At 71.9% G+C, this 224988-nt stretch carries 203 protein-coding genes, 3 tRNA genes and 4 pseudogenes (1 of these 210 cut by a window edge); 103 read left to right on the plus strand and 107 right to left on the minus strand.

What is annotated here, in order from left to right; translation table 11 throughout:
* Positions 1 to 362: 362 nt before the first annotated feature.
* Both ACZ5VC_RS10630 and ACZ5VC_RS10635 read right to left on the minus strand, forming a co-directional pair.
* Positions 363 to 668, minus strand: a complete 306-nt coding sequence (locus tag ACZ5VC_RS10630; protein ID WP_469119697.1) for a hypothetical protein — start codon at positions 666 to 668, stop codon at positions 363 to 365.
* Between the two features lie 7 nt (positions 669 to 675).
* Positions 676 to 1299 (minus strand): ATP-dependent Clp protease proteolytic subunit, encoded by a 624-nt coding sequence (locus tag ACZ5VC_RS10635; RefSeq protein ID WP_469119698.1) that lies wholly within the window; start codon positions 1297 to 1299, stop codon positions 676 to 678.
* Positions 1300 to 1354: 55 nt separating this feature from the next.
* Here ACZ5VC_RS10635 and ACZ5VC_RS10640 point away from each other — a divergent pair, with 55 nt between their 5' ends.
* The 8 genes and pseudogenes from ACZ5VC_RS10640 (at position 1355) to ACZ5VC_RS10675 (ending at position 8167) form a co-directional block, all read left to right on the plus strand.
* Positions 1355 to 1633, plus strand: a complete 279-nt coding sequence (locus ACZ5VC_RS10640) for a type II toxin-antitoxin system Phd/YefM family antitoxin (protein WP_469119699.1) — start codon at positions 1355 to 1357, stop codon at positions 1631 to 1633.
* Positions 1634 to 1815: 182 nt separating this feature from the next.
* A complete protein-coding gene (locus ACZ5VC_RS10645; RefSeq protein ID WP_469119700.1) occupies positions 1816 to 2118 on the plus strand; it encodes an urease subunit gamma in 303 nt (100 codons plus the stop codon).
* Positions 2119 to 2131: 13 nt separating this feature from the next.
* A pseudogene (locus tag ACZ5VC_RS10650) lies at positions 2132 to 2437 on the plus strand (urease subunit beta); the annotation flags it as partial.
* 115 nt (positions 2438 to 2552) lie between these two features.
* A complete protein-coding gene (locus ACZ5VC_RS10655) occupies positions 2553 to 4274 on the plus strand; it encodes an urease subunit alpha (protein WP_469119701.1) in 1722 nt (573 codons plus the stop codon).
* 2 nt (positions 4275 to 4276) lie between these two features.
* A complete protein-coding gene (locus tag ACZ5VC_RS10660; protein ID WP_469119702.1) occupies positions 4277 to 5005 on the plus strand; it encodes an urease accessory protein UreF in 729 nt (242 codons plus the stop codon).
* A gap of 28 nt (positions 5006 to 5033) precedes the next feature.
* The gene (ureG, locus tag ACZ5VC_RS10665) at positions 5034 to 5711 is read left to right on the plus strand and encodes an urease accessory protein UreG (protein WP_469119703.1); all 678 of its coding nucleotides are present in this window, start codon (positions 5034 to 5036) and stop codon (positions 5709 to 5711) included.
* Positions 5708 to 6454, plus strand: a complete 747-nt coding sequence (locus tag ACZ5VC_RS10670; protein ID WP_469119704.1) for an urease accessory protein UreD — start codon at positions 5708 to 5710, stop codon at positions 6452 to 6454. Before ureG ends, ACZ5VC_RS10670 begins: the two co-directional genes overlap by 4 nt.
* 138 nt (positions 6455 to 6592) lie before the next feature.
* Positions 6593 to 8167 carry an alpha/beta hydrolase gene (locus ACZ5VC_RS10675; RefSeq protein WP_469119705.1) on the plus strand — a complete coding sequence of 525 codons (1575 nt, stop codon included), beginning with the start codon at positions 6593 to 6595 and terminating at the stop codon, positions 8165 to 8167.
* Between the two features lie 53 nt (positions 8168 to 8220).
* On the opposite strand, the gene ACZ5VC_RS10680 is transcribed toward ACZ5VC_RS10675, so the two are convergent.
* From ACZ5VC_RS10680 to ACZ5VC_RS10710, 7 genes are all read right to left on the minus strand, one after another.
* Positions 8221 to 8940 (minus strand): lysophospholipid acyltransferase family protein, encoded by a 720-nt coding sequence (locus tag ACZ5VC_RS10680; protein WP_469119706.1) that lies wholly within the window; start codon positions 8938 to 8940, stop codon positions 8221 to 8223.
* 89 nt (positions 8941 to 9029) lie between these two features.
* On the minus strand, positions 9030 to 9956 hold the full coding sequence (bla, locus tag ACZ5VC_RS10685; RefSeq protein ID WP_469119707.1) for a class A beta-lactamase: 927 nt from the start codon (positions 9954 to 9956) through the stop codon (positions 9030 to 9032).
* 83 nt (positions 9957 to 10039) lie between these two features.
* On the minus strand, positions 10040 to 10210 hold the full coding sequence (locus tag ACZ5VC_RS10690; RefSeq protein ID WP_468707572.1) for a hypothetical protein: 171 nt from the start codon (positions 10208 to 10210) through the stop codon (positions 10040 to 10042).
* Between the two features lie 100 nt (positions 10211 to 10310).
* Positions 10311 to 11261, minus strand: coding sequence for a cytochrome c oxidase assembly protein (locus tag ACZ5VC_RS10695; RefSeq protein ID WP_469119708.1), 951 nt, complete (start codon positions 11259 to 11261; stop codon positions 10311 to 10313).
* A gap of 106 nt (positions 11262 to 11367) precedes the next feature.
* Complete coding sequence (locus ACZ5VC_RS10700; protein WP_468707574.1) at positions 11368 to 12393, minus strand: 6-phosphofructokinase; 1026 nt, start codon at positions 12391 to 12393, stop codon at positions 11368 to 11370.
* 156 nt (positions 12394 to 12549) lie between these two features.
* A complete protein-coding gene (locus ACZ5VC_RS10705; protein ID WP_468707575.1) occupies positions 12550 to 13278 on the minus strand; it encodes a type 1 glutamine amidotransferase in 729 nt (242 codons plus the stop codon).
* Between the two features lie 19 nt (positions 13279 to 13297).
* Positions 13298 to 14545, minus strand: coding sequence for a MurT ligase domain-containing protein (locus ACZ5VC_RS10710; RefSeq protein WP_469119709.1), 1248 nt, complete (start codon positions 14543 to 14545; stop codon positions 13298 to 13300).
* A gap of 116 nt (positions 14546 to 14661) precedes the next feature.
* Here ACZ5VC_RS10710 and def point away from each other — a divergent pair, with 116 nt between their 5' ends.
* The gene (gene def, locus ACZ5VC_RS10715; protein ID WP_469119710.1) at positions 14662 to 15213 is read left to right on the plus strand and encodes a peptide deformylase; all 552 of its coding nucleotides are present in this window, start codon (positions 14662 to 14664) and stop codon (positions 15211 to 15213) included.
* A 142-nt stretch (positions 15214 to 15355) separates the two neighbouring features.
* Here the strand turns inward: def and ACZ5VC_RS10720 are convergent, their stop codons facing one another.
* Complete coding sequence (locus tag ACZ5VC_RS10720; protein WP_469119711.1) at positions 15356 to 16000, minus strand: TetR/AcrR family transcriptional regulator; 645 nt, start codon at positions 15998 to 16000, stop codon at positions 15356 to 15358.
* 152 nt (positions 16001 to 16152) lie between these two features.
* Here ACZ5VC_RS10720 and ACZ5VC_RS10725 point away from each other — a divergent pair, with 152 nt between their 5' ends.
* Both ACZ5VC_RS10725 and ACZ5VC_RS10730 read left to right on the plus strand, forming a co-directional pair.
* Entirely contained in the window at positions 16153 to 17382 is a 1230-nt protein-coding gene (locus tag ACZ5VC_RS10725) for an acyl-CoA dehydrogenase family protein (protein ID WP_469119712.1), read from the plus strand.
* Between the two features lie 232 nt (positions 17383 to 17614).
* A complete protein-coding gene (locus ACZ5VC_RS10730; RefSeq protein WP_469119713.1) occupies positions 17615 to 19186 on the plus strand; it encodes a pentapeptide repeat-containing protein in 1572 nt (523 codons plus the stop codon).
* 25 nt (positions 19187 to 19211) lie between these two features.
* On the opposite strand, the gene ACZ5VC_RS10735 is transcribed toward ACZ5VC_RS10730, so the two are convergent.
* From ACZ5VC_RS10735 to ACZ5VC_RS10755, 5 genes are all read right to left on the minus strand, one after another.
* The gene (locus ACZ5VC_RS10735; protein WP_469119714.1) at positions 19212 to 20087 is read right to left on the minus strand and encodes a carbohydrate ABC transporter permease; all 876 of its coding nucleotides are present in this window, start codon (positions 20085 to 20087) and stop codon (positions 19212 to 19214) included.
* Positions 20084 to 21451, minus strand: coding sequence for an ABC transporter permease subunit (locus ACZ5VC_RS10740; protein ID WP_469119715.1), 1368 nt, complete (start codon positions 21449 to 21451; stop codon positions 20084 to 20086). The genes ACZ5VC_RS10735 and ACZ5VC_RS10740 overlap by 4 nt, the downstream gene beginning before the upstream one ends.
* 10 nt (positions 21452 to 21461) lie before the next feature.
* Entirely contained in the window at positions 21462 to 22796 is a 1335-nt protein-coding gene (locus ACZ5VC_RS10745) for an ABC transporter substrate-binding protein (protein ID WP_469119716.1), read from the minus strand.
* Positions 22793 to 24475, minus strand: a complete 1683-nt coding sequence (locus ACZ5VC_RS10750) for a glycoside hydrolase family 13 protein (RefSeq protein ID WP_469119717.1) — start codon at positions 24473 to 24475, stop codon at positions 22793 to 22795. The genes ACZ5VC_RS10745 and ACZ5VC_RS10750 overlap by 4 nt, the downstream gene beginning before the upstream one ends.
* Positions 24476 to 24665: 190 nt before the next feature.
* Positions 24666 to 25937: an ABC transporter substrate-binding protein gene (locus tag ACZ5VC_RS10755; protein WP_469119718.1), complete on the minus strand. Its 1272-nt coding sequence runs from the start codon at positions 25935 to 25937 to the stop codon at positions 24666 to 24668.
* A 123-nt stretch (positions 25938 to 26060) separates the two neighbouring features.
* On the opposite strand from ACZ5VC_RS10755, the gene ACZ5VC_RS10760 reads away from it, so the two are divergent.
* From ACZ5VC_RS10760 to ACZ5VC_RS10770, 3 genes are read left to right on the plus strand one after another with little or no spacing between them, the layout of a single operon-like run.
* Entirely contained in the window at positions 26061 to 26576 is a 516-nt protein-coding gene (locus ACZ5VC_RS10760) for a PadR family transcriptional regulator (protein ID WP_469119719.1), read from the plus strand.
* Positions 26573 to 27328, plus strand: coding sequence for an ABC transporter ATP-binding protein (locus ACZ5VC_RS10765; RefSeq protein ID WP_469119720.1), 756 nt, complete (start codon positions 26573 to 26575; stop codon positions 27326 to 27328). The genes ACZ5VC_RS10760 and ACZ5VC_RS10765 overlap by 4 nt, the downstream gene beginning before the upstream one ends.
* A 2-nt stretch (positions 27329 to 27330) precedes the next feature.
* Positions 27331 to 29619, plus strand: a complete 2289-nt coding sequence (locus ACZ5VC_RS10770; RefSeq protein ID WP_469119721.1) for an ABC transporter permease — start codon at positions 27331 to 27333, stop codon at positions 29617 to 29619.
* Between the two features lie 31 nt (positions 29620 to 29650).
* Here ACZ5VC_RS10770 and ACZ5VC_RS10775 read toward each other — a convergent pair whose 3' ends face one another.
* The 3 genes from ACZ5VC_RS10775 to ACZ5VC_RS10785 all read right to left on the minus strand — a co-directional run bounded on the left by ACZ5VC_RS10775 (position 29651) and on the right by ACZ5VC_RS10785 (position 33690).
* Positions 29651 to 30145 carry a glutathione peroxidase gene (locus tag ACZ5VC_RS10775; protein WP_469119722.1) on the minus strand — a complete coding sequence of 165 codons (495 nt, stop codon included), beginning with the start codon at positions 30143 to 30145 and terminating at the stop codon, positions 29651 to 29653.
* A 98-nt stretch (positions 30146 to 30243) separates the two neighbouring features.
* Positions 30244 to 31116: an acyl-CoA thioesterase gene (locus ACZ5VC_RS10780; RefSeq protein WP_469119723.1), complete on the minus strand. Its 873-nt coding sequence runs from the start codon at positions 31114 to 31116 to the stop codon at positions 30244 to 30246.
* Between the two features lie 15 nt (positions 31117 to 31131).
* Positions 31132 to 33690, minus strand: coding sequence for a DEAD/DEAH box helicase (locus tag ACZ5VC_RS10785; RefSeq protein ID WP_469119724.1), 2559 nt, complete (start codon positions 33688 to 33690; stop codon positions 31132 to 31134).
* An 87-nt stretch (positions 33691 to 33777) separates the two neighbouring features.
* Here ACZ5VC_RS10785 and ACZ5VC_RS10790 point away from each other — a divergent pair, with 87 nt between their 5' ends.
* Entirely contained in the window at positions 33778 to 34569 is a 792-nt protein-coding gene (locus ACZ5VC_RS10790; protein ID WP_469119725.1) for a metal-dependent hydrolase, read from the plus strand.
* A 113-nt stretch (positions 34570 to 34682) separates the two neighbouring features.
* The gene (locus ACZ5VC_RS10795) at positions 34683 to 35852 is read left to right on the plus strand and encodes a hypothetical protein (protein ID WP_469119726.1); all 1170 of its coding nucleotides are present in this window, start codon (positions 34683 to 34685) and stop codon (positions 35850 to 35852) included.
* A gap of 51 nt (positions 35853 to 35903) precedes the next feature.
* Here ACZ5VC_RS10795 and ACZ5VC_RS10800 read toward each other — a convergent pair whose 3' ends face one another.
* Both ACZ5VC_RS10800 and ACZ5VC_RS10805 read right to left on the minus strand, forming a co-directional pair.
* The gene (locus tag ACZ5VC_RS10800) at positions 35904 to 37685 is read right to left on the minus strand and encodes an ABC transporter ATP-binding protein (protein ID WP_469119727.1); all 1782 of its coding nucleotides are present in this window, start codon (positions 37683 to 37685) and stop codon (positions 35904 to 35906) included.
* Positions 37682 to 39538, minus strand: a complete 1857-nt coding sequence (locus ACZ5VC_RS10805) for an ABC transporter transmembrane domain-containing protein (RefSeq protein ID WP_469119728.1) — start codon at positions 39536 to 39538, stop codon at positions 37682 to 37684. Before ACZ5VC_RS10805 ends, ACZ5VC_RS10800 begins: the two co-directional genes overlap by 4 nt.
* Before the next feature lie 191 nt (positions 39539 to 39729).
* Here ACZ5VC_RS10805 and ACZ5VC_RS10810 point away from each other — a divergent pair, with 191 nt between their 5' ends.
* Positions 39730 to 41346 (plus strand): peptide-N4-asparagine amidase, encoded by a 1617-nt coding sequence (locus ACZ5VC_RS10810; RefSeq protein WP_469119729.1) that lies wholly within the window; start codon positions 39730 to 39732, stop codon positions 41344 to 41346.
* A 34-nt stretch (positions 41347 to 41380) separates the two neighbouring features.
* On the opposite strand, the gene ACZ5VC_RS10815 is transcribed toward ACZ5VC_RS10810, so the two are convergent.
* Both ACZ5VC_RS10815 and ACZ5VC_RS10820 read right to left on the minus strand, forming a co-directional pair.
* Positions 41381 to 44305 carry an FAD-binding and (Fe-S)-binding domain-containing protein gene (locus ACZ5VC_RS10815; RefSeq protein ID WP_469119730.1) on the minus strand — a complete coding sequence of 975 codons (2925 nt, stop codon included), beginning with the start codon at positions 44303 to 44305 and terminating at the stop codon, positions 41381 to 41383.
* 77 nt (positions 44306 to 44382) lie between these two features.
* Positions 44383 to 44826 carry a MarR family winged helix-turn-helix transcriptional regulator gene (locus ACZ5VC_RS10820; protein ID WP_469119731.1) on the minus strand — a complete coding sequence of 148 codons (444 nt, stop codon included), beginning with the start codon at positions 44824 to 44826 and terminating at the stop codon, positions 44383 to 44385.
* A 141-nt stretch (positions 44827 to 44967) separates the two neighbouring features.
* Between ACZ5VC_RS10820 and ACZ5VC_RS10825 the strand changes: the two genes are divergently transcribed.
* A complete protein-coding gene (locus ACZ5VC_RS10825; protein ID WP_469119732.1) occupies positions 44968 to 46776 on the plus strand; it encodes an ABC transporter ATP-binding protein in 1809 nt (602 codons plus the stop codon).
* Between the two features lie 54 nt (positions 46777 to 46830).
* Here ACZ5VC_RS10825 and ACZ5VC_RS10830 read toward each other — a convergent pair whose 3' ends face one another.
* Positions 46831 to 47946 carry an NAD(P)-binding domain-containing protein gene (locus ACZ5VC_RS10830; protein WP_469119733.1) on the minus strand — a complete coding sequence of 372 codons (1116 nt, stop codon included), beginning with the start codon at positions 47944 to 47946 and terminating at the stop codon, positions 46831 to 46833.
* A gap of 211 nt (positions 47947 to 48157) precedes the next feature.
* Positions 48158 to 48622, minus strand: a complete 465-nt coding sequence (locus ACZ5VC_RS10835; RefSeq protein ID WP_469119734.1) for a hypothetical protein — start codon at positions 48620 to 48622, stop codon at positions 48158 to 48160.
* 293 nt (positions 48623 to 48915) lie between these two features.
* Between ACZ5VC_RS10835 and ACZ5VC_RS10840 the strand changes: the two genes are divergently transcribed.
* The 9 genes from ACZ5VC_RS10840 (at position 48916) to ACZ5VC_RS10880 (ending at position 57025) form a co-directional block, all read left to right on the plus strand.
* On the plus strand, positions 48916 to 49338 hold the full coding sequence (locus tag ACZ5VC_RS10840) for a secondary thiamine-phosphate synthase enzyme YjbQ (protein WP_469119735.1): 423 nt from the start codon (positions 48916 to 48918) through the stop codon (positions 49336 to 49338).
* Between the two features lie 355 nt (positions 49339 to 49693).
* Complete coding sequence (locus ACZ5VC_RS10845) at positions 49694 to 50269, plus strand: hypothetical protein (RefSeq protein WP_469119736.1); 576 nt, start codon at positions 49694 to 49696, stop codon at positions 50267 to 50269.
* 2 nt (positions 50270 to 50271) lie between these two features.
* Positions 50272 to 51480 (plus strand): MAB_1171c family putative transporter, encoded by a 1209-nt coding sequence (locus tag ACZ5VC_RS10850; protein ID WP_469119737.1) that lies wholly within the window; start codon positions 50272 to 50274, stop codon positions 51478 to 51480.
* Positions 51477 to 52448 (plus strand): DNA-binding protein, encoded by a 972-nt coding sequence (locus tag ACZ5VC_RS10855; RefSeq protein WP_469119738.1) that lies wholly within the window; start codon positions 51477 to 51479, stop codon positions 52446 to 52448. Before ACZ5VC_RS10850 ends, ACZ5VC_RS10855 begins: the two co-directional genes overlap by 4 nt.
* Positions 52449 to 52500: 52 nt before the next feature.
* Complete coding sequence (locus ACZ5VC_RS10860; RefSeq protein WP_469119739.1) at positions 52501 to 52974, plus strand: DUF3574 domain-containing protein; 474 nt, start codon at positions 52501 to 52503, stop codon at positions 52972 to 52974.
* Between the two features lie 364 nt (positions 52975 to 53338).
* Positions 53339 to 53542: a cold-shock protein gene (locus tag ACZ5VC_RS10865; protein WP_370097065.1), complete on the plus strand. Its 204-nt coding sequence runs from the start codon at positions 53339 to 53341 to the stop codon at positions 53540 to 53542.
* 220 nt (positions 53543 to 53762) lie between these two features.
* Positions 53763 to 55244, plus strand: a complete 1482-nt coding sequence (locus tag ACZ5VC_RS10870) for a DEAD/DEAH box helicase (protein WP_469119740.1) — start codon at positions 53763 to 53765, stop codon at positions 55242 to 55244.
* An 83-nt stretch (positions 55245 to 55327) separates the two neighbouring features.
* Positions 55328 to 55603, plus strand: a complete 276-nt coding sequence (locus ACZ5VC_RS10875; protein ID WP_468707606.1) for an SCO5918 family protein — start codon at positions 55328 to 55330, stop codon at positions 55601 to 55603.
* A gap of 150 nt (positions 55604 to 55753) precedes the next feature.
* The gene (locus ACZ5VC_RS10880) at positions 55754 to 57025 is read left to right on the plus strand and encodes an MFS transporter (RefSeq protein WP_469119741.1); all 1272 of its coding nucleotides are present in this window, start codon (positions 55754 to 55756) and stop codon (positions 57023 to 57025) included.
* A gap of 22 nt (positions 57026 to 57047) precedes the next feature.
* Here ACZ5VC_RS10880 and ACZ5VC_RS10885 read toward each other — a convergent pair whose 3' ends face one another.
* The 4 genes from ACZ5VC_RS10885 to ACZ5VC_RS10900 form a co-directional block, all read right to left on the minus strand.
* Complete coding sequence (locus ACZ5VC_RS10885; protein WP_469119742.1) at positions 57048 to 57416, minus strand: cupin domain-containing protein; 369 nt, start codon at positions 57414 to 57416, stop codon at positions 57048 to 57050.
* A 133-nt stretch (positions 57417 to 57549) separates the two neighbouring features.
* Positions 57550 to 58227, minus strand: a complete 678-nt coding sequence (locus ACZ5VC_RS10890; protein ID WP_469119743.1) for an HAD family hydrolase — start codon at positions 58225 to 58227, stop codon at positions 57550 to 57552.
* 27 nt (positions 58228 to 58254) lie between these two features.
* Positions 58255 to 58749: an Lrp/AsnC family transcriptional regulator gene (locus ACZ5VC_RS10895; RefSeq protein ID WP_469119744.1), complete on the minus strand. Its 495-nt coding sequence runs from the start codon at positions 58747 to 58749 to the stop codon at positions 58255 to 58257.
* A 166-nt stretch (positions 58750 to 58915) separates the two neighbouring features.
* The gene (locus ACZ5VC_RS10900) at positions 58916 to 59434 is read right to left on the minus strand and encodes an AMIN-like domain-containing (lipo)protein (RefSeq protein WP_469119745.1); all 519 of its coding nucleotides are present in this window, start codon (positions 59432 to 59434) and stop codon (positions 58916 to 58918) included.
* A 139-nt stretch (positions 59435 to 59573) separates the two neighbouring features.
* Between ACZ5VC_RS10900 and ACZ5VC_RS10905 the strand changes: the two genes are divergently transcribed.
* On the plus strand, positions 59574 to 60209 hold the full coding sequence (locus ACZ5VC_RS10905; protein WP_469119746.1) for a DUF6629 family protein: 636 nt from the start codon (positions 59574 to 59576) through the stop codon (positions 60207 to 60209).
* Between the two features lie 26 nt (positions 60210 to 60235).
* Here ACZ5VC_RS10905 and ACZ5VC_RS10910 read toward each other — a convergent pair whose 3' ends face one another.
* Genes ACZ5VC_RS10910 through ACZ5VC_RS10920 form a run of 3 tightly spaced genes read right to left on the minus strand, consistent with a single transcriptional unit; the run spans position 60236 to position 62734 of the window.
* Entirely contained in the window at positions 60236 to 61075 is an 840-nt protein-coding gene (locus ACZ5VC_RS10910; RefSeq protein ID WP_469119747.1) for an amino acid ABC transporter ATP-binding protein, read from the minus strand.
* A 16-nt stretch (positions 61076 to 61091) separates the two neighbouring features.
* The gene (locus ACZ5VC_RS10915; protein ID WP_469119748.1) at positions 61092 to 61892 is read right to left on the minus strand and encodes an amino acid ABC transporter permease; all 801 of its coding nucleotides are present in this window, start codon (positions 61890 to 61892) and stop codon (positions 61092 to 61094) included.
* Positions 61889 to 62734, minus strand: a complete 846-nt coding sequence (locus ACZ5VC_RS10920) for an ABC transporter substrate-binding protein (protein ID WP_469119749.1) — start codon at positions 62732 to 62734, stop codon at positions 61889 to 61891. Before ACZ5VC_RS10920 ends, ACZ5VC_RS10915 begins: the two co-directional genes overlap by 4 nt.
* Positions 62735 to 62979: 245 nt before the next feature.
* Between ACZ5VC_RS10920 and ACZ5VC_RS10925 the strand changes: the two genes are divergently transcribed.
* Complete coding sequence (locus tag ACZ5VC_RS10925; RefSeq protein WP_469119750.1) at positions 62980 to 63417, plus strand: ester cyclase; 438 nt, start codon at positions 62980 to 62982, stop codon at positions 63415 to 63417.
* 149 nt (positions 63418 to 63566) lie between these two features.
* Here ACZ5VC_RS10925 and ACZ5VC_RS10930 read toward each other — a convergent pair whose 3' ends face one another.
* Positions 63567 to 64100: a GNAT family N-acetyltransferase gene (locus tag ACZ5VC_RS10930; RefSeq protein WP_469119751.1), complete on the minus strand. Its 534-nt coding sequence runs from the start codon at positions 64098 to 64100 to the stop codon at positions 63567 to 63569.
* Between the two features lie 283 nt (positions 64101 to 64383).
* Here ACZ5VC_RS10930 and ACZ5VC_RS10935 point away from each other — a divergent pair, with 283 nt between their 5' ends.
* Both ACZ5VC_RS10935 and ACZ5VC_RS10940 read left to right on the plus strand, forming a co-directional pair.
* Complete coding sequence (locus ACZ5VC_RS10935; protein ID WP_469119752.1) at positions 64384 to 65895, plus strand: FUSC family protein; 1512 nt, start codon at positions 64384 to 64386, stop codon at positions 65893 to 65895.
* A 121-nt stretch (positions 65896 to 66016) separates the two neighbouring features.
* Positions 66017 to 67219: a lactonase family protein gene (locus ACZ5VC_RS10940; RefSeq protein WP_469119753.1), complete on the plus strand. Its 1203-nt coding sequence runs from the start codon at positions 66017 to 66019 to the stop codon at positions 67217 to 67219.
* A 333-nt stretch (positions 67220 to 67552) separates the two neighbouring features.
* On the opposite strand, the gene ACZ5VC_RS10945 is transcribed toward ACZ5VC_RS10940, so the two are convergent.
* The 5 genes from ACZ5VC_RS10945 to ACZ5VC_RS10965 form a co-directional block, all read right to left on the minus strand.
* Entirely contained in the window at positions 67553 to 68473 is a 921-nt protein-coding gene (locus ACZ5VC_RS10945; RefSeq protein ID WP_469119754.1) for a sirohydrochlorin chelatase, read from the minus strand.
* 95 nt (positions 68474 to 68568) lie between these two features.
* Positions 68569 to 69609: an N-acetylglucosamine kinase gene (locus ACZ5VC_RS10950; RefSeq protein ID WP_469119755.1), complete on the minus strand. Its 1041-nt coding sequence runs from the start codon at positions 69607 to 69609 to the stop codon at positions 68569 to 68571.
* A gap of 46 nt (positions 69610 to 69655) precedes the next feature.
* Entirely contained in the window at positions 69656 to 70330 is a 675-nt protein-coding gene (locus ACZ5VC_RS10955; RefSeq protein ID WP_468707620.1) for a uracil-DNA glycosylase, read from the minus strand.
* Positions 70331 to 70376: 46 nt separating this feature from the next.
* Positions 70377 to 71462 (minus strand): WD40/YVTN/BNR-like repeat-containing protein, encoded by a 1086-nt coding sequence (locus ACZ5VC_RS10960; protein WP_469119756.1) that lies wholly within the window; start codon positions 71460 to 71462, stop codon positions 70377 to 70379.
* Between the two features lie 145 nt (positions 71463 to 71607).
* Positions 71608 to 72687, minus strand: coding sequence for an NADH:flavin oxidoreductase/NADH oxidase (locus ACZ5VC_RS10965; protein ID WP_469119757.1), 1080 nt, complete (start codon positions 72685 to 72687; stop codon positions 71608 to 71610).
* Between the two features lie 141 nt (positions 72688 to 72828).
* On the opposite strand from ACZ5VC_RS10965, the gene ACZ5VC_RS10970 reads away from it, so the two are divergent.
* A complete protein-coding gene (locus tag ACZ5VC_RS10970) occupies positions 72829 to 73188 on the plus strand; it encodes an ArsR/SmtB family transcription factor (RefSeq protein ID WP_469120203.1) in 360 nt (119 codons plus the stop codon).
* Here ACZ5VC_RS10970 and ACZ5VC_RS10975 read toward each other — a convergent pair.
* Positions 73179 to 74567 (minus strand): FAD-dependent oxidoreductase, encoded by a 1389-nt coding sequence (locus ACZ5VC_RS10975; protein ID WP_469119758.1) that lies wholly within the window; start codon positions 74565 to 74567, stop codon positions 73179 to 73181. The two genes, ACZ5VC_RS10970 and ACZ5VC_RS10975, sit on opposite strands and share 10 nt — an antisense overlap.
* A gap of 110 nt (positions 74568 to 74677) precedes the next feature.
* Positions 74678 to 75337 (minus strand): DUF305 domain-containing protein, encoded by a 660-nt coding sequence (locus ACZ5VC_RS10980; RefSeq protein ID WP_469119759.1) that lies wholly within the window; start codon positions 75335 to 75337, stop codon positions 74678 to 74680.
* Positions 75338 to 75525: 188 nt separating this feature from the next.
* Between ACZ5VC_RS10980 and ACZ5VC_RS10985 the strand changes: the two genes are divergently transcribed.
* Positions 75526 to 77040, plus strand: a complete 1515-nt coding sequence (locus tag ACZ5VC_RS10985) for an LVIVD repeat-containing protein (protein WP_469119760.1) — start codon at positions 75526 to 75528, stop codon at positions 77038 to 77040.
* Here the strand turns inward: ACZ5VC_RS10985 and ACZ5VC_RS10990 are convergent.
* The 4 genes from ACZ5VC_RS10990 to ACZ5VC_RS11005 all read right to left on the minus strand — a co-directional run bounded on the left by ACZ5VC_RS10990 (position 77016) and on the right by ACZ5VC_RS11005 (position 80167).
* Positions 77016 to 77672 carry a TetR/AcrR family transcriptional regulator gene (locus ACZ5VC_RS10990; RefSeq protein WP_469119761.1) on the minus strand — a complete coding sequence of 219 codons (657 nt, stop codon included), beginning with the start codon at positions 77670 to 77672 and terminating at the stop codon, positions 77016 to 77018. The genes ACZ5VC_RS10985 and ACZ5VC_RS10990 overlap by 25 nt on opposite strands.
* Before the next feature lie 165 nt (positions 77673 to 77837).
* Positions 77838 to 78506 carry a phosphatase PAP2 family protein gene (locus ACZ5VC_RS10995; protein ID WP_469119762.1) on the minus strand — a complete coding sequence of 223 codons (669 nt, stop codon included), beginning with the start codon at positions 78504 to 78506 and terminating at the stop codon, positions 77838 to 77840.
* Between the two features lie 33 nt (positions 78507 to 78539).
* Positions 78540 to 79475: a M56 family metallopeptidase gene (locus ACZ5VC_RS11000; RefSeq protein ID WP_469119763.1), complete on the minus strand. Its 936-nt coding sequence runs from the start codon at positions 79473 to 79475 to the stop codon at positions 78540 to 78542.
* A 119-nt stretch (positions 79476 to 79594) separates the two neighbouring features.
* Positions 79595 to 80167, minus strand: coding sequence for a DUF5134 domain-containing protein (locus tag ACZ5VC_RS11005; protein WP_469119764.1), 573 nt, complete (start codon positions 80165 to 80167; stop codon positions 79595 to 79597).
* A 227-nt stretch (positions 80168 to 80394) separates the two neighbouring features.
* On the opposite strand from ACZ5VC_RS11005, the gene ACZ5VC_RS11010 reads away from it, so the two are divergent.
* A complete protein-coding gene (locus tag ACZ5VC_RS11010) occupies positions 80395 to 80946 on the plus strand; it encodes a GNAT family N-acetyltransferase (protein WP_469119765.1) in 552 nt (183 codons plus the stop codon).
* A gap of 27 nt (positions 80947 to 80973) precedes the next feature.
* Here the strand turns inward: ACZ5VC_RS11010 and ACZ5VC_RS11015 are convergent, their stop codons facing one another.
* Both ACZ5VC_RS11015 and ACZ5VC_RS11020 read right to left on the minus strand, forming a co-directional pair.
* Entirely contained in the window at positions 80974 to 81657 is a 684-nt protein-coding gene (locus ACZ5VC_RS11015) for a glycerophosphodiester phosphodiesterase (protein WP_469119766.1), read from the minus strand.
* A 297-nt stretch (positions 81658 to 81954) separates the two neighbouring features.
* A complete protein-coding gene (locus tag ACZ5VC_RS11020) occupies positions 81955 to 82566 on the minus strand; it encodes a PadR family transcriptional regulator (protein ID WP_469119767.1) in 612 nt (203 codons plus the stop codon).
* A gap of 51 nt (positions 82567 to 82617) precedes the next feature.
* On the opposite strand from ACZ5VC_RS11020, the gene ACZ5VC_RS11025 reads away from it, so the two are divergent.
* The 6 genes from ACZ5VC_RS11025 (at position 82618) to ACZ5VC_RS11050 (ending at position 88824) form a co-directional block, all read left to right on the plus strand.
* Complete coding sequence (locus tag ACZ5VC_RS11025; RefSeq protein ID WP_469119768.1) at positions 82618 to 83766, plus strand: LLM class flavin-dependent oxidoreductase; 1149 nt, start codon at positions 82618 to 82620, stop codon at positions 83764 to 83766.
* A 44-nt stretch (positions 83767 to 83810) separates the two neighbouring features.
* Positions 83811 to 84797 (plus strand): alpha/beta hydrolase, encoded by a 987-nt coding sequence (locus ACZ5VC_RS11030; protein ID WP_469120204.1) that lies wholly within the window; start codon positions 83811 to 83813, stop codon positions 84795 to 84797.
* 81 nt (positions 84798 to 84878) lie between these two features.
* Entirely contained in the window at positions 84879 to 86282 is a 1404-nt protein-coding gene (locus ACZ5VC_RS11035) for a DUF6421 family protein (protein WP_469119769.1), read from the plus strand.
* Positions 86283 to 86314: 32 nt separating this feature from the next.
* Positions 86315 to 87073 carry an SDR family NAD(P)-dependent oxidoreductase gene (locus tag ACZ5VC_RS11040; protein WP_469120205.1) on the plus strand — a complete coding sequence of 253 codons (759 nt, stop codon included), beginning with the start codon at positions 86315 to 86317 and terminating at the stop codon, positions 87071 to 87073.
* On the plus strand, positions 87070 to 88140 hold the full coding sequence (locus ACZ5VC_RS11045; RefSeq protein WP_469120206.1) for a threonine aldolase family protein: 1071 nt from the start codon (positions 87070 to 87072) through the stop codon (positions 88138 to 88140). The genes ACZ5VC_RS11040 and ACZ5VC_RS11045 overlap by 4 nt, the downstream gene beginning before the upstream one ends.
* An 84-nt stretch (positions 88141 to 88224) precedes the next feature.
* Positions 88225 to 88824, plus strand: coding sequence for a transglutaminase-like domain-containing protein (locus ACZ5VC_RS11050; protein WP_469119770.1), 600 nt, complete (start codon positions 88225 to 88227; stop codon positions 88822 to 88824).
* Positions 88825 to 88911: 87 nt separating this feature from the next.
* On the opposite strand, the gene ACZ5VC_RS11055 is transcribed toward ACZ5VC_RS11050, so the two are convergent.
* Entirely contained in the window at positions 88912 to 89634 is a 723-nt protein-coding gene (locus ACZ5VC_RS11055; RefSeq protein WP_469119771.1) for a lysophospholipid acyltransferase family protein, read from the minus strand.
* Between the two features lie 320 nt (positions 89635 to 89954).
* Between ACZ5VC_RS11055 and ACZ5VC_RS11060 the strand changes: the two genes are divergently transcribed.
* The 6 genes from ACZ5VC_RS11060 (at position 89955) to ACZ5VC_RS11085 (ending at position 96332) form a co-directional block, all read left to right on the plus strand.
* Complete coding sequence (locus ACZ5VC_RS11060; RefSeq protein ID WP_469119772.1) at positions 89955 to 90314, plus strand: TlpA family protein disulfide reductase; 360 nt, start codon at positions 89955 to 89957, stop codon at positions 90312 to 90314.
* 194 nt (positions 90315 to 90508) lie between these two features.
* The gene (locus ACZ5VC_RS11065) at positions 90509 to 91015 is read left to right on the plus strand and encodes a flavin reductase family protein (protein ID WP_469119773.1); all 507 of its coding nucleotides are present in this window, start codon (positions 90509 to 90511) and stop codon (positions 91013 to 91015) included.
* Positions 91016 to 91205: 190 nt separating this feature from the next.
* Complete coding sequence (locus tag ACZ5VC_RS11070; protein ID WP_468707640.1) at positions 91206 to 91991, plus strand: electron transfer flavoprotein subunit beta/FixA family protein; 786 nt, start codon at positions 91206 to 91208, stop codon at positions 91989 to 91991.
* A 55-nt stretch (positions 91992 to 92046) separates the two neighbouring features.
* A complete protein-coding gene (locus ACZ5VC_RS11075) occupies positions 92047 to 93009 on the plus strand; it encodes an electron transfer flavoprotein subunit alpha/FixB family protein (protein WP_468707641.1) in 963 nt (320 codons plus the stop codon).
* A gap of 153 nt (positions 93010 to 93162) precedes the next feature.
* Positions 93163 to 94452 (plus strand): DUF6986 family protein, encoded by a 1290-nt coding sequence (locus ACZ5VC_RS11080; RefSeq protein WP_469119774.1) that lies wholly within the window; start codon positions 93163 to 93165, stop codon positions 94450 to 94452.
* Between the two features lie 83 nt (positions 94453 to 94535).
* Positions 94536 to 96332 carry a protein kinase domain-containing protein gene (locus ACZ5VC_RS11085; protein WP_469119775.1) on the plus strand — a complete coding sequence of 599 codons (1797 nt, stop codon included), beginning with the start codon at positions 94536 to 94538 and terminating at the stop codon, positions 96330 to 96332.
* A 321-nt stretch (positions 96333 to 96653) separates the two neighbouring features.
* Here the strand turns inward: ACZ5VC_RS11085 and ACZ5VC_RS11090 are convergent, their stop codons facing one another.
* Positions 96654 to 97682 carry a LacI family DNA-binding transcriptional regulator gene (locus tag ACZ5VC_RS11090; protein WP_469119776.1) on the minus strand — a complete coding sequence of 343 codons (1029 nt, stop codon included), beginning with the start codon at positions 97680 to 97682 and terminating at the stop codon, positions 96654 to 96656.
* A gap of 216 nt (positions 97683 to 97898) precedes the next feature.
* Between ACZ5VC_RS11090 and ACZ5VC_RS11095 the strand changes: the two genes are divergently transcribed.
* Positions 97899 to 98858, plus strand: coding sequence for an ROK family protein (locus ACZ5VC_RS11095; protein ID WP_469119777.1), 960 nt, complete (start codon positions 97899 to 97901; stop codon positions 98856 to 98858).
* A gap of 53 nt (positions 98859 to 98911) precedes the next feature.
* Here the strand turns inward: ACZ5VC_RS11095 and ACZ5VC_RS11100 are convergent, their stop codons facing one another.
* Positions 98912 to 99085, minus strand: a complete 174-nt coding sequence (locus ACZ5VC_RS11100; RefSeq protein ID WP_469119778.1) for a hypothetical protein — start codon at positions 99083 to 99085, stop codon at positions 98912 to 98914.
* A 231-nt stretch (positions 99086 to 99316) separates the two neighbouring features.
* Here ACZ5VC_RS11100 and ACZ5VC_RS11105 point away from each other — a divergent pair, with 231 nt between their 5' ends.
* Positions 99317 to 100348 (plus strand): NUDIX domain-containing protein, encoded by a 1032-nt coding sequence (locus tag ACZ5VC_RS11105; protein WP_469119779.1) that lies wholly within the window; start codon positions 99317 to 99319, stop codon positions 100346 to 100348.
* 151 nt (positions 100349 to 100499) lie between these two features.
* On the opposite strand, the gene ACZ5VC_RS11110 is transcribed toward ACZ5VC_RS11105, so the two are convergent.
* Complete coding sequence (locus ACZ5VC_RS11110; RefSeq protein ID WP_469119780.1) at positions 100500 to 101225, minus strand: MBL fold metallo-hydrolase; 726 nt, start codon at positions 101223 to 101225, stop codon at positions 100500 to 100502.
* Between the two features lie 68 nt (positions 101226 to 101293).
* Positions 101294 to 102658 (minus strand): M20/M25/M40 family metallo-hydrolase, encoded by a 1365-nt coding sequence (locus ACZ5VC_RS11115; RefSeq protein ID WP_469119781.1) that lies wholly within the window; start codon positions 102656 to 102658, stop codon positions 101294 to 101296.
* A gap of 148 nt (positions 102659 to 102806) precedes the next feature.
* On the opposite strand from ACZ5VC_RS11115, the gene ACZ5VC_RS11120 reads away from it, so the two are divergent.
* On the plus strand, positions 102807 to 104192 hold the full coding sequence (locus ACZ5VC_RS11120; RefSeq protein WP_469120207.1) for a geranylgeranyl reductase family protein: 1386 nt from the start codon (positions 102807 to 102809) through the stop codon (positions 104190 to 104192).
* Between the two features lie 119 nt (positions 104193 to 104311).
* Here ACZ5VC_RS11120 and ACZ5VC_RS11125 read toward each other — a convergent pair whose 3' ends face one another.
* Positions 104312 to 104767, minus strand: a complete 456-nt coding sequence (locus tag ACZ5VC_RS11125) for a nitroreductase family deazaflavin-dependent oxidoreductase (RefSeq protein WP_469119782.1) — start codon at positions 104765 to 104767, stop codon at positions 104312 to 104314.
* A 134-nt stretch (positions 104768 to 104901) separates the two neighbouring features.
* Here ACZ5VC_RS11125 and ACZ5VC_RS11130 point away from each other — a divergent pair, with 134 nt between their 5' ends.
* The 3 genes from ACZ5VC_RS11130 to ACZ5VC_RS11140 all read left to right on the plus strand — a co-directional run bounded on the left by ACZ5VC_RS11130 (position 104902) and on the right by ACZ5VC_RS11140 (position 107819).
* Positions 104902 to 105624, plus strand: a complete 723-nt coding sequence (locus tag ACZ5VC_RS11130) for a TetR/AcrR family transcriptional regulator (RefSeq protein WP_469119783.1) — start codon at positions 104902 to 104904, stop codon at positions 105622 to 105624.
* 180 nt (positions 105625 to 105804) lie between these two features.
* Entirely contained in the window at positions 105805 to 107157 is a 1353-nt protein-coding gene (locus tag ACZ5VC_RS11135; RefSeq protein WP_469119784.1) for a sensor histidine kinase, read from the plus strand.
* A complete protein-coding gene (locus ACZ5VC_RS11140) occupies positions 107154 to 107819 on the plus strand; it encodes a response regulator (protein ID WP_469119785.1) in 666 nt (221 codons plus the stop codon). Before ACZ5VC_RS11135 ends, ACZ5VC_RS11140 begins: the two co-directional genes overlap by 4 nt.
* Here the strand turns inward: ACZ5VC_RS11140 and ACZ5VC_RS11145 are convergent.
* From ACZ5VC_RS11145 to ACZ5VC_RS11155, 3 genes are all read right to left on the minus strand, one after another.
* Entirely contained in the window at positions 107780 to 108064 is a 285-nt protein-coding gene (locus ACZ5VC_RS11145) for a DUF6332 family protein (RefSeq protein WP_469119786.1), read from the minus strand. The genes ACZ5VC_RS11140 and ACZ5VC_RS11145 overlap by 40 nt on opposite strands.
* A 214-nt stretch (positions 108065 to 108278) precedes the next feature.
* On the minus strand, positions 108279 to 109022 hold the full coding sequence (locus ACZ5VC_RS11150; RefSeq protein ID WP_469119787.1) for a maleylpyruvate isomerase family mycothiol-dependent enzyme: 744 nt from the start codon (positions 109020 to 109022) through the stop codon (positions 108279 to 108281).
* 271 nt (positions 109023 to 109293) lie between these two features.
* The gene (locus ACZ5VC_RS11155; RefSeq protein WP_469119788.1) at positions 109294 to 110535 is read right to left on the minus strand and encodes an MFS transporter; all 1242 of its coding nucleotides are present in this window, start codon (positions 110533 to 110535) and stop codon (positions 109294 to 109296) included.
* A gap of 211 nt (positions 110536 to 110746) precedes the next feature.
* Here ACZ5VC_RS11155 and ACZ5VC_RS11160 point away from each other — a divergent pair, with 211 nt between their 5' ends.
* The gene (locus ACZ5VC_RS11160) at positions 110747 to 111973 is read left to right on the plus strand and encodes an ROK family protein (RefSeq protein ID WP_469119789.1); all 1227 of its coding nucleotides are present in this window, start codon (positions 110747 to 110749) and stop codon (positions 111971 to 111973) included.
* A 192-nt stretch (positions 111974 to 112165) separates the two neighbouring features.
* Positions 112166 to 112930, plus strand: a complete 765-nt coding sequence (locus tag ACZ5VC_RS11165; RefSeq protein WP_469119790.1) for an SAM-dependent methyltransferase — start codon at positions 112166 to 112168, stop codon at positions 112928 to 112930.
* 116 nt (positions 112931 to 113046) lie between these two features.
* On the opposite strand, the pseudogene ACZ5VC_RS11170 reads toward ACZ5VC_RS11165, so the two are convergent.
* The 4 genes and pseudogenes from ACZ5VC_RS11170 to ACZ5VC_RS11185 all read right to left on the minus strand — a co-directional run.
* A pseudogene (locus ACZ5VC_RS11170) lies at positions 113047 to 113285 on the minus strand (phosphotriesterase family protein); the annotation flags it as partial.
* The gene (locus ACZ5VC_RS11175; protein ID WP_469119791.1) at positions 113282 to 113911 is read right to left on the minus strand and encodes a DUF4865 family protein; all 630 of its coding nucleotides are present in this window, start codon (positions 113909 to 113911) and stop codon (positions 113282 to 113284) included. The pseudogene ACZ5VC_RS11170 and the gene ACZ5VC_RS11175, both read right to left, overlap by 4 nt.
* A 12-nt stretch (positions 113912 to 113923) precedes the next feature.
* Complete coding sequence (locus ACZ5VC_RS11180) at positions 113924 to 114199, minus strand: cupin domain-containing protein (protein ID WP_469119792.1); 276 nt, start codon at positions 114197 to 114199, stop codon at positions 113924 to 113926.
* Between the two features lie 17 nt (positions 114200 to 114216).
* Positions 114217 to 114777 carry a TetR/AcrR family transcriptional regulator gene (locus ACZ5VC_RS11185; protein ID WP_469119793.1) on the minus strand — a complete coding sequence of 187 codons (561 nt, stop codon included), beginning with the start codon at positions 114775 to 114777 and terminating at the stop codon, positions 114217 to 114219.
* Between the two features lie 211 nt (positions 114778 to 114988).
* Here ACZ5VC_RS11185 and ACZ5VC_RS11190 point away from each other — a divergent pair, with 211 nt between their 5' ends.
* Complete coding sequence (locus tag ACZ5VC_RS11190) at positions 114989 to 115267, plus strand: SHOCT domain-containing protein (RefSeq protein ID WP_469119794.1); 279 nt, start codon at positions 114989 to 114991, stop codon at positions 115265 to 115267.
* A 112-nt stretch (positions 115268 to 115379) separates the two neighbouring features.
* On the opposite strand, the gene ACZ5VC_RS11195 is transcribed toward ACZ5VC_RS11190, so the two are convergent.
* Both ACZ5VC_RS11195 and ACZ5VC_RS11200 read right to left on the minus strand, forming a co-directional pair.
* Positions 115380 to 115949: an ATP-binding protein gene (locus tag ACZ5VC_RS11195; protein ID WP_469119795.1), complete on the minus strand. Its 570-nt coding sequence runs from the start codon at positions 115947 to 115949 to the stop codon at positions 115380 to 115382.
* 220 nt (positions 115950 to 116169) lie between these two features.
* Entirely contained in the window at positions 116170 to 116505 is a 336-nt protein-coding gene (locus ACZ5VC_RS11200; protein ID WP_469119796.1) for a hypothetical protein, read from the minus strand.
* Between the two features lie 218 nt (positions 116506 to 116723).
* Between ACZ5VC_RS11200 and cds1 the strand changes: the two genes are divergently transcribed.
* On the plus strand, positions 116724 to 117866 hold the full coding sequence (gene cds1 / locus ACZ5VC_RS11205) for an L-cysteine desulfhydrase Cds1 (protein ID WP_469119797.1): 1143 nt from the start codon (positions 116724 to 116726) through the stop codon (positions 117864 to 117866).
* A 23-nt stretch (positions 117867 to 117889) separates the two neighbouring features.
* On the opposite strand, the gene ACZ5VC_RS11210 is transcribed toward cds1, so the two are convergent.
* The 3 genes from ACZ5VC_RS11210 to ACZ5VC_RS11220 form a co-directional block, all read right to left on the minus strand.
* Positions 117890 to 118390, minus strand: a complete 501-nt coding sequence (locus tag ACZ5VC_RS11210; protein ID WP_469119798.1) for an SRPBCC family protein — start codon at positions 118388 to 118390, stop codon at positions 117890 to 117892.
* 57 nt (positions 118391 to 118447) lie between these two features.
* Entirely contained in the window at positions 118448 to 118900 is a 453-nt protein-coding gene (locus ACZ5VC_RS11215) for an SRPBCC family protein (RefSeq protein WP_469119799.1), read from the minus strand.
* 129 nt (positions 118901 to 119029) lie between these two features.
* Entirely contained in the window at positions 119030 to 119860 is an 831-nt protein-coding gene (locus ACZ5VC_RS11220) for a DeoR/GlpR family DNA-binding transcription regulator (RefSeq protein ID WP_469119800.1), read from the minus strand.
* Between the two features lie 138 nt (positions 119861 to 119998).
* Here ACZ5VC_RS11220 and ACZ5VC_RS11225 point away from each other — a divergent pair, with 138 nt between their 5' ends.
* Entirely contained in the window at positions 119999 to 122416 is a 2418-nt protein-coding gene (locus ACZ5VC_RS11225) for an alpha/beta hydrolase family protein (protein WP_469119801.1), read from the plus strand.
* On the opposite strand, the gene ACZ5VC_RS11230 is transcribed toward ACZ5VC_RS11225, so the two are convergent.
* The 4 genes from ACZ5VC_RS11230 to ACZ5VC_RS11245 all read right to left on the minus strand — a co-directional run bounded on the left by ACZ5VC_RS11230 (position 122386) and on the right by ACZ5VC_RS11245 (position 126937).
* On the minus strand, positions 122386 to 124791 hold the full coding sequence (locus tag ACZ5VC_RS11230; RefSeq protein ID WP_469119802.1) for a right-handed parallel beta-helix repeat-containing protein: 2406 nt from the start codon (positions 124789 to 124791) through the stop codon (positions 122386 to 122388). The genes ACZ5VC_RS11225 and ACZ5VC_RS11230 overlap by 31 nt on opposite strands.
* A gap of 88 nt (positions 124792 to 124879) precedes the next feature.
* Positions 124880 to 125488, minus strand: a complete 609-nt coding sequence (locus tag ACZ5VC_RS11235; RefSeq protein ID WP_469119803.1) for an Rv1733c family protein — start codon at positions 125486 to 125488, stop codon at positions 124880 to 124882.
* Between the two features lie 122 nt (positions 125489 to 125610).
* On the minus strand, positions 125611 to 126435 hold the full coding sequence (locus tag ACZ5VC_RS11240) for an MOSC domain-containing protein (RefSeq protein ID WP_469119804.1): 825 nt from the start codon (positions 126433 to 126435) through the stop codon (positions 125611 to 125613).
* Positions 126436 to 126472: 37 nt separating this feature from the next.
* Positions 126473 to 126937: a DUF6643 family protein gene (locus ACZ5VC_RS11245; protein ID WP_469119805.1), complete on the minus strand. Its 465-nt coding sequence runs from the start codon at positions 126935 to 126937 to the stop codon at positions 126473 to 126475.
* 237 nt (positions 126938 to 127174) lie between these two features.
* On the opposite strand from ACZ5VC_RS11245, the gene ACZ5VC_RS11250 reads away from it, so the two are divergent.
* Positions 127175 to 128464, plus strand: a complete 1290-nt coding sequence (locus ACZ5VC_RS11250; protein ID WP_469119806.1) for a TerD family protein — start codon at positions 127175 to 127177, stop codon at positions 128462 to 128464.
* A gap of 53 nt (positions 128465 to 128517) precedes the next feature.
* Here ACZ5VC_RS11250 and ACZ5VC_RS11255 read toward each other — a convergent pair whose 3' ends face one another.
* Positions 128518 to 129693, minus strand: coding sequence for a glycosyltransferase (locus ACZ5VC_RS11255; protein WP_469119807.1), 1176 nt, complete (start codon positions 129691 to 129693; stop codon positions 128518 to 128520).
* Positions 129694 to 129751: 58 nt separating this feature from the next.
* Here ACZ5VC_RS11255 and ACZ5VC_RS11260 point away from each other — a divergent pair, with 58 nt between their 5' ends.
* Together ACZ5VC_RS11260 and ACZ5VC_RS11265 are read left to right on the plus strand one after the other, a co-directional pair.
* Entirely contained in the window at positions 129752 to 130537 is a 786-nt protein-coding gene (locus ACZ5VC_RS11260) for a glutamate racemase (RefSeq protein ID WP_469119808.1), read from the plus strand.
* A 45-nt stretch (positions 130538 to 130582) separates the two neighbouring features.
* Positions 130583 to 131146, plus strand: coding sequence for a hypothetical protein (locus tag ACZ5VC_RS11265; protein WP_469119809.1), 564 nt, complete (start codon positions 130583 to 130585; stop codon positions 131144 to 131146).
* A 22-nt stretch (positions 131147 to 131168) separates the two neighbouring features.
* Here the strand turns inward: ACZ5VC_RS11265 and ACZ5VC_RS11270 are convergent, their stop codons facing one another.
* Positions 131169 to 132329, minus strand: a complete 1161-nt coding sequence (locus ACZ5VC_RS11270; protein ID WP_469119810.1) for an O-antigen ligase family protein — start codon at positions 132327 to 132329, stop codon at positions 131169 to 131171.
* A 214-nt stretch (positions 132330 to 132543) separates the two neighbouring features.
* Here ACZ5VC_RS11270 and lnt point away from each other — a divergent pair, with 214 nt between their 5' ends.
* From lnt to ACZ5VC_RS11290, 4 genes are all read left to right on the plus strand, one after another.
* Positions 132544 to 134154 carry an apolipoprotein N-acyltransferase gene (lnt, locus tag ACZ5VC_RS11275; RefSeq protein WP_469119811.1) on the plus strand — a complete coding sequence of 537 codons (1611 nt, stop codon included), beginning with the start codon at positions 132544 to 132546 and terminating at the stop codon, positions 134152 to 134154.
* Positions 134155 to 134231: 77 nt separating this feature from the next.
* On the plus strand, positions 134232 to 134714 hold the full coding sequence (locus ACZ5VC_RS11280; protein ID WP_469119812.1) for an NUDIX hydrolase: 483 nt from the start codon (positions 134232 to 134234) through the stop codon (positions 134712 to 134714).
* A gap of 55 nt (positions 134715 to 134769) precedes the next feature.
* Entirely contained in the window at positions 134770 to 135579 is an 810-nt protein-coding gene (locus tag ACZ5VC_RS11285) for a 3-hydroxybutyrate dehydrogenase (RefSeq protein ID WP_469119813.1), read from the plus strand.
* A gap of 61 nt (positions 135580 to 135640) precedes the next feature.
* Entirely contained in the window at positions 135641 to 137533 is a 1893-nt protein-coding gene (locus ACZ5VC_RS11290) for a helix-turn-helix domain-containing protein (protein ID WP_469119814.1), read from the plus strand.
* A gap of 56 nt (positions 137534 to 137589) precedes the next feature.
* Here the strand turns inward: ACZ5VC_RS11290 and ACZ5VC_RS11295 are convergent, their stop codons facing one another.
* Positions 137590 to 138978: an MFS transporter gene (locus ACZ5VC_RS11295; protein ID WP_469119815.1), complete on the minus strand. Its 1389-nt coding sequence runs from the start codon at positions 138976 to 138978 to the stop codon at positions 137590 to 137592.
* A 154-nt stretch (positions 138979 to 139132) separates the two neighbouring features.
* A complete protein-coding gene (locus tag ACZ5VC_RS11300; protein WP_469119816.1) occupies positions 139133 to 140362 on the minus strand; it encodes a PucR family transcriptional regulator in 1230 nt (409 codons plus the stop codon).
* A 166-nt stretch (positions 140363 to 140528) separates the two neighbouring features.
* On the opposite strand from ACZ5VC_RS11300, the gene ACZ5VC_RS11305 reads away from it, so the two are divergent.
* Complete coding sequence (locus ACZ5VC_RS11305) at positions 140529 to 142064, plus strand: hypothetical protein (RefSeq protein ID WP_469119817.1); 1536 nt, start codon at positions 140529 to 140531, stop codon at positions 142062 to 142064.
* Between the two features lie 127 nt (positions 142065 to 142191).
* Here the strand turns inward: ACZ5VC_RS11305 and ACZ5VC_RS11310 are convergent.
* From ACZ5VC_RS11310 to ACZ5VC_RS11320, 3 genes and pseudogenes are all read right to left on the minus strand, one after another.
* Positions 142192 to 142353 (minus strand): annotated as a pseudogene (locus ACZ5VC_RS11310) (GTP cyclohydrolase I); the annotation flags it as partial.
* 194 nt (positions 142354 to 142547) lie between these two features.
* A complete protein-coding gene (locus ACZ5VC_RS11315) occupies positions 142548 to 147668 on the minus strand; it encodes a tetratricopeptide repeat protein (RefSeq protein ID WP_469119818.1) in 5121 nt (1706 codons plus the stop codon).
* Positions 147665 to 148171 carry a hypothetical protein gene (locus ACZ5VC_RS11320; RefSeq protein WP_469119819.1) on the minus strand — a complete coding sequence of 169 codons (507 nt, stop codon included), beginning with the start codon at positions 148169 to 148171 and terminating at the stop codon, positions 147665 to 147667. Before ACZ5VC_RS11320 ends, ACZ5VC_RS11315 begins: the two co-directional genes overlap by 4 nt.
* 270 nt (positions 148172 to 148441) lie before the next feature.
* Here ACZ5VC_RS11320 and ACZ5VC_RS11325 point away from each other — a divergent pair, with 270 nt between their 5' ends.
* Positions 148442 to 149854 (plus strand): amidase, encoded by a 1413-nt coding sequence (locus ACZ5VC_RS11325; protein WP_469119820.1) that lies wholly within the window; start codon positions 148442 to 148444, stop codon positions 149852 to 149854.
* Between the two features lie 169 nt (positions 149855 to 150023).
* On the opposite strand, the gene ACZ5VC_RS11330 is transcribed toward ACZ5VC_RS11325, so the two are convergent.
* The 3 genes from ACZ5VC_RS11330 to ACZ5VC_RS11340 form a co-directional block, all read right to left on the minus strand.
* On the minus strand, positions 150024 to 150509 hold the full coding sequence (locus ACZ5VC_RS11330) for a VOC family protein (protein ID WP_469119821.1): 486 nt from the start codon (positions 150507 to 150509) through the stop codon (positions 150024 to 150026).
* Positions 150510 to 150764: 255 nt separating this feature from the next.
* A complete protein-coding gene (locus tag ACZ5VC_RS11335) occupies positions 150765 to 152327 on the minus strand; it encodes a DUF4139 domain-containing protein (protein ID WP_469119822.1) in 1563 nt (520 codons plus the stop codon).
* Between the two features lie 6 nt (positions 152328 to 152333).
* Entirely contained in the window at positions 152334 to 154436 is a 2103-nt protein-coding gene (locus ACZ5VC_RS11340; protein ID WP_469119823.1) for a DUF4139 domain-containing protein, read from the minus strand.
* 103 nt (positions 154437 to 154539) lie between these two features.
* Between ACZ5VC_RS11340 and ACZ5VC_RS11345 the strand changes: the two genes are divergently transcribed.
* The gene (locus ACZ5VC_RS11345; protein WP_469119824.1) at positions 154540 to 154893 is read left to right on the plus strand and encodes an MmcQ/YjbR family DNA-binding protein; all 354 of its coding nucleotides are present in this window, start codon (positions 154540 to 154542) and stop codon (positions 154891 to 154893) included.
* A gap of 31 nt (positions 154894 to 154924) precedes the next feature.
* On the opposite strand, the gene ACZ5VC_RS11350 is transcribed toward ACZ5VC_RS11345, so the two are convergent.
* The 3 genes from ACZ5VC_RS11350 to ACZ5VC_RS11360 form a co-directional block, all read right to left on the minus strand.
* Entirely contained in the window at positions 154925 to 157165 is a 2241-nt protein-coding gene (locus ACZ5VC_RS11350; RefSeq protein WP_469119825.1) for an ATP-binding SpoIIE family protein phosphatase, read from the minus strand.
* A 507-nt stretch (positions 157166 to 157672) separates the two neighbouring features.
* On the minus strand, positions 157673 to 158308 hold the full coding sequence (locus tag ACZ5VC_RS11355) for a TetR/AcrR family transcriptional regulator (RefSeq protein ID WP_469119826.1): 636 nt from the start codon (positions 158306 to 158308) through the stop codon (positions 157673 to 157675).
* Positions 158309 to 158363: 55 nt separating this feature from the next.
* Positions 158364 to 158531: a hypothetical protein gene (locus tag ACZ5VC_RS11360; RefSeq protein WP_469119827.1), complete on the minus strand. Its 168-nt coding sequence runs from the start codon at positions 158529 to 158531 to the stop codon at positions 158364 to 158366.
* On the opposite strand from ACZ5VC_RS11360, the pseudogene ACZ5VC_RS11365 reads away from it, so the two are divergent.
* Positions 158528 to 159587 (plus strand): annotated as a pseudogene (locus ACZ5VC_RS11365) (FAD-dependent monooxygenase); the annotation flags it as partial. The gene ACZ5VC_RS11360 and the pseudogene ACZ5VC_RS11365 overlap by 4 nt on opposite strands.
* Positions 159588 to 159792: 205 nt before the next feature.
* On the opposite strand, the gene ACZ5VC_RS11370 reads toward ACZ5VC_RS11365, so the two are convergent.
* From ACZ5VC_RS11370 to ACZ5VC_RS11390, 5 genes are all read right to left on the minus strand, one after another.
* Positions 159793 to 161847, minus strand: a complete 2055-nt coding sequence (locus tag ACZ5VC_RS11370) for a caspase, EACC1-associated type (RefSeq protein WP_469119828.1) — start codon at positions 161845 to 161847, stop codon at positions 159793 to 159795.
* Between the two features lie 11 nt (positions 161848 to 161858).
* On the minus strand, positions 161859 to 162203 hold the full coding sequence (locus ACZ5VC_RS11375; RefSeq protein ID WP_469119829.1) for an effector-associated constant component EACC1: 345 nt from the start codon (positions 162201 to 162203) through the stop codon (positions 161859 to 161861).
* Between the two features lie 279 nt (positions 162204 to 162482).
* A complete protein-coding gene (locus ACZ5VC_RS11380; RefSeq protein WP_469119830.1) occupies positions 162483 to 162998 on the minus strand; it encodes a DUF6114 domain-containing protein in 516 nt (171 codons plus the stop codon).
* Positions 162999 to 163000: 2 nt separating this feature from the next.
* Positions 163001 to 163672 (minus strand): DUF6230 family protein, encoded by a 672-nt coding sequence (locus ACZ5VC_RS11385; RefSeq protein ID WP_469119831.1) that lies wholly within the window; start codon positions 163670 to 163672, stop codon positions 163001 to 163003.
* A gap of 199 nt (positions 163673 to 163871) precedes the next feature.
* On the minus strand, positions 163872 to 164546 hold the full coding sequence (locus tag ACZ5VC_RS11390; protein WP_469119832.1) for a TetR/AcrR family transcriptional regulator: 675 nt from the start codon (positions 164544 to 164546) through the stop codon (positions 163872 to 163874).
* A 372-nt stretch (positions 164547 to 164918) separates the two neighbouring features.
* On the opposite strand from ACZ5VC_RS11390, the gene ACZ5VC_RS11395 reads away from it, so the two are divergent.
* From ACZ5VC_RS11395 to ACZ5VC_RS11405, 3 genes are all read left to right on the plus strand, one after another.
* Positions 164919 to 165572, plus strand: a complete 654-nt coding sequence (locus ACZ5VC_RS11395; RefSeq protein WP_469119833.1) for a Tat pathway signal sequence domain protein — start codon at positions 164919 to 164921, stop codon at positions 165570 to 165572.
* Positions 165573 to 165850: 278 nt separating this feature from the next.
* On the plus strand, positions 165851 to 167110 hold the full coding sequence (locus ACZ5VC_RS11400) for a serine hydrolase domain-containing protein (RefSeq protein ID WP_469119834.1): 1260 nt from the start codon (positions 165851 to 165853) through the stop codon (positions 167108 to 167110).
* 119 nt (positions 167111 to 167229) lie between these two features.
* Positions 167230 to 168102: a DUF72 domain-containing protein gene (locus ACZ5VC_RS11405; RefSeq protein ID WP_469120208.1), complete on the plus strand. Its 873-nt coding sequence runs from the start codon at positions 167230 to 167232 to the stop codon at positions 168100 to 168102.
* Between the two features lie 78 nt (positions 168103 to 168180).
* Here ACZ5VC_RS11405 and ACZ5VC_RS11410 read toward each other — a convergent pair whose 3' ends face one another.
* Entirely contained in the window at positions 168181 to 169134 is a 954-nt protein-coding gene (locus ACZ5VC_RS11410; protein WP_469119835.1) for a LysR family transcriptional regulator, read from the minus strand.
* Positions 169135 to 169278: 144 nt separating this feature from the next.
* On the opposite strand from ACZ5VC_RS11410, the gene ACZ5VC_RS11415 reads away from it, so the two are divergent.
* The gene (locus ACZ5VC_RS11415; RefSeq protein WP_469119836.1) at positions 169279 to 170427 is read left to right on the plus strand and encodes a M6 family metalloprotease domain-containing protein; all 1149 of its coding nucleotides are present in this window, start codon (positions 169279 to 169281) and stop codon (positions 170425 to 170427) included.
* Between the two features lie 56 nt (positions 170428 to 170483).
* Here ACZ5VC_RS11415 and ACZ5VC_RS11420 read toward each other — a convergent pair whose 3' ends face one another.
* The 5 genes from ACZ5VC_RS11420 to ACZ5VC_RS11440 are packed head-to-tail and all read right to left on the minus strand — an operon-like array spanning position 170484 to position 176128.
* Complete coding sequence (locus ACZ5VC_RS11420) at positions 170484 to 171461, minus strand: ABC transporter ATP-binding protein (protein WP_469119837.1); 978 nt, start codon at positions 171459 to 171461, stop codon at positions 170484 to 170486.
* Positions 171458 to 172462: an ABC transporter ATP-binding protein gene (locus tag ACZ5VC_RS11425; protein WP_469119838.1), complete on the minus strand. Its 1005-nt coding sequence runs from the start codon at positions 172460 to 172462 to the stop codon at positions 171458 to 171460. The genes ACZ5VC_RS11420 and ACZ5VC_RS11425 overlap by 4 nt, the downstream gene beginning before the upstream one ends.
* Positions 172462 to 173448 (minus strand): ABC transporter permease, encoded by a 987-nt coding sequence (locus ACZ5VC_RS11430; protein WP_469119839.1) that lies wholly within the window; start codon positions 173446 to 173448, stop codon positions 172462 to 172464. Before ACZ5VC_RS11430 ends, ACZ5VC_RS11425 begins: the two co-directional genes overlap by 1 nt.
* Positions 173445 to 174368: an ABC transporter permease gene (locus tag ACZ5VC_RS11435; RefSeq protein ID WP_469119840.1), complete on the minus strand. Its 924-nt coding sequence runs from the start codon at positions 174366 to 174368 to the stop codon at positions 173445 to 173447. Before ACZ5VC_RS11435 ends, ACZ5VC_RS11430 begins: the two co-directional genes overlap by 4 nt.
* Before the next feature lie 14 nt (positions 174369 to 174382).
* Positions 174383 to 176128, minus strand: coding sequence for an ABC transporter substrate-binding protein (locus ACZ5VC_RS11440; protein ID WP_469119841.1), 1746 nt, complete (start codon positions 176126 to 176128; stop codon positions 174383 to 174385).
* A 269-nt stretch (positions 176129 to 176397) separates the two neighbouring features.
* Here ACZ5VC_RS11440 and ACZ5VC_RS11445 point away from each other — a divergent pair, with 269 nt between their 5' ends.
* The 4 genes from ACZ5VC_RS11445 (at position 176398) to ACZ5VC_RS11460 (ending at position 181187) form a co-directional block, all read left to right on the plus strand.
* Entirely contained in the window at positions 176398 to 177306 is a 909-nt protein-coding gene (locus tag ACZ5VC_RS11445) for a dihydrodipicolinate synthase family protein (protein ID WP_469119842.1), read from the plus strand.
* 262 nt (positions 177307 to 177568) lie between these two features.
* Positions 177569 to 178951 (plus strand): aldehyde dehydrogenase family protein, encoded by a 1383-nt coding sequence (locus ACZ5VC_RS11450; RefSeq protein ID WP_469119843.1) that lies wholly within the window; start codon positions 177569 to 177571, stop codon positions 178949 to 178951.
* A gap of 47 nt (positions 178952 to 178998) precedes the next feature.
* Positions 178999 to 179709: a GntR family transcriptional regulator gene (locus tag ACZ5VC_RS11455; protein ID WP_469120209.1), complete on the plus strand. Its 711-nt coding sequence runs from the start codon at positions 178999 to 179001 to the stop codon at positions 179707 to 179709.
* A gap of 212 nt (positions 179710 to 179921) precedes the next feature.
* On the plus strand, positions 179922 to 181187 hold the full coding sequence (locus tag ACZ5VC_RS11460) for an alpha/beta fold hydrolase (RefSeq protein ID WP_469119844.1): 1266 nt from the start codon (positions 179922 to 179924) through the stop codon (positions 181185 to 181187).
* 134 nt (positions 181188 to 181321) lie between these two features.
* On the opposite strand, the gene ACZ5VC_RS11465 is transcribed toward ACZ5VC_RS11460, so the two are convergent.
* The gene (locus tag ACZ5VC_RS11465; RefSeq protein ID WP_469119845.1) at positions 181322 to 182587 is read right to left on the minus strand and encodes a serine hydrolase domain-containing protein; all 1266 of its coding nucleotides are present in this window, start codon (positions 182585 to 182587) and stop codon (positions 181322 to 181324) included.
* A 252-nt stretch (positions 182588 to 182839) separates the two neighbouring features.
* Here ACZ5VC_RS11465 and ACZ5VC_RS11470 point away from each other — a divergent pair, with 252 nt between their 5' ends.
* On the plus strand, positions 182840 to 183778 hold the full coding sequence (locus ACZ5VC_RS11470) for an FAD-dependent monooxygenase (RefSeq protein WP_469119846.1): 939 nt from the start codon (positions 182840 to 182842) through the stop codon (positions 183776 to 183778).
* 63 nt (positions 183779 to 183841) lie between these two features.
* Here ACZ5VC_RS11470 and ACZ5VC_RS11475 read toward each other — a convergent pair whose 3' ends face one another.
* On the minus strand, positions 183842 to 184729 hold the full coding sequence (locus tag ACZ5VC_RS11475) for a S1 family peptidase (RefSeq protein ID WP_469119847.1): 888 nt from the start codon (positions 184727 to 184729) through the stop codon (positions 183842 to 183844).
* Between the two features lie 318 nt (positions 184730 to 185047).
* On the opposite strand from ACZ5VC_RS11475, the gene ACZ5VC_RS11480 reads away from it, so the two are divergent.
* The 4 genes from ACZ5VC_RS11480 to ACZ5VC_RS11495 all read left to right on the plus strand — a co-directional run bounded on the left by ACZ5VC_RS11480 (position 185048) and on the right by ACZ5VC_RS11495 (position 187955).
* Complete coding sequence (locus ACZ5VC_RS11480) at positions 185048 to 185413, plus strand: hypothetical protein (protein ID WP_469119848.1); 366 nt, start codon at positions 185048 to 185050, stop codon at positions 185411 to 185413.
* 105 nt (positions 185414 to 185518) lie between these two features.
* Positions 185519 to 185845, plus strand: a complete 327-nt coding sequence (locus ACZ5VC_RS11485) for a hypothetical protein (RefSeq protein WP_469119849.1) — start codon at positions 185519 to 185521, stop codon at positions 185843 to 185845.
* A gap of 268 nt (positions 185846 to 186113) precedes the next feature.
* On the plus strand, positions 186114 to 186317 hold the full coding sequence (locus tag ACZ5VC_RS11490) for a cold-shock protein (protein ID WP_053661143.1): 204 nt from the start codon (positions 186114 to 186116) through the stop codon (positions 186315 to 186317).
* Positions 186318 to 186464: 147 nt separating this feature from the next.
* Positions 186465 to 187955: a DEAD/DEAH box helicase gene (locus ACZ5VC_RS11495; RefSeq protein WP_469119850.1), complete on the plus strand. Its 1491-nt coding sequence runs from the start codon at positions 186465 to 186467 to the stop codon at positions 187953 to 187955.
* A gap of 110 nt (positions 187956 to 188065) precedes the next feature.
* On the opposite strand, the gene ACZ5VC_RS11500 is transcribed toward ACZ5VC_RS11495, so the two are convergent.
* On the minus strand, positions 188066 to 188443 hold the full coding sequence (locus tag ACZ5VC_RS11500; protein WP_468707718.1) for a hypothetical protein: 378 nt from the start codon (positions 188441 to 188443) through the stop codon (positions 188066 to 188068).
* Positions 188444 to 188989: 546 nt separating this feature from the next.
* On the opposite strand from ACZ5VC_RS11500, the gene ACZ5VC_RS11505 reads away from it, so the two are divergent.
* From ACZ5VC_RS11505 to ACZ5VC_RS11515, 3 genes are all read left to right on the plus strand, one after another.
* A complete protein-coding gene (locus ACZ5VC_RS11505) occupies positions 188990 to 189337 on the plus strand; it encodes a MerR family transcriptional regulator (RefSeq protein ID WP_469119851.1) in 348 nt (115 codons plus the stop codon).
* Positions 189338 to 189572: 235 nt separating this feature from the next.
* Entirely contained in the window at positions 189573 to 189776 is a 204-nt protein-coding gene (locus ACZ5VC_RS11510; protein WP_468707720.1) for a cold-shock protein, read from the plus strand.
* A 136-nt stretch (positions 189777 to 189912) separates the two neighbouring features.
* Positions 189913 to 190287, plus strand: coding sequence for an STAS domain-containing protein (locus tag ACZ5VC_RS11515; protein ID WP_469119852.1), 375 nt, complete (start codon positions 189913 to 189915; stop codon positions 190285 to 190287).
* Between the two features lie 108 nt (positions 190288 to 190395).
* Here the strand turns inward: ACZ5VC_RS11515 and ACZ5VC_RS11520 are convergent, their stop codons facing one another.
* The 9 genes from ACZ5VC_RS11520 to ACZ5VC_RS11560 form a co-directional block, all read right to left on the minus strand.
* Positions 190396 to 192087 carry a hypothetical protein gene (locus ACZ5VC_RS11520; protein WP_469119853.1) on the minus strand — a complete coding sequence of 564 codons (1692 nt, stop codon included), beginning with the start codon at positions 192085 to 192087 and terminating at the stop codon, positions 190396 to 190398.
* Positions 192088 to 192299: 212 nt separating this feature from the next.
* Positions 192300 to 192668, minus strand: coding sequence for a 4Fe-4S binding protein (locus ACZ5VC_RS11525; RefSeq protein ID WP_469119854.1), 369 nt, complete (start codon positions 192666 to 192668; stop codon positions 192300 to 192302).
* Positions 192665 to 194239 (minus strand): FAD-dependent oxidoreductase, encoded by a 1575-nt coding sequence (locus ACZ5VC_RS11530; protein ID WP_469119855.1) that lies wholly within the window; start codon positions 194237 to 194239, stop codon positions 192665 to 192667. The genes ACZ5VC_RS11525 and ACZ5VC_RS11530 overlap by 4 nt, the downstream gene beginning before the upstream one ends.
* Complete coding sequence (locus ACZ5VC_RS11535) at positions 194236 to 195588, minus strand: LLM class flavin-dependent oxidoreductase (RefSeq protein WP_469119856.1); 1353 nt, start codon at positions 195586 to 195588, stop codon at positions 194236 to 194238. Before ACZ5VC_RS11535 ends, ACZ5VC_RS11530 begins: the two co-directional genes overlap by 4 nt.
* A gap of 60 nt (positions 195589 to 195648) precedes the next feature.
* Positions 195649 to 196686 (minus strand): ABC transporter permease, encoded by a 1038-nt coding sequence (locus ACZ5VC_RS11540; protein WP_469119857.1) that lies wholly within the window; start codon positions 196684 to 196686, stop codon positions 195649 to 195651.
* A complete protein-coding gene (locus ACZ5VC_RS11545; protein WP_469119858.1) occupies positions 196683 to 197519 on the minus strand; it encodes an ABC transporter ATP-binding protein in 837 nt (278 codons plus the stop codon). Before ACZ5VC_RS11545 ends, ACZ5VC_RS11540 begins: the two co-directional genes overlap by 4 nt.
* A gap of 3 nt (positions 197520 to 197522) precedes the next feature.
* Positions 197523 to 198560: an ABC transporter substrate-binding protein gene (locus tag ACZ5VC_RS11550; protein WP_469119859.1), complete on the minus strand. Its 1038-nt coding sequence runs from the start codon at positions 198558 to 198560 to the stop codon at positions 197523 to 197525.
* Positions 198561 to 198654: 94 nt separating this feature from the next.
* The gene (gene ssuE, locus ACZ5VC_RS11555) at positions 198655 to 199209 is read right to left on the minus strand and encodes an NADPH-dependent FMN reductase (RefSeq protein ID WP_469119860.1); all 555 of its coding nucleotides are present in this window, start codon (positions 199207 to 199209) and stop codon (positions 198655 to 198657) included.
* A gap of 102 nt (positions 199210 to 199311) precedes the next feature.
* Entirely contained in the window at positions 199312 to 200313 is a 1002-nt protein-coding gene (locus tag ACZ5VC_RS11560) for a TauD/TfdA dioxygenase family protein (RefSeq protein WP_469119861.1), read from the minus strand.
* A 745-nt stretch (positions 200314 to 201058) separates the two neighbouring features.
* On the opposite strand from ACZ5VC_RS11560, the gene ACZ5VC_RS11565 reads away from it, so the two are divergent.
* Together ACZ5VC_RS11565 and ACZ5VC_RS11570 are read left to right on the plus strand one after the other, a co-directional pair.
* Entirely contained in the window at positions 201059 to 202345 is a 1287-nt protein-coding gene (locus ACZ5VC_RS11565) for a Tm-1-like ATP-binding domain-containing protein (RefSeq protein WP_469119862.1), read from the plus strand.
* 98 nt (positions 202346 to 202443) lie between these two features.
* Complete coding sequence (locus tag ACZ5VC_RS11570) at positions 202444 to 202599, plus strand: hypothetical protein (RefSeq protein ID WP_469119863.1); 156 nt, start codon at positions 202444 to 202446, stop codon at positions 202597 to 202599.
* A 236-nt stretch (positions 202600 to 202835) separates the two neighbouring features.
* On the opposite strand, the gene ACZ5VC_RS11575 is transcribed toward ACZ5VC_RS11570, so the two are convergent.
* The gene (locus ACZ5VC_RS11575; RefSeq protein WP_469119864.1) at positions 202836 to 203321 is read right to left on the minus strand and encodes a GNAT family N-acetyltransferase; all 486 of its coding nucleotides are present in this window, start codon (positions 203319 to 203321) and stop codon (positions 202836 to 202838) included.
* A gap of 37 nt (positions 203322 to 203358) precedes the next feature.
* Positions 203359 to 206052, minus strand: coding sequence for an FAD/NAD(P)-binding protein (locus ACZ5VC_RS11580; protein WP_469119865.1), 2694 nt, complete (start codon positions 206050 to 206052; stop codon positions 203359 to 203361).
* A 198-nt stretch (positions 206053 to 206250) separates the two neighbouring features.
* On the opposite strand from ACZ5VC_RS11580, the gene ACZ5VC_RS11585 reads away from it, so the two are divergent.
* The 16 genes from ACZ5VC_RS11585 (at position 206251) to ACZ5VC_RS11660 (ending at position 222242) form a co-directional block, all read left to right on the plus strand.
* Positions 206251 to 206730: an RrF2 family transcriptional regulator gene (locus tag ACZ5VC_RS11585; RefSeq protein WP_469119866.1), complete on the plus strand. Its 480-nt coding sequence runs from the start codon at positions 206251 to 206253 to the stop codon at positions 206728 to 206730.
* 465 nt (positions 206731 to 207195) lie between these two features.
* Positions 207196 to 207426: a type A2 lantipeptide gene (locus ACZ5VC_RS11590; protein WP_469119867.1), complete on the plus strand. Its 231-nt coding sequence runs from the start codon at positions 207196 to 207198 to the stop codon at positions 207424 to 207426.
* A 188-nt stretch (positions 207427 to 207614) separates the two neighbouring features.
* Positions 207615 to 208421, plus strand: coding sequence for a biotin/lipoyl-containing protein (locus ACZ5VC_RS11595; protein ID WP_469119868.1), 807 nt, complete (start codon positions 207615 to 207617; stop codon positions 208419 to 208421).
* Entirely contained in the window at positions 208418 to 210688 is a 2271-nt protein-coding gene (locus ACZ5VC_RS11600; RefSeq protein ID WP_469119869.1) for an NHLP family bacteriocin export ABC transporter peptidase/permease/ATPase subunit, read from the plus strand. Before ACZ5VC_RS11595 ends, ACZ5VC_RS11600 begins: the two co-directional genes overlap by 4 nt.
* A gap of 1 nt (position 210689) precedes the next feature.
* Positions 210690 to 213611, plus strand: a complete 2922-nt coding sequence (locus ACZ5VC_RS11605) for an NHLP bacteriocin export ABC transporter permease/ATPase subunit (RefSeq protein WP_469119870.1) — start codon at positions 210690 to 210692, stop codon at positions 213609 to 213611.
* A gap of 85 nt (positions 213612 to 213696) precedes the next feature.
* A complete protein-coding gene (locus tag ACZ5VC_RS11610; RefSeq protein ID WP_469119871.1) occupies positions 213697 to 214788 on the plus strand; it encodes a chitinase in 1092 nt (363 codons plus the stop codon).
* A 73-nt stretch (positions 214789 to 214861) separates the two neighbouring features.
* Entirely contained in the window at positions 214862 to 215695 is an 834-nt protein-coding gene (locus ACZ5VC_RS11615) for an SDR family NAD(P)-dependent oxidoreductase (RefSeq protein WP_469119872.1), read from the plus strand.
* Between the two features lie 62 nt (positions 215696 to 215757).
* Positions 215758 to 215830 (plus strand) — tRNA-Ala (locus tag ACZ5VC_RS11620).
* Between the two features lie 14 nt (positions 215831 to 215844).
* Positions 215845 to 215916, plus strand: a tRNA-Glu gene (locus ACZ5VC_RS11625).
* Positions 215917 to 215950: 34 nt separating this feature from the next.
* Positions 215951 to 217309: an SDR family NAD(P)-dependent oxidoreductase gene (locus tag ACZ5VC_RS11630; RefSeq protein ID WP_469120210.1), complete on the plus strand. Its 1359-nt coding sequence runs from the start codon at positions 215951 to 215953 to the stop codon at positions 217307 to 217309.
* A 44-nt stretch (positions 217310 to 217353) separates the two neighbouring features.
* Positions 217354 to 218583: a leucine-rich repeat domain-containing protein gene (locus ACZ5VC_RS11635; RefSeq protein ID WP_469119873.1), complete on the plus strand. Its 1230-nt coding sequence runs from the start codon at positions 217354 to 217356 to the stop codon at positions 218581 to 218583.
* Positions 218584 to 218597: 14 nt separating this feature from the next.
* Positions 218598 to 218673 (plus strand) — tRNA-Trp (locus tag ACZ5VC_RS11640).
* Positions 218674 to 218898: 225 nt separating this feature from the next.
* Positions 218899 to 219648, plus strand: coding sequence for an amino acid ABC transporter ATP-binding protein (locus ACZ5VC_RS11645; protein WP_469120211.1), 750 nt, complete (start codon positions 218899 to 218901; stop codon positions 219646 to 219648).
* Between the two features lie 116 nt (positions 219649 to 219764).
* Positions 219765 to 220598 carry a glutamate ABC transporter substrate-binding protein gene (locus ACZ5VC_RS11650; RefSeq protein ID WP_469119874.1) on the plus strand — a complete coding sequence of 278 codons (834 nt, stop codon included), beginning with the start codon at positions 219765 to 219767 and terminating at the stop codon, positions 220596 to 220598.
* 76 nt (positions 220599 to 220674) lie between these two features.
* Positions 220675 to 221340, plus strand: coding sequence for an amino acid ABC transporter permease (locus ACZ5VC_RS11655; protein ID WP_469119875.1), 666 nt, complete (start codon positions 220675 to 220677; stop codon positions 221338 to 221340).
* On the plus strand, positions 221337 to 222242 hold the full coding sequence (locus ACZ5VC_RS11660) for an amino acid ABC transporter permease (RefSeq protein ID WP_469119876.1): 906 nt from the start codon (positions 221337 to 221339) through the stop codon (positions 222240 to 222242). Before ACZ5VC_RS11655 ends, ACZ5VC_RS11660 begins: the two co-directional genes overlap by 4 nt.
* A gap of 19 nt (positions 222243 to 222261) precedes the next feature.
* Here the strand turns inward: ACZ5VC_RS11660 and ACZ5VC_RS11665 are convergent, their stop codons facing one another.
* Positions 222262 to 223536, minus strand: coding sequence for an acyl-CoA dehydrogenase family protein (locus tag ACZ5VC_RS11665; protein WP_469119877.1), 1275 nt, complete (start codon positions 223534 to 223536; stop codon positions 222262 to 222264).
* 153 nt (positions 223537 to 223689) lie between these two features.
* A complete protein-coding gene (locus ACZ5VC_RS11670; protein ID WP_469119878.1) occupies positions 223690 to 224148 on the minus strand; it encodes an RrF2 family transcriptional regulator in 459 nt (152 codons plus the stop codon).
* Positions 224149 to 224504: 356 nt separating this feature from the next.
* On the opposite strand from ACZ5VC_RS11670, the gene ACZ5VC_RS11675 reads away from it, so the two are divergent.
* Positions 224505 to 224988, plus strand: partial view of a glutathione S-transferase C-terminal domain-containing protein gene (locus ACZ5VC_RS11675; RefSeq protein ID WP_469119879.1) — the 5' portion only. 368 nt of this gene lie beyond the right edge of the window; 484 of the gene's 852 nt are visible here — the first part of the coding sequence; it begins with the start codon at positions 224505 to 224507; the stop codon falls past the right edge of the window.

Genomic DNA, 224988 nt, shown 5'->3' on the forward strand with positions numbered 1-224988 from the left:
GATCCACTCCTGTCGACCAGACATCCGGAGCGGCGGCAGGACTCGGCGTCCGCCCGGACCGCCCCGCCGCGGTGGCGGGGGCTTGTCGTCGTCACGGATCTTGACCCATGGATGTCCGATTTCCGAGTTGAAACGGCGATATGTGAGTCTCGTCACTACTGATCCATTCAGGTGGACGACGTCACTTGCCCGTAACCTCCCGTGGCTTCGATGAGCGTCGTACCAGCGGCGAAGGGACGCCGTTCGGCCAGATGTGTACACGCGGTGCGCAACTCGCCCCCCACGCCGATCGGTCCCTCGGCTACGCCGAACGGACGAGGCATTACGGTCCCGTACGGCCCTCGACATACACACCGGCTCTGTCAACTGGCGGTCGTGCTGGGTACGGTGACCCGCTGCGCGCGACGCTCCCCGTCCAGCACCCGCAGGGCGCGCGCCAGCGTGTCCGCGTGCACCTCTCTCTCGCCGCGCGTGTGCATCACCCCAAGCGCGTCGCGCAGCGCCGTCGCGCGCCCCACCAGCGCCTGAGCCGCCCGCAGCGCGCCGTAGGTGTGCTCGGTGCGGGCCGGATTGATGCGGCCGAGCAGGTCGACCACTTCGAGATAGGTGTCGATGAACTCGCCCTCGGCGCGGGTCAGGGCGGGCAGCGGCGGCAGCTCGGGAACCATCGCGGCCTCACCCGGTCCCGGTGCCGCCGGCCGCCCGGCGGTTCTCGATCACATGGTCCACCAGGCCGTACGCCTTGGCCTGCGCGGCGTCGAACACCGAGACCCGGTCCAGGTCCGCGTCGATCCGCTCGCGGCTCTGCCCCGTGTGGTGCTCGAGCATCCCGGACAGCTGCTCGCGCAGCCGCGCCAACTCCCGCGCCCGGATCTCGAGGTCGCTGGGCTGCCCCCGCAGCGGCTCGTCCATCGCGGGCTGCTGGACGACCACCCGCGCCCCCGGCAGTGCGAGCCGTTTGCCGGGAGTGCCGGCGGCGAGCAGGAGGGCGGCGGTCGAGGCGGCCTGTCCGAGACAGGTCGTCTCCACGTCGCAGGTGATGACCTGCATCGTGTCGTAGATCGCGGTCATGGCGGTGATCGACCCGCCGGGCGAGTTGATGTACAGCGCGATGTCCCGGTCCGGGTCCGCGTACTCCAGGTGCAGGAGCTGCGCGATCACGTCATTGGCCGACGTCTCGTCGATGGGCGTACCGAGAAGGACGATCCGCTCCTGGTGGAGCTTGGAGTACGGGTCCAGCGTGCGGGTTCCCAGGCTCGTGCGTTCAGTGAACTCGGGGAGGACGTGGCGCTGCTCCATGGCACACCTCTCTGTAAAAAATGTACAGGACGTACAGACCGTTAGAATGGGGAGCATGGCCTACGAGATTCCGGTGACGCAAGCCCGCGCTGAGCTCGCCGATCTGATCAACCGCGTCGTATACGGCGGTGAGCGTGTGGTGGTGACCCGGCACGGCAAGCCCCTCGTCGCCCTTGTCTCCGCCGCTGACCTGGAGCGACTCGAAGGGGAGGCGGACCGGTCGCAGGACGACGTCATCAGTGCGGTGTCCACCGTCCGCGACGTGACATCCGCTCCCGGCGAACAGGGACGGTTCGGCATCGCCGCGCGGCACCGGGGCGCCGGACCGGCGTGATCGCGCCGAGTGGCTGATATCCACGGGTTCGTAAAGAGCCAGTTAACGCGCCGGAAAAACTTCCGCCCTAACGTGCAATGTCTGTCCCGCGATGCATCGCTGCAGTTCAACGAAGTGTTGAAGATCGATAGGGTCCGGCTGCGTCCAGGTGAGCGCCTGGGGAACAAGTGTGAGGTGGAAGCGTGCAACTGACCCCGCATGAGCAGGAACGCCTGCTCATCCATGTGGCGGCCGACGTGGCGGAGAAGCGCAGGGCGCGCGGGGTGAAGCTCAATCACCCCGAGGCCGTCGCCCTGATCACCTCGCACGTACTGGAGGGAGCCAGGGACGGTCGTACGGTAACCGAGCTCATGGCGACCGGGCGCAAGGTCCTCACCCGCGAGGAGGTCATGCCGGGAATCCCCGAGATGATTCACGACGTCCAGGTCGAGGCGACCTTCCCCGACGGCACCAAGCTCGTCACCGTCCACGACCCGATCGTCTGACGGGGGAGCGCCGATGATCCCCGGGGAGATCCTTTACGCGGACGGGCCCGTGCCGCTCAACGAAGGCCGCGACGTCACCCGCCTCACCGTCCTCAACGCCGCCGACCGGCCCGTGCAGGTCGGCTCCCATTACCACTTCGCCGAGGCCAACCCCGGCCTCACCTTCGACCGCGCGGCCGCCCACGGCCTGCGGCTGAACATCGCCGCGGGCACCGCCGTGCGCTTCGAGCCGGGCGTCCCCGTCGACATCGAACTCGTACCGATCGCCGGGCTGCGGACAGTGCCGGGTCTGCGCGGAGAGACCGGAGGCCCGCTCGACAGGAGCGGCGGGCGCGAGGCCGCAGGGCCGCAGGCGGCCGGCGACCCGCAGCTGCGCCGAGCGACCGGAGATGGGGGCACCCCCAGGCCGGCCGTGGGGGAGAAGGGGGTCACAGGTGCCTGAGCTGCATCGCGCCGTGTACGCGGACCTCTTCGGTCCCACCACCGGCGACCGGATCCGGCTCGCCGACACCGATCTGCTCGTCGAGATCGAGGAGGACCGCTCCGGCGGCCCCGGCCGCGCCGGTGACGAGGCGGTCTTCGGGGGCGGCAAGGTGATCCGCGAGTCGATGGGGCAGGCGCGGACGACCCGGGCCGAAGGCGCACCCGACACCGTTGTCACCGGCGTCGTGATCATCGATCACTGGGGCATCGTCAAGGCCGACCTCGGCATCCGTGACGGCCGGATCACCGGCATCGGCAAGGCCGGCAACCCGGACACCATGGACGGTGTCCACCCGGACCTGGTCATCGGGCCCGAGACCGAGATCATCGTCGGCAACGGCCGCATCCTCACCGCCGGCGGCATCGACACCCACATCCACTTCATCTCGCCGACCATCATCGACGAGGCGCTCGCCTCCGGGATCACCACCCTCGTCGGCGGCGGCACCGGACCCGCCGAAGGCACCAAGGCCACCACCATCACCCCGGGTTCCTGGCACCTCGCCCGGATGTTCGCGGCGCTGGAGGCTTCCCCCGTCAACATCGGACTGCTCGGCAAGGGCAACACGATGTCCCGCGAGGCGATGTACGCCCAGCTGCGCGGTGGCGCGCTCGGGTTCAAGATCCACGAGGACTGGGGGGCGACCCCGGCCGTCATCGACGCCTGCCTGCGCGTCTGCGACGAGACGGGCGCGCAGCTCGCCATCCACACCGACACACTGAACGAGGCGGGCTTCGTCGGGGACACCCTCGCCGCCATCGCCGGACGCACCATCCACGCGTACCACACCGAGGGCGCCGGCGGCGGGCACGCGCCCGACATCATCACCGTGGTCTCCGAGCCGCATGTGCTGCCGAGCTCCACCAACCCCACCCGCCCGCACACCGTCAACACCATCGAGGAACACCTCGACATGCTGATGGTCTGTCACCACCTCAACCCGTCGGTCCCCGAGGACCTCGCCTTCGCCGAGTCCCGGATCCGGCCGTCCACCATCGCGGCGGAGGACATCCTCCACGACCTCGGCGCCATCTCGATCATCTCCTCGGACTCGCAGGCGATGGGCCGGATCGGCGAGGTCGTCATGCGCACCTGGCAGACCGCGCACGTCATGAAGAAGCGCCGCGGCGCCCTGCCCGGCGACGGCCGCGCGGACAACCACCGGGCCCGTCGCTATGTCGCCAAATACACGATCAACCCGGCGGTGGCGCAGGGCCTGGACCATGAGATCGGCTCGGTCGAGGCCGGAAAGCTCGCGGACCTGGTGCTCTGGGAGCCGGCGTTCTTCGGCGTCAAGCCGCTGCTCGTCCTCAAGGGCGGCCAGATCGCCTACGCGCAGATGGGTGACGCCAACGCGTCCATCCCCACGCCCCAGCCCGTACTGCCCCGGCCGATGTTCGGCGCGCTCGGCAAGGCGCCCGCCGGGAACTCGTTCAACTTCGTCTCCCAGGCGGCGATCGAGGACGACCTTCCCGAACGCCTCGGTCTGGACAAGAAGTTCGTGGCGATCAAGAACACCCGGCGCGTCACCAAGGCCGACATGCGCGAGAACGACGCCCTGCCACGCGTCGAGGTCGAGGCCGACACCTTCACGGTGACCATCGACGGCGAACGGGTCGAGCCGGCCCCCGCCACCGAACTCCCCATGGCCCAGCGGTACTTCCTCTTCTGAACATGACCGCCATCGACACGGACACCTCAGCGCTCACCGCTCCCGCCACCGGCCCGGCCGCCGGCGGGAGCGCCCGGGCCGCCCTGCTCGTCCTCGCCGACGGGCGCTTCCCGGCCGGCGGGCACGCCCACTCCGGCGGCGCCGAAGCCGCCGTCAAGGCCGGCCGGATCAAGGACGCCAAGGACCTTGCGGCGTTCTGCCGGGGGCGGCTGCACACGACCGGGCTCACCTCGGCCGCGCTCGCCGCGGCCGCCGCGCTCGGCCACGACCCGGTGGAACTGGACGCCGTCGCCGACGCCCGCACACCCTCGCCCGCGCTGCGCCAGGTCGCCCGGCGGCTCGGACGGCAGCTGATGCGTGCCGCCCGTGCGACCTGGCCGAGCGCCGAACTCGACGCGGTCGCGGGCCGGTTCCCCCGCGGCACCCACCAGCCGATCGTCCTCGGGCTCGCCGCCCGCGCCGCCTGGCTCGGTCCCGAGGACGCCGCGCACTGCGTCGCGTACGAGACGGTCGGCGGCCCCGCCACCGCCGCCGTCCGGCTGCTCAGCCTCGACCCCTTCGAAGCCACCGCCGTCCTCGCCCGCCTCGCCCCCGACATGGACCGGGTCGCCGAGCAGGCCGCTGCCGCCGCCCGCCGGGGCATCGACCACCTGCAGGCCGCCTCGGCGCCGCTCCTCGACATCACGGCGGAGCAGCACGCGGCCTGGCCGGTCCGCCTCTTCGCCTCCTAGCGACTCGTAGCACCACCAAGGAGCCCCCATGCACCTCGATCACACCCACGACGGCCCGTCCTCCGTCAGCGCCGACGCCACCCGCCCCGACGGCACCCGGCGCGCGCTGCGCATCGGTCTCGGGGGCCCCGTCGGCTCAGGAAAGACCGCGACCGTCGCCGCGCTCTGCCGGACCCTGCGCGACCAGCTCTCCCTCGCCGTCGTCACCAACGACATCTACACCCGCGAGGACGCGGAGTTCCTGCTGCGCAACGCCGTGCTGCCGCCCGAGCGGATCCAGGCCGTCGAGACCGGCGCCTGCCCGCACACCGCCATCCGCGACGACATCTCCGCCAACCTCGAAGCCGTCGAGGACCTCGAGGAGGCGGTCGGCCCGCTCGATCTGATCCTCGTCGAGTCCGGCGGCGACAACCTGACCGCGACCTTCTCCAAGGGCCTCGTCGATGCGCAGATCTTCGTCATCGACGTGGCCGGCGGCGACGACATCCCCCGCAAGGGCGGCCCCGGCGTCACCACCGCCGACCTCCTCGTCATCAACAAGACCGACCTCGCCCCCCACGTGGGCTCCGACCTCGACCGCATGGCCCACGACGCCAAGGAGCAGCGCGGCGACCTGCCCGTCGTCTTCACCTCCCTCACCGGCCCCGACGGCGTCGGCCCCGTCGCCGCCTGGGTCCGCGCCCAGCTCGGCGCCTGGGCCGCATGAGCCTCACGGCCACCGCCAGGATCGCCGCCGCCCGCGACGGATCACTGCCGGTGCTGGAGAGCGACGGGCCGCTCGCCCTGCGCCGCACCCGTCACACCGGGGCGGGCTCCCGCTCACGGGTCACCGTCGTCGGCGCGATGAGCGCCCCCCTCGGCGGCGACCGGCTGACGCTCGAAGCCGAGGTGCGCGACGGCGCGCGCCTCGCCGTCGACTCGGCGGCGGCGACCGTCGCCCTGCCCGGCCGCACCCCCGAAGCCGCGCACTACGACGTCCGGTTGACCGTGGGCGAGGGCGCGGAGTTGCGCTGGCTCCCGGAACAGCTCATCTCCGCGTACGGCTCCGAGCTGAGGATGCGCACCACCGTCGACCTCGCCCCCACCGCCCGGCTGGTGCTGCGCGAGGAGCAGATCCTGGGCCGGTACGGCGAGGAGCCCGGCGCTCTCATCACCCGCCTCACCGTCCGCCGCGGCGGACGCCTCCTGCTCGACCAGGAACTGGCGTACGGACAGCGGGATCCCAACGGTTGGGACGGCGGCGCGGTGCTCGGGGGTCACCGGGCCGTCGGCCAACTCCTCCTGGTCGACCCGGTCTACGAGGACCGTCCGGCCGAGCCGAAGCTGCTCGGCGACACCGCCGTCCTCACCCCGCTCGCCGGTCCGGCCGTCCTGGTGACGGCCGTGGCGCCCGACGCGCGGCTGCTCCGCCGGGAGTTGGACCGAGCCCTGGAGGAGCTCGGCGGCTGAACGCCGGAGGCGTCTCCGCTCAACGGATCGTGCCGACCGGTTATCGGTTCGGTAAAGAAACACCTGCACGCTCTGTTCCCGGGAGCCCCGCAGACGAAAGGATCCCCTCGACTCGACACGACAGCAGGGGGAACCTACGTGAGACGTACAGCAGTGCTCGGCTCGGCCGGAGTTCTGGCCGGTGCCCTCGTGGCCGGCGCGATCGCGGCGCCGGCGGCGGGTGCGGACACCGGGGAACGGAGCTGGTCCGAGGCGCGCGGCGTCCAGGTCGCGGCGGAGCGCGCGGCCAAGAAAGGCATCGACTGGGCGGATTGTCCCGCGGACTGGGGTTTCGCCAAGCCCATTCAGTGCGGCTGGGTGAACGTCCCGCTCGACTACGCGCGGCCGAACGGCAAGCAGGTCAAGATAGCCGTCGACCGGATCGGCAACACCGGTACCCAGGCCGAGCGCCAGGGCGCCCTGATCTACAACCCCGGCGGCCCCGGCGGCTCGGGCATGCGCTTCCCCACCCGGGTCACCAACAAGAGCGCCCTGTGGGTCAACACGGCCAAGGCGTACGACTTCGTGGGCTTCGACCCGCGCGGCGTCGGCCACTCGACCCCCATCTCCTGCGTCGACCCTCAGGAGTTCGTGAAGGCCCCGAAGGCCGACCCGGTCCCCGACAGCGAGGCCGACAAGCTCGCCCAGCGCAAGCTCGCCGCGGAGTACGCGGACGGCTGCGCCGAGCGCAGCGGCTGGATGCTCCCGCACATGACCACGCCGAACACCGCGCGCGACCTGGATGTCATCCGCGCCGCCCTCGGTGAGAGGAAGCTCAACTTCCTGGGCGTCTCCTACGGCACCTACCTCGGCGCGGTCTACGCGACGCTCTTCCCGGGCCATGTGCGCCGGATGATCGTCGACAGCGTGGTCAACCCCTCGCGGGAGAAGATCTGGTACCAGGCCAACCTCGACCAGGACGTGGCCTTCCAGACGCGCTGGAACGACTGGAAGACCTGGGTTGCCCAGAACGACGCGACCTTCCACATCGGGGACACCCCCGAGAAGGTCGAGGAGCAGTGGCTGAAGCTGCGCGCCACCGCCAAGAAGGACCCCATCGGCGGTGTGGTCGGCCCGGCCGAGCTCATCGGCTTCTTCCAGGGCGCGCCGTACTACGACTCCTCCTGGGTGCCCGTCGCCCAGACCTGGAGCAAGTACCTCGCCGGTGACACCCAGGCCCTCGTGGACGCCGCGGGCCCGGACCTGTCCGACACCGCGGGCAACATCCGCGCGGAGAACGGCAACGCCGTCTACACGGCCGTCGAGTGCGCGGACGCCAAGTGGCCGACCAGCTGGAAGAAGTGGGACCGGGACAACACCCGCCTGCACCAGGACCACCCGTTCATGACGTGGGCGAACGCCTGGATGAACCTCCCCTGCGCCACCTGGTCGTCCAAGCAGCACACGCCCATCGAGGTGAAGTCGGGCAAGGGCCTGCCGCCGGTGCTCATCGTGCAGTCCACCCGTGACGCCGCGACCCCGTTCGACGGCGCGGTCGAGCTGCACAAGCGCCTCAAGGGCTCGCGACTCATCGTCGAGAAGGACGCCGGTTCGCACGGTGTGACCAGCCTGGTCAACCCGTGCGTCAACCAGCGTGTGGACGGCTACCTGCTCAGCGGCGCGGTGGACACGGCCGACGTGACCTGCGCACCGCACGCCACTCCCAAGCCGTAGGGCTCGGGGCACAGAGGGAGGGGCGGCCGGCACACCGGCCGCCCCTTCCGCCGTCAGCGCCGCCGCCCAGGGAACTTCCTCGGCTCCTTGCCCTCGCCGGACTCGGCCGCCTTCACCTTCGCCGCGTACTCGTCGACGTACTCCTGCCCGGACAGCGCCAGGATCTCGTACATGATCTCGTCGGTCACCGCGCGGACGACCGCCTTCTCGCCCTCCATCCCCGCGTACCGGGAGAAGTCCAGCGGTTCCCCGAAGCGGATCGTGACCCGCTTGACCTTCGGCAGGACCCGTCCGGGCGGCTGGATCTCGAACGTCCCCACCATCGCGCACGGAACGACCGGCACCCCGGCGGTGAGCGCCATCACCGCGACGCCCACCTTGCCCTTGTAGAGCCGTCCGTCGTGCGAGCGCGTGCCCTCCGGGTAGATGCCGAGGAGTTCCCCCTTGGCCAGCACCCCGAGGCCCTCGCGGATCGCCGCCTGACCGGCCTCCTTGCCGGAGCGGTCCACCGGGATCTGCCCGGCGCTGCGGAAGAAGGCGGCCGTCAGCCGGCCCTTGACGCCGGGGCCGGTGAAGTACTCCTGCTTGGCGAGGAAGGTGATGCGCCGCTTGAGCACCACCGGCATCAGGAAGTGGTCCGAGAAGGACAGATGGTTGCCCGCGACGATCGCCGCGCCTTCCTCGGGGATGTGCTCAAGGCCTTCGATCCTCGGCCGGAACAGCAGCCGCAGCAGGGGACCCAGGATCACGTACTTGAGCAGCTGGTAGAACACGCGCGGTCTCCCTGCACTCGGCCGGATCGGTCAGGCAGCGTACGGGCGGGGGTATCCGCCCGTAACACTCCCTGCACCTGCCTGTTCCCTCAGGAGACCCTGCCCAGCCCTCGCGCGAGCAGCGAAGCGGTCGCGGCGACGGCAGCGTTGTCCGCCTTCGCGTCCGCGGCCCTCCCGTTGGTGAAGATCGCCAGGATCACCGGAGCGCCGCCCGGCGGCCGGGCGACGGCGATGTCGTTGGCCGCGCCGTACGAATCGCTGGTGCCGGTCTTGTCGCCGACCGTCCAGTCCTTCGGCAGACCGGCCCGGATCCGCGCGTCGCCGGTGACGGTGGCCCGCATCCAGGCGTTCAGCCGGTCGCGGTCGGCCGGAACGAGCGCGGTGCCCACCGCGACCTCGCGGAGGTCGCCGCCCGCGGCGGCCGGCGTGGTCGTGTCGCGGGTCTCGCCCGGCTTCCAGATGTTCAGATCCGTCTCCCAGCGGTCGAGCCGGGAGACCGGGTCACCGAGGGAACGGTAGTAGCGGGTCAGCCCCTCAGGGCCGCCCAGCTGCCTCAGCACCAGATTGCCGGCCGTGTTGTCGCTCCGGGTGATGGTCGCGTGGCACAGCTCCGCCGCGGTCATCCCCTCGGCGCCGTGGCCCTGGGTCACGGGAGAGTTGGCCACCTCCTCCCGGGCGCTCCAGTGGAGCGTCCGCTCCAGCAGCCCCGGGTCAAAGACGCGCGCCTTGTGCAGAAGGGCGGCGCACGCCATCGCCTTGAAGGTGGAGAGCGAGGGGAACGACTCGCCGGCCCGGTACGAGACGGTGCGTCCGGTGCCCGTGTCGAGGGCGTACGCGCCGATGCGTACCCGGTGGGTCTCCTCCAGACGCCGTAAGCCCCGCTGCACCGAGGACGCCGGTGAGGCGCTCGGGGGGCGGGACGACGTGGTCGGCGGGGGCGGTGTGCCACAGGCGGTGCCGGTGAGCAGGACCGAGGCCGCCAGTACGGCGGTGAGTAGGCGCTTCTTGATGACCATGGGCTCAGCACAGCACCACCCGAGCGCCCCTGTCCAAGAGCGCGCTCGGAGGGAAGGCGCTGAGACATGGCTGTCGCCGCAGGTCAGAGGCGATGCTCGCTGCTGTTGGTGGCCGCCACGCCGATGGTCAGCAGCGCGAGTACCACCAGGCCGAACCAGAGCCAGCCATTGCTGCCGAGCGCCACCGTGTACGCGGTCGTCATCACCAGGACACCGACGGTGAGCACTCCCATGGTTCTTGTGGAACCGGACATCACTGCCCTCCTCCCGGCCGGGCCGCGGCCGTCGAGGTCATGGTGACCCCTGAGGAGGCCCGGGCGCCACTGCCCGGGCGTATCCACTGTTCAGCGCGGCTCAGCGACCCCGCGTCTGCAGCGAGGCGAGGTAGGCGTTGTACGCCTCCAGCTCCTTGTCGCCGTCCCGGTCCGCCGCCCGGTCGGCGCGCTTGGCGATGCGCTGCTCGGAGCGGTACCACTGGTAGACCAGGGCGACCAGGACCAGGACCGAGGGGATCTCACTGAACGCCCAGGCGATGCCGCCCGCCGCGGTCTGGTCGGAGAGCGCGTCTATGCCGAGCGACGCCGGCGGGTTCTCGTAGGCCTTGATCATCGGCTCGGACGCCATCATCAGCGCGATGCCGAAGAAGGCGTGGAACGGCATCCCGGCGAACAGCTCCAGCATCCGCATCACATAACCGGGGCGGTGCGGCCCCGGGTCCACGCCCATGATCGGCCAGAAGAAGACCAGTCCCACGGCGAGGAAGTGCACCATCATCGTGATGTGACCGATCTTCGACCCCATCAGGTAGTCGAAGAGCGGGGTGAAGTAGAAGCCGTAGAGGCTCGCGATGAACAGCGGGATCGTGAACGCCGGATGCGTGATGACCCGCATGTAGCGGCTGTGCAGCAGCGCCAGCAGCCACTCGCGGGGGCCCTTGCTGCCCCGGGCCGCGACTGGAAGCGCCCGCAGCGCCAGCGTCACCGGCGCGCCGAGGAGCAGAAGGATCGGCGAGAGCATCGAGACGATCATGTGCTGCACCATGTGCACGCTGAACATGACCATGCCGTAGTCGTTCAGCTTGGTGCACATCACCAGCGCGACGCTCAGCACGCCGATCGTGAAGAAGACGATCCTCCCGGCCGGCCACGCGTCGCCGCGCCGGCGCAGCCGGACGACCCCCCACCCGTACAGGGCCAGCCCCGCCAGGCACCCGATGAGGAAGAACGGGTCCGCCGAGAACTCCAGTCCCCGCCCCAGCGTGAACGGCGGCAGATCCATGGTCATGCCGTGCCCGCTGTGATCCATCTGTCTACTCCTGGAGCGTCCCGATTCGCGCTTGTTGTCCGCACCAGACTAGAACCGCCCCCGGCCGCGACTGCGACCGGGGGCGGTTCCTCACGCGCTCAACGGATCAGAGGACGCACTCGGCCTCGGCGTACCGCTCGGCCGGAACGGTCTTCAGCGTCTCCACGGCCTCGGCGAGCGGGACCATCGTGATGTCCGTGCCGCGCAGCGCGGTCATCATGCCGAACTCACCGCGGTGCGCCGCCTCCACCGCGTGCCAGCCGAAGCGGGTCGCGAGGACACGGTCGTACGCGGTGGGCGTCCCGCCGCGCTGGACATGGCCGAGGATGACCGCGCGGGCCTCCTTGCCGAGCCGCTGCTCCAGCTCACCGGCGAGCTGCTGGGCCACGCCCGCGAAGCGCTCGTGGCCGTAGATGTCCTTGACGCCCTCGTCGAAGGGCATCGAGCCCTCGCGCGGCTTGGCGCCCTCCGCGACCACGACGATCGCGAACTTCTTGCCCGCCTCGAACCGCTCGCCGACCCGCGTGGTCAGCTCGTCGATGTCGAAGGGACGCTCGGGTACGACGATGGCGTGCGCGCCGGCGGCCATGCCCGAGTGCAGGGCGATCCAGCCGGTGTGTCGTCCCATGACCTCGACGATCAGCACCCGCTGGTGGGACTCGGCGGTGGTCTTCAGCCGGTCCAGGGCCTCCGTGGCGACACCGACGGCGGTGTCGAAACCGAAGGTGACATCGGTCGAGGCGATGTCGTTGTCGATGGTCTTCGGCACTCCGACGATCGGCAGACCGGCCTCGGAGAGCAGATTGGCGGCCTTGAGGGTGCCCTCGCCGCCGATCGGGATGATCGCGTCGAGCCCCAGCTCCGCGACGTGCCCCTTGGCGCGCTCGACGCCGTCACGCAGATGGGCCGGCTGGACCCGGGAGGAGCCGAGGATCGTGCCGCCGCGGGCGAGGATGCCGCCCACCGCGTCGAGGTCGAGCTTGCGGTAGTCGCATTCCAGGAGGCCCTTCCAGCCGTCGTGGAACCCGATGACCTCGTCTCCGTGGTCGACGACGGCGCGGTGCACGACGGAACGGATGACGGCGTTCAGACCGGGGCAGTCGCCGCCGGAGGTGAGCACACCAATGCGCATAGCCCGAAATACCTTTGCAACGTGGGCCGACTCCCGGACCACGTCGTCCGGTTGGATCCCCGCCACCCTACCGGCGCAGGATGGCGGGGCCGAACCGAATGTCCGACTGCTGGACGACCTTCGTAGGAACGAACAGGACGCCCGGCGTGCGGCGCGTCAGGCGGGCTGCGTCGCGGCCGCGATCCGCTCGCCGCGCAGCGCCTCGTACCACCGGTCGTCGGTCGGCGGCAGCGCGTTCACATCGAGGGCGAGCTTCAGCAGCATGTCCGCGATCTGCGGGTTGCGGGCCATGACCGGGCCGTGCATGTACGTACCGAAGACGGTGTCGTTGTACGCGCCCTCGGTGCCGTCTCCCGTGCCGTTGCCCTTGCCGAACAGGGTCCGGGCGAACGGACGGGCGGTCGGGCCGAGGTGGGTGATGCCCTGGTGGTTCTCGAAACCGGTGAGCTGCGGCAGGCCGAGGCGCGGGTCGATGTCCGCCAGTACGTCGCCGACGCACCGCTCACCCTCACCGCGGGTGGAGACCACATCGATCAGACCGAGGCCGGGCTCGCGCTCGCCGAGGTCGTTGATGAACTCGTGCCCGAGGATCTGGTAGCCGGCGCAGACCGAGAAGATGATCGCGCCGTTCTCCGCCGCGCGGGTCAGGCCGCCGTCGCGGCGCAGCCGCTCGGCCGCCAGCCGCTGCGGCCGGTCCTCGCCGCCGCCGATGAGATAGATGTCACCGGACGTCGGCACCGGCTGGTCGCTGCGGACGTCGACGCGCTGGACGTCCAGGCGGCGCTGCCGGGCCCGGCGCTCGACGACGAGGGCGTTGCCCTGGTCTCCGTACGTGCTGAGCAGGTCGGGGTAGACCCAGACCAGGCGCAGGCTGCTCTCACTCATGCTGCATGTCCTCTTCGGGTCAGTTGCCGACGCGGCGGCGTACGTCCTGGAAGGCGGTGTAGTTGGCGATCAGCTCGATCCGCCCGGGCGGGGCGCTGCGCACCGCCTCGTCGACCGAGTCGACGACCTGGAAGTCCAGGCCCGCGACCTCCAGGCGCACGGCCAGGTCCAGCTTGCGGTCGCCGATCACGAAGATCGGGTGACCGGCCAGCCGGGTGTAGTCGACGTCCCACAGCCAGGAGGTGTCCGTGCCGTCGGCGCCGCGCGCGTTGACCGAGAGGATCACCGGCGTCGGCGGCGGGTCGATCAGCGAGAAGGTCTCGAGCCAGCCCGCCGGGTTCTTCGCGAGCAGGAGACGCAGCTCACGGCCCTGGAACTGCACGACGTCATAACGGCCGGCGACCGCCTGCACCTGGTACATGCGCTCGAGCGCGACCTGCGGCGGTACCCCGAAGACCGCGGCGACCGCGGCCGAGGTGGCGGCGTTGGCCTTGTTGGCGCGGCCGGGCAGCTGGAGCTGGATCGGCCAGGCCGAACCGTGCGGGTCCAGGACGTGGTCGCCGCTCAGCACCCAGCTGGGGGAGGGGCGGCGGAAGCCGCACTCGCCGCAGAACCAGTCGTCGCCCGGGCGCTGCATCACACCGCCGCAGGAGGGGCACGACCAGGCGTCGTCCTTCCACTCCTGGCCGGCGGCCACCCACACGACGTTCGCGGACGAGGAAGCGGCCCAGACGATCAGCGGGTCGTCGGCGTTGGCGATGACCACGGCCTTCGTCCCGGACAGGCCCTCGCGCCACTTCTCGGCGAGCATCCGCGTCTCGGCGGCGCGGTCGAGCTGGTCGCGGGAGAGGTTGAGCAGCGCGATCGCCTTCGGGGTCACGTCGCGCGCGACTCCGGCGAGGTACTTCTCGTCCACCTCGATCACGCCGAACTTGGCGTCCGAGCCGCCGGCGAGCGCCGAAGTGATGCCCGCGGGCATGTTGGCGCCGAGCGCGTTGGACACGACCGGGCCGCTGGCCCGGAGCGCCTCGGCGATCAGCCGGGTGGTGGTGGTCTTGCCGTTGGTCGCCGACACCAGGACGACGTCCAGGTGATTGGCCAGCCGCCCCAGCAGGTCGGGGTCGAGCTTGAGCGCGACCCGGCCGCCGATCACCGATCCGCTGCCGCGTCCCGCGGCGCGCGACACCGCCGCTGCGGCCTTGCCCGCCGTCACGGCCAGCTTGGCGCGCGGCGACAGCGGCCCTGAATTGCCAGGGAGTCCTGCCATCGTCCTCGTTCCTCCTTGCGTCGGTCCGGGCTCAGCCTATCGAGATCCGGCCAGGGGCCCGAACCGCGGCACCACCCGGAAAGCTCCTGGTCACGGCGGAACGTACGCTTGGCGCCATGCGAAACCGCCCGATCCCCGGCAGTTCCGGCGCCGTTCGAGCAATGAGACTGCTCGGTGACCCGGTGCTGCACGCCCCCTGTGAGACCGTCACCGACTTCGGTCCGTCCCTGGCCACGCTCGTCGAGGACATGTTCGCGACGATGTACGCGGCCAACGGAGTGGGCCTCGCGGCCAATCAGGTGGGCGTGGACCGGCGGGTCTTCGTCTACGACTGTCCCGACGACGAGGACGTGCGGCACCTCGGGCACATCGTCAATCCGCGTCTGGTGGAGGCGGACGGAGGGATGTACAGGGGCGCCGAGGGCTGTCTCTCGCTCCCGGGCATCGAGGCGGGGACGCCCCGCTTCGACCGGGCCGTTGTGGAAGGCGTCACATCGGACGGCGCACCGGTCCGGATAGAGGGGACGGGCTTCTTCGCCCGCTGTCTGCAGCACGAGTGCGACCACCTGGAGGGAACCGTCTACACGGACCGCCTCACGGGCTGGCGCCGCTGGAAGGCCCTGCGGGCGGCCCGCAGGGCGCCGTGGGGGCGGCGCGCGGCGGGCTGAAGCGGGGGCGCCGCGTACAGGAGGAAGCGTGGCCGGGGCGTGTCCGTGTACGCGCCCGCGTGCCGGCCGGCGCCCCGGCCCGTACATGAGCTCCCGCGTGCCGGCCGGCGTCGCGTTCCGTGTACGAGCGCCCGCGTGCCGGCTAGAACCCCGGCCCGTCCGCGCGGTCGCCCGCCTCGGCCAGGCGGCCCCAGAGCAGGTCGGCGAGTCCGCGTACCAACTCCCCGCGAGAGCACGGGCGTTCGCCGAGCCACCAGTCGCCCGCCGCGTGCATCATGCCGACGATCCCATGGCCCCAGACCCGGGCCAGCGCCTCGCTGCCGGGCCCGAGGTCGACGCGCTCGGCTATGACCACGCCCAGCTCCTCGCCCATCCGGCGCAGCAGCGGCGCCGAGTGACGGCCGACGTCGAAGCCCTGCTCGGCCTGGTGCGACTCCTCCGCCGGGTGCATCAGGAAGCGGTACACCTGCGGCCGGGCCTCGATCGCCGCGAGATACGTCTCGAGCGTCGCCTCGACGCGCGCACGGCGCTCCGCGGGGGCGTCGAGCGCTGCGCGCAGGGCGGAGAGCAGGGCGTCGGTGTGGCGCTGGGCGAGGGCGCGGTAGAGGCCGCCCTTGTCGCCGAAATGCCGGTAGAGGATCGGCTTGGTGATGCCGGCCTCCGCGGCGATGGCGTTCATGGAGGCCTTGGGGCCGTCGCGGAGCACCACGCGGTCGGCCGCCTCGAGCAGTTCCCGGCGCCGCTCATGGGCCGATTTCTGCTGGTCGGTCCGGTGTGTGGTCTCCATAGCGTGTCTCCCCGCCCGTGCGATTCCGTAAGGCCCGGGCAACGTAACACCCCTCGCCTCACCGGTGCGGAGGGGCGGGCGACGGTTGACAGCGGCTACTTGCCGGTAACAGACTTCCGTTACCGCAAGTAACGCACGTGCTGGAGGGGAATATGGCCGAGTTCACGCTCGATCTCAACGACGACCAGAAGCAGGTCCGTGACTGGCTGCACGGCTTCGCCAAGGACGTCATGCGGCCGGCCGCGTCCGAGTGGGACGAGCGTGAGGAGACCCCCTGGCCGATCATCCAGGAGGCTGCCAAGGTCGGAATCTACTCCCTCGACTTCTACGCCCAGCAGTTCTTCGACCCGACCGGTCTCGGCATACCGATGGCGATGGAGGAGCTCTTCTGGGGAGACGCGGGCATCGGCCTGTCCATTGTCGGTACGGGCCTCGCGGCCGTGGGCGTCCTCGCCAACGGCACCGAGGAACAGATCGGCACCTGGATCCCGCAGATGTACGGGGACGTCGACGACGTCAAGGTGGCCGCCTTCTGCTCCTCCGAGCCGGACGCCGGCTCCGACGTGGCCTCGATGCGCACCCGCGCCGTCTACGACGAGACCAAGGACGAGTGGGTCCTCAACGGCACCAAGACCTGGGCGACCAACGGCGGTATCGCCAATGTCCATGTGGTCGTCGCGATCGTCGACCCGGAGCTCGGCTCCAAGGGCCACGCCTCCTTCATCGTGCCGCCGAACACCCCCGGCCTCTCGCAGGGCCAGAAGTTCAAGAAGCACGGCATCCGCGCCTCGCACACCGCCGAGGTCGTGCTCGAAGACGTCCGCGTTCCCGGCTCCTGCCTGCTCGGCGGCAAGGAGAAGCTCGACGAGCGCCTCGCCAGGGCCCGCGAGAAGGCGAAGAAGGACGGTGGCGAGCGCGTCAAGAACGCCGCCATGGCCACCTTCGAGGCGTCCCGCCCGGCCGTCGGCGCCATGGCGGTGGGCACTGCCCGGGCCGCGTACGAGGTCGCCCTCGACTACGCCAAGACCCGTGTCCAGTTCGGCCGCCCGATCATCGACAACCAGGGCATCGCCTTCCAGCTCGCCGACATGCGCACCCGGATCGACGCGGCCCGACTGCTGGTCTGGCGCGCCTCCTGGATGGCCACCACCGGCAAGCCGTTCACCTCCGCCGAGGGCTCGATGTCCAAGCTGTACGCGAGCGAGGTCGCCAAGTCCGTCACCGCGCAGGCGGTCCAGATCCTGGGCGGCAACGGCTTCACCCGGGAGTACCCGGTGGAGCGGATGCACCGTGACGCCGCGATCTACACCATCTTCGAAGGCACCAGCGAGATCCAGCGTCTGGTGATCGCCCGCACCCTGTCGGGGATGCCGATCCGCTGACCCGGGACCCCGGAGAGAGGGGAACTGCCGGGCGCCGCCCGGGCGTTCACGCGGTGTGCCTCTCACTTCCCCCTCTCCGTCTCCGTCCTCCTCCGCCTCGCCCGTGCCCGACTGGCCGCACTGCGGGCGGCGAAACGAATCCGGCCGTGCCGGGGAGTACTGCCGGGGGCGGAGTGTGGGCGACAGGGAGGCGTGTCTGGAACATCTGGAGCCGCAGGAGCGCCGGCAGTACTTGAGAAGCCTGAGTCCCGGCGACGCCCTCGACCATCGGGGCACCGGTTTCACCGAGCCGCTGCTGGGTGAACTGCTCGACGCCCTCACCGATCCGGCCACCGGCACGCCACTGCTGGGCGGCGCCGGCTTCGCCGGGGCGACGTTCCGCGGCACCGCGCTGTTCGCACGCGCGACCTTCCGCGGCCCCGCCGACTTCCGGGACGCGGTGTTCGCCGGGGAGGCCGACTTCGAGGGAGCGACATTCGAGGCCACCGCCTCGTTCATCTGGGCCTCCTTCCACCGTGCCGCTTCCTTCGCGAGGGTCTCCTTCACCGGGGAGGCTCATTTCGCAGGCGCCGACTTCACCGGACGGGCGGGCTTCCGGGGTGCGGCCTTCACCACGGAGGCCTACTTCTCGCGCGCGTACTTTCACGGTGGCGCCATCTTCGCCGAGGCGGTCTTCACGGCGACCGCGATGCTGGGTCCCCTGGTCTGTGCGGGAGGACTGAGCCTGGTCCAGACGGTGTTCGCCTCCCCGGTGACCGTAGAGGTGGCGGCCGACCGCGTCCTGTGCCGGCGCACCCGATGGGACGCCACCGCGACCCTGCGCGTGCGGCACGCCGTGGTGGACCTCGGGAACGCCGTACTGACGCAGCCGGTCGCGATCATTTCCCCGCCCGGGCCCTTCGGACGGCAGCACCAGCCACTGGACGAGTCCCTCGTAGCCGGCGGTGCGTCGGCGACGGCGACGGCGTCGGCGAAGGTCACCACTCTGCGGGGAGTCGACTGCGCGATGCTCTCCCTCATCGACGTCGACCTGCGCCAGTGCCGCTTCGCCGGCGCCTTCCATCTGGACCAGCTCCGCCTCGAAGGACGCTGGACCTTCTCCACCCCGCCCACCGGCCGGGCCCGGTGGCACGGTGTCCGGTTCCGCTGGACCCAGCGCCAGGTCATCGAGGAGGAGCGGCAGTGGCGGGCGCTGCCCGGCCGCCCCGCCCCGCTGCGCCGGGGCTGGGGGGCGCCGCCGGACAGTCCGCACGACGTGCCCGGCCTCGCCACCCTCACCATCATCTACCGCCAGCTGCGCAAGGCCCGCGAGGACGCCAAGGACGAACCCGGCGCCGCCGACTTCTACTACGGCGAGATGGAGATGCGCCGGCACAGCCACCGCTGGTCCTACATGGAGCGCTGGCTGCTGCAGGCGTACTGGCTGCTCTCCGGCTACGGGCTCCGTGCCTCCCGCGCCCTGGGCTGGCTCGCCGTGGCGATGACGACGACGGTCCTGCTCATGATGGCGTTCGGGCTGCCCGCCGACTCGCCGAAGCAGCGGGCCACCGGCACGGTCCCTGCCACCGGTGGCCCGGTGACCTTCGAGGTCGACAGGGAGGAGCCGAGGAACCCGACCGGAGACAGGTTCACCACGAGGCGCTTCGACAAGGCGCTGAGCGTCACCCTCGACTCGGTGGTCTTCCGCTCCAGCGGCCAGGACCTCACCACGGCCGGCGGCTACATCGAGATGGCCTCCCGCTTCACCGAACCGGTGCTCCTGGGCCTCGCCGTGCTGGCGATCCGCGGCCGCGTCAAGCGGTGACGGAGGAGGCGGGGCCCGAGCCGCACTACTTCACCGAGCCGGCCATCACCCCCTGGACGAAGTGCCGCTGGAAGGCGAAGAAGACCACCACCGGCACGATCAGTGACAGGAACGCGCCGGGCGCCAGTACGTCGATGTTGCTGCCGAACTGCCGTACCTGCGACTGCAGTTCCACGGTCAGCGGCTGCGAGGAGCTGTCGGCGAAGAGCAGCGCCACGAGCATGTCGTTCCAGACCCAGAGGAACTGGAAGATCGCCAGGCTGGCGATGGCCGGACGGCCCACCGGCAGCACGAGCCGGGTGAAGATGCGCCACTCCCCGCCACCGTCCATCCGGGCCGCCTCCAGCATCTCCCGCGGGATGTCGGCGAAGTAGTTGCGCAGCAGGAACACCGCGAACGGCAGACCGTACGCGACATGGAAGAGCACCACACCGGGAATCGTGCCGAACAGCCCCAGCTGGCCGAAGAGCTTCGCGACCGGCAGCAGACCGACCTGCACGGGTACCACCAGCAGAGCCACCACCAGAAGGAAGATCCAGTCGCGGCCGGGGAACTCCAGCCAGGCGAAGGCGTACCCGGCGAGCGCCGCGATCACCACGACGAGCACGGTCGTCGGCACCGAGATCAGCACGGTGTTCCAGAACGCCCGGGTGATGCCCGCGTTGCCGAGCAGCGCCGTGTAGTTGTCGAGCGACAGCTGCCCCGGGTCGGCCAGGGCGGTCCACCAGCCGCTCGCCGCGCTGTCCTGCGCCGAGCGCAGCGAGGACAGCAGCAGACCGGCGACGGGCGTGACCCAGACCAGGCCGACGACCGCCAGGAACGCCTGCACCAGGCCGTTGCCCAGCCAGCGGCGCAGGGCGCCGCCCGGCGTCCTGGTGGCAAGGGGAGTGGTGGTGGTCATGACTGACTCCTGCGGAAGCGGCGGACGTTGAAGACCATGGCCGGGATCACCAGCAGCAGGAGGAGCACGCCGAGCGCGCTGCCGAGCCCCTGGTTGTTGCCGCCGCCGAAGGACACCAGCCACATCTGGGTGGCCAGCACGGTGGCGTCCTCCTGCACCGGCCCCGGCGCGATGATGTAGATGAGGTCGAAGACCTTCATCACATTGATCACCAGCGTCACGAAGACGACGGTCAGCACGGGAGCCAGCAGCGGGACGGTGATCCGGCGGAACACCTGCCACTCACTGGCGCCGTCCATCCGGGCCGCCTCCAGACAGTCGCGCGGCAGCGACGACAGCCCGGCGCCGATCAGCACCATCGCGAAGCCGGTCCAGATCCACAGATACGCGCCGATGATCGCCGGAGTGACCAGGGCGGGGCCGAGCCAGGAGACCCCCTCGTACGGCGGGGCGAAGTTCGCCGCGGGCAGCCGCACCGTGTACGCGCCCGGCTCCAGGTCCGCGAAGCGGAACGATCCGTCGGGCGCCGTGGTGGCCGTGGCCACCGTCCTGCCCTCTCGTACCGCCTCGACGGACATGCCCGGCAGCCCGCGCTCGGCCGCGTCGACCACCCCCGGCCTGCCGCCGCCCCCGGCCGTGAAGTCGAGGTAGACGACGCCGGCCAGCTCGTGCGCCGCGGCCCGGCCGGTGTGCGCCGGCTCGGCCTCCGCGGGCAGTTCGGCGGGCGGGACACCGACGAATCCGAGGACGACGCTCCCGGAGCCCGGCGCACGGGTGTCCGCCGTGGCGTAGGACCCGTCCGGCGCCCTGACCACTCCCTGCCCGTCCCGGGCACGGGCCTTCGGGTACGACGAGGACCCCTCGAACACGTCGTGCACCCCGACCACGGCCGCGTTGAGTACGCCCTTGTCCGGGTCGTCCTCGTACGCGAGGCGGAAGATGATGCCCGCCGCCAGGAACGACACCGCCATCGGCATGAACAGCAGCAGTTTGAAGGCCGTGGCCCAGCGGACCTTCTCCACCAGCACGGCCAGGATGAGGCCCAGCCCGGTCAGCAGCGTCGGGGCGACGACCACCCAGATCGCGCTGTTGCGGACGGCGGTGAGGGTCGCCGGGTCGCGGAACATCGCCGCGTAGTTCCCGCCGCCGACGAAGTGGTCGCCGGAGGCGTCGAAGAAGCTCCGGCCGACCGAGAACAGCACCGGGTAGACGACCAGCGCCCCCAGCAGGAGCAGCGCCGGCAGGACGAACGCCACGGCGATGATCCGCCGGCGGCGCCGGGCCCGCGCCCGGGGGCTCAGGGCCCCCGGCGCGACGGGCCCGGCGCCCGCGCGGGGCGGGGGAGGAGCGGTGAGAGTGGTCATGACGGCCGCCTCAGCCCTTGTACGCCTTGGCCGCCGCACCCTCGAGCGCGGCCGCCGCGGCCTTGGGGTCCGACGGGTCGCGCAGGAAGTCCTGCAGCAGCTTCCACTCGCCCGTGCCCTTGGTGCCGCCGAACGCCGCCGGCGCCTGGTCGGACATGTCGAAGCGCACCGAATCCCCGGCCGCGATCAGTGACTTGGCGGTCTCCCGCAGGGTGTCGTCACCGTACGAGGCGAGGTCCAGCTTCTTGTTCGGCGACAGAAAGCCGCCCGCCTTCGCCCACACCGCGGCGGCCTCCGGCGTGGCCAGGAACTCCAGGAACGCCGTCGCCGCCTTCTGGTTCTTGCCGTCCTTGAGCACGACGGCGGCGTCACCGCCACTGACCACGGGCGCCTTGCCGCCCGCCACCGACGGGAAGGGGAAGAAGGAGGCGTCCTCGCCGATCTTCTTGCCGAACTGGTCCTTGGCTATCCCCGCGACGAAGTCGCCCTCGTACACCATCGCCGCCTCGGGCTTCGGGCCGAAGACCTTCTCGACGGAGCCGGGGAAGTCGGTGCCGAGCGCGCCCTTCTGTCCCCCGGCGATCAGCTTCTTGTCGGCGAAGAGCGTGCCGAGCGTGGTCAGGGCCTTCACCACGGTCGGGTCGGTCCACGGGATCTCGTGCTTGGCGAGCTTGTCGTACTTCTCCGGCCCCGCCTGGGAGAGGTAGATGTTCTCGAACCAGTCGGTGAGGGTCCAGCCGTCCTCGCCCGCGACCGAGAAGGCCGGCAGGCCCGAGTCCGCGACCGCCTGGCCCGCGGTGAGCATCTGCTCGTACGTCGTGGGCGGCTTGACACCCGCCTGCTCCAGGGCGCTCGGGCTGTACCAGACCGTCGACTTGTGGGCCGCCTTGAAGTACAGGCCGTACAGCGCGCCGTCGACGGAGCCGTAACTCTTCCAGACGGGCGCGTAGTTGGCGTCGACGGACGCCTCGGTCGCCTTGGAGAGCGGCTTGAGCCACTTCTGCTTCGCGAACTGCTGGAGCACGCCGACCTGCGGGACCATCACCACGTCGGGGGCGTTGCCGCCCTCGATCTTGCTGCCGACGACCGTGGAGACATTGTCTCCGGTGGAGACGAACTGGGTCTTCGCCCCGGTCTTCTCGGTGAAGGCGTCCAGCACCTTCTGGAAGTTCTTCTGCTCGGCCCCGGACCAGACGCCCGCCACATTCAGGGTCTGGCCGCTGAGTTCCTTGTTTCCGGCGTCCGAGCCGCCCGCGCTCACCGGGCCGCCGCCGCACGCCGTGGCGCCGAGCGCCAGGGAGAGCACCGAGCAGCAGGCCATCGCCGTCCGTCGTCGCATCGTCATCGCAGTTCCTCCAGGGTGGTGGTGTCGTCACTGATCCACCAGGCGGCGGTGGATCCGGGAAGTACGCCGGCCGGGCACGGCCCGCTGGACAGCAGCGGGGCGCCGGAGACCGGAGCGGGTACGGGGGCGCCGGTGAAGTTCACGGCGCAGACGAGTCCTTCGCCGCGTACGAAGGCCAGCACGCCGGGCGGTGCGTCCAGCCAGCGCAGGGTGCCCTCGCCGAGCTGCGGCAGGCCCCGGCGCAGTTGCAGACCCTCGCGGTAGAGGTGCCAGAACGACCGGGTGTCGGCCTGGGCCCGGTCGGTGGCGTGCTCGGCGAACCAGCCGGGCTGCGGAAGCCATGGCTTGGCGCTGTCGGCGCCGGTGCTGAAGCCGAACGGCGAGGCATGGCCCGACCAGGGCAGTGGCACCCGGCAGCCGTCGCGGATCCGGGCCCGGCTGCCGGTGCGCCGGAAGATCGGGTCGGTGAGTACCTCGTCGGGAAGGTCGTCGACCTCCGGCAGGCCCAGCTCCTCGCCCTGGTAGATGTACGCGGCGCCGGGCAGCGCCAGCATCAGCAGCGCGGCGGCCCGCGCCCGGGAGGGCCCGAGCCCGCTGCCCTCGGTGCCGGACTCGCCGTACCGGGTCACCGTGCGCACCTGGTCGTGGTTGTTGAGCACCCAGGTGACGGTGGAGCCGGTGCCCGCGATGTCCCGCATCGCCTCGTCGATGACCTTGTGGAACGTGTCGGCGTCCCAGGGCGCGCCCAGCAGGTCGAAGAAGAACGCCTGGTGCAGCTCGTCCGGCCGGACGTACTGGGCGTGTTCGCGGGCCGTCGGTACGGACACCTCGCCGACCAGCAGCCGCTCACGGCCGTCGCGGGCCGTGTACTCCTCGCACACCGCGCGCCAGTGACGCCACACGTCATGCACCTCGGGCTGGTTCCAGGCGAGCGGGTTGACCGAGTCACGGGTGCGGGCGTCGGCCTCGGGGTCGGGCGAGTCCGGCAGTTGGGGGTGCTTGTAGAGTCCGGCGGCCACATCGATCCGGAAGCCGTCGACGCCCCGGTCCAGCCAGAAGCGCAGTACGTGGTCGAAGTGCGCGCCGACCTCGGGGTTGCGCCAGTTCAGATCGGGCTGCTCGGGCGTGAACATGTGCAGGTACCACTGACCGGGCGTACCGTCGCGCTCGGTCACCCGGCTCCAGGCGGGCCCGCCGAACATCGCGTGCCAGTTGTTGGGCGGCAGTTCGCCGTGCGCGCCCCGCCCCTCGGCGAAGTGGAAGCGCGCCCGGGCATCGTCGCCGGGTGCGGCGGCCAGCGCCTCGCGGAACCAGACGTGCTCGCTGGAGCAGTGGTTGGGGACGATGTCCAGCAGCACCTTGACGCCGAGCCGGTGGGCGTCGGCGACCAGCCGGCCGAACTCGTCGAGGTCGCCGAAGACCGGGTCCACGTCGCAGTAGTCCGCCACGTCGTAGCCGTGGTCGTGCTGCGGTGACGGGTAGAAGGGGCTCAGCCAGATGCCGTCCACGCCCAGCTTCTTGAGGTACGGCAGACCGGCGCGAACGCCGGCCAGATCACCGATCCCGTCCCCGGTGCTGTCCAGGAAGCTGCGGACGTACACCTGGTAGATCACCGCGTCGCGCCACCAGTGGTGGTCGCTGCGCTGCGAGAGGCCGTCGCCGGCCGGGGCTGTGAACATCACCCGTTGACCTTGTTTCTTCGTGAAGGGGTGCGCGCCATTCAGAGCGAATAGCGGTTATGCATGCATGTTAAGTAGGCATGACGAGAAGGTGTCAACGAAGCAGCCAAAAACAGCGGAAGTTGGTGTCTTATGTCCCGGTTTGCACCTGCGGGAAGGGGTAGCGCTGCTACCTAACAGGTAGGTAAGGTCAGCGGCGGCGGGCGATCGCCGCGAGTTCGTCGGCCAGTCGGCGCACCGCCGCCTCCGGCGTCTGGTGCTGGGCCAGCGCGTCATGCGCCACGGCCTGCACGGCCAGCGAGACCTGCTCGTAGTGCGGGCTCTTGGGGCGCGGCGCCGCAGAGAGCACACTCGCCCGCAGTGCGGGCAGGTAGGGGAACCGCCGCACCAGCGCCGGGTCCTGGTACAGCGCGGCCCGGACGGGCGGCAGGGCGCCCTCGGTCAGTACCCTGCGCTGGACCTGCTCGCCGGTGAGGTACGCGATCAGATCGCGTGCCGACTCCGGGTGCCGGGCGTGGGCGCCGACCGCCAGATTGGCGCCCCCCAGCACGCTCGTACCCGGTCCGTCCGGCCCGGGCAGCGGCACCGCGCCGAAGCGTCCCGCCACCTTGGAGTCCTTGCCGGACGCGCCGGCGTACGCGTACGGCCAGTTGCGCAGGAAGAGCAGCCGGCCGTCCTGGAAGGCCTCGCGGGACTCCTCCTCCTTGTACGTCAGGGCCTCCCGCGGGATCCAGCCGTCCCGTACGCCACGGGCCAGGAAGCCGATCCCGGAGCGGGCCCCGGCGGAGTCGACGGTGACCCGCTCGCCCTCGTCGCCGAGGATCGTCCCGCCCGCCGAGTAGACGGCCTCCGCCGCGTTCACAGTGAGGCCCTCGTAGGGCAGGAACTGGCCCGCGTAGCCCCCGAGGCCGTACTTCGGGGCGATCGTCCTGGCCTGCCGCTCCAGCTCGGCCCAGGTCCGCGGCGGCTGTTCGCCCTCGCGGGCCAGAATGTCCTTGCGGTAGAAAAGCATCCCGGCATTCGTGACATACGGGACGGCGTACAGCTTTCCGTCGTACGTCGCCGTGTCCTCCACGCGCGGCAGGAAGCTCTTCAGCGCGAAACGCCCGCGCTCCAGTGGGGCGATCCATCCCGCCGCGGCGAACTCCGAGGTCCAGGCGACATCGATGTTGAGGACGTCGAAGCGCCCCTCGCCCGACCGCAGGTCGGTGATCATCTGGGAGCGGGTCTCGTCAGCTGAGTCCGGCAGCTCGACGAGCGTGACCTTCTCGGCGGGGCGACGGCGGTTCCAGTCCGCCAGTACCGGGGCGAGATAGCCGGTCAGATCGCCCGCCGTGGCGAGCGTCATGGGCCCCCGGCCGCCGTCACGAGCAGGGCCCGCGGGCCCGCCGGACGCCACGAAACCGGTGAGAACGACCATGAGGACAAGGAACCCCCTACCGGCGGCACGTATCCACCGCATAGGTTCCTCCTTGAGCACCGGCGCCGTACACCTTCGTCCGGCGACACGGCATGTATACCCGTTAGGCATGGGCGATACTAGAGCCCACATCACATCGGGAGCCTGCGGAGGAGGACAGCACGCGTGCGCCTTCCCCTCCTCGCCCTCCTGGCCCGGGGGCCCGCCCACGGCTACGAGCTCAAGCAGGACCTTGAGCAACTGCTCGGGGCCGCGTACCCTCCCACCAACGTCGGCCAGATCTATGTCACGCTCGGCCGGCTGGAGAAGTCGGGACTCATCGAGGGCGAGGAGATCGCCCAGGAGAGCCGGCCCAACAAGAAGATCTACCGCCTCACCGACGCCGGGCACGAGGCCCTGCGAGCCTGGTTCGAAGAGACGGCGGACGAACCGCGGGTCCGGGACGAGTTCTTCATGAAGCTCGCCCTCGCCCCGCGCACCGGGATCGCCGACCAGATCGCCCTCATCAACAAACAGCGACGCGAGTACCTCACCACCATGCGCAACCTGTCCAAGCTCGCCGCGACCGAAGACCGGGACAACCGCATCGCCCACCTGCTCATCGAGGGCGCCATGCTGCATCTGCAGGCCGATCTCGACTGGCTGGAGCGCTGCCAGGAGGAACTGGAGGAGCTGCGGTGACCGACGACACCGGCTCCCTGCCGCTGCTGCGGGCCGAGGGCCTCGTCAAGACCCACCACGGCGAGGGCGCCCCCGCCCACGCCGTTCGCGGAGTGGATCTCTCCGTACGGCACGGCGAGTTCGTGGCCGTCACCGGGCCGTCCGGCGCCGGAAAGTCCACGCTGCTGCACCTGCTCGGCGGGCTCCAGCGGCCCGACGGCGGCTCGCTGTGGCTCGACGGAGAGTGCACCGACGGCTACAGCGAGGCCCGGTGGGCCGTGGAGCGGCGGCGCCGGATCGGCATCGTCTTCCAGTTCTTCAACCTCGTCTCCAATCTGACCGTCGCCGACAACGTCGAACTGCCCGCGCTGCTGGCCGGCGTCTCCGCGAAGCAGGCCCGCGCCGAACGCGAGGAACTGCTGACCGAACTCGGCCTGGAGGGCAAGGCGCGCAGCATGCCCGGCGAGCTGTCCGGCGGCGAACAGCAGCGCGTCGCCCTCGCCCGGGCCCTGGTCAACCACCCCCGGCTGCTGCTCGCCGACGAACCGGCGGGCAGCCTCGACAGCAAGGGCACCCGCGAGGTCATGCGGCTCCTGACACGCTTCCACCAGCGCGGCCAGACCATCGTGCTCGTCACCCACGACGCCCGTCTGGCCAGCGCCGCGGACCGGGTCATCAGCTTCTTCGACGGCCGGATAGCCGACGACGCCGAGCTGGGCGGCACCCCGTCGCGCGGCAAGGGCCTCTCCGGCGTCCTCGAGCTGAAGGACTGACCGTGCGGGCGATGCTGCGCTGGGCGCACGCGGATCTGCGCACCCACCGCGGTGAGGCGCTGTTCCTCGTCTGCGCCACCGCCGGAATCGTCGCCTCGCTGCTGCTCGCGACCGCGCTGTTCGGCTACGCCACCAACCCCTGGCAGCGGGTCTTCACCCAGTCCCGCGGGGCGCACGTGTGGATCCACACCGGATCCGCCGCCGATGCCGGCCGGCTCGCCACCCTCGGTGGGGTCGAAGCCGTCGCGGGCCCGTACCGCACGGCCTCCGCCACCGTGGAGTCACGCGGCGCCCGCGCCGGTGTCGAACTGCGGGCCGCCGACCCGGAGCCCCCCTCGACCGGCCGGCCGCTCCTCACCTCCGGCCGCTGGCTGGACCCCGGCGTCCCGGACGGCGTCGTCCTCGAGTCCAGCCTCGCCCGCGCCCTGTGGGCCGAACCGGGCGACCGTCTGACGCTCACCGCCGGCGCCCGCACCCTCACCGTCCTCGGCGTCGCCGACAGCGCCGAGCCGCGCTACCGGCCCGGCGAGCACCCGGGCACCGTCTGGGCGCTCCCGGCGGCCTTGCGCGGCGAGCCCTCCGGACAGGTCGTCGGGCTGCTCCTCACCGACCCGGACGACACCGACTACGCGGTGCAGCGCGCGGTCACCGCGCTCGGCGCCGGAGCCGTCACCGACGTCAGCAGCTGGCAGCAGGCCCGGGCCGAGGCCCAGGGCGACACCAAGCTGCTGGGCCAGGTCCTCGGCCTGTTCGGTCTGGGCGCGCTGATCGCCGCCGCCCTGGCCGTGTTCGGCGCCATCAGCACCCGGGTGCGCGGTCATCTGCGCGACATCTCCGTGCTGAAGGCCATCGGCTTCACCCCCGGCCAGGTGGTCCGGGCCTTCCTGGTCCAGCACCTGGCGTTCGCCGTGCTCGGGGCGGCCCTCGCCACCCTCCTCACCCAGCTCGTCGGCAGCCGCCTCCCGGGCAGACTCGGCGACGCGATCGGCGTATGGCAGGGGCTGCCCGGCCACACCGCGGCGCTGCTCGCGGTGCCGGTCGCCGCCGTGTTGTTCATCGGCGCCACCACCTGCCTCGCCGCCTGGCGGGCGGGACGCGTCCCGCCCGTGCCGGTGCTGCCGCCGGCCGCGAGCCCCGGCGGGGGGCTGTCCCACCCCCTCAGGAAGGCGCTCGGGCTGCGCGTGCCGCCCGCGCTGGTGCTCGGCTGGCACCGGGCCTTCGGGCGGGGCCGCCGGGCACCCGCGACCATCGTCCGCCTCGCCCTGCCCCTGCTGCTGATCACCGTGGCCCTCGGTGCCTGGACCACCATCGAGCGCTTCGACAGCCGCCCCGGAGAACTCGGGCTCGCCGCCGCCCTCACCGCCCGGCCGGATGCCACCGTGGGCGAGCGCGAGGCGCGCGCCCTCCTCGAGAGCGACCCACGCGTCGTGGCCGCCCACCCCGGCCTGGAGGTGGCCGCGCTCGTGCCCGGTCAGACCGGCACGATCGCCCTGCGCGGCCTCGGAACGCGCGAGCAGCCCTACCCGTACTCGATCGCCGAGGGCCGCCCGGCCCACGGTCCCGACGAGGCGGTCGCCGGACAGGGGTTGCTCGACCTGCTCGGCGTCCGCGTCGGCGACTGGGTCCGCGTCACGGTCGGCGGCCATCCCCAGGTCCTGCACCTGGTCGGCCGCAGCATCGAACCGGAGAACGCGGGCCGGGTCATCTCCACCTCGCTGGACACCCTCCGCGAGAACGACCCCGCGCTGCGCCCCACGCTCTACCAGCTCCGGCTCGATGCCGGGGCAGACCCGCACGCCGTACGCGCCGAGCTCGCCGACGCCTCACGGGGCCGGCTGGACATCCACGAGGTCACGAGCCCCGCCGACCGGCTCTCCACGCTGCGCGGCGTCGTCGCCGGGCTGATCGCCGTCCTCGCTCTCATCGGCCTGACCGAACTGTCCACCACCATCGGCGGCACCGTCCGTGACGGCGAGCGCGATCTGCTGGCGCTCAAGGCCATCGGCCTGTCCCCGCGCCAGATCACCGCCGTCACGGTGACGGCCATCGGGTGCACGACCCTGGCGGCAGCGGTGGCGGGCACCGCGCTCGGCGTCCCCCTCGCCGACTGGCTGATCGACCGCGAGGGCAGCTCCAGCGGCATCGGCGCGGGCATCGCCCACGCCCCGCCGCCACTTCAGCTTCTCGCCCTGGGAGCCGCGGCCGTCCTCGGCGCGGTCGCCCTGACGGTCCTTCCCGCGGTCCGCGCCGCCCGCCGCCGCCTCGCGGACACACTGAGCGCGGTGGCGTGAGCCGCGCCCGGCTGCCGCGCCGGCTGACGGGTCAGGCCGAGAGGTACGCCTCGATCGCCGCGAGCACCTCGGGGGAGTCGGGCTCGGTACGGGGGCGGAAGCGCGTGACCTCACCCTGCGGGGAGATCAGGAACTTCTCGAAGTTCCACTGGACGTCCCCGGCCTCGCCGTCCGCGTCCGCGACCTTCGTCAGCTCCTGGTAGAGCGGGTGCCGCTCGTCACCGTTCACATCCGTCTTCTCGAGCAGCGGGAACGTCACCCCGTACGTCGCCGAGCAGAACGTCTGGATCTCGTCCGCGCTCCCCGGCTCCTGCCCCGCGAACTGGTTGCACGGCACGCCCAGCACGGTGAGGCCGCGCTCGCCGTACTGCTGCTGCAGCCGCTCCAGCCCCGCGTACTGCGGGGTCAGACCGCACTTCGACGCCACATTGACCAGCAGAACGGCCCGGTCCTTGTAGTCCGCCAGGCTCGTCGCCTCGCCGGTCAGGGTGCGCAGCGGAATGTCGTACAGGCCGGTAACGCTCATGGGGAACTCCTCGTCATCGTCAACAGCTCCCCGGGCCACCGGACCCGGGGAGCGCAATGAACTGATAAAAGCATGTTCCGCGGGCTCTGTGTCCCTGCTCAGGTGCCGAGCTTGCGGAAGAGTCCTTCCTGCACCACCGAGACCAGCAGCTGTCCGTCCCGGTCGTAGATCCGGCCTCGCGCCAGACCCCGTCCGCCGGTGGCGATCGGCGACTCCTGGTCGTACAGGAACCACTCGTCGGCCCGGAACGGCCGGTGGAACCACATCGCGTGGTCCAGGGACGCCATGTCGAAGCCCCGCGGGCCCCACAGCGGCTCGACCGGGATACGGACCGCGTCGAGCAGCGTCATGTCGGAGGCGTACGTCAGCGCACACGTGTGCACCAGCGGGTCGTCGCCCAGCGGCCCCACCGCACGCATCCACACCGCGCTGCGCGGGTCCGCCTCCTTCAGCTCCTCCTGGGTCCAGCGCAGCCGGTCCACATAGCGCAGATCGAAGGGCTGGCGGCGGGCCATCCGCTCCAGCGCCTCGGGCAGTGCCCCCAGGTGCTCGCGGATCTCGTCCGTGACCGTCGGCAGCGTCTCCGGGTCCGGGAAGTCCAGGCGCGGCGGCAGCTGGTGCTCGAAGCCCGCCTCCTCCGGCCGGTGGAAGGACGCGGTGAGGTTGAAGATCGTGCGGCCCTGCTGGATCGCGGTCACCCGGCGGGTGGTGAACGAGCGCCCGTCGCGGACCCGCTCCACCTGGTACACGATCGGCACGCCCGGGATGCCCGGCCGCAGGAAGTACGCGTGCAGCGAGTGCACCGGCCGGTCGCCCTCGGTGGTGCGGCCGGCCGCGACCAGGGCCTGGCCGGCGACCTGGCCGCCGAAGACCCGCTGGAGGGACTCCTGCGGGCTGCGGCCGCGGAAGATGTTGACCTCGATCTGCTCCAGGTCGAGCAGGTCGACGAGTCGCTCGGCGGGGTTGGTCACGCGTACTCCTTCTCCTTACAGCTGGCCGACGGACGTGACACGGACAACGGCGCGGCCCTCCTCGTCGGAGGCCGCGAGATCCACCTCCGCGCTGATGCCCCAGTCATGGTCGCCGTTGGGGTCGGCGAAGGTCTGGCGAACGCGCCACAGGCCGTGCGGAGCGTCCTCCTCGATCGAGAGCAGCTTCGGGCCGCGCGCGTCGGGCCCGGTGCCCAGGTCGTCGTACTCGTCCCAGTACGCGTCCATCGCCTCGCCCCACGCGTCCGCGTCCCAGCCGGACTCGGCGTCCAACTCTCCCAGCTGGTTCACCTGGTCGAGGGCGGCCAGCTCCACCCGGCGGAACATCGCGTTGCGCACGAGCACCCGGAAGGCACGGGAGTTGGCGGTGACCGGCTTGACCTGGTCGGCCTTCTCCTGGGCCTCCTCGGCCGTCTCGACCTCCGGGTTGGCGAGCTGCTCCCACTCGTCGAGGAGGCTGGAGTCCACCTGCCGGACCATCTCGCCGAGCCAGGCGGTCAAGTCCTCCAGGTCCTCCGACTTCAGGTCGTCGGGGATGGTGTGCTCCAGCGCCTTGTACGCGCCCGCCAGATAGCGCAGCACGATGCCCTCCGTGCGGGCCAGCTCGTACCAGGACGTGAACTCGGTGAAGGTCAGCGCCCGTTCGTACATGTCACGGATGATCGACTTGGGCGAGACCGGGTGGTCGCCGACCCAGGGATGGCTCTTGCGGTACACGTTGTACGCGTGCCACAGCAGCTCCTCCAGCGGCTTCGGGTACGACACCTCCTGGAGCCGCTCCATCCGCTCCTCGTACTCGACACCGTCCGCCTTCATCTTCCCCACGGCCTCGCCACGCGCCTTGTTCTGCTGGGCGGCGAGGATCTGGCGCGGGTCGTCGAGCGTCGACTCGAGCACGGAGACCATGTCGAGGGCGTACGAGGGGGATTCGGGGTCCAGCAGGTCGAACGCGGCCAGTGCGAACGTCGACAGCGGCTGGTTGAGTGCGAAGTCCTGCTGGAGGTCGACGGTGAGCCGGATCGTGCGCCCCTCGGCGTCGGGCGTCTCCAGCTGCTCCACCACTCCGCCCGCGAGCAGCGAGCGGTAGATGGCGATGGCCCGGCGGATGTGCCGCAGCTGCTGCTTGCGCGGCTCGTGGTTGTCCTCCAGCAGCTTGCGCATCGCCTCGAACGCGTTGCCCGGGCGGGCGATCACCGAGAGCAGCATGATGTTGGTGACCTTGAACCGGGAGGTGAGCGGCTCCGGCTCGGAGGCGATCAGCCGCTCGAAGGTGTCCCCGCTCCAGGCGACGAAGCCCTCGGGCGCCTTCTTGCGGACCACCTTGCGCCGCTTCTTGGGATCGTCACCGGCCTTGGCGAGAGCCTTCTCGTTCTCGATGACATGCTCGGGCGCCTGGGCGACGACGAGTCCCGCCGTGTCGAAACCGGCCCGGCCGGCGCGGCCCGCGATCTGGTGGAACTCGCGCGCGCGCAGCGTACGGACGCGGTTGCCGTCGTACTTGGTGAGCGCGGTGAACAGCACGGTACGGATGGGGACGTTGACGCCGACACCCAGCGTGTCCGTCCCGCAGATCACCTTCAGCAGCCCCGCCTGGGCGAGCTTCTCCACCAGGCGGCGGTACTTGGGCAGCATGCCGGCGTGGTGCACACCGATGCCGTGCCGCACATAACGCGAGAGGTTCTGGCCGAACTTGGTGGTGAAGCGGAAGTTGCCGATCAGCTCGGCGATCTGGTCCTTCTCCTCGCGCGAGCACATGTTGATGCTCATCAGCGACTGCGCGCGCTCGACGGCCTGCGCCTGCGTGAAGTGGACGATGTAGACCGGGGCCTGCTTGGTCTCGAGCAGCTCGGTCAGGGTCTCGGTGATGGGCGTGAGCCGGTACTCGTACGACAGCGGCACCGGCCGGGTCGCCGAGCGCACGACCGAGGTCGGGCGGCCCGTGCGGCGGGTCAGGTCCTTCTCGAACATGGAGACGTCGCCGAGCGTCGCCGACATCAGCACGAACTGCGCCTGCGGCAGCTCCAGGATCGGGATCTGCCAGGCCCAGCCGCGGTCCGGCTCCGCGTAGAAGTGGAACTCGTCCATCACCACCTGGCCGATGTCGGCGTGCTTGCCGTCCCGCAGCGCGATGGAGGCCAGCACCTCGGCCGTGCAGCAGATGACGGGCGCGTCGGCGTTCACGGACGCGTCGCCGGTCAGCATGCCGACGTTCTCGGTACCGAAGAGCTTGCACAGGTCGAAGAACTTCTCCGACACGAGAGCCTTGATCGGCGCCGTGTAGAAGGTCACCTGGTCATTGGCGAGCGCGGCGAAGTGCGCCCCTGCCGCGACCAGGCTCTTTCCGGAGCCGGTGGGCGTGGACAGGATCACGTTCGCCCCGGAGACCACCTCGATCAGCGCCTCCTCCTGGGCGGGGTAGAGCGTGATGCCCCGGTCCTCGGCCCATGAGGAGAAAGCCTCGAAGAGGGCATCGGGGTCGGCATCCGGCGGCAGCTGATCGATAAGGGTCACACCCCCATCTTGCCTGGGTTCCGTCCGGATGAGGGAACCGGCCATCACGTACGAAGATCACGGCCGATACGCTGTCCCGTCGGCCGGTCGTCAACTGGGCACCGGCACCTGAGGAATGGGGCGGGAACGCACATGATGGGACCGGCGCACTCGCTGTCCGGGGCGGCGGCCTGGCTGGGCGTGGGGGCGGCCGCGGCCGCCGCCGACCACCCGATGCCGTGGCCGGTACTCGTCGTCGGAGCGCTCATCTGCGCCGGGGCGGCCCTCGCCCCCGACCTCGACCACAAGTCCGCGACGATCTCCCGTGCCTTCGGCCCCCTCTCGCGGGGCCTGTGCGAGATCGTCGACAAGCTCTCGTACGCCGTCTACAAGGCGACCCGCAGCACTGCCGACCCGCGCAGATCGGGCGGGCACCGCACGCTCACCCACACCTGGCTGTGGGCCGTGCTGATCGGTGCGGGAGCCTCCGTCGCGGCGATCACCGGCGGCCGCTGGGCAGTCCTCGCCATCCTCTTCATCCACCTGGTCCTGGCGGTCGAGGGGCTCCTGTGGCGGGCCGCCCGGATGTCCAGCGACGTCCTCGTCTGGCTCCTCGGCGCCACCAGCGCCTGGATCCTCGCGGGCGTCCTGGACAAGCCCGGCAGCGGCGCGGACTGGCTCTTCACCGCGCCCGGGCAGGAATACCTCTGGCTGGGCCTGCCGATCGTGCTCGGCGCGCTCGTCCACGACATCGGCGACGCGCTGACCGTCTCCGGCTGCCCGATCCTGTGGCCGATCCCGGTCGGGCGCAAGCGCTGGTACCCGGTGGGGCCGCCGAAGGGACTGCGCTTCCGTGCCGGCAGCTGGGTCGAGCTGAAGGTCCTGATGCCGGCCTTCATGCTGCTGGGCGGAGTGGGCGGCGCGGCGGCGCTGGGCTTCCTCTAGGTCGTCGCCGGCCGCGCGCGCCCTCTGGCGCGGCCATCCCGTGCCGGACATCATGTGCGGGCGACGGACCGACCGATCCGTTCGCAACTGCCTTGATCCAGGGGGGATTTGGCATGTACGGATTGCAAAGGAGACTTCGGGCGGCCGCGGCGGGCACCATCCTCGCCACGCTGGCCGTCGCCACACCCGCCCACGCGGCGGCCGGGGGAGAGCCCCGCAGCGCGGGCCGGCCCGGCGGTACCTGCACACCGTCGATCACCGTGCTCGCCTCACTGCCGGGACCGGGCGGCGAACCCGCCCCCTGGGCCCACGACAGCCAGGTCAACGGCATCGGCCCGCGGGGCCTCTCCGTGGGCGTCTCCCACGGACAGCCGGTCTACTGGCTGGGCAGCCGGGTTCGCCGTGTGCCGCTGCCCGCCGGATACACCGCGGGCACGGTCGAGGCGGTCAACCGGTACGGACTCATGGCCGGCACCCTGACCGGTCCCGGCCACGGCCCCGCCGCCTTCAGCTACCGCCCCGGTGCCCGGGCGGTGACCCTGCTCCCCGGTGGCGGCTACGCCAAGGACATCAACGACCGCGGCCACATCGTCGGCTACCGCCAGAACTGGCCGGAGCCCTCCACGGGCCACGAGTGGTCCGGCCGCCGGCTCCTGCGCACCCTGCCGCTGCCCGCCCACGTCCAGGTCGGCGAGGTCTCCGGCATCAACAACGCCGGACAGATCGTCGGCCAGGGGTACGGCGTGCGCGACGGCGAGGGCTATGACGTGGCCCTGCTCTGGTCCGCCGCGCCGGGCGCCCTCCCGGCCGAGTTGCCGCCCATCTACCCGGGTGACACCTACAGCAGGTTCGAGCCCCGGGAGATCGACGAACGCGGACGGATCGTCGGCACCTACTCCTTCTCGCGCACCATGGAGAGCAACGGCGTGCGCTGGGCGCCTCCGTACGCCGAGATGACCGACGCCGGGAACCTCCCCGAGCGCACCCAGGGCACGCTGGAGGACTCCAGCCCCACCAGTGGCGTGAGTGTCGGAACCGCGTCCGACTCGTCGATCACCGGCCCGTGGCCGCCGGAGACCGCTCCGCCGACGCAGGCGCAGTACTGGCCGGGCAGCGGGCCGATGCTCGCGCTGCCGCGGCTGTCGCCGGCCGGCCACGCGGCCGCGTACACCGTCACCGACGGCGACCGCGTCGGCGGTTCGGCCGGGGACGCCCGGGGCGCCCACGCCGTCATCTGGAACTGCGCCTCCCGACAGGCGTACCGGCCCTCCGCCGCCCCGTAGGCCGAAAGCCGGTGGGGCGGGTATCGAAGACCGCCCCACCGGCTCACGCGCTCAGCCGTGCCAGGACCGCCACAGCGTCGCGTACGCCCCGTCGGCCGCCACCAGTTCGTCGTGGCTGCCCAGCTCGCTGATCCGGCCCTCCTCGACGACCGCGATCACATCCGCGTCATGGGCGGTGTGCAGCCGGTGGGCGATCGCCACGACCGTGCGGCCCTCGAGGACCCGGGCGAGCGACCGCTCCAGGTGCCGGGCCGCCCGGGGGTCGAGCAGCGAGGTCGCCTCGTCGAGCACCAGTGTGTGCGGATCTGCCAGCACCAGCCGGGCCAGCGCGATCTGCTGTGCCTGCGCCGGTGTCAGCGCCGACCCGCCGGAGCCGACCTCGGTGTCCAGCCCCCGGTCCAGTGCCCTGGCCCAGGCTTCCGCGTCGACCGCGCCCAGGGCCGCCCACAGTTCGGCGTCCCCGGCGCCCGTCCGGGCGAGGAGCAGGTTGTCCCGCAGCGAGCCCACGAAGACATGGTGTTCCTGGTTGACCAGGGCCACCTGCTCGCGCACGCGTTCCGCGGGCATCCTCGACAGCTCGGCCGCGCCGAGCGTCACGCTGCCGGTGCGCGGGGCGTAGATCCCCGCGAGCAGCCGGCCGAGCGTCGACTTTCCCGCGCCGGACGGGCCGACGAGGGCGACGCGCGTCCCCGGCGGTACGTCCATCGAGACCTCGTGGAGGACGTCGACGCCCTCGCGGTACCCGAAGCGCACCCCCTCCGCACGCACCCGCCGCCCCTCGGGCCGCACCGCCGCGTCCCCCGCGTCCGGTTCGATCTCCCGGACACCGACGAGACGGGCCAGCGACACCTGCGCCACCTGGAGCTCGTCGTACCAGCGGAGGATGATCCCCACCGGGTCGACCAGCATCTGGGCGAGCAGCGCGCCGGTCGTCAGCTGACCGACGTCGAGCCAGCCGCGCAGGACGAAGACACCGCCGATCATCAGGACGGACGCCAGGACCACGGTGTGGGTGACGTTGATGACCGGGAAGAGGACGGACCGCAGATAGAGCGTGTACCGCTCCCACGCGGTCCATTCCTTGATCCGCCGGTCCGACAGGGCGATCCGGCGGGCGCCCAGGCGGTGCGCCTCGACCGTGCGGCCCGCGTCGACCGTCTCGGCGAGGGCGGCGGCGACCGCCGCGTATCCGGCGGCCTCGGAGCGGTACGCCGACCCGGCACGTCTGAAGTACCAGCGGCAGCCCGTGATGAGCAGCGGCGCCGCGATCAGTACCGCCAGGGCGAGCGGCGGGGCGGTGACGGTGAGCCCGCCGATGAGCAGCCCGGCCCACACCACACCGATGGCCAGCTGCGGTACGGCCTCCCGCATCGCGTTCGCCAGCCGGTCGATGTCGGTGGTGATGCGCGACAGCAGGTCACCGGTGCCCGCCCGCTCCAGCACGCCCGGCGGCAGACCCACCGAGCGGACCAGGAAGTCCTCGCGCAGGTCGGCGAGCATCTCCTCGCCGAGCATCGCGCCGCGCAGCCGCACCAGGCGTACGAACACGGTCTGGACGGCCAGCGCGAAGGCGAACAGGCCGAGGGTGTACCCCAGTCGGAGCTCCCGCGCGCCGTCGGCCAGCCGCTCCACGAGCGAGCCGAGGAGGTACGGGCCGGTCATCGAGGAGATCACCGCGACCGCGTTCACGGCGACGAGCAGCGCGAAGGCCTTCCGGTGCCGCCGCAGCAGCTCGCCCACATAGGCCCGCACGGTCACGGCCGTGCCGACGGGCAGGGTCGTCGCGGACTGCGGGGCCCCCGGGTCGTACTCCGGTGGCGCCATGCCGATCATGCCGACTCCTCTTCCAGCTCGTCGTCCAGCTTGTCGTGCAGCTCGTCGTCCAGCGCGCCGTCCAGCGCGCCGTCCAGCTCGTCGAGTCCCGCCGCCGCGCCCGCCGCCGCGAGTTCCTCGTCCGTCTCGCGCGTCACCACGGCGCGGTAGCGCGGCTCGGTCCGCAGCAGCTCGCGGTGGGTGCCCACCGCCACGGCCTGTCCGTCGTGCACCAGCACGACCCGGTCCGCGACATCGAGCAGCAGCGGCGACGAGGCGAGAACGACGGTCGTACGTCCCTCACGCAGCCGCGCCACGCCCGCCGCGACCCGCGACTCGGTGTGCGAGTCGACGGCGGACGTCGGCTCGTCGAGCACCAGCACCTGCGGGTCCGTGACGAGCGAACGGGCCAGCGCGAGCCGCTGCCGCTGCCCGCCCGACAGCGACCGGCCGCGCTCGGTGATCCGGGTCCGCATCGGATCGCTGTCCATGTCCACGGAGGCCTGCGCCAGAGCGTCCAGGATGTCACCGCACTGGGCCGCCGCCAGCGCGTCCTCGGCGCGGACCCCGCCGGAGGAAGGCACGTCCAGCAGCTCTCGCAGCGTGCCGGAGAGCAGGACCGGGTCCTTGTCCTGGACGAGGACGGCGGCGCGGGCGTCCTCCAGCGCCAGTTCGTCGAGCGGCACCCCGCCCAGCAGCACCGAGGTGTGCGGCTCGTCCGGCTCCGCCGGGTGGCCGCCGAGCCGGTCGGCCAGGCGTCCGGCCGCGTCCGGGTCGCCGCAGACCACGGCGGTGAACAACCCGGCGGGAACGAGCACTCCGGTGGCCGGGTCGTACAGATCGCCGCGCGCCGGCGGGTGTTCACCGGAGGTCGTGGTCGTGCGGGTCAGCGACAGCACCCGCGCCGCCCGCTTGGCGGAAGGGCGGGAGAAGGAGAACGCCATGGCGATCTCCTCGAAGTGGCGCAGCGGCTGGTGGGTCAGTGCCACCGTGCCGTACACGGTGACCAGTTCTCCGACCGTGATCCGCCCGTCGAGGGCGAGCCGCGTCCCGTACGCCAGTACACCGATGAGCAGGAGACCCGGCAGCAGCACCTGGACCGCGGCGATCAGCGCCCACATCCGCGCGCTGCGGACGGCGGCCCGGCGCACTTCCTGGGAGGCCTCGCGGTAGCGGCCGAGGAAGAGGCCCTCGCCGCCGATGCCGCGCAGCACCCGCAGCCCCGCGACGGTGTCCGCGGCCAGTTCGGTGGCCCGGCCCGCCTTCTCGCGCTGGATGTCGGCGCGCCGGGTGGCGCGCGGCAGCAGCGGCAGCACGGCGAACGCGATCACCGGGATGCCCAGGCCCACCACCGCACCCAGCGCGGGCTGGTAGATCACCAGGCCGACGCAGACGACGACCAGGGTGAGGGCGGCGGCGGCGAACCGGGACAGCGCCTCCACGAACCAGCCGATCTTCTCCACGTCACCGGTGGAGACGGCGACGATCTCACCCGCCGCGACCCTGCGCGTCAGCACCGAACCGAGCTCGGCCGTCTTGCGGGCCAGCAGCTGCTGGACGCGGGCCGCCGCCGTGATCCAGTTGGTCACGGCGGTGCGGTGCATCATGGTGTCGCCCAGTGCGGCGGCCGCGCCCAGCAGGGCGATCAGGCCGCCCGCGAGCGCGAGCCGCCCGCCGTCGCGGTCGACGACGGCCTGCACGGCGAAACCGACACCGAGCGGCAGCCCGGCGATGGCGAGTTGCAGCAGCAGGCCCCACAGCAGCGACTTGACCTGCCCGCCGAGCTGGGTGCGGCCGAGCCAGAGCAGAAAACGCGTACCCGAGCGGACGTCGGGCGCGCCTGGATCGGCGTACGGAAGATCGCGAATCTGCATGACGTCCCAAGGTCGTTCGCAGGCTTTCGCAGACAGGCGAAGGCTCTTCGGCGGGTGGATGAATCCGTGCAAGGTTCACCGTTCGGACCGGGCGTCGGCAATCGATTTTTTCGCACCGGGGCACATAATGCGCCAAGATCGAACAACGTACCCTGGCGCGAACATCCCTTCGCGCGCTTCACTCCGGACCCATGAGACGACAGAGGATCATGAGCGCGCTCAGCGGTCTGGCGGTCGCCGCGCTGACCGCGGGAACCCTGTTCGGCGCCGGCCCGGCGGCCGCGGCCGAAACGCCCCCCGCCGAGTTCGGGAGCGACTGGCACGACCCGCTCACCGCTGCCCCTCCGGTCGCGAAACCGGACACCCGTTCGTGCGAAGTGACCCTCGCCGAGGCCCAGTTCCGCGACTTCACGCCGTACCGGGGGAGCTATACGCCCCCTAAGGGATGCGGCGACGGGTGGAGCGAAGTGGTGCTCCGGCTCGACGGACGTGTGAAGGGCCGTCAGTACGACCGGCTCGGCCACCTCTCCCTCGGCGGTGTGGAGATCCTGCGCACCTCGACCCCGCAGCCCTCGCCCGACGGAATCGCCTGGTCGGTCGAGAAGGACGTCACCCGCTACAGCGACGTACTGCGCCGCCCGCAGCCGGTCGAGATGCTCATCGGCAACGTCGTCAACGACGTCTATACCGGTGTCTTCGACGTCAAGGTGACGCTGACGTTCTACGCCTCCGTGGGACGCCCGACGGCCGCGCGCGGCGAGGCCGCCCCCACTCCCGACAAGGTCCTTCCGCTCGACGCGGCGACGCTGACGACCCCGCGCAACACCGAGCGCATCCTCGCCGAGGTGTACGCCACGGGCTCGGGCGGCGGCTGCGAGGAGTACTGGTACATGACGACGCCCGACCCGGCGCCCTACTCCTGCAAGGCGTCCGGCGGCCCCTACCGTGAGGTGCGGATCGCGGTGGACGGGAAGCTCGCCGGCATCGCCGCCCCCTTCCCCACCGTATGGACCGGCGGCTGGTCCAACCCCTTCCTCTGGTACGTCACACCCGGCCCCCGCGCCTTCGACGTCCAACCGGTCGTCTACGACCTGACTCCCTTCGCCGCGCTGCTCAACGACGGGCGCGCGCACCGCGTGGAGGTGTCGGTCGCAGGGGTCCCCGAGGGCCAGAGCGGCTGGAGCACCGCCACCAACCTGCTTCTCTGGCAGGACCACGGCCGCGCCGTCGTCACCGGCGCCCTGACCCGCCACGAACAGAGCCGTCCCGTCAACTCCTCGGTGTACACCGCCGGTTCGCCCCACCGCCTGGACACCGAGGGCGGCAACCGGCTCACCGTGGCCGGATACCTCGACACCTCTCACGGCAGGGTCGCCACCACCGTCACCCGCTCCCTCACCCACACCTCCGCGCACCGCTGGACGGACGGCGAGAACCAGGACGCGCTCACGGCGACGTGGACCGACGACGAGAGCGTGACCAGCGGCCGGACCGCGACGCGCGCCCGTCGCACGTACACCATGGACGGCGAGACGACCCTCGGCACCGGTGACCGCCTGCGCACGGTCCTGTCGCTCGGGGACCGCGCCGACACCGTCGTCGTAAGCGGCGGCAGGCGTCTTTCGGCCACGCACCTCGACCACGGGTACGCGGGGGACGCCACCTACACCGCGAACGTCCCGCGCGACCAGCGGCACGCCGTCGGCACCACCACCGACCGCTACCGGCTGCGGGGCACCGGCGGCTGCTACGACCGGACCGTGCGGACTGTCCAGGGAACGCTCGTCGAGGACCGCCTCCGCTGCTGAGGCGTACGGGTGCCGGGCGGCGCGCGGGGCCCGGTCAGCCGCGCGTCGCCCGCTCCAGTTCCAGCAGCGCCGAGTAGTAGCGGCGGCCCGTCGCCCGGTCCATCCCGATCTCGCACATGCGGTTCGCCGAGAGATGGACGTCGAAGGGGCGGGAGGTCACCTCGGCCGCTTCCCGGGCCGTCGCCGACGCGGTGAGTTCCTTGTGGAGCATCCCCCGGTCACCCGCGAAGGCGCAGCAGCCGGCGTCGTCCGGAACCACGACCTCGTCGGCGCAGGCCGCGGCGATCGCCGTCAGCCGGTCCTCGTCGCCGAGGTGTCGCATCGAGCAGGTCGGATGGACGACCGCCGAGCCGACCCTCCCGACCACGGTGAGGTGCGGGAGCAGCTCGTCCGCGGCCCACACGAGGGAGTCCACGACGGTGAGTTCGGCGTGCAGCTCGCGGTTGTCGTCGGTGAGGTACGGCACCACTTCGCGCGCGATGCCCAGCGTGCACGAGGAGGCGTCGACGACCAGCGGGAGCCGCCCGCCGGCCGTCCATCCCCAGGCGGCCTCGACGATCCGGTTGGCCATCACCGCGTTGCCCGCGTCGTAGCCCTTGGAGTTCCAGATGGTCGCGCAGCAGGTGCCCGGGACGTCGTCCGGGATCCAGACCGGCTTCCCGGCCCGCGCGGAGAGCGCCACCACCGCCTCGGGGAGCGAGCGGCCGTCCGTCTCCACGGGTCCGCCGAAGATCCGGTTCACACACGCCGGGTAGTAGACGGCGACCGCGTCGGGCCTGCTCGTCGGCGGCAGCTCGCGGGCGGCCGCGCCGGGGATCTCCGGCAGCCACTCCGGCACGAGGTCGGGGCGGACCGCCATCCGGGCGAGCCCCGTCACCGACCGGACGAACCGCTCGCCGAGCACGTCCGCCGCCGCCACCGCCAGCCGCGCCGAGACCTCCACCGCCCCGAAGCTCCGCGCGCCGAGCGCGGCGATCCGCTGCCCGCCGCGGGAGTGGCGCTGGGTGCGGAAGTCCTTCATGAGCGCGCCCGTGTCGATCCCCACCGGACAGGCCAGCTTGCACGTCGAGTCGCCCGCGCAGGTGTCCACGGCGTCGTAGCCGTAGGCCTCCAGCAACCCCGCCTCGACGGGAGAGCCGTCCGCCTGGCGCATCATCTCCCGCCGCAGCGCGATCCGCTGACGCGGCGTGGTGGTCAGATCCCCGCTGGGGCACGTCGGTTCGCAGAAGCCGCACTCGATGCACGCGTCGACCAGCGGCTCGACGCGGGGCATGGTCTTCAGCCCCCGCACATGCGCGTGCGGGTCGCGGTCGAGGACCACCCGCGGCGCGAGGACCCCGTCGGGGTCGACGAGCTGCTTGACCCGCCACATCAGCGCCGTCGCCTTCGGCCCCCACTCCAGCTCCAGGAACGGCGCGAGATTGCGGCCCGTGGCGTGCTCCGCCTTGAGCGAGCCGTCGAACCGCTCCACGGTCATCCGGCAGAAGTCGTCCATGAAGGCGGCGTAGCGCGCGACGTCGGCGGGGTCGGCGGCGTCGAAGGCGAGCACGAAGTGCAGATTGCCGTGGGCGGCGTGGCCCGCCACGGCCGCGTCGAACCCGTGCCGCTCCTGCAGCGCGACCAGCGCCTCGCAGGCCTCCGCGAGGCGGCCCGGCGGCACGGCGAAATCCTCGGTGATCAGGGTCGTACCGGCCGGGCGGGAGCCGCCGACGGCGGTCACGAAGGCCCTGCGGGCCTTCCAGTAGCCGCCGACGGTCCGCGCGTCGCGGGTGAAGACGTTGGTGACCGATGCGGTGGGCGCGACGGTGTCGATCCGGGTGAGGACCTCGGCCGCCGCCGCCTCGAAGCCCTCCAGGGCCGCCGTGTCGGGTGCCCGGAACTCGACCAGGAGCGCGGTCGTCCCCCGGGGCAGCTCCGCCCAGTCGGCCGGAACCCCGGGCACGCTCACCGAGGCGCGCAGGGTGTTGCCGTCCATCAGCTCGACGGCGACGGCCCCCGCCTCGTTGAAGAGCGGGGCGGCCTCGGCGGCCGCCGCGAGGGACGGGAAGAAGAGCAGCGCCGACGAGGTCTCACGGTCCAGCGGCAGGGTGTCGAAGACGATTTCCGAGAGGAAGCCCAGCGTGCCCTGCGAGCCCACCATCAGCCCCCGCAGGATCTCCACCGGCGTGGCGCCGTCGAGAAAGGCGTCCAGACGGTAGCCGTGAGTGTTCTTGATCTCGTACTTCGCGCGGATGCGGGCGGTGAGGGCGGGGTCGGCCTCGATCTCGGCCTTGAGCGCGAGAAGCCCCCGGCAGAGAACGGGCTCGGCGCGGGCGAGCACGTCGTCGGCGGCCGGGTCGCCGGTGTCCACGATCGTGCCGCTGGGCAGGACGAAGGTCAGCGACGAGACGGTCCGGTACGCGTTGCGGGACGTGCCGGCGGTCATCCCCGAGGCGTTGTTGGCGACGACACCGCCGACCGTGCAGGCGACGGCGCTGGCCGGGTCGGGGCCGAGGATCCTGCCGTGCCGGGCCAGCGCGGCGTTGGCCCGGGCGACGGTGGTGCCGGGGCGGATACGGGCCCGGGCGCCGCGGTCCAGGACCTCGACGCCCGCCCAGTGGCGCCGCACGTCGACGAGGATGTCCTCGCCCTGCGCCTGGCCGTTGAGGCTGGTTCCGGCCGCGCGGAAGACGACCTCGCGGCCCTTGCCGTGTGCGTACGACAGGACGGTGGAGATGTCGTCGATGTCCTCGGCGACCACGACGACCTGCGGGATGAAGCGGTACGGGCTGGCGTCGGAGGCGTATCTGACGAGGTCGGAGATCTTCCAGAGCACCTTGTGGGCGCCGAGCAGCGCGGCGAGCTCGGCGCGCAGGGGAGTGGGCGTGCCGTGCGCGTGGAGGTCAGGAACCCGGTCGGAGGACGGACCTCGCGTGCCACCCGGACGGAGTGCTTGCGGATTGGGCTCCAGCAGTGGCATGGCACGGTCCCCTCGGCGGTGGCGTACGCACCCGTCGGCGCGCACCCACTACGGCTCGACAGCGGCTCGGCAACGGCTCAGCAGCGGCGCTCCGGCGTGACGTCGACCAGAGCGGACAGCAGCCCGCCGAGCACCTCGCGCTGATCGACGGTCAATGGAGCAAGGATGTCCTCTGCGGCCGCCCGGCGCGCGCTGCGCAGCTGCCGCAGCGTGGCGCGTCCCTCGTCCGTGAGCTCGATGCGGATCACCCGGCGGTTCGTCGGGTCGGGGACCCGGCGGACCCGGCCGCCCGCCTCCAGGGCGTCCACCAGCGTGGTCACCGCGCGGGGCACGACCTCCAGGCGCTCGGCGAGATCGGTCATCCGCGGCGGCGTGTCGTAGTGGGCGACCGTGCGCAGCAGCCGGGACTGCGCGGGGGTGATCCCGACCGGCTCCAGATGGCGCTTCTGGATGCGGTGGAGCCGGCGGGTCAGCCGCAGGAGCTGCTCGGCCAGCAGGCCGTCGGCGTCGGGGGTGCTCATGCCGGGAACAATAACAGGACCTCGCTCATTGTGAGTATAGGTAACAATGGGCTAAGCTCTTCCACGTTTCACCGTCGTGGCGCCCCGGACGCCCGGCGGCCCCGCACCGCCACCGCGGTCCCGATCCCTACGAAGGAGCCCATGCGCGTCCACGCAGAGTCCGACTGGACACCACCGCCCAGAGAACCCGACCAGCCGCCGGCCCAGCTGCGGCGCATCGTCCGGCTCTTCCGCCCCTACCGCGGCCGGCTCGCCGTCGTCGGCCTGCTCGTCGCCGCCTCCTCGCTGGTCTCGGTCGCCTCGCCCTTCCTGCTGCGCGAGATCCTCGACACCGCGATCCCCCAGGGCCGCACCGGCCTGCTCAGCCTGCTCGCCCTCGGCATGATCGCGACCGCCGTCGTCACGAGCGTCTTCGGCGTGCTCCAGACCCTGATCTCCACCACCGTCGGCCAGCGCGTCATGCACGACCTGCGGACCGCCGTTTACGCCCAGCTGCAGCGCATGCCGCTCGCCTTCTTCACCCGGACGCGCACGGGCGAAGTCCAGTCCCGCATCGCCAACGACATCGGGGGCATGCAGGCGACGGTCACCTCCACCGCGACGAGCCTGGTTTCGAACCTCACGGCCGTCATCGCCACCGTCGTCGCGATGCTCGCGCTCGACTGGCGGCTCACCCTCGTCTCGCTGCTCCTGCTGCCGCTGTTCGTGTGGATCAGCCGCCGGGTCGGCCGCGAGCGCAAGAAGATCACCACACAGCGCCAGAAGCAGATGGCCGCGATGGCGGCGACCGTCACCGAGTCGCTCTCCGTCAGCGGCATCCTCCTCGGCCGCACCATGGGCCGGGCCGACTCCCTGACCACGTCCTTCGCCGGTGAGTCCGAGCGCCTCGTCGACCTCGAGGTGCGCGCCTCCATGGCCGGCCGGTGGCGGATGTCCACCATCGGCATCGTCATGGCCGCCATGCCCGCCCTGATCTACTGGGCCGCCGGCCTCACCCTCCGGACGGGTGCGCCCGCGATCTCCATCGGCACCCTGGTCGCCTTCGTCTCGCTCCAGCAGGGCCTGTTCCGGCCCGCCGTGAGCCTGCTCTCCACCGGAGTGCAGATCCAGACCTCGCTCGCCCTTTTCCAGCGGATCTTCGAGTACCTCGACCTTCCGGTCGACATCACCGAGCCCGAGAAGCCCGTCCGGCTGGAGAAGATCCGCGGAGCCGTGTGCTTCGAGGCCGTGGAGTTCCACTACGAGACCAAGAACGGCCCGACCTTGTCCGGCCTCGACGTCACCGTCCCGGCGGGCGGATCGCTCGCGGTCGTCGGCCCGACCGGCTCCGGCAAGTCCACCCTGAGCTACCTCGTGCCGAGGCTGTACGACGTGACCGGCGGCCGCGTCACCCTCGACGGCGTCGACGTCCGCGACCTCGACTTCGACACCCTCGCCCGCGCGGTGGGCGTCGTCTCCCAGGAGACCTACCTCTTCCACGCCTCCGTCGCCGACAACCTGCGCTTCGCCAAGCCGGACGCGACGGACGAGGAGATCGAGGAGGCCGCCCGCGCCGCCCAGATCCACGACCACATCGCCTCGCTGCCCGACGGATACGACACCCTCGTCGGAGAGCGCGGCTACCGCTTCTCCGGCGGCGAGAAGCAACGCCTGGCGATCGCGCGCACGATCCTGCGCGACCCGCCGGTGCTCATCCTCGACGAGGCGACCAGCGCCCTGGACACCCGCACCGAGTACGCCGTGCAGCAGGCCATCGACGCGCTCTCCGCCGGCCGCACCACGATCACCATCGCCCACCGTCTCTCCACCGTCCGGGACGCCGACCAGATCGTGGTCCTCGAAGGGGGACGCATAGCGGAGCGCGGCACCCACGAGGAGCTGCTCGACCGGGACGGCCGCTATGCGGCGCTGGTGCGGGGGGACGCGGAGTTGACGCGGACGGCTTCCTGACGGCCGACGGCCTGACGGTCTGAGGGCCATTGACGCGGGGGCCTCCCGTGCCGTCTAGGCCGGGACCGTCTCTCCGGCCTGAACCGGGACCGTTCCGCGCCGCAGCAGGCGCCGGATCTCGGTCACGGCCGCACGGCCCGCGCGATTCGCGCCGATCGTGGAGGCCGAAGGCCCGTACCCGACCAGATGGACGCGCTCGTCGCGCACCGCGCCGGTGCCCTCGACCTTGATGCCGCCACCCGCCTCTCGCAGCTTCAGCGGTGCGAGGTGGTCGATCGCGGCGCGGAAGCCGGTCGCCCACAGGATCACGTCCGCGTCCACCGTGCGGCCGTCGGCCCAGGCCACACCCGTCGGGGTGATCCGGTCGAACATCGGCTGCCGTTCGAGAACACCCCTGGCCCGCGCGGCCCGTATCGCGTCCGTGAGCGGCAGCCCGGTCACCGACACCACACTCTGCGGCGGCAGCCCGCGCCGTACGCGCTCCTCCACCAGGGCGACGGCCGCCCGGCCCTCCATCTCGCCGAACGGGCCCTCCCGGTAGACCGGCTCCCGGCGCGTCACCCACGTCGTCTCCGCCGCCGTGTCGGCGACCTCCATCAGATGCTGGGTGCCGGACGCCCCGCCGCCCACCACGACGACCCGCTGCCCGGCGAACTCCTCGGGGCCCGGGTAGTCAGCCGTGTGCAGCTGCCGCCCCCGGAAGGTCTCCTGGCCCGGATACCGGGGCCAGAACGGCCGGTCCCAGGTGCCCGTGGCATTGATCAGAGCCCGCGTCGCGTACGTACCGTCCGACGGGCCCGCGGTCTCGACGAGAAGCCGCCCGCCCCGGCCCTCCCGCACCGCCGTCACATCCACCGGACGGTGGACCCGCAGGTCGAAGGCCTCCTCGTACGCGGTGAAGTACCCGCCGATCACCTCTGCCGACGGACGGCTGCCGTCCGCCCCGGTCAGCTGCATGCCGGGCAGCGCATGCATCCCGTGGACCTTGCCGTACGTCAGCGAGGGCCAGCGGAACTGCCACGCCCCGCCGGCCCGTGGTGCGTGATCGAGGACGACGAAGTCCCGGTCCGGCTCGAGACCCGCGCGCCGCAGATGGTAGGCGGCGGACAGCCCCGCCTGACCGGCGCCGATCACCACGACGTCCACCTCGTGTACCCCGAAATCGTTCACGATTCCACCAACCGCGCGGCGCGTGCGGATCTTCCCGCGACGGCCTTGCGATCCCGGCGAGACTGCCGACGTCCCGAGCCCCACCGGCTCCGGTACCGGTACGGCGGCGCACGCCGGAGGAGGATTTCAACCAGGCAGTCCCGTCCCTGTCCGAGTTTCAGGAGGAGGAACGAAACGCTGCGTGGGATGCGGCGCGCTAACGATCCAAGATCTAGTTGCGCTTCCGCTTCTTTATCGCCCACGGCTCCGGTAGGAGTGACTTCAGTTCCAGTGTTTCCTGCCGCTTTGTCAGTTCTGAAAGCCCGTTCATTTCGCCACGGACCCCATTGTGTCGAATTGCAACGTCGTAGTAGGCAGTCCCTAGTGCGCCGAAGGCAATAGCTGCTTTTTGGTGGGCCTCGGATCTCTCATGGAGTCTCAGTTTCGATTCCAGGCCGACAGCGATCGCTCCAAGGGCGCTGACCGCTCCGATCAGGTACGACATGGCGGTTCCCGGGTCTGCGCCTGACAGCAGCGTCCCACCAGCCAGTGCACCGGAAACAGCACCGACACCCGTGAGCCAGGCCGACCATCTCCGGTAGCGGTGGTGCGACAGCTGATGTTCCAGAGATCGATCTCCGCAAATAACGTTGAGTTGAAGAGCGCGATCCTCGACCCCCGACTCCTTCTTTTTCATGTATTCCACGCTACTCCTGGCGGCTGCCGCCGTGCCATTCTTGGCCCACGCCGCAGAATTGGTTGAACGCTCAGGCAAAGCGCTTCGGAGGTCCGTAAGTCGAATGACGCCGGAAGTGTCCGAAATTGGTCTGGGGAAGGGAGGTGCACGGTGAAGCCCCCGGTCATGCCAGGTGCGATGAATACCCACTGGGAGTGTCCGCTTCGGATGCCGAACCCCGGGGGTGTCCGCACCCGCCGGGGTCTCCTGTGTGTGGAGTTTCAGTGGACCACTTCGTCCGCCACCATGGGGACATGAGTCACGGATTCGAGACCCGCACCCTGTCCATCACCACGGGAGCATCAGAAACGGTCTATGACCTGACCCAGGAATGTAGCTCCTTCCTGGCGGAGGTAGCGCAAGGACGGGACGGACTCCTGAACGTCTTCACGCCCCACGCCACCATGGGCGTGGCGCTGATCGAAACAGGTGCAGGCAGTGACGGCGACCTTCTGACCGCCCTTCACCATCTCCTTCCCGCCGACGACCGTTGGCAGCATCGCCACGGCACCCCGGGCCACGGCCGTGACCACGTCCTCCCGGCCCTCGTCCCGCCCCACGCAACCCTCCCTGTGATCGCCGGGCGCCTGGAACTGGGGACATGGCAGTCGGTCTGCCTCGTCGACACCAACAAGGACAACCCGCAGCGGCAGGTGCGGCTGAGTTTCCTGGGCTGACGCGCCCGAGGGCCGGCGGGTCTCGCCGCCAACTGCCCGTGCCACCGCGTCGCCTGGAAATCAAGAGGGCATGGCCGAAAATCGCCCGAGCTGCTCCCGGCGTGCGAGCGTACGACGTGGCCCGTCGCCGTAGGGAACGGTCTCCCGGGCAGGAGGATGGCCGGAACGGAACTCACTCAGCGCAGTGGGCAGTTGACCGTGTGGCATCATGGCCGCGTTGTCCACTCGGGGATCAAGAGACCTGGGCCGCAGGCGCGTCGAGGCGGGGAGTCGTCGTTCTTCGCGCATGACCGGAGGCGCGGACAACAGCGTGACCGGGCGAGGGCGACCGCTGGGGTTCGCCGGAGGACTGAGGATGAAGTTACCTGGCTCTGCGTCACCGTCCTCCGAGGACAGGCGGCTCAGGCGCCGCCTCAGGGAGGTCCGCCAGACCTGTGAGGGACTGCTCGGCCAGTGGGGCATGGAGCACGGGTGCGGCATCGACGAACTCCACACCTATCTGAGCGTCCAGCGCAACCGCGCGATCCATCTGGTGCCGGCGCCATTCCCCGAACGTCATCTGTTCGGCCTCTGGCTCAAGATGGACGACTTCGACGTCATCGCCTTCGAGAAGGCCGCCTCGCCGTCGCACAAGGAACACATCATCGCCCACGAACTGGCGCACATCGCCTTCGACCACCGAGGGTCCGTGCAACTCGACCAGAACGACTCGACCCAGCTGTTCTCGGACGTCGACCCAGCAGCCGTGCGGAGCATGCTGATGCGCTCCCGCTACAGCGACCACGAGGAACTGGAGGCCGAGACGATGGCGTCGCTGATCCTGGCCCGGGCCACCAAGCGATGGACCGAACCGGCCTGGGGCGTCCCTGACGAGGCCGCCGAGATCGTCGCGCGCATCGAGCACGGCCTCGGGAAGCCGGACCAGGGGTGAGCGTGATCTACGGAATCCTCGCGTGGGTCTGCGCCGTCGGCGGCCTCGCGGCCTTCGCCTACCGGCTCCCCGACCTGCTGCGCAGAAAGCACGACATCGCCCTGTGGGCGCTCTGCGTCTACTTCCTCTGCTCAGGCATCAGCTTCCTGGTCGATCTGGACCTTCTGCGGCTGCACATCTCCGCCTTCTTCGGGCTGCCGAACATCACCTCACTGATCACCCAGGTCGCGGTGGTGGTGCTCACCGCGGCCCAGCAGGTCGTTCTCGTCTACTGGTCATCGCCGCCGGCCGAGGCCCGGCGCATGGCGCGCCACCGCGTGCTGTTCTTCGGCGCCGCGCTCTGCGTCCTCGTGATCGCCTCGTTCGTCGTCGGTCCCGTGGCACAGTCCGAAACGGCGACGTCGACGATCCTGCTCAGCATCCAGGACGGCGGATACGCCCTCTACATGTCCTTCTACCTGCTGATCTGCGCCGTGGGACAGTTCGAGACCGTGCGCCTGTCCCTGCGCTTCACCAAGATGGCCAACCGTCAGTGGCTGGCGGTCGGCATGCGCACCGTGACCGTCGGCGCGAGCCTCATCCTGGTGTACTGCGTCACCCGCGGCATCCAGATCGCCGGCACCAGACTGCACTTCGACGGATCGGATCTCGACCCCATCCAGTGGGGCAGCGGGAGCATCGGCGCCCTGCTCCAGATCACCGGCTGGACCATTCCCTCCTGGGGCACCCGCATCACCCGCGCCCTGGGCTGGATCCGCAGTTACCGCTCCTATCTGCGCCTGCGCCCCCTGTGGTGGGCCCTCTACCAGGCGTCGCCGGACATCGCGCTCGACCCGCCGCGGTCCTGGCCGCGCGATCTCATCCCGCCCCGCGACGTGCACTACAGCCTCTACCGGCGCGTCATCGAGATACGCGACGGGCAGCTGATGCTCCGCACCTCGCTCTCGCTCGCGGACTTCTCCCGGGTGGCCCGCTCCCTGGAGCTCCCCGAGGACCCCACCTCGCCCCTGGGCGAGGCGCTGCAGCTCCGTGCCGTACTGAGCCGCCCGGCCGACGAGCGGGCCGAGCAGGCCGACGCCTCCGACATTCCCGAGCGCCCGCCGTACGAGGACTTCCACGAAGAGGTGGAGTGGCTCACCAAGGTCGCCTCGTCGTTCACCGCTCTCGGCCAGGGCCGTCCCGGGCGCACCGACGCCGGTCTCCTGTCATGACGGAGCCGGCCCCGGCCGGCCCGCCCCGCACCGCGGTGACAGGCGAGGACCCCGACGACACACGGGTGCTCCCGCTGGCCGTTCACACCATTGAGCGCCTCGTGGCCCTCGACGCCGAGCACGGTGCGACGGCCGCGGTACCCGCCGTACGGGAGGCCCTGCGCCGCATCCCGGATCTCACGGCCGCCCCGGGCAGTCTGCGCGGCAAGGACAGCGACCGGCTCGCGGCCCTGGCCGAGCTCTGCGAGGTCATCGGCTGGATCCTCTTCGACGCGGGATTCCACGCCGAGGCAGCACGTATGAACGCGCGCTCCCTGGCCCTGGCGGAACTCTGCGGCGACCGCTCCACGGCACGGCTGGTCCTGCTGAACCACAGCATGCTCCAGGCCCATACCGGCCGGCCCCGTGCCGCCCTGGACACCGCCGCCCGCGTCAGCGGTCCGCGCCCCCTCCCCGCCAGGGTCGCCGGCCTCGTCCTGATCCGCCAGGCGCACGCGGTCGCCATGCTGGGCGACGAGCACGCCTCCGTGGAGCTGATCTCCCGCGCCCAGAGCCGGTTCCTGGACGGTGTCTCCCGCCGCGACCCGCACTGGGCGTGGTGGATCGACCAGACCGAACTGACCGGCCACCAGGGCTGGGTGATGTCCAGACTCCGCCGGTGGGACCGCGCCCTGCCCCTTCTGCACCAAGCGGCGACGGCACCCGGTCCTTCCTACCGCCACCTGTTCACGGCGGAACTCCTCGCGGCCCTGGCGGGCGCCTGTGCCTGGAGCGAGGCGGAGGACCTCATCGCGCGGCTCGCTCCCCGCGCCGCGGCCATCGGTTCCGTACGGACGACCGAGACGCTCGCCAGGACGGCGACCGGATTGCGCCGGCGCGCGGATACTCCCGCGGCCCTGCGCGACGCGGCCGTCTTCCTGCTGGAATCCCTGGCCGCCCCGCCACCCCCGACCCACCCTCCACTGTGAACACCCCCGCGGAACCCCGCGATCACCAGCACGCACAACAGACAGGGACTCGATGAGACACATACGGATATCCACGCCCGCGGCCGCTGTCCTCGCAGCGGTCGTCCTCCTCTTCGCCTCCGGAGCACCGGCCGAGGTGGTCTTCGGCACTCCGGCCGCCTCGGTGTCGGCCGAGCCGACCGCCGTGGAGCGGGGCCGCCCGTATGTGTCGACCCATCTCTACTTCGGCACCGGCCGTCACAACGGCAACCCGCCCATCACCGACGAACAGTTCATGAAGTTCGTCGCCGACGTGATCACCCCGCGTTTTCCGTCCGGGCTGACCATTCAGGAGGGACGCGGCCAGTGGCGTGACAAGGACGGCGACATCAACCGGGAGCGGTCGTACGAGCTCACGGTGCTCTACCCCGTGACGGAGGCGCGGGACGTCGACGCCGACATCGAGTACATCCGGCGCCTGTACTGCACGATCTACGGGCTGGAGTCCGTGGGGCGTGCCGACGTCCGGGCGCGGGCGGACTTCTGATCCACGCCCCCCGCACGAGGCCGCGCCCCGCGGGCCCTCAGCCCGGACGGCGCACCGGGGCGCCGGCCAGGAACGCCTGGAGCACGGCACAGCGCAGCCGCATGCCAGTCTTCTTGCTCCTGTCCCTCGCGGGTTCGCCCATCCGGCCGAGCCGGAGAGGACATTTTCCCCCGGCTCGTAAATTTCCGCCGTGCTACTGTTGAGGTAGTTGCAGTTGTGGTTCCCATAAACGTGAAATTTTGACGGCTCCGGCCGTCGGACACTTTGTATTTCCGGTGCTTTTTTCCGGATGGGGCAATCATCACGGCGACGCCGGGGTCCGCACAGTGCGGGTCCCCGGGCACAGCCCCGAAGGAGATATGACATGGCAACTGGCACCGTCAAGTGGTTCAACGCGGAAAAGGGCTTCGGCTTCATCGAGCAGGACGGTGGCGGCCCCGACGTCTTCGCCCACTACTCGAACATCGCCACGTCCGGCTTCCGTGAGCTGCAGGAGGGCCAGAAGGTGAACTTCGACGTCACGCAGGGCCAGAAGGGCCCGCAGGCCGAGAACATCGTTCCCGCCTGACGCTGACGCACTACGCAGCTGGGGCCCGCACCAGGGGTGCGGGCCCCAGCTCGTTGATGTCCGCCCGGCATGTGCCGGGCCCGGCCGTCCCATCCGGTGGCATTCCGGTCATGGGCGGCCTGCTTCATTTCAGTCTTCACCCGGCTCGTTCCTGCAATTCTTCGGAAATTCATTTCCGCCGAGAATTCCTCGATACGTGCCATATCGAGGAAGGTTCTTCATGAACCGCTCAGCTCGCACGAACGACCGCTACGCGGCTGCCCGCAAGGGGCAGGGCCGTCCCGGCGCCCGCTCCGGCGGAAACGGACGCCGCCCCTCCGCGCCGCAGGGGGAGTTCGCGCTCCCCGTCACCGTCACCCCGCCCCTGCCGGCCGCCGAGACCTTCGGGGAGCTCGACATGCCCGCTCCGCTGCTGGCCGCCCTGGTGTCCGAGGGCATGAGCGTGCCGTTCCCCATTCAGTCGGCCACCCTGCCGAACTCCCTCGCCGGCCGTGACGTCCTGGGCCGGGGCCGTACCGGCTCCGGAAAGACCCTGGCCTTCGGCCTGGCCGTGCTCGCCCGGCTCGCCGGACAGCGCGCCGAGGCGCGCAAGCCCCTGGCGCTCGTGCTCGTGCCCACCCGGGAACTGGCCCAGCAGGTCACCGACGCGCTCACCCCGTACGCCCGGTCGCTGAAGCTGCGCATGGCCGCGGTGGTCGGCGGTATGTCGATCGGCCGCCAGGCGAGCGCGCTGCGCGGCGGGGCCGAAGTCGTCGTCGCGACCCCCGGACGGCTCAAGGACCTCGTCGAGCGCAAGGACTGCCGCCTGGACCGGGTGAGCATCACGGTCCTGGACGAGGCCGACCAGATGGCCGACATGGGCTTCATGCCGCAGGTCACCGAACTGCTCGACCTGGTACGGACCGACGGCCAGCGGATGCTGTTCTCCGCGACCCTGGACCGCAATGTCGACCTGCTCGTCCGCCAGTACCTGCACGACCCCGTCGTCCACTCGGTCGACCCCTCGGCGGGCGCGGTGACCACCATGGAGCATCACATCCTGCACGTGCACGCGGCCGACAAGTACGCCACCGTGACCGAGATCGCGGCCCGCGACGGCCGGGTGATCATGTTCCTGGACACCAAGCACGCCGTCGACCAGCTCACCCGGCACCTCCGGGCGAGCGGCGTACGGGCCGAGGCCCTGCACGGCGGCAAGTCCCAGCCGCAGCGGACCCGTACGCTCGCCCAGTTCAAGACCGGCGACGTCACGGCTCTGGTCGCCACCAATGTCGCGGCGCGCGGCATCCACGTCGACAACCTCGACCTGGTGGTCAATGTCGACCCGCCGAGCGACCACAAGGACTACCTCCACCGCGGTGGCCGCACCGCCCGGGCCGGCGAGTCCGGCAGCGTCGTCACCCTCGTCACCCCCAACCAGCGCCGCGACATGGCCCGTCTCATGGCCGACGCGGGCATCCGCCCGCAGATCACCCAGGTCCGCTCCGGCGAGGCCGAGCTGAGCCGGATCACCGGCGCCCAGGCCCCGTCCGGGGTGCCTCTCGGTGGAGCGTCCCCCGTGGCGGAACGCCCCCGCAGCGCCCCGTTCCGCGGCCTCGGAACAGGCCGGTCCGGCGGCTCGGGAGGCAACTCCCGTCGAGCCGTCGAGGCACGGCAGACCGCCGAGGCCCGCAAGGCCGCCCGGATCCGCCGTTCCGCGTGACCCCCGGGGCAGTGCCGCCAACACCCCCGGTGGCACTGCCCCTTCGCTCCACCCGCCCCGTCCGTGACACCCTGTGAGGCACCATGCGTTTCGTCATCGCCCGCTATCCCTTCGATCTCACCAAGGCCGAAGTGCAGGAAGCGATGAAGGGCAAGAAGCCCGAGCCGGTCACCGGTGAATGCGTGATCATCGGCCGCCGGACCTATCCCGTGAAGCAGGTCGGCGAGGTCATCACCCGCCAGGACCGCCGCGACTTCACGGCCGCCGAGGTGACCCGCGCCCTGACCGGGCTCGGCTTCACCTGCCGCCCGGCCCCGCTGCCCCCGACGTCCCCGGCTCCCCAGACGCCCGACAGCTGAGGCGCGGCCGGCACCGCACGGCGGTCGAAGGGCGGTGCCGGGGCCGTCCCGGGGCGGCCCCGGAGTGAGGGCCATCAGTCCGTAATGGCCCACGTTCCATGCGAGGAAATGGTCCTGCCAATGGGGCCATCGTAGGCCTAGGTTGAGGCCGTGAAGCCAACACACCGGCTCTTTCCGGCCCCAGGAACCCCTCGGATCCTCGCCCTCGCCCAGCTCGGCAACTCGATCGGCGACGGCGCCTACTACGTCACCTCCGCGCTCTACTTCACCCACGTCATCGGTCTCGCCCCGGCGCGCGTCGGCCTCGGGCTGACGATCGCCTGGGCCGTCGGTTCGGTCGTGGGGGTGCCGCTCGGCCGGGTGGCGGACCGGTGCGGGCCGCGCGGTGCGTCGGTGGCACTCGCCGTCGCCACCAGCAGCGCCGTCGCGTCCTTCCTGGTCGTCCGCTCGTTCCCGCTGTTCCTGCTCGCCGCGACCCTCTACGCCATCGCGCAGTCGGGCCTCGCCGCGGCCCGCCAGGCACTGCTGGCCGGTCTGATCGGCAAGAAGGAACGCACCGGCGTCCTGGCGCAGTTGCAGTCCACGCTCAACGCGGGGCTCGCCATCGGTGCCGCGCTCGGGGGCATCGCCCTGCACCACGGAACACGGGACGCGTACCTCGCCGTCTTCGCGATGGACGCGGCCGGCTTCCTGGTCTGCGCGCTCACCCTGCTGCGGCTGCCCGGCGTGGCGCCCGTGCCGCAGGTCAAGGGCGACGGCCTCGCCGTGCTGCGGGACCGCCCGTACACCGTCGTCACCCTCCTCAACACCGTGCTCCTGCTGCGCATGCCGCTGCTCAGCCTCGGCATTCCGCTCTGGATCACGGAGCGCACCACGGCCCCCGAGTGGCTGGTGTCGGCGCTGTTCGTCCTCAACACCCTTGCGGTGACGTTCTTTCAGGTCCGTACGGCTCGCGGCGTCACCTCGGTCGCCGACGGGGCCCGGGCCGTTCTCCACTCGGGCGTGATCATGCTCGCCGCCTGCGCCGTGTTCGCGCTGTCCGCCGTCGGGGCATCGCCCTTGACCGCCACAGCGGCGCTGGTCGGCGGAGCGGTACTGCTGGTGATGTCAGAGATGCTCCAGTCGGCCGGCTCCTGGCAGATCGGCTTCGACCTGGCTCCGGCCGACCGGGTGGGCGAGTACCAGGGCTTCTTCGGCACGGGTGTGACGGTCGCCCGTACGCTCGGGCCGCTGGTGCTCACGGCGCTGCTGGTGGGCTGGGGGACGCCCGGATGGCTGCTGCTCGGCGGCGTCGTCCTCGCCGCGTCCTACGCGATGGGCCCGGCGGCCCGCTGGGCCGAACGCTCCTCTTTCCCGATCGGGACCGAGGCGCCCCGGGGCAGCCGCGACGGTGACGGTCTGGTCACCGGGGCCGCCGGCTGACTCCCCGAGGGACGGCGGCGCTTCAGCCCGAGCGCTGGGCGTAGTCGCCGAAACCCTGCCAGTCGAGAACGACGCAGGCCTCGTCGCCCACGACCCAGGCGTCGTGCCCGGGCGGGCAGACCATGGCGTCACCGGGGCCGAACTCCTCCTCCTGACCGTCGTTCATCCGGACCCTGATGCGGCCCGACAGGCAGTAGCCGGCGTGCGCGGCCTCGCAACTGTCGGTGCCCGCGATCGGCTTCACATGCTCGGACCAGCGCCAGCCGGGCTGGAACGTGGCCCTTCCAAGCGGGGCGCCGCCCATGTCGACGAGCTCCAACTGCCCCTTACCCGCCTCGAAGGGTCGGGTTTCCTCCGGCGCTTCCAAGCTCTTCCTGATCAGACCGGCCATCGTGTCATCTCCTTGCCGGCTGCCCGTGCGGACATTGCCGCCGCGAGGACAGCCTTCGTTTTCAGGCTACGCCGACCCCCGGGACGCCGCCCGGTGTGCTCCACCGGGTGCGGACGTCAAAGGCCGCCGGTCGTCAGCGGCGAAGCCATTCGAGTGCGGCCTCGGCGGTGAACTCGCTCTGGCCGCCGCGGAAGAGCAGATCCGCCGTCCGGAACGCCGGATCGTCGGCCGTCGCGGCCACATACGGGATCGCGATGCAGCGCATCCCCGCCGCGTGCGCCGCGAGGGCTCCGGGTGTCGCGTCCTCCAGGACCACGCACGCGGCCGGCTCCACGCCGAGCCGCCGAGCCGCCTCCAGGAACACGTCCGGCTCCGGCTTTCCCCGCTCAACCTCCTCGGCCGAGACCAGCGTGGTCAAATGAGAGTCCAGGCCGGTGCCGTCGAGGACGGCACGCATCGCCGCGAGCGACGAGCCGGACGCCACGGCCATCGGCACATGGTGCGCATGCAGCCGCTCTACGAACTTCCGCATCTCCGGAAACACCTCGGTCCGCGTCCTGGCCAGTTCGACATACGTCCGGTTGAGACGGTCCAGCAGCTCGTCGACCGGCGTGCCGATCCCGTACTCCCGGCCCAGGATCTCCAGCGTCTCGCGGGTGCCGATCCCGATGAACTCGGTGTGGCGCTCCCAGGTGAAGTCCGCGACACCGTGCGATCCGAGGAGTCGGCGGGCCGCTTCGTAGTAGTTCGGCTCGCTGTCCACGAGCGTGCCGTCGAGATCGGAGACGACCGAGGTGCGCGGAGTGCTCATGACCCCCAGCATCTCAAGAGGACCGGGTCAGAGGGTGCGGCCCGGACCCTTCGCGGACGCCCGCCCCACCGCCTCCACCAGCGGCAGCAGCCGGTGCGGCACCCGCTCGCGCAGCGCCATCTCGGTCCTCGTCCGCACGACCCCGGGCAGCTGGATCAGGCGCTGGATCACGTCCTCCAGATGGCCGTTGTCGCGGGCGACCACCCGCGTCAGCAGATCCCCGCCGCCGGTGATCGAGAACGCCTCCACGATCTCCGGGACGGCGGCGAGTGCGTCACCCACCTCGTCCAGATGGCCCTGGGTGACCTCGATGTGGACGAACGCGAGCACCGGATGGCCGAGCGCGGCGGGGGAGAGGGCCGGCCCCGTGCCGGTGATCACCCCATCGCGCTCCAGCTTGTCGAGTCTGGCCTGGAGGGTGCCGCGGGCGATCCCGAGGATCCGCGCGTACTCGCGCACGCTGGTGCGGGGCTGCTCGATGAGCAGCCGCAGGATACGGGTGTCGAGTTCGTCCACCGCCACGGTCCGTCGGCCTCCTCACGGCCCAGCAGTTCAGACATCGACTGTACCAATGGCTCACCCCTTCCGAGCTGCACGGGTGCGGGAGCGGACGCTCGGCCGTGCGGGGCCCGGACCGCGCACCGCACGGTCCGGGCCCCGCACGCCCTGTCCGGCGCTGCCCTCCCTGTCAGGCGCGGCACCCGGGCATGTGCCTGATGTCGATCACGAAGCGCTCCGGCGAGTGCAGCGTGAAGGTCTTGTACTGGGGCTTGGTGTCGAAGGCCGCTCCGAAGGTGACCACACCCTCGAAGTCGCCGGTCAGAGCGACACCCTTGAGGCTGGGCAGCGCGATCCTGACCAGCCTCGGGCCCTTGTAGACCGACTTGCCCGCGTCATTGTGAGCGGCGGCGGGCGACAGCTTGATCTCCAGGAAGTGCTTTCCGGCGAGCGGGACCTTGTTGCCCGAGCCGTCGTAACGCAGTTCCTTGACCGGCTTGACGGTGACCGGAGGCATCGTGCCCTTCACGTCGATGACGAGTCGGTCGAAGGTGGCGTGGCCGGCCCACCGGGCGTTGACCACGAGCGCGGTCGCGGGCGGTGCGGCCTGCGACTGCGGTGAGGATGCGGTGGCGGGGATCGTGGCACCGATCCCGGCGGTGAGAAGAATGCCGGCGGCGACGGCCGCGAGGCGCTGACGGTGAAGCATGACGTCCCCCAACTTTCTCGTGATACGGGGACAGCGGTGTCACTAGGGAAGACATCCACCAAAATCGTACGGTTCCAGGGATGTGCCAGAATTACGGATTTCCCATGTTTTTTCTTCCCGTCCGCCATCGGGGGCGCCCATGTGCTGGAACGCGACGGCCGACCTCCTGGCGGGCGCCGGAATCACCGCGGTCGGGGTCGCCTGCCTGGCGGGCGTCCGCGGCGCCCGTGACGTCCCCCTCGCCGCGCTGCCGCTGCTTCTGGGTGCGCACCAGATCATCGAGTCCGTCGTGTGGCGTGCGGGCGGCGGGCCCGGCCCGGCGACGCTCGCCTGGGCGGTGATCGCACTTCCGCTCCTGCCCCTGTGGGTGCCGCTGGGGGTCCTGCTCGCCGCGGATCCGCCCGCTCGGCGGCGCCTCCTGGTACCGGCCGCCGTCGGCGTCGTCACCGCGGGCGCCCTCGCGTACTGCGTCGCCACGCGGCCGGTGACGGCGGAGATCCGCGGTCACACCCTGGGGTACGTACTCGACCTGCCCCACTCGCCCCTGCTCATCACGGGGTATCTGGTGGCCACCGTGGGAGCTCTGCTGCTCTCGGGCGACTCCCTGCTGCGGCTGCTGGGGGTCCTCACCGGAGGGGGAGCGGTGATCTGCGCGGTGCTGTGGCGCCTGGAGTTCGTCTCCACCTGGTGCGCCTTCGCCGCGGTGGCCTCCCTCGTCCTGCTGATGTGGGTACGAGGGCGCCACCGCGGGAGGGCCGCGGTCGGCTGTCCCTGAAGAGATCCGGTCAGGGACAGGTGCGGTCAGGGGCCTTCCTTGGTCACCCCGCCGCCGGGCTCACCACCGGCACCCGGCTCCTCGGCGGCCGCCGGGTCCAGGATGCGGTTGAGAAAGTCCCGTGTCCGGGGGTGCTGCGGAGCGCCCACCACCTGCTCCGCCGGCCCCTGCTCGACGATGACGCCCCCGTCCATGAACACGACCCGGTCGGCGACCTCCCGGGCGAAGCTCATCTCATGGGTGACGACCATCATCGTCATCCCCTCCCCGGCGAGCACCCGCATGACCGCGAGGACTTCCCCCACGAGCTCCGGGTCGAGCGCCGAGGTGGGCTCGTCGAAGAGCATCACCTCGGGCCCCATCACCAGCGCCCGGGCGATCGCCACCCGCTGCTGCTGGCCACCGGACAGCTGCGCGGGATACGCGTCGGCCTTGTCCGCCAGCCCCACCCGGGCGAGGTTCTCCCGGGCGATCTCCGCCGCCCGCGCCTTGTCCCGCTTCAGTACCCGACGCTGCGGCAGCGTGAGGTTCTCGGTCACCGTCACATGCGGGAAGAGGTTGAACTGCTGGAACACCATCCCGATGTTGCGGCGTACGGCGTCGATGTCGACATCGAGGTCGGTGACCTCGGTGCCGCCGACGAACACCTGGCCGGCGCTCGGCTCCTCCAGCAGGTTCACGCAGCGCAGCAGTGTCGACTTGCCCGAGCCCGAGGGGCCGATGACACAGACCACCTCGCCCCTGGCGATCTCCAGGTCGATCCCGCGCAACACCTCGTTGTCACCGAACGACTTGTGCAGGCCGCGGATTTCGATCTCGTTCCCCGAGTCCGGCGCGCTCGGCCTGCCCTCTGGCTTCTGTGGCATCTGTGACATCCCGTTCTCACCTGGCCCTGGCCGCGCGGGCCTCGAGCCGTCGCACCACGAAACTCAGCGGCACCGTCACCAGCAGATAGCACAGACCCGCCACCAGAATCGGCGTGGAGTTGGCGGTCTGGCTCGCCAAGTCCCTCCCGAACTTCGTGAGTTCGCGCTCCTCCAGGGTCACACCGAGGAACAGCACCAGCGAGGAGTCCTTGAAGAGCAGCACCAGCTCGTTCGTCAGCGGCGGGATGACGATACGGAACGCCTGCGGAATGATCACCGAGACCATGGCGCGTCCGTGCGAGAAGCCCAGCGAACGCGCCGCCTCCATCTGTCCCTTGGGCACCGCCTGGATACCGGCCCTGATCGTCTCCGCCATGTACGCGGCGGCGACCAGGCCGAGACCGAGGGCGACCTTCCCGTACGTACCGCCGGGGATCTCCGTGCCCGGGAACGCCAACGGCACCGCGACACCGACGAAGATGAAGATCAGCAGCGCCGGCAGCCCGCGGAACAGCTCGATGTAGACGCTCGCGACCCACCGGTACGGAGCGACCGACGACAGCCTCATCAGCGCGATGACGAGTCCGAGCACCAGCCCGAAGAGGAACCCGGACAGCGTGTAGACCACCGTGTTGCGCAGGGCGATCGTGATGATGTCCGGGAACAGCTTCGACGCGAGGTCTTTCTGCGCGAACTGGTTCTGCAGCCGGTCCCAGTCGGCGCCGACCCCGATCAGGACCAGGACCGCCACGAACAGCGCGTACTGAATGCCCTGCGAGACCCGGCGCCGCTGGCGCCTGGTGAGCCGAGAGGTCACGACTGGCCCTTGGGGAGCGGGCCGATCCACTGCTCGTACAGCTTCTTGTACGTGCCGTCCGCCTTGGCGTCCTTGATGGCCTTGTCGAGGGCGGCGCGCAGCTTGTCGTTGCCCTTCTTCACCGAGAAGCCGTACTGCTCACCGGTCTCGATGTTCTGCCCGAGCTTGAAGGCGTCGGCGTTGGCCTTGTCCTTCAGCCAGCCCTGGACGACGGGGTAGTCGATGACGACCGCGTCGACCTGGCCCGTCCGCAGGCCGTTCAGTACGGCGTCGGAGCTCTCGAACGCGACCGGGTTGAAGCCCTGCGAGGTGGCGTAGCTCTCGCCGGTGGTCTCGGCCTGGGCGCCGAGCTTCTTCTTCTTGGCCTTGACGTCCGCGAGCGAGGTCACCCCGCTGCTCTTCGTCGCCAACAGGGCCTGGGTCGCGTCGAAGTAGGGGACGGAGAAGTCCACGTTCTTCTTGCGCTCGTCGGTGATCGTCATACCGGCGGCGGCGAGGTCGCACTCGCCCGAATTGAGGAAGGCGCCGGTCTTGAAGTTCTCGAAGGGGGTGTCGAGGATCTTCTGCTCGACACCGAGGTCCTTCGCCACCAGATCGACGAGGGCGACGTCGAAGCCGACGATCTTTCCGTCCTTCTCGAACTGGAACGGCGGATAGGGGAGATGGGTGCAGGTGGTCAGCTTCCCCTTCTCCACCACGGGGACCCCGCCGGCCGCCTCACCGGGACCGTCGTCCCCGGAGGAACACCCCGCGACGAGCAGCAGCCCGGCCACCGCGGCGGCGCGGACTGAGACGAGGGTGCCAGTGCGGTGGGCGCGGTGGCCGCCGGCAGTCCTGGACATGGTTGACCTCCATGGGCGCGGGGGCGGCGGTGAGGGTCGACACCGCCAGCGGTGATCGTATGCCACCCCGGCTGCCGACCTCCGGAGATCCCCTCGGGGGCCGAGTGGTGGTCACCGCGCGGTCCGCCGGGAGGAAGCCGGCGGGGAGGAACCCGGCGGGGAGGCCGCGGGGGAGGAAGCCCGCGGAGAGGAAGAGGAGAATGGAAGGCGATCGGAATCCGGCGGGGGGCCGCAGGAGGTGGATCATGGGACAGGCACGCGAGGCCATGGACCGGCTCACCGAGGCGCTGACGACGGCCCGGGACCTCAAGGCCCTGGCGGAGTGCTTCGCGCAGGACGCCGTCGCCGTCACCCCGGACGCGGGCGAGCTCCAGGGGCGCGACAACATCGTCGAGTACTTCGAGCAGATCACGGAGATGATCCCGCAGGCGACGTTCGAGTCGATACACGCGTACGAGGCGGGGAACACCGCGATCGACGAGGGGTACTTCGGCGGCCGCAACACCGGCCCGATCGCCCTTCCCACCGGTGAGATCCTCCCCGCGACGCAGCAGGAGATCCGGATCCGGGGCTGTGACCTCGCCACGGTGCAGGACGGCCTCATCGTCAGCTACCGCCTGTACTTCGACCAGGCGGAGCTGCTCACCCAGCTGGGACTCCTGCCCGAGGAGGCGCCCGCCTGAGCCGTGGCCGCCCGTCGGCCGCCGAGGGCGGCGAACGCAGGCCACAGGGGAAGCTCGCCACTGAGGACAGCCAGGCCGGGACCTGTCACGCGCGAAGTGCTGACGCGCTGACAGGACGACGGCGCCGGGGGAGGCCCCGGCGCCGTCGGTCAGGCGTCGAACTCCGTGAGGTCGATGCTGTGCACGCGCAGCGGCACGCCGTACACCGGGTGGTTCGTCTCCAGCTCCGGCTCCATGCCGAGCTTGCGCATCACGTTCTCGGAGGCCTCGTTGCTGATGTGGGCGATACTGATGACCTTGTCCAGCCCCCGGTCCTGAAGCGCGAACTCCAGCGCGGCATGGGCGGCTTCGGAGGCGTACCCCTGGCCCCAGAAGGGCCTTCCGAGCCGCCAGCCGATCTCCACGGCGGGCAGCACCTCGGGCAGGTAGTGCGGTACGGACAGTCCCGTGAAGCCGATCAGCTCGCCGGAGGCGATGAGCTCGACGGCGAAGAGCCCGAACCCCTCCTCGTCCCACTCCTCCTCCCAGCGCTCGATGTCCTCGGCCGTCCGCTCCAGGTCACGGACCGAACCGTCGCCGATCCACCGCATCACCTCGGGGTCCGCGTTGATCTCGGCCATCGGAACAAGGTCGTCATCGGTCCAGCGGCGGAGGATGAGGCGGGGCGTACGGATTTCGGTCATGGGCCGCATTGTGTCGAACACGGCCCCGGGACGGTAATCGGCCGCGTGGCCCGGACCAGGCAAATCGCGGACCGTTCGGCCGGGGTGGTCCGTTGGCCTGTCCCGTGGCCGCCACCCGCCGCTTTCACTGGGCCAATGGAACATACGAAGCGGAGTGGCTTGAGCCAGTGGGGCCCCGGATGCTCTCATGGGGAGGTCGATGGCGCTGCGGAATCCCGCGGCGCCTTTTTCATGCCGGTTTCTGGCGCCGCGACGCGGGCCGGGACTCGAAGGGGCGGGAAGCTTGATGAAGAGGATGTTCGTGGTGCCGGATCCGGGGCGGCTGCGTCTGCGCAGCGCGTTGCGGTCCGTCCTCGGCGTCGGCCCGGCGGTGGCCGTGTGCGGCCTCACCGGCCATACCCTCACCGCGGTCATCACCGGCGGGCTCGCCGCGCTCCTCGCCCTCTTCACCGTCACCGACGCGACCGTCCGCGCCCAGGCCGTCACGACCGCGTTGCTGCCCGCCGTCGGCTTCCCCGTGCTCGCCCTCGCCGCCGGGCTCCACGGCGACCCGCTGCTGCGCGACGCCGCGTTCCTCGCGGTGGCGGGCCTCGGGGTGTACGCCCGCCGCTGGGGTCCCAGGGGACACGCGCTGGGTGTGTTCGCCTTCATGACCTTCTTCGTGGCCCAGTTCCTGCACACGGTGCCCCAGCAGCTTCCCGGCCTGTTCTCCGCCGTTCTGCTGGCCCTGCTCGCCTCGTCGGGCGTCCGTTTCGGCCTGTGGTGCTACGAGCGCCGGCAGACGCCTCCCGCCGTCCCCTCCCTCCCACCCGCCTCGGGCTGGTCGCGCACCACCACCCGCCAGTCCGTCCAGGTCGTTGCCGCGGGCGCGTTCGCGCTCGTCGTGGGCCAGCTCCTGTCCGAGGGCCGCTGGTACTGGGCGGTCGGCGCCGCCTGGTGGATCTTCGTGAACACCTCCTCGCGCGGCGAGACCCTGATCCGCGGCTTCCGGCGGATCCTCGGCACGCTCGCGGGCATCGCGGCCGGGCTTCTCGTCGCGCTTCCGCTGCACGGCGCGATCGCCCCGACCGCCGCCCTCGTGGCCGGCTGCGTCTTCGGCATCTTCTACACGGCGGCCGTCTCGTACAGCTGGATGATGTTCTTCGTCACCGTCATGGTCAGCTCGCTCTACGGCCTGCTCGGCGTACTCGACCCGGGTCTGCTCGCCCTGCGGCTGGCCGAGACCGGCGTGGGGGCGCTGGGGGCGACGCTGGCGGTCGTTCTCGTCCTGCCCATCACCACGCATGCCACCACCGACGCGTGGATCCAGCAGGCGCTGCGCTGTGTGCACCGGTGCACCGCCGAGGCCGCCGCGCGCCTCGCGGGCTCCGAGACGGCCGATCCCGTCACCCGTGTCGCGGAACTGGAGATCCTCCTCGGCAGGGTTCGGATGTCGCTGGCGCCGCTGGTGCACCCGCTGAGCCCGCTGCGTGCCCGCAAGGCCCGGGCCGGCCACGTGCTCGAGCTGCTGGACGACTGCGCGCGCGAGGTCCGGGGACTGGCCGCCGTCGCCGCGGACCCGGACGCCTCGCACGACGCCCGGCTGGCCGCGGCAGCCTGGCGGGTCGAGGCCGCCGTCCACGCCCTGGTCTCCCCGGAGGAGCCGGCCCGTCCCGCCCTGGACGCCGAGGCGCTCCCGCTCCACCACCCGGGCGCCGAGCCGGCACTCGGGCATCTGCACGGCCTGGAGAAGGCACTCGTCGACCTGGCCACCCCGCTGCGCACCGCCCCCAACGCACCGCTCGTCTCCGCCTGAGCCCGCTCCCCGGTGGGTCGAGGCCGGATCCCCTCCCTGTTTGGTCTAGACCTGCTAGCGTCGCTGCGCGTCGGTGATCGGACGCGTCGGTGATCGGACGCGGCGGGGAGAGGGGAACGGCATGGGCGAGCCGGACGGTAACGGCGGAACGGGCGGCGCGCGGGGCGCCGGCGGTGCTCGCGGTGCGGGCGCCACGGGAGTCGCTGGTGGCACGGGTGTCACGCCGCGAAGGGACGGGTCGGGCGCGCGTGTCCCCGGGGCCGGTGACCAGGGCCGGGCCTTCATCGGGTCGTTCACGTCGGCCGGCGGCCGGGGGATCGTCGCGGCCACCGTCGACGAGGAGACGGGCGCGCTGACCCCGACGGGCCTCACGGACGCGGTCCCCGACCCGTCCTTCCTCGCCCTCGCGGAAGACGCCGGTACGCAGGTGCTGTACACGGTCTCCGAGACCGAGGAGGGCGCCGTCGCCGCGCTCGACATCACCGGCTCCGCACCCCGCCTCATCGGCGCGCCCGTGGGCGTGCGCGGCGCCGGTCCGACCCATCTCTGCGTTACGGCGGGGCACGTCCTCACGGCCAACTACGGGTCGGGCAGCGTCAGCGCCCTGCCGACCGGCCCGGACGCCGCTCCCCGGCCCCCGAGCGACGTCCTGCCCCACCAGGGCGGCGGTCCTCACCCGCGGCGGCAGTCCCGCCCGCACGCCCATCAGGTGGTCCCGGATCCGAGCGGCCGCTGGGTGCTCGCCGTGGACCTCGGTACCGACTCCGTACACATCGCGGCGCTCGATGCCGACAGCGGCACGCTGCGACGCCACGGGGAGAGCGCGCTGCGGCCCGGCACCGGACCCCGGCACCTGGCCTTCCACCCCTCGGGCACCCACGCGTACGTCCTGAACGAGCTGGAGCCCACCGTCACGGTCTGCCGCTGGGACGCCGGCGCGGGCCTCCTGGAGCCCCTCGGCGAGACTGCCGTCCTGCCCGACGGCACCGAGGGGACGAACTACCCGTCGGAGATCGTCGTGTCGCCCGACGGACGGTTCATCTGGGCGGCGGTGCGCGGCCACGACTCCCTCGCGGTCCTCGCCCTCGACGCGGCCGGCGAGAAGGCCGCGCTGGTGGCGTCGGTGCCGTGCGGTGGCCACTGGCCCAGAGACCTTGCCCTCGACCCGACGGGCCGACGGCTCTACGCGGCCAACGAACGCTCCGGTGACGTCACCTGGTTCGACATCGACCAGGAGACGGGCATCCCCCACCGAGCGGGCGCGATGGAGGCCCCGGCGGCGTCCTGCGTGGTCTTCACGAGACTGCCCGCGCGCGTGCGGTGAGCCTCGGGATACGGACGGTCGCGCCCGAGACCGCGGCCGCCGGCGCGCAGCCGGTTCGGTGCCCGAACCGCGCGGTGCGCGGGCAATGGGACCAAGCCCACCGGCCACGAGCAAGCCAAGCCCACCGGCCACAAGCAAGGCGGCCAACCCACCGGCCACAAGCAAGGCGGCCAAGCCCACCGGCCACGAGCAAGCCAAGCCCACCGGCCACAAGCAAGGCGGCCAAGCCCACCGGCCACGGGGAACGGGGCCAGGCCCAGCGACCATGAGGAAGGGCCCCCGCCGGGCATCCGGCGCGGGCCCTCCCACCTGCGTGCACACGTGTCCGCGCCGTCAGCGGACCGGCGCCCCCTGCGGCTGCGACGGAATGCCCAGCGCCGTCGTGTACTGGGTCAGTACGAGCTTGCCGATCGCCGGGTAGGCGCCGAGCGGCTCCGCGGACGAGCAGTCGGCCTCCTTGGCGGCCTCCTCCAGCAGACCCTCGGAGAGCTCCGGACCGATCAGGTACGGGGCCAGAGCCAGCTGCGCCGAGCCGGAGCCGCGCAGCTGCTCCGCGATCGCGGCGATCGAGCCCTCCTGGTCCAGCGCGGCGGCCATGACCGGCACGGCGAGCCGGGCGGCCAGCAGCATGCCGGTGATGCCGGCCGCCTGTACGGCCTCCTCGCCGCCCACCGTGGCGAGGATGATGCCGTCGGCGGCGGTGGCCACGGTGAACAGCCGGGCGCGGTCGGCGCGGGCCAGGCCGGCCTCCGAGAGGCGCACGTGCACGGCCTCCGCGAGCAGCGGGTGCGGGCCGAGCACATCGGTCAGCTCGGCGGTGGCGCGGCTCTCCGTGACAGCCTGGCGTATCGCGCGGACCAGGGCGCTGTCGGGGCCCGCGAGCAGCGGGACCACGACGGCGTCGGGGCCGGTGGGCTCGGCGACCTCACGGCCCGCGGCGAGAGCGAGCTCGTAACGCTCCACCCGCAGCGCCGCGGTCCGCGCCAGCACGGTCGAGAGCGCGGGGTACTCCGCGTCGTCGCCGTCCAGGTACCCGATGGCCGCCTCGAGGCCGGGGAGCTCGGAGCGAGCGATGCTCACGACCTCCTCGGCCAGACTGCGCACGGCCGCGGACGGGGCGCCGGGAACGGCGAGAACGAGCGAGGGTGCGCCCTCGGGCGCTGCCACGGGTTCAGGGCGACGGTGCCGCCCGGACTGGCGGGGTCGCGGCATTCGTACAGGCAGGCCGGAAGCGGGCCCAGTGGGGGAGCTCATGGCGTCGCATGCTACTGGTTTTGACCCTTCGGCTGCTCGGCCAGGGGACAGTCACGCTCTATCTGTCCGTGTTTGTCCGATGGGTTACCTACATGTCAACTGCCCTGGAATGTTGGCACGTAGAGCATCCCGGGGTCGTCCGGCAGGCGCAGCGGCCCCGATGCGAGCGCTGCCGCGATGCGCAGGGCCCCGGCCAGCGGATCTCCCGCCGCCGACGTGTGCCGTGCGTGCGGGAGTTGTGCGGCGAGCTCGGCCCGCAGAGGTACGAGCAACGGGTCGCCGAGCTTGAACAGACCCCCGGTCAGGGCCACTTCGCAGGTCCCGGCGGCCGGGCACACCGCCGAGGCGGCCTCGGCGATGTGCCGGGCCGCCTGCGCCAGGACCGCCGCGGCCACGGGATCGCCACCGGCCGCGCACCGGGCCACCTCGGGCGCGAACGACGCCAGGACGGCCGGCCGGTCACCGCGTGGGTAGAGCTGCCCGGGAAGCCCGGCGACGGGACCGAACACGCCCTCGGCACACGCCAGCAGGGCCGCCGAGCCGCCCGGCCTTCCGTCGTACGCGCGCATCGCCGCTTCGAGGCCCGCGCGGCCGATCCAGGCGCCGCTGCCGCAGTCGCCCAGCAGGTGCCCCCAGCCGTCCGCCCGGCGCCACCCGGTCAGATCGGTCCCGAGCGCGATCATTCCGGTGCCGGCCGCGACCACGGCCCCGGGCCGCTGCCCGAGCGCCCCGGCGTATGCCGTCACGGCGTCGGCGGCCAGCGCGAGCCGTCGTACGCCGAACGCGCGCGCCAGCGCCGAGGGCAGCCGGGCGCGCAGATCGTCGCCGAGCGTCGCCATTCCGGCGGCTCCGACAGCCACCGCCGCGAGCGGCGCTGCGCCCTCCGCGCCGGCCGTGCCCTCCGCGCCGGCCGTGCCCGCCGCGCCGGCACCGGCGCGGCTCAGCAGCCCCTCGACCGCCGGCAGCAGGCGCTCCAGCAGATGAGCGGCGTCGATCCCGGCGGCGCCGGTACGGACCGGCTCGCGGAACGCCACCGTCTCCACCGCCTCGCCCGACGCGGCGTCCGCGAGGGCGAGGCGCAGACCGGAGCCGCCCGAGTCGACCCCGAGGACCCAGCGTCCCGGCTCCCCGCTCACGTCCGGCTCGCCACCGGCCGGGCGCCACCGGACGACGCGCGCGGCGTCACGGCAACTGCCAGTCCACCGGCTGCGCCCCCTGCCGGATCAACAGGTCATTGGCGCGGCTGAACGGACGCGAGCCGAAGAATCCACGGTCCGCGGACATGGGAGAGGGGTGGGCCGACTCGATCGCCGGAAGGTCCCCGAGCAGCGGGCGCAGATTGCGGGCGTCGCGCCCCCACAGCACCGACACCAGGGGCTTGCCGCGAGCGACGAGCGCCTTGATGGCCTGCTCGGTGACCTCCTCCCAGCCCTTGCCGCGATGCGCCGCCGGCTTGCGGGGCGCCGTGGTGAGCGCCCTGTTGAGCAGCAGCACGCCCTGGCGCGTCCACGGCGTCAGATCGCCGTTCGAGGGACGCGACAGCCCCAGGTCGGTGTGCAGCTCCCGGAAGATGTTCTCCAGGCTGCCCGGCAGCGGCCGCACCTCGGGGGCGACGGAGAAGCTCAGCCCCACCGCATGACCCGGCGTCGGATACGGATCCTGGCCGACGATCAGCACCCGCACTTCGTCGAACGGCTGCTGGAACGCCCGCAGGACGTGCGCTCCGGCCGGAAGGTAGGTACGTCCCGCGGCGATCTCCGTACGGAGGAAGTCGCCCATCGCCGCGATGCGTTCGGCCACCGGGGCGAGCGCGTCGGCCCACCCCGACTCCACGATTTCTTTCAACGGTCTTGCCACGGGGCGTCACTCTACTGGTGCGGCCGGTGGGCGCCGGCCGGTGCGCTCAGCCGATGGCGGCGGCCCGCACGCAGAGCACGTCCGGCAGATGGGAGGCCAGCAGCTCCCAGCTGTCCCCGTCGTCGGCGCTCCCGTACACCTCGCCGTTCCGGTTCCCGAAGTACACCCCGGCCGGGTCGGAGTCGTCCGTGCACATCGCGTCCCTGAGGACCGTGCCGTAGTGGTCCCCTTCGGGCAGACCGGCCGAGAGTGCCTCCCAGGAGCGGCCCGCGTCGCCGGTCCGGTAGACACGGCACCGGCGGCCGGCCGGGACCCGGTCGGCGTCGGCGTTGATCGGGAAGACATAGGCCACATCGGCCCGGTGCGGATGCGCGGCGACCGCGAAACCGAAGTCGGACGGCAGCCCCTCGCCGATGTCGGTCCAGGCGCCACCGGCGTCGTCGCTGCGGTACACGCCCCAGTGATTCTGCAGATACAGCCGGTCCAGATCGCCCGCGTCCTGGGCGATCTTGTGTACGCACTGGCCGAATGCGGGGTGGGGATCGGGCAGGAACACCGCCGACACCCCGTGATTGGAGGGGGCCCAACTCGCCCCGCGGTCCGTGGAACGGAACACGCCTGCTGTCGAAACGGCGACCGTCACCGCGTCGGGGTCGCGCCGGTCGGTGACCACGGTGTGCACGGCCTCGCCGCCGCCGCCCGGCACCCACTGCGAGCGCGTCGGGTGCTCCCACAGGGGACGCACCAGCTCGAAGCTCTCGCCCCGGTCGACGGAGCGGAACAGCGCGGCCGGCTCGGTGCCCGCGTACACCACGTCCGGCTCCCGCGGGCCGGCCGGATGCAGCTGCCAGACGCGCTCCAGCGACGCCCCGGTGTCCTTGGGGAACCTGACAGCGGGCTGCTTCGGCTCGGTCCAGTGCGCGCCGAGATCGTCGGAGTGGAACACCGAGGGGCCCCAGTGCGCGCTGTCTCCGCCGACGAGCAGTCTCGGCACCTCGCGGCGGGTGTCGATCGCGATCGAGTACACGGCCTGTGCGTTGAAGTGCGGGCCGTCGAGCGTCCATCGTCCGCCGCGCCTGCGGCCGATGAAGAGCCCTTTGCGAGTGCCTACCGTGAGCAGTACGTCGGTCATCGCCGACACCTCCAGGACGCCGTTGTCTCGGGTACGGGCAAGTCTGCACCCGCCCACTGACAACGGCCCCCGGGCTCGCCGTCCGCCCAGGTCAGGACGGTCGCGCCCGGTGTGGCGCCATACCCCCGCACCGGGCGCGGACGGCTCAGATCGCCCAGGCGTACTGGTCCGGAGCCGGCGTCCCCGCGCCCAGTTGGCGCGCCGCCTGCCGCGCCCATGAGGCGTTGCGCAGCAGCTCCCGGCCCAGCAGCACGGCGTCGGCCTCACCGTTGGCGACGATCTTCTCGGCGTGTTCCGGCTCGGTGATCAGGCCGACCGCGGCGACCGGCAGCCCGGTCTCGGTCCGCACACGGGCCGCGAAGGGCACCTGATAGCCGGGCTTCACCGGGATCCTGGCCCGCCGGGCGTTGCCACCGGAGGACACGTCGAGCAGGTCCACGCCGTGCTCCTTGAGCAGCGCGGCGAAGCGAACCGTGTCGTCGCCGGTCCACCCCTGGTCCTCCAGCCAGTCCGTGGCGGAGATCCGGAAGAAGAGCGGCAGCTCCTGCGGCCAGACCTCCCGCACGGCGTCGACGACCTCCAGCGCGAGCCGGGTGCGGTTCTCGAAGGAGCCGCCGTAGGCGTCGGTGCGGTGGTTGCTGAACGGGGAGAGGAACTCGCCGATGAGATAGCCGTGCGCGCCGTGGACTTCGAGCACCTCGAAGCCGGCGTCCAGGGCCCGTGCCGCTGCCGCCCTGAACTGCCCGACGGTCTCGGCGATCTGAGCTTCGGTCAGTTCGGTGGGCACCGGGTATCCCTCGTCGAACGGCACCGGGCTGGGGGCCACCGGCTGCCAGCCGTGCGCCTCGGCGCCCACCGGTCCGCCGCCCTCCCAGGGGCGCGCGGTCGAGGCCTTCCGTCCGGCGTGCGCGATCTGGAGGCCCGGCACCGTGCCGTGCTGCTTGAGGAAGGCGGTGATCCTGCGCAGTGCCTCGACCTGGGTGTCGTTCCAGATGCCGAGGTCGGCCGGGGTGATCCGGCCCTCGGGGGCGACCGCGGTCGCCTCGACCAGGATCAGGCCCGTGCCGCCGGTGGCGCGGGCGGCGTAGTGGGCGAAGTGCCAGTCGCGTGCCACGCCCGTGTTCGGGCCGAAGACCTCGGCGGAGTACTGGCACATCGGCGCCATCCAGACGCGGTTGGGGATGGTCAGCGACCGCAGGGTGCAGGGCTCGAACAGTGCGCTCATGGCGGACTCCATTCACGTCGGGCGTGGGCCGTTCAACGCTTGTACGATACTCACCGTAGTACGTCATCTGTCAAACTACGAGGACTCTCGTACAATGAGGCCCCGGACGGAAGTGACGAACTGGAGACCGCCGTGAACGCTGTGACCACCGCGACCAGCCCTCGCGCGCTCGCGCACCCCGCTCGCGACGAGATCCGCCTGGAGAACGTCCTGCACGCGCTGTCCGACCCGGTGCGGCTGCAGGTGGTCAGCGAACTGGCCGTCGCCCAGGACGTGCTGTCCTGTTCGCACTTCGACCTTCCGGTCACCAAGTCGACGACCACCCACCACTTCCGGGTCCTCCGGGAGTGCGGTGTGATCCAGCAGATCTACCGGGGCACGGCCAAGATGAACGGGTTGCGCCGCGACGACCTGGACACACTCTTCCCGGGGCTCCTCGACAGCGTGCTGGCCGCCGCGGCCGGTGAGACCGGCCGACTGGCGGCGGCCCCTCAGAGCTGACCGAGCGCCGCGCCCCGCAGACCCTCCCAGTCCGCGATCTTCACCGAGCGCCGGCCGAGGGTCCGGCCCAGCGCGGCCTCCGCCTCCTCGATGGCCAGCCACCCGGGCCACTGCACCGGGCGGTGCCCCATCGCCCTCAGCTCGGCGACCGGGTCCTCCGCGACAGTGCGTCCGGACAACTCCGCGGCGTCCGCGAGGAGCGAGGTGACCGTCTCCTTGGCGCAGGGCCGGTTGGTGCCGATGACCCCGGTCGGGCCGCGCTTGATCCAGCCCGCCACGTACTCACCAGGAGAAGGGGTCCCGCCGCGCAGCACCCGTCCGGCCGCGTGCGGCACCGTGCCACGGGCCTCGTCGAAGGGCAGGCCCGGCAGCGGAACACCCCGGTAGCCGACCGCCCGCAGCACCAGCTGGGCCTCGATGTCCTCGTACGCGCCGGTGCCCCGTACGCCGCCCGCGCCGTCCGGGACCGTGCGCTCGAACCGTACGCCCGCCGCCCGGCCGTTCTCCTGCAGTACCTCCACCGGCCGCAGGAAGAACCGCAGCCGGATGAGACGTTCGGCCTCCCGTCCCCCGTCGGCCTCCTGTCCCGTGTCCGGCTCCCGCCCCGCGCCGGCAGCCGCCGCCCACCCCCGCACCACGTCCAGGTTGCGCCGGTTGACCGCCGGCAGCGCCGAGGGATCGTCGAAGGAGGGGTCGAGGGCGAGGTCCGCCGGGTCCACCTCCACCCTGGCCCCCGGCAGGGAGCCGAGCTCCCGCAGCTCCTTGGTGGTGAACTTGGCCTGCCCGGGACCGCGCCTGCCGACCATGTGCACCGCTCGCACCCGGCTCCCGGCCAGCGCGGTGAGCGCGTCCTGCGGGACGTCGGTGGGGCGCAGTTCGTCCGCACCCCGGGCGAGGATCCGCGTCACGTCCACCGCCACGTTGCCGACGCCGATCACCACGGCCGAGCGCGCGCCGAGGGCGAAACCGTTGTCCGACGCGTCCGGGTGGGCGCTGTACCAGGAGACGAAGTCGGTGGCGGAGCAGCTGCCGGGCAGATCCTCCCCGGGGACATCGAGATGCCGGTCGCGCGCGGCGCCGACGCAGTACACGACGGCGTGATAGAGCCCGAGGAGCCGTTCCGGGGTCAGCCCACGTGTCCCCACCTCGACATTGCCGACGAACCCGATCCGCTCGTGCTCCAGGACCGTGCGCAGGTTGTTCTGCAGGGATTTGATCTTCTCGTGGTCGGGAGCGACGCCGTAGCGCACCAGCCCGTAGGGGCACGGCAGTCGGTCCAGCACATCCACCCGGACCTCGGGCACCAGGCTCTGTTCGACCAGGGACTGGGCGGTGTAGACCCCGCTCGGTCCGGAACCGACGACGGCGACACGCAGCACGGCCGTACTCCTTCCCGCCAGGGATTCCAGCATCGCACCGGTGCGTGCCCGAGTGGGAGAGGCAGGCGGGTGACGTCCTGGGAAGAGCCGGGCGCGCGCGCCCGCGCGGGTCACATGGAGCGCATCCGGTCGATCTCCGCCGTCTGCTGCGCGACGACGTCGTTCGCCATCTCCTCGATCAGGGTGTTGTTGCCCTCGGAGAGGGCCTCGGCGGCCATCGTGACGGCGCCCTGGTGGTGGGTGATCATCAGCTTCAGGAAGAGTTCGTCGAACGCCGTGCCCTTGGCGCCGCGCAACTGCGCCAGCTGGGCCTCCGTCGCCATCCCGGGCATCGAACCGTGGTCGTGGCCGTCGCTCTTCCGGGGCTCGCCATTGGTTTTCAGCCAGCCCCGCATCGCGCTGATCTCCGGCTGCTGCGCCGCCGCGATCCGCGCCGCCAGCTTCTTCACCTGGGCCGATTCCGCTCGCTGCGGAGCGAGGGACGCCATGGTCAGCGCCTGGCCATGGTGCACGATCATCATCTGCGCATAGGTGAAGTCCGCCGCGTTGGGGGTGTCGTCCGGGACCGCGCGGGCCGCCTCCTGGGGGGAAAGGGTCCGCGCCGGCTCGCCCGGCTTGCCCGGGGCCAGTACCGAGGGCCCCTTTCCGCTCGTGGCCTGGGGCTTCTGCGCCGGGGGCGACTCGCAGGCGCCCAGGGCGAGGAGCGCGGCCACCGTCGCCGCGGCGACGGCCGACCGGCGGATGCGCGCGGCTCTGCGACGGTTCAACACAGCGGCCTCCTGGGGTTTTTCGATGAAGTTCGGTGGTTGCTGACCGTTCCTAGCACGCTTCTTGACGCGAGTGATCAAAAACTTTCATTACGTCTGTGTTGCCATCTGTTGAGATGTGCATGCAAAGGAAGATACTGCCGAGGTCCGTGACCCCCGTTCAACGACCAACGGATGCAAGGGAGAACGCAGTGACCTCGTTGCGAACCACGCACGTGCGGCGCAGACGTCTGGGCGTGGCAGCAGCCGCCGCCGGACTGCTGGCCACGCTGCTGGCGGCAGGACCCGCGGCCGCCACACCCGACCCCGGAGACGCACCCGTATCCGGAGCCACGGTCTCCGCGGAGCAGGCGGCCGAAGCGAGGGCCGCCATCAAGGAGGGCGAGATACCCGGCGTGGACGAGATCGTCCACAGTGCCAACATCACCCATGTGGCGAACGTCCCGAAGGAAGCCCTTCCCGGCTACAACTCCGACCTGGCGTTCCAGGGCAAGTACGCCTTCGCCGGAAACTACGACGGCTTCCGCATCTTCGACATCAGCGACCCGAAGTCACCGAAGACCGTGGCCCAGGTTCTGTGCCCCGGATCGCAGAACGACATCTCGGTGTCGGGCGACCTTCTCTTCCTGTCGACCGACTCCTCCCGGAGCGACAACTCCTGTGCGAGTACCAGCCAGCCCGCGACGGAGAAGTCCTCCTGGGAGGGCATGAAGATCTTCGACATCAGCGACATCAGCAACCCGAAGTACGTCGCCGCCGTCGAGACCGCCTGCGGCTCCCACACCCACACGTTGGTGCCGGAGCGCAGGAACGTCTACATCTATGTCTCCTCCTACTCGCCCAACGTCGCCTTCCCCGACTGCCAGCCGCCGCACGACGGCATCTCGGTCATCAAGGTGCCGCGCCAGGCTCCGGAGAAGTCCGCCATCGTGAACTTCCCGGTGCTCTTCCCCGGCGACGGCCCCGACGGCGGCGGCAACCCGGGCGGACCCACCAACCCCGGCGTCTCCAAGACCACGGGTTGCCACGACATCACCGTGCTGCCGTCGAAGGACCTGGCGGCGGGCGCCTGCATGGGTGACGGCATCCTCTTCTCCATCGCCGACCCCGAGCACCCCAAGGTGATCGACCGGGTCCAGGACAACGTCAACTTCGCCTTCTGGCACTCCGCGACCTTCAACCAGAAGGCCAACAAGGTCGTCTTCACCGACGAGCTCGGCGGCGGCAGCGGCGCCACCTGCAACGAGGCCACCGGCCCGCACCGCGGCGCCGACGGCATCTACGACATCACCGGGCGGGGAGACCACCGCAAGCTGGTCTTCCGCAGCTACTTCAAGATCCCGCGCCACCAGGCGAACACCGAGAACTGTGTCGCCCACAACGGCTCGCTGATCCCCGTCAAGGGCAGGGACCTGATGGTCCAGGCCTGGTACCAGGGCGGCGTCTCGATCTGGGACTTCACCGACTCCGCCAATCCCAAGGAGATCGGTTACTTCGAACGCGGGCCGGTCTCGGCGACGACCCTCAGCACGGCCGGCTCCTGGTCCGCCTACTACTACAACGGCCACATCTTCTCCAACGACATCACCAAGGGCTTCGACGTACTGAAGCTCGACGACCGCCGTACGGACCCGGCGAAGCGCATCCGGATGGACCGGCTCAACGTGCAGACGCAGCCGGACTACTTCGACGACTTCGACGACTGAACGGACACCTGAAGCGACAGCGTGCCGCCGGGAGCCTCCCGCTCCGGCGGCACGCCCAGTTCCCACTCCAGCCCGTACCGCTGGAACAGCTCCGCCCGCAGCCGCGACCGCGGCATCGGCGCCCCCGGCAACAGCACCGCGAAGACCGCGCCCATCAGCAGCGCCCGCAACAGCGGATAGTCGGTGTCCACCTGGTCGGAGCCGTAGCGGACCACCGTGTCCCGCAGCAGGAACGCCAGCCGCTGCTGCTCCGGACACTGCACGAAGCCCTCGGCCTGGAGGATTCCGGCCATGTGCGTCCGCATCAGGACGGGATGCTCGACAGCCAGGCCCAGAATCGCGTCGATGGCCCGGGCCAGCCGTTCCCGGCCGTCCTCGGTCCGCGGCTCGCGCTCCAGCGCCGCCTGCAGGGTCTGGTGCATCAGCCGGTGCACCGCCGACTGCAGCAGCTGCCGCTTGCCCGGGAAGTAGTACGAGATGAGCCCGCGCGCCGCCCCCGCCCGGTCCGCGATGTCCCCCAGGGTGGTCGCCTCGTAGCCGCGCTCCCCGACCAGCTCCACGGTCGCCTGGAGGAGCCGCTCGCGGGAACGACGCCTCAGCTCTTCATTGACCGATGGGCTCCGCGGGGACATGCTTAACTCCTGCGTTGACTGGCTCGCAGCCAATATACTCAGCGCGTCTCGGTGCGACGCCCTTCGTGGCTGGTCAGCGGGATGGACGCCTGTTCTGGGCGACACGGGGGATCGTCCAGGGCAGGCGCTTCCGCCTGCCCTGATCCATGGGCGGATCCGTCACTCTCATCCTCCTCTCCTGTCGTACGTGAGCACAGCCAGGGCCACCGCGAGCGCTCCCAGCAGCCACCCGGCCGCCACGTCCGTCGCCCAGTGCACCCCCAGATACATCCGGGTCAGACCCACTCCCACCACGCACCCCGCGGCGAGAATCACGGCCGCCCGCCAGACGCGGCGGGAGGTGCCGCGGCGGGACAGCAGCCACAGCAGCAGCCCGCAGGTGACCGTCGCCGTCATCGCATGGCCCGAGGGGTACGCGGAGAAGTGCGCGGAGGCGATCGGGTCGGGCCAGAGCGGGCGGTCGCGGCCCACGGCGAGTTTCAGACCCTGCTGGACGGCAGTCCCGAGGATGCTCGTCATCCCCACCCACAGCGCGAGCCGCCGCTGCCGGCGCCACCACAGCGTGAGGACGGCCACGGCGATCAGCGCCCGCATCGTCCAGGGGTCCCACACCCAGTCGGACAGGATCCGGTTGGCCTGGGCGAGGTCGGGGTCGGCGACGGCGCCCCGGTGCAGGCCGCGCGCGATGTCGCGGTCGAAGGAGACCAGCGGCTCCCAGCGGACGGCGACCAGAACCAGCAGAAGGACCGACAGGGCCCCGGTCCAGAGCGCGCAGCGACGTGCGGAGGGACGGTGTGCCGGAAGAGGCGTGGCGCCGAGGGTGGGGGAGCGCATGGGGAGATCTTCCCCGACGGCCGGCGGGACGGGCTAACCCAGCGCGCTGAGGCCGGGGAAGAACGCCACCAGCAGCGGTACGACCGGGACGAGCGCCGCGGCGGCGGTGAGCCGCAGCCGCCGCCCCGCGGTGAGCCGGGGCGCGGCGGTCAGCAGCCGGTTCACCCGCTGCGGAAGTTCGGCGCCGGGGGTGGGACAGGGCCCGAACACCCCACGGTGCTCGTTGAGTTGGACCAGCGCCAGGGCGATCGTCAAGCGGCCGAAGCGCCTCGACGCCACATCGTCGGCGGCCAGCTCCACCAGACGGTGCATCTCCCCGCGGAACGCCGCGAAGACCGGAATGCCCGGGAAGCCGCCCGCGAGCGCGGCCGAACAGTGCAACAGCCAGTCGTGCCGGGCCCGCGCGTGTCCCTGCTCATGGGCGAGTACGGCATCCAGCTGGCGGCCCTTCAGCCGCCGCAAGGCCGCGGTGGTAATGACCAGTTGGGGCGCGGCGGCCGGCAGCCACCAGGCGTCGGGGCGCTCACCCTCCAGGACGACCAACGGTCCGGTGCCGGGCTTCTCGCCGGGCAACAGGGGAGAACGCACGAGCAGTTCGTCACGGCTCCGCCTGCGGCGGGCCCTCGCGCGACGGATCTCCCGGGTGAGCATCGCACCGGTCCACAGGCCTCCGCTCGCCAGGAGCACGGCGAGCGCCGCCGACCAGGGCTGGTGGGTGCCCAGGGCGTAGGCCTCCATCACTCCGCGCGGCGCGGGCGCGAACACCTGCCCCCGGACCGCCTGCCAGGCGGCCGCCGCACTGATGGTCATCGACAGCGCGAAGCTCAGCAGGACCCCGGCCACCACGCACTGCCACATCCACAGCGCCACCACCGGCTCGCGTTCCGCCCAGTCGGACCGCGCCAGAAACCGGGGAGCGACAACGGCCGTCACAGTGCCGAGCGCGAGCAGCGCGAGGGAGACAACCATGGCGCCAGCCTATGAGTGAGGGGCTACTCCCGGGTATGGCCTCGGGTGGCAAGTGACGCACGCCACGGTCGCGTCGCCGGCCCGCTCCGGCGGCGTATCCCGCGCCCCGGACGCGTCCGTCACAGCGTGACCAGCATCGCGACCATCGCCAGCCCCATGGACAGCCGGCACACCAGGGTCAGCTCCGGCCTCACGGCCCAGGACAGGGGCGGGCCCCCGGCCGGTGCCGCGCCGACGGGGGCGAGCCGCGCACCTGCGTGCAGCACGTACCCCGTGTAGTAGACGAGCAGCCCGCCGGTCACCAGCGGCACTCCGGAGGCCACCGCTGCGGCTCCATGGCCCATGTGCGCGCCGCCCGCGCCTCCCGACCCGGCCATCGCGACCGCCATGTAGACCATCGCCAGGGACCCCGTCAGATGGTGCAGATGGTGCCCGCCGCCTCGCGCCGCCGCCCCCAGCGCCCGCAGCGCCGCGGCCCCGAAGACCGTCGCGTACACGATCCAGACCCAGTCCGGCGGCGCGAGCACGGAGGCGGGCACCGCCATCGCCGCCATCCCGAAGCCCATCAGGGCCTCGGCCCCCGCCGCCCTGCGCTCCGCGCCGGAACAGCCGCGTCTGCGCAGCAGGCAGTACGACCCGGCCGCCGTGCACAGGGCCACCAGCAGCCAGCCGGACATCGCCGGTCCGTGCACGGGCCACCTCCCGTTCGACGGTGTCGACCGGTCCATGCCCGCCGGGCGTCACGCGCACGCGGGCGCAGGGGTGTACGAGGGGAGCGCGTCGGGCGCCCGAACGAGGGCCCGGACCGCCGTCGGTGGGCCGGGATAGTCTCGTGGGGCATGTGAGCGCTCCGCGGACGCCGGTTCACGGCCCGGCGGCCGAGCGGCGCACGGCCCAGCAGAGAACGGAGAGTTTCCGCATGGACACCGCACCGCCCCGTGATTCCGGACAGCTGACCTTCCGCGATGCCGTCGAGGCCGATGTGCCCGTGCTCGTCCCGCTCATCGAGTCGGCCTACCGGGGCGACTCCAGCCGGGCCGGCTGGACCACCGAGGCGGACATCCTGGAGGGCCAGCGGACCGACCCGGAAGGCGTCCGGGAGGTGATCACGGCCCCTGGCAGCCGCCTGATGGTGGTGGAGCGCGACGGCGAGCCGGTCGCCTGCTGCCAGCTCGAACACCGCGGTGAGGCCGCCTACTTCGGCATGTTCGCGGTCCGGCCCGATCTCCAGGGCGCGGGCCTCGGACGGCAGATCATCGCCGAAGCGGAGCGCAGTGTGCGCGAGGTCTGGGGCGCGCGCGAGATGCACATGACCGTGATCTCGGTGCGCGAGGAACTGATCGCCTGGTACGAGCGGCGGGGCTACCGCCGTACGGGAAGGATGACGCCCTTCCCGTACGGCGACGAACGTTTCGGCCTCCCGCAGCGCGACGACCTCCAGTTCGAGCTGCTGGTGAAGGAGCTCGGCTGACGGCGCCGCGCTCCGGACGCCCGGCGCTCAGGCGGTGAAGCGGCCGGTGCGGCGGATCTCCGGATAGTCGGTCGTCGCACCGTCGAGCTCCAGCGCGCGCACCAGCCGCAGATGGTCCTGGGTGTTCACCACCCAGCCGATGACCCGGAGTCCCGCCTGGTGCGCCTGCTCGACGGTCTCCAGGGTCAGCCGGCGGATGTTCAGCGCGAGGGCGCCGGCGCCGACGGCCCGGGCGCGGTCTACGATGTCCGCGCCCCAGTGGCTGCCGATCAGCACCGTCCGTACGCCTGGCACCAGCCGGGAGATCTCGGCGATCGCCTCGTCGTGGAACGAGGACACCTCCACGCGTCCCACCAGGTCGCGCCGGAGCATCACCTCGGCGAGCGCCCGGGCCGCCGCCACGTCCTTGATCTCGGCCTGGAGCGGTGCCCGCACGGCGTCCAGGACCTCCTCGAAGACCGGGATCCGCTCACCCTGCCCGGCGTCCAGCTCACGCAGCTCGGCGAGGGTCCGGTCGGCGATCGGTCCGGAGCCGTCGGTCGTACGGTCCACCTCCGCGTCGTGCATGACGACCAGGGCGCCGTCCTTGCTCAGATGCAGATCCAGCTCGATGGCATCCATGCCCGCGGCTTCCGCGCGGACGAAGGAGCGCAGGGTGTTCTCAGGTTCGACACCCATGACTCCGCGATGACCGATGGTGAGGAAACTCAAGATCTTCTCGCTTCCGTCGATGCTTCGGCTCGGGTCGCTTCAGGGGCGCGCCGCTCCCGTACGGCACTGGTACCCCACGCGGCACGGCCGCAGCCTAACGGCCCGCATCGACGATGTATCCGGTCCCGCGCGAGGGAACGGAGGCATCCGTCCGGGTTCCCGCCACCCCCAGGACGAGGCCGGTGAGAAGGGCTGCGACAAGGACGGCACGGGTGCTCATGGGCTGTTGCTCCGGGGGCGCGAGGCTGGGGCGGAGAGTCAGGTCTATCGCCGGCGGGCGGCTCGGGGCGAGCAGTTTCACCCGTGCGTGGGCGCGTCCCGCGGGCCTTGACGCAGCAGCTCCAGATCGTCGAGCATCGCCCGCGCCAGCTCCAGTTCGGCCAGCTGCCGTCGCTCGCTCCAGCGCAGCGCGACCTGCGGATGGCCCCATGCGGCCACCCCCTCGGTCCGCGCCAGGGCGTCCCGTACCTCCTTCAGTTCGCCGCGCGTCCGCTCGATGTGCTCCTCGACCAGCGCGCGCAGCCGCTCGGGAGCGGCCAGGTGCCCGAGCCAGACCCGCAGCACCAAGGGGTGCTTGAGCACGGCCGGGCCGCTGTCGCCGTCCTCGGCCCAGCCGGCGAGGGCGGCCCGGCCCTCCTCGGTGATCGTGTAGCGGCGGGTGGTGCGCGGCTCCTCGGGTCCGGAGCGCCGTGACGTGGCGTAGCCCAGCTCCTCCAGCCGTCGCAGCTCCGCGTAGATCTGGCTGATCGCCGGCGACCAGTAGAAGAAGCGCAGCGAGGCGTCGGCCCACTTCTTGAGGTCGTAGCCGGTGCGCTCGCCGGGGAAGGACAGCAGCCCGAGCACCGCCCAGGCGGTCGGCGGCAGTTCCTGGCGCTGCTCTTGCTTCTTCGAGATGTGACGACTAGTCATATGGCTTATTGAAGTAAGGCCATGGCACGAACACAACCCCCGGGAGGGACCTTGAAGTTCTCCGTGATCTTCGAGGCGCAGCTGGCCGATCCGACCGTTGAGCGCGAGCACCAGGTCATCCACGACTGTGTCGAACAGGCGGTGTTCGCCGAGGAGATGGGGTTCGACCGGATCTGGGCGGTCGAACACCACGCGCTGAAGTGGTACGCCCACATGTCCGCCCCCGAGATCTTCCTCAGCTGGGTGGCGGCGCGGACCTCGACGATCCGCATCGGCCACGGTGTCGTCTGCATGCCGTTCAACTTCAACCATCCGGTACGGGTCGCCGAGCGCGCGGCCATGCTCGATCTGCTCTCCGGCGGCCGGCTCGACCTCGGCGCCGGCCGGGGCGGTACGGAACAGGAGACCTCGCTGTGCGGTGTCGACCGGGACCGCACGGCCCAGGAGGTGGAGGAGGCCCTGCGGATCATCGGCAGCGCCTGGCAGAAGGACGAGCTGGAGTACGAGGGGGAGCTGCTCAGGATCGGTCCGCATCCGATCCTGCCGCGCCCCCGGCAGGCCCCGCACCCGCCCCTCTTCCTGGCCTGCAGCCGAACGGAGACGCTCACCCGGGCCGCCGAGCTCGGCATCGGGGCGCTGGTGATGGGATTCGCCGGGCCCGAGTCGATCGCCGGGATGCGGAGCGCGTACGACGCGGCGCGCGCGGCACGCACGGGGGAGCGGTTCGTGTCGACCGTCGTCAACGACCACTTCTCGGTGCTGTGCCCGACGATCGTGCTCGACGACCGGGCGGAGGCGCGGCGCATCGGCACGCGGGGACAGCGCTTCTTCGCCCAGTCCATCGGCCACTGGTACGGCGGGGCGGGCATCCCGGACGAGGCGGTGGTCGAGGGCGCGGACGAGGCCGCCGCGATGCGCACGGCGGCCGAGCAGGTGGTCGCGCGCCTGAACGAGCAGAACATTCCGGTCCGGCCGAGCTCCACGGCCACCTTCAACGCCGACCACGCCTATGGCACCGCCGAGGACGCCATCGCGTACGTGGAACGCCTCCGCGACGCCGGAGCCGACGAGATCATGTGTCTGGTGCAGATGGGCACGGTGCCGCAGGAGGCCTGCATGGAGACCCTGCGGCAGTGGGGCGAGAAGGTCATTCCGCACTTCCGGGGCCAGGGAAAGCGAGCCGCGGGGGAGACGCCGTGACCACGCGCCCGACGAAGACCCCGCCCGCCGACGAGCCCGGCGCCGTGCCCGGGCACGACCGGCTCGATCCGGCCGCCAGGCCCTATGTAAAGGCGTTCGCCGCGTTCTTCCCCGATGTCGGAGGCACCGTCACCGACGCCGCCGAAGCCCGGCGCATCCTCGCCGCCGCCCCCCGGCCACCCGCCGGGCCGCCCCCGGTCGGTTCGGTCGAGGACCGCACGGTGCCCGGTCCCGAAGGCGCTCCGTCCATCCCCGTGCGGATCTACCGCCCGTCCGGTCCCGGGCCGCATCCGACGGTGGTCTTCCTCCATGGCGGCGGGTGGGTGCTGTGCGGTCTCGACACCCACGACCGGACCTGCCGCGGCCTCTGCCGGGCGGCTTCGGCCGTGATCGTCTCCGTCGGCTACCGGCTGGCTCCCGAGGTCCGCTTCCCCGCGCCGGTGGAGGACGCCTACGCGGCCCTGTGCTGGGCCGGGGCCCACATCGCCGAGCTCGGCGGCGAGCCGTCGGCGCTCACGGTCGCCGGCGACAGCGCCGGGGGGAACCTCGCGGCCGCGGCCGCGCTGCTCGCCCGGGACAGGGGCGGTCCGGCACTCGCCCGCCAGGTGCTGATCTATCCGGCCACCGACGCGGGTCAGGACACCGCTTCGTACCGGAGCAACGCCGAGGGCTGCTACCTCACGGCCGCGCACGTGCGCTGGTTCTGGGAGCAGTACCTCGGGCCCGAGGGCGACGGCGGCCATCCGCTGGCCTCGCCGCTGCGGGCCGACCTCTCGGGGCTGCCGCCCGCCCACGTGGTCACGGCCGGCTGCGACCCGCTCTGCGACGAGGGCAGGGCCTATGTCAAGGCCCTGCGGGCCGCCGGGGTGGAGGCCACCGAGGGGCACCATCCGGGGATGTTCCACGGCTTCCTGGCGCTCGCCGAGTACCTGGACGAGGCGGCGCTGGCGCTCGGCGCCGCAGCGGATGCGATTGCCACAACCCTCCGTGACAGGAAAAACGGCGGTGACCATGGGGGTCGCACAGGATAATTTCTCTCCCCTCCTCTTGTCTGGGAGAACCTCGCACCTATACGGTGTCTTGACGCGAGGTTCTCCTGTGGAGGAAGTGGCATGACGGAAATTCTTGTGCAGGACGTGGTGGGCGGGGACATAGCCGCCTCCAAGGCTGTCGAACACCCTGCCTGGCCCGAGCTCAAGAATGCGGTGGAGCAGATCCGCCCGTGGCAGTCCAAGGACGGCTCCATCGACTTCGAGGCCGACGGCGCGCCCTCCCGCGCGCTCGCCGGGGCCACGGTCGACCGGGTGGTCGCCGCGGTCGAGCAGCTCTCCCCGCTGTTCCCGCACGACGCCGCCTACCACGAGGCCCTCACCAAGGACCTGCGCGCCTGGGCCGACGGCGGCTTCGCGGTCCCGGACTTCCTGGACTCGCTGCTCGCCTTCCACCCCGCGGCCAACCGCGTGGACGGCCTCCAGCACCTCGTCCTCTTCCCGATGTACACGCAGAACGGCAACCCGAACCGCAACTTCGAAGCGGTCGTCCTGCGCATGGTCTGGCCGGAGTGGCTCTCCGAGCTGGAGCGCACCCGCTACGACAACCCGCTCTTCTGCGGCATCACCTTCGAGGACTTCACCGCGGGGTACGACACCCACTCGGCCGTCCTCTTCCCGGAGACCATCGCCGTGCGCGAGGCTCCCGAGCGCTTCACCTGGGGCGGGATCTTCTGCGACCGCGAGGCCGCCCGCTTCCGCGCCGTCACCGAGGAGTCGGTGCGCATCCTGGGTCTCGAACTCCCGGATGACATCCGCGAGATGGTCAGCGACCAGGACCGCTGCGAGAAGGCCTTCGTGCTCTGGGACATGGTCCACGACCGCACCCACAGCCACGGCGACCTGCCGTTCGACCCCTTCATGATCAAGCAGCGCCAGCCGTTCTGGATGTACGGCCTGGAGGAGCTGCGCTGCGACCTCACCGCCTTCAAGGAGGCCGTGAAGCTCGAGGCCGAGGGCAACGCGCACGGCCGGGACGTCCAGTACGCCGTGCTGTTCGACCGGATGTTCCGCTTCCCCGTCTCCGGTGACCGCAACCGCAACTACGACGGTCTCGGCGGCCAGCTGCTCTTCGCGTACCTGCACAAGCACGACGTGGTGCGCTGGACCGACAACACGCTCAAGATCGACTGGCAGCGGGCCCCCGAGGTCACCAACCAGCTCTGCGCCGAGATCGAGAAGCTGTACCGCGACGGCATCGACCGGCCGAAGCTGGTCCACTGGTTCGCCGCGTACGACCTGGTCTCCACCTACCTCGCCCCGCACCCCGGATCGCGCTGGGCCAAGGGCCCCGACGCCCTGGACCTGACCCAGCCGCCGCGCAAACTCGTCGACGACGTGCTTCCGGACGAGTTTCCGCTCAGCATGTTCTATGAGGCGCTCTCCAAGAAGCTGAAGGATGTGATCGCCTCCACCAAGGGCATCACCGCCTCCGACGTTTCTCGGACCGAGCAGGCTGCAGCGTGAACTCTCGCACGGAGAACCCGGAGGAGACGACCATGAACGGCAACGGGAACGGCGGACCGCTGGAAGGCGCCGTCATCGCGGTGGCCGGCGCGGCAGGCCCCGCCGGCCGCGCCACGCTGCTGAGGCTGGCGGAGGCGGGCGCGATCGTGGTCGGAGCCGACGCCGACGCTGCCCGGCTCGCCGAGGCCGTCGACGCCGCCCGCTACGCCCACGGCGGAGCCACCGTCATCGGTGACACGGTCGACCTCCTCGACGTCGGTGCGGCCCGCGACTGGGCGGACAAGACCGAGAAGGAGTTCGGCCGGATCGACGGCCTGGTCCACCTCGTCGGCGGCTGGCGCGGCGGCGCCACCTTCGCCGAGACCGACCTGGCCGACTGGCAGCTGCTCGAGAAACTGCTGATCCGTACGGTCCAGACCACCTCGCTCGCCTTCCACGAGCCGCTGATGCGCAGCGACCGCGGCCGGTACGTGCTGGTCAGCGCCGCCGGGGCGTCCCAGCCGACCGCGGGCAACGCCGCCTACGCGGCCGCGAAGGCCGCCGCCGAGGCCTGGACCCTCGCGCTCGGCGACTCCTTCCGCAAGGCGGGGGGCGAGGACGGGCCGAAGGCCGCGGCTGCGATCCTGGTGGTCAAGGCACTGGTGCACGACGCCATGCGCGCCGAGCGCCCCAATGCGAAGTTCGCGGGCTTCACGGACGTCAAGGAACTGGCCGAGGCCATCGCCGGAGTCTGGGACCGGCCCGCACGTGAAGTGAATGGACAGCGCCTGTGGCTGACCCCCAAGCCGTGATCCCGAAGAACACCGACGCACGTCGTCACCACGACCCCTCGGTCCGCGGATTCGCCAGCGACAACTACGCCGGCGTCCACCCGGAGATCCTCGCCGCGCTCGCCCTCGCCAACGGCGGTCATCAGATCGCCTATGGCGAGGACGAGTACACCGACCACCTCCAGCGGGTCATGCACAGCCACTTCGGCCCCACCGCGGAGGCCTTCCCGGTCTTCAACGGCACGGGAGCCAATGTCACCGCGCTCCAGGCCCTCACCGACCGGTGGGGCGCGGTGATCTGCGCCGAGTCCGCGCACATCAACGTGGACGAGGGCGGCGCGCCGGAGCGGATGGCCGGACTCAAGCTGCTCACCGTGCCGACGCCCGACGGCAAACTGACGCCGGAGCTCATCGACCGGCAGGCGTGGGGCTGGGAGGACGAGCACCGCGCGATGCCGCAGGTCGTGTCGATCACCCAGAACACCGAGCTGGGCACGGTCTACACGCCGGACGAGATCCGGGCCATCGTGGAGCACGCGCACGCCCGGAACATGAAGGTCCACCTCGACGGCGCCCGGATAGCCAACGCCGCCGCATCGCTGAACGTGCCGATGCGCGCGTTCACGAACGCGGTGGGTGTGGACGTCCTGTCGTACGGCGGCACCAAGAACGGCATGATGTTCGGTGAGGCGATCGTCGTCCTCAACCCGGACGCCGTCAGCCATATGAAGCACGTCCGCAAGATGTCCATGCAGCTCGCCTCCAAGATGCGGTTCGTGTCGGTGCAGCTGGAGGCGCTGCTCGCGAAGGACCTGTGGCTGCGCAACGCGCGGCACGGCAACGCGATGGCGCAGCGGCTGGCCGAGGGCGTGCGCGCGGTCGACGGTGTGGAGATCCTCCACCCCGTCCAGGCCAACGCGGTCTTCGCCCGGCTGCCCCACGACGTCAGCGTGCGGCTGCAGAAGCGTTTCCGCTTCTACTTCTGGGACGAGGCGGCCGGAGACGTCCGCTGGATGTGTTCCTTCGACACCACCGAGGACGACGTGGATGCGTTCCTGCAGGCGCTGAAGGAAGAGATGGCGCGCTAGGCCGCAGCGATCGCTCTGCATAAATATTCGACCGACCGGAAAGTTATTGACTTCCGGTCGGTCGTTTTCGTAGAGTTCAGTGATATGGAGCTGATCCAGCAAGCGCCTCAACTGACCGCCTACCTCGCCCCGGACGAGACCATCAACCATGAGCACCCGCTAGTGATCAAGACCGCCGCCCAGCTGCGGGCCGACCACCGCGACGCATACGCATACGCCAAAGCGGCATACGAATTCGTCCGTGACTCCATCTCGCACTCCGAGGACTCCGGCGCCCTGCAGGTGACCTGGCGGGCCTCGGACGTCCTCGCCGAAGGAACCGGCGTCTGCTACGCCAAGTCCCACGCGCTGGCCGCGCTGCTACGGGCCGAGTCCATCCCGGCGGCCCTGTGCTACCAGCGGCTCGCCGACGACGACGGCGGCAACCCCGTCATCCACGGCCTGGTCGCGGTCAAGCTGCCCGGCGAGACGGCATGGGCGCGGCAGGACCCGCGCGGAAACAAGGCGGGTGTGGACGCCCAGTTCTCCCTGGACGGCGAGAAGCTGGCCTTCCCGGTGCGACCGGAGCTCGGTGAGGTGGACTACCCGGTTCTCTACGCGGAACCGCACCCGGTCGTGCTGAGCGCCCTGCGGGCCGCCCCGGACCGGGCGTACCTCTGGAAGACGCTTCCCACGGACCTCTGAGGAAAGAACCGGACGCGTGCACGGGTGCACGCGTCCGAAGGGCCGGCCCCCGGGGCACGGATCGATCCCGTACCCCGGAAAGACGTTTCAGCCCCGCTCGCGGACCTCGGCCGGCGTCGGAGCCGTGCCCCCGAGGTGGGCGGGCACCCACCAGGTGTCGCCCGCGTCCTTGGGGCGCACGGGATAGGCGCGCTGAGCGGCCTCCAGGAGCTCCTGTACCCGCTCACGCAGGCGCCGGGTGATCGCACCCGCGTACTGGTCGGTCGGCGCCTCCATGGGCTCGCCGACCCGGATCGTCACCGGGATGTGGCTGCGCTTGAAGTTGCGCGGACGGCCCTTGGTCCAGACCCGCTGCGTGCCCCAGAGGGCCATCGGGATCAGCGGGACGCCGGCCTCCTGCGCCAGACGCGCGGCGCCCGACTTGAAGCTCTTGAGCGTGAACGACTGCGAGATCGTCGCCTCGGGGAAGATGCCCACGATCTCGCCGGACCTCAGGGAGTCAAGGGCGTGCTGGTAGGACGCCTCACCCTGCGTGCGGTCGACCGGGATGTGCTTCATGCCCCGCATCAGCGGGCCGGAGATCTTGTGCCGGAAGACCGAGTCCTTGGCCATGAAGCGCACCAGGCGCTTCTGGGGCAGCGCCGCCAGGCCCGAGAAGATGAAGTCCAGATAGCTGATGTGGTTGCTGACCAGCACCGCTCCGCCCTGACGGGGGATGTGTTCCGAACCCTGTGTGTCGATCTTCAGGTCGAGCGCCTTGAACATCGTGAGAGCGGCGCCGATGACCGGCCGATAGACGAGTTCTGCCATCTGGTGGGGACCCTTCTTTGTGTGCCTTGGGAGGGTTCTCCCGGCGGAAGTTACGCGGCCGTAGGTTTCGGCATTCGAGCAGATCGTGCCCCATACGCGCCGCGCTGACCAGTCCTGGGGCTTTCCGCCGGGGAGATTGAGGGGAGATCCTCATCACGCCCGGTGGGTGCAAACCGGCCTGTCAGAGGCCTACCCGGCGCCGCACCGGGAATGCGCGGCCGGGAGTGCGGCCGGGAATCAAGGGGCGCTGTGCGACGCTGCACAGTGCGTGGAGGTCACGGGAAGTGACGCGAAGTGACGATCGGGACAGGAGGCCCCCGGTGCACGAGGGCGACAGTGACGGCGGCCGGCCGGACGCCGGCGGCGGGCGCGAGCGGCGGCTCGGAGCCGCCGAACTGGGCACGGAGCTGGGGCGGCGGGCGACGCTCGTGCAGTTCTCCAGCGCCTTCTGTCAGCCGTGCCGGGCGACCCGGCGGACCCTGTCCGAGGTCGCGGCCATGATCGACGGCGTCGGACATGTGGAGATCGACGCCGAGGAACGGCTCGGGCTGGTGCGCGAGCTGGAGATCGTGAAGACCCCCACGGTCCTGGTGCTGGACGCCTCGGGGCGGATCGTCCGCAGGGCCGCCGGACAGCCGCGCAGGGCCGATGTCATCGCCGCGCTGGGCCGGGCGGTCTGACGCCGTGACGCATCTCCCAGAACCCGGTGCGCACTTGACTGTGCCTGCCAACCATCGTCAGGCTGGCGCGGTGCCCCAAGAAATCCTTCTCTACGGCCGCGCCCACGTGGACCTGGCCCGCAACGCGAGCGCTCGCTGTCCGGGTGTCTGAGCAGCCACGGACCCGTACGCATCCCTTGCAGAAGGACAATTCCATGACGGTATCGCCCGAGCTCCGCATACCTCGGCAAGCCACCTCAGATGTGTTCCGCTCCGTCTTCCGGCAGCACGCCGCCGGTGTCGCGGTCATCACCGCACAGGGCGAGCGCCCCGTCGGCTTCACCGCCACCTCACTCAACTCCGTGGCCGCCGAGCCACCCTTGGTCTCCTTCGGCGTGGGCACCTCCTCCTCCAGCTGGCCGGTCATCTCCGAGGCCGAGTACATCGGCGTCCACATACTCGGCGAGCACCAGAGCGAGCTGGCCGCCACCTTCGCGCGCAGCGGCGCCGACCGCTTCGGCGCGCCGACGCGCTGGCACAGCGGCCCGGAGGGCGTCCCCCTGATCGACGGCGTACTGGCCTGGCTGGTGTGCCGGGTCGTCGCCCGCGTGCCCGCCGGGGACCATCGCATCGTGATCGCCGAGGCCGTCCACGGGGACCCCGACGGCGTGGGCCGTCCGCTGCTGTACCACCAGGGACGCTTCAACGGTCTGCGCGACTGAGAGTTCCCGATTACGGAGCGTTGTGAAGGTCACAGTTACGAGCGCTTGCTTACTGGGCACGCACTGGGTGTACTGACGAGTAATATTTCGGTCGGGGCGTCCGCCGCCCCAACCGGAAACCGTCCCTTCAGGCGCCTATGCTGCGTGCAACAAGGCAGCCCAGTAATGACGATGCAGTAGGAGAGCCGGCGTGAGCTTGAGGATCGTAGTAGCTGTGAAGTACGTGCCCGACGCCACCGGCGACCGGCACTTCGCCGATGACCTGACGGTGGACCGGGACGACGTCGACGGCCTGCTGTCCGAGCTGGACGAGTACGCGGTCGAGCAGGCGCTGCAGATCGCCGAAGAGGCGGACGACGCCGAGATCACCGTGCTGACCGTCGGTCCCGAGGACGCCAAGGACGCGCTGCGCAAGGCGCTGTCCATGGGCGCCGACAAGGCCGTCCACGTCGAGGACGACGACCTCCACGGCTCCGACGTCATGGCGACCTCCCTGGTGCTCGCCAAGGCCATCGAGAAGACCGGTTACGACCTGGTCATCTGCGGCATGGCCTCCACCGACGGCACCATGGGCGTGCTGCCGGCCATTCTCGCCGAGCGTCTGGGCGTCCCGCAGGTCACGCTGCTGTCCGAGGTCAAGGTCGAGGACGGCACCGTCAAGGGCCGCCGTGACGGCGACAGCGCCTCCGAGCAGCTCGAGGCCTCCCTGCCGGCCCTCGTGTCCGTGACGGACCAGTCCGGCGAGGCCCGCTACCCGTCCTTCAAGGGCATCATGGCCGCCAAGAAGAAGCCGGTCGAGTCCCTGGACCTCGAGGACCTGGAGCTCGACGCCGACGAGGTCGGCCTCGAGGGCTCCTGGACCAAGGTCGACTCGGCCGCGGAGCGTCCGGCCCGCACCGCCGGCACGATCGTCAAGGACGAGGGCGAGGGCGGCAAGCAGCTGGCCGAGTTCCTCGCGAGCCAGAAGTTCATCTAGGGCTTCAGCCCACCCCACGCCCGCAGATTCTTCGTTCGCAGGAGATTGAAGTCCCATGGCTGAAGTTCTCGTCTACGTCGACCACGTGGACGGCGCCGTCCGCAAGCCCACCCTCGAGCTGCTGACCCTCGCCCGCCGCATCGGCGAGCCCGTCGCCGTCGCCCTCGGCGCCGGCGCCGAGGCCACCGCCCCGGCCCTCGCCGAGCACGGCGCCGTGAAGGTCCTCACGGCCGACGCGCCCGAGTTCGCCGACTACCTCGTCGTGCCGAAGGTCGACGCGCTCCAGGCCGCGTACGAGGCCGTTTCGCCGGTCGCCGTGCTCGTCCCCTCCTCCGCCGAGGCCAAGGAGATCGCGGCCCGCCTCGCGGTCCGCATCGGCTCCGGCATCATCACCGACGCCGTCGACCTCGAGGCCGGTGACGAGGGTCCGGTCGCGACGCAGTCCGCGTTCGCCGCCTCCTTCACCACCAAGTCCCGTGTCTCCAAGGGCACCCCGGTCATCACGGTCAAGCCGAACTCGGCCGCCGTCGAGGCCGCCCCGGCCGCGGGCACCGTCGAGGCCCTCACGGTCTCCTTCTCCGAGAAGGCCACCGGCACCAAGGTCGTCGGGCGCACCCCGCGCGAGTCGACCGGCCGCCCCGAGCTGACCGAGGCCGCGATCGTGGTCTCCGGTGGCCGTGGCGTCAACGGCGCCGAGAACTTCTCGATCATCGAGGCGCTCGCCGACTCGCTCGGTGCCGCCGTCGGCGCCTCGCGCGCCGCCGTGGACGCCGGCTGGTACCCGCACTCCAACCAGGTCGGCCAGACCGGCAAGTCGGTCTCGCCGCAGCTGTACATCGCCTCCGGCATCTCCGGTGCGATCCAGCACCGCGCCGGTATGCAGACCTCGAAGACGATCGTGGCGATCAACAAGGACGCCGAGGCCCCGATCTTCGACCTGGTCGACTACGGCGTGGTCGGCGACCTCTTCGACGTCGTCCCGCAGCTGACCCAGGAAGTTCAGTCCCGCAAGGGCTGACCTGCGCTTCTGCTGGGCCCGGGGGCCGTACGGTGATCTTCACCGTGCGGCCCCCGGTCGTTTCGGACAACCATTGACTCAGGCCCGGAGAGACTACTAACTTCGCTATACGGATTATTGATTCCGTGAAGCGGAAATGAGAAGGGTGTGGGAATGGGTCAGCAGGAGAAGGTGGCAACGAGCCTCGCCGGCGGCGTCAGCGAGGCCATCAGCGCCTCCCTCGAAGCGGTGGACGCGGAGCTCGCCCGCCGCTACCCCGGAGACCCCGGCACCCGCCAGCCCGTCCACACCGTCTACGTCCCGGGTGACGTCTTCGAGGCCGGCACCATCCGCTCCTGGGGCGACCAGGCCCTCGCCGCCCTCGACGAGCACGCTCCGGACGCCGCGTCCCTCGCGTCGGTCCTCGGCCTCTCCGACGAGCTCGCCGGGCCCGTCCACGACCGCGTACGCGCCAAGCTCGAGCGCGAGCCGATCGAGGACCTCCGTGTCGACTTCGAGGACGGCTACAGCGGCGCCGACGAGGACGCCGACGCCGCCCGCGCCGCCCGCCTGATCTCGGAGGCGTACGCGAACGGCACCGCCGCCCCGTACATGGGCATCCGCATGAAGTGCATGGAGGCGGCCGTCCGCGACCGCGGCATCCGCACCACGGACATCTTCCTCACCGGCCTCATGGAGCACGGCGGCCTCCCCGACGGCCTGGTTCTGACCCTCCCCAAGGTCACCTACCCCGAGCAGGTCACGGCCTTCGTCCGGCTGCTCGAGGCCTTCGAGAAGGCCCACGGCCTGGACGCCGGCCGCCTCGGCTTCGAGATCCAGATCGAGACCAGCCAGTCCATCCTGGCCGCCGACGGCACCGCCGCCGTCGCCCGCATGATCGACGCCGCCGAGGGCCGCGCCACCGGACTGCACTACGGCACGTTCGACTACAGCGCCTGCCTCGGCGTCTCCGCCGCCTACCAGGCCAGCGACCACCCGGCCGCCGACCACGCCAAGGCGATCATGCAGGTCGCCGCCGCGGGCACCGGCGTACGGGTCTCCGACGGCTCCACCAACGTCCTGCCGGTCGGCACCACCGAGCACGTCCACGAGGCCTGGCGCCTGCACTACGGCCTCACCCGCCGTGCCCTGGCCCGCGCCTACTACCAGGGCTGGGACATGCACCCGGGCCACATCCCGACCCGTTACGCGGCCGTCTTCGCCTTCTACCGCGAGGGCTTCGAGACCGCGGCGGCGCGCCTCGCCGCGTACGCCAACCACGCCGGCGGCGACGTCATGGACGAGCCCGCCACCGCCAAGGCCCTCAGCTCCTACCTGCTGCGCGGCATCGACTGCGGCGCCCTGGACACCGACGAGGTCGCCGGCATCACCGGGCTGTCCCGGGCCGATCTCGACCGCTTCGCTTCCCCGCGCCGCGGGGACCTGACGGCCACCGCCCAGTAGACGAGCGGACGTCAGGACAGTCATCGCTGCCCCGTACTCTGTACGCGTTCGGACGGGAACACGACACAGGGAACGGGGCAGCGGTGTCTTCGGGGGAGAACGAACTGATCGCGGGGCGATACCGGGTCGTCCGGCAGCTCGGTCGCGGTGGCATGGGCGTCGTCTGGCGCGCGCTCGACGAAGTGCTCGGCCGGGAAGTGGCGGTGAAGGAGCTGCGCACCTACACGGATTCCGCCGGACACGAACTCGCCGACCTGCGGCTGCGCATGCAGCGCGAGGCCCGGGCCGCCGCGCGGGTGCGCCACCCCGGGGTCATCTCCGTCCACGACGTGACGGACCACCAGGGCCGCCCCGTCATCGTCATGGAGCTCATCGACGGCCCCTCCCTCGACGACGTCCTGGGCGAGCGTGGCGTCATGGACCCCCGCGAGGCCGCAGGGGTCGGCGCCAAGGTGCTGGAGGCCCTCGCCGCGGCGCACGAGGTCGGCGTCCTCCACCGCGACGTCAAGCCCGGCAACGTCCTGCTGGACAGGGGAGGCCGGGTCGTCCTCACCGACTTCGGGATCGCCACCATGGACGACCCCGGTGACGGCTCCACCACCCACCTCACCCGCAGTGGCGAGATCGTCGGCTCGCTGGACTACCTGGCGCCCGAGCGCGCCCAGGGGCAGGACCCGGGACCGGCGTCCGACGTATGGGCCCTCGGCGCCACGCTGTACGCGGCCGTGGAGGGCGCCTCACCCTTCCGGCGTACGTCGACCTGGTCGACGCTCACGGCGATCGTCGCGGAACCGCTTCCGGAGCCGCACAGGGCCGGCCCGCTCGCGCCCGTACTCCAGCTGCTGATGCACAAGGACCCGGCCCGGCGGCCCGACGCCGCCACGGCCGCGCGACTCCTGACCGCCGTGGCCGACGGCCAGGACACCGGCCCGACCATGCCCCTGGGCCCGCCGGCGCACACCCGCGTACCGACCGAACGGAACGTGGTGCCGCATCAGCCGGACGGCTTCGGTCCTGCGCAGCCCCAGCCGGGTGGTTTCGGCGCCGCTCCGAACGGGCCCGGCGGTTTCGGCGCGCCGGTGCCCCAGCCGGACGGATTCAATCCGGCTGCGCCGCGGCAGCCGGCGCCGCAGTCGGCCACCGCGCCCCCCGCGCCCCGCAGAAGCCGCTCCACGGCCCTGGTGGCCGCCACCGTGGCCGCCGTCGTCCTGGCCGGCGGCGGAGTGACGTACGCCCTCATGGACCACGGGCAGAACACCGAGCGGGAGCAGCTGGCCGGCGGCCGGGCCCGCACCCCCGAGGCGAGCCCCGGCCACGTCCTCGAACCCGGCGCCGACACACCGGCCACGGGCAAGCCGAGCGCCACGCCGTCGAAGGCGGGCGCCAGGCCATCGCCCGCGCCGTCGCACAAGGCGCCCGTGCCCGGAGGGGCGACCGGCGGCAAGGGGCCCGGCGGCAGCGACGGCGGAGCGAGCACCGGCGGCGGTTCGACCACGACGGGCGGCAGCGCCACCGGCGGCAGCGGGGGAACCACGGGCGGCTCCACGACGGGCGGCTCCACCACGACCACCGGCGGAGCCTCCGGCCCGGACCCCGCGCCGGTCTGTCACTCCATCGGCGGCGGCAAGTACAACTGCAACGTCTGGCGCACCGAGAAGACCTACAGCCACTCGGGCGGCGAGATGGGCGTCCTCAACGCCGGCACCAACTACTTCTACTGTCAGGTCGACCTGGGCCGCCGCGAGACCTACGGCCAATGGACCAACACCTGGTGGGCCCGGACCGACGACGACAGCGGCAACACGAACGTCTACTTCAGCGTCGTCTACATCAAGGGCGGGGACAACAACCAGCCGGTGCCCGGCCTGCCGGTCTGCTGACGGGACCCGGCCGCGCCTCACTCCCGCTCGGGAGCCCCACCGAGCCGCTTGGCCCGCTGATTGAGCCCGCCGCGCAGCCGCATGTTCACCAGGAACCCGACCAGCAGGACGAGGACCGCCAGGCTGGCGGCCTGCGTGGCAACGCTCTAGAGCACGGTGACCACACCGATGAAGGCGATACCGAGGGGAAAGACCATCTCCCGGAGTTCCTTCTTCAGCTGGAACGAGCGGCTGCAGCGGATCCGGACCGTGGCCAACCCCCGCTGACAGGGGGCGAGTTCGGCCGCGCGCGGGATCTCACCCGGCTGGCAGAGCGCGCGTTCAGGCCGGTGCGATCTCTCCCGAGCCGCGCGGGATCAGCGAGGTCGTCAGTTCGACCTTCGTGGGCTCGTCGTCGATGCCGTCCAGACGGCGGAAGAGCCGCTCCGCCGCCGTGCGTCCCAGGGCGGCGGCGTCCTGGGCTATGACGGTGATGCCGAGGAGGTCCGCCAGCTCGATGTCGTCGAAGCCGACCAGGGCGACCGGGCGCTCCCGCCCCGCCAGGGTCCGCACCGCCGTGACGGTCACCCGGTTGTTGCCGGCGAAGAGCGCGGTGACCGGTTCCGGGCCCGTCAGCATCGCCGTGACCGCCTCCCGGACCCGCTCGGGGTCCGTTGGGCCGAGAGAGACCCAGGAGTCGTCCACGGGCAGCCCGGCGTCCTCCATGGCCGCTCGGTAGCCGCGCAGGCGCTCCGTGGCGGTGTGGATGCGCGGCTGGTCGCCGATGAATCCGATGCGGCGGTGGCCATGGGCGATCAGATGGGCGACGCCCTCGCGGGCACCGCCGAAGCTGTCGGACAGGACGACGTCCGCGTCGATCCGGCCGGCCGGCCGGTCCACGAAGACGGTGGCGATGCCGGCCTTGATCTCGGGCTCCAGATAGCGGTGGTCGGTGCCGGCCGGGATCACGATCAGGCCGTCGACGCGGCGGGCGCACAGGGCGAGCACCAGCTCCTGCTCCCGGTCGGGGTCCTCGGCGCTGGAACCGTTGATGAGCAGCGCGCCATGGGCCCGGGCGACCTCCTCCACGGCGCGGCTGAGCGGTCCGTAGAACGGGTCGGCCAGGTCCTCAAGGACGAGCCCCACGGACGCGGTCCGCCCTTTGCGCAGGACGCGGGCGCTGTCGTTGCGGCGGAAACCGAGCGCCTCGATGGCCTCCGTGACCCGGCGCTCGGTGTCGGGCGTGACGCCGGGTTCGCCGTTGACCACCCGGGAGACCGTCTTGAGGCCGACTCCGGCCCGGGCTGCGACGTCCTTCATCGTCGGCCGGATGCCGTAGCGGTTCTCGGTGCGGCGGGCGGTGTCGGCCACAGTGCGCTGTCCTGTTCGTCTCGTCCGGCGCCAGGTCCGGGGCTGTCAAGTGCCTCTTCGGCGTCTGTCCGAAGTCCGTCCGGATGTCGCTCCGGTGCCGGTTCGGCCTGTGGGAGGCTGTGGCGTCGAGCATAGGCCCTGGACAACGTTGTCAGGGGAATGGAGACTGTTCATCGAATCCACTGGTCCGACCGCCCACCTGGAGATACCGCGCCCATGCATACCGACCTCGTCGCAGCGCTCGACATCGGCGGCACCAAGATCGCCGGCGCGTTGGTGGACGCTCGCGGGAGGATTCACGTACGGGCACAGCGGCCCACCCCGGCGCGCGAGGACGGGGAGACGGTGATGGGAGCCGTCGAGGCGGTCCTCGCCGAGCTCTCCACCTCCCCTCGATGGGACGCGGCCGGCGCGGTGGGCATCGGAAGCGCGGGCCCGGTCGACGCGTCGGCGGGGACGGTCAGCCCGGTCAATGTGCCCGGCTGGCGGGACTACCCGCTGGTGGAGCGGGTACGGCGGGCCACCGGCGGCCGCCCCGTCACCCTGGTGGGCGACGGCGTCGCCATGACCGCGGCGGAGCACTGGCAGGGCGCCGCCCGCGGCTACGACAACGCCCTGTGCATGGTCGTCTCGACGGGCGTCGGCGGAGGCCTGGTGCTGGGAGGAAAGCTCCACCCCGGTCCCACCGGCAACGCCGGTCACATCGGGCACATCAGCGTGGATCTCGACGGCGATCCGTGTCCGTGCGGGGCGCGCGGCTGTGTGGAGCGGCTCGCCAGCGGCCCCAACATCGCCCGCAGGGCGCTGGAGAACGGCTGGCTGCCGGGCCCCGACGGCGACACCACCGCGGCGGCCGTGGCCGCCGCGGCCCGGGCGGGGGACCCGGTGGCCGTGGCGTCGTTCGAGCGTGCTGCCCAGGCCCTCGCGGCCGGTATCGCGGCGACCGCGACCCTGGTCGAGATCGAGATCGCCGTCATCGGCGGGGGAGTGGCCGGCGCGGGCGATGTCCTGTTCGCGCCCTTGCGGCGCGCCCTGCGCGACTACGCCACGCTGTCCTTCGTCCAGCGGCTGACGGTCGCTCCGGCGATGACGGGGACGGACGCCGGACTGCTGGGGGCTGCGGCCGCCGCCTCGCCGCGCAGGACGGCCGGGACGGCGGCGACGCTCAGCGGTTGAGGCGGATGGTGCGGGGACCCGGCGGACTCGGCGGGCGCGAGCCGCCCGCCCGGTCAGTGAGGCGATTCCGTTCTCTGTTCCACGATCACCAGGAACGCGTCCGACTCCAGGTCCATGACCACCTCCGCGGCCTGTCCCTCGTCCCGCAGGGTGCGCGCGAGCTCCTCGGCGGGCCAACTCCCGCGAGGACCCCCCGCGGGAAACTTCTCCAGCACTGTACGGCGCATTCCGTACCCCCTCGTCATCGCCGAATCCAACGACGTTCCGTCCTGAAGTGTTACGGCTCCATGGACACGCCAGTTCGTGAAGTGGGACGTCTCACATGTGCCCCGTGGTGGCGCAGGCAGCGCAACAGCCCGGCCACAGTTGTGTACGGGGCGCCGCGCCGGTTCGGGACGCGCGTTTCCGTGGCAGGGTGTTGCGGGCAAGCCACAGGGGGCTACGGCAGAGGGGGAACCGTGATTGTCTGGATCAACGGTGCGTTCAGTGCGGGCAAGGCCAGCGCCGCGCGCGAACTGATCGATCTGATCCCGCACAGCACCTTGTACGACCCCGAACTCACCGGCGCTGCGCTGCGCGACCTGCTGCCGCAGAAGCGTCTCGCCGAGGTGAACGACCTTCAGGACCTGCCGATCTGGCGCCGGATGGTCGTCGACACGGCCGCGGCACTGCTCGCCGACGTCGGCGGGGTGCTGGTGGTGCCCATGGCCCTGCTGCGCCAGGAGTACCGGGACGAGATCTTCGGCGGCCTCGCCTCCCGGCGCATCCAGGTGCGCCATGTTCTCCTCGCCCCGGACGAAACGATCCTGCGCGAGCGAATGGAGAGGCGCGGGCAGTTCGTGGCCGATGGAGCGGACGAGCGCGTACGCACCTGGCCGTACGACCCTCTGGAGCCGTACCGCACCGCCCTCGGCTGGCTCTCCGCCGACGCCCACCTCGTCGACAACTCCGCACTGAGCCCCGCCGAGACCGCCCGGGCCATCGCCGAAGCCGTCCGCACCGGCGAGGCCCGCTCCTGCGAGATCGTGCAGACCCCGGAGCCCACCGGCGAGACCCTCGCCGCCGGGGTGCTGCTCTTCGACGAACAGGACCGCGTGCTCCTGGTCGACCCCACCTACAAACCGGGGTGGGAGTTTCCCGGCGGCGTGGTCGAGGCCGGTGAGCCGCCCGCCCGCGCCGGAATGCGGGAGGTCGCCGAGGAGATAGGTCTGCGGCTCGACGCCGTGCCACGGCTGCTGGTCGTGGACTGGGAAGCGCCCCGACCCCCCGCGTACGGCGGTCTCCGGCTGCTCTTCGACGGCGGACGGCTCGCCGCCGACGCGGCGGAGCGCCTGCTGCTGCCCGGGTCCGAGCTGCGCGGCTGGCGCTTCGTCACCGAGGAGGAGGCGGCGGACCTGCTGCCTCCGGTCCGCTACCAGCGGTTGCGCTGGGCGCTGCGGGCCCGGGAGCGCTCCACCGTGCTCAACCTGGAGGCGGGCGTCCCCGTGTAGGGCGCGCCCTGCCCGGCGGAGCCTTGGCAGCCCAGGCGGCGGCCTGTCCGGCGGGCGGCGGCCCTGTCCGGTGGGCGGCGCCGTTCGGGGCGCGGCCCCGTCCAAGGAGCGTCCCCGCTCGGGGCGCGCTCCGGCCACGGGGCGGCGCCGTCTACTCCATGGCGTCCGAGGGCGCGGCGTCACGGTCGGCCGCCGCGCTCAGGACCGCCGCCGCGTCGACGGTCAGCGGTTCACCGTGCCCGAAGCAGACCGTCGTCGGCGCGAGCCCAGCCAGCCGGCGCATCGACGCCTTGGCCTCCTCCCGGTCCACATGGAAGACACCCAGCGTGACCCCCTGCACGGCGGCCACCGTGTCACCCGTGAACAGCACACCGTGCCGGGGCAGATGGACCGCGATCGAACCGTCCGTGTGCCCGGGGGTGTGCACCACCAGGGCCCCGTCGCCGAAGCCGAGTTCCTCGCCGTCCTCCAGCTCCCGGTCCACCCGGGTCGGCGGCGCCTCGGGGACGGTGAGCCCGTGCTCGTACAGCGGGACCTCCCAGTCCAGCAGTACGGGGTCGGGGACCGGCGCCTCGCCGCGGATCACCGGCGCGTCCAGGCGGTGGGCCAGCACCTGGGCGCCGTACCGGGCCGCGAGTTCGCCGGCCGCGCCCACATGGTCGCGATGGCAGTGCGTCAGCACGATGCGCCGGATGTCCTCGGGCCGCAGGCCCGCCTTGCGTATCGCCTGCTCGATCTCGTCGGCGGCGTCGACCCAGCCGGCGTCGACGAGCGTCAGCTCGTCCGTGTCACCGGCGCGGTCGCGCCACAGATAGGCCTGTCCGATGGAGAAGCGCAGCATGTGCAGCCGGTGAGGGAGCACCTCGATGAAGTCCATGCGGCGAACGTACGGGCCGCGCACGCCCGCCGCCTGGGACTACGCCGAAAGCGATCTTCGCCGAGAGCTCAACCCCGCTTGGAATCCGCGTAGTTCAGCAGGAAGTGCGCCTCGGCCACCGAGAGCTGCTCCAGCTCCTTCGGGGAGACCGACTCGTTCACGGCGTGGATCTGCGCCTCGGGGTCGCTCAGCCCGATCAGCAGGATCTCCGCCTCGGGGTAGAGCGCGGCGAGCGTGTTGCACAGCGGGATCGAACCGCCCATCCCCGACGCCTGCATCTCCTCGCCCGGGTAGGCGATCCGCATGGCCTCGGCCATCGACGTGTACGCCGGGCTGCCGATGTCCGCGCGGAACGGCTGGCCCTGCCCGACCTGCTCGAAGGAGACCCGCGCGTTCCACGGCACCCGCTTGGCGATGTGCGCGTACAGCAGCTCGGTCGCCTCGGCGGCGTCCTGGCCGGGCGGCACGCGCAGGCTGATCTGCGCGCGGGCCGTGGAGGGGATCGACGGGGTGGCACCCGCGACCGGGTGGCAGTCGATGCCGATGACCGTCACCGCCGGACGCGCCCAGATCCGGTCGGCGACCGTGCCGCTGCCCGGCAGGTCGACGCCGTCGAGGACCCTCGCGTCCTTGCGGAAGTCCTCCTCCGGGTACTGCAGGCCGTCCCACGAGGCGTCCGACGCGAGCCCGTCGATGACCGTCGAGCCGTCCTCGGCCCGCAGCGTGTCCAGTACGCGGATCAGCGCGGCCAGCGCGTCGGGCGCGGCCCCACCGAACTGCCCGGAATGCAGGTTGCCTTCGAGGGTGTCGATCCGCACCCGGATCATCGTCATCCCGCGCAGCGTCGCCGTGACCGTCGGCAGACCGACCCGGAAGTTCCCGGTGTCACCGATGACGATCGCGTCGGCGGTCAGCAGGTCGGGGTGCGCCTCGGCGTACCGCTCCAGACCGCCGGTGCCCTGCTCCTCCGACCCCTCGACGATCACCTTCACGGTGACCGGTACGCCGCCGTTCGCCTTGAGGGCGCGCAGCGCGAGGAGGTGCATGATGAAGCCGCCCTTGCAGTCGGCCGCGCCGCGGCCGTACCAGCGGCCGTCCCGCTCCGTGAGCTCGAACGGCGGAGTCACCCACGCCGACTCGTCGAGCTTCGGCTGGACGTCGTAGTGCGCGTACAGCAGGACGGTCGGCGCGCCCTCCGGCCCGGGCAGGACGCCGTAGACCGACTGCGAGCCGTCGGGGGTGTCGAGGAGCGCCACACTCTGGAAGTCCTCCGCGCGCAGCGCGTCGGCCACCCACTCGGCGGCCGCCTCGCACTCGCTCTTCGGCGCCACGGCCTCGTCCGCCACCGACTCGAAGGCCACCAGTTCCGCGAGCTCCGCCTTGGCACGGGGCAGCAGGGATGCGACGGTCTCGGCGATCGGATTCACGGTCATGGGCACGCTCCTCGTGGGTGCGACGTTATGAGTACGCAGGAAGTGACGTAAGGAGTGTCGCTGTACGTGACGTCTGTACAGACGAACACCCGGGCGATCCTCCCACAGTGGGCCGTCGGGGCCCGCGCCGTAGGATGCCGTGAAGAGCATGGACCACTGGTCGGATCAGGAGCAGAAGCACATCGTGAGCAGCGAGAACGCAGACGCCGGAAGCCAGCAGCCCGAGTCGGTCTGGGACGTCGTGGTGGTCGGGGCGGGACCCGCGGGTGCCACGGCCGCGCATGCGGCGGCCACGGCCGGCCGCCGGGTGCTGTTGCTGGAGAAGGCGGAGCTGCCCCGCTACAAGACGTGCGGCGGGGGCATCATCGGGCCCTCGCGTGACGCGCTGCCGCCCGGCTTCGAACTGCCGCTGCGCGACCGGGTGCACGCCGTCACCTTCTCGATGAACGGCAGGTTCGCCCGTACCCGCCGCTCGAAGCGGATGCTCTTCGGGCTCATCAACCGGCCCGAGTTCGACGCCGGTCTGGTAGAGCACGCGCAGAAGGCCGGCGCCGAACTGCGCACCGGCGTGGCCGTGTCGCGGGTCGAGCAGCACGGCGTGGCCGTGCCGGACCGGCGGACGGTGGCGGTCGTCCTCGCCGACGGGGAGACGATCCTCGCGCGTGCGGTCGTCGGAGCCGACGGCAGCGCCGGGCGCATAGGGGCACATGTCGGGGTGAAGCTCGACCAGGTGGACCTCGGCCTGGAGGCGGAGATTCCCGTGCCGCCGACGGTCGCGGAGGACTGGGCGGGGCGGGTGCTCATCGACTGGGGACCCATGCCGGGCAGTTACGGCTGGGTGTTCCCCAAGGGGGACACGCTCACCGTGGGCGTGATCTCCGCGCGCGGCGAGGGAGCGGCCACCAAGCGGTACCTGGAGGACTTCATCGCCCGGCTGGGGCTGGCGGGATTCGAGCCGGAGATCTCCTCGGGCCATCTGACGCGGTGCCGCAGCGACGATTCGCCGCTGTCCCGGGGCCGGGTCCTGGTCTGCGGTGACGCGGCCGGTCTGCTGGAGCCGTGGACCCGCGAGGGGATCTCCTTCGCCCTGCGGTCGGGGCGGCTGGCGGGGGAGTGGGCGGTGCGCATCGCGGAGGCGAACGACGCCGTGGACGCCCGGCGGCAGGCTCTCAACTACGCGTTCGCCATCAAGGCCGGCCTCGGCGTGGAGATGGCGGTCGGGCGCCGGATGCTGGCGCTCTTCGAGCGGCAGCCGGGGCTGCTGCACGCGGCGATGACGGGCCTGCGGCCCGTGTGGAGGGCGTTCGCGGACATCACGCGCGGCGCGACGACCCTGGCGGGTCTGGTGCGCTCCCACTCGTTCATCCGGAAGGCGCTGGACGTACTGGACCGGCGGATGGGGGACGTGGCGCTGACCCGGGTCGGTACGGAGCGGAGTACGGCGGGCGTCGAAGGCGTCGCGGTTGCCGGGGCTGCCGAGGGCCCCGAGAAGACGGACCGCACGAGCGAGCGGGGCTCGACCGACGCGGTGTGAGGGGCGGCTCGGCGCGAGCGGGGGTGCCGCCGGGTCGGCAGGCGCGGGGCGGCGGCCCGGGAAGGCTCGGGCAGGGCCGTGGGTGCCCGCACCCCGGCCTGTACCGCAGGCCCCACTCCTCAGGCCGGCGTGCTGATGCGGAACACCGGGTGCTTCGGCGCGATCGCGCGCAGCTCCTCGTCGGACGAGTCGGGGCCGACGCCTCCGAAGAACACGCCCACCTCCGCCTTCCATCGCTTCAGGTAGGCGCGCAGCAGGACCGGCTTCTCGTCGTCGGACAGCTCGACGGCCGTGAACGGCAGCGCCTGCTTGCCCAGATGCAGCTCGCCGCCGCCCGCCGCCCGCATGTTGTGCGTCCACTGGACGTGGCCGCGGGGGGCCACCAGATACCGCTCCCCGTCCACCGTCAACAGGTTCACCGGCGTACGGCGCCACTCTCCGCTCTTGCGGCCGCGGACGGCGAGGATGCGCGAGCCCCAGACGCTGATGCCCCGTCGCGTCATCCAGGCGACGGCGCGGTTGAGGACGTTGATGGTGAACCAGCCGGGCTTCATGACGTGGGCGGCGGCGCTCATGGTGCTCCTCCGGGGAGAGATCCAGACCGAGAGCACTGCTCTCGCTTGAGAACAGTGTGCACGGATCGGCGCTCCGAAGCAAGAGCAGTGCTCTCGATTCAGTGCAGTGCTCCGATTGATGGCAGACTGCCCCCATGACCCGCGTTCAAGGAGCCAGGGCCCGCGCCCGCGTCGAAATCACCACCGCCATCAAGGACGAGGCACGCGCCCAGCTCGCGGCCGAAGGCGCCGCGAAGCTCTCGCTGCGAGCCGTCGCCCGGGAGCTCGGCATGGTGTCGTCCGCCCTCTACCGCTACTTCCCGAGCCGCGACGACCTGCTCACCGCCTTGATCGTCGACGCGTACGACGCCGTCGGCGCCGCCGCCGAGAGGGCCCTCGCCGCCGCCGACCCGGCCGACCCCCCGGCCCGCTGGACCGCCGTCTGCACCGCCGTCCGAGCCTGGGCTCTGGCCCACCCCCACGAGTACGCCCTCATCTACGGCTCCCCGGTGCCCGGCTATACGGCCCCGAGGGACACCGTCGGACCCGCCTCCCGTGTCGGCCTCACCCTCATCTCCGTCGCTCGCGACGCCCACCGCTCGGGCGGCATCGCGCTCCCGCCGCTCGCCGAGGAGCTCCGCCCCGAGGCTCACCGGCTGACCGCCGACGTCGCCCCCGACCTCCCTCCGGCGCTGGTCGTCGCCCTGGTCGCGGCCTGGTCCCAGCTGTTCGGGATGGTGTCCTTCGAGGTGTTCGGCCAGTTCAACCGGGTCGTCGAGGACCGCGACGCCTTCTTCGCCGCCGCCGCCGACCACCTCGCACGGGAGGTCGGCCTGCTCCCACCCGGACGCCCTGTCCCGTCCGGGCGGCGGTCCTGAATCAGCGGTACCCGGCCGTCGCGCGGGCCGTGGGGCGGCGGCCGGGGCGGAGCTCGTAGCGCACGGGGGAGGCCGGCCCAGGACCGACGCCCGGGAGGACGGTGTACTCCCCCGGGAGTACGGGTGATCACCCCGCCCGGCCGACGCCGCCCCGCACCCGCCGCGGCTAGCGTGGCGGACATGGACGAGCAGCGGACACACAGTGGCGGAGGCCCGCCCTGGGCGCGCGGCCCGGGAAGGCGCCCCGGGGGCGGGCCTCCGTGGCCGAGGCACTGGCTCGCGGGCGGGCCCGGCAGCGGACTGCCGTGGCGGTCCACCCTCCTGCTCGCCGTGTTCGTCCTGATCGGATCCGGTTTCGCGGCGAGGAGCCAGCCCGACCGGGAGACGCTCGACGCCTACGGCCGGGCGCTGCTGCTCGCCGGATCTGCCCTGCTCCTGCTCCGGCACCGGTATCCCGTGGCCGTCGTCCTCGCCGTCGCGTCGGTCACGCTGGTCTACTTCGGCGCCGGATATCCGTACGGCCCGGTCTTCCTCACCGTGGCCGTCGCCTGCTTCGCCGCGATCGTCCACGGCCACCGCCGGGCGGCCTGGTGGGCACTGGGCCTGCTCTGGGCGGGGCATCTGCTGATCGCGCACTGGCTGTACGCCCATCTGCCGCCCGGCGACGACGGCCCCGGCCCCTGGGGCGAGGAGATCGCCGTCGCCGCCTTCGTGGTCGCCATCCTCGCCGCCTCCGAGCTGGTACGTGTCCGCCGGGAGCAGTGGGCCCAGCAGCGGGCCGAGCGGGCCGTCGCCGAGAAGCGGCGCGCCGACGAGGAGCGGCTGCGCATCGCCCGCGAGCTGCACGACGTACTCGCCCACTCCATCTCGGTCATCAACGTCCAGGCCGGTGTGGGACTCGCGCTCCTCGACACCGACCCCGAGCAGGCGAGGACCGCCCTCACCACCATCAAGGCGGCCAGCAAGGAGGCGTTGGGGGAGGTGCGTCAGGTCCTCGACACCCTGCGCGCCCCCGGCGAGGCCCCGCGTGCCCCGGCCCCGGGCCTCGACCGGCTCCCGGAACTCGTCGAACAGGCCGCGGGCGCCGGTCTGACGGTCGACGTGGAGGCGGTGGGGGCGCGCGCCGAGATTCCGCCCGGAACGGATCTCGCGGCCTTCCGGATCGTCCAGGAGGCGCTCACGAACGTGGTGCGTCACTCCGGTTCGCGTACCGCGCGCGTACGGATCGCCTACGCGCCGGACCGTATCGAGCTGCTGATCGACGACGACGGTCCCGCCACCGGCAGGGACGCCGGAGGCAGCGGCAACGGCCTCGTGGGCATGCGTGAGCGGGCGGCCGCGCTCGGTGGCACGATCGAGGCGGGCACGCGTCCGGACGGCGGGTTCCGGGTCCGCGCGACGCTTCCCCCACGCCCCCCGAGTACCTCGAACGACACCTCGAACACGGCCCTGGACGCCCCAACCCCGGCCGGGACGAGCGGTCGCGGGGACCTACGGGATCCGATGGACGAGATGGATGGGGAGACGCCGTGATCCGTGTCCTGCTGGCGGACGACCAGCTGCTGGTCCGGGCCGGCTTCCGGGCGCTGCTCGATGCACAGCCGGACATCGAGGTCGTTGGAGAGGCGGCCGATGGCGGCGAGGCGGTCGCCGTGGTCCGCGAACTGCTACCGGACGTCGTGCTGATGGACATCCGGATGCCCCTGCTCGACGGCCTCGCGGCGACCCGCCGGATCACCGACGACGAGGGTCTCGCGGGAGTGAAGGTGGTGATGCTGACCACCTTCGAGATGGACGAGTACGTCTTCGAGGCGATCCGCTCCGGCGCCTCCGGCTTCCTGGTCAAGGACACCGAACCGGAGGAACTGCTGCGCGCGGTACGGGCGGTGGTGGAGGGGGACGCGCTGCTCTCCCCCGGCGTGACGCGCCGCCTCATCGCCGAGTTCGCGGCCCGCTCCAAGGCCCCCGCCGACGCGCGCGGTCTCGCCGAGCTCACCGAGAGGGAACGGGAGGTGATGGCTCTCGTCGGCATCGGTCTGTCCAACGAGGAGATCGCCCGCCGTCTGGTGGTCAGTCCCCTCACGGCGAAGACCCACGTCAGCCGCACGATGGTGAAACTGGGCGCCCGCGACCGGGCCCAACTGGTCGTGTTGGCCTACGAGTCGGGGCTCGTACGGCCCGGCTGGCTCGGCTGACTCGGGTCGCCGGGGCGGCGGGGGAAGCGCCACAGCACCCGTACCACCCGCGCCACGAAGGCGACTCCCGCGAGAGCCGCCCCCGCGAACGGCAGCGCCCGACGGGCGGCGTCCGGCAGACCGGGCAGCAACAGCGGGGAGCAGACGAGGGCCAGAACGGCGGCCGCGGCGAAGGCCGCCGTCACCACCGCGTATCCGATCTCGACCGTGATCGCGTCCCGCTGGGCCTGACTGCGTGTCTCCATGAACCGCAGTGTCACAAGCGCGCGACCGGTGGGCAAGGATGCTGGACGAGCGGTCCGCCTGAGCGCCGGGGCTCCACGGACGCGCGGACCACGAGGCCGACGGACCGTCAGCAGGCGCCGAAGGTCCCGCCCGGCGCACCACCCCGGCCACCCGCCCATCCGTGCGGGTCCGTACGGGCAGGTGGCCGGCCAGGGTGGTCCCTGGGGTGGTGGGTCAGGTGATCGCCGACGTCTCCTGCCACAGTCGGGCGAGTGACGTGTCCCCGGTGACCGCGACCCCGTCCTCGCCGGGTGGACGCCGGTTCCACAGAGTCGTATAGAGCGCTCCGGCCGGGCCGCTCAGCTCACACTCGGCCGGTCCCTCGTCCGTGCGCGTGGTCCGCGGCGCGTCCGTCGACAGCCGCACGGTCCATACGTCACCGGTGTCCGTCGCCCGTACGCGCAGCGTCCGCGGCTCCGGTGTGCGCACCCGGCTCTTCGAGCGGGAATGGAAGGCGCACAGCAACTCGTCGATCCCGTCCGCCGCCAGGGCCGGGTCCACCGGGCCGGGGCCCGTGCCGAGCGCCGATTCGGCGTCCACGCGGTGGACCGCCGTCTCGTGCGCCTGCCGCCGCGACCAGAAGGCGAGGGGCGAGGGTGCGGGCAGGAACGTCCAGCACTCCAGCGTCTCCGGAGCCTGGTCCAGCGCGGCGACCAGCAGGGCGTGGCCCTCACGGAACCACTCGACCAGCGCGTCGCCGTCGAGATCGGGCTCGTCGGCGCCGGGCTCGTAGGACTGGATGCCGTCCGTGACGAAACGGGCAGCCCAGCGGTGCACCGTCCCCGTGTGCCGCACGAGATCCCGTACCTGCCATCCTGGACAGGTCGGTACGGGCGCGAGCGGGCCGGCCTTCGCCGCGGCGTCGGCCAGCGACCTGCCCTCCCGGTCGAGAGACGCGATGTACTCAGAGATCTTCACGCGCTGGATTCTGCCAGCGCGGGCCCGGCCGCAGGGGGCCGTTGTCCTGACGCGTGCGCGCGGCCCGGACCAGCTGCCTCGGGCAACCGAGGGCGAACGTCTGGAAGGTGTACGACACGGTGAACAGCTCTGTGGGAACCCGTCGTTCTCCGCCCAGTCGCCGAGCGCCTGCCGCAGGGCGAACAGCGCCGGGCTGGTCGGGGCGGGCAGCAGGAGGGCGAAGGGGCCCACGCCGAAGGTCGCGTCGTCACGGCCGCCCGCCCGAGACCGGTTACCCGGCCGGCCTGGGTGCCGACGCGTTGCGGGCCGCGTACCCGATCAGCGCCGCGCCCGCCGCCAGCACCGCCACGGTCGTCAGCGCGACGGGCAGCGAGAACCAGTCGGCGACGAACCCGATCGCGGGCGGACCGAGCAGCATCCCGCCGTAGCCCAGGGTGGAGGCCGCCGCCACCCCGCCGGGGCCGGCCAGGGCGCCTGCCCGGGCGACCGCCACGGGGAAGATGTTGGCGAGGCCGAGTCCCGTCACGGCGAACCCGAGCAGCGCGAGCCAGACCGTGGGCGCCAGCGCTCCGAGCAGCATGCCGACGGCCGCGGTCGCGCCGCCCGCGACGAGGGTCCGGGTCTGGCCGAGCCGCTCCAGCAGGGCCGTACCGGACAGCCGGCCGGCGGTCATGGCCAGGGCGAAGAGCGAGTAACCGGCGGCCGCGAGGCCGGGGTGCGCCCGCAGATCCTGTTCCAGGTGCAGCGCGCCCCAGTCGGCCAGCGCGCCTTCGCCGTACGCCGTGCACAGCGCGATCACCCCGAACACCGCGACGAGACGGCGGGACCGCGCGGTGGGCCGCGGCGCCGCTCCGGGCTTCCCGGCCGTGGCGCGAGGCGCGCCCGGGGACGCGGCGGGGGACGGCTCACGCAGAAGTACGGGGCCGGCGACGGCGGTCATCAGCAGCCCCGCCGCGGTGAGTCCGAGCAGATGCGCGGCGGGGGAGAGGCCCCCGGCGACAAGCCCTCCGGCCCCCGCTCCGACCATGCCGCCGAGACTGAACGCGGCGTGGAAGGTGGGCATCACCGGCCTGCGCAGGGCGGCGACCAGATCGACGGCGGCGCTGTTCATGGCCACGTTGATGCCGCCGTACGCGGCGCCGAAGACCAGCAGGACGATCCCCAGGGCGAGCGCCGAGTGCGTCAGGGCGGGCAGCGCGATGCTCAAGGACATCAGGACGGCGGCGGCGACGGTCACCACGTGGCTGCCCAAGCGCCGGCACAGCCGTCCGGTCAGCGTCATGGTGACCACCGCTCCGGCGGAGACGCCGAGCAGCGCCAGCCCGAGATCGCTGGCCGAGGAGCCGGTCTGCTGCTTGATGGCCGGGATACGGACCACCCAGCCGGCGAAGAGGAAACCGTCGAGGGCGAAGAAGAGGGTCAGGGCGGTGCGGAGGCGCGACAGGGAGGCGACGGCGGTGTCTCCGCCTGGGCCTCCCGGAACGGCCGTCCGTAGTTTGTTTAGAAGCGGCACAAACTCAGAGTAGGGGGGAGGGGTTGGTGAACACAAGGCGAAGGGGCGCAGTGGCGCGGGGCGCCAGGGGTGCGCGGAAGTGCGCGGCGGTCGGGGCAAGGTGCGCCGGGGCGCCGGGATCGAGGCCCTGGAGGCCTGGCGGGTGGGTCCGGGCAGCGCCCCGTCGGGGCGGGCGGGGTCCCGTGACGGGGATCATGGGAGACTCGCATCCATGAACGGCAAGGCGACGACTACCCGGACACGTCTGGACAGAGGGCGCGGCGCACTCGGCCCCGCGCTCGAACTGGTTCACACGGGCCGGGCGCCCACCCGGGCCGTCCTCACCGCCGAACTCGGCGTCACCCGCGCCACCGCCGGCGCCGTCGCCGCCGAGCTCGAAGCCCTCGGGCTGATCCGGGTCGACTCCAGGCCCGGCGCCGCCGCCGGCTCCCAGGGGCGCCCCTCGCACCGCCTCGCCGTCGACGACAAGGGCCCCGTCGCACTCGCCGCCCAGGTCCACGCCGACGGCTTCCGCGCCGCGCTCGTCGGCCTCGGCGGCCGGATCGTGGCGACCGCTCCCGGCTGCGTCACGGTCTCCGCCGACCCGGCGCAGGTACTCGGCGAGGTCGTCGACGCGGGTGCCGCGCTCCTGCGCGAGAGCGGACGCCGGTGCGTCGGAGCCGGCCTCGCCGCGCCCTCCGCCGTCGCCGAGCCCGAAGGCACCGCCCTCAATCCGCTCCACCTCGCCTGGCCCGCGGGCGCGCCGGTGCGCCAGATCTTCGCCGACTGCGTGCGGGCCGCCGGCATCGAAGGCCCGGCCTTCACCGGCAACGACGTGAACCTCGCCGCCCTCGCCGAGCACCGCCACGGCGCCGGCCGGGGTGCCCAGCACCTGCTCTGCGTCGCCACCGGACACCGCGGCGTCGGCGGGGCCCTCGTCCTCGACGGCCGTCTGCACACCGGCAGTTCGGGCCTCGCGCTCGAAGTGGGCCATCTCACGGTCAACCCGGAGGGGCGGCCCTGCTACTGCGGCAGCCGCGGCTGCCTCGACGTCGAGGCCGACCCGCTCGCCTTCCTCACCGCGGCGGGCCGCGACCCCGGCCCCGAGGTCTCCCTGCTCCAGCAGTCACGCGTCCTGCTCCGGACCCAGCTGGACGACCCGGCGGTACGGACAGCGGCCGAGGAACTCATCGACCGGCTCGGTCTCGGGCTGGCCGGTCTCGTGAACATTCTCAACCCCGACAGGATCATCCTGGGCGGCCTCCACCGCGAACTCCTCGACGCGGACCCGGGACGGCTGCGCGCGGTCGTCGCCGACCGCAGCCTGTGGGGCCGCAGCGGCGGGGTGCCCATCCTGCCGTGCACCCTCGACCACAACAGCCTTGTGGGAGCGGCGGAGTTGGCATGGCAGCCGGTCCTCGACGACCCGCTCGCCGCGCTCGGCCCCGCGGTCGTCTGAACGTACGGTCGCGGCGGCGGAACGGCCCAGGGCCATCGGCCAACCGAGCCGGGCGCCCCGCACCCCTGACCTCCACCGCCCGCCCCCTTCCAGGAGCACCCCGTCCTGGAGCCCTTCACCCGCCCAGGGGCCTTTCACCCGGCGCCGAAAATCCCTGGCCGCCCACTTCGGCGCGGGCTACCGTTCCGCCCCATGACCGACAACGATCTTCCGCCGAGGCTCACCCATCTCACCTTCCACGGACCGCTGTCCGAAGCCCGCGTCGAGCGGATGATCGGGCGGCTCGCGGACACGGACCCCGAAACGGTCCTCGACATCGGCAGCGGCTGGGGCGAGTTGCTCCTGCGCGTTCTGGAGGCCGCGCCCGGCGCGCGTGGGATCGGGATCGACATCAACGCCGAGGACCTGGCCAGGGGCCGGGAGCTGGCCAAGGAGCGGGGGCTCGCCGAACGGGTCGAGTTCGTCGAGGAGTCCGCCCTCGGCACCGATCGCGGCCCCGCCGACGTCGTGCTCTGTCTCGGGTCGAGCCAGGCACTCTGCGACCCCGACGGACCCCACGATCCGGCCGCCGCGCTCAAGGAGCTGCGCCGGCTCGTCCGCCCCGGCGGGCGAGTCGTACTCGGCGAGGGCTTCTGGCAGCGCGTCCCCACGGACGAGGAACTCGCCGGGATGTGGCCGGGTGCCCACACCGGCGATCATCTGCTCCTCGGCCCGCTCGTCGACCTGGCGATCGAGGCCGGCTTCAGGCCCGCGAGGATCGAGACCGCGAGCGTCGACGAGTGGGAGGAGTTCGAGTCGGGCTATCGCGAGGGAGTCGAGATCTGGCTCGCGGAGCACCCGGAGCACCCGCTGGCCGCCGAGACACGTGAACGTGTCGACCGTCAGCGCTCCAACTGGCTGAACGGCTACCGCCAGGTCCTCGGTATCGCCTATCTCACGCTGATCCCGGTGGGCTGACCGCCTCCGAGCCGCCGAAGGCGAATGCCCGCGCGCCGGATTCTCCCCGAGGGCCAGTTCCACCATCTTTCGGCCCAGGGTGAATTCGAGGCGCGGGCGCAGACCGCCGAGGGCGCCCGGGAGAGCGCGGCGAGGTCCGTCGCCCGGCGGCCCATGCCACGGAGTCCACCGCATCACCGTTCGCCCCCTCCGAGGGCCTCGAACTGCCGAAGCCGGAGCCGGAGCCCCGCCTCGGCGACGTCGTCGAGCTCCTCGCCGGGCAGCCGCGGCGTCCGCGGAAAGAGGTGGTCGTGGCGTCGCAGAGCCCCAGCTCCCCGGCGGGCACGTCACCGAGGACCGTACGGACCGGGCTCACCACTGCCGGCCCCGGGGCAGCTTCGGCCTGTCCGGAGTGCACAGGCGCAGGACCCGGAAGCGCTCGCCGCCGTCCTCGGGGGCGGGCTCACGCGTGTGCCCGGACGTGTCCTCGATCGCCTCCGCCGGTGCCCCTTCGGCCCAGAGGGCGAAGTGCAGCAGTTCCCATCGCCGGGGATCGACGGCCACGGCCGCCGCGACCACGCCCGGCGCCGCCGCGACCCGCCGGTGCTCCGCGAGGGCCCGCCGGACCGCGTCCGCCGGTGTGTCGTGCTCCCGGAGCCGCTCCCGGCGGCGGGTCGCGAGCGTCGCCACGGCGCCGGACGCCGGGCCGTCCTCGTAGCCGAGTCCCGTCCAGTGCTGCACCTCCGGGCGCCCGAAGTCGTTGACGATTCCCTGGAAACCGGGGCCCCACAGGAAGGAGTTCATGCCCTCCGTCGTGGCCCAGAGGTAGAACGGCGCGTACTGGTTCACCGGCGACCCGTCCGCGCGTTCACGGACGAGATACGCCTTGATGCCGAGGCCGGGGAATTCGTCGAGCAGGTGTCCCCTCGTCGCCACCCGGTCGTGGATGATCCTCATGTCGTAGTCGGCGGGCAGCGTGATCTCGTACTGCATGGCGTGCATGGCGAAGGCTCCTCAGGCGGGGTGCGCGTCGGTGACGTGGGCGTTCAGTTCGGTCGTGGGGCCGTCGGCGGCGGCCTCGACCACCGCGAGGTGGGTCATGAAGGTGCGCGGTGCGCCGCCGTGCCGGCAGTGCCAGGCCGTGTGCGCGCCGGGCATGAAGCGGACCCTGAACATCCGCAGTCCGAAGGGCCGTTCCGGCGACGGGATCTCATCGAGCCACACGGAGCCGGAGAAGTGCTCGGCCGGCCCCGGCACGCGGCTCTCGGGGCGGATGCGGGTGATGCGCATGCGGGCGAACTCCCTGGTCAAGCGCGGGGTGCGAGCAGGGTGAGCAGTCCCCTGACGGCGGTGTCGAAGGGGGCCGTCGAGCCGGAGGCGCGGGCGAGGACGTATCCGCCCTGCACGGTCGCCACGATCGCGGCCGCCGTCTCCTCGGGGACGAGCGGTGCGGTGAACTCGCCCGCGTCCAGGCCCTCCTGGACGATCCCGGCGAGCCGTCCGCGCAGCCAGTCGAGCGTCTCGTCCACCGGTGCGCGAAGTTCGTCGCTCGCGATGATGTCCGGGTCCATGGTCAGCCGGCCGACCGGGCAGCCGCGCAGCACGTCGCGCTCGCGCAGCAGATAGGCGCGGACGCGGTCGTACGCCGATCCCTCACCGCCGAGGACCGCTTCGGCCGCCGTGCGCATCTCCCCGGCCGTGCGCCGGATCGCCGCCAGCGCCAGGTCGGGCTTGCCGGCGAAGTGGTGATACATGCTGCCCTGCCCCGCGCCGGCCTGCTGCTGGATCGCCTTGGGGCTCGTGCCCACATAGCCGCGCTCCCACAGAAGCTCGCGGGTCGCCTCGATCAGTCGCTCCGGAGTGCTCATGAAGCGCACTGTACATACTAGTAGGTACAGAAATCGAGTAGCCGGGAGAGCGGGGGAGCGGGGGTGGGGGCCGCGCGGGATCCGCGTACTCCTGCGGTGGTAGGCGGACAGCCGCCGGCCGTACGACGACTCCGACCCCTCCGCGCGCGAGTCTCGGAGAAGCGGAACGCCACCAGGGCAGCCACATCGCCAACGGAGGAGCTGAACCGAGATGAACACTCTCGCCTACGACGGACCCGGACCGTGGGTCCTCTTCTTCCCGCTGATCTGGGCGGCCGTCATCTTCACGGTCGTCACCGTGCTGCGCCGCGCCGGCCTGCGCGGGCGCAGGGGGCTGCGGCCCGTCGTCGACGACCAGTCGCCCATCGCCCTGCTCGGTCACCGCTTCGCGGCGGGCGAGATCGACGAGGACGAGTACTGGCGCCGACTGTCGGTGCTCGACGAGCAGTTCGGCCGGCACGCCACCGGCAAGGGAGGTGCTGCGGGATGACGGGACCGGCCGGTTCCACCAGCGGCCCGCCCGGCTGAATGCCGGACTCCCGGCCGGCGCGACCGGCAGGAGAGGGCCGAACCGGCCCCGGGTGACCGAGCCGCCCCGGAGGTCAGCCGGCGACGGCGGACCGGGCGGCAGTGGGGGCCGGGGCCGCGTCGTCCACCGCGCCGAACGGCACACCGTCGATCTCGAGGAAGTGTCCCTGCCCCGCGAACGGCCCGTCGGTCGTCGCACCGTGGACGGCGTGCGGGCGCGGGGCCACGGCCAGGAGGTGCGGCGGAGCGGGGAGGGTGAACCAGACGACCTTTCCACCGTCGCCCTCCGGGCGCACGCCCCAGCTCTCGCTGACCGCCTCGATGAGCGCGAGTCCGCGCCCCGAGGTCGAGGAGGTCGACGGGGTCCTGGCGTCGTTGAGCGACGGCAGGCGGGGGTCGTGGTCGTGGACGGAGACGGTCAGGCGGTCGAGCAGCAGCTCGAGCTCCACGGTGCACGTCTTGTCGGGCTGGGCATGCCGGTGGACATTGGTCAGCAGTTCGGTGACGCCGAGCGCCGCCTGGTCTATCAAGGCATCGAGATGCCAGTAGCGCAGATGCGCAGAAACGATTCTGCGGACCTGACCGATCCGCGACGGCAGGGCTTGCAGCTCCACCGTGCAGTGTCTGCTTGGTTCGCTGATCACGGCTGCGACTCCCCGAATAGGTCCGGAAGAAGACGAAGGATCGGATCCTGCAGTTGGCTGACTGCTGTCGTGCGCCGACGGGCGCGAAGCGCTGGGGCGCAGCGTAACCGCCGACAAACCCTGAGTGACGTGTGTACAGCGTGAACCAGTCGTTACGGTCGCGCAACTCGCGGGGACCGGACGACCGTCACATCGGGGCGCTGTCCAGGGTGCTGCCGGCTCACTTCCTGGCACTCGTGGCGCGCCGCACCGCCTCCAGGAAACGGCCCGCCCGGGCCGCCGCCTCAGGCTCGTCGCCGCCGTCGGTGCTCTCGTCGTGCCGGCTCATGGTCAGCCGGTAACGCCTGCCGTTCACCGTCGCGACGGTCGCGTCCCTGCTCGCGAACCAGGGGCGGCCCGCCTTCACCGCCCGTACCGGCGCGCTGTCGATCTCGGTGCCGTAGCTGGTCAACAGCTCCAGCCTGCCGTCCTTGATCACGACCTCGCCCGCCCTGGTCAGTGAACGCGGCCACCGCTCGATCTGCACGCCCGTGGCGCTGAACTCGGGCTCCGCCATGCCTTTCCGCCCCCTTCGCACCGGTCTCTTCTCGCCAGTCTGCCCATCAATGCCCCGGTGCACCAGGGTGCGTACCCGACCTGTCCGGTATCCGACCCATCCCCGGCCATCCGGGCCCCCAAGCCCCTCCTATGGCCCCCCAAAGGGAACGTTTGTGCAGGTGAGCGGGCTATTGTCGGGAGTGGGGACCGTAGGGGAACAGACGAGGAGACGGACGCATGAGCACCGCTGAAAAGGCCGGAAGCATCACGCCGGGCGAGGCCATGGCGACCATCGACGTGGACCGGAGCGACACCGCCTACCGGGCATGGCTGAAGGAGGCCGTGCGCAAGGTCCAGGCCGACTCGAACCGTTCCGCCGACACCCATCTGCTGCGCTTCCCGCTCCCCGAGCAGTGGGGGATAGACCTCTACCTGAAGGACGAGTCGACCCACCCCACCGGCAGCCTCAAGCACCGCCTGGCCCGCTCGCTCTTCCTCTACGGCCTGTGCAACGGCTGGATCCGGCCGGACAAGCCCGTCATCGAGGCGTCCAGCGGCTCGACCGCCGTCTCCGAGGCGTACTTCGCCAAGCTGATCGGCGTCCCGTTCATCGCCGTCATGCCGCGCACCACCAGCGCGGAGAAGTGCCGCCTCATCGAATTCCACGGCGGCCGGTGCCATTTCGTCGACGACTCGCGCAAGATGTACGAGGAGTCCGTCGCCCTGGCCGAGCGGACCGGCGGGCATTACATGGACCAGTTCACCTACGCCGAGCGGGCGACCGACTGGCGCGGCAACAACAACATCGCCGAATCGATGTACCAGCAGCTCAGGTTGGAGCGCTACCCGGAACCGGCCTGGATCGTCGCCACGGCCGGGACCGGCGGCACCTCGGCCACCATCGCCCGGTATGTGCACTACATGCAGCACGACACCCGCATCTGTGTGGCCGACCCGGAGAACTCGTGCTTCTTCGACGGCTGGACCCGCAACGACCCGCTCGCCGCCAGCGATTGCGGCTCGCGCATCGAGGGGATCGGCCGCCCCCGCATGGAGCCGAGCTTCGTCCCCGGTGCCATAGACCGGATGATGAAGGTGCCGGACGCGGCGAGCGTGGCCGCCGTCCGCGCGCTCGAGGGTGCCATCGGCCGCAAGGCCGGCGGCTCGACCGGGACCGGGCTGTGGAGCGCGCTGAAGATCGTCGCCGAGATGGTCGCGGAGGGTCGCACGGGCAGTGTGGTCACCCTGCTCTGCGACCCGGGCGACCGCTACCTGGACAAGTACTACTCCGACGCCTGGCTCGCCGAACAGGGCCTGGACATCGCGCCGTACGCCGCCGCCATCGAGCGGTTTCTGGCCACCGGCGCCTGGCCGCGGTGAACCGCGCGCCCTCCGGTGGGTGACTACGCGGCGGACGGCGGCTTCTGCGTCGCTCCGGCGGTGAGGCGCCGTTCGAGGCTCCGCACCGCGCCCCGGAAGGAGCGCCCGACCCCTGACCGCGCCAGTCGCACGGTGAACCGGAACAGCGCTCCGCCGTCCGCCGCCATCGTCCAGCGCACCCGGGTGCCCCCGGCCGTCGGCGTCAGCCTCCAGTCCTCCACCATGGCCCGCACGCCGGGGGCGTTGGTCTCGTCCACGCGATAGGCGTAGCGCCCACCGGACTCCCGAGCCATGATCGTCTCCCGGAAGCGGGTGCCGCCCTTGAGGAGGACCTCGCGGCCCGCACCGCCGTCCGTGGGCCGGGCCCTCGTGACGGCCGCGAACCAGGCGGGCCAGCTCTCGACGTCCTCGGCCAGTGCGCGGTAGACGGCCCCGGGCGGGGCGGCCACCTCCGCGGTGAAGGCCAGTCGCAGCGGTGCCGTCTCGACGAAGTCGAGTTCCACGGGCCTCAGTCGGCGTGCCATGGGACAGTCCCTCCGGGGCAGGGGGTACGGGGCCCGCACACCTTAACTGTCGGCCCGTCAGATGTCTGTGCCGGGCGGCGACTTCAGCAGTCCGTCCAGAGCCCGGCCGAACATCGCCCGCCCCGCACGCGCCAGTACGGGATCGAACCACCGGGGCAGCCCGCGCACGCGCAGCTCCTCCACCCACACCACCCGGGCACCCGACGCCCTCCCGTGCACCTCGATCTCGGCCCACCCGAGCACCCACCGGCCGTACTTCTCCAGACGGCAGCGCCCGGGCGCGGTCCCCGACGGAGGCTCCCAGCGGACGACCTCCATCGGATCGTCGACGGTCAGCCGCCCCACACCGGTCCGCGCGACGAAGCGGGTTCCGGGGCCCGTCGTCCCCGGGGTCAGCACCCGGGACCTGGTCAGCGGGACCTGCGCGCCGTGCGCGGGCCAGTCCGTGACCCGGCGCCAGGCCTCGCCGACGGGCAGAGCCGTGTCACGTTGGATCCGCAGGACGCTCATCGCGCGATCGTAGGGCCGACGCCCGGCGCGGCGGCGCACCGAGCGCCGCGACACCCTCACGGACACCGCTCGACGTACTGCGCCGCCCGCCCGGCCCGGGGGCTACCGTGACCGGCCACCGTCCGCCGCTCAGGCGTCGTCGTCCTCGCCCGCGATCAGCAGCCCCGGCAGATGCTCCGCCATCTCCGCCCGTGTCTCGTCCGACAGCCCCGCGTCCGTCACCAGGGTGTCCACGTCCTCCAGCCGGGCGAAGGAACTCAGGCCCACCGTCCCCCACTTGGTGTGGTCGGCGACCACCACCACCCGTCGCGCCGAGTGCACCAGACGCCGGTTCGTCTCGGCCTCCGCCAGGTTCGGCGTCGAGAGCCCCGCCTCGACCGAGACCCCGTGCACGCCGAGGAAGAGCACGTCGAAGTGGAGCGAGCCGATCGCCTGATCGGCCACCGGACCGACCAGCGCGTCCGACGGGGTGCGCACCCCGCCGGTGAGGACCACCGTCGCCGCCCCCGGCCGCTGACCGCCCGAAGGCCCGTGTCCCTGGGCGGCGTGGAAGACGTCCGCGACCCGCACGGAGTTGGTCACCACCGTCAGGTCGGGCACATCCAGCAGATGGTGGGCCAGCGCGTAGGTGGTGGTTCCGCCGGACAGGGCGATGGCGCTGCCCGGCACCGCCATCGCCGCCGCCGCCCGCGCGATGTCCTCCTTCGCGGTCGGCTCCAGCGACGACTTCGCCTCGAATCCGGGCTCGTGCGTCCGCGGTTCGACCACCGGCACGGCACCGCCGTGCACCTTCTCGACGACCCCCTGGCGGGCCAGCGCGTCCAGGTCGCGGCGCACCGTCATGTCCGAGACGTTGAGCCGGCGGGTCAGCTCATTGACCCGCACGCCGCCGCGCCGCCGCACCTCGTCGAGGATCAGCGCACGCCGCTGCTCCGCGAGGAGGTTCTGATTGTCACTCACCGCCGTGGCCGGTCCTTCCAGATCGTTGTCGCCGCCGTCACCGCAGGCCGCGGGGGCTCATCCTCGCACGGCGCGTCGGCGGTGAACGGGCGGGGCGGATTCCGTGAGAGACGCTGCGGACACGCACGGTGATCCGCGATGGTTGTTCCCGTCCTGATCCTCACCGCACGAGAGCGAGTCACCGACGTGTCCCCTGCCCCACCGGCCCCGAGAAGTGGGGGCGCCGCGCTGGAACTGCTGGTCCACGGCGTCGGCGGAGCCACCCCCCAGGCCATGCTCGACGACCCCCGCACCGTCCGGGTCACCGGTGATGCCACCGCCGCCATGCACCGCCGCGCCGACGACCTGGACGCCGAGGGCCACCCCGAGCGGTACGAGGAACGCCCGGTGCCGGAGGCGTACTGCTGGTCCAACCTCACCTCGGGCAACGGCGCGCGGGCGCTGTGGCTCCTCCTGCTGCCCTTCATGGTCGCCAATCTCGCGCACTGGATGCGCCCGCCGACCCAGGGCCGCAAGGGCCTGATCCGGCTGTACGGAGTACTGGTGCGGCTGGTCGCCCTCACCCTCACCGTGCTGCTCACCGCCGCCGCCTGCGAAGTGGCCCTCGACCTGACGGCCTGGCAGTGCGCCGGCGTCACCGCCTGCGCGGACGAGCGTTCCTGGCTCGGATTCCTCTCCGCCGGCCGGGGCGGCTGGTGGTCCCAGCCGGGCCGCCGCCTCGGGCTGGCCGCCGTCGTCCCGGCCGCCCTGGTGGGACTGCTCTGGTACCTCTCCAACCGGACCTGGAGCGCGTACGAGGCCCAGCGGCCGCCCACCGGCTACGACGAGGTGACGCCCACGCCGAGCGAACCGCGGGACACCCCTGCCGAGGTCCGCCCGCCGCTCGGCCGCCCCGGCTTCTGGTACGGCCGCAGGCTCGTCGCCCGGCTGCGCGCCGCGCACACCGCCGCCGGTTTCCTCACGGTCGCCGCCGCCGTCTGCGGCGCGGCCGCCCGCCACGACCGCGCCGGCAGCGGGACGACCCTTCCCGAAGTCCTCGGCTGGCTCCTGGAGACGACCGTCGCCGCCCTCGTGGCCGTCGTCGTATGGGTCGTCTGCCGGCGCGGCCGCAGCGAACGCCGCCTCGACCGGTACGTCGAACGCGCCACCGTCTCCTGGCTGCCCTGCGCCGCGCTGACGTTACTCACCCTCGCCGTCCTCTACGCGGGCTGGTCACGCCCGGACTGGCACTCCGCCGGCACCCTGCCCGGTGACGTCACCTTCCGGGTACTGGCCCTCGCCCAGGGCGCACTCGTCGTCACCCTCGCCGTCGTCGCCCTGCTGCTGCACCGGCCCCACCGGGACCCGCGCACGGCGGTGTACGGACTCGGCGGCCCCGCCGTCGCCACGCTCGCCTGCGCCCTCGGCGGTGTGATGACCGGCGGTGTCGCCCAGCGCGTCGCCGACTGGCTCGACGGCCCCGCCACCCCCGGCATGGGCCAAGGCCCCATCATCGGCCCGCCCGTCCTGCTGAGCTGGCAGGCCTCCGTCATCCCCGTGCTGCTCCTGGTCCTGCTGCTGCCCGGGGCGTTCCTCGCCCTCCGGACCGCCCGCGCCGCCCGCCGCCTCGCGGCCGCCGTTGAGACCGACTACGGCACCGAGGACCCGGACCCGGTCCGTACCCGCAAGATCGCCTCCACCCGGGCGCGCGCCGGGCTCACCGACTCCGCCCCGGCCGTCATCGGCATCGTCTCCGGCGCCACCCTTCTGCTCGGCGCGGGAGCCGTCGCCGGGGCATGGGTCAGCGGAAAGGTCCCCGGGCGCGCCTTCGACGGCGCCCCGCCGGTCATCGCCTCGACGGCCGACACGGCCCAGGCCATCGGCTCCTGGATGGTCGGCTTCGGTTTCCTGCTCTTCGTCACCTGGGGCCGGCGCGCCTACAAGGACGCCTCCGCGCGACGCACCATCGGCATCCTGTGGGACGTCGGCACCTTCTGGCCGCGCGCCGCCCACCCCTTCGCCCCGCCCTGCTACGCCGAGCGGGCGGTCCCCGACCTCACCTGGCGGATGCGCTCCTGGACCCGGCGCACCGGCGGCCGGCTCGTCATCTCCGGTCACTCCCAAGGCAGTGTGCTCGCGGCGGCCGCGGTCTGGCAGCTGCCCCCCGCCACCCGCAAGCGGGTCGCGCTGCTCACCTACGGCTCCCCGCTCGAGCGGCTCTACGGCCGCTGGTTCCCCGCCTACTTCGGGCCCGAGGCGCTGCGCGTGCTGCACCGCACCGTGCACTGCTGGACCAACCTGTGGCGGGCCACCGACCCGATAGGCGGCCCCGTGCGGGTGCCCGCCGAGGGCGACAAACCGGCCGTGGACTGCGACGTCCTGCTCGACCCCGTTGTCTACGGCCGCACCCATGAACACCCGCTGCCCGAACCGATCCTCGGCCACTCCGACTACCAGGCCGACCCGGTGTTCGCCACCGAACGCACCGGACTCCTGGACCGGCTGCCGCCGGCCCTGCCCCGTCAGCGCGCCGACGAGCAGCCCGCTCAGGGCAGTTCGGGCACGTCCTCCGGATAGAGCAGGGTCAGGTCGTCCGTGCTCGCGTCCGCGAGCGCGGCAACCCGGCCCGCGTGGCGCTCCACCATCGACTCGAACGTCTGGCGCGCGGTACGGCCGTTGCCGAACGCCGGCCCCTTGGGCAGCTCGGTGAAGTACTTCAGCAGCGCCTCGGCCGCGCCCGTCCCCAGCCGATACTCGTGCTCCTCGGCCTGCTGCTCCACGATCCGCAGCAGCTCCTCGGGCACGTAGTCGCTGAAGGTGATGGTCCGTGAGAAACGGGACGCCACACCAGGGTTCACGGTCAGGAAGCGCTCCATCTCGGCCGTGTAGCCGGCGACGATCACCACCACCGCGTCCCGGTGGTCCTCCATGAGCTTCACCAGCGTGTCGATCGCCTCGCGGCCGAAGTCCCGCCCCGAGTCCTCGGGCGACAGCGCGTACGCCTCGTCGACGAAGAGCACGCCGCCGCGCGCCCGGTCGAACGCCTCCTGGGTGCGGATCGCCGTCGAGCCGATGTGTTCGCCGACCAGGTCGACCCGGGACACCTCCACCAGATGCCCCCGCTCCAGCACGCCCAGCGAAGCGAGGATCTCGCCGTAGAGCCGGGCGACGGTCGTCTTGCCGGTGCCGGGGGAGCCGGTGAAGACCAGATGGCGACGGACGGACGCGGCCTTGAGCCCCGCCTCCTGCCGCTTCCTGCCGACCTCGATCATGTTGGTGAGGGTGTGGACCTCGTGCTTGACGCTGTCCAGGCCGACCAGCGCGTCGAGTTCACCGAGCACGTCCTGGGAGGTGCGGGCCGGCTCCACCGCCGCCCCGGTCACCGGCGCGGCCGGCTGCTGCACCGGCAGCGTGGAGAGCAGCCCCGCGGTCTGGGTCGCCGTCAGCACCGCGGGCCCCGCGCCCCGCGCCGGCGCGGCCCGCACCCCGCTCTCGTCGCTGGTGCAGTCCTCGGCCTGCGGACCGTCCTCCGGGAACTCGTACCCGCCGCGCGCGCACCGCTCCGTACGGCAGGCGCGCAGCGTCGAACGGCATCCGTCCATCACATGGAAGCCATAGCCGCCGCTGCCGGTCACCCGGCAGCCGTTGAACGATCCGCGGCCCTCCGCCGACACATAGAAACCGGCTTCGGCGGGAGCGGTGACGGTGACCCGTTCGATCGAGGGGTCGGCGCCCTTGGTCACGATCACACCGGTCTGAACGGAGTCGATCAGACAGTTGGCCAGCGTGCCCCCGCTGCCGTGGTCGCGGAACCACGCGCCAGTCGACGCCTCCCGGATCCGGCAGTCGTCGAGCTGTGCGGTCGCGCCGTCGCTCACCGACACGGCCGTGTTGCGCACCTGCGTCAGGTCGCTGTCGACCACATCGACCCGGGAACCGCGGTCGAGTACGAACAGCGCGTCCGGTACGTCGTGCACCCGGCACGCGTCCAGGACGGCGGTCGCGCCGTCGCTGACCCAGACCGCCGGATAGTCGCCCGTACTGTCATGGATCTCGCACTGGTTGGCGTCGACCCGGGTGCCCGGGTCCCACACCGACAGGCCGTTGCGGCCGAACCGGCGGACCGTCGAGCGGGTCAGCGTCAGCACCGAACGGGACCGCAGATCGACGGCGTTCTCCGGGATGTCGTGGATGTCGCAGTCGGAGAGCGTCAGTACGGCGTCGGTGTCCAGGGTGATCCCGTCGGCCGAAGTGCGGTGCACGGACGAGTCGGTGAGATGCGCCGTGGCCCGCGAGGCGATCTGCACGCCGGTGCCCTTGATCTCGTACACCTCGCAGCCCACCGCCTCCAGGCCGCTGCCCTCCCCGGTCACCGACAGCCCCGCGCCGGAGGCGTGGTGCACCCGGCAGCGCTCCAGCCGGGGATGTGCGCCGCCCCGTACGGAGATGCCCGACTGGCCCGCCGCGACGACCTCGCAGTCCTCGAACACCCCACCGGCGCCGTCGAGTACGCCGATCCCCACCCCGGCCGGATTGTCGACGGTGCAGCGCCGGACGACCGGTCGCGCGGAGCCGCGTACTTCCAGACCGGCCGCCGAGCGGGTGACGATCCGCAGGTCCAGCAGCTCGGGGGTGCCGTCCTCGACGAGCAGCGCGGGCGCCGACGAGTCCTGGCCCTCGACATGGAGATCCTGGACGACGGCGGAGGCGCGCACGGTGAGCGGCACCCCGTCGGCCGGCGCGATCCGGACCGAACCGACCGTGCCCTCCGGTCCGCGCAGCGTGACGGCCCGCCGCAGGACGAGGTTCTCGCGGTACGTTCCGGGCGCGACGGTGAGGATGTCGCCGTCCGCGGCCGCCTCCAGGGCCGCGGCCAGGGAGGCGTACTCGCCCGTGCGGCGCCGCCACCTCGACGTGCCGGTGTGCGTCACCTGGACCGTGCCCTGTGCCATCGTGCTGCTCGTCCCCCACCTCGTGCGATCGACCGCCGGTGATCCGATCGCACCACCGTAGCGCGCGCGGGGCGCGCGAGTTGACCGCTCAGCTGCCCGTGCCGGTGCGGCCCCAGTCGGGACCGGCCCGGGCCCACGCACGGTCGAGACGCGCATACCGTCGGCGTACCAGCCGCCATACGACCACCCGCCGCGCCCCCTCGACGAGTCCGCCCGTGGCGAGGGCGGCGGCGACGCCGCCGAGGACGGCGTGCGCACGGGCGGCCTCCGGGTCCATCGGAGCACCCACCACCCGCCCCCGGTCGTCCGTCCAGACCCGGAAGGTGTCCCCGGCGTCGGCCAGTTCGGGCGTCGTCGCGACGGTGCCCGTGCGGGCCGTGCCGTCGGGCGCGGTCCAGGTGGCCACCACGGACCGTCGCGCGTGCTGCGTACGGGTCGACTCGGGATCCCGTACGGAACGGGCCGGACGCTCGTCGGGGCGCAGCACCCGGGCCGTGCCGGGATGCCGCTGCTCGTGCTGGGCCCGGACCGCGCGCCCCAGAAAGCCGTCGATCGCCCCGCCGCAGACCCAGCCGACGGCGGGCGCGGCGCAGCACAGCAGGAGGAGGGCGCCGAGGGCCACCCACGCCTCGGCCAGATCCGTGGACCGGCGCAGCGGGTTGCGCCGCCAGCGCCAGAGCCCGGTGACTGCTCGCACGGTCCCGCACCCCCTTCCGTGACCGTGATAACCCGGTACGGCGCGCGGTACGCGCGGGACGCGTGAAGAGAGAGCAAGCTCACCCCGGCGGGGGGCTGTTCGCGCGGACGGCCGTCGAACCCCTACTCGATGATCTTGACGGCGTCGCCGACCCGCAGGGTCCCGGTGTTCTCGGGGACCAGGTTCTGTCCGAAGACCAGACGGCTGCCGAAACGCCGATGGCGCGAAAGGGTGCGCAGCGGCTCCTTGCCGCGTTCCGCGGTGCGCTGGTCGGTGGTGGTCACGACACAACGGCCGCACGGCTTGGCGACCCGGAAGGTGACCTCTCCGATCGCGAGCCTCGTCCAGCCGTCCTCGGCCCAGGGGGCGGTGCCCTCGATGACCGCGTTCGGCCGGAACCGGTTCATGGGCAGGGGTCCCTCGTCGGGGTGGTCGCCCTGCGCGATGAGCGAGTTGAGGGCGTCGAGCGAGGCGGTGGTGGTGACCAGCAGCGGAAATCCGTCCGCGAAGGAGACCGTCTCGCCGGGCAGCGCGTACGCGGGGTCGACGGGCCGACGGCGGGCCGGGTCGTCCATGTGCACCAGCCGCACCTCCGCGCCGAGGTACTCGCTGAACCAGGAATCCACCGGACCGCCCACCGGCACCGCGTCGACCGCGGTCTCGAAGACCTCCACCGAGACCGTGGCCGAGGGATCGGGGACGCCGACCGTCATGGCCTCGCGCCCGGGCGCTGACAGCCGGATCCCGCCGTCCGCCAGCAACTCCGCCGAGGCCAGCGCCATGAGCGGGTGCCGCCGTTGGGTCACCACCTTCGACGAGGCGTCGACCAGCGTCCAACGGCGGTCTCCGGCGAGCCCCCACGGCTCCACCTCCACCTCGGCAGGGGCGAATCCCCCGATCGCCTTCACCGGATGGACATGGACGGAGCGCAGTACAGGATTCGGCATACAACCATCCTGCCAGCCGCGAACGCGTCCTGACGGGTCAGTACCCTCCGCCCTGGTACGGGCGGTTGTACGGGTCCTCGTACGGCGAGGGAGTCGGGACTGGGCGCGGCGCGGCGGGGCGCATCGCCTCGTACCCGGTGGCGACCGGGCGCGGCTGCTGCATCGGCTGGGCGACGCCCGGGTAGCCGCGCGGACCGGCCGGCTGCTGCGGGATGTACGGCGCGGGCGCGTGCTGCAGCGGCATGGGCTGCTGCGCCTGCTGCGGATATCCGTACGAGCCACCGTAGGAAGGGGTGGGATAGCTGGGACCCGCCGGCAGGGCGGGAAGAGCCGCGGGGAGGGCCGGCAGATAGCTGCCGGGGGCGTCGTACGCGGCCGGGACTCGGATCGGCGCGATCTGAGGCGTGCCCCGCTCCGCTACGAGCGAGTCGTAGATCGGGGTGTCGGGGAACGACGGCGCGGTGTAGTAACCGCCGCCGTAGGTGGCGCGGGGGGAGGTCATGGCACATAAGTTAAGCCCACGATGTGCTGGTTGGGGAGCCCGATAAGAGGGTTGTTTTACGGGGTCCCGGAGGCCGTGGATCCGCAATAGGAGCGAACATGGGGAAAACGGTCGCCGACCAGAGCATCGATCTTGTAAAGGGCAAGCTCGGGAGGGGTTACCGGCGGGTCACCCGAGGCGTGCCGGAAGACGCCGGGATTAGGTTGGCACTACACAAATCTCCGTGACGGAGTCGCGATGGGGGCGAGCATGTCCATGCTTAAAGGAGCCAATGTTCCGGTGGCCGCGCGGAGTGTCCGCGTGGAATTCGGATGGCGTTCAGGAGCCGGGATCCCGGATGTCGACGCCTCCGCACTACTCCTCGTGTCGGGGAAAGTGCGCTCCGACGCGGACTTCGTGTTCTACAACCAGCCCGCGCACGCGTCGGGCGCTGTCCGGCACGAGGGAAAGCGCACGGCCGGCGACGCGGTGACGGACAGCGTCGCCGTGGACCTCACCGGCGTGGAGCCGTCCATCGAGCGGATCGTGCTGGCGGCTTCGGCGGACGGCGGCAGCTTCGGGCGCGTTCCGGGACTGTATGTACGTGTGCTGGACGCGGCAGCGGGAACGGAACTCGCGCGGTACGACAGCCAGGACGCCACCGTGGAAACGGCCTTCATCCTCGGCGAGCTCTACCGCCGCCAGGGCGCCTGGAAGTTCCGCGCCGTGGGCCAGGGTTACAGCAGCGGACTCGAAGGCCTCGCCACCGACTTCGGGATCACGGTCGACGAGCCGCAGCGGGCCGCCCCGCCGCTCCCTCCCGCGCCGGCCGCCCCCGTACACGCCCCGCCCGTCCCCGCCCGGCCCACGCCCTCGCCCGCTCCCGCGCGGGAACCCGCCGCCGCGCCCGTACGGCTCTCCAAGGTGACGCTCACCAAGGAAGCCCCCACCGTCTCCCTCGCCAAACAGGGCGGCACATCGGGCGCCCTGCGCGTCAACCTCAACTGGGAGGTGCGCAAGCAGTTCCAGGGCTGGGGGGCCAAACTCGGCCGGGCCGTCGCCCAGCACGCCGACCTCGACCTCGACCTGTGCGCCCTGTACGAACTCGCCGACGGCCGCAAGGGAGTCGTCCAGTCCCTCGGCAACGCCTTCGGCGCCCTGCACCAGCCGCCGTACATCCACCTCGACGGCGACGACCGCACCGGAGCCCTGGCCACCGGCGAGAACCTGACCGTCAACCTCGACCACAAGGACCGGCTCCGCCGCGTCCTCATCTTCGTCACCATCTACGAGGGCGCCCGCAGCTTCGCCGATCTGCACGCCACCGTCACCCTGCGCCCGCAGCACGGAGCGCCGGTCGACTTCTCCCTCGACGAGTGCACCGTCCCCTCCACGGTCTGCGCCCTCGCGCTGCTCACCGTGGAGGGCGGCGACCTCGTCGTGCGGCGCGAGGCCCGGTACCTGGTCCCCGCGCGCGGTGTCAGCCCGCAGCGCACCATCGACCAGGCCTACGGATGGGGCATGAACTGGACACCCGGCAGGAAGTAGCCAGCGCCCCGCACCCGTGACGACCGCGCGGGTCCGGGGCGTGCGCGGGTGACTCAGGGCGCCGCTTCGGGGCGGGCGTACGTACGCCCCTTCCACGCGGCGCCCCGGCCCCGGTAGTGCTGCACCGCCGAGTCCACCGTCATCAGCAGATAGAGCAGCGCCGTGAACGGCAGCAGCGGAGCCAGCCAGAGCGACTGCCGGTAGTAGCGCAGCATCGGGACGTACGTACCGGCCATCACCGCCCACGCCGCGCCGCCCGCCCAGCCCGCCGCCATGTCCCCCCGGAAGGCCCCGGCGGCCACCGCCAGCGGCGGCGCCAGATACACCACCGCGAGCCCGGCCACGGTCCCCGTCAGCACCAGCGCGTTGTGCCGCAGCTGGGCGTACGCGCTCCGCGACACCATCCGCCACAGGTCGCCGAGGTGCGGATACGGCCGCACGCTGTCCACCCGCTCCGCCAGGCCCAGCCAGATCCGCCCGCCGCTGCGCCGCACCGCCCGCGCCAGCGACACATCGTCGATCACGGCCTGCCGGATCGCCTCCGGCACACCGGCCCGGTCCGCCGCCGCGGTCCGCAGCAGCACACAGCCGCCCGCGGCCGCCGCCGTCCGCGCACCGGCCTTGTTGATCCAGCGAAAGGGATACAGCTGGGAGAAGAAGTAGACGAAGGCCGGCACGACGAGCCGCTCCCAGCCGCTCGCCACCCGCAGCCGCGCCATCTGCGACACCAGATCCAGATCGTTCGACACGGCCGCCGCGACCAGCTCCCGCAGACTGTCCGGCTCGTGCGCGATGTCGGCGTCCGTGAGCAGCAGGAACTCCGGCGCGTCCGGCCCGTCCTCCCGAGCCAGCCGGATCCCGTGCCGCAGCGCCCACAGCTTCCCGGTCCAGCCCGGCTCCGGCTCACCGGGATGCGCCACCGTCAGCGCGAGCCCGCCGCACTCGTCGGACAGTGCCCGCGCGAGCGCGCCCGTACCGTCCGTACTGCCGTCGTCGACGAGAACGATCTCCGCCTCGCCCGGATAGTCCTGCGCCAGCAGCGACGGCAGACTCAGCGGGAGCACCCGTGCCTCGTCCCGGGCGGGCACGACCACGGCGACCCTGGGCCACACGGCCGGGCGGGCACGCCGGGGCAGCCGCTGATCGGTGAGCCAGAAGAACCCCTGACCCAGCAACAGCCACCCCCAGGCGGCCAGCGAACCCACAGCGATCCAGGCAATGGCGCTCATTCGCCGCAGTCTGCCCCAGATCGACGGGAGCGCAAGGCCCGTCGGCTAGGGTGATCGGGTGAAGATCGCGCTCATGGACTCCGGAATCGGCCTGCTCGCGGCCGCCGTCGCGGTACGCCGGCTGCGGCCGGACGCGGATCTCGTCCTCTCTTCGGACCCCGACAACATGCCGTGGGGCCCACGGACGGCGGAAGACGTCACCACCCGCGCCCTCGCGGTGGCGCGCGCCGCGGCCGCCCACCGCCCCGACGCGCTGATCGTCGCCTGCAACACGGCGTCGGTGCACGCCCTGCCCGCGCTCCGGGCGGAGCTCGAACCCGCGATCCCCGTCATCGGGACGGTCCCCGCGATCAAGCCCGCCGCGGCGAGCGGCGGCCCGGTCGCCATCTGGGCGACCCCGGCTACCACCGGCAGCCCGTACCAGCGCGGCCTGATCCGCGACTTCGCCGGCGCCGTCGAGGTCACCGAGGTGCCCTGCCCCGGCCTCGCCGACGCCGTCGAGCACGCCGACCAGGCCGCCATCGACGCAGCCATCGCGGCCGCGGCCGCCCTCACCCCGGACGATGTGCGGGCCGTGGTCCTCGGCTGCACGCACTACGAACTGGTCGAGGACCGCATCCGCGCGGCCGTGCAGCCGCCCGACCTGCCGCCGGTGGTTTTCCACGGTTCGGCGGGGGCAGTCGCCGCACAGGCCCTGCGCCGTATCGGTGCCGAGCCCGCGCCCGCCGCGGAACCGAGCACCGGCTTGACCGTGCTGCTCAGCGGGCGGGCGTCGGAAGTGCCGGCTGCCGCGCTGAGCTACGCGGAAGGCCGACTGCTCGGAGCGGTCGTCCCCGCCCGCTGACGCCGACCGGGTGCCCATGAGCGGAACGTGAGTACGCTGTCACACATGAGGGACCATTCCCGTCACGCGCTCCACCCCGACGAGCCGCTGCCCGAGGTGTGGACCGGCCGTGCGACCAATCGCATGCAGTGGGTGCTCGCGGCGGGCGGCGCCGCCTGTATCGCCCTGGGCGTCGAGCTCGCGGTGGACTCCACGTGGGACTCGGGCATCGCGCCCCTCCTCATGTCCGTCATCGGCTGCGTGGCGGCGGGGCTGCTGATGCTCTTCGGCACCCTCGCCTTCGTCCATGTGGCGGTCACCGTCGACCGCCACGCGATGGAGGTCCGCTGCGGCCACATAGGAGTGCCGCGCCGCCGGATCCTCCTCGACCATGTGGTGGGCGCCGAATTCGACCCGAAGGTCACGCCGCGGCAATGGGGCGGCTGGGGCTACCGCTGGCGGCCGGAACGGGGCACGGCCGTGATCGTGCGGCGGGGCGAGGGCGTGGTCCTGACCCTGTGGGACGGCCGCAGTTTCACGGTGACCGTCGACGACGCGGAGGCGGCGGTACGGATCATCCGCGAGCGCCTCGGCACCCCGCAGCCCCCGAGCGCGCCCGCGCAGGCCTGAGCATCCCTCCTCCCGCCTCCCGCTACTGAGGGAGTCGTCCGGGAGTCACCTCAGGGAACCGCGCGGGGCTTCCGGCCGTATCCGACGTGTGCGGTGCCTCTGTCGCTTCCGGTACACAGTCCGGAGCGGGCCGCCGGGCCGTCGCGAGACCCGCCAGCAGGCCCGCGCCCGCGGTCACCGGAGTGAAGCTCAGGGCATTGCCGACAGCCGCCAGGAGGGCCAGCGCCGTGAGCGTGGCGGCCGCCGCCAGAACCACCGCCGTGGAGCGGGGCGAGCGCCGCAGGCCATGGAGCAGCCAGCAGAACGCCGCCCCGAGCAGTACGAGGCCCACCACACCCTGCTCGGCGGCCTGCTGAAGCGGCGCCGAGTGCGGCGTCCCGTCCGGGACCGGCGCCGCCTGCGCGGTGGGGCTCACCGCGCCGAACCGGTCGGGGCCGACGCCGACCAGGGGATTCTCCTCGGCCAGATCGATCGCGTCGTGCCAGAGCACAACGCGTTCATGGGTCAGACGGGCCTCCAGGGCGGTGGACAGCCGGCCCGGCAGAGCCTCGGACGCGACCGCCCAGCCGGCACCCACGACGAGAGCGGTGATCAGGGCGAGCCCCACCAGAGCCGGCAGCCGTCGCCGCATCCGGGCGGCCGCGAGCGAGCAGACCAGGACTCCGAGGGCGCCCACGCTCCCCGTCACCGAGCCGAGCCCCGTCGCCGCGACCGCGACGCCGAGGGCCAGCGACCACAGGGCCCGCCGGGCGGTGAGCGAGGTCGCCGCCGCGGCCGCGCAGCAGGCGGCCCCCGCCGCCAGCACCAGCAGCGCCGCGCAGGCTCCGCCGTGTCCGGACGGCATCGACGCGGTGGTGCCCGGCACACCCTGCCGGGAGGCCAGGGCCAGCGCGAGAGCCGCGAGGGACATGACGGTGGCCGCGGCCACGGGCAGCAGACTTCCGGAGATACGGCCACAGGCGTACCCGGCGGCGACGGCGAGAACGGCGAGCAGTACGCCTTCGGGGCGCGCGTCCCGGCCGGCGGCGCTGACCAGCGACCACATCGCACAGGCGCCGAGGACGACCACGCCGGTGACATCGGCCGCGCGCCCCGGTTCGCGCGAGGGACCGCCGGCGTCCACCTGCCCCGTTTCCTGCCCGGCCCCTCGTCCGGTGGAACGGCCCACCGCGGCAGCAGCCATCCCCTCGACCCCCCGACCCATGACAGACCCCACCCGCGCGGCCCGGGCGGACCGGCGGCGAGGCTGGCGGACACCGTAACGGCAAGGGTGAGACTTTGTGGAGAGATTGCGCAGAAACGATGCGGCAGGAGGGAGCGGACCGATGTCTTCCGACGGCGAGCGGCGGACGGACCGACCTGCCCCCGGCACAGCGGCTCACCGTAGACTCCGCCACGTGAGCACCACCATCACTCCCGTCGACGCATCCGACGCCTCCGAGCCCGCCGCCGCCCCGGGACGCACCCGGCTCCTTTGGCGCCTCGCACGCCCGGGGGCGGCCGCGCTGAGCGGGGTGCTCCTCTATCTGAGCTTCCCGCCCCGGCCGCTGTGGTGGCTCGCGCTGCCCGCCTTCGCGCTCCTGGGCTGGACGCTGCGGGGCCGCCGGCTCAGGGGCGCCTTCGGGCTCGGCTATCTCGCCGGGCTCGCGTTCCTGATGCCGCTCCTCGTCTGGACCGGCTCCGCCGTCGGCCCGGTCCCGTGGCTGGCCCTGGTCGCCGCCGAGGCGCTCTTCGTCGGCGCGGCGGGGCTCGGTGTCGCCGCCGTCTCCCGGCTGCCCGCCTGGCCGCTCTGGGCGGCTGCCGTGTGGATCGCGGGCGAGGCCGCCCGCGCGCGGGTCCCCTTCGGCGGGTTCCCCTGGGGAAAGATCGCCTTCGGACAGGCGGACGGCGTCTTCCTGCCGCTCGCCGCGGTCGGCGGGACGCCGGTACTCGGTTCGGCGGTGGCCCTGTGCGGCTTCGGGCTGTACGAAGCCGTGCGCCGCGTGCGTGCGTACCGGGCGACCGGCGAGCTGCCGCGCGGACCGCTCGCCACAGCCGCGCTCGCGGTCCTCGCCCCGGTCGCGGGAGCGTTCGCCGCACTGCCGCTGGTGGACGACTCGGCGCAGGACGGCACCGCGACCGTCGCCGCGATCCAGGGCAACGTGCCGCGCCTCGGCCTCGACTTCAACGCCCAGCGCCGCGCGGTCCTCGACAACCACGCCCGGCGCACCGAACAGCTCGCGGCCGACGTCGCGGCCGGCAAGGAGCCCAGGCCCGACTTCGTCCTGTGGCCGGAGAACTCCTCCGACATCGATCCCTACGCCAACGACGACGCGCGGCTCGTCATCGACCGGGCGGTCAGGGCGATCGGGGCCCCCACCGTGATCGGCGCCGTCGTCTCGCCCGCGACCGGGAACCTGCGCAACACACTCATCGACTGGGAGCCCGGGCGGGGTCCCGTCGCCACCTACGACAAGCGCCATGTGCAGCCGTTCGGCGAGTACATCCCCATGCGCTCGGTGGTACGGCTCTTCAACAAGGACGTCGACCGTGTCAGCCGGGACTTCGGGCCGGGCAACGAGGTGGGCGTGTTCGACCTCGCCGGCACCAGGGTCGGCCTCGCCACCTGCTACGAGGCGGCGTTCGACTGGGCGGTCCGGGACACCGTGACCCATGGCGCCCAGCTCATCACCGTCCCCAGCAACAACGCGACCTTCGGCCGCAGCGAGATGACGTACCAGCAGCTGGCGATGTCACGGGTCCGGGCGGTCGAGCACAGCCGGTCCGTCGTCGTCCCGGTGACCAGCGGCGTCAGCGCGATCATCGAGCCGGACGGCCGGATCGTCGACCAGAGCGCCATGTTCACCCCGGACGCACTGGTCGCCGAGGTGCCCCTGCGCTCCTCGCGGACGCCCGCGACCCGGATGGGGACGCTGCCCGAGGCCGCGCTCGTGGCCCTCGCCCTGTTCGGCATCGGCTGGTCGGCCACCCGCGGCGTACGGGCGCGCCGGAGCGCAGGCGGAGCCTGAGCCCACGGGCGGGCGTAGCTCTTCGCGCACGGCGCCCGACCCGGAAGCGCCCGTCGCCCGGCGACTATCGTCGGGGGATGGCTACTCCTGACTTCATCCGCGCCATCCGGGCCACCGCCGGCCACCAGCTGCTGTTTCTACCGGGCGTCAGCGCCGTCGTCTTCGACGACGAGGGCCAGGTCCTGCTCGGGCGACGCAGCGACACCGGCGACTGGTCGATCATCGGCGGGATCGTGGAGCCGGGGGAGCAGCCCGCCGCGGCGGCCCTGCGCGAGGTGTACGAGGAGACCGCCGTGTGCTGCGAGATCGAGCGGGTCGTCCTGGTCCAGACCCTGAGCGCACCCATCACCTATCCCAACGGCGACCAGTGCCAGTTCATGGACATCAGCTTCCGGTGCCGGGCCGTCGGCGGGGTGGCGCGGGTGAACGACGACGAGTCGACCGAGGTGGGCTGGTTCCCGGTCGATGCGCTGCCGGAGCTCCTGGAGTTCTCCCGCTTCCGGATCAAGCAGGCGCTCACCGATGAACCCACATGGTTCGACACCACCCCCCTGGGCTGAAGTATGGGTTCGGAGCACATCGGTTGCCGCCAAAGTGCTCCATAGGGTGCGGAGCATGACCGCCCTCACCCCTTCTGGTCCTGCCTCCGAGCCCCACTCCGTCACCGTCGACCTCGGCGGGCGCGTCGCGCTCGTCACCGGCGCCGCCGGAGGCATCGGCCGCGCCTGTGCGCTGCGGCTCGCCGCCGCCGGTGCCAAGGTGCGCGCAGTCGACCGGGCGGCCGAAGGCCTGGAGACGCTGGTCGAGCAGGCCGCCGGGCTCCCGGGCACCATCGAGGCGCAGCCGCTCGACCTCACCGATCTCGACGCAGCCGAGGCGGCCGCCGCGGGCACGGACATCCTCGTCAACAACGCCGGCCTCCAGATGGTCCGGCCCATCGAGGAGTTCCCGCCGGAGGTCTTCCACACGGTCCTGACCGTGATGCTGGAGGCCCCGTTCCGGCTGATCAGGGGCGCGCTGCCGCACATGTACGGGCAGGGCTGGGGGCGTATCGTCAACCTCTCCTCCGTACACGGGCTGCGCGCCTCCGCGTACAAGTCCGCCTATGTGGCGGCCAAACATGGTCTGGAGGGGCTCTCCAAGACCGCAGCCCTCGAAGGTGCCCCGCACGGGGTCACGTCCAACTGCGTCAACCCCGGCTATGTGCGCACCCCACTGGTCGAGCGCCAGATCGAGGACCAGGCGGTGGCGCACTCCATCCCCCGCGAGCGCGTCCTGACCGATGTCCTGCTCAAGGACTCGGCCGTCAAGCGGCTCGTCGAACCGGGGGAGGTGGCCGAGGCCGTCCTCTACCTCTGCACCCCGCAGGCATCGTTCATCACCGGCACGTCACTGGCCCTCGACGGCGGCTGGACCGCGCACTGACGGTCCGCGAGTTGTCCACAGGGCTGGTGCGCACACCCGTACGGCAGGTATCCCTGTGACCATGTCCCACGAACAGGCCTCCTACCTGGAACTCCTCGCCCGCCGAGCGCCGGCGGAGGCATACGACAGGCCCGTGCTGCTCGCCAGGGCGAGCGGCGCGGGCCCGGACGAGCTCGCCGAGCTGGAGCGCGCCAAGCAGCTCGCGCTGCGCGTGCGCGCCGATCTCGAAGGCCGCCGCCGTCGCGAGGCGGAGCTGTCCGCCCTGTTCGCCACCGCCCATGACCTCGCGGGCCTGCGCGACCTGGACGCCGTCCTGAGGGCGATCGTCCAGCGGGCCCGGTCGCTGCTCGGCACCGAGGTCGCCTACCTCAGCCTCAACGACCCCGCCGCCGGCGACACCTATATGCGGGTCACCGAAGGATCCGTCTCGGCGCGCTTCCAGCAGCTGCGGCTCGGCATGGGCGAGGGGCTCGGAGGGCTCGTCGCCCAGACCGCCCGCCCCTATGTCACCGACAGCTACTTCGACGACGCCCGCTTCCAGCACACCCACGCCATCGACTCGGGAGTCCGCGACGAGGGCCTCGTCGCGATCCTCGGCGTGCCCCTGATGCTCGGCAGCCAGGTCATCGGCGTGCTCTTCGCCGCCGACCGCCGCGCCAGGGTCTTCGCCCGCGAACAGGTCGCGCTGCTCGCCTCGTTCGCCGCCCACGCCGCCGTCGCCATCGACACCGCCAATCTCCTGGCCGAGACCCGCTCGGCGCTCGCCGAACTGGAGCGCGCGAACGAGATCATCCGCGACCACAGCGGAGTCATCGAGCGGGCCTCCGAGGTACACGACCGTCTCAGCGAACTCGTCCTGCGCGGCGGCGGCGTCCACGACGTGGCGAGCGCCCTGTCCGAAGTGCTGGACGGCACGGTCGAGTTCACCGAAGCCGAGCCGCCGCACCCGCGGCCGCACGCGGACGGCCATGCCGTGCGGCGGGGCGACGACTGGGTCGCGGCCGTCTCGGCGGGCGGTGAGGTCTTCGGCGCGCTCGTCCTGCGCGGCCACCCGGACCTCGACCCCGTCGACCAGCGCACCCTGGAGCGCGCCGCCCTGGTGACCTCGCTGCTCCTGCTCGCCCGCCGATCCGCCGGCGAGGCCGAGCAGCGCGTACGGGGAGAGCTCCTCGACGACCTTCTCGACGCCCCGGACCGCGACCCACGGCTGCTGCGGGAACGCGCGGCCCGGCTGCGGACCGACGTGGACGCGCCGCACGTGGTGCTCGCCGCGCGGATCGACCGGCCCGCCTCCGGCACGGAGAGCGCCGCCGACGGGCGCGAGAGCGCGGACCGGCAGCGCCTGTGGTCAGCGGCCTCGCACCTGGCGGCCACCCGGCACGGCCTGGCCTCGGCGCGGGACGGCGGCACCGTCCTCCTGCTGCCGCTCGGTTCCGGAGACTCGGCCGCCGACCTCGCCCGCCAGACCGCCAAGCACCTGGGCGGTACCCTGCGCGAACCCGTCACCGTCGGCGCGTCCGCGCCCGTCGAGGCGCCCGCCGCCCGGCCCGGCGCCATAGCCACGGCCTACGGCGAAGCCCGCCGCTGCCTCGACGCGCTGCGGCTGCTCAACCGCTCCGGTGAGGGCGCGGCCGCGCAGGACCTGGGCTTCCTCGGGCTGTTGCTGGCCGACACCCGGGACATCGAGGGGTTCGTCGGGAGGACGATCGGCGTGGTCGTCGCCTACGACGAGCGGCGCGGCACGGACCTGGTGCGCACGATGGACGCGTACTTCGCGAGCGGCATGAGCCCGGCCCGTACGAAGGACGCGCTGCACGTCCATGTGAACACGGTCGCCCAGCGCGTCGAACGCATCGGCCGGCTGCTCGGCCCGGACTGGCAGGAGCCGGCGCGGGCACTGGAGATCCAGCTGGCGCTGCGACTGCACGCGATGTCGACGGCGGTGGCGCGCTGACGGACCGGTAGGCCGAGGGGGCGGGCCGTGGCCCGCCCCCTCGGCGTGTGCGTGCCTCAGACGGTACGGGCGTCCGCCGTCCCCGCCGCCGGCTCACGCGAGGCGGGCGACGGCTCGGCGTCGACGGCCTCCAGGTCCTGGTTGCGGGTCTCCTTGGCACAGGCGATGGCGACCACCGTGAGCACCGCGGCCGCGATGACGTACAGCGCGATGGGTGTCGACGAGCCGTAGTCGGCGAGGAGCGCGGTCGCGATGAGCGGCGCCGGAGCCCCGGCCGCGACCGAGGAGAACTGCGCGCCGATCGACGCCCCCGAGTAGCGCATCCGGGTCGCGAACATCTCCGAGAAGAAGGCCGCCTGCGGCGCGTACATCGCCCCGTGCAGGACGAGCCCCACGGTCACCGCGAGCAGCAGACTCCCGAAGCTCTTGGAGTCGATGAGCGCGAAGAAGGGGAACATCCAGGCGCCGACGCCGACGGCCCCGATCAGATAGACCGGTCGGCGGCCGACGCGGTCCGAGAGGGCGCCCCAGGCGGGGATCACCGCGAAGTGCACCGCGGACGCGATCAGTACGGCGTTCAGAGCGGTCTGCTTGCTCAGGCCGGTCGACGTCGTGGCGTAGACGAGGATGAACGCGGTGATCACGTAGTAGCTGATGTTCTCGGCCATCCGCGCGCCCATGGCCACGAGGACATCGCGCCAGTGGTGCCGCAACACGGCCACGAGCGGCATCTTCTCGGCCTGCCCGGCCACCGCCCTGCGTGCCTCTGCCTGGGCCAACGCCGCCTTGAACACGGGCGATTCATCGACAGAGAGACGAATCCACAGTCCGACGATCACGAGCACCCCGGAGAGCAGGAACGGAACCCGCCACCCCCACGACGTGAACGCCGCGTCCGACAGCAGCGCGGTGAGTGCCGAGAGGACCCCGGTGGCCAGCAACTGCCCGGCCGGCGCACCCGTCTGCGGCCATGACGCCCAGAACCCGCGACGCCCCGCGTCCCCGTGCTCCGACACCAGCAGGACGGCCCCGCCCCACTCGCCGCCGAGCGCGAAGCCCTGGACCAGCCGCAGCGCGGTCAGCAGCACGGGGGCGGCGGTCCCGACGGTGGCATGGGTGGGAAGCAGCCCGATGGCGAACGTGGCCCCGCCCATCAGCAGCAGACTGAGGACCAGCAGCTTCTTGCGCCCGAGCCGGTCTCCGTAGTGCCCGAAGACCAGCGCTCCGAGCGGACGCGCGGCGAACCCGACGGCGTAGGTCAGAAACGACAGCAGCGTGCCGACGAGCGGATCGGAGCCGGGGAAGAACAGCGTGTTGAAGACCAGCGCGGCGGCCGACCCGTAGAGGAAGAAGTCGTACCACTCGATGGTGGTACCGATGAGACTCGCGGCGACGATGCGCTTGAGACTGGACGGGGCGGGGGGAGCGGTCGCGGGCGACGACATCGGCACCACTTCCTGACGTTCGACGGGGACGTTTGCGTGTCGCCACACGGTAGGAAGGCGCAGGTCAGAGGCGTATGTGGTGGGACGCCATAGTTCTTGGTGTGGGAGTGCGCGTGTCCACCATGTAGGCGCGGCGGAGCCTGCGCCGGTCGGCTCATCGACCAGGTACCGGCGGCGCCACCGCGCCCGGACGGCCGTGCACCCGCTGGTGTGCCAGCGCCCACCACACCTCTGCCAGGTCTGCCGGATCGCGCAGATTGGTGCCGGAGACTTCCTCGAACCGGCGCAACCGGTTGCGTAGGGTGTTCGGGTGGACGAACAGGGTGCGCGCCGCCGCCTCCAGCCGCAGCCCGTGCTCCAAGTACGCCGCCACCGCTTCCTCCAACTGGGCCCCGTCGTCACCGCGTTCGTGCAGGGGCTCCAGTCGCTGGCGTACCAGACGCTCACCCAGCACCGGCGTATGCGCCACGGCGGCCCGCAGCCCCAGCTCGTCGCAGGTGAACACCCCGGCCATGCCGAAGGCCACCGCCGTCAGCACCGCTCGGCTCGCCGCCGCGAACTCCTCAGCCAGGTCCTGCGCGGCGACCGCCGCACCCAGGCCCACCACCAGGTTCCGGCACAGCGCGGAAGGGCGCACGGTCAGCAAGCCCGCCGCGTCGCCGTCGACGGTCGTCACCATGGGCTCACCGGTCGGGTCCACGGCCAGCCACGGCCGCAGTGAGCGGACCACGGCGGTCAGCGCCGTCGCCCCGGACACCGCCCGTGCCCTGAACGGCAGGAGCGCCGCGCCCGGCCCCCCGGCCAAGGCCCGCACCGCGGCCGGATCCGCCGGAGTCGTCAACAGAAGGCGTACATAGGCCCCGAGCCGGCCCTCGGCCGATTCGGGGCGCGTCTCGGCCCGCTCGTCCTGGAGCGCTCTGCGGCGCACGATCCGTACCGTCATCGCCCCGGCCCACGACCACACCTGCTCACCGATCGCCAGCAGCTCCTCAGGGGGCGCCTGCCGCGCGGTCATCTCCGCGCCGAACCGCGACCACACCACGTCGACGCCGATCCGATAGGCGTGGATGACGTCGTCGACCGGCACGGTGTCACCGATCGCCCCGACGGCGGTCACCGGCGCCGCCGGGCCGCCGTCGATGCCACGAGCGGCCACCGGCAGGGCGTCCGCACCACCGCCCGCACACAACCGCGCCACGACGCCCAGGCCGCGGTCCACCGCGCGCGTCACGCGCAGTGTCAGCAGATCCGGCGGCACGCGCGCGTAGGACGGCAGTTCCTCACTCAGCCGGTCGGTCACCTCGCCAACGATGGCGCGCAGATCGTCGCGCAGGGCGGCGACCGCCGCCGTCACCCTTGTGGAAACCTCCTCGGTGCCCCCCATTGGTCGCTGCCTTCCTCCATGGTGCGTTGTTCGAACGCTCGCCATGCTAGGTCCAGCAGTCCCGGGTTCCGGAGCACCGACATCGGTCACGTGGCCGGTAAACGACGGGACTTGGAGGACCGCGCTGCCGGTCCCACCCCCCTCATGACGCACACGAAGGACTTCCATGGCCTTTTCCTGGCGACGCGTAGCGCTGCCCGCCGCCGTCGGCATACTCGTGCCGGCCGGATTCGGCGCGCAAGCGCTGCTTTCCCCGTCCGGCGACGCCCCCTCGGACCGCGCCACCGCGCCCCTGAGCAGTGCCTCCGCACCCGCTTACGAGGAGGTGGAGAGCGACGGCGCCGGCGCCGTGGTCGCGCAGCCGACCGCCCGGCCCGACCAGCGTGTTCACTCCGCGTCCGTCCGCGTCGCCGCCTACGACCAAGGGCAGCGGCGGGCGGTGCTGAAGACGTCGGAGAGCGGGGCCGTACGCGCCGGTGACGTCGTCGCTTCGGCGCCGACACGTTCGGCGCCCGCCGGTGCGCTGTTCAAGGTCGCCAAGGTGGTGGAGAGCAGCGGGGACGAGGTCTCTGTGACGACGGCGCCCGCGACCCTTCCCGAACTCCTCGGCGAGCGCAGCGTGGAGCAGCGCGCGGCCGTCCCCGCGCGGGAACTGCGCGTCAAACCCCTGTCGGAGGGTGTGACTGCGACCACGGACCGCGCGTCTGCCGCTGCGAGCGCCCCGGAGTCTCCCTCGCCCGCCGATCCCGCTCCGTCGAAGGATGCGCCGCCGGCCTCCCGCGAACCGACGGGTACGGGTACGGGCACAGGGACCGGCACGGCCTCACCCCCGCCCTCCGCGTCGCCGTCACCGGCCCTCACCGCGCCCTCGGAGGTGTCCGCCCCCGTCTCCGCACCGGCGACGACCGCCGGACCCGGCCTGCCGCGAGAGGCGGCGACACCGCTCACCACGCTCCGCCTGGCCCTCGACGTGCCGCTGCCCGCCGGGATCGAAGCCACCGACCGCTCACCCGCGCGGCTGGCGGGCGAGGTGCGGTTCACCCCCGAGGTGTTCTTCCAGTACGAGAAGCGGCGCGGTCTGTCGGTTTCCCCCGAGCGGGCGGCCGTCGGGCTCGGCGGCTCGTACGCGTACGACTGGCAGGTCCACGGCAAGGTGAGCCGCGCCGTGGACACCGGCGAGATCACCCGGCCGCTGGCGGCGGTCACCGGACGGCACACCTTCTGGGTGGGTCCCGTGCCCGTCGTGGTCAACACCGAAGTCGTCTTCGTCTACCGCTTCACGGCCGACGGGCGCATCGTCCTCGACGCCGACCAGCGCACGTCCGGTTCGTTCGACATCGGCGCCCGCTACGACCGAGCCAAGGGCTGGCAGTCCGTCCACCACGCCGAGCAGCGCACCGAGGGCGACCGGCCGCGCGTCGAAGGGGCGGCCACCGCCAAGGCCGTCATCGGGGCCAAGGCCAAGGTCTCCCTGTACGACGCGGCCGGAGTGGGCGGCGACCTCTCCGTCGAGCTGCGAGGACGCGCGAGCGCGGCCTCGGACGGAAAGCCCGCCTGGGAGCTGAGGGCCGGGTACGACCTCAGGACCGAACTGACGCTCCGGCTGCGGATTTTCGGCATCAGCATCGTGGACCTGCGCACCACTCCCTTCACCCTGCACGGAGAGCGCCGCCTCTTCGGCCAGGGCACGCCGAAGGCGTGACGCGGCCCTGATCGCGGGGCGCCGGCGTTCGGTTCGGCGCCCATCGGCCTCGGGTCCAGCTTCGAACGGATCTTGTCCAAAGCAAAACGACGCACGCGTGACCGCCGCTTCGTAGGAGGTGGCGGTCTGTGCCGGTGGCCCGCACACCGCGCGGGCCCACGCATGTGGGCGCGGCTTCGATGACGACGCCGACGCCTTTGGGCTCCAGCTGGTTCCTCGCCTGTGGCCGGCAGGCGAAGTGTTCCAGGACGCGGGCGAGCTCGGACAGGCCCAGAATCCGCTGTCCGGGGCGCGCCCACCACGCCGGGCCGGAACAGGAGCGCCGTGGTGATCGGCAGGAGAGCGACCTTGCGCAGCTTTGCCTGCACCCGCCCTCTCGACGGTGATCGCCACTGTTGCTGCACACGAAGGACTTGGCGTGAGAGGCCCGTCACGGACCGCGCGTCCGGCCCTCCTCGGGCCCCGGCAGACGCGCGGGCCATGTCACCCGTCACCGCGCCCCAGCGCGCGAAGTGCCTTCCGGCGGTGGCTCAGGGCCAGGTTCATGGAGTCGGGCTTGCCGGAGTCGCGGAAGTGATCGGCTGCCTCCTGGTTGACGGCGACGGCTTCCTCATACCGCCCCACGTCCACCAGGAGGCCGCCGAGGAGGAGCAGGGCCATTCCTTCTCCTTCACGGTTCGAGGTCTCCCGGCAGATCTCCAGATATCGCTCGAACGCGGGAACGGAGACCTCGTACTGCCGGAGTTGCACGGTGACGATGCCGAGCCGGAAGAGCGCCTGGCCTTCGTTGGTGCGGTCCTGTCTGGCGCCGAACAGCTCCGCAGCACGCCGGTAGGCGGGGACGGCGTCCGTGGACCGGCCCATCTTCTCCAGCATCTGGGCGAGGTGGAAGTGGACCTGGCACTCCCGCTCGCGGTCGCCTGTCCGGGGGTAGATGGCGGCAGCCCGCCGGTAGACGGTGACGGCTTCTTCGTTCCGGTCCAATGCCCGCAGGGCGCGGCACAGGTTGAGGAGCGCGGATCCCTCCAGGTCGGGGAGGTCGAGTTCCTCGAAGAGGGCGGCAGTTCGCCGGTACGTGGCGATGGCCTTCTCGTACCGGCCCTCGTCCATGAACGCCTCGCCCAGGCGATAGAGGGCCAGGCCCTCGCCGCGTTGGTCGCCCGACTCCCGGGAACGGACGGCGGCCTGCTGCATGACGGTGATGGACTCCGCCTCCCGGCCCGCCGACGAGAGGGCACTACTGAGATGGCGCAGCGCATCGGCCTCGCCGCGGCCGTCGCCGGAGTGCTGGAAGATCTTGGCGGCCTGTTCGCAGAGGGTAATGGCCTTCCTCGGCTCTCCCTGACCCGTCAGGCCGCGGCCGATGACGGTGAGGGCGTGGGCCTCCCGGGGGCGGTCGCCGGACCGCCGGTGGATCTGGGCGGCGTGCCGGCCGGCGGCGATGGCTTCCGCGTACCGCCCCAACCGGACCAGGGATTCACCGAGTTCGCTGGACGCCGCTCCTTCGCCCCGTGCGTCACCCGCGGCATGGAACGCGGTGACGGCCCGCTCACGGGCCGCGACGGACTCCTCGACGCGCCCCAGCTCCATCAGCACGGACCCGAGCCGGTCGAGCATCTCGCCCTCGTGGCCCCGGTCGCCGGCCTCCCGGTATCCGGAAGCGGCCTGCTCGCAGACGGGCACGGCCTCGGCGTACCGGCCCTCGTACACGAGAACCAGGGAGAGACTGTGCAACGCCGTCCGCTCGCCGCCGCGGTCGCCGATCTCCCGGCAGACCCGGAGCTCCTGCTGATACGCGGTGATCGCTTCGCCGGACCGGTGCGCCTGGAAGAGATGGGTGCCGAGGCTGTGCAGCAGTATGCGCTCGCGTTCGCGGTTGCCCGCCTTGCGGTAACCGGCGGCGGCCTGTTCGCAGGCGGTGACGGCCTCCTCGAACCGCCCCGTTCTGGCCAGGGCCTCACTGCGGTTGGCCAGCGCATCGGCCTCGCGCTCGTGGTCCCCGGTCTCCCGCAGGAGTGCGGCGGCCTTCCCGCAGGCGGTGGCGGCCTCTGCGTAACGGCTCGTCTCCGTACAGGCGTTGCCGAGGTTGATCAGCGCCATGGCCTCACCGGTGCGGTCGCCGAGCTCACGGAAGACCGCGGCGGCCTGCTGCGTGGCGGTGACGGCCTCGTCGTAGCGCCGCGTGCGCACCAGCGTGGTGCCGAGGCGGCTGAGCACCCGGCCTTCCTTGCCGCGGTCGCCGGTCTCGAGGAAAAGCTCGGCCGAACGCTGGTAGGCGGTGATTGCCTCGTCGAGCCGGTCCGTCTCGTACAGGGCGTCGGCCAGGTTGCTGAGGGAGTCCGCTTCGCGGCGGCGGTTTCCGCTCTCGCGGTAGATGGCCGCGGCCTGCCGCGTGGGGGCGATGGACTCCTCGTATCGCCCCTGGCTGAGGAGCGCGTTGCCGAGGTTGTGGAGTGGTGGGCCCTCGCGGCGGCCGTTGCCGATCTCGTCGGAGAGAGCGGCGGAGCGCCGACTGACCTCGGCGGCTTCGGCGAACCGCCGGGCGACCGTCAGCGCGTTGCTCAGGTTGGTGAGCACCGCCGCTTCGAGATGCCGCTCACCGGTGCCCCGGAAGGTGGCCGCCGCCCGCTCGCAGGCGGCGATGGCCTCGTCGGAGCGGCCCTCGTCGGCCAGGGCGGTGCCGAGGTTGGTCAGCGCGGCGCCTTCCAGGCTGCGGTCACCGGTCCGGCGGAAATGGTCGGCGGCCCGGTCGAAGAGGGCGACCGCGTCCTTGGAGCGCCGCATGCCGATCAGGGCGTGCCCCGATTCGAGGAGCAGTTCGGCCGCGCGGCGGCGGTCCCCGGTCTCGACGTGGACGGCCGCGGAACGCTCCACGGCGGTCACGGCCTCCTCGAAACGCCCGAGGCGGGCCAGGGTCTGGCCGACCTTGCCCAACGACACTGCCAGATCGGTGAGTTCGGTACCGGAGGACGTCTCGTCCAGCTGCCGGTACAGCTCGATCGCTTCACGCGTGGAGGCCAGAGCCTCCTCCCGAATCCTGCTAGGTGCCCGTGCCAGCCGATTGCGTACGTCTGCGTGCTCGGGGAGGTCGACCGTGGGGTGGGCGAGCGCCAGCTGCCGGTACAGGTCGTCGGCTTCCCGCGTGACTGCCAGGGCCCGCTCCTCATGCCCCAGGGCAAGGAGCCGGGTGCCGAGGTTGTTCAGGACCTTGGCCAGATCGAGGCAGTGGGCGGCGAAGTCGGTGTCAGCCAGCTGCCGCTGAATGGCCACGGCCTCCTCGGCCGCGGCGAGGGCCTCCTCCGCGCGGCCCAGGTCCGCGAGGAAGGCCCCGAGGTTGATCAGCGCGGTCGTCAGGTCGGGCTGGTGGGCGGCCGGATTGGCGTCCGCCAGCTGGCGGTACAGGTCGGTGGCCACCTCCGCGATCTCGAGGCCCTCCTCGGAGCGGCCCGCAGCGCGCAGCGCGACCCCGAGGTTGGCGAGCGACATGGCGAAGTGATGCCGTTCGCCGTCGGGGTCGGCGTCGGACAGGCGCCGGTACAGCTCGACCGCCTCCTCACCGGCGGCCAGGCCCTCCTCGGTGCGGCCCGCGTCTATCAGGCGCAGACCCAGGTTGTTGAGCAGCCCGGCCAGGTCGGGCCGGTACACGGGGTCGGCGTCCGCCAGGCGCCGGTAGAGCTCGGCCGCCTCCTGGGTGACGGCCAGGGCCTCCTCGGGCCGGCCGTGTCGAGAAAGCCGGTTGCCGAGCCCCGCCAGCGAGTCCGCGAGGCGGTCCTGGTGGGCGGCGCGGTCGGAGTCGGCCAGGCGGCGGCTGATCGCCACGGATTCCTCGGCGAGGAAGAGCGCCTCCTCCCAGCGGCCGGCGGCAGACAGCCGGTCGCCGAGTGCGCTGAGGGAGTTCGCCAGATGAGGAAGGTGGCCGGGGTCGCTCTTGGCGAGCTCACGGTGCAGGCGCACGGCCTCCTCTGCGGGGGCGACCGCCTGCTCCCGGCGGCCGGCGTTGGCCCGGCGCCAGGCCAACGTCCCGTACAGCCACGCTCGTTGGCCGAGATCCGTGGTCTTGGCCAGACGGTGCGCGATCAGCGTCTCCACGACGGCGAGGATTCCGCCGTCCAGGTCCACGTGGCGGCCCGAGGGCAGCTGCGATTCGACAGCCTCCAAGGCCGCGAGCAGCGAAGGGGCGACGCCCTCCTCGGCCGCGCCGCCCGCGTCGGCGAGAGCTGCGAGCGCGGTCAGAGCGGGGCTGCCGGCGGCGATCGCGAGGCCGGGTTCGGCGCGCAGCAAGGGGTAGAGCACCCGCTCGCCGACATGGGCCCAGCGGTCGGCGGCGGACGCCAGGAACGTCACGGCCCGCGGGGCCACGGTGGTCCGCAGTGCCCCGTCCAACAGGGCGGCCGGGACACCGCTCGCCCACGGGTCCGGGTCGTACGCGCTGATGTCGTGCCCGGGGGTCAGCAGGCCGAGGAAGTCCTCGGCGAGCCGGTCGGGGTAGAGCGGCTCCAGGACCAGTTCGCGGTCGGAGGGCGGGTAGCAGAACCGGTGGTCGAGGAGGAGTTCCTGCGGGTGACCCGGCAGATCGAGGGCGCGCAACGCCTGCGCCCCGGTGTCGTGGCTCACCGCGCCGGTGAGGGTGGCGGTGAAGACCGTCCTGGCCATGACCGCGGGCCGGGTTCGGTAGTCCTGTCCGTGCGCAGCGGCGTCGAACAGCCGTTGCCACGCCCGGTATTCGCGGTCGAGGAGATACGCCGACAGCTCGTGCGGCTCCGCGAGGGACAGCCGCTCACCGCGCGCATGGGCGTCGACGGAGACCAGGGCGGCCATGTGCAGGTTCAGCGTCAGGCCGAAGTCACGGCGGCCCAGGGAAGCGGGCGGTTCGATGTCTGCCGTGTCCGGCAGGTCGTACAGGTCGCTTGCGCCGTAGCGGTCCCGAGCGGCGGTGAACATCCGCAGCCGGTCCGCGTCCAGGGAAGGAAGGAGCAGGTCGCCGACGGCGGCGCGGCGGTCGGCCAGCTCACCGCGAAGGGCCGCGAACCAGCGGACGGTGCGGCCGATAAGGAGAACACGCGTGGGCCGCTGCTGGTGCAGGACGGGTTCGGACAGCAGGCGTTCCAACTCGCTGTGCGCCCAGCGGTCGGCGTAGTCGACGAGGAGCAGCACACCGGCCCCCTCCGCGGGCGGGGCAGCCACGTGGCCCGGGGGCGAAGCTCCGCCCCGGAAACCCGCCTGCAGGACCTGCCAGCGGTCGGCCGCCGGCAGGTCCTGGCTCCTGGACCGTTCGGCGAACTCGGTGGCGAGCCGTGTCTTGCCCTGCCCGCCGGGAGCGTGGAGCAGCAGCACCGAAAGCCGCGCGTCCGGCGCGTCCCGCCACTGCCGCAGCCGCTCCAGCTCGGTCGTCCGTCCGATGAAGGGGACGACGTGGCTACGCGCGTCGAGGAGGCGGCTGGGCTGGGCCATCAGCCATGCGGTGTCCGGGGCGGCCGGGGCGGGTAACGCCTCGATCGTGGGCAGCCGCGTCCCGTAGTAGTGGTTGACGGTCGCTGTCGCGTTCGGGCCCTGTGCCGCCACCGCGCCGGCGGCGAGGTGCTGTTCGTAGCGCGGCTCGGTCAAGACTCAGCGATCGGTGCCTGGGCCGGCGAACCACCGGGCGCGTAATGGTGGTTGTTGACCGTCACGCCGGCCCCCGGGCCCTGCGCGCCCGCGCCACCGTTGTGGATCACCTGGCTGTAGACGCCGCCGGTTCCCGTCCTGCGCAGCGCCGCCCCGAGGGCTCGGATCTCGCCGTCGGCGCCGGGCTGCCCGGCGATCAGTTCGCGCAGCAGCCGCTCGTATTCGTCCGAGCGGTCGGCGTTCGCCTCCAGGGCCGCCCCGAGCCGGGCCGCCCAGTCGTCGTGCGCCGCGCCCAGGGCCGACTCGTCCCCCCGCTCATAGGCGGCGAGAACGGTCTGGCGTGCCTGTTCCAACTCTGCCTCGGCCCCCGCGCCCTCGTCGGCCCGGCCAAGCCCGATCAGGCGGATGAAGCCCCGCTTGGTGTGCCCCCACGCGTCCGTCGTCATCGCGGTGACGAGCGTGGTCGCGGCGGTGGCGGCGACAGCCGCGACAGCAGGATCCAAGACGATCTCCCCCTCCAGGCACTCAACCACTCCGAGAGCACAAGTGTGCCACTGGGCCGCCCCTCATGGTTTCGTTCACCGGGTCTGGCTCAAGTTGGGTGGTGCGGAAGCAATCCGCGACGACTGCGCCTTTGCACGGCGACTTCATGACTGGCGGGTCTCGAGAAGGCGACGGTGCCGTGGCGGCGAGCATCCCCGGGCCCCTCGCGTGTTACTTGTTGGTAGGGAATGATGACGGACAACCATCACACGGCCGGGGCTGAGGTAGCGGTGACGACTTTCGAGGAACGGACCACGGTGCACGCCTTCCGGGACGACGCCCTGGGAGAGCATGACGCCGTCGGTCTCGCCGAGGCGATCCGGCGGGGTGAGGTTGGCGCCGCCGAGGTGGCCCGGGACGCGGCTGAGCGGGTGCGGGCGGTCGAGGCGAAGATCAACGCGGTCCAGGTGCACATCGACGTTCCGGCCCACACCGGAGCGGGCGGTGCCTTCGCGGGGGTGCCGACCTTCGTCAAGGACAACACCGACTACCTGGGACTGCCCACCGGTCACGGCAGCGCGGCCTTCACACCGAGGGCCGTGCGGCGGCACGCGCCTTTCGCCCGGCAGTTCCTGAGCAGCGGCGTCACCGTGCTGGGCAAGACGCGGCTGCCCGAGTTCGGGTTCAGCCCGACGACGGAGTACGAGGGCGCCGAGCCTGTTCGCAACCCGTGGAACACGGGCTACTCGGCGGGCGGTTCGTCCGGCGGCAGCGCGGCGCTCGTCGCTGCCGGGGCGGTGCCGATCGCCCACGCCAACGACGGCGGTGGCTCGATCCGGATCCCGGCCGCCTGCTGCGGACTCGTCGGCCTCAAGCCGACCCGTGGCCGGGTGGTGGCGAACGTACAGAGCCGTCAACTGCCCATTGACATCGTCTCCGACGGCATCGTGAGCCGCTCCGTGCGGGACACGGCCGCGTTCCTCGCCGCCGCGGAAACGTACTGGCGCAACCCGAAGCTGCCGCCCCTGGGCCTGGTCGAGGGCCCCTCGGGGCGGCGGTTGCGCATCGGGTTCCTGCTCGACTCGCCCAACGGTGTCCACTCCGACGCCGCCACCCGAACGGCCCTCACGGAGACCGTGGCGACGCTCGAACGCCTCGGCCATGCCGTGGAGCCGGTGGAGTTGGCCCTCGACCCCCGCTTCACCGACGACTTCCTCACCTACTGGGGCATGCTGTCGTTCCTCCTCGGCGTCTCGGGCCGGACACTGGGCGCGGACTTCGACCGGCACCGCATGGACGGCCTCAGCCAGGGGCTGCGCGAGGCGTACCTGAAGAACTGGCGGCGCACTCCGGGCGTGCTGCGGAGGCTGAAGCGTACGAGTCAGGCGTACGCGGCCGCGTTCCGCGGGCTCGACCTCGTCCTTTCCCCCGTCCTCGCCCACACCACGCCGCCGATCGGTCACCTCAGCCCGGCCGTGCCCTACCCGACGCTGATCGAACGGATCCTCGCCTACGTCGCATTCACGCCGGTCAACAACGTCGTGGGGAATCCGTCGATCTCGGTACCCGCGGCGAGTGCGACGGAGGACGGGTTGCCCATCGGCGTCATGTTCTCAGGGCGCCCAGGCAGTGAACGGACGCTGCTGGAGGTCGCGTTCGCGCTGGAGGCAGAGCGGCCTTTCCGGCGCATCCAGGACGTGTGACACCGAGGGTGTCCTCCGTGGCTTCCCCGGTCGCGACGGCCAGGCGCTTCGGGCGAGGAGGTCCTGGCCGCGCCACCCGGTGACGCGCGGATGCGCCGTGTGGCCCGGGGCCCTTCCCCGGTCGCCGTTCCGGCCACACGGGAGCGCGGCCGGACGGTGCGCGGGCGGATCAAGCGCCGTTCGTCTCGGGGTTCATGGACCGCATGGCCTCCTGGGCCCGCTTCTCCATCTCCTCCGCGGGGACGTCCTCAATGTGCGAGGCGATGTTCCAGCGGTGACCGAACGGGTCCTCGAGCTGACCGGTTCGGTCGCCGTAGAACTCGTCCTTGACCGGCGAAAGTTCCTTGGCGCCCTGGGCGAGGGCCTTGGCGAAGACCGCGTCCACGTCCTCCACGTACACGTGCAGGGTGATCGGCGTGCCGCCGACTGCCCGGGGGGAACGGAATCCCATGTCCGGGAACTCGTCCGCGAGCATGATGACCGAGTTCCCGAGCGCCAGCTCGGCGTGGCCGATCTTGCCTCCGGGCGCCGGCATCCTCATACGCTCTTCCGCGCCGAGCACGGAGACGTAGAAGTCGAGCGCGGCCGCGGCTCCGTCGACGCAGAGGTACGGCGTGACACGCGGGTATCCCTGGGGGATGGGCTGGACGGTCATGGGCTGCCGCCTTTCCGACAGTGACGGTCACCGCTGACCGCCGCCTTCGACCACTGATATCCCGAACCCCGGGGCACGTGCGGACGCCGCGCGGTGGCGACCAGGGGATGCTCCCAAAGGCGCAGCCCGAGTGCCGGCCCATCCCCCGCGACGCGCCGCTGGGGGCGCATCGCCGGGCTGCGGCGGGTGACGGTCTGGGTGCCTGCCCTCAGCGCCACCGGGCAGGACCGAGTCGCCCTAGGCGGCCCGGGGAGCTCACAGCCCGGCGACTTTGGCGCTTGCCGACAGTTCGTAGACCAGGGTGACCGTGCGGCGGCTGCCGGGTGGGAGGGCGAGGTCCCAGCGGGCAATGCCTTCGGCGTCGAGCATGTCGGGCGCCGGGGAGCAGGCTTCCTTGCGCAGGCGGACCTCCACCGCCGAGACCTCGGAGACCGGGATCCGCTCCCGGAGGGCGACCATCCGTTCGCCGTGCTCGCCGGGGGCGGAGAACCGGGACAGGTGCAGCCGGACCGTGCGAGTGACCACGGTCCGCTGGGTGATTCCGGTGGTCTCGCGGGACTCCTCGGCATGCCGGACCACCCGGTAGTCGTCGCAGCTGCCGAAGGCGAGCTCGACGGGCGCGCCGGGGGCGGTGAAGTCCAGCGTGCCGCGGCCGCTGAATCCGCTGCCGCGCATCAGGTCCACGGGCCCGGCGAGCAGCGCGTGGCCGGACAGGTTGTCGAACCGCGCCACCTGCGTGACCAGCGGGGACAGTTCGGGCGAGCAGGCGTACTCGCTGCTCGCGGCTGTGGTGAAGGCGGAGAGCGGCACCCGGTGGGCGCGGCCGTCCCCGGGCACGGAGACCGGCCCGGGGGAGTGCAGTACGCGCGCCTCGCCGCGGTCGTCCACTCCCGGCAGGCCGAGCACGGGGGCCGGGCCGAGGTCCCCGATCTCCTCCTCGCGCAGCTCGACGTCGACCGTGCGGCGCTCCGCGGCGGAGCGGTCCTTGAGCGTCAGCCGGTCCTCGCCCAACCGCGGTGGATCGCCGGCCAGCGCCGACCGGGCCGTCGACAGCGTCAGCCGTACGTCCGACCAGTCCTCGCCGGTGCGCTGCCAGACCATCGCGTCGGTCTCCAGCGTCACGGAGTCCCCGTCGAGCTCGGCCCGGTAGGCGGGCCGCCACAGCGCGCACGGAGTGAGGTGGCTCAGGCGCAGTCCGGCCGGCCCGGCGATCGCGGACTCCACGGTCAGTTCGATGTGGCCGACCAGCTCGGCGGGCTCCTCCTCGGAGAGGTCCATGGCCCGCTGGGTCTCCCCGAGTTCGGCCGTGACGTCGGCCAGCCGGGCCTCCACGGCGCGGAGCCGCTCACCGTGCGCGTCGCGCTCGGCGTCCACGCGGTCCAGTTCACGGGCCCAGCGCTCGCCCTCGGTCTCCCCGGAGCCGGCGCCTTCGCCGATCTCCCGCAGGAGATCGGCGGCGAGGCGGCCGAGCAGGCCGAGGCGGGCATGCAGCCGATCGCGCTGCCGCCCCAGGGCGAGCCGCTCCGCCTCCAGGGCGTGCTCGCGGTGGCGCAGGGCGGAGTCGTCGTCGGTGGACGGAAGCGGCCCGCGCGGCGTCCAGCTGCGGACGATCCGCACGTCGAGCACGGTCGCCGGGTGATCCGCGGTCAGCTCGGCATGGAGCGTGCGATCGACGGCCAGCGCACTGACCGGCCCGAGGTGCAGCCGCTGGACCCCGGCCTCCAGGTCGAGCACGATGGCGCGCTCGATGTGGGCGCGATCCTCCAGGCAGGTGACGGCGGTGACGGGGAGAGCGATCGGATGGGGGGCCGTGGACATGGCGTGTCAGCTCCTGCGGTTGCCGTCGGCCAGGGCCTTGCCGGCCGGGATGCGGATCTCGTAGCCGCCGTCGAGGGCGGCGGTGCCGCCGGCGGCCAGGTCCACCCGCCAGACGCGGGTGCCCGGGGCGTGGTGCTCGGGATCCGCGCCGTCCTCGGGCGCCGTCCAGTCGGCCCGTTCCTCGATCCGGACGTCCGGTTCGGAGCTGACCGGTACCCGCTCGCGGACTTCGACGGTGACGGGCTTCGCGAGGCGGTTGGCCAGCTCCACGTGGACGCGGTGGTCCAGCACGGTGGTGTTGTTGCGCAGGCCCGAGGTCGACTCCTGCAGGTTCGTACGGCGGGTGACCCGTATGCCCTCGGCGGGTCCCAGTCCCACCCGGCGGGCACCGCCGGGTGCGAGCGTGGGCAGTGCGGCGGTCAGCAGGAAGTCGTCGTCGACGGTGACCTCCACCGCGCCGGCCAACAGCGCCTGGTCGGTGGCGTTGGAGAGCACCAGGGTCGCGTACACGGTCTGCTCCACGGACGGCACGCACAGGTACTCGGTGCGCAGCCCGACCGGGATCTCGCCGACGGTGACGGTGTGCCAGGTGCCGTCCGACGGGATGTCGGCGCGGGCGGTGGCGTCGAAGCGGTGGTCGAAGGAACCCGCCGACTCGCGGGGGCGCACAGCGTGTCCGGGCAGCGGCAGCGCGGCCACCGCTTCGGCGCGGCGGCGGTACTCCTCCGCCACCGGGTCGAAGGGAGAGTCGGGAAAGAGCCGGCCTCTGCGACCGCCCTGTTCGTCGGGGCCGCACAGGACGAGGGCGGCGTAGTCGAGCTCGGCGCCGCTCGGCCGCGGTGGACCGGCCACCGGTGCCGGGGGCGGCGGAGGTTGAGGGGGCGTCGCAGCCCGGCCGGGAGCCGCGGGTGCCATGGCGGCGGGGGCCGCGAAGGACCTGCCGCCGGCACGCGGCCTGCCGCTGCCGGGTCGCGACGGGGCCGGCTGCCGGAGTTCGGTCGTCCCGCCGCCGAAGGCCGGGTAGGCACCGTCCGCGCCGCCGGGCACGGGGAGCGGAGCAGGCGGCCCGCCGTAGACCTGCGTTTGCGGCGGCAGGGGCGGCGGCGGGAGCGGAACGGGGCCGGAGGGGGCGGCCACGGGCGCGGAGCCGGCCCCGACAGCCACGGGCGCGGCGCCTGTGAGAGGGCGAGGGCCCGCGGCGTCGTACCCGGTGAACAGGTCGGTGAGCCCCGCCGGGGGCTCGCGCCAGCCGGAAGGCGCGGGGGCGGGCTGACGGCGTCCGATCCGGATCGAGCGGAGCCTCGGCAGGTCGGTGCGGCGCCGCAGGTCGGCGGTGGCCAGGGCGATGCGCACGCCGGTCCAGTCCTCGCCGGTGCGCTGGGCGACCGAGGCGCGCAGCACCAGACGGCCGTTGTCGTCGCCCTGACGGTGGGTGAGACGGTAGGCCGGCACCCAGACGGCGCCCGGCACCCCGTACTCCAGCTCCAGCTCGACCTCCGCGCCGCCGGGGCCGTCGAGGGTCAGGAGCGCGGACACCGCGGTCTGCACGTGCGCTGACGGTGCGTCGGTGGAGGCGCGGGCGAGCCTGTCCTGCGCGACGGTGAACTCGTGCTCGACGCGGCGCAGCTCCTCCTCCAGTTCGACGAGGCGGGTGTGCAGTCCCGTCAGCCGCTCGTCGACGAAGTCGGCGAGCTCCAGCCACGCCTCGACCGGGGTGCGGCGGTGCGGGTCCTCGCGCCCGCGGGCCGGCGGGATCGGGTGCAGAGCGCTGACCTCCTCGATCAGGCTCAGCTGGCGGTCGCGGCGTCCCACCGCCGCCGCGTACTCGTCGCGCAGCCGCTCGACCTGGCGCCGCGACTCGTCGGGCGCGCCGGTGCCTTGCGGTGCGGCCTCGACCTGCACCCGGGCCTCGGTGACGCGCACCCCGGGGGCGCCCAGGACACGGGCCCGCAGCGAGCCCGGGTCCAGCGAGCGGGGCAGCCCCGTCACCCGTACCCGGCCGTCCGGCGGCACGCTGCCCCGGGCCAGTCGGCGGCAGATCGCGCCCTGCGCGTACACCACGACCGAGTCGAGGGTCGACTCCCACCTCTGTGCTGTCCCAGCCGTCATGTGCTCCGCCCCCGCCGTGTCCGTGCTGAGCGAAGCCTACGCGTGAGCGGACCGCTCACATACGCCGATCACCGATGTCAGTGGCCTGTCGTACGGTCGCGGGGTGTGCACTTCCGACGAAGTCCGTGAACTCGCCCTCGCCCTGCCGGAGACGACCGAGAAGGAGGCCTGGTCCATGCCCACCTTCCGGGTCCGCGGGAAGATGTTCCTGACCCTGCCCGACGAGGAGACGTCGATGGCCGTTCGCTGCCCGAAGGAGGAGCGCGACGAACTGGTCCTCGCGGAGCCCGGGAAGTTCTGGGTCGCGGACCACGAGGCCTCCTTCGCCTGGGTGCGGGTGCGTCTGGCCGCCCTCGACGACGCGGACGAGCTCCGAGCGATCGTCGTCGACTCCTGGCGCCAGGCGGCTCCGCCCGGGCTGCTGCAGGCCCACCCCGAACTCGTGCCCCCGGCATAGAGGGGCCTGCGCCGCGTGGCGGCCGACGCCTCTACGGCTCCGTGGCGTCCCACGCCGGGAACTGGGCGGATTCGTTCAACTCGGCCCAGACTGTCTTGCCTTGCCGTGCGTGGCGCGTTCCCCAGCGCTCGGCGAGCTGGGCGACCAGGAGCAGGCCGCGGCCGCCCTCGTCGTAGACGCGGGCCCGGCGCAGGTGGGGGGTGGTGCTGCTGGTGTCGGAGACCTCGCACATGAGGGTGCGGTCACGGATGAGGCGCAGGCGGATGGGGGGTCGGCCATAGCGGATGGCATTGGTGACCAGTTCGCTGACCACCAGCTCGGCGGTGAAGTCGAGCTCGCGCAGCCCCCAGGTGCCCAGCTGCGCCGAGACGCTCGCCCGGGCCCGGGAGACTGCGGCGGGGTCGGCTTCCAGGTCCCAGGTGGCGACCTGGTCGGCGCCGAGGGCGCGGGTGCGGGCCAGGAGGAGGGCGACATCGTCGTCCGGCCGGGCCGGCAGCAGCGCGGCGAGCATGGTGTCGCAGGTGGCTTCCAGGGAGCCGGCCGGCCGGGCCAGGGCTTCTCGCAACAGGGCGAGTGCGGCGTCGACGTCGTGTGTACGGGCCGCGATCAGGCCGTCGGTGTAGAGGGCGAGGAGGCTGCCTTCGGGCAGGTCGACCTCCGCCGCTTCGAAGGGCAGGCCGCCCAGGCCCAGCGGTGGGCCGGGGGGCAGGTCGAGGAGGTCCACCGTTCCGCTCCGGGTGGACACGGCGGGCGGCACGTGCCCGGCTCGGGCGAGGGTGCACCGGCGGGATACGGGGTCGTAGACGGCGTACAGACAAGTGGCGCCGATGTCACCCGGGGCGTCCGGGTCGGGGGCGGCGGAGGCTTCGGCGGAGAGGCGTACGACGACGTCGTCGAGGTAGGTGAGGAGTTCGTCGGGGGGCAGGTCGATGTCGGCGAGGGTGCGTACGGCGGTCCGCAGCCGGCCCATGGTGGCGGCGGCGTGGATGCCGTGGCCGACGACGTCTCCGACGACGAGGGCGACCCGGGCGCCGGACAGCGGGATGACGTCGTACCAGTCGCCGCCCACACCGGCCTCGCCGCCCGCGGGCAGGTAACGGCAGGCGACCTCCACGGCCGACTGTTCCGCTGTGTGCTGGGGGAGCAGACTGCGTTGCAGGGTGAGGGCGGCGGCGCGTGCGTGCGTGTAACGGCGGGCGTTGTCGACGGCGACCGCCGCCCTGGCGGCGATCTCCTGGGCGAGGAGCAGGTCTTCGTCGTCGAAGAGCTCGGCGGTGCGGTGGCGGATGAACTGCGCGACGCCCAGGGTGCGGCCACGGGCGCGCAGCGGCACCACCAGCGTCGAGTGGATCCGGTCGGTGTCGGCGGTGCGGACGGCCTCGGCGGGCGCTGCCGAACCGCCGTCGAAGTGGTGCCGGGAAGGCTGACCGGTGAGCAGGGCCAGAGCCGGTGGGGAACCGTCGGGAAAGGTGTGGAGCTGTTGCGGCCGGATCGCCGGTTCCGAGTCGTCCTCCACCGCTGACCGCCGGGCGGCCCGCCGCAGGGTGAGGGGACCGTCCACCGAGGAGCCGTCCATCGGGGTGCCGTCCACCGAGGAGATGTCCAGCGAAGCGCCGTCCGCGGGGGTGCCGTCCCCTGGGGTGCCCTCTCCGCGGAGCGCCGAGTCGAGCAGGTCGACGGTGACGAGGTCGGCGAAGTGCGCGGTGGCGAGCTCCGCCAGCTCCTGGGTGGTGCGGGCGATGTCGAGCGTGGTGCCGATGCGCATGCCCGCCTCGTTCACCATCGACAGCCGCCGCTGCAGCCGCCGGTCCCGCTCCTTCTGGTAGGCCACCAAACCGGGCTCCGACATGCGGTCGACGTACCCGGCCGCCGTCGCGGTCAGCTCGCGCGCGGCCGCGCTGATCAGTTCGGCATCGCTGGTCAGCCGGGGCATCTCTTGGAGCACCCGGTCGACGATGACACTCTGCGCGATTCGGAAGGCCCGCAGCATCTGGCTGATGGGCGTCCCGTGCCGGGCGAGCCGACGGGCGCGCTCCAGGGCGGCGGCCGGCGTTTCGACCCGGCTCGGCTCGATGCCGTGTTCGAGTCCGGCCAAGGCGGCGAGCACATGCTCGGCGATGTTCTCCGCGGTCATGCGGGCGATGTCCGGGTCCTCCCCCACGGTGGGGACTCCACGCCGCAGGGACTGCTGCACGTCATGGATCAGCTGATCAGCTCGCAGGCTGACCTCACGCGCGGCACGGGACACGAGACTCTCCGCAGTGAAGTCCACAAGGACGACGTTACGCCGCGCCGGCGTGAGCGCATCGCCGGAAGGCGCGCAGGCGGACGCCCCGAGGACGCCCCCTCCCGCGCGGAACCGAGGCGCCGTCCAAGGCGCGCAGGCGGACGCCCCGAGGATGCCCCCACGCGGACCCGAGGGGCCGTCCCGGCGTCACATCCGCGCGACCTCACCCACGCACGATCAGGGGGCGGCGGGCGGGGATCAGCGGGCGGCGGGCGGCGGCCCCGCGGTCGCCGAGCAGGCCGCGAAGAACGGCACGGGCGGACCGCGGCAGGCCAGGCGCTGGTCGGCGCCGTCCCTGAGGCCTTCGATCACGGCGTCGCCACGGCCGGCCTCGTCGGCGGGATCATCCTGGCCGCCGGCACTGGTCTCGTCCTCACGGTCCTCTTCGGCCGCCGGGGCGGCGGAAACATCGGCAGGAGGAGCCCGCGGCGGCGGAAGCGCACCGCGAGGTGCGGCGCGACGGCTCGGCCCGTCGAGTCACGTCCCGCCTCGTCAAGCGAGGTCGGGCAGCGGCCGCCGGGCGACCTCGCGGGCGTCGTCCGGTGGAACGCCCAGCATGCGCAGGACCATCTCGGCCAGGTTCGCCGCCGCCTCGTCGCCGTCCAGGTCGGGGCGGGCGAACCTCAGCTCCACCAGGGACAGCAGCGCCCCGCCGAGTGCCGACAGGGCCACGGTCCGGTCGATCGGAGCGAAGCGGCCGGAGGCGACGCCGACGTCCAGATCGCGCCGTGCCCGGGGGGCGAGGCCCCGGTCGGCGTGGATGTGGCCGAGTCCGCGGTGGCGCAGTACCTGCATGAGTTCCGGGTGGGAGTCGGCCATCCGGACGCTGAGCCGGAAGCCTGCCGCCAGGAGTTCCGCCGGGTCGTCGATCCCCCGCAGGCGCTCGTCGAAGGTCCGGCCGAACTCCTCCAGCGCGTCCGCCACCGCCGCGTCGAACAGCTCCGTCTTCGACTCGAAGTGGTTGTAGAAGGAGCCGAAGCCGACGTCCGCGCGCTCCGCGATGGCTTGGATGCTGGCGCTGGTGTCCCCCGTCTCGGCGAGGATCTGCCGGGCCGCGCGGACGAGCGCCCGGCGGGTCTCGGCGCGACGCCTCTCGAACCGGTTGCTGGGCGGGGCTGAGGTAGGCATACGAGGAGTCTAAACGCGGTGACGACAGGGATCGCAGTTCTGATGATTCCCTCAGTCAACTCGGCGGAACCTCTTGACCGAGGCTGCCATCAAAGTTGATGATTTCATCATGATGGCACTGCCGCTCGGAGGGCACATGTCTGAAACCCGCGTCGGCGAGGTCGCCGTCGCCACGCCTCACCAGGACCTTCACAGCGGGCAGGGCGTCCTGCGCGGCGAGCATCCGGGCCGGTCCGCGAGGCCATCGGCGCCGTGTGGGAGGACCTGCGCTTCGAGGAGCGCTGGACCGTCATCGCCGTGCGCACCAGCGCACCGGTCCGCTGCTGGGAAGGCGTCGACCAGGTCTGCGACCCGTACCGGCCGGTCACCTTCATGCGCATCGGCGAGGACCGCTACCGCTGGGAGTTCCGGCTGCGGGAGGCGGAGGAGCTCGATGACGAGCGACTGCGCGAACTGGTGGCCCCCTGGGTGGACATCTCGCACGGCGACTTCCACGTGATCCGGCAGGCCCGGTACACGTTCCGGGCCCGCATCGCCGACCGCTGGCGCCGGGGCCGGGTCTTCCTGCTCGGCGACGCCGCACACCTCACCCCGCCGTTCGTGGGACAGGGGCTGTGCTCGGGCCTGCGCGACGCCCACAACCTGACCTGGAAGCTGGCCCGCGTCATCCAGAAGGGCTCCGACGAGCGGCTGTTGGACACCTGCGAGAGCGAACGCAAGCCACATGCCCGTCAGGTGATCCGTGCAGCGGTCGCGACCGGCTGGGCCATGACCGGCGGCCAGGACCGCGCGGCCGCGCTGCGCCGCACGGCCGTGGGCGCGGCCTGCCGGATACCCGGCGCGTCGCGTCTGGCGAGCCGCGACCTCAGCCGTGCGCTGTCCCCGGGCCCGCTGATCCGGCGCAGCCGCCTCGGAGGCACGTTCTGTCCGCAGCCCTGGGTGACCGCCGAGGGAACGGGCCCGTCTGGACGACGTCCTCGGCGACTCCTTCGCCGTCCTGACCGCCAGACCGCTCACGCCTTCGCCGAGCGCGCTCGCAGCGGGGCTCGGAGCCCGGGTCGTCGATGTGAGGGAGATCGGCGACGACGGTATCCTCGCCGCCTGGCTGCGGCGAGGCCGCGCGGACGCGGCGCTGCTGCGCCCCGACCGCGTCGTTGTGGACGTCCTGCCCACAGGTGGCGGCGACTTCGCGGGCAAGGCTGCCTGGGCGCCCCTGCTGTGCACGACGCGCCGTCCGGCAGCCACTCCGCCGAGGGGCCGTTCCCCGTCCCCGTGTTGAGGAGCGCCACGGGAGCCTTCGTGGGCGCCTCGGATTCCGGTCGGTACCGGCGTCGAGACCGCCCGCGAAGTATTGGACGGCCAGGGCGGGACGAAAGGCCAGTCACTGCCGAACTGGACCTGTCCCGGCCGGGCGCCCGAGCCTCATCGTCGGTGACCGCACGCGCCTGCGGCGGCGGATGCTCCCCCGCATGACCCCTATGCGCCTACTCGCCCTCGTGGACCAGCTCGTGCAACTTCCTGCCGGTGGCCACATCCCATACCCGAGCCGTCCCGTCGTGGCCCGCGCTCGCGGCCGTCCTCCCGTCGGGGCTGAACGCCACGGCCTGGACGCCGTCCGTGTGACGACCGAGCACGCGCAGCTGTTTGCCGGAGCGGGGATCCCACAGGCGCACCGTTTCGTCGTGGCTGCCGCTGAGGAGAAGGCCGTCCTTGCTGAAACCTACGGCGTTCACCCAGCTCGTGTGTCCCACCAGTTTGCGGTAGGGCTTGAGGGTGCCCGTTTCCCACAGGCGAATCTCGTCGCCAATGCTGGCGATGGCGAGAAGCTTTCCATCCCTGCTGAAGGTCACTTGGCGCGGAAACATGACCTTCAGGTTGAAGACCGCCCTTCCCGTGGTCAGGTCGGAGACCTGGACGATGTCCTTCTCGTTCCCTCCCGCGCTCGCGAACAGCTTTCCGTTCGGACTGAACGCCACGCTCACGACCTCGCCGGTATGGCCCTTCAGGTCCGTCAGGTGCTGCCGCGTTTCCGCGTTCCACAGTCGCACTGTGCCGTCGTCGCCACCCGTGGCGAGCTTCTTGGAATCAAAGCTCAGCGCGGCGGCGTCGACGTCCCGGTCGCCGCTGATTTCCTTCGGATCCCTGCCCATCGTGCCTTTCAGCACGTCTCCGAACTGGACGCCGGAGTGGTCGACTCCGATGACCGTCTTTCCGCCGGGGCCGAACGCCAGGCACTCAAGGGAGCACTCCGAGCTCGGCTCGGGCTTGGTGCTCGAGCCCTCGCCGGAAATGTCCCACCGCCACACCTTGTCGTACGTGCTCGTGAACAGGGTCTTCCCGTCGGCACTGAAGGCCACGAGCATCACCGAGGGGTAGTCGGGGGGTTCGGGCGTCTGCTTGGCCCTTACCGCGCCCACCAGGGGACCGCTACCCGCCGCAGTCAGGAGGAGGGCAAGGAGCACGGCGGCGAGCCGGACGCGGGTACCCCGGCGCAGGAGCGTTCGGAGAGACAACAGCCGCCGTGGCCGAGGCCGCCGGCGACGCGCGGGGGCGGGGGCCGGGTCCGGCGTGGGGACGTCGTCACCCCCGTCGGGATGGGCGAGGAGGAGGGCACGCGCGGCCTGGGCCACCGCGGGAGTGTCCTCATTGGCGACCTGTACGAGCGTTTCCCGGGCGGTGGCGACGCGGGACGGATCACCGCCCGCCAGCCACTCACCCAGGGCGGCCACCGCGCCCTTCCGGATGGCAGGGTACGGGCTGTCCAGGCCGATGCGCACCGATTCCGGCAGGGGCGCCGGGACGACGGGCACCGGCGTGAAGGCGGCATTGCGTGCGAACGCCATCCGGCCCACGCGATTGCGGTCCAGGGACTGCGGCTCGGGCCGCCCACGGCTCATGAGCAGAGCGTGCAGGCGTTCGTAGACGGTATCCAGATCCAGTAGTTCGGGTGCGTCGGCGACACCCGTACGCAGGACGTCCGTGAGTGCCGCGGTGAAGGCGGTGAGCGGATCCCCCAGAGGGGCGAGTGCAACCGCCGTCTCGGCGGCGGCAGCGAGCACGAACGTGCCGTCGACTTCCGCGAGATCGACCACTTTGCCCGACTGGGGGCCGAAGGCGCGGGCGCTGTAGCAGCAGTCGAGGATCACGATCCGCCGGCCGGCCGGGCTGTTCCGCACCGCACGCCTGATCCACTCGTACGGGACGGACGTGTCGTACACCGATGCCGGATCGCTGTCCGGAACCGCCACGTAAAGGTTTCCACGGGGACCGAGCAGCCCGTGTCCGGCGTAGTACACCAGCAGGGTGTCGGTGGCCGCCGCCGCGGCCTCGCGCACCAGCTTGGAAGCGGCTCCAGGGGTGGCGGGGTTCAGCAGCTCCTTGCAGTTCTCGCGCGGCATGCCCCATTGGACGGCGAGCAGGTCGGCGAGAGCGCCCAGGTTGCCGGCCACGGCGGGGAGATCTTCGAGGGAGGTGAACCGACCGGCGCCGATGAGCACGGCGCGGGAACGTGACGGGTCCGGAAGCCTGTCCAGGGCCATAGGCGACTTCTTCAGGACTCGGGGTCGATCAGCCGCCGCAGCAGCCCTTGTGCCTGTTCCGGATCGGTTCCGGAGATGGTCACCTTCGTACCGTCGGGGCGCTCCACGGTGACGGCCGGCCGCTGCGGGCTCGTCCTTCGCCAGGTGGCCAGGCTCACCCCGAGGGACGCCGTGCTGAAGCCGCTGCTCAGTACGAGAGAGACGATGTCGACGACGGCCGACTGCTGGCCGGCGGCCGGGGTGCTCCTCGAAGCGAGTTGAGGGAGCGCCATCCGCCGGATCGACCTGTCAGCAGTCAACCACTCGTGCAGGGAGCGGAGTTCTTCCTCGTCCGGCTCGTCTCCCACACTGATCACCAAGCGCATGCGTCCCCCCGGGAGTTCGTGGTGACTGGCACCAAGAAGGCCCCCAGCGTAGAGGCTTGGCCATGGCCGAAGGTAGCGGTTCGTCGCAATGAGTAGTGGCGAACTGGTGTGTCGATGCGGCACCGGTCAGGGGGTGACGGCCCTGCGCCCGCCATGGGCCGTGCCGTCGTCAGCCAGGCGTGCGTCGGGCGCAGACCCCGCGGTCGGAACCCCGTTCCGCCAGGGACGAGGCTCCGACAGCGGAGCCGTGAGAGGTCGTGCCGCGACCCGCTACGCGGGCCTTCGGCGTCGCGCGCCGAGGAACCGCCGGTGGCGCCGTGGCTGGTCGGGGAGCCAGCCGAAGGCCAGCGAGCTGCCCACGAGCCCGAGGAGCATCCCGACGAAGAAGCCGCCGAGGTTCGAGGTGACCCAGCTCGCGAGCGAGGCCAGTACGGCGATGATCGAGTAGAACAGCCGCTGGCGTGGGTTGAGGACGATGAGTGCTCCGCAGACCATCATGACCACCGGCAGGACATAGCCCACCAGACTGTCGGCCCCCGCCGTCAGGATCACCGAGATGCTCGCCCGCTGGGTGAGGAGGATCTCCGCGCCGCCGAGGACGATCATGAGGCCGGCACCGAACGGGCGGCGGTGACGCCATCGGCGGAACGCCCTCCTGGAGCGCCCGCCGCCGGAGGGTGACTCGACGGCCTCCGCCCGTCCGGTCGCCCTGCCGGGTGGGCTCGTCCGGCCCTTCTTCCCGACCGCCTCGCCCGCGCCGACCGCCTCGCCCGTCCCGGAGGTCATGGTCAGCAGCCCTTGGAGCTGAAGCTCATGTGCAGGTCGGGCAGCGTGAACCGGGTGGCGGTGGTGGCGTAGTTGGTCTGGCGTACGTTCTTGATGGTGACGGTGTCGGCCTGCTGGCCGAAGACGCCGAGCGGACCCTTGACGGGAGGTTTCTCGAAGGTACTGGCGTCTCCGCCGATCTCGATGTTGTCGAACGCGGCCAGCTTGCCGGAGATCTCGGTGGAGTCGGTGGTCAGGCCCGACGCCTTGACCGATGTGCCCTTGTTGCCCGCCGTGATGTGCAGGAAGGTGCCGCCGAGCTCCACGCTCTGGCACAGGTTGGTCAGCTTCGCCTCCCGGATCGCGGTGACGATGACCAGCACCTGCCCGCCGGTGTCACCGGCGTTCGGACTGCCCTCGGCCATGTTGTCGAGCGCTCCGAACTGACCGAAGCCCCGTCCTTCCAGGGTGTCGGCGGTCACGGTGAACGGCATACCGGAGATGGCGAACTGGGCGGCGAGAGCCCCTTGGGCGGTGAGGACGACGAGTGTCGCGGCGAGGGCGAAGGCGGGCGCGCCCATCAGGGCGGCGCGACGGTAGCGGACTCGTCCCCTGCGCCCGGAATCGTCGTCCACGGCTGACGAGTCGACGGCTGACGAAGGGGTGGTGTCTGCGGGGCCTTCGGACAGGGCCATGAGGTGCTCCTGACATAAGTGAGGAAACAGACCTGTGGCGGCGATGTCCTGGCGCGGACGGTTCCCCAAGCTGCCTGGGTCTTCCTCGACTCACGTCGAGGCGGCCGTGCCGCAGGGAACTCCCTGGAACGTACGCCCGTCGTTACTGCCCGGTCAACTACCGTGCGGTAGAAGGATATTGCTGCGCGGTAAGCACTGGTCACAGCCGTGAGAACGGCGACACCACGATGTGCACCAGGACACCCAGCAGCTGAGGAAGCTCCCGAGCGCGGCCTTCGTCGACCGCGCGGTGCACCGCCGCGTGTACGGCCCCGACGACGGTGTCCACCAGTTCTCCCTTCGGCATCCCGGGCGGTGCGGGCGGGGCATCGGCGAAGAACCGGCGAAATCTGGCCAGAAGTTCCGCCCGCGCCCGGCGCCCGGCCGGACCCATCGACTCGATCTCGACGACCAGCGAAGCGAACGCGGGAGTCTCCGACAGCAGTGCGAGCATCACCCGCAGCCCGGCCCGCACCGCCGCCGGCCAGGCCGCCGCGCCGCCGGCGGTGTCGTACGCCTGCTGCATGGCCCGGACGACCACCTGGGTGCCGCCTCGGTACGCGGCCAGAACCGCGTCCTCCTTGCCGGTGAACAGCGTGTAGAACACCGGCCGAGTCACCCCCGCCGCACGGCAGATGTCGCTGATCCGGGCTCCGGCGTAGCCGTTGGCGGCGACGGTGCGGGCCACGCCGTCCAACAGCCGGTCCCGCTGCCGGGAGGCCACCTGTTCGGGCGTCAGCCGACGCGGCCCCGGGCGCAGTGAGCGTTCCGGCTCGCGGCCCGTACGGGCTCCCGGCAGGATCTGCCTCTCCTCGGCCGGGTGAGCACCCTTCATCGGCCACATCCTCCCAGGGCTGTTGACGTCACATACTCGACAGGTTTACAACCCTGATGGGTTTTCCTCTCACGTGTTCGATGGTGGGGCTCCCAGGGACGGGGCCCGAACCACCGCGCACGGCACCGAGTATCACGCTCATCAGTGTCCCGCGACACCGCTACCGCTGATCCGTGGCGCCGGATCGGCATCCCGGCGGTTGCGCACTGCATCGACACAGCGCGAGCCGTTCCCCGTTGTCATCAGCCCACCCCACGCCCGTCGACCCTCAGCGGCGGACGTCACTGGGTGCTGCCCGGGCGATGCGTCCCACATCACCGGGCCGAGTCGACCCCTCCCCACCCTCACCGCCGGACGAAAGGAACCCCCACCATGAACAAGCGTGCCCTCTTAACCACTGCCGGTGCCGCCCTCGCCGCCGTATTGGCGACCACGTCCTCGGCCACCGCCGCCGGCAGCGTCCTCACCACCGGCAGCGCGGGCGGCACCGCCGTCGGCGTCGGCGACGTGCTGACCGCCTCCCTGTCCTCGGGCAGTACGGCCAAGATCGCCACCACCTCCGGAGGCAGCACGGGCATCACCTGCAACTCGTCGGCGTTCTCGGCCACCGTCACCGCCAACCCGGCGTCGCCCGGCACCGCCACGGAGACGCTCACGTCCCACACGCTGAGCAACTGCACGACCAACATCCTGGGGGCGACCGGGGTGCAGAGCATCACGGTCAACAACCTCCCGTACTCCACGGCGGTCAGCTCCGGCGGCAGCCTCACGGTGACGGCGGGCAGCGCCGGCCCCATCCAGACCACGCTGAAGATCAGCACCATTCTGGGCGTGACGACCTGCGTCTACCGGGCCGGCAGCCTGACCGCCTCGGCGTCCAACGCGGACAACTCGGTCGCCTTCGCCAACCAGCTGTTCACCAAGGCCAGTGGCCCGGGCACCTGTCCGGCCAACGGCTACTTCACGGCGAAGTACGCCCCCGTGAAGGACTCCGCACAGGCCGCCAAGCCGGTCTTCGTCAACTGAGCGACTCCACCGCACGCGCTTCCCGGTCCCGGAACCGTGGAGCGCGTGCGGTGGACGGCTTCCTCACCTCGACAGCTCACCCCGCCGCCCCCGACGGAACGCCGCCCTCCGGAACCTCCGCCCCGTGTCAGGAACCGATCTCTCACGTTGGCACTCATGACCCATGGGTCCGGGGGGACGGCACGCAAGGGCGGCCGAGCCCTCCGGGGAGTCCTCACGGCGCACCACAGGCCTGTGCGCCGTGTCGAACCACTCGAGGAAGAAGTCGAGGAATCAACGTGTCCCTGTCGTCACACAGACGCCTGGCCGTGAGCGCGCTGCTGGTCGCCGCGCTCGCCAGTGGTGTCGCCCCCGCCACCAGTGCGTTCGCCGCCCCGGCCGGCCCCTCCGCCCCCGCCGGTCCTGTCGCCGCTTCCGCCCCCGCCCCGGACATGGAGGGCGTGACCGCCGCGCTGAACGCCGCCATGGCCAACGGCGCACCGGGCGCCATGGCCCGTTACTCCGGCCCCGGCGGCGTCCAGACGCGGGCCGTCGGAGTCCGCGACCGCGTCTCGGGAGCGGCGATGGACACCCGGGCCCGCTTCCGGATCGGCAGCGTCAGCAAGACCTTCTCCACCGTGGTGCTCCTCCAGCTCGTGCAGGAGGGCAAGGTGGAGCTCGACGCTCCGGTGAACCGCTACCTGCCCGGTCTGCTGCCCGACGACCGCATCACGGTGCGCCATCTGCTCACCCACCGCAGCGGGTTGGCGGACTACACCGACGCCATGTTCGCCCAGACGGTGCCCGGCTTCGAGGCCGTACGCAACCGCGTGTTCAGCTACCAGGAACTGGTGAAGCTCTCCCTGGGCGAGCCGCGTACGACCGAGCCCGGCGTGGCCTACAAGTACTCGAACGCCAACTTCGTGGTGGTCGGGATGCTCATCGAGAAGACCACCGGCAGGCCGGTGGCCAAGGAGTACCAGCGCCGCATCTTCAAGCCGCTGGGGCTGCGGAACACGTCGTACGTGCATCCCGACACCCGGATCAAGGGACTGCACGTACGCGGCTATCTGCACCCCGACGAGGCCGGCGCGCCGCTCGTGGACTCCACGGAGCAGACCGTGTCCTGGGCGCAGTCCGCCGGGGCCGTCATCTCCAGTCCCGCCGATCTGAACAAGTTCACGAGCGCGCTGATGCGGGGAAGGCTGCTGTCACCGGCGATGCTGGACGCCATGACCACGGTCACCCCGACGGACGCCACCAACACCCGCTTCTACGGGCTCGGCCTGCGCCGCTACAACCTGTCCTGCGGCACGCAGGTGTACGGTCACACCGGAACCGTGCAGGGGTTCTACACCTACACCTTCGCGACCCGGGACGGCCGGCGCAGCCTCTCCGCGATGGCGAACACCTCGAACCACGGTGCCGCCAACACGGCGCTCGGCGGAACGCTGGAGGCCGCGTTCTGCGGCAAGAAGCCCGCCGTGGCACCGTCGTCGCCCGCGGCACGCGGATTCTCGGCGCTGCCGGCGGAGGCCGACCTGCCCGAGCGCCGCTGAGAAACCCTGTGCAACGAGAGCCGGGTGAGGCTCGGCACCAGGAGCCTCACCCCCTCTCACGCCGCCCAACTGACCGCGCCCTCAGCGGGTACACGGGCGCCATGAGTGGCACTGGCGCGATGGGCGACATTCTGACCGGTACGTGTTCCTGGACCGACAAGGCACTTGTGAGCAGCGGGTGGTACCCGCCGGAGCGGCGCGACCCCGAGGGGCGCTTGCGGTACTACGCCGAGCGGTTCTCCGTCGTGGAGGTCGACGCGACCTACTACGCGCTCCCCAGCCTGCGGAACAGCTCGCTGTGGGTGGAACGCACCCCGCCCGGTTTCCGCTTCGACGTCAAGGCGTTCTCCGCGCTCACCGGCCACCCCACCCGGGCTGCCGCCCTGCCCGCCGACCTCCGGGGCCACGGCAGCGGCGACCCGGGCTTCCTCGACGAGGTCTGGCACCGTTTCAGCAGTGCGCTGCGGCCGCTGCGGGAGGCCGACCGGTTGGGCACCCTGCTGTTCCAGTTCCCTCCGTGGTTCGCCCCCGGCACCCGGGCGGAAACCCTCCTCCACCGCACCAGGAAACGTGCCACCGAGTGGCCCATGGCCGTGGAGTTCAGGCACCCGGACTGGTGGCGGGAGGACCGGCGGGACCGTACGACCGCCCTGTTGAGGGACCTGGACGCCACCGCCGTGGCCGTCGACATGACCCAGACGCTGCCGACCTCCATACCCCCGGTCACGCCGGTCGCCTCCGAAGAGCTCGCGGTGGTGCGCTTCCACGGTCGCAGCACCGCCTGGGGGACCGGAAGCAAGGAGGACCGCTTCCGTCACACGTATACGCAGGAGGAGTTGAAGGAGTGGCTGCCTCGTCTGGACTCCCTGGCGGAACGGGTCGAGCAGCTGCACGTCCTGTTCAACAACTGCTGTGCCGATGCCGCCGTACGCGCCGCCGAGACCATGAAGCACCTGATGGCCCCTGACGGACCTCGGCGGGGCGCGGCGTGAGAAGGCCCGCAGGCTGGTCGGCCGAACGCGCGGGCGCCGGTGGAGGAGCCGGATACCGGGCCACGGCGGGGAAAGCGGTCACGCGCCGGATCGAGCCGCTCTCCAGCGTGCGTACGCGGGGCTGGCGGCGCACGTCTCCCGGTACCCCTCCGCGACGCGGCGCAGGATCTCGCGGCTGTGAGGCGCCAGGGGTCCGTCCTGGTGCCAGGCCAGGATGTGGCGGTACCACAGGGGGTTTCCGGCCAGAGGGCGGACCGTGACGCCGGGGACCTCGATGAAGGTGGCCTGGCAGAGACTGACCGCCAGACCCGCCCGCACGACCTCGATCAGGGGGCGCCCCTCCGCTTCGTAGGGAGCGAACGGGCGGCGGTCCGCCACGGTGTCGCAGGCGGATGACCAGTATTCGCGGGTGCGGTCGGTGTCGGGCCGGGGGACCGCCCAGTCCTCGTCCAGGAGCCGCGCCAGGGACACCTGCTCCTGGGCGGCGAGCGGGTGGGTGGCGGGCAGCAGGGCGAACACCGGTTCCGTGGCGACCGGGTGAAGCACCAGACCCTTGGGCGGCGGCAGTTCCTGGTCCGGGTGGTCGCCCAGCACCGCCGCCTCCAGCCGGCCCGCCGCGAGGTCGTCGAGCAGGGTGGCGGGGGAGTACTGGCAGCGTGCGGTCACTTCGGCACCGGTCAGCGACTCCTTCACGGCCAGGAGGAGATGGCCGAGCAGGGGCGCGCCGACCGACCCGATCCGGATGTGGTCGGCGGCCGACGTCCGGCGGGCGGCCCGGGCGGTGTCGGCGAGCAGCTCGTCGATGCCCGGCAGGATCGCGCGGGCCCGCGCGAGGACCAGCTCACCGAAGGGTGTGGGCAGGGCGCCGGCCTGCCTGCGGTCGAACAGGACCCCGCCCAGCATGGTCTCGATACGGCGCAGTTGGGTGCTGAGCCCCGGCTGGGTCATGCCGAGCGAGGCGGCGGCGCGCGTGAGGCTGCCCGTCTCGGCGACCGCGCACACCACACGCAGGTGCCGTACCTCGAGGTCCATGCGCGGATGTTATGGACCGGTGACAGCTTTCGGCCAGAGCCCTGTGTCCGCGATCTTATGTGAAATGTCACACGCCACATAGGGAGAGGACATACTTCCGTGCTACCGCAACGCCGTCCATGGCCCATCCGACGCACGCTCCTGGTGCCACCCCTGCTCACCGCCCTGCTCCTGCTCCTGCTCGGCGCGCCTGCCGCCCGTGCGGCGGACGCCCCCTCCGCCTGTGCCCTGCGCGGCACCACCGGCTGGACGGACGAGGGACACGACACGGACTACTCCGTGTTCAAACGGCCCCTGGGAACCGTCAAGGTCGGCATGATCTTCGTGGACTTCCCCGACGCGCCCGCCACGGAGACCCCGGCCGACGACGCCGCGCAGATCACGCCCGGCGCGGACTGGCTCTGGCACGCCTCGTACGGCAAGACCTGGCTCGCCATCAGCCAGCACCGGCAGTGGATGCGGATGCCCCACCGGTCGACGGACTACGGCTTCGCCCGGGGCCTGACGCACGAGACGCACGAGGCGTACCTCAAGGACGCCGTCGCGGCTGCCGATCCGTACGTGGACTTCTCGCGGTACGACATGGTGTACGTCGTCGCGACCAGGAACGCGCCGGCGATCTCCTTCACACCCACCTATGTGTACGAGCCCGGAACGGCGGGCGTCGTCGCGGACGGCAGCCGGGTCAAGTGGGCCGTGACCTTCGGCCAGGACATGTGGCACTGGGGGCCCAAGCTGGTGGCCCATGAGACCGGGCACACCTTCGGACTGCCCGATCTCTACGCGTTCGACTCGGGAACCGACACCCACCGCTTCGTCGGCGGCTGGGACGTGATGGGCCTGATCGGCGGCGCCGGACCGCAGTACTTCGCCTGGCAGTCCTGGAAGCTCGGCTGGACGAGCGACAGCCAGGTCGTCTGCCGGGCCTCGAAGGGCAGCGACACCGTGTACCTGACCGCGGTCGAGTACGGCAGCGGCACCAAGATGGCGGTGGTACGCACCGGACCCACGACCGCCTACGTGGTCGAATCGAGACGGGCGGTCCAGGGGGACACGGGCCTCTGCTCGACCGGCGCGCTGATCTACCGGATCGACACGTCCACGGCGACCGGCCAGGGACCCGTCCGGGTGATGGACGCCAAGCCCTCCGCCGCGCCGGCCGGCGGCTGCCGCCCGCTGGACGACGGCCCCTACTGGGCCGGCGAGTCGTTCACCGACCCGGCGGCCGGTGTGCGGATCGACGTGCTGCGCGCCGACGGATACGGAGAGACCGTGCGGATCACCAAGTCATGACCCCCTGTGAACGGTTGCGCCCCGGATCCCGCCGCGGATCCGGGGCGCAACCCCGTTCAGGCGCTCTCGGGGAAGTGGCAGGCCACCTGCCGCGTCTCGCCGGGGGCCGCGATCCGCAGCAGCGGTGCCTCGGTGCGGCAGACCTCCTGCGCCCTGGGGCAGCGCGGGTGGAAGGTGCAGCCGGACGGCGGAGCCGCCGGACTCGGCGGATCGCCCAGCAGGGTGATCCGCTCCCGGGCCCGTTCCGCGGCCGGGTCGGGCAACGGGACGGCCGACAGCAGCGCGCGCGTGTAGGGGTGGGCGGGGGCCGCGTAGAGCCGTTCCTTCGGGCCCATCTCGACGATCCGGCCCAGGTACATCACGGCGACGCGGTCGCACACCCGCTTGACCACCGACAGGTCGTGGGCGATGAAGAGGTAGGCGAGGCCGAGTTCCCCCTGGAGGCGCTCCATCAGGTTGACGATCTGGGCCTGTACGGAGACGTCGAGCGCGGAGACCGGTTCGTCGGCCACGACGAGACGCGGGCCGGTGGCCAGCGAGCGGGCGATGCCGATGCGCTGGGCCTGTCCGCCGGAGAACTCGTGCGGATAGCGGTCGATGTGTTCGGGGATCAGCCCGACCAGATCCATGAGTTCGGCCGCCCGCTTGCGCGCCTCGGCGGCGGAACTCCCGCGCACCATCAGCGGGTCGGAGATGATCCGGGCCACCGTCTGGCGGGGGTTGAGGGAGGAGTGCGGATCCTGGAAGACCATGTGCAGGTCCTTGCGCAGCGGCTTCAGCTCCCGCTGCGACAGATGGCTGATGTCACGCCCGTCGAAGACGACGGAACCGGCGGTGGGCTCCAGCAGACGGACGATCGTGCGGCCCGTGGTGGACTTGCCGCAACCGGACTCTCCGACGAGGCCCAGGGTCTCGCCCGCCGCCACGTCGAAGCTGATGCCGTCGACGGCCCGCACGGGCGGCGCGGCGCGGCGTCTCCCGGGGAAGGTCATCGTCAGGTCGCGTACGGACAGCAGAGGTGCGGTGGTGGTCATGGGGCGATGCCTTCGCGCGTGGGGAAGTGGCAGGCGGCCGGGTGTCCGGCGGGCCCGCTGAGGAGGGGGCGCTCCGTCCGGCAGCGGGACCGCTCCTGGGCCGGTCCGGCGGACAGACGTGGGCAGCGCGGTGCGAACGCGCAGCCGGGAGCGGGCGTGAGCAGGGACGGAGGGCTGCCGGGAATCACCCGCAGCGGTTCGTCGTCGCTGTCGTCGAGCCGGGGCAGGGAGTCGAGCAGGGCCCGGGTGTAGGGGTGCGCCGGGGACGCGAACAAGGCGTCCACCGGTGCCTGTTCGGCGGCCCGGCCGCCGTACATCACCAGGACGTCGTGGGCGACCCGGGCGACCACCCCCAGATCATGCGTGATCATGATGACGGCGAGGCCGCGCTCCTGCTGGAGACGGGCGATCAGCTCCAGGATCTGGGCCTGGACGGTGACGTCCAGGGCCGTGGTCGGCTCGTCCGCGATGAGCAGGTCGGGTTCGCAGGCCAGGGCCATGGCGATCATGACGCGCTGGCGCATACCGCCGGAGAACTGGTGCGGGTACTCGCCCGCCCGGCGACGGGGCTCGGGTATGCCGACCTCGCCGAGCGCCTCGACGGCCCGCTCCCGGGCGGCCCTTCGGCCGCTGCCGATGTGCACCCGGTGGTGCTCGGCTATCTGCTCACCGACGGTGTAGTAGGGGTGGAGGCTGGAGAGCGGGTCCTGGAAGATCATCGCCATCCTCCGGCCGCGGAGCCGGTTCAGCTCGCGCTCGGGCATCGCGACCAGTTCGCGTCCGCCGAGGGCGATCGAGCCGGTGACCTCGGCGCCGGTGTGCAGACCCATCACGGCCATGGAGGTGACGGACTTGCCGGAGCCCGACTCGCCCACGATGCCGAGGGTCCGCCCCTGCCGCACCTCGAAGGCAAGGGAGTCCACGGCCCGCACGGGGCCGTGGCGGGTCGGGAAGGTCACGGTCAGATCCCGTACGGACAGCAGGGGCTGGGGGTCGGCCATCAGTACCTCACCCTCGGGTCGACGACGGCGTACAGAAGGTCGACCACCAGGTTGGCGACGACGATGAAGGCGGCGGCGAGCAGGGTGACACCGAGGATGACCGGCTGGTCGCCGGTGGCGAGCGCACCGTAGAAGAGCCGTCCCACGCCCGGGAGCCCGAAGATGGACTCGGTGATCACCGCGCCCGCGAGCAGTCCGCCCAGGTCCATCCCGAAGATCGTGAGAATCGGTGTCATGCCCGCGCGCAGCCCGTGTTTGACGACGACCGTACGACGCGGCAGGCCCTTCGCCCGGGCGGTGCGGATGTACGGCTCCGCCATCGTCTCGATCATCGAACTGCGGCTCTGCCGGGCGTACATGGCGGCGTACAGAATGGCCAGGGCGAGCCAGGGCAGCAACAGGTTCGAGGCCCACTCAACGGGGTTCGTCCCGAACGCCACGTACTGCGGATACGGCAGAAGTCCGGTCACCCGGATCAGACCGTAGATCAGCATCACCGAGGTGAAGTAGACGGGCAGGGACGCGCCGGCGACCGCGCCGACCATCAGGGCCCGGTCGGTGAGGGTGTCCTTGTGCAGGGCGGCCGCGACGCCCGTGGAGAGCCCGAGCGCCAGCCAGATCACCGCGGCGCCCAGCGCGAGGGAGGCGGAGACGGGCAACCGGTCCAGCAGCAGGTCCCAGACGGCGTTGCTGTTCTCGTAGGAGTAGCCCAGGCACGGGAAGTCGCAGTGCAGGGCGTACGGGCCGCTGCCCATGGTGCGGCCGGTGAAGACGCCGGTGACGAAGTCCGCGAACTGCCGCCACACCGGCTGGTCCAGGCCCATGTGCGCGCGGATCGCCTCCAGCCGTTCGGCGCTGCAGGACTTGCCGCAGGCCGCGGCGGCCGGGTCGGAGGGAAGGACGTAGAAGATCGTGAAGGTGACGGCGGCGATGGCGAGGAGGACGCCGGCGACGCCGAGCAGCCGGCGGCCGAGATGGAGCATCATGTGCGGCTGCCTCTCGGGTCGAGGACGTCGCGCAGGGCGTCGCCGAGGAGGGTGAAGGCGAGCACCGTGAGGAAGAGGCAGAGGCTCGGAATGAGGAAGTACATGGGGTCCGTGTCGTAGAAGGCGACGCTCTCGGCGATCATCTGGCCCCAGGACGGGGTGGGCGGGCGGACGCCGACGCCCAGGTAGCTGAGTGCCGCCTCGGTGGCGATCATCCCGGGGATGATCAGGGTGGTGTACGCGATGACGGGGCCGGCGACGCCCGGGAGGATGTCGCGGGTGAGGATGCGCCATGGCCCGGCGCCGCCCACCCGCGCGGCCTCGACGTACTCGCGGTGTTTGAGCGAGAGGGTCTGGCCCCGTACGACGCGGGCGATGCCGGGCCAGCCGAACAGCCCGATGACGGCCGTCATGAGCACGATCCGGTTGACGTCCCGGGACACCGACATCATCGCGATCATGAAGATGAGCGAGGGGAAGGACATGGTGAGATCCATCAGGCGGGAGAGCACGGTGTCCACTCGGCCGCCGAAGTAACCGGCCGCGACGCCCGCCGCCGTCCCGGCGGCGACGACGATCGCCGTCGCGGCGAAGGCGATGAGCAGGGACACCTGGGCGCCGTGCACCACCCGGGCGAACAGGTCCCGGCCCGTGACGGGTTCGACGCCGAGCCAGTGGTCGGCGCCGATGCCGCCGAGCGGGCCGATGGGCAGCCCGCCCAGATAGGGGTCGACGGCGGACTTGTCGAACTCGTCGGGCGCCCAGCCGCCCAGGGCGCCGAGCAGCGGGGCCGCCGCCGCCATGACCGCGAAGAGCGCGACCACGACGAGGGAGATTCTCACGGAGGGGCGACGGCGCAGTTCCGCGCGGGCGAGCTGCCACGGGCCGCTGCCGGAGGGAACGGATGTGGTGGTGGACATGAGGTGACGTTCCCTCAGCTTCCGCTCTTCGCAGGGTTCTTGAGGCCGACGGTCGCGTAGTCGATCTGGCCGCCGAAGGAGGTGTGCCCGAAGGCGCCCGCGATGTTGCCGCCGAGCAGCAGCGGCAGGCGCTCCACGACGGCGGGGGCCGTCGGGGCCTTGGCGAGGATCTGGCCGTCCAGTTCCCGCCACGCCGTGTTCGCCTGCCCGGCGTCGGTCATCGCCGCGATCTCGTCCATCCGCTTCATGGTCGCCTCGTCGCGGAAGAGCGAGTGGTTGCCGGAGTTGCCCTTCTCCTTGATGTAGCGGCCGTCGAAGACGAACGGCAGGAAGGTGGAACCGGAGGGATAGTCCGGGCACCAGCCGGTGTAGACGAGATCGGTACGGTTCTTGGTGTCGCCGATGGTGTCGTAGAAGGCCGACGGGTCGACGGTCTCGATGGTGACCTTGATGCCGGCCCGGCCGAGGGACTGCTGGACGGCCTCGCCGACTCCCTTGTCACCGTTGGAGACGGTGATGCTGGTGGAGAAGCCGGCCGCCTTCCCGGCCTCCTTCAGCAGCTGCTTCGCCTTCTCCACGTCACCGGTGGCCGGGATCCTCAGCGTGTCGGGCTGCTTGCCGCCGAAGAGCGGGCCGGGCATGAGGGCCGTGGCCACGTCGTTGAGGGCCGGGCCGCCGGAGGCGGTCAGGATCGCCTCCCGGTCGAGCGCGTACTGCACGGCCTGGCGGACCTTGACGTTGTCGAACGGAGCACGGCCCGTGTGCATCTGCACCATCTCGGTGCAGTTGGAGGACTCGGCGAGCAGTCGGGCCCTGACGTCCGCCCTGGTGAGCACCTTGGGCGTGCTCTCCGGGCGCAGCTTGCCCCAGGACACCGACGACGCGTCCCGGCCCGATCCGGCGATGAGCCGGTCGTCGATCTGGTTGGCCTTGAGGCCCATCGTCACGACCACCTTGTCGGGGTACGCCTTGCGGACGCCGTCCGTCCGCGCGTCCCAGTGGCTGTTGCGGACCAGCACGAGCTGCTTGTCCCGGGCGTAGCTCTCGATCTTGTACGGGCCCGAGGAGAACGGGCGGTTGTCGTACTGGGGTCCCTTGTCCCTGGCCTTGGGAACCGGGGCGAAGGTGGGCAGGACGGTCGCGTAGGGGAACTCGGCGAAGGGCTTGCGCAGTTCGAAGACGATCGTGTGGGCGTCGGGCGTCCTGACGGAGTCCAGGTGCTTGCCGTGGGCCGGGCCCTGATAGCCCTCGGCGCCGGCCAGATAGCGGGCCGCGTAGTCGGGGCCGCCCGGCAGGTCGGGTGAGAAGGACCGCTCGACGTTGTACTTGATGTCCTGGGCGGTGATGGGCGAGCCGTCCTCGAACTTGAGCCCCTTCTTGAGCGTGAAGGTCCAGGTCCGGGCTCCATTGGAGGAGGTGCCGAGGTTCTCGGCGAGGTCGGGGACCAGCTCCCCGCCCTTGGCGCCGGGTTCCGCCTTGTACGTGACGAGGGTGCGGTAGAGCAGTCGCGTCCCGAAGTCCATGTCGCCCATCACCCAGTTGCGGGCGGGGTCGAGATGGGTGAAGTCCTGGTTGGACAGGACGGTGAGGGTGCCGCCCCGCTGCGGAGTGCCGCCGACCACCGTTCCGTTGGTGGCCGCCATCGGGTTCTTCCCTCCCCGGTCGTCGCTCGTCTGCTTCCCGCCGGAACAGCCGGTCGCGCCAAGGGTCAGGGCCGCCGCCAGGGTGACGGCGAGGGCGAGGGTGGTGCGCTTGTTCATCAGGGGTCACTCCGAGAACGTCGGGCAGCCAGTGAGCTGACTGGAATGTGACCCGTAACATAGTAATGTGAAATTGCACTGACAAGAAGTCAGCAGGTCCGTTACCCAGCTGTGTCCCAGGGGCGGCATGAGGGGGTGGGGCAGGGGCGATCGCGGGCCTCTTGGCAGCCGCTGTGCAATGTGAAATATTACTGTCGTGCTCACGGGGTTGCTTCGTGCGCCACGAGCCATGCACCTGACGAAACACATCACAGAGAGGTCCCCTCGCGATGACCGTCCCCACCTGGAACAGTGCCCGCCCCTGGCGCGGCGTCATGGTCGCCACCACCCTGCCCCTGCGTGACGATCTGTCGGTCGACCACGACGCCTACGCCGAACACGTCCGCTGGCTGATCGACAACGGCTGCGACGGCGTCGTGCCCAACGGCTCGCTCGGCGAGTACCAGACCCTCACCGACGAGGAGCGGGCCCGTGTGGTGCGTACCGCCGTCGAGGCGGCGGGCGACGGGGCCAGGGTCATGCCGGGGGTCGCCGCCTACGGCAGCGCCGAGGCCCGCCGCTGGGCGGAGCAGGCCGCCGAGGCGGGCTGCGGCTCGGTACTGCTGCTGCCGCCCAACGCCTACCGGGCCGACGAGCCGGCCGTGCGCGCCCACTACGCCGAGGTGGCCGGGGCCGGGATTCCCGTCGTGGCGTACAACAACCCCATCGACACCAAGGTCGACCTCACCCCGTCCCTGCTCGCCGACCTGCACCGCAGCGGAAGCATCGTCGCCGTCAAGGAGTTCACCGGCGACGTACGCCGCGCCTACGAGATCGCGGAACTCGCTCCGGACCTCGACCTCCTGATCGGCGCGGACGACGTCCTGCTCGAGCTGGCCCTCGCGGGAGCGGTCGGCTGGATCGCCGGATACCCCAACGCCTTCCCCGCGACCTGCGCGGAGCTCTACCACGCGGCGGTCGCGGGCGATCTGGCCACCGCACTGCCGCTCTACCGGTCCCTTCACTCGCTGCTGCGCTGGGACTCGAAGACCGAGTTCGTCCAGTCCATCAAGCTGTCCATGGACATCGTGGGCCGCCGCGGCGGACCCACCCGGCCGCCGCGTCTGCCGCTCGGTGGAGAGATCGAGGCGGGGGTGCGGACGGCCACCGAGAAGGCCGTCGCCGACGGACACCACTGACCACGGTCCCGTCCACCCGGCCGCCGAGTTCACCACCCGGCCGGCACCCGGCCGGCACCCGGCCACCACCGGCCGTGACCGGCCGCCCCCGGGCCATCGTCGCCCGCCCGACCGCCCTCCCGGCCCGGCCATCGTCGGCCACCGGCTGCCCCGGGCCGTCGTCGGCCACCCCCGGCCGGTCCCACCCGGCCCCCGCCGCGACCATCGGCACCACCCCCGTACTTCCCCGAACCGGACGACCCCTTCCCGGAGGCTTCCTCCCATGACCACCGCCGTCGCGTCCGTCATCTCCCGAAATCCGGCCGACCCGGACGACGTACTCCTGCGCATCCCCGCGCCCGGGGCCTTCGTGGCGGCCGACGCCGTGGAGCGGACCCGGGCCGGACAGCCGGACTGGCTGCTCCGCGGGGCGGCCGCCCGCTCCGCCGCGCTCGACGCGGTCGCCACCGCCATCGACGCGGCCGCGGCCGAACTGGCCGCACTCGCCGTGCGTGAGGTGGGCAAGCCGCTCGCCGAGGCCAACGCCGAAGTCGCGCGTACCGCCGCGATCTGGCGCTACTACGCCCAGGCCCCCTACGAACCCACGGGCGCGGTCCATGAGACCGCCTCGGGACCGGGGCTGCTTCTGACCCGCCGCCGCCCGCACGGCGTGGCCGGGCTGATCACGCCCTGGAACTTCCCCTTCGCCATTCCGAGTTGGAAGGCCGCCCCGGCCCTCGCCGTCGGCAACACGGTCGTCCTCAAGCCGGCCCCCGAGGCCACCGCCTGCGCCCAGCGCCTGGCCGAGGTCGTGCGGCAGGCCCTGCCCGCCGGGGTGTTCACCGTCCTGCCCGGCGGAGCGACCGAGGGCAACGCCGTGGTCTCCGCCGTCGACGTCGTCTCCTTCACCGGTTCCACCGTCGTCGGCCGGGCCGTCGTCCGCACCGCCACGACCCGGGGCATCCCGGTCCAGGCCGAGATGGGCGGCCTGAACGCGGCGATCGTTCTGCCGGACGCCGGCATCGAGCAGGCGGCGGCCCACATCGCCGCCGCCATCGCCGGATACGCCGGCCAGAAGTGCACCGCCACCAGCCGCGTGATCGCGGTCGGGTCCGCCCTCGGGCCCCTGCGGGAGGCGCTCTCCGAGGCGCTTCGCGCGGTGCCGGTGGGCGACCCGGCCGACGCCGCCACCGTGTGCGGACCGCTCATCGACGAGCAGGCCCGCGACCGGGTGTGCGACGCCTGGCAGGGGCTGCCCACACTGGCGGGCGGCACCGTGCCACCGGGCCCCGGCTGGTACGCGGCCCCGACCCTGGTCGAGAAGGTCGCCCCGGAACACCGGCTGCTGCGGGAGGAGGTCTTCGGCCCCGTCGCCGCCCTGGTGCCCGCCGACGACCTCGCCCACGCGGTCCGGCTCACCAATTCCGTGCCGTACGGTCTCGTCACCTCGGTCCACACGGCCGATCTCGACACGGCCCTGCGCGGACTGGACGGGCTCGACACCGGAATGGTCCGGATCAACGCTCCGTCCACCGGCGTGGACTTCCATCTGCCGTTCGGGGGCGCCAAGGCGTCCAGCCACGGAGCGCGCGAACAGGGCCGAGCGGCTCTGGACTTCTATGCATCCGGGCGCACCTATACCCTGTCACCAGCTGAAACAACGTGACATTGTACGGTGGTGATCGAAACTTGAACGAAGGGATCACCACCGTCATGGGGCATCTGACCCGCCGCGACCTCAACGCCTCCCGGGAGCGGCTGCGCGACCAGGTCCTCCATGCCCTGCGGGCGGCCCTGATCTCCGGTGAGCTGCGGCCGGGCATGGTGTACTCCGCGCCGACGCTGGCCGAGGACTTCGGCATCTCCGCCACCCCGGTGCGCGAGGCGATGCTCGACCTGGTCCGGGAGGGCCTGGTCGAGCCCGTCCGCAACAAGGGGTTCCGCGTCACCGAGGTCGACGAGCGCGACCTCGACCAGTACAGCGAGATCCGCGCGCTCATCGAGATCCCCATGGTCGGCCGGATCACCCGCACCGCCTCTCGCGAGGAACTGGAGGCGCTGCGTCCGATCGCCGAGGAGATCGTGAGCGCGGCCCGTGAGCACGATCTCATCGGCTATCTGGAAGCCGATCGCAAGTTCCATCTCACGCTGCTCGGCCTCGGCGGGAACGACCGTCTCGTCGAGACCGTCGGCGAGCTGCGCAAGCGGTCCCGCCTCTACGGGCTCACCGCACTGGACGAGCGCGGCGAACTCCTCCCGTCGGCCGAGGAACACCTGGAGCTTCTCGACCTGATGATCGCGGGGGACCGCAGGGGCGCGGAGAAGTGCATGACCAAGCACCTGGGGCATGTGCGCTCCCTGTGGGCCAGGAACGACGCCTCCCGTGCGGCGGCCGCAGAGCGCGGCCGGGCGGCCGGCTCATAACGCGGCCTTATGCCGGGGCGAGGGCTCCCGGAGACACGGAAGCCCCAGCACACTGACCTTGTCATGTCACACCGCTCCTACGGCCCCCGCGGCACCACGCCCGCGCTGTCCCGCCCGGCCGCCGCGCCCGACGGCCGGACGGCCCCGACGGGCCGCACGGTCCGCCGGGCGCGAGGTGACCGGCGACCGCCGCCCCGACGTGAAAGGGATCCATGAATCCGGCGTACGCGACCGTCGACCACGTCTTCAGCGTTCCCCTCGATCACCAGGCCCCCGACGGCCCCACCATCGAGGTCTTCGCCCGTGAGGTCGCCGACCCCGCCCGCCGCGGCGAGCAACTGCCCTGGCTGCTCTATCTCCAGGGCGGCCCGGGCGGCAAGTCGCCGCGCCCGTCCGCCGGATCCCCGGGCTGGCTTCCGCAGGCGCTCAAGACCCACCGCGTACTGCTGCTCGACCAGCGCGGCACCGGTCGCTCCACCCCGGTCACCGCACGGTCCGTGTCCGGATTCTCCTCGGCGGCCCAACTCGCCCGCCATCTCGGTCACTTCCGTGCCGACGCCATCGTGCGAGACGCGGAACTGATCCGCCGGAGGCTGTGCGGTGACACCCCATGGGAGACCCTGGGGCAGAGCTACGGCGGCTTCATCACCCTCACCTATCTCTCCCAGGCCCCGCAGGGCGTTCGCGCCTGCTACGTGACCGGCGGCCTGCCCGGTCTCACCGCCACCGCCGACGACGTGTACGCCCGCACCTATCCCCGGGTTCGCGACCGGGTCCTCGACTTCTACGCCCGCTACCCCGAGGACGCCCCCCGCCTCCGTAAACTCGCCGACCTCCTCGCGGCCGGTGACATCCGACTGCCCAACGGCGATCGCTTCACCACCCGCCGGCTGCGCACCCTCGGGCTGGCCCTCGGCATGGGAGACGGGTTCGAGCGGATCCACTGGCTGCTCGACGAGGCCTTCGGCGCCGACGGCCAGCCGACCGACACCTTCCTCCACCAGGTGATGACGCTCACCGGGTTCATCGACAATCCGCTCTTCGCCGTGATGCAGGAGACGCTCTACGGCCAGGGCGCCGGTCCGTCCGACTGGGCCGCCGCACGCGCCCTCGCCCGCTTCCCGGAGTTCGCCGACGACGCGGACCCGCTCCTCCTCACCGGAGAAATGATCTACCCCTGGATGTTCCGGGAGATCGCGGGCCTGCGCCCCTTCGCGGACGCCGCGGACCTCCTGGCCGGGCGCGCCGACTGGCCTCCGCTGTACGACCTGGACCGCCTCGCCGCCAACGAGGTTCCGCTCGCCGCGATCGTCTACCACGACGACATGTACGTGGACGCCTCACTCTCGCTGCGTACCGCCCGCGCCGTCGGCGCCACCCGCACCTGGGTCACCAACGAGTGGGAGCACGACGGCGTCAGCGCCTCGGGCGGCCGTGTACTCGAACGCCTGATGGCAATGGCCGCGGGTCGCGCGTAGCCCCTCCCGCCGCATCCATGCGACGGTCAACGCCACGATCCGGACCGGAGAAGGACCGGTCCGGATCGTGAACGCCGACTGGTCGGTGCCTCAGTGCCTCAGTGCCTCAGTGCCTTGGTCCTCCTGGCTCCGCGTCAGGAGGAGGGGGAGGAGGGGGACGAGGGCGACGAGGAGGCCGGCGGGCCGGTCGGACGGGCGGGGACGACCGGCAGGTTGTAGACGTGGTCCGGAGTCACGATCTCGGTGATCGCCTGGCCGAACCTGGTACTCGGTTCGATCTCGTCCTGCAGGATGTCCGTGTTGAGCATCACGACCAGCGTCGCCTTCGACTCCGGCAGGTACATGGTCAGGGTCTCGTACCCGGGCAGCGAGCCGTTGTGGCCGATCCACCCCTGCACGTTGAAGATACCCAGTCCGTAGCCGGCGCCCGGAATGCCCGTCGGAAGGGTCTTGAGGCGCTGCGCCTGGGTTTCGGGCGTCAGCAGCGCGCCGGTGGCGAGAACGCGGGCCCACCTGCGCAGGTCCTGGAGGTTGGAGATCATCGCGCCGGCGGCCCAGCCCCAGGAGGGGTTCCAGTTCGTCGAGTCCTCGACCTTCCCGCTGAGCGTCTGGTTGGTGTAGCCGTGCGGGTGCGGGTTCGGGAACTCGGCGCCGGTGGGGAATATCGTGTTCCGCAGCCCGGCGGGCTTCGTGACGTTCTGCTCGATGAACTCGGGGAGCGGCATTCCGCCGGCCTTCTCCACGACCAGCCCCAGCAGGATCAGGTTGGTGTTGCAGTAGAAGAACTTCTCGCCCGGCTGGGACTGCACCGGGTGCTTGAAGGCGTAGTCCAGCAACTGCTGGGGAGTGAACGGCCGCTCGGGGTCGGTGAGCAGCGCCTTGAGGAAGCCGTCGTCCATCGTGTAGCTGAACAGCCCGCTGCGCATCTCCGCGAGGTTCCGCAGCGTGATCCGGTCGCCGTTGGGGACGCCGTCGATGTACTTCCCGATCGGGTCGTCCAGGCCGACCTTGCCCTGATCGACCAGTTCGAGCAGCGCGGTCACGGTGAAGGTCTTGGTCTCGCTGCCGATGCGTATGTTCATGTCGGGGGTCATCTCGGCGCCGTTGGCCTTGTCGGCGACACCGAACGACCGGACGTACGTGCCCTTGCCCGGCGCCGACAGCGCGACGACCACGCCCGGGTCCCCGGCGTCGCGCATGACCTTCTGGATCGCCGTGTCCAGGCGCGCGGTGACGGCGGGGCTGAGTTGGGTGAAGTCGTCGTCCGAGGAGGGTGACGACGTGAGGGTCGGTTCCGGAGAGGGAGCGCCGTAGACGCTTCCCGCGCTCACCGGTACCACCAGCAGAGTTCCCGCTGCCAGACCGATGCACGCCTTGCGCCAGGGGATCGAGTACCTCATGGCAGTCCTCCTGCCGGACGAGGAAAAAACTCCCGTCTCAGGCTAGGTCCGCACGGGTGATCCCGCATGGCGGCGTGGAGGGACCGCGGTGGACGGCGGCCGTCCCGGGGGTGACCACGCCGACGGCGCCGTCGACGACGTGCTGGTGTGCATTCCGCTGCCCGGCACGGGCCGGTACCGCATGTCGACGCGGGTGCCGCCCGAACTGTCCACCGCCCGGGGGCCGAGAGCGCCGGCGGGGGAGCGGAGGGGGTGGCCCACGGCCTGGAAGGGGGACGTGCCCCCGAGCTCGCGCACATCCAGGCGGTCCTGGACCGGCTCTCGCCGCGGCCGACCACCGCGTCCACCATGCGCTGGTCGTCGGTCTTCCGGATCAGCCACCGGCTGGTCGACCGGTACGGAGAGGGCCGGGTCTTCGTCGCCGGGGACGCGGCGCACATCCATCCGCCGACGGGAGCGCAGGGCATGAACACCGGTATCCAGGACGCCTTCAACCTGGCCTGGAAGCTCGCCCTCGCCGTCGGTGGCGCCGCACAGCCGAGCCTGCTCGCGAGTTACGACGCGGAGCGGCGGCCGGTGGGCGAGGAGGTCGTGGGCCGTACGGTCAGGCACGCCGCCGAGGGCGTCCAGGCCGATCCGGCGGACGCGGAGACCCTGATGCTGCGCGAGGCGCAGTTGCTGGTCGCCTACCCCGACAGTCCCATCGTGGGCCGCCCGGACCGGCGGAACGACGGCTCAGGCCCTCAGCCCGGGGAGCGGGCCCCGGACTGCGGCGGCCTCATCGGCGACATCGCCACCTACCCCCTGCGGCTGTACGACCTGTTGCGCAACCGTGGGCATGTGCTGCTGCTGTACGGAAACGGCACGGCGGACCAGAAGTCCGACCGCGGGTTCGTCGACGTCGCCACCGCGGCGCGCAAGTTGTCGGGGAACGAGGTGGGAGTCTGTGCCGTTCTCGCCGACGGAACACCGGCCGGCACCGGGGCGGACGGACACCCGCTGCCGGTGTACCGGGACAGCGGGGGCGAGTTCGCGCGGATCTACGGCGTCGACAGCGCCACCGCCTTCCTGGTGCGCCCCGACGGCTATCTGAGCGCCCGGTTCTGTCCGCCGTCCGCCCGGGAACTGACCACCCACCTCGAAAGCGTCTTCCGGACACCCGGGGTCGCTGCGACGGGCCCCCGAGTCTGAGCGCACGCGACCCTGCCACCGACCGGTCGCACGCCGGGCAGGCGTGCGACCGGCCCGACGGCGTCAGCGCCCGAGCAGCTTCTTCACGCGCTTGCCCTCGGGGGACTCGGCGAGCGTGTTCCACAGCTTGGCCGAGCTGGTCGACGCGTAGACACCGGGCGCGCCCTGCTCGGCGCAGCCCTCGCCGTACGACACGATGCCGATCTGGTACGTCCGGCCGGACACCTTGCGGAACAGCGGGCCACCGCTGTCACCCTGGCAGGAGTCCTTGCCCTCGACGCCCGCGCAGACGTTGACGGCCTTGTTGTAGCCCGGGTAGGTCGCCTTGCACTCGGTGTGCGACACGATCGGCACCTGCACGCCGCGCAGCCGGTCGGCGTAGTGGGGCAGCTCGGTGCCCGTGTTGCCCCAGCCGATGACCGTGGCCTTGGCGCCGGGCCGGAGCAGGGCGTCGGTGCCCATGGTCGGCAGCTTGACCGGGACGATGTCGGTGACCGGCTTGGCCAGCTCCAACAGTGCCAGGTCGTACGCGGAGTCACCGTTGAGGTAGCGCGGGTGCGTCACGATGCTGCGCACCGAACGAAGCTGACCCTGACTCTTGTTGGACAGCACGGTCCGGCCGACGGTGACTTCCAGCTGCTTCGCCTTGGCACCCGTCACACAGTGGGCGGCCGTCATGACGACATCGCTGCTGACCAGGCTCGCGCCGCAGAACTGGCGGTCCGTCGCGCTGCCCTTGCCCTTGGCCAGCAGGGCGGCCATCCACGGGTAGGCGGAGTCCGGCTGCTCCACGCCGCCGATGATGTTGACGACGGGCTTGCCGCGCTCATCGGGCGCCGCGGCGTGGGCGGTGGCGGCGGTGGCGGCCGACGCGACGAGCGCGAGGGCGGCACTCGAAGCCAGGCCGACGGAGGTTATCCGGCGTGCACGGCCGCGAAGGGTGAATCGCATGGGGGGTTGGTCTCCACTTCGTCGAGGGAGTGCCAAAGGTCCGGACCTTTCTGGTCGTTGGTCCTTCGGCACATGACGTGATACGAGACCGAGGATCAGCGCCGGAGGTTTACTCCTGGCTGGAAATGTGGCGCGGTCTCGCCATCCCGTCGCGCCTCGCGGCCGGGGGCACCCGGAGTTCACCTCCAGCGCCCTCCGCGTCCGTCCGGTGATCGGACGCGTGCCACCCGGATCGGCGGTAATGGCCGTCCTGCCCCTGCGGTGAGCCGGCGGGACCGCGCGCATCCGCGCGCCATGCCGACACCCCCCGGAGGACGCGTGCCCCCTGCCGTCGAGGCCGAGCCCGGACAGGGCGGGCGACCGGCCATCGCTGCCGTGCGCGCCCCCACAGTGAGCGCCGCCGTGCTGACCTGCGCGGTCCTCTGTCTTGGCGGACTGCTGGCCGGCAGCCACCCCTACGGGCCCACGACCCGCGACATCGTCGACCTGGGAAACCAGTACCTGCCGTACCACGCCTACTGGCGCAGGCTGCTGCTCGGCGAGGCGGACGGCGACATGTTCCCCCGGCCGCCGGGCCTGCGGCTGGGCGGCGCGGTCGGAGCCGTCGCTCTGCCGGCCCTGGAGGCCCTCGCGTTCCGGCACCGGCGCCCATGGCGACGGCCTCTACCGACCGGCGACCGATGAAGCCGCCCCCGGTTCGTCCGCACGACAGAAAGCGCGCGCGTCGGCACCGAGCGGGTCCTGGAGCGGCTCACGCCGTACGAGAACAGCAACCGGATACCGCTGATCGTGGTGGACCACCTGGTGCCCGACCTGGAAGGGGGAGCGGCCCCCGCCGTGCCCGGCGCCGCCCCGGACACGCTGGAGCCACTGGTCCGGGCAGTGGGCCACCGCATGCAGCCGAAGATCCATCCCGGCCTGCGGGAGGAGACCGACCGGGGGCTGGACCACCACGGCAGCGCGAGGCGGTATGTCCCGGCCGGCCTTCTGACCGAACTCGGCCTGCCCGTCGGGAGGGCCCCGGGCGCGGTGTTCCGGCTGCGCCGAAATCCGGTGCGGCGCCTGGGCCGGCGCCCGGACCGATGGAAATATCTCCCGCGGCCGATGGAGAAATAGCGATCGCGGTGGCAAAGAATTGTCCGGCCGCACTCTTCCGGAGCGCGGCCGCAGCAATGGGAATCCTGTACACCGCCGGCATCGCGTGCTACCTTCACTATCAGTTGCAGTTGTGGTTCCCAAAGACTTCAAGTGCCCCTATCGGCCCCCAGTGCCAGTAGGAGCACTTTTTTATTTCCGGTGTATTTCCGGACGGGGTAATCATCGCGGCGACGCCGGGTCCGCACAGTGCGGGCCCAGGGCACTGCCCCGTCAAAGGAGATATGACATGGCTACTGGCACCGTGAAGTGGTTCAACGCGGAAAAGGGCTTCGGCTTCATCGAGCAGGACGGCGGCGGCGCCGACGTCTTCGCCCACTACTCGAACATCGCCACCTCCGGCTTCCGTGAGCTCCAGGAAGGCCAGAAGGTGAGCTTCGACGTCACGCAGGGCCAGAAGGGCCCGCAGGCGGAGAACATCGTTCCCGCCTAAGGCTGACGCCGACGCGTTCCACGTAGCTGGGGCCCGCACCATGGGTGCGGGCCCCAGCTCGTTTTGTTTCCGGCTCGTTCTTGTGAAGCTCCGTGCGGCCCACCGCTGCCGGAATCCTCGATACGCGCCGCATCGAGGAGGTTCCGCATGAACCGCAGTACCCGTACGACCCGCACGGCCCCGAGTCGCACCACTCGGACGAACGACCGCTACTCCCGCACCCGCTCCGGCGGCAACGGCGGCTACGGGCGCCGCTCCAGCGCGCCGAAGGGCGAGTTCGCCCTGCCGGTGACCCACACGCCCGCCCTGCCCCCCGCCGCGGCCTTCGCGGACCTCGACATGCCCGCTCCGCTGCTGGCCGCCCTGGTGTCCGAGGGCATGAGCGTGCCGTTCCCGATCCAGGCGGCGACGCTGCCGAACTCCCTCGCCGGCCGTGACGTCCTGGGCCGGGGCCGTACCGGCTCCGGAAAGACCCTGGCCTTCGGTCTCGCCCTGCTGGCCCGCACCGCCGGACAGCGCGCGGAACCCCGTCAGCCGCTGGCCCTGGTCCTCGTACCCACCCGGGAACTGGCCCAGCAGGTCACCGACGCGCTCACCCCGTACGCCCGGTCGCTGATGCTGCGCCTGGCCACGGTGGTCGGCGGTATGTCGATCGGCCGCCAGGCGAGCGCGCTTCGCGGCGGCGCCGAAGTCGTCGTCGCCACGCCGGGACGGCTCAAGGACCTCATCGACCGAGGCGACTGCCGTCTGAACCAGGTTGCCATCACCGTCCTGGACGAGGCCGACCAGATGGCCGACATGGGCTTCATGCCGCAGGTCACGGCCCTGCTCGACCAGGTGCGCCCCGAGGGCCAGCGGATGCTGTTCTCCGCGACCCTGGACCGCAATGTCGACCTGCTCGTCCGCCGTTACCTGACCGATCCGGTGGTCCACTCGGTCGACCCCTCGGCGGGCGCGGTGACCACCATGGAGCACCACGTGCTCCACGTCCACGGCGCGGACAAGCACGCGGCGACCAAGGAGATCGCGGCACGCGACGGCCGGGTGATCATGTTCCTGGACACCAAGCATGCCGTCGACCGGCTGACCGAGGATCTCCTCGCCGTCGGTGTGCGCGCCTCGGCGCTGCATGGCGGAAAGTCCCAGCCGCAGCGCACCCGGACGCTCGCCCAGTTCAAGACCGGGCACGTGACCGTGCTGGTCGCCACCAACGTGGCGGCCCGGGGGATCCACGTCGACAACCTCGATCTCGTCGTGAACGTCGACCCGCCGAGCGACCACAAGGACTACCTCCACCGCGGCGGCCGCACCGCCCGGGCCGGCGAGTCCGGCAGCGTCGTCACCCTGGTCACCCCCAACCAGCGCCGCGACATGGCCCGGCTCATGGTGGACGCCGGAATCACGCCGCAGATCACCCAGGTCCGCTCCGGCGAGGCCGAGCTGAGCCGGATCACCGGCGCCCAGGCCCCGTCCGGGGTGCCCGTCATCATCACCGCGCCGGTGACCGACCGCCCCAAGCGCAGCGCGTCCTCGTCCCGTGGCCGCCGCAGCCGCCCCGCCCAGGCGCGGCGCTCCGGCGGTTCGGCGAGGACGGCGAGCCCGGCCTCGGGCCGACGGGGTCTTGACACCGTCGCGTAGCGCCCGGGCTGTGCGGCCAGTACTCATGCAGTGATCAGGGCCCGACCGGTATCCGGTCGGGCCCTTGGTGTTGTCCCCGTGCGGCACGGGGCTGCGGAACGGGGTCGCGGTCAGCTGTCGGAGTAGCTGACGTCTCCCACCGTCCAGGCGCTGACGTCCCTGAGGGAGATGCGGTACATGCCGCCGGTCTCGGGGATGCCCAGGCTGCCCTGGAGAATCCGCGCGACATGGAAGTGCAGATGTGTGGGTGGCTCGTGGTGCCGGCGCGCCCGACTCTCCGCCTCGGTGGGCATGAAGACGGTGGCGAAGGCCCCCAGCCGGTCGGAGTCCTTGAGGACCTCCGCCACACGCTGTCTCCAGAGGGCCTCGGGGGCCAGCCGTCCTGTGATGACAGCACCGGGCACGACCACGGTGAGGGACATCTGATTGCTGTGCTCCGACTCCACCCGTGCGGCGATGTCGACGAGCAGTTCATCAGGGTTCGACATGAGCGCTGAGTCTACTGCCGGGGCGGCCCTGGTGGGGCCCCGGGGCGGGCGGGCGCGGGCAGGCCGGGCCGCGCGTCGAACCCCGCCCATGTGCCGCCAGATATCTACCTTGGCGAAGGTAGACATTCGCCTCTTCGGTTACTAGAGTTCCTCACGTAGCCAAGAAGTCCGCACGACGGCACGGCAGCGGAGTCCTGGGGCCAGGAAGTGTGTGAAGGTCCCGTGGCTGGTTGCCGGGCCGGGCCGCCCGACGGGGCGGCCGCGCAGTACCGAAGAATGCAGTACCACCCGAGAAGTTGAGTGAGTGAGAGGAGTGCGCGCCATCAGGATCGCCCGAGCGAGGTCAGCTCCGCTCGGGTACCGCAGACCCCGGATTGGAAGGTGGTCCCCGGTCAAGCATCCACGAACCCCGCACCCCCGCCCGTTCGGGCGGCAGTGCGGAAGACGAAGCCCGGCGCGCGGCGCCGGTAGATGGTGTTGAAACCCCTCGGGGCCCCGGTGCCGTACGGCACCGGGGCCCCTCGACGCGTCCCAGAAGAGGTGCAAATGCCCCAAGAATCCACCCAGTCCGCCACCGACCGGTTCGACGATGACGACTACCCCGCCTACACCATGGGCCGGGCCGCCGAGATGATCGGCGCCACGCCCGGTTTCCTCCGGGCGATCGGCGAAGCCCGCCTCATCACCCCCCTGCGGTCCGAGGGCGGCCATCGCCGCTACTCCCGCTACCAGCTGCGCATCGCCGCCCGGGCGCGCGAACTCGTCGACCAGGGCACGCCGATCGACGCGGCCTGCCGGATCGTCATCCTGGAGGACCAGCTCGAAGAGGCCCTCGGTCTCAATGAGCGGCTGCGCCGTTCGGTGGCCGGGTCGAGCGGAGCGGCCGACTCCTGACCGCCCACGGTTCCGGCCGGAGGGGTGTGACTGTACGTGCCTGATCGATTGCGCCGTGCTACGGTTCGTCACAGTTGCAGTGTGGTTCCCAAAGACTTCATTCTTGTCGGCTTTTCTGCCGGGAAGTGCGTGTTTCTATCTCCGGTGCTGTTTCCGGACGGGGTAATCATCGCGGCGACGCGCGGTCCGCACAGTGCGGACCCAGGGCACTGCCCCGTTCAAGGAGAGACAAGACATGGCTACAGGCACCGTGAAGTGGTTCAACGCGGAAAAGGGCTTCGGCTTCATCGAGCAGGAGGGCGGCGGCGCGGACGTCTTCGCCCACTACTCCAACATCGCGACCTCCGGCTTCCGTGAGCTCCAGGAGGGCCAGAAGGTCACCTTCGACGTCACGCAGGGCCAGAAGGGCCCGCAGGCGGAGAACATCGTCCCCGCCTAGGGCCGGCGACGACACACACGCTCCACGCGGCTGGGGCCCGCACCTTCGGGTGCGGGCCCCAGCCCGTTGCATCGTACGGGGGACGTTGTCCCCCGAGGTCGTGTCCTCTCCCCGCCCACCGGGCGTTGAGGGGGACGTGAGTACTTCAAACACAAGCCCGATACTGCCCCGCACCGCCGAGCACGACAGCGGCGCCGCCGCGGCGCCCGGCGACCTGGTGGTCCACTCCTGCGTCCACCGTGGCGAGCACACGGTGGAAGTCCATCTGACCGGCGAGATCGACCACTTCAGCGCCCGTCCGCTGCGGTCCCTGCTCACGTCGGCGGCAGCCGCCGGCTGCACGGACCTCGTTCTGGACGCCTCCCGGGTCTCCTTCTGCGACTCCGGATTCCTCCATGTCCTGGAGTGGTGGTCATGCCGGGGCCGCCGGCTCCATCTGGGACACCGGTCGCCCTCGGTCGAGCGGCTCCTGCACGCGGCCGCCGCCGCGCGTCCGGCGGGCGCGGTGTAGGGACGCGGCCGGCGCTCCGGCTCCGGAGGACCGGAGCGGGAACGCTTCCGCCCGGGCAGCGGGGTGCTGCCCGGGCGGATATGCCGGTGGACGAGGAACGCCTGACGGTCAGACGCTGGTCGTCGCTCCGGCCGACTTCGTGCGTTGAGCCACGGCCGCGACCGCCAGGACGGCGACCACCACGGCGCTGATGAACACCACTGGCTTCGCCGCGCCGAACGAATCGCCGAGACTGCTGCCGAGCAGATCGACCCCGCGCGCACTCGCGACCGCGTGGACCGCGATGAGCGCGATGGCGAGTCCCGCGGCGGCCGCCCAGGCGAGCACGGTGTCGCGCAGGGCGAGCCATGCGCCGCACAGCAGGCAGAGCACGGTGACGGCGATGGACAGCGTCTCGGCGAAACCGCCCGAGCGCAGGCTCGCTGTCGGCAGGTGGAGGAGACCGCAGACGAAGAGCAGGAGCCCCGCCGGGAAGCGCAGCGTCGAGCCCAGCGCCGCCGAGACGGTGTGACTGCCGGGGCCGGCGGCCAGTGCGCCGTCCAGGGCCGACATGGGCCACGTCGCGGACCACTTCGAACGCTTCGGGGAGGCGGCGTCCTCCTTCTTCTCGACGCGGTTGCCGAGCAGGCGGTCCCCGTCGCCGGGCACGGGCTTGGGTTCCCGCAGTTCGATGGGGAGGGGACGCCAGTCGCTGCTGTCGGTGCCGAGGATGCTCACGAGCGCCACGACGTCGTCGATCGGCCGGCCCACGGCCGCGGCACGCAGCGTGGTCTCGGCCTGGTGGAGGTCGTAACCGGACTCGTTGAGCAGCGCGACCAGCTGCCGGACCTCGTCCAGCGGACGGGAGACGGCGGCGGCGCGCAGCGCCACGTCGGCGGGGCTGGACAGCTCGCCCGTCCGCTGGAGCCGGGCGACCAGGGCGGCCACCTCGGGCACCGGGCGCTCGGTGGCTGCCGTCCAGAGGAGGGTGTGTATCGGCTCCTCTCCGTTGTCCGCCACGGATGCGGCGATGAGGTCCGCCGTGATGCCGGCCTCGTCCTTCGGGGCGGCCGTGGTGTCGCTCGCCTCTTCGCGCGCCTCGGCCTTCTCGCGCTCCTTCTCGCGCTCCTCCTTCTCGCGCTTCTCCTGCTTCTCCCGCTCCTCGTGCTCAGAGACGCTCTTCCGGTCCGACTCCTTTGCCAGTTCCCTCTCCAGCTCCTGGTCCAGTTCCTGGTCCAGCTCCGGCTTGGTGTCCGCCTCCGTGTCCAGCTCCAGCTGGGTGACCTGGCTGGAGTCCGGGGTGCCGTACGGGGTGGAGTACGGAGACGTGCCCTGGGAGTACGGCGAGGGGTCCGCGGCGGGCTCCTGCCGCGCCGGGGTGTCGTTCCAGCTCTGCGGCGTCCACGCCGGGTACGTCTCGGCGGGCCGGTCGCGGACCAGCTCGTCCGGGCGGTCGGGTCCGGCCGGGGCGGCCGCCACCAGCGGGATGCGCGGCACGCCGGGGGGCGTGGCCGGCGGGGGAGGGGTGTACGGCGTGGGCGCGGCCGCCGTCGGGTCGACCGGAGCGCCGTACGCCGGGTCCGGCGGGGGCACCGGAGGCGCCGCCGCCGGGTAGGCGGGTACCGCGTGGGCCGGGTCCGGCGGCGGGACGGCGGGTGCCGACGCCGCGTACGGGTTGTACGCCGGGTCGGGCGGCGGGACGGGGGGCGCCGCCGCCGGGTAGCCGGGTACGGCGAACGCCGGGTCCTGCGGAGGGGCGGGCCTGGCGGGGTGCTCTGGGTCGTATTCGGCCGAGTCGGCCTTGAAGGGATCGGGGGTCATGGCGCGGGCTCCGTTCGTGGAACATCCGGTAGGCGTTCACCATGTGTCTGCCTTGTGCTGCGCCGGAAAGCGCACACTTGGGTACAACTAGTGCGCAGTTCGGAGCCGTGCGCACTCCGGAGACGTTCCCGATGGGCCGACGGGGCGACAAGGACGGTCCGGGCGCAGTAGTACGGGCCGCGCGTGGCGCCTTCCGCCCCGGCCTCCCGAGGTCACGAAGTGATCGGCGGTGAGCCGCCCTTCGCGCCAGGCGGGCCGAGCGGGGGACCGATCGCGAGCAGTGCGCCGGGTGTGCGGCCGTGGCCCCAGCCGATGTGGCGCCGGTAGCTGCCGAGCAGGCCGTCCCGATCCAGCCGCTCCTCGTCCCGCGCGGCCGGATCGTCGGGGAGCGGCCGGGTCAGCGGCGCGACGAACAGGGCGTCCACCGGACAGTTCGCCTCGCACTGGAAGCAGGTCTGGCAGTCCTCCTGCCGGGCGAGCACCGGAACGCCGTCCTCCCCCCGGTCGAAGACATTGGTCGGGCAGACCTTGACGCACTTGTCACAGGCGATGCAGCGCTCCGCCGAGACCAGTTCGATCACGACGCCACCGCCACCGGCCTGCTCCAGACACGGTCCAGCCCGCCTGTCACGATGCGGTGGTGCCGGCGCGGGTCCTGCGCCGGAAAGTCCAGGCGCCTGGCCATGCCCCGGGACTCGGTACGGGCGAGAGCCGAGTGGTACATCCAGCGGGCGTGCGCGGCCATGGCCGCCGCCTGCCTCGCCCGGACGACATCCCCGCCCTCGGCGTGCAGAGCCGCGCGCAGCCGGGACCAGGTCTCGTCCAGGGCCCGCAGGGACGCCGTCAGCACGTCGCCGTGCCGCAGGTAGTTCTTCTCGTAGGGCAGCACCTCGCCCTGCACGGCGGTGACGACCTCCCGGAAATCGCCCGTGGAGCCGGGTGTCCCGGTCGGCCGCAGGCCCGCCCCGCCCAGCGGCACGGTCCTGCGCGTTCCCGACAGGCCGCCCAGCGCGAGGGCGTGCCGAGCCGCGCCCCGACCCGCCCAGCTGCCCGAGGACATCGCCCAGGCCGCGTTGTGGCTGCCACCGCCGGTGAAGCCGCCGCAGATCTCCTCCCGGGTGGCGGCGTCCCCGGCCGCGTACAGGCCGGGCACGGTGGTGGCGCAGTCGTCGCCGATGACCCGGATCCCGCCGGTGCCGCGCACCGTTCCCTCGGCGAGCAGGGTGATCGCGAACCGCTGCCCGAAGGGGTCGATGCCGAGCCGGTCGAAGGTGAGGAAGAAGTTCGGCTGGGCCAGCCGCATGGCCCGCTGCGCCGCCTCGTCGGCGCGGTCCAGCCTGCAGTACACCTTCTCGCTCAGCAGCGCCCGGGCGATGACCGAGCGCCCTCCCTGACTCGCCGCTCCCTCCAGAACCGAGCCGTCCTCGTGGAAGAAGGTCGCGAAGCTGTAGAAGGCGGTCTTGGTGACCGAGGTGCCCTCGGGCGCGATGCCGTAGGCGTTGGAGAACTCCATGCCGGACAGTTCCGCGCCCGCCTCGGCGGCGAACAGCGCCCCGTCCCCGGTGTTCACATTGCAGCCGAGCGCCCCGCTGAGGAAGGCGCAGCCGCCGGTCGCGAGGACGACCGCGCCCGCACGCACCCGGTAGGAGTGCCCGGCCTGACGCCGGAATCCGGCCACCCCGGCGACCGCTCCCGCACCGTCGGTGAGGAGTTCGGTGACCGGACTGTGGTCGAGGACGCGCACACCCGCGCGCTGGACCCGTACGCGCATCCGGCGCATGTACTCAGGCCCCTGGAGACCATTGCGCAGCTGGGTGCCGTCGGGGCCGACGGGGAAGGGGTAACGGCCGTCGGCGGCCAGTTCGTTCATCCGGTCGTAGGTCTCGTCGAGGACCCGGCCCATCCAGCGCCGGTCGGCGAGATGGCCGCCGAGCGCCTCCCTGCTCGCCATGGCTGCCTCGCGTGCCGCGGGCTCCGGAGGGACGTACCAGACGCCGGTGCCGCCCGATGCCGTGGCGCCGCTGGTGCCGCAGTACCCCTTGTCGGCGAGGACGACATCGGCGCCGGCCCGTGCCGCCTCGAGAGCGGCCCAGGTGGCGGCCGGTCCGCCACCGGCCACGAGGACGTCCGTGGTGAGCGAGAGCGCGTTCACGCGGTCCGCCCTTCGGCGTCGGCGGGTCGGGCGAACCGGTTGGCGGGCCGGGGCAGGCCGTAGTGGTCGCGCAGGGTGCGCCCGCTGTACTCCGTACGGAACAGGCCCCGGCGCTGCAGTTCCGGCACCACCTGGTCGACGAAGTCCTCCAGGCCGCCCGGCAGGTGCGGCGGCATGATGTTGAAGCCGTCCGCCGCCCCCTGGGTGAACCACTCCTCCAGCTGGTCCGCGATCTGCTCCGGTGTGCCCGCGAACACGCGATGGCCACGGCCGCCGCCGAGCCGGGCTATCAGCTGCCGCAGGGTGAGGCCGTCGCGCCGGGCGAGCTCGGCGACCAGGGTGAAGCGGCTCTTGTTGCCGTTGATGTCCCGCTCCTCGGGCAGCTCCGGCAGCGGGCCGTCCAGGGGCAGCCCGCTCAGGTCCACGCCGACCATGCCGGACAGCTGAGCCAGCCCGTACTCGGGGACCTGAAGCTCCGTCAGCTGCTCCTCCAGGGCGCGGGCCTCCGCCTCGGTGGAGCCGATGACCGGGCAGATTCCGGGGAGGACCTTCAGCGCGTCCTCGGTCCTGCCGTACCTGACCAGCCGGGACTTGAGGTCCTTGTAGAAGGACTGCCCGTCGGCGAGGGTCTGCTGGGCGGTGAACACGGCCTCCGCGTACCGAGCGGCGAACTCCTTGCCGTCCTCCGACGAGCCGGCCTGGACGAGCAGCGGGTGGCCCTGCGGGGTGCGCGGCACATTGAGCGGCCCCTGGACGCCGAAGTGCTCGCCGCGGTGGTCGATCCGCCGCACCTTGTCGGTGTCGGCGTAGACCCCGCTCTCGCGGTCGAGGACGATGGCGTCGTCCTCCCAGCTGTCCCACAGCTTGGTCGCCACATCGACGAACTCCCGGGCCCGCTCGTAGCGCAGGCCGTGTTCCAGGTGCTCCTCCAGGCCGAAGTTGCGGGCCTCGTCGACACTGCCGGACGTGACGATGTTCCAGCCGGCCCTGCCGCCGCTCAGATGGTCGAGGGAAGCGAACTTCCGGGCGGTGTGGAACGGTTCGTTGAAGGTGGTGGAGACCGTGGCGATCAGGCCGACGCGTTCGGTCACCACCGCCAGCGCGGACAGCAGCGTGAGCGGCTCGAAGCCGCCGAGCGCGTTGTGCCGGACCTTGCCCCACAGGGCCAGACCGTCGGCGAAGAAGATCGAGTCGAGCTTGCCGCGCTCGGCGGTCTGCGCCAGCTGCTGGAAGTAGCGCAGATCGGTGACGCGTTCCGGCTGGGTGCGGGGGTGGCGCCAGGCCGCGTCGTGGTGGCCGGCGCCCATCAGAAAGGCGTTGAGGTGGAGTTGGCGGGGGTGCGACGTCATGACAGTCCTCAGGAGGATCAGTGGGAGCAGGAGAGACGGGAGAGGCGCGGGGGCCGCGGGTCAGTCCGCGGTCGGCACCCGCCAGGAGCTCAGCCGCCGCTCGAGGGAGACCAGCACCTGGTTGAAGATCACGCCGATGGCGGAGATCGTGACGATGCCCGCGTACATCTGCGGGATCGCGAAGTTGTACTGCGAGTTGTTGATCAAATAGCCGAGCCCTGCCTTGGCGCCGATCATCTCGGCGGCCACCAGCACCAGGATCGACACGGCGCCAGCCAGTCGGATGCCCGTGAAGATGGCCGGAACCGACGACGGCAGGATCACCTTCTGGAACAGCCGGGGGGCGGACAGGTCCATCGACCTGGCCAGCTTCACCAGGGTCGGGTCGGCGTTGCGGACCGCGCTGATCGTGTTGAGGAGGATCGGCCAGGCGCAGGCGTAGACCACGATGGAGATCTTGGAGGTCTCGCCGATCCCCAGCAGCAGGACGAAGACCGGCAGCAGGGCGAGCGCCGCGGTGTTGCGGAACACCTCCAGCAGTGGTCCGAGCAGGTCCGCGACGGGCCGGTACCAGCCGATCAGCAACCCGAGCGGTACGGCGGCGACGACCGCCAGACCGAATCCGCTGAACGAGCGCACCAAGCTCGCGGCGGTGTTGTCGGCGAGCTGCCCGTCGAGCACCAACTCCCACCAGGCACCGGCCACTTCACTGAACGGCGGTAGGAAGATCGCGTCGACCAGACCCAGCCGGGGCGCCGCTTCCCAGACGACCAGCAGCGCCACGATCGCGGCCGACCTGGTGGCCGCGGTCAGCAGGAAACGGGCCGTCCGGCGCAGTGCCCGCCGCAGCCGGTGCGCGGCCACCCGCGCGACCGGATGCCCGGCGCCGGGCGCGCCCCGGTGGTCCTCGCCCGGAGCCGGGGCGCCGCCCGCGCCCACCCTCCCAGGAGCGACGGTGTTCTCCTGAGCGCCGGCCCTCCCCGGCGCGCCGGCCTCTTGCGGGGCCGTGTTCTCCGGCCGGTCGGGACCCTTCTCCAGGGTCGGGACGGCCGCGGTGGCACGGCCGGCCGTCGTACTCGTATCCGTTCCGGTACTCATGCGGCGACGCCTTCCTTCTCCAACTGCTGGGCCCGTGCCACCTCGTCGTGCAACAGCCCCCAGATCCGGTGCCGGTATCGCGCGAATTCAGGGCTCGACCGCAGATCGTCCGTCTCGGTGCGGGAGGCGAACGTGATGGGCACGACCTCCTTGACACGGCCCGGCCGGGACGTCATGACTGCCACCCGCTGCCCCAGGTAGACCGCCTCCTCGATGCCGTGCGTGATGAAGACGATCGTCTTGCCCGTGCGCTGCCAGATCCGCAGGAGTTCGTCCTGCAGGGATTCCCGGGTCTGCGCGTCGAGCGCCGCGAAGGGCTCGTCCATGAGCAGCACGTCCGGGTCGTAGGCCAGGCTGCGGGCGATGGCGACCCGCTGGCGCATACCGCCCGACAGCTCGTGCGGATGCCGATCCTCGAAGCCGGACAGTCCGACCAGCTCCAGATGGGCCCTCGCCTGCTCGGCGCGTTCCCGGCGCGGCACACCGATCGCCTCGAGACCGAACTCGACGTTGCCCTGCGCCGTACGCCAGGGCAGCAGCGCGTACTGCTGGAAGACGATGCCGCGGTCGACGCCGGGCCCGGTGACCGGCTCGCCGTCCAGCAGGATCCGCCCCGACGTGACCCGGGTGAGACCGCCCAGGAGGTCGAGGAGGGTCGACTTGCCGCATCCGCTGGGCCCGACGACGACGACGAACTCGCCCGCCGTGATCGTCAGATCGATACCGTCGAGCGCGGTGAAGTCACCTCCCGACCGGGCGGCTCCGCGCTCCCTGACCGGGAACGTCTTGCGGACCCGCTCGAAAACGATCTTCGGTGTGGTGGTCTCGGCCATGGTTCAGCTCCCGCTTCCCTTGCCGTACCCGTTGAATTCGTTGGTGTAGAGGTCGGACGCCTTGATCCGGTCCTTCTTGATGTCGCCGCGCTCGTCCAGCCAGTCGATCCACAGCTGGAACTCCTTGTCCGTGATCCGGCCGGCCGTCTCGGCGACGCCGTAGGAACGCCAGTACTTGAGAGCCGCCGTGTCCTCGTTGCGCCCACGCTTGTGGACGATGTCGGTCATCCGGGCCACGACGTCCTTCTGCGGAGTCGTGCGGGCCCACTCGATCGCCTTCGCGACACCCGTGACGAAGGTGCGGGCCGTGTCCGGGTTGCGCTTGAGGAAGCGGTCGGTCATGAGATAGGTCCCCGCGCTGAACGCGCCGAGCAGCTGATGATCGGTGAACAGGGGCCTGATGCCGCCCGTCGCGAGGGCCTTGTCGCGCAGGATGCCGCTGAGTACCGCCACGTCGATCTGCTTGCGGCGCAGCGACTGCTCGGTGTTGACCGGGGGCACCACCAGGGACTGGACCTTGTCGATCTCCCCCCGGGACAGACCGTTTCGCTGGAGGTAGAGCGTGAGCATCGCCTCGGCATGGGCACCGAGGGTGTTCATCCCGACCTTCTTGCCGACGAGGTCACGGGCCGTGCGGATCGGGCTGTCCTCCCGTACGTAGTAGCCGCTGAAGGCGTACCGGTCGGAACCGTAGTAGCTGATGACGGCCTTGACGGGAGCCTTGCCGGCGGCCAGTTTGACCACCGCGCCGTTGAACGCGCCGCCGAAGTCCGTCTGGCCGGTGGCCGCGGACTGGATGTCCTGCGGCCCGCTGATCGTGTTGCCGATCCACTCCAGCTTCACGTCTCCGAAGTAGCCGAGGTTCTCGGCCAGTTCGGGAAGCGTGACCTGGCCCGCCCAGCCCTGGTACTTGAGGGTCTTCGTCTGCGCCGAAGGGGAGACGCTTCCCCCCGCTGAGGCCCGGCCGCAGCTCACCGCGGCCGCCGAGACTCCGAGCAGGGTGAGGAAATGGCGTCGGGATGTGCCTGTCAACGTGGACATGGTGGTGGTTCCTTCTCGGGAGGGGCAGGGGGCGCGGAAGCGCTAAGACCGTGGGGGCGGAGTGGGGGCGGAGGGTGAGGGGGGCGGCGTCCGGCTAGGACACGGCGCTGAGGACGGGAGGCGCGGGAAGGGCTCCGACGAAGTCCTCGACCGCGCGGAACAGTTCGTCCTCCACCTCGGCCGGCAGCCGGACCCCGCCGCCCGGCCGGCGCTCGATCGCCGTGTCGAGCAGGAACCGGCCGGCGACGACATGCCGCGCACCGAGCGCGGACAGCACCGGACGGAGGGCGTAGTCGAGGGTGAGGACATGCGCCAGGCTGCCGCCCGTGGCGATCGGCAGCACCGTCTTGCCCGCCAGGCCGGCCTGCGGCAGCAGATCGAGGAACGACTTCAACAGTCCCGTGTACGACGCCTTGTACACCGGCGTGGCGATGATGACGCCGTCGGCCGCCTCGACCCGGCTCAGTGCGTCGTGCAGTGCGGGATGGTCGGTGCGTCCGGCCAGCAGCTCCACCGGGGGAAGGTCCCGTACGGCCAAGTGCTGCGCGTCGAGCCCCGCGCGGGACAGCCGCCGGACGACGTGGTCCAGCAGCAGGGCGGTGCGGGACGTGGCGGCCGGGCTTCCGGATATCGCGACGAGGGTGGTCAACGCGGGCTCCTTCATGGGTCGTTCGTTCTTCGTGGTGCGGGGAAGCGGGGGAGCGGCGAGCCGCGGGGGCCACCCGGAGGTGGCATCCCGGGCGAGCCGGTCTCAGGAGCCGGTGGAGGCCCCCGAGGCGACACCGAACGCGGGTTCCGGCACGGTCTCCGGCGAGAGCAGTTCCGAGGCGCGGCCGTCCACCCCGACCGGCACGTCGCCGTCGACGGTCACGCGGCGCAGCTTGCGCTCGTGGTCGTCGGAGTCGTCCACGCCGTAGTGCTGGGTGGCGCGGTTGTCCCAGATCGCGACGTCACCGGTCTGCCACTGCCAGCGCACGGTGTTCTCCGGGCGCTCGATGTGGGACTGGAAGAGATCCACCAGCGCGCGGGAGTCGGCGCCGGACAGACCGCTGACGCGCTGCACGAAGTTGCCCAGCAGGAGGGCGCGTTCGTCGGTCTCCGGGTGGACGCGCACCACCGGGTGCTCGGTGCGGAACGCGGTGGACGTGAAGACCTCGCGGTAGTGGGCGACTGCCTCCGGCAGGGCGTCGGGGCGCAGCGCCACATAGTCGTACTCGTTGGAGTGCACGGCACGCAGGGCGTCGGCCAGGGTCCGCAGCGGCTGGGGAAGGTGTTCGTAGGCCGCGGCGGTGTTGGCCCACAGGGTGTCGCCGCCGTAGGGCGGGACGGTCACGGCGCGCAGCACGGAGAACGCGGGATATGCGGGCACGAAGGTGACGTCCGTGTGCCACTCGTTGGCCCGTACGCCGTGCTCCGAGTCGATGCCGAGCGAGTAACGCCCGTCCGCCGAGGGAACCGTGGGGTGGGCGACGGGGGTCCCCAGCAGCCGGGCGAACGCCTCGTGGCTGTCCTCGTCGAGGTGGTCCTGCCCCTGGAAGAAGACGACCTTGTGCTTCAGCAGCGCGGCGCGAAGGGCGGCCACGGTGTCGGCAGGGAGGTCGCCGCCGAGCCGGACGCCGGAGATCACGGCGCCGATCCGCCCCCCGATCCGCCGCACCGCCGGGCCGGTGCCGACGGATGCCTCGGTGGGGGCACGGTCGGCCGTCTCCTGCTCGGTGCGGACATGGTCGGTGGTCGAGAGCGTCGATGTCATGATGCTGGTCCTTTCGGCCGGCCTCCCGGCGGCCCGGCGCGTGGGCAACGGGACGGCGAGGAGGCGGCGCTCGTGAGCACGGCGGGATTTCATGTCGCAGCGGAAGTGATGCGTCCCGAGGTCACCCCGGGAGCCGGAGCGGTGACGGGCCCGGACGGGCAGGGCGTGCGTCAGGCGTACGGCAGCGCTGTACAGCGGCTCGTACACGCCTCCGGCGCGAGAGGCCGGTACCGGTCGTGGAGCCGCGCGGCGGAATCGCTCGTCACGGACATGGCCCGGAGCGTGGCAGTGTCCCGCCACCACGGTCAAGGCCGGTCCAACGCCTGTCGAGCAGGGGTTACCGGGGTGGATCGGGGGTGGCGAGGCGCACCTCGCAACACCGCCGCTGGGCCCTCGACACCGCCTGCGAACTGCGGCTTTCGACAGCCGTACGGTCATGCGCACCGATCGTTTCGAGCCATCGGCGGCTCCCCGCCCGGGCACCGGCGATTTCACGCCACCGAAACGTCCCGGCCATGGCACGTCATGGGGAGGAAGGAAGCCCGTGACACTCCGCCGACCCGGCCCTCGCGGGAGGGGCGACAGCCGGTGCGAGGCCGACCCGGCCCATGTCATCCGCACGCTCTGCGCACCGTCCTCGAACGGCGGCGGCCCGGCGACGACCCCTCGCCGCGCGCCAAAGGCGCCAGTGGCGTGCCGCAGCCACGCCCTTGTCGCTCCGGGAAGTTCGCCGGACAGTACCGGCATGGCGAACGTTGTGCTGGTGGGCACCCTGGACACCAAAGGGCTGGAGTACGGATGGCTGCGGGAGCGGTTGCTGCGGCGCGGCGTCCGCGTCCTGGTCGTCGACGCGGGGGTGATCGGCACGCCGCGGATACCCGCCGACGTGACGCGGGCCGAGGTGGCCCGCGCCGCCGGAGCCGACCTGGAGCGCTTACGGGCCGAGGGCGACCGGGGCGCGGCCGTGACGGCGATGGCCCGGGGCGCCGCCGAGACCGTGCTGCGCCTGCACCGGGAGGGCCGGCTGCACGGCGTTCTGGCGCTGGGCGGCAGCGGCGGCACCTCCATCGCGACCCGTGCGATGCGGGAACTGCCGCTCGGACTGCCGAAGGTGATGGTCTCCTCGATGGCCTCCGGTGACGTCTCGGCCTACGTCGGCTCCAGCGACATCACCATGATGTACAGCGTGGTCGACATCGCCGGAATCAATCGACTGTCGGCACCCGTCCTCGCCAACGCCGCCAACGCCGTCGCGGGGATGGCGAAGGGCTTTGCCGCCACGGCCCGCACACCCCGCCCGGCGAAACAGAGCGGCCCCGAGCGGCCATTGATCGCAGCCAGCATGGCGGGAGTGACGACACCCGGCGTCGACGCGGCCCGCGAGCGGATGACGGACCACGGGTACGAGGTCCTCGTCTTCCACGCCAGCGGCGCCGGCGGCCGCACCCTCGAAGCGCTCGCCGGGCAGGGGCTGTTCGCCGGCGTACTGGACCTGACCCTCAGCGAGCTCGCCGACGACCTCTGCGGCGGCATCCTCACCGCCGGGCCCGACCGGCTCCTCGCAGCCGGGCGCCGGGGTCTCCCGCAGGTCGTGAGCCCCGGCGCGCTGGACATGGTGAAGTTCGGTCCCGCCGACACCGTGCCCGTCCGGGTCCGTGACCGTCAGCCGCGCGTGCACAACCCCTCCATCACCGTCGTCCGCACCACGGCGAAGGAGTGCGCGGAGCTCGGCAGGCGCGTCGCGGCGAAGCTCCTGACCGCCATCGGACCAGCCGCCGTGTGCCTGCCCCTGCGCGGGCTTTCCACGCTGGGCGCGCCCGGCGGCCCGTACCACGACCCGGTCGCGGACGAGGCGCTGTTCACCGCCGTACGGGAGGGCCTGCGGGGCAGCGGCGTCGAGGTGGTCGAGATCGACACGCACATCAACGACCCCTCGTTCGGCCGCGCCGCTTCGGATCTGCTGCACCGGATGATCACCGGTCGATCACCGGTGGCGGACACCGGCAGGGCGCAGCGCAGAGGCCATGAGTGACCCGCTCCGGGGCGGGTACCCGCTCTTCGAGGCGCCGCCCGCGGAGTGACCCGAGGAACGCGGCCCCGCACGCGGCATGAACCGAGGAGATGTCGGCCGTGGACACGGTGACACACACAGAGCCGATGGAGCGTCAGATTCCGGAGCGGGAGCGTGTACGCACCTGCCGTCCGGCGATCGTGAGGAAGGGCGAGGGGCCCGGTGGTCCGCCCGAGGCGAACACCGAGGGGAACATCGTCCGCAGCGACGACTAGAAGTACAGCGGCGAGGAGGGGAACCCCAGCCCACGACCGGTGCGGCACCGGGGCGTCGCGCAGGACGCCCCCGCCGTACGCTCGCGGCCCGGTGAGGCCCGGCAGGGAGCCCTGCCGGGCCGCGAGGCTCTCAGTACGCGGCAACGGGCACCCGAGCCCCCGCACACGCGCGTGCGACCCGCGGGCGGGCGGGGGGCCCGTCCGGTGACCGTCAGGACCGGCTCACACGCGAACCCTCAGTCCCCGAGGGCCCGCGTGTAACGGATTCCCGGTCGGCCGTCCAGCACGATCTCGCCGACGGGCACGAACCCGGTCCTGGCCAGCACCGTCTGCGAACCGGGGTTGTCGGTCGTCGTCTCGGCCGTCAGCGTGCGCAGACCGTAGTCGGCGGCCGCCACCGCGCACACCTGACGCACCGCACGCGTGGCCAGCCCCCGGCCCGCGGCACTCTTGGCGATCCGGTACCCCAGCTCGGCCGAACCCGCTTCGACGTCGACCAGGTTGACCCGCCCGAGGATCTCGCCCTCGCTGTCCACCAGTACGTGGAAGTGACACACCCCGGCCTCCTGCTCCGCGAGCAGTGCGGCGTGCCGCTCGTCGAACGACGCGAAGTAGTCGTCCCCGCGGTCCGGAACCGACTCGGCGAAGTAGGCGCGGTTCGCCCGCTCGAAGGCGAGAAGAGCCGGGGCGTGGTCGGGACGGAGACGCTGAAGTTCAGGCATGGGGCCACCCTACGTACTGGGTGCCGCGCGGGACCGGTCACTGAGGAAGATCGGCCAGCCGTCGGCGGTCGAGAGGGGAGGCACGGCGGTCGAGGCGTTCCTCGAGGAGGTGGCGGGCGGTGTCGCTGTGACCCGCCTCCACCAGCGCGTACAGCAGGGTCTCCTCGACGATCTCGCGCTGTGCCGCGCTTCCGCCCACCCGCCGCAGCGTCGGCAGCAGCGCGCGCAGCCCCTGGACGGCGGTGGCCCACTGCTCTTCCAGTACGGCTTCGAGGGCATGGCAGAGCGGGACGACGACGTCCTGTTGCACGGCGTCGGCCCGGGCCGCGTGGGCGCGCAGGCGGCGCAGCGCCGGAAGGTCACCGGCCGCGGTGAGCGCGACGGCGCTGTGCAGGGCGGTGAACGCCGTCGCGGGCCGCTCGACCAGATCGCGGGCCACCGCGTCGAGGACACCCTCCACGGGCATCCGGCCCGTCCAGCTCTGGCAGATCCGCGCCCGCCACAGCAGCGAACCCGAGTCCACCAGCGCCCGCACACCATTGACCTGGCGCGGGGCGAGCTGCGCGAACCAGCGCCGGCGCACCGCCGCGGGATCGTCGAGGGCGAGTTCGTGCAGGGCGACGTGCCAGGAGAAGTGGGCGCGGTGGACCGCGCCGCGGCCGTGGCCGGTGATCCAGCCGTCGAGCCAGTCCCTGCCCACGTGGTGCCGGCCCGACTCGTAGTGGACATGGGCGAGCGCGTGGACGGCGTGACCGGAAGCGGGTTCGCAGGCCAGCGCCTGCTGTGCGAGCGCGCCCGCCTCGTCGACGCGGCCCTGCTCCTGGCGCAGGAAGGCCAGCAGGGAGGTGTGGAACCAGTGGCCTTCGTACGCGGGCGCCGTGCGCTCGACCAGCCGCTGCGCGAGCCGCCCGTCGAGATCGCCCACACCGGAGAAGGCGATGGTGGGCACCGCGGTACTGAGCGCGAGCGCGTCGCCGGGGAAGCGGTCGAGGTGTCCGACGAGCGCCTTGTCCCCGTCCCCGCCATTGCCGCCCGGGGCGTGGATCCGGCGGGTGACGACGTCCACGAAGGAGCGCTCACGCTCGTCGCCGCGTTCGGCGGCGCTGCGCTGGGCGTCGGCCAGCGCCCGGGGCACGTCGACGTCCGCGCCGCACTCGTGGCCCAGCAGGGCGAGGGCGGCGTGCCCGAGGGCGAAGCCGGGGTCGAGTTCGGTGGCCCGCGTGAACGCGTCGGCCGCCTTCGCCCGTACGGTGACGACCCGGGCGAGGCCGGTGCGGAACGAGGCCGCGGCCGCCGCGTGCGTGGACAGCGGCAGCCCGAACTGGTCCGTGGGGCGGCGGCGGGCGGTGCGGGGAGCGCCGGCGAGCGGGGCGAGGACCGCTTCGGCCACGGCCCTGGCCTGTGCCCGGATCTCCGGGATCGCGGTCGTCTCCCACAGTTCGCCCCGGCGGGGCGCACCCAGCGTGAACAGCGGCCGCTCGGCGCGCCCGCGGGCGTCGAGGAGCCGGCCGCCGTCGGTGGCGACGCCGATGCCCAGCGGACCCGGCACGGCGAGACCGTCGGCGAGCAGCCCGCTCCACAGAGGGTCGCCGCCGGAGTCGGTGCGCAGCCCGGGCCCGGTGCAGTCCACCACCCAGCCGACGCGCAGTTCCCGGCCGTCGGCGAGGGACACGGCGAGTCGGCCGTCGTCGAGGGGCCGGGCCGAGGCGACGCGGCCGGCGTGCACCCGCAGCCGGCGGGCGGACCGTGCCCGGCTCACGGCCTCGGAGGTGGCGGGCGCCATCCGGTGCCGGTGCACGTTCCACAGCGTGGCGTCCCGGCCCAGGAACTCGGTGCGTTCGTCGTCGCTGAGGCCCTGCCACAGCCTGGCGATGTGGGGCCGCAGTCCGTCGAGCGCGGGGCGCCAGTCACCGTGGTCGCGCACGGCGGCGGCCAGGTGCCGCCGCAGGACCGCACGGAGACGGGGGAGCGGCAGGTCCGTCAGGCCGGGCGGCGGGGGTACGGGCGGCAGCGGGGCGACCGCGTGGGGCTGCGGTACGAGCCCGCTGCGGGAGAGCGCGTGCACCGTGCGGCCGGGCCGGTCGAGGACGAGCGCCAGGTCGACGGCGGTGAGTCCGGTGCCGACCAGCAGGACGTCGTCGGCGTCCGGTACTCCGTCGAGCGCGCCCGGCGCCCAGGGCCGGGCGATGAACCGGTCGCTCGTACGCAGCTCCGCCGGTGCCCAGGCAGCGGTGCCGGCCGCCGGGCCGGTGGCGAGGACCACGCTGTCCGCCGTGACCTGCCCGCCGTCGGCGAGACCCAGGGCCGTCCGCCCGTCGGCCGTGGGCGCGCAGCTCGTCGCCATGGTGCGCAGCCGCCGCACGGCGACGGTGCCGTGGGCCGTGATGATGGCGCGCCCGAGAGTGTCGGCGAGGTAGGAACCGAAGCGGTACCGGGAGGCGAAGTCGGCCGCGGTGACCGTGGACTCGCCGTGGCGGCAGAGCCAGCGCTGGAAGTGACCGGGGTCGTCCGGGTAGCAACTCATCCCGCCGACCGGCACATTGAGCCGGTGCGCCGGGACCTCGGTGGAGTACGCCGTACCGCGTCCGGCCTCCGCCGCCGGATCGATCAGTACGAGATCGAGCGGGGTGCGGCGTCGCGCCGCCGTCTCGCAGAGCTGGACGGCGACCAGGGCGCCGGCCGCCCCCACGCCGACGACTGCGACGGTTGTACGGGGTTGAGGGGGCACCACGGCTACCTCCGGTTCGGGAGCGGGCGTTGCAGGTGAAGTTCACTATGTCGATGAACAATGTGAACGGACAATGCCGTTCTCGGACACCCCGATTCGGCCACCCGGCCCATGCCGTGGCCGTCCCCTCCTGGCCGTCCGCCCCGGATCCGTCCCTCGGCGACCCGGCCGCCCTCGCGCCACCCGTGAGACATTGAGGCCGTGAGGATCTCAGCGAGAACGGACTACGCCGTCCGGGCCATGGCCGAGCTGGCCTGCTCTTCGGACCGGCCGCTCAAGGCGGAGGACATCGCGGGCCGCCAGGACATCCCGGTCCGCTTTCTCTTCGTCGTCCTCAGTGAGTTGCGCCAGGCGCGGCTCGTGAGGAGCGTGCGCGGCCCCGACGGCGGCTACGCCCTGACCCGGCCGCCGGCGGAGATCACCCTCGCTGATGTCATCCGGGCGATGGACGGCCCTCTGGTCAGCGTGCGCGACCTGAAGCTGACGGGCCTCGAGTACCAGGGAGCGGCGGCGCCGATGCCGGATGTGTGGCGTGCCGTGCGGGCGAGTCTGCGTCACGTTCTCGAAGGCACCACATTGGCGGATCTGGCGTCGGGGCATCTTCCCGATCTGGTCAGGGAGCGGGCCCGCGAGTACAACGACGACGTCCGAACCTATCCCTCGCATCCGCCCCAGCAGTGAAACACCTTCGCCATGCGGTCATGTTTCCCTCCCGGGGCATCGGGCTTCTTTCCCCCGGAGACCGGGCGAATGCGACGTCCCGCTCCCGGCGCCCAATCTGCACACCGAATACGCAGGCGGCACACCGTCTCCCAAGGGCAGGGTCGACGACGGTCGTTGACCGGGCGAGGTCATGGCCCCTCTGCGCCGGAATGTCTTATTCCAGATCAGGGGCGTGCCCGTGCCGCGGAGTCGAGTCGGGTGATCGTGTGAAGAAGCTGGCACCCTCCTATGAACGCGTGTGCACACGAAGGTAATTCGGGGGCCGGGATGTGCCCGTGGAAGGAGTTGCCCGACTGGCTGCGCAATGCGCTGACGTGCTTTGATCCAGCGCACCGCGGAAATCCCGGCAAGGACGGGCAACGCCTGTCCGGCAAGGGAGTTCGCGGCTATTTCGTCATATCCATGTGAAGGGAAACTCACATCATGAACTTCATCCCCCAGGTTGAGACCCAGGAAATCTCCGACAGCGACCTGGACAACGTGTCCGGCGGTCTCCTCGGTGGCGTCGTCGGCCACACGACCGCCGCGGCCGACGGCATCGTCCCGCTGGCCGGCCCGCTGGCCGCCACCGCCATCGGCACCGTCGAGGGCGTCACCGGCCTCAACACCGCGCCGATCGCGGGCCTCGCTACCGCCACGGTTGCCGGCGTCTGAGTCGCTCGGGTGCCGCCCCGCGGCACCTGTCGAGTGGTGATCGCGGCCCGTCGGCGACCCCTCCTTGCCGACAAGGCAGCCGCGTCGTGTGCCCCGGAACCGTCCTGGTCCGGGGCACACGCCCCCCACCGCCTCCCTCGTGGAGGCCCAAGCGATCCATCTTTCATGGCAGTTGAGGGAAGAGTGTCGTGCAGTTCCGCCAACAGGCCCTTTCCAAACTGCAGTCCCCGGAGGACCTCGATCTTCCGGTGCGCTTCGCCCGCCCCCAGGGCTGGCTCGTTCTCACCGTCACGGTCCTCGTCATGATCGCCGCTTCGGCGTGGGCGGTCACCGGGACCGTGGCTTCCACCCTCTCCGCACCCGGCGTCCTCACTCACGCGCAGGGCAGCTACGTCCTGCAGAGCCCCGTGGCCGGGCAGGTCGTCGAGGTACTGGCCAAGGAGGGCGAGCGGGTGTCCGCAGGCATGCCGCTGCTGAAAGTCCGTACGGACAGGGGCAACGCCGTCGTCCGCACCATCGCTGCGGGCCGCCTGACGGCTCTGGTCGCCGGGATCGGCACCGTGGTCACCACCGGAGCGGAAGTCGCGGCCGTGGAAAGGATCGACGACGCCGACGACCCCCTGATGGCCGTGCTCTACGTGCCGGGCGACAGCGGGGCGACCGTGCCCGTGGGCGCGGCGGTCGACCTCACCGTGCAGTCGGTGGCGTCGCGGCAGTACGGAGTGCTGCGCGGGCGGGTCAAGGCCGTCGGCCGCGCCGCCGAGTCCCGCCGGCGCATCACGGACTTCCTGGGCAGCGGTGAGCTCGGTGAGCAGTTCTCACGGCAGGGCCGGCCCGTCGCGATCCTCGTCCGGCTGGAGGCCTCGCCGCGCACGAAGTCCGGGTACGTGTGGTCGTCCGTCGACGGGCCGCCGTACACCGTCGACTCCATGACCCCGGTCAGCGGCGCCGTACGCCTCGCCGAGCAGCACCCGATCGATTGGCTGCTTCCATGACCACACCGCAGCGCCAACTGCCCCCGGCCACCCGGGGAAGGCATCGCCCGGAGAACGCCCCCAGCCCCCGCCGGGCGGCCCGGGGGCGGCCCGCCCGTACCCCGGCGGCCAAGAAGCCCAGGGCCGTGCGCACCCCCACGACCCTCCAGATGGAGGCCGTGGAGTGCGGCGCCGCCGCCCTCGCCATGGTGCTCGCCCACTACGGCAGGCACGTACCGCTGGAGGAACTGCGGATCGCCTGCGGTGTCTCCCGCGACGGGTCGCGCGCGAGCAATGTCCTGAAGGCGGCGCGCGCCTACGGCCTGCAGGCCAAGGGAATGCAGATGGAACCGGCGGCGCTCGCCGAGGTGCGGCCGCCGGCCATCCTCTTCTGGGAGTTCAACCACTACGTCGTCTACGACGGCATGGGGCGCAAGCTCGGGCGCCGAGGTGTGCACATCAACGACCCCGACAAGGGCCGCCGCTTCGTCACCACGGAGGACTTCGACACCAGCTTCACCGGCGTCGCGCTGGTCTTCGAGCCCACCGCGTCCTTCCGGCCGGGCGGCCGCAAGCCGGGAGTGCTGCGCGCCATCCCCGCGCGCCTGCGGGGGACCACCGGGACCCTGCTCGCCACGCTCCTCGCCAGCCTCCTGCTCGTCGCCGTCGGCGCCGCGCTGCCGGCGCTCAGCCGCACGTACATCGACCTGTTCCTGATCGGCCGGCAGACCTCGCTGCTCGGGCCGCTCTTCGCCTCGATGGCCGCGCTCCTGGCCCTCACCGCCGTACTGACCGGGCTCCAGCAGGCGAACCTGCTGCGCGGACGGATCATCTCGTCCACCCTCAGCAGCGCGCGGTTCCTGCGCCACCTGATGAGGCTGCCCGTCACCTTCTTCGCCCAGCGGAGCCCGGCCGACCTGGTGCAGCGCCTCCAGTCCAACGACACCGTGGCCGAGACACTGGCACGCGACCTGGCCGCCGCGGGTGTGGACGGGGTCGTGGTGCTCCTCTACGCCGTGCTGCTGTGGACGTACGATCCGCAGCTGACCGTCGTCGGGGTGCTGATCGCCCTCCTCAACGTGGTGGCGATGCGCGTCGTGATCCGGCTGCGTGCCACCGGCACCCAGAAGCTGCGCGCGGACAGCGCCCGGCTGACCAACACGTCGTACACCGGCCTGCTGCTGATCGAGACGATGAAGGCCACCGGCGGCGAGAACGGCTTCTTCCGGCGCTGGGCCGGACAGCACGCCACCACGCTGGAGGAGCAGCAGAGGCTGGGCGTGCCGAGCGCCGTCCTGGCCGTGGTCGCCCCCACCCTCGCGACGGTCAACAGCGCCCTGATCCTCTGGATCGGCGGTCTGCGGGCCGTCGAGGGGCACATCTCCATCGGTCTGCTCGTGGCCTTCCAGGCCCTGGTGACCCGCTTCACCGCCCCGATCACCCGGCTCAACGGTGTGGCGGGCAGGATCCAGGACTTCGCCGCGGACGTGGCCCGTCTCAAGGACGTCGAGAGTTTCCCCGTCGACACGCTGTACGGACGCCCCCAACCCGACGCGGGCACCCGCAGGCTCAAGGGCCATGTGACCCTCGACAACATCACCTTCGGCTACAGCCCCCTGGACAAGCCGCTGCTCAGCGGCTTCTCCCTGACGGTCGGGCCGGGCCGGCAGATCGCGCTCGTCGGCGGGTCCGGCAGCGGCAAGTCCACGGTGTCACGGCTGATCTCCGGTCTCTACAGCCCCTGGGAAGGAACGATCCGCATCGACGGGCAGCGGCTGGAGGACATTCCCCGCAGCGCGCTGGCCGCCTCCGTCTCCTTCGTCGACCAGGACGTCTTCCTCTTCGAGGGCACGGTCCGCGACAACGTGGCGCTGTGGGACCCGTCCATCCCCGACGAGGCCGTCGTCGCCGCCCTCCAGGACGCCGCACTCCTCGACGTGATCGAGCGACGGCCCGAGGGCATCCACAGCAGGGTCGAGCAGGACGGCCGCAACTTCTCCGGCGGGCAGCGGCAGCGGCTGGAGATCGCGCGGGCGCTGGTGCGGTGGCCGAGCATCCTGGTCCTCGACGAGGTCACGAGCGCCCTGGACGCCGAGACCGAGCGCCTCATCATCGACAATCTGCGGCGGCGCGGCTGCGCGTGCGTCGTCATCGCCCACCGGCTGACCACGGTCCGCGACAGCGACGAGATCCTGGTCCTCGACCACGGCACGGTCGTCGAACGCGGCCGGCACGAGGAACTGATCGCCGCGGCCGGGCCGTACGCCGACCTGGTCAAGGAGCATTGACGTGTCCTCCGTACACCCTTCCGCGGTCGTCGCGCAGGTCGCAGCCGACGTGGTGACCGAGGCCCTCGGCGGTCTCGGCACGCCCGTCGAATGCGAGGGGCTGCGCAGCCTGTCGCTGGAGGGGCCGCACGTGCTGTGGCTCGTGACGGGCGGGACCCTGGACCTCTTCGCCGTGGACGCGGCGCAGCAGGGCGCGTGGCACTTCCTGGGCCGCCTGGAGACGGGCGCGCTGCTCCTCGGACCGGTCGAGGGACCTCAGCACACCCTGGTGGCCAGGCCCTCGCAGGACTGCCTGCTGCGGCGGATCGCCCTGCGGGAGCTGTACCGGCCCGAGTACGACGAGTACTCCGCGTACGGCGGCGCGTACCAGGACCCCTACGCCGGGCAGTACACGGGCCAGTACGCCACCCCGTACGGGGGCGGGCACGAAGCGGCGTACACCGTCCCGCCGACCCCGCTGGAGCACGCCTTCGCGCTCGGCGTCGGACGGGGCCTCGGGGTCCTGTTCGAGGCGCCCATGGACGGCAGGCCCGCTGGTGAGGAGTTCGTCGCCGACGACGACGTGCTCTGGATGGACGTGCCGTCGGGCAGTGTCCAGTACGGCGCGTCCGTCAGCGCCGAGGCGGCCGCCGACCTGCTGGTCGACGGCGCCATGTGGCAGGGGATGGTGAACCGGCAGCACCGCCTGTTGTCCGCCGTGGACCGCTGGGTCGAGCGCCTCGAACGCGCCCACGAGGACCGTACGGCCGAGGGCCTCAAGGCCGGCGCGGCCGTCCGGGCCCGCGCGGACGCCGCGTTGCTCGCCTCCATCGGCGGGCCCGACCGGTCCCGCCGGGGCGGCGGGGAGCGGGACCGGGACGCCGACGACGCGACCTACGCCGTCTGCCGTCAGGTGGCCGGGGCCGCCGGCATCACGCTCTGCGAGCCCCCGAGGAGCGGCGCCGTGGACGACCGGGTGAGCCCGGTCGAGCGCATCGCGCTCAGCTCCCGGATCCGCACCCGGGACGTCAGGCTCGACGGGCGCTGGTGGCGCACCGATTCCGGGCCGCTGGTGGGCCACCGGGCCGCCTCCGGAGCGCCGGTCGCCCTGCTGTGGCGCCGTGGGCGGTACGAGGCGGTGAACCCGTCCACCGGCCGGCGGACGCGCGTCGGCAAGGACAACGCGCAGGAGTTCGAGCCGCGAGCGGTGATGTTCTACCGGCCGCTGCCCGAGGGTCCCATGACCGCCCGGCGGCTGCTCCGCTTCAGCCTCCGCGGCACCGGCGCCGACCTGCGCAATCTTCTCCTCGGCACGCTGGTGACGGTCGGTCTCGGCGGGCTGGTGCCGATCGCCACCGGGCAGATCCTGGGCGTCTACGTACCGAACGCCGAGAGCGGTCTCATCGTCCAGGTCTCCCTTGCCGTCATGATCACGAGCGTGGTCACCGCCGCGTTCAGCCTGCTGCAGAACCTCACCATCCTGCGGATGGAGGGCCGCGTCGAGAGCGCGCTGCAACCCGCCGTGTGGGACCGGCTGCTGAGGCTGCCCACGGCGTTCTTCGCCCAGCGGTCCACCGGCGAGCTGGCGAGCGCCGCGCTCGGGATCGGCGCCGTCCGCAGGGTACTGTCGGGCCTCGGCCCCGTGGTCGTCCAGGCGTGCACGGTCGGAGCGATGAACGTCGTCCTGCTGTTCTGGTACAGCGTGCAGCTGGCCCTCGTGGCGATCGGCCTGCTGCTCGCCTTCGGGGCGGTGTTCCTGGGGATGGGCCTGTGGCAGCTGCGCTGGCAGCGACGGCTGGTGGAGCTCGCCAACAAACTCAACAACCAGGCCTTCCAGACCCTGCGCGGGCTGCCCAAACTGCGGGTCGCCGCGGCGGAGAGCTTCGCCTACGCCGCCTGGGCCCGCGAATTCGCCCGCTCGCGCGAACTGCAGCAGCGGGCCGGCCGCATCAGGAACCTCACGACGGTCCTCGACGCGCTCTGTCTGCCGCTCTGTTCGCTCCTGATGTTCATGCTGTTGGCGGGTCCGGCCAACGGGTCGATGTCCGCGGGCGCGTTCCTGACCTTCAGCACGGCCATGACCATGGTGCTGACCTCCGTCACCCAACTCACCGGGGCCCTGGTCTCCGCCGCCGCCGTCATGCCCATGTTCGAGCAGATCAAGCCGGTCCTCGACGAGGCGCCGGAGGTCCGCGGCTCCGGCGCGCAGCCGGGCGCGCTGTCCGGGTCCGTCGAGGCCCGGAAAGTCTCCTTCCGGTACAGCGAGGAGGGCCCGCTGGTCCTCGACGACGTGTCGCTCCAGGTCCGGCCGGGGGAGTTCGTGGCCGTCGTCGGCCCCAGCGGCTGCGGCAAGTCGACGCTGCTGCGGCTGCTCATCGGATTCGACCGGCCGGTCTCGGGCAGCGTGCTGTATGACGGCCAGGACCTCTCGGCGCTCGACCAGGCGGCCGTGCGCCGTCAGTGCGGGGTCGTCCTGCAGAACGCGCAGCCGCTGACCGGATCGATTCTGGACTGCATCTGCGGCGACGGGACCTTCACCCAGGACGAGGTGTGGGCGGCGGCCGAGATGGCAGGTCTGGCCGACGACATCAGGCGGATGCCGATGCAGCTGCACACCATGATCGCGGGAGGTGGCGCCGTCTCGGGCGGCCAGCGCCAGCGCCTGATGATCGCCCAGGCCCTGGTCCGGCGCCCCCGCATCCTCTTCTTCGACGAGGCGACCAGCGCACTGGACAACGAGACCCAGCGCGTCGTGATCGACAGCACGCGCGGGCTCAACGCGACCCGTGTGGTGATCGCGCACCGGCTGTCCACGGTCATGGACGCCGACCGGGTCCTGGTCATGGCGGACGGCCGGATCGTCGAGCAGGGGCCGCCGGCCGCCCTGCTCTCCGACCCCGCGGGCCGTCTTCACGAGCTGATGCGACGGCAGATGGAAGGCTGACCCGTCCGCAGTTGGTCCAGACCTATTGACGGATGGTCTGGACCACAGGGACGCTGAACTCCTTGGAGAGAGACGGGAGTTCACCATGGTCGTTCCAGGATGGGTTCGGACGTTACGGCGGCTCGGCGTGGGCGTTGCGGTCGCCTGCGTCGTCGCGCTGCTGACCGCCGCGCTTCCCGGCGCCCCTCGCGCCACTGCCGCCGCCAACGAGCCCAGGGCCGACGTCTGTGCCGTCAAGTCGCGGCCCTCGGGCAAGGTGCTCCAGGGCTACTGGGAGAACTGGGACGGCGCCTCGAACGGCGTCCACCCGCCGTTCGGCTGGACCCCGATCACCGACAGCCGCATCCGGGAACACGGCTACAACGTCGTCAACGCCGCCTTCCCGGTGATCCGTTCGGACGGCACCGTCCTGTGGGAGGACGGCATGGACTCCACCGTGAAGGTGCCGACCCCGGCCGAGATGTGCCAGGCCAAGGCCTCCGGGCTGACGCTGCTGATGTCCATCGGCGGCGCCGCGGCGGGCATCGACCTCAGCTCCCGCGCCGTCGCCGACCGCTTCGTCGCGACCGTCGTGCCCCTCCTCAAGAAGTACAACTTCGACGGCATCGACATCGACATCGAGACCGGTCTCGTCGGCAGCGGGTCCATCGCGCAGCTCTCCACCTCGCAGGCCAACCTGGTGCGCATCATCGACGGCGTACTCGCCCAGATGCCGGCGAACTTCGGCCTGACGATGGCTCCCGAGACGGCCTACGTCACCGGCGGCAGCGTGGCCTACGGCTCGATCTGGGGCGCGTACCTGCCCATCGTCAAGAAGTACGCGGACAACGGCCGGCTCTGGTGGCTCAACATGCAGTACTACAACGGCAGCATGTACGGCTGCTCCGGCGACGCGTACGAGGCCGGCACGGTGGCCGGGTTCACCGCGCAGACCGATTGCCTCAACCGGGGACTCGTGGTGCAGGGCACCACGATCAAGGTCCCCTACGACAAGCAGGTTCCCGGCCTTCCGGCGCAACCGGGCGCCGGGGGCGGCCATATGGCCCCGAGCCTGGTCGCGCAGGCCTGGAACACCTACCGCAACGGCCTCAAGGGGCTCATGACCTGGTCCCTCAACTGGGACGGGTCCAGGAACTGGACCTTCGGCGACAACGTCAAGGCGCTCCAGGGCCGCTGAGAGCGGACGCCGACCGCCCCCCTCGCGTGCCTATGATCAACACGACGGCACGCGAGGGTGAGGGCGAACGGCCATGAAGGACGAACGAGTTCTCCTCGTCACGGGCGGGGGAACGGGCATCGGAGCGGCCACCGCCCGGCTCCTGCGGGAGGGCGGACACCAGGTCGTCGTCTCGGGGCGCCGGGAGGAACCGCTGCGGCGCCTCGCCGAGGAGACCGGGGCGCTGGCCCACACCTCCGACATCGGCGACCCGGACGCCGTGCGCGACCTGGTGGACACGGCCGTGAGCGCGTACGGCCGGCTGGACGGTGTCGTCCTCAACGCGGGCGTGGGGCGCGGCGGCGGCGTGGGGGAGATGGCGCTCGAGGACTGGGAGCTGGTGATGCGGACCAATCTCACCGGTCCCTTCCATCTCCTTCGCGCCGCGCTCCCGCACCTCCTGGCGGCACGTGGGTCGGTCGTCGCCGTCGCCTCCGTGTCCGCCCTGCGCAATGGCGTCGGCAACGCCGCCTACGCGACGTCCAAGGCCGCGCTGCTCCAGCTGTGCCGCTCCCTCGCCGTCGACTACGGCGGCCGGGGCCTGCGCGCGAACACCGTGTGCCCCAGCTGGATCCGTACGGAGATGGCCGACCGGCGCATGGCGCGCTTCGCCGAGGAGGCGGGACTCGGGGACGCCGGAGTGGAGGGCGGCGGCCTCGACGCCGCGTACGAGGAGGCGACGCGGTTGATTCCGCAGGGCCGGGCCGGCGAGCCGCGCGAGGTCGCCGAGGCCATCGCCTGGCTGCTGTCGCCCGCCGCGTCCTTCGTCAACGGCGCGGTGCTCACGGTCGACGGCGGGGTGACGGCACTGGACCCCGGCACCGTCGCGTTCGACTTCCACCTGGAACCGCGAACCGCCCGCTCCTGAACTCCCGCGGCGAAAAAGGCCACAGCTCGTACCCTTGCGGTCCGATAAGATCACCGCAATGCCCGGACGTAGCGCAGAGGCAGGCGCACCGCCATGGCATGGCGGGGGACGCCGGTTCGAATCCGGCCGTCCGGGCAGTTCGGGGGCGAGGTCCCGTAGCGCAGAGGCAGGCGCGCCGCCTTCTCAGGGCGGGTACGCCGGTTCGAATCCGGCCGGGACCACCGCGCGGAGCGACGGGACGGGGCAGTGGAGCACATCAGCGAGGAAGAGCTCGCGGCCTTCGACCGCACGGTCGGCAAGCTGCGTGCGCTGCCCGTCGACGACCCGAGACGGCTGCGCGCCGAGCGCGTCGCCGGATCCTTCGCCCGCGACGGGCGGCTGCGCCGGCGCAGGACCCGCAACGACACACGTGCCAGGGCCGACGCGGCCGTGGTGGCGGCCACCGCCACCGGGGCGCTCACCCGGCGCGAGGACGCGCCGCTGGCCGAGGCCGGCCGTGGCGGAGTCTACGAACGTCCCAGACGCTGCTATGTCTGCAAGACCTTCTACCGCCAGGCCGACGCCTTCTACCACCTGCTCTGCCCCGCCTGCGCAGCCGACAACACCACACGGCGGAGCATGACCACGGACCTCTCCGGCCGCCGGGCGCTCCTCACCGGTGGCCGGGTGAAGATCGGCTTCCAGCTGGCGCTGATGATGCTCAGGGACGGCGCGGAACTCCTCGTCACGAGCCGCTTCCCGCACGACACCCTCAGCCGCTTCCGGGCCGCGCCCGGCAGCGAGAAGTGGCTCGACCGGCTCACCGTCGTCGCCGTCGACCTGCGGGACCCCCGGCAGGTGCTGGGGCTGTGCGAACGGCTCCGCGAGGAGGGCGAGCCGCTGGACATCCTCGTCAACAACGCAGCCCAGACCGTCCGCCGCCCGCCCGAGTCCTACGCCGTGCTCGCCGCCGGCGAGCGTGCGGCGCTGCCCGTCCGGACCTGGAGCGCACCCGGCTACGCGCCGATGCGGACCCTGGCCGGCTCCGCCGCCGGGGGAGCCCTCGCACTCGTGCTGTCCGGTCCCGGAGCGGGAGCCGGCGCCGACGTCGCACCCGGCGTCGACGAGGCGGGACTGCTCCCGGACACCGCGCCCGTCAACTCCTGGTCGGCGCAGATCGGCGAGCTGGACCCGGCCGAGCTCCTGGAGACCCAGCTCGTCAACGCGCTGGCCCCGGCCCTCCTCGTCGACCGGCTCCTGCCGCTGCTGCTCGCCTCGCCCCGCACCCGTCGTTACATCGTGAACGTGACCGCGGTGGAGGGCCGGTTCGAGGTACGGCACAAGATGGCGGGCCATCCGCACACCAACATGGCGAAGGCCGCCCTCAACATGCTCACCCGCACCAGCGGCCCCGAACTGGCCGCCCACGGCGTGCACATGTGCAGCGTCGACACCGGCTGGATCACCGACGAGAACCCGCTGCCCAAGAAGGAGCGGATCGCCGACCAGGGCTTCCGTACGCCGCTGGACATCATCGACGGCGCGGCCCGGGTGTACGACCCGATCGTCCGGGGCGAGGCCGGAGAGCCCCTGGCGGGCGTCTTCCTCAAGGACTACCGGGAAGCGGCATGGTGAGAGAATCGCACGGCGCCGCAGGGGCCGCCGAAGGAGCGTCCGCGGTGGATCCGGGCCACGCCCCCGACGCGCCGTTCGCGGGGGTACCCCGCGTCCTGCCGCGTTCGATCGCCGAACTCGCGCCCCTCATCGCCTGGTTGAGAGACGGCCGGGAAGCGCGTCGGCGGCTGGACTTTCCCTCCGGGACCGCGATGCCCGACGGGCGGCTCGATCTGTGCAAACAGGCGCTCGGCCCCGAGGGCGCCACGCTGATCGCCGACGCCCTGCGGGACAGCGCCGAGCGCGGCGACGGCACACGGGGCGGCCCCTCTCCGGTACGGCATCTTCTGCTCGGCACCGACGGACTGGGCGACGAGGGTGCCGCCGCCGTCGCCCGCAGGACCGTGGGCGCCGGCGTGGAGACGCTCTACCTGGGCTGCAACGGCATCACCGCCGGCGGTTTCTGCCGGATCGCCGACGATCTGCGGGCCTCCGAGCACGTCGTCACCGGAGTGTGGCTCAAGCGCAATCCGCTGGGTACGGGCGCCGGCCGGGCCGCCGCCGACCTCATCGAGGCCGCCTCCTCCCTGCGCACCCTCGACCTCGTCCAGACCGGGCTCGACCCGGCAGGCCTCGTCGTTCTCACCGAAGCGCTGCTGACGGCGGCCGCGGCCGGCCGGCGCCTGGAGCGGGTCTTCGTCGGAGGCAACCCGCTCGGCCCCGCCGGAGCCGTTCCGCTGGCCGCGCTGCTCGCCGCCGGAGCCGTCGGCGAGCTGTACGCGCCGGCCGCCCGGCTCGGGGACCGGGGTGCGCTGCTGCTGGCCGACGCCCTGGAACGGGCACCGCACGGGAGCACGGACAGGCTCTCCGTGGCCGCCAACGGCATCGGCCCCCGGGCCGCCGCGCGGCTGGTGGCCGCCGCGGTGGGCGCCGGCGTGGAGCTGCTGGACCTGGGCCGGGTCCGGGCCGCCCGTACCCTCGGCGCCGACGACAACCGCCTGGACCTCGACGCGGCCGGGGCCATCGGCGCGGCCCTCGCGGAGCGCGACCACCGGCTCACCCATCTGGTGCTCGCCCACACGGGGATGGGCAGCCGTGAGGCCCACCTCCTTCTCGACGCTGCGCCGCGCGCCACCACCCCCACCCGTTTCGTCCTCGGCAAGGGGATCGCGACGAGCGTCCGCCGTCGGCTGGACGCCTTCAGCGAGCGGCTGCCGCTGCCCGCGGTGGCCGCCGACGTCGCCGCCGTACGGAGTGTCCACCGCACCGCCCCGCCGGAGAACCGGCGGCATTAGGATCACGGGCAAGGGCGGGGCCGTAGCGCAGAGGCAGACGCGCCGGTCTCCAGAACCGGAACACGCTGGTTCGATTCCAGCCGCCCCGCCCCCTTCTGCCCGCGCCCTCTCCCCGGCGCCCCTTCTTCCTGGGCCCCTCCTCCTGGCCCCTCCTCCTGGCCCCTCCTCCTGGCCCCGCCCTCGCGACCCCTTTTCCCGGCCCCTTGCTGTCGGCAGACCACCCGTCGGCGACGGCTCGGCGTGCGACCCGCCCGACCAGGACGGACGATGAACTCGACGAGAACGAGTGGAGCCGCCGAGATCCAGGAAGGTGCCATGCCGGGCACGGACGACGCACTGGTCGTGCTGAAGAACGTCGACAAGCACTTCGGCGCGCTCCATGTGCTGCAGGCCATCGATCTGACCATCGGCCGAGGCGAGGTCGTCGTCGTCATCGGTCCCTCGGGCTCGGGCAAGTCGACGCTGTGCCGCGCCATCAACCGCCTGGAGTCCATCGACTCGGGCGAGATCGTCATCGACGGCAAGCCGCTCCCGGCCGAGGGCCGGGAACTGGCCGGGCTGCGGGCCGACGTCGGCATGGTCTTCCAGTCCTTCAACCTGTTCGCCCACAAGACCGTGCTGCAGAACGTGACGCTGGGCCAGATCAAGGTCCGTAAGAAGGACAAGAAGGCCGCCGAGGAACGGGCGCGCGCACTTCTGGAGCGGGTGGGGGTCGCCTCGCAGGCGGACAAGTACCCCGCGCAGCTCTCGGGCGGACAGCAGCAGCGCGTGGCGATCGCCCGTGCCCTGGCCATGGAACCGAAGGTGATGCTGTTCGACGAGCCGACCTCGGCGCTCGACCCGGAGATGATCAACGAGGTCCTGGAGGTCATGCAGCAGCTCGCCCGCGACGGCATGACGATGGTCGTCGTCACGCACGAGATGGGCTTCGCCCGTTCGGCCGCGAACCGGGTGGTGTTCATGTCGGACGGCAGGATCGTGGAGGAGACCACACCCGACGAGTTCTTCAGCAACCCGCGCAGCGACCGGGCCAAGGACTTCCTGTCGAAGATCCTTCACCACTGAGCCGCACTGGGCCTTACTGAGTACCGCTGAGTCCCGCCCGTCGGGATACCGCCCGACGAGAAGTACCGCCCCGAGAGACACCCCACCCCCCACAGAAATCCTCAGGGATGATCACCATGAACCCACGCAAGGCAGCCGCCGCGGCCGCCACCCTGCTCGCGCTGTCCCTGGCCGCCACCGCGTGCGGGTCCGACGACAGCAGTGACACGGCAAGTGATACCGACAAGGTCACCATCGGTATCAAGTTCGATCAGCCCGGCATCGGTCTGAAGACGCCGGACGGCAAGTACACGGGCTTCGACGTCGACGTGGCGACCTACATCGCCAAGGAACTCGGCCACGAGCCCGGCGACATCGTCTGGAAGGAAGCCAAGAGCGCCGACCGCGAGACGCTGCTCCAGCGCGGTGACGTCGACTTCATCGCGGCGTCCTACTCGATCAACCCGGAGCGGCAGAAGAAGGTCGACTTCGCCGGCCCCTACCTCCTGGCACACCAGGACGTACTGGTCCGTTCGGACGACAACTCCATCACCAAGCCCTCCGACCTGAACAACAAGAAGCTGTGCTCGGTCACCGGGTCCACCTCCGCGCAGAACGTCAAGACGAAGCTCGCGCCCAAGGCGCAGCTGCAGGAGTACGGCGGCTACTCCGAGTGCCTGACGGGTCTGGAGAACAAGGTCATCGACGCCGTCACCACCGACGACTCGATCCTCGCGGGCTACGCCGCGCAGGAGCAGTTCAAGGGCAAGTTCAAGCTCGGCGGCTTCAAGATGAGCAACGAGAACTACGGCATCGGGGTCCAGAAGGGCAGCGACCTCAAGGCGAAGATCAACACCGCCCTGACGAAGATGGTCGACGACGGCTCCTGGGACGCGTACGTGAAGAAGAACTTCGGCCCGGCCAACTACAAGAACGAGCCCGCGCCCAAGATCGGCGTCATCGTCAGCTGACCCGGGCGTCCGAGCGGCGCGCCGCCCACTCGGGGCGGCGCCCCGCCCTGTCGCCCCCGCGGAAATGAGGGAGATCGTGTTCGACTTCCTTGAGGGGTACGACCTGCTGGGGGCCTTCTGGGTGACGGTGCAGCTCACCGTCTTCTCCGCGATCGGGGCCCTGATCTGGGGGACCCTCCTGGCCGCGATGCGTGTCAGCCCCGTCCCACTGATGCGCGGCTTCGGCACGGCCTACGTGAACGTGGTCCGCAACATCCCTCTGACGGTGATCATCGTCTTCACCTCTCTGGGACTGTTCCAGACGCTCGGCGTGAGCCTCGGAGCGAAGGACTTCACCACCGTCAACTTCCGGCTCGCCGTGCTCGGCATGATGGCCTACACGGCGGCGTTCGTCTGCGAGGCCCTGCGCTCGGGCATCAACACCGTGCCGGTCGGCCAGACGGAGGCCGCACGGGCCATCGGCCTCAGCTTTCCCCAGGTGCTGACCCTCATCGTCCTGCCCCAGGCCTTCCGCTCCGTGGTGGGACCGCTGGCGAACGTTCTCATCGCGCTCACCAAGAACACCACCGTGGCCGCGGCGATCGGCGTCGCCGAGGCGGCGGCGCTCATGCGCGAAATGATCGAGAACGAAGCGCAGCTGATCCTCATCTCCGTTATCTTCGCGGTCGGCTTCATCTGCCTCACCCTGCCCACCGGTCTGATCCTCGGCTGGGTGAGCAAGAAGGTGGCGGTGAGGCGATGAGCACGGTCCTCTACGACCTCCCCGGCCCCCGCGCCCGGCGGCGCAACGTCCTGTTCACCGTGGTCTTCCTGGTCGCGCTCGCCGGCCTGATCTGGTGGGTCGTCGTGAGCCTCGCCGACAAGAACCAGCTCGAATGGTCCAAGTGGGCGCCGTTCTTCACCGACACCCGCACCTGGACCACGTACATCCTCCCGGCGCTGAAGAACACCCTCATCGGCGCCGCCCTCTCCATGGTCATCGCCCTGCCCCTGGGCGCGCTGTTCGGCATCGCCCGGCTGTCCGACCACTGGTGGGTGCGGGGTGTGGCCGGCATCGTCGTGGAGTTCTTCCGCGCCATCCCCGTACTGATCCTGATGCTCTTCGCCAACGCGGCGTACTCCGAGTTCACCGATGTCAGCCCCGACAACCGGCCGCTCTACGCGGTGGTCACCGGTCTCGTCCTCTACAACGCCTCCGTCCTGGCCGAGGTCGTGCGCGCCGGAATCCTGTCCCTGCCGCGGGGCCAGACCGACGCGGCCAAGGCGATCGGTATGCGCAAGGGCCAGACCATGTCGTACGTCCTGCTGCCACAGTCGGTCACCGCCATGCTGCCGGCGCTCGTCAGCCAATTGGTCGTCATCGTGAAGGACACCGCGCTCGGCGGCGCGATGCTCGGATTCTCCGAGCTCCTCGCGTCCGTACGCCCCATGAGCGCGAACTACGGCGCCAACACCATCGCCAGCTTCACCGTCGTCGCCGTGATCTTCGTGGTGCTGAACTTCGCGCTCACCACCTTCGCGAGCTGGCTGGAGCGCAGACTGCGGCGCGGCAAGAAGTCGACCGGCGCCGTCGTCGGGGTCGACGCGGTGGAGGAGCTCGCCACGCCGGGCGAGCACGTCGGCCCGGCCGACGGAAAGAAGTAGCCCCGGCGCCCGCGCGGGGTCAGACGCGCCGCGTCAGGCGGGGATGTGTGCCGTTCAGATAGTGCGCGCCGATGTCCCGCATCCGGTGGGTCGCCGAGTTCCGGGCCGTCAGTACCCGCGCGTTGCGCCAGAAGCGGTCGAACCCCGCGCCGCCGGCGTGGGTGGGGTCCATCCCGTCGGTGAGCTCGAGAATCCGGGTCGTGATCTGTACGGCGGACCAGCTGGTGACCGCCTCGGCCGCGGCGACCAGGACGGCGATGTCGGACCGCTCGTCGACGCTCAGCGTGTCCGCCGCGAGGAGCCCCCGCGCCAACGCGTCCGTCGCCCGGTCGACCACGGCCGCCGCCGTGTGCGCGGCCGTCGCCAGCTCCCCGTAGGCGAGCAGGAGGTAGGGGTCCGCGCTCGGCCGCTCGCCGTACTCGCCGTTCCTGCCGTCCGCGCGCAGCTGTGCCGCCTGCGCGGCGCGGCTGGTGTCCCGGGCCTCGGCCAGGGCTCCCTCGGCGATGCCGAGAGCGACATGGACCAGGATGAGGCGGAGCGCGAGCGGGGCCAGTGCGCTGAACGGCGCGATCGCGTGCTCGTCGCGGGGCACCGTGCCGAGTATGTCGTCCGTGCCGACCGGGACGCTGTCGAACACGACCACGCCCGCCCCGGTCAGCCGCTGGCCGACGCGGTCGTCCACCGGACAGGCGGACACGCCGGGATGCGCCGGGTCCACCAGCGCGATCAGCACGTCACCGGTGTCCTCGCAGCGCGCACCGACGACCAGCCGGTCGGCGACGGTCACCCCGGCGGCGAAGGAGCGGCTCCCGGTGAGCACATGGCCGCCGCCCTCGGTGGTGAGGGTGAGATCGGGCTCCGTGTCGGACTCGGGAGGCTCGATCCCCCCGGCCAGCAGCCACTGTTCCTCGGCGGCCCGCCGCTCGAACCGCGCGGCGTCCCCGGCCGCTCCGAAGAGGCGGGCGCTCCAGGACAGTACGTGGTGGCGGGCGAGGAGTTCGCCGACGGAGCTGTCCGCTTCGGCTATCTCCTTCACCACGGCGCACGCGGTGCGCCAGTCGGCGCCGCCGCGGTCCCCGAAGGGCGGGGTCAGCAGCGCCGGCAGTCCCGCCTCCCGGAGCCGGGCGACCTCGTCGAACGGCGGCTTGCCCGCCCGGTCGCGGGCCGGCGCGTCCACGGCGAGGTCGTCCGCGAGTTCGCGGGTGACGCGGGACCAGATCCCGGCGTCGGCGGTGTGCTCGGCCTCGACTGACATGGCGGTCGTCGCGGATCGCCGCGGCATGGTGTCGGTCACCGTCCAGTCACCTCCCTTTGAATCCCAGTATCCCCACTGGATTGGTAGGAATACTGTCAGGCCGGAGTCCCTTACCCCAAGGGGGTGTTCACCAGGTGGACGGCCGCGTGGACATGCGCACCCTGTCAGGGGGCGTGCGGCAGCAGGGACCGCTCAGGGGTTCGTCCACGCCTCCGGGTCCTCGGCCAGCGCCGTGACCCCTTCGGGCAGTGAGGCGGAGGCGACATCGGCCAGGGTGACGCCCTCCAGGATCTGCCGGACGTTGGCCCGCAGCGCGATCCACAGCGGCAGCAGCGACTCGGCCGGCCCCGTGTACGACAACTCCGGCGGGCGGACGCCCCGTACCGACACGAGCGGGCCGTCCACGACCCGTACGACATCGGCGATGGTGATCTCGTCCGCGGGCTTCGCCAGCCAGTAGCCGCCGTTGCCGCCGCGCTGACTGCGCACCAGCCGACCGCGGCGCAGGTCGTTGAGGATTCCTTCGAGGAACTTGTGGGAGATCCCCTGCGACTCCGCGATGGCCTCAGCCTTGACCGGACCGGCGTCCTGGGCTGCCGCGAGTTGCAGCGCGGCACGCACCGCGTAATCGGCCCTGGCTGAAATGCGCATGGGAGGCAGTATCGCGCACCACGCGGGCACCCTTGACGGGGCACGGGACCGATCCGACACTCGTCAACGGGTCATTCGAAGAGAACGGGACGGTCATGACGGGGCAATGGGCGGCGCGTACGGGCCGGAAGGTCCCGCTGCCGCACCTTCTGCTCACCTCCCGTCGGCACATCGATCTGCTGCGCGTCTGCAGCGCGGCCAGTCCAGCGCGCTAGGCGCCCCCGGCGCGGCCCTGCCCGCGGCCCAGCTCCGGCGTCACACGTCACTCCGCACCCGGCCGCCCGGCCCCGGCGTGCCCTCGCGCCGCCTGCCCGCCCCGCCGCCGTGTGCCCGCACTCAGCACCCCCGGGAGAAGCATGTCCTTCACATCCTCGACCGCCGTGCCCGCCTTCCGCGGAAGGATCGGCTGTGACGCCCGCAGCGGTCACTACGCCGTACCGCGCCGCTACCGCCTCCATCTCTCGCCGTCCCACCCCGACTGTCTGCGCATCGCGATCACCCACACCCTCCTCGGCCTCGAAGACGTGCTGCCGCTGACCCTGCTGCCCGAGACGCCCGACACCCCCGACGGCGGCTACCGGATCCTGCGCCCCCTCTACGAGGCGAGCGCGCACCTCCACCCCGGCCCGGCCGCGGCGCCGGTCCTCAGCGACGGCTGGACGGGCCGGATCGTGAGCACCAACACCCCGGACATCCTCAGTGACCTGGCCCTGCGCTTCGGCGGCGACGGCCCCGAACTCCACCCGACCGGCCGTGAGGGCGAGATCGAGGAACTGCGCCGGCTCTGCGACCTGAACGTCGACGAGGCCGCGCAGGGAGCCGGCGTGCAGGGCATCGACG

Source organism: Streptomyces sp. NPDC033174 (assembly GCF_055577795.1).

Excerpts from the sequence above, each read along its gene's own strand:
- ACZ5VC_RS10630 (WP_469119697.1), bottom strand. The coding sequence starts at position 668 with ATGGTTCCCGAGCTGCCGCCGCTGCCCGCCCTGACCCGCGCCGAGGGC.
- ACZ5VC_RS10635 (WP_469119698.1), bottom strand. The coding sequence starts at position 1,299 with ATGGAGCAGCGCCACGTCCTCCCCGAGTTCACTGAACGCACGAGCCTG.
- ACZ5VC_RS10640 (WP_469119699.1), top strand. The coding sequence starts at position 1,355 with ATGGCCTACGAGATTCCGGTGACGCAAGCCCGCGCTGAGCTCGCCGAT.
- ACZ5VC_RS10660 (WP_469119702.1), top strand. The coding sequence starts at position 4,277 with ATGACCGCCATCGACACGGACACCTCAGCGCTCACCGCTCCCGCCACC.
- ureG (WP_469119703.1), top strand. The coding sequence starts at position 5,034 with ATGCACCTCGATCACACCCACGACGGCCCGTCCTCCGTCAGCGCCGAC.
- ACZ5VC_RS10670 (WP_469119704.1), top strand. The coding sequence starts at position 5,708 with ATGAGCCTCACGGCCACCGCCAGGATCGCCGCCGCCCGCGACGGATCA.
- bla (WP_469119707.1), bottom strand. The coding sequence starts at position 9,956 with ATGGTCATCAAGAAGCGCCTACTCACCGCCGTACTGGCGGCCTCGGTC.
- ACZ5VC_RS10690 (WP_468707572.1), bottom strand. The coding sequence starts at position 10,210 with ATGTCCGGTTCCACAAGAACCATGGGAGTGCTCACCGTCGGTGTCCTG.
- ACZ5VC_RS10695 (WP_469119708.1), bottom strand. The coding sequence starts at position 11,261 with ATGGATCACAGCGGGCACGGCATGACCATGGATCTGCCGCCGTTCACG.
- ACZ5VC_RS10700 (WP_468707574.1), bottom strand. The coding sequence starts at position 12,393 with ATGCGCATTGGTGTGCTCACCTCCGGCGGCGACTGCCCCGGTCTGAAC.
- ACZ5VC_RS10705 (WP_468707575.1), bottom strand. The coding sequence starts at position 13,278 with ATGAGTGAGAGCAGCCTGCGCCTGGTCTGGGTCTACCCCGACCTGCTC.
- ACZ5VC_RS10710 (WP_469119709.1), bottom strand. The coding sequence starts at position 14,545 with ATGGCAGGACTCCCTGGCAATTCAGGGCCGCTGTCGCCGCGCGCCAAG.
- def (WP_469119710.1), top strand. The coding sequence starts at position 14,662 with ATGCGAAACCGCCCGATCCCCGGCAGTTCCGGCGCCGTTCGAGCAATG.
- ACZ5VC_RS10720 (WP_469119711.1), bottom strand. The coding sequence starts at position 16,000 with ATGGAGACCACACACCGGACCGACCAGCAGAAATCGGCCCATGAGCGG.
- ACZ5VC_RS10725 (WP_469119712.1), top strand. The coding sequence starts at position 16,153 with ATGGCCGAGTTCACGCTCGATCTCAACGACGACCAGAAGCAGGTCCGT.
- ACZ5VC_RS10735 (WP_469119714.1), bottom strand. The coding sequence starts at position 20,087 with ATGACCACCACCACTCCCCTTGCCACCAGGACGCCGGGCGGCGCCCTG.
- ACZ5VC_RS10740 (WP_469119715.1), bottom strand. The coding sequence starts at position 21,451 with ATGACCACTCTCACCGCTCCTCCCCCGCCCCGCGCGGGCGCCGGGCCC.
- ACZ5VC_RS10745 (WP_469119716.1), bottom strand. The coding sequence starts at position 22,796 with ATGACGATGCGACGACGGACGGCGATGGCCTGCTGCTCGGTGCTCTCC.
- ACZ5VC_RS10750 (WP_469119717.1), bottom strand. The coding sequence starts at position 24,475 with ATGTTCACAGCCCCGGCCGGCGACGGCCTCTCGCAGCGCAGCGACCAC.
- ACZ5VC_RS10755 (WP_469119718.1), bottom strand. The coding sequence starts at position 25,937 with ATGCGGTGGATACGTGCCGCCGGTAGGGGGTTCCTTGTCCTCATGGTC.
- ACZ5VC_RS10775 (WP_469119722.1), bottom strand. The coding sequence starts at position 30,145 with ATGAGCGTTACCGGCCTGTACGACATTCCGCTGCGCACCCTGACCGGC.
- ACZ5VC_RS10785 (WP_469119724.1), bottom strand. The coding sequence starts at position 33,690 with ATGGCCGGTTCCCTCATCCGGACGGAACCCAGGCAAGATGGGGGTGTG.
- ACZ5VC_RS10790 (WP_469119725.1), top strand. The coding sequence starts at position 33,778 with ATGATGGGACCGGCGCACTCGCTGTCCGGGGCGGCGGCCTGGCTGGGC.
- ACZ5VC_RS10795 (WP_469119726.1), top strand. The coding sequence starts at position 34,683 with ATGTACGGATTGCAAAGGAGACTTCGGGCGGCCGCGGCGGGCACCATC.
- ACZ5VC_RS10800 (WP_469119727.1), bottom strand. The coding sequence starts at position 37,685 with ATGATCGGCATGGCGCCACCGGAGTACGACCCGGGGGCCCCGCAGTCC.
- ACZ5VC_RS10805 (WP_469119728.1), bottom strand. The coding sequence starts at position 39,538 with ATGCAGATTCGCGATCTTCCGTACGCCGATCCAGGCGCGCCCGACGTC.
- ACZ5VC_RS10810 (WP_469119729.1), top strand. The coding sequence starts at position 39,730 with ATGAGACGACAGAGGATCATGAGCGCGCTCAGCGGTCTGGCGGTCGCC.
- ACZ5VC_RS10815 (WP_469119730.1), bottom strand. The coding sequence starts at position 44,305 with ATGCCACTGCTGGAGCCCAATCCGCAAGCACTCCGTCCGGGTGGCACG.
- ACZ5VC_RS10820 (WP_469119731.1), bottom strand. The coding sequence starts at position 44,826 with ATGAGCACCCCCGACGCCGACGGCCTGCTGGCCGAGCAGCTCCTGCGG.
- ACZ5VC_RS10825 (WP_469119732.1), top strand. The coding sequence starts at position 44,968 with ATGCGCGTCCACGCAGAGTCCGACTGGACACCACCGCCCAGAGAACCC.
- ACZ5VC_RS10835 (WP_469119734.1), bottom strand. The coding sequence starts at position 48,622 with ATGAAAAAGAAGGAGTCGGGGGTCGAGGATCGCGCTCTTCAACTCAAC.
- ACZ5VC_RS10840 (WP_469119735.1), top strand. The coding sequence starts at position 48,916 with ATGAGTCACGGATTCGAGACCCGCACCCTGTCCATCACCACGGGAGCA.
- ACZ5VC_RS10845 (WP_469119736.1), top strand. The coding sequence starts at position 49,694 with ATGAAGTTACCTGGCTCTGCGTCACCGTCCTCCGAGGACAGGCGGCTC.
- ACZ5VC_RS10855 (WP_469119738.1), top strand. The coding sequence starts at position 51,477 with ATGACGGAGCCGGCCCCGGCCGGCCCGCCCCGCACCGCGGTGACAGGC.
- ACZ5VC_RS10860 (WP_469119739.1), top strand. The coding sequence starts at position 52,501 with ATGAGACACATACGGATATCCACGCCCGCGGCCGCTGTCCTCGCAGCG.
- ACZ5VC_RS10865 (WP_370097065.1), top strand. The coding sequence starts at position 53,339 with ATGGCAACTGGCACCGTCAAGTGGTTCAACGCGGAAAAGGGCTTCGGC.
- ACZ5VC_RS10870 (WP_469119740.1), top strand. The coding sequence starts at position 53,763 with ATGAACCGCTCAGCTCGCACGAACGACCGCTACGCGGCTGCCCGCAAG.
- ACZ5VC_RS10875 (WP_468707606.1), top strand. The coding sequence starts at position 55,328 with ATGCGTTTCGTCATCGCCCGCTATCCCTTCGATCTCACCAAGGCCGAA.
- ACZ5VC_RS10885 (WP_469119742.1), bottom strand. The coding sequence starts at position 57,416 with ATGGCCGGTCTGATCAGGAAGAGCTTGGAAGCGCCGGAGGAAACCCGA.
- ACZ5VC_RS10890 (WP_469119743.1), bottom strand. The coding sequence starts at position 58,227 with ATGAGCACTCCGCGCACCTCGGTCGTCTCCGATCTCGACGGCACGCTC.
- ACZ5VC_RS10900 (WP_469119745.1), bottom strand. The coding sequence starts at position 59,434 with ATGCTTCACCGTCAGCGCCTCGCGGCCGTCGCCGCCGGCATTCTTCTC.
- ACZ5VC_RS10905 (WP_469119746.1), top strand. The coding sequence starts at position 59,574 with ATGTGCTGGAACGCGACGGCCGACCTCCTGGCGGGCGCCGGAATCACC.
- ACZ5VC_RS10910 (WP_469119747.1), bottom strand. The coding sequence starts at position 61,075 with ATGCCACAGAAGCCAGAGGGCAGGCCGAGCGCGCCGGACTCGGGGAAC.
- ACZ5VC_RS10920 (WP_469119749.1), bottom strand. The coding sequence starts at position 62,734 with ATGTCCAGGACTGCCGGCGGCCACCGCGCCCACCGCACTGGCACCCTC.
- ACZ5VC_RS10925 (WP_469119750.1), top strand. The coding sequence starts at position 62,980 with ATGGGACAGGCACGCGAGGCCATGGACCGGCTCACCGAGGCGCTGACG.
- ACZ5VC_RS10930 (WP_469119751.1), bottom strand. The coding sequence starts at position 64,100 with ATGACCGAAATCCGTACGCCCCGCCTCATCCTCCGCCGCTGGACCGAT.
- ACZ5VC_RS10940 (WP_469119753.1), top strand. The coding sequence starts at position 66,017 with ATGGGCGAGCCGGACGGTAACGGCGGAACGGGCGGCGCGCGGGGCGCC.
- ACZ5VC_RS10945 (WP_469119754.1), bottom strand. The coding sequence starts at position 68,473 with ATGAGCTCCCCCACTGGGCCCGCTTCCGGCCTGCCTGTACGAATGCCG.
- ACZ5VC_RS10960 (WP_469119756.1), bottom strand. The coding sequence starts at position 71,462 with ATGACCGACGTACTGCTCACGGTAGGCACTCGCAAAGGGCTCTTCATC.
- ACZ5VC_RS10965 (WP_469119757.1), bottom strand. The coding sequence starts at position 72,687 with ATGAGCGCACTGTTCGAGCCCTGCACCCTGCGGTCGCTGACCATCCCC.
- ACZ5VC_RS10990 (WP_469119761.1), bottom strand. The coding sequence starts at position 77,672 with ATGTCCCCGCGGAGCCCATCGGTCAATGAAGAGCTGAGGCGTCGTTCC.
- ACZ5VC_RS10995 (WP_469119762.1), bottom strand. The coding sequence starts at position 78,506 with ATGCGCTCCCCCACCCTCGGCGCCACGCCTCTTCCGGCACACCGTCCC.
- ACZ5VC_RS11000 (WP_469119763.1), bottom strand. The coding sequence starts at position 79,475 with ATGGTTGTCTCCCTCGCGCTGCTCGCGCTCGGCACTGTGACGGCCGTT.
- ACZ5VC_RS11010 (WP_469119765.1), top strand. The coding sequence starts at position 80,395 with ATGGACACCGCACCGCCCCGTGATTCCGGACAGCTGACCTTCCGCGAT.
- ACZ5VC_RS11020 (WP_469119767.1), bottom strand. The coding sequence starts at position 82,566 with ATGACTAGTCGTCACATCTCGAAGAAGCAAGAGCAGCGCCAGGAACTG.
- ACZ5VC_RS11035 (WP_469119769.1), top strand. The coding sequence starts at position 84,879 with ATGACGGAAATTCTTGTGCAGGACGTGGTGGGCGGGGACATAGCCGCC.
- ACZ5VC_RS11040 (WP_469120205.1), top strand. The coding sequence starts at position 86,315 with ATGAACGGCAACGGGAACGGCGGACCGCTGGAAGGCGCCGTCATCGCG.
- ACZ5VC_RS11050 (WP_469119770.1), top strand. The coding sequence starts at position 88,225 with ATGGAGCTGATCCAGCAAGCGCCTCAACTGACCGCCTACCTCGCCCCG.
- ACZ5VC_RS11055 (WP_469119771.1), bottom strand. The coding sequence starts at position 89,634 with ATGGCAGAACTCGTCTATCGGCCGGTCATCGGCGCCGCTCTCACGATG.
- ACZ5VC_RS11065 (WP_469119773.1), top strand. The coding sequence starts at position 90,509 with ATGACGGTATCGCCCGAGCTCCGCATACCTCGGCAAGCCACCTCAGAT.
- ACZ5VC_RS11075 (WP_468707641.1), top strand. The coding sequence starts at position 92,047 with ATGGCTGAAGTTCTCGTCTACGTCGACCACGTGGACGGCGCCGTCCGC.
- ACZ5VC_RS11080 (WP_469119774.1), top strand. The coding sequence starts at position 93,163 with ATGGGTCAGCAGGAGAAGGTGGCAACGAGCCTCGCCGGCGGCGTCAGC.
- ACZ5VC_RS11095 (WP_469119777.1), top strand. The coding sequence starts at position 97,899 with ATGCATACCGACCTCGTCGCAGCGCTCGACATCGGCGGCACCAAGATC.
- ACZ5VC_RS11100 (WP_469119778.1), bottom strand. The coding sequence starts at position 99,085 with ATGCGCCGTACAGTGCTGGAGAAGTTTCCCGCGGGGGGTCCTCGCGGG.
- ACZ5VC_RS11110 (WP_469119780.1), bottom strand. The coding sequence starts at position 101,225 with ATGGACTTCATCGAGGTGCTCCCTCACCGGCTGCACATGCTGCGCTTC.
- ACZ5VC_RS11115 (WP_469119781.1), bottom strand. The coding sequence starts at position 102,658 with ATGACCGTGAATCCGATCGCCGAGACCGTCGCATCCCTGCTGCCCCGT.
- ACZ5VC_RS11120 (WP_469120207.1), top strand. The coding sequence starts at position 102,807 with ATGGACCACTGGTCGGATCAGGAGCAGAAGCACATCGTGAGCAGCGAG.
- ACZ5VC_RS11125 (WP_469119782.1), bottom strand. The coding sequence starts at position 104,767 with ATGAGCGCCGCCGCCCACGTCATGAAGCCCGGCTGGTTCACCATCAAC.
- ACZ5VC_RS11130 (WP_469119783.1), top strand. The coding sequence starts at position 104,902 with ATGACCCGCGTTCAAGGAGCCAGGGCCCGCGCCCGCGTCGAAATCACC.
- ACZ5VC_RS11135 (WP_469119784.1), top strand. The coding sequence starts at position 105,805 with ATGGACGAGCAGCGGACACACAGTGGCGGAGGCCCGCCCTGGGCGCGC.
- ACZ5VC_RS11145 (WP_469119786.1), bottom strand. The coding sequence starts at position 108,064 with ATGGAGACACGCAGTCAGGCCCAGCGGGACGCGATCACGGTCGAGATC.
- ACZ5VC_RS11160 (WP_469119789.1), top strand. The coding sequence starts at position 110,747 with ATGAACGGCAAGGCGACGACTACCCGGACACGTCTGGACAGAGGGCGC.
- ACZ5VC_RS11165 (WP_469119790.1), top strand. The coding sequence starts at position 112,166 with ATGACCGACAACGATCTTCCGCCGAGGCTCACCCATCTCACCTTCCAC.
- ACZ5VC_RS11175 (WP_469119791.1), bottom strand. The coding sequence starts at position 113,911 with ATGCACGCCATGCAGTACGAGATCACGCTGCCCGCCGACTACGACATG.
- ACZ5VC_RS11180 (WP_469119792.1), bottom strand. The coding sequence starts at position 114,199 with ATGCGCATCACCCGCATCCGCCCCGAGAGCCGCGTGCCGGGGCCGGCC.
- ACZ5VC_RS11185 (WP_469119793.1), bottom strand. The coding sequence starts at position 114,777 with ATGAGCACTCCGGAGCGACTGATCGAGGCGACCCGCGAGCTTCTGTGG.
- ACZ5VC_RS11190 (WP_469119794.1), top strand. The coding sequence starts at position 114,989 with ATGAACACTCTCGCCTACGACGGACCCGGACCGTGGGTCCTCTTCTTC.
- ACZ5VC_RS11200 (WP_469119796.1), bottom strand. The coding sequence starts at position 116,505 with ATGGCGGAGCCCGAGTTCAGCGCCACGGGCGTGCAGATCGAGCGGTGG.
- cds1 (WP_469119797.1), top strand. The coding sequence starts at position 116,724 with ATGAGCACCGCTGAAAAGGCCGGAAGCATCACGCCGGGCGAGGCCATG.
- ACZ5VC_RS11210 (WP_469119798.1), bottom strand. The coding sequence starts at position 118,390 with ATGGCACGCCGACTGAGGCCCGTGGAACTCGACTTCGTCGAGACGGCA.
- ACZ5VC_RS11215 (WP_469119799.1), bottom strand. The coding sequence starts at position 118,900 with ATGAGCGTCCTGCGGATCCAACGTGACACGGCTCTGCCCGTCGGCGAG.
- ACZ5VC_RS11225 (WP_469119801.1), top strand. The coding sequence starts at position 119,999 with ATGGTTGTTCCCGTCCTGATCCTCACCGCACGAGAGCGAGTCACCGAC.
- ACZ5VC_RS11230 (WP_469119802.1), bottom strand. The coding sequence starts at position 124,791 with ATGGCACAGGGCACGGTCCAGGTGACGCACACCGGCACGTCGAGGTGG.
- ACZ5VC_RS11240 (WP_469119804.1), bottom strand. The coding sequence starts at position 126,435 with ATGCCGAATCCTGTACTGCGCTCCGTCCATGTCCATCCGGTGAAGGCG.
- ACZ5VC_RS11245 (WP_469119805.1), bottom strand. The coding sequence starts at position 126,937 with ATGACCTCCCCCCGCGCCACCTACGGCGGCGGTTACTACACCGCGCCG.
- ACZ5VC_RS11250 (WP_469119806.1), top strand. The coding sequence starts at position 127,175 with ATGGGGGCGAGCATGTCCATGCTTAAAGGAGCCAATGTTCCGGTGGCC.
- ACZ5VC_RS11255 (WP_469119807.1), bottom strand. The coding sequence starts at position 129,693 with ATGAGCGCCATTGCCTGGATCGCTGTGGGTTCGCTGGCCGCCTGGGGG.
- ACZ5VC_RS11265 (WP_469119809.1), top strand. The coding sequence starts at position 130,583 with ATGAGGGACCATTCCCGTCACGCGCTCCACCCCGACGAGCCGCTGCCC.
- ACZ5VC_RS11270 (WP_469119810.1), bottom strand. The coding sequence starts at position 132,329 with ATGGCTGCTGCCGCGGTGGGCCGTTCCACCGGACGAGGGGCCGGGCAG.
- ACZ5VC_RS11280 (WP_469119812.1), top strand. The coding sequence starts at position 134,232 with ATGGCTACTCCTGACTTCATCCGCGCCATCCGGGCCACCGCCGGCCAC.
- ACZ5VC_RS11285 (WP_469119813.1), top strand. The coding sequence starts at position 134,770 with ATGACCGCCCTCACCCCTTCTGGTCCTGCCTCCGAGCCCCACTCCGTC.
- ACZ5VC_RS11290 (WP_469119814.1), top strand. The coding sequence starts at position 135,641 with ATGTCCCACGAACAGGCCTCCTACCTGGAACTCCTCGCCCGCCGAGCG.
- ACZ5VC_RS11295 (WP_469119815.1), bottom strand. The coding sequence starts at position 138,978 with ATGTCGTCGCCCGCGACCGCTCCCCCCGCCCCGTCCAGTCTCAAGCGC.
- ACZ5VC_RS11300 (WP_469119816.1), bottom strand. The coding sequence starts at position 140,362 with ATGGGGGGCACCGAGGAGGTTTCCACAAGGGTGACGGCGGCGGTCGCC.
- ACZ5VC_RS11305 (WP_469119817.1), top strand. The coding sequence starts at position 140,529 with ATGGCCTTTTCCTGGCGACGCGTAGCGCTGCCCGCCGCCGTCGGCATA.
- ACZ5VC_RS11330 (WP_469119821.1), bottom strand. The coding sequence starts at position 150,509 with ATGACCGTCCAGCCCATCCCCCAGGGATACCCGCGTGTCACGCCGTAC.
- ACZ5VC_RS11335 (WP_469119822.1), bottom strand. The coding sequence starts at position 152,327 with ATGTCCACGGCCCCCCATCCGATCGCTCTCCCCGTCACCGCCGTCACC.
- ACZ5VC_RS11340 (WP_469119823.1), bottom strand. The coding sequence starts at position 154,436 with ATGACGGCTGGGACAGCACAGAGGTGGGAGTCGACCCTCGACTCGGTC.
- ACZ5VC_RS11355 (WP_469119826.1), bottom strand. The coding sequence starts at position 158,308 with ATGCCTACCTCAGCCCCGCCCAGCAACCGGTTCGAGAGGCGTCGCGCC.
- ACZ5VC_RS11360 (WP_469119827.1), bottom strand. The coding sequence starts at position 158,531 with ATGCTCGCCGCGCAGGACGCCCTGCCCGCTGTGAAGGTCCTGGTGAGG.
- ACZ5VC_RS11370 (WP_469119828.1), bottom strand. The coding sequence starts at position 161,847 with ATGGCCCTGGACAGGCTTCCGGACCCGTCACGTTCCCGCGCCGTGCTC.
- ACZ5VC_RS11380 (WP_469119830.1), bottom strand. The coding sequence starts at position 162,998 with ATGACCTCCGGGACGGGCGAGGCGGTCGGCGCGGGCGAGGCGGTCGGG.
- ACZ5VC_RS11385 (WP_469119831.1), bottom strand. The coding sequence starts at position 163,672 with ATGGCCCTGTCCGAAGGCCCCGCAGACACCACCCCTTCGTCAGCCGTC.
- ACZ5VC_RS11390 (WP_469119832.1), bottom strand. The coding sequence starts at position 164,546 with ATGAAGGGTGCTCACCCGGCCGAGGAGAGGCAGATCCTGCCGGGAGCC.
- ACZ5VC_RS11395 (WP_469119833.1), top strand. The coding sequence starts at position 164,919 with ATGAACAAGCGTGCCCTCTTAACCACTGCCGGTGCCGCCCTCGCCGCC.
- ACZ5VC_RS11405 (WP_469120208.1), top strand. The coding sequence starts at position 167,230 with ATGGGCGACATTCTGACCGGTACGTGTTCCTGGACCGACAAGGCACTT.
- ACZ5VC_RS11410 (WP_469119835.1), bottom strand. The coding sequence starts at position 169,134 with ATGGACCTCGAGGTACGGCACCTGCGTGTGGTGTGCGCGGTCGCCGAG.
- ACZ5VC_RS11420 (WP_469119837.1), bottom strand. The coding sequence starts at position 171,461 with ATGACCACCACCGCACCTCTGCTGTCCGTACGCGACCTGACGATGACC.
- ACZ5VC_RS11425 (WP_469119838.1), bottom strand. The coding sequence starts at position 172,462 with ATGGCCGACCCCCAGCCCCTGCTGTCCGTACGGGATCTGACCGTGACC.
- ACZ5VC_RS11430 (WP_469119839.1), bottom strand. The coding sequence starts at position 173,448 with ATGATGCTCCATCTCGGCCGCCGGCTGCTCGGCGTCGCCGGCGTCCTC.
- ACZ5VC_RS11435 (WP_469119840.1), bottom strand. The coding sequence starts at position 174,368 with ATGTCCACCACCACATCCGTTCCCTCCGGCAGCGGCCCGTGGCAGCTC.
- ACZ5VC_RS11440 (WP_469119841.1), bottom strand. The coding sequence starts at position 176,128 with ATGAACAAGCGCACCACCCTCGCCCTCGCCGTCACCCTGGCGGCGGCC.
- ACZ5VC_RS11445 (WP_469119842.1), top strand. The coding sequence starts at position 176,398 with ATGACCGTCCCCACCTGGAACAGTGCCCGCCCCTGGCGCGGCGTCATG.
- ACZ5VC_RS11450 (WP_469119843.1), top strand. The coding sequence starts at position 177,569 with ATGACCACCGCCGTCGCGTCCGTCATCTCCCGAAATCCGGCCGACCCG.
- ACZ5VC_RS11455 (WP_469120209.1), top strand. The coding sequence starts at position 178,999 with ATGGGGCATCTGACCCGCCGCGACCTCAACGCCTCCCGGGAGCGGCTG.
- ACZ5VC_RS11460 (WP_469119844.1), top strand. The coding sequence starts at position 179,922 with ATGAATCCGGCGTACGCGACCGTCGACCACGTCTTCAGCGTTCCCCTC.
- ACZ5VC_RS11465 (WP_469119845.1), bottom strand. The coding sequence starts at position 182,587 with ATGAGGTACTCGATCCCCTGGCGCAAGGCGTGCATCGGTCTGGCAGCG.
- ACZ5VC_RS11475 (WP_469119847.1), bottom strand. The coding sequence starts at position 184,729 with ATGCGATTCACCCTTCGCGGCCGTGCACGCCGGATAACCTCCGTCGGC.
- ACZ5VC_RS11490 (WP_053661143.1), top strand. The coding sequence starts at position 186,114 with ATGGCTACTGGCACCGTGAAGTGGTTCAACGCGGAAAAGGGCTTCGGC.
- ACZ5VC_RS11495 (WP_469119850.1), top strand. The coding sequence starts at position 186,465 with ATGAACCGCAGTACCCGTACGACCCGCACGGCCCCGAGTCGCACCACT.
- ACZ5VC_RS11500 (WP_468707718.1), bottom strand. The coding sequence starts at position 188,443 with ATGTCGAACCCTGATGAACTGCTCGTCGACATCGCCGCACGGGTGGAG.
- ACZ5VC_RS11505 (WP_469119851.1), top strand. The coding sequence starts at position 188,990 with ATGCCCCAAGAATCCACCCAGTCCGCCACCGACCGGTTCGACGATGAC.
- ACZ5VC_RS11510 (WP_468707720.1), top strand. The coding sequence starts at position 189,573 with ATGGCTACAGGCACCGTGAAGTGGTTCAACGCGGAAAAGGGCTTCGGC.
- ACZ5VC_RS11520 (WP_469119853.1), bottom strand. The coding sequence starts at position 192,087 with ATGACCCCCGATCCCTTCAAGGCCGACTCGGCCGAATACGACCCAGAG.
- ACZ5VC_RS11535 (WP_469119856.1), bottom strand. The coding sequence starts at position 195,588 with ATGACGTCGCACCCCCGCCAACTCCACCTCAACGCCTTTCTGATGGGC.
- ACZ5VC_RS11540 (WP_469119857.1), bottom strand. The coding sequence starts at position 196,686 with ATGAGTACCGGAACGGATACGAGTACGACGGCCGGCCGTGCCACCGCG.
- ACZ5VC_RS11545 (WP_469119858.1), bottom strand. The coding sequence starts at position 197,519 with ATGGCCGAGACCACCACACCGAAGATCGTTTTCGAGCGGGTCCGCAAG.
- ACZ5VC_RS11550 (WP_469119859.1), bottom strand. The coding sequence starts at position 198,560 with ATGTCCACGTTGACAGGCACATCCCGACGCCATTTCCTCACCCTGCTC.
- ACZ5VC_RS11560 (WP_469119861.1), bottom strand. The coding sequence starts at position 200,313 with ATGACATCGACGCTCTCGACCACCGACCATGTCCGCACCGAGCAGGAG.
- ACZ5VC_RS11565 (WP_469119862.1), top strand. The coding sequence starts at position 201,059 with ATGGCGAACGTTGTGCTGGTGGGCACCCTGGACACCAAAGGGCTGGAG.
- ACZ5VC_RS11575 (WP_469119864.1), bottom strand. The coding sequence starts at position 203,321 with ATGCCTGAACTTCAGCGTCTCCGTCCCGACCACGCCCCGGCTCTTCTC.
- ACZ5VC_RS11590 (WP_469119867.1), top strand. The coding sequence starts at position 207,196 with ATGAACTTCATCCCCCAGGTTGAGACCCAGGAAATCTCCGACAGCGAC.
- ACZ5VC_RS11600 (WP_469119869.1), top strand. The coding sequence starts at position 208,418 with ATGACCACACCGCAGCGCCAACTGCCCCCGGCCACCCGGGGAAGGCAT.
- ACZ5VC_RS11610 (WP_469119871.1), top strand. The coding sequence starts at position 213,697 with ATGGTCGTTCCAGGATGGGTTCGGACGTTACGGCGGCTCGGCGTGGGC.
- ACZ5VC_RS11615 (WP_469119872.1), top strand. The coding sequence starts at position 214,862 with ATGAAGGACGAACGAGTTCTCCTCGTCACGGGCGGGGGAACGGGCATC.
- ACZ5VC_RS11645 (WP_469120211.1), top strand. The coding sequence starts at position 218,899 with ATGCCGGGCACGGACGACGCACTGGTCGTGCTGAAGAACGTCGACAAG.
- ACZ5VC_RS11650 (WP_469119874.1), top strand. The coding sequence starts at position 219,765 with ATGAACCCACGCAAGGCAGCCGCCGCGGCCGCCACCCTGCTCGCGCTG.
- ACZ5VC_RS11660 (WP_469119876.1), top strand. The coding sequence starts at position 221,337 with ATGAGCACGGTCCTCTACGACCTCCCCGGCCCCCGCGCCCGGCGGCGC.
- ACZ5VC_RS11670 (WP_469119878.1), bottom strand. The coding sequence starts at position 224,148 with ATGCGCATTTCAGCCAGGGCCGATTACGCGGTGCGTGCCGCGCTGCAA.